General features: G+C 58.9%; 218 protein-coding genes and 4 tRNA genes (1 of these 222 running past the window's edge). 89 read left to right on the forward strand and 133 right to left on the reverse strand.

The genetic code is table 11. From position 1 onward, the window contains the following. Window positions 1-2,018, reverse strand: the 5' portion of a protein-coding gene (locus AC1RL4_RS16405; protein WP_019581285.1) for a carbon starvation CstA family protein. It extends 49 nt beyond the left edge of the window; only the first 2,018 of its 2,067 coding nucleotides appear in the window; its start codon is at window positions 2,016-2,018; its stop codon lies beyond the left edge, outside the window. Between the two features lie 160 nt (window positions 2,019-2,178). Here AC1RL4_RS16405 and AC1RL4_RS16410 point away from each other — a divergent pair, with 160 nt between their 5' ends. Beyond that, the gene (locus AC1RL4_RS16410; protein WP_230173134.1) at window positions 2,179-2,547 is read left to right on the forward strand and encodes a PilZ domain-containing protein; all 369 of its coding nucleotides are present in this window, start codon (window positions 2,179-2,181) and stop codon (window positions 2,545-2,547) included. Window positions 2,548-2,611: 64 nt separating this feature from the next. On the opposite strand, the gene radA is transcribed toward AC1RL4_RS16410, so the two are convergent. From radA to katB, 3 genes are read right to left on the reverse strand one after another with little or no spacing between them, the layout of a single operon-like run. Further along, the gene (radA, locus tag AC1RL4_RS16415) at window positions 2,612-3,979 is read right to left on the reverse strand and encodes a DNA repair protein RadA (RefSeq protein WP_019581287.1); all 1,368 of its coding nucleotides are present in this window, start codon (window positions 3,977-3,979) and stop codon (window positions 2,612-2,614) included. Window positions 3,980-4,024: 45 nt separating this feature from the next. Next, on the reverse strand, window positions 4,025-4,579 hold the full coding sequence (locus AC1RL4_RS16420) for an ankyrin repeat domain-containing protein (protein WP_230173132.1): 555 nt from the start codon (window positions 4,577-4,579) through the stop codon (window positions 4,025-4,027). 57 nt (window positions 4,580-4,636) lie between these two features. Beyond that, on the reverse strand, window positions 4,637-6,178 hold the full coding sequence (katB, locus tag AC1RL4_RS16425) for a catalase KatB (protein WP_019581289.1): 1,542 nt from the start codon (window positions 6,176-6,178) through the stop codon (window positions 4,637-4,639). Between the two features lie 285 nt (window positions 6,179-6,463). Between katB and mscL the strand changes: the two genes are divergently transcribed. Next, window positions 6,464-6,877, forward strand: coding sequence for a large-conductance mechanosensitive channel protein MscL (gene mscL / locus AC1RL4_RS16430; protein ID WP_019581290.1), 414 nt, complete (start codon window positions 6,464-6,466; stop codon window positions 6,875-6,877). A gap of 44 nt (window positions 6,878-6,921) precedes the next feature. Here the strand turns inward: mscL and AC1RL4_RS16435 are convergent, their stop codons facing one another. Beyond that, complete coding sequence (locus AC1RL4_RS16435; RefSeq protein ID WP_028938870.1) at window positions 6,922-7,698, reverse strand: ferredoxin--NADP reductase; 777 nt, start codon at window positions 7,696-7,698, stop codon at window positions 6,922-6,924. A gap of 293 nt (window positions 7,699-7,991) precedes the next feature. On the opposite strand from AC1RL4_RS16435, the gene AC1RL4_RS16440 reads away from it, so the two are divergent. Both AC1RL4_RS16440 and AC1RL4_RS16445 read left to right on the forward strand, forming a co-directional pair. Then, on the forward strand, window positions 7,992-8,702 hold the full coding sequence (locus AC1RL4_RS16440) for an autoinducer binding domain-containing protein (protein ID WP_019581292.1): 711 nt from the start codon (window positions 7,992-7,994) through the stop codon (window positions 8,700-8,702). Window positions 8,703-8,873: 171 nt separating this feature from the next. Then, complete coding sequence (locus AC1RL4_RS16445; RefSeq protein ID WP_028938869.1) at window positions 8,874-9,998, forward strand: methyltransferase; 1,125 nt, start codon at window positions 8,874-8,876, stop codon at window positions 9,996-9,998. 71 nt (window positions 9,999-10,069) lie between these two features. On the opposite strand, the gene AC1RL4_RS16450 is transcribed toward AC1RL4_RS16445, so the two are convergent. From AC1RL4_RS16450 to AC1RL4_RS16460, 3 genes are read right to left on the reverse strand one after another with little or no spacing between them, the layout of a single operon-like run. Then, window positions 10,070-10,237 carry a DUF2474 domain-containing protein gene (locus AC1RL4_RS16450; protein ID WP_081625770.1) on the reverse strand — a complete coding sequence of 56 codons (168 nt, stop codon included), beginning with the start codon at window positions 10,235-10,237 and terminating at the stop codon, window positions 10,070-10,072. Between the two features lie 57 nt (window positions 10,238-10,294). After that, entirely contained in the window at window positions 10,295-11,302 is a 1,008-nt protein-coding gene (cydB, locus tag AC1RL4_RS16455) for a cytochrome d ubiquinol oxidase subunit II (protein ID WP_230173130.1), read from the reverse strand. Between the two features lie 3 nt (window positions 11,303-11,305). Further along, window positions 11,306-12,748 (reverse strand): cytochrome ubiquinol oxidase subunit I, encoded by a 1,443-nt coding sequence (locus AC1RL4_RS16460; protein ID WP_019581296.1) that lies wholly within the window; start codon window positions 12,746-12,748, stop codon window positions 11,306-11,308. Window positions 12,749-13,173: 425 nt separating this feature from the next. Here AC1RL4_RS16460 and AC1RL4_RS16465 point away from each other — a divergent pair, with 425 nt between their 5' ends. From AC1RL4_RS16465 to AC1RL4_RS16475, 3 genes are all read left to right on the forward strand, one after another. Next, on the forward strand, window positions 13,174-14,418 hold the full coding sequence (locus AC1RL4_RS16465) for an MFS transporter (protein WP_019581297.1): 1,245 nt from the start codon (window positions 13,174-13,176) through the stop codon (window positions 14,416-14,418). A gap of 137 nt (window positions 14,419-14,555) precedes the next feature. After that, window positions 14,556-14,834: a type II toxin-antitoxin system RelE/ParE family toxin gene (locus tag AC1RL4_RS16470; RefSeq protein ID WP_019581298.1), complete on the forward strand. Its 279-nt coding sequence runs from the start codon at window positions 14,556-14,558 to the stop codon at window positions 14,832-14,834. A gap of 14 nt (window positions 14,835-14,848) precedes the next feature. After that, window positions 14,849-15,136, forward strand: a complete 288-nt coding sequence (locus AC1RL4_RS16475) for a HigA family addiction module antitoxin (protein ID WP_019581299.1) — start codon at window positions 14,849-14,851, stop codon at window positions 15,134-15,136. Between the two features lie 5 nt (window positions 15,137-15,141). On the opposite strand, the gene AC1RL4_RS16480 is transcribed toward AC1RL4_RS16475, so the two are convergent. Together AC1RL4_RS16480 and AC1RL4_RS16485 are read right to left on the reverse strand one after the other, a co-directional pair. Further along, window positions 15,142-15,693, reverse strand: a complete 552-nt coding sequence (locus AC1RL4_RS16480) for a DJ-1 family glyoxalase III (protein WP_019581300.1) — start codon at window positions 15,691-15,693, stop codon at window positions 15,142-15,144. Window positions 15,694-15,760: 67 nt separating this feature from the next. Further along, on the reverse strand, window positions 15,761-16,216 hold the full coding sequence (locus tag AC1RL4_RS16485; protein ID WP_028938867.1) for a DUF4879 domain-containing protein: 456 nt from the start codon (window positions 16,214-16,216) through the stop codon (window positions 15,761-15,763). Window positions 16,217-16,442: 226 nt separating this feature from the next. Here AC1RL4_RS16485 and AC1RL4_RS16490 point away from each other — a divergent pair, with 226 nt between their 5' ends. The 5 genes from AC1RL4_RS16490 to AC1RL4_RS16510 all read left to right on the forward strand — a co-directional run bounded on the left by AC1RL4_RS16490 (window position 16,443) and on the right by AC1RL4_RS16510 (window position 21,289). Continuing rightward, window positions 16,443-17,738, forward strand: coding sequence for an NCS2 family permease (locus AC1RL4_RS16490; RefSeq protein ID WP_018925809.1), 1,296 nt, complete (start codon window positions 16,443-16,445; stop codon window positions 17,736-17,738). Next, window positions 17,735-18,814, forward strand: coding sequence for a tRNA (uridine(54)-C5)-methyltransferase TrmA (trmA, locus tag AC1RL4_RS16495; protein ID WP_019581302.1), 1,080 nt, complete (start codon window positions 17,735-17,737; stop codon window positions 18,812-18,814). Before AC1RL4_RS16490 ends, trmA begins: the two co-directional genes overlap by 4 nt. A 132-nt stretch (window positions 18,815-18,946) precedes the next feature. Further along, window positions 18,947-19,858, forward strand: coding sequence for a LysR family transcriptional regulator (locus tag AC1RL4_RS16500; RefSeq protein ID WP_028938866.1), 912 nt, complete (start codon window positions 18,947-18,949; stop codon window positions 19,856-19,858). A gap of 130 nt (window positions 19,859-19,988) precedes the next feature. Beyond that, complete coding sequence (aroQ, locus tag AC1RL4_RS16505) at window positions 19,989-20,429, forward strand: type II 3-dehydroquinate dehydratase (protein ID WP_007937291.1); 441 nt, start codon at window positions 19,989-19,991, stop codon at window positions 20,427-20,429. 5 nt (window positions 20,430-20,434) lie between these two features. Further along, window positions 20,435-21,289 carry a shikimate dehydrogenase gene (locus AC1RL4_RS16510; RefSeq protein ID WP_230173126.1) on the forward strand — a complete coding sequence of 285 codons (855 nt, stop codon included), beginning with the start codon at window positions 20,435-20,437 and terminating at the stop codon, window positions 21,287-21,289. A gap of 109 nt (window positions 21,290-21,398) precedes the next feature. Here the strand turns inward: AC1RL4_RS16510 and AC1RL4_RS16515 are convergent, their stop codons facing one another. Then, window positions 21,399-22,076, reverse strand: coding sequence for a TetR/AcrR family transcriptional regulator (locus AC1RL4_RS16515; RefSeq protein WP_019581305.1), 678 nt, complete (start codon window positions 22,074-22,076; stop codon window positions 21,399-21,401). Between the two features lie 103 nt (window positions 22,077-22,179). Continuing rightward, a complete protein-coding gene (gene quiC, locus AC1RL4_RS16520) occupies window positions 22,180-24,081 on the reverse strand; it encodes a 3-dehydroshikimate dehydratase QuiC (RefSeq protein ID WP_489078906.1) in 1,902 nt (633 codons plus the stop codon). Window positions 24,082-24,571: 490 nt separating this feature from the next. Here quiC and AC1RL4_RS16525 point away from each other — a divergent pair, with 490 nt between their 5' ends. Further along, the gene (locus AC1RL4_RS16525; protein ID WP_018925801.1) at window positions 24,572-25,909 is read left to right on the forward strand and encodes an MFS transporter; all 1,338 of its coding nucleotides are present in this window, start codon (window positions 24,572-24,574) and stop codon (window positions 25,907-25,909) included. Between the two features lie 97 nt (window positions 25,910-26,006). Further along, window positions 26,007-27,629 (forward strand): methyl-accepting chemotaxis protein, encoded by a 1,623-nt coding sequence (locus tag AC1RL4_RS16530; protein ID WP_028938862.1) that lies wholly within the window; start codon window positions 26,007-26,009, stop codon window positions 27,627-27,629. A 6-nt stretch (window positions 27,630-27,635) separates the two neighbouring features. On the opposite strand, the gene AC1RL4_RS16535 is transcribed toward AC1RL4_RS16530, so the two are convergent. The 4 genes from AC1RL4_RS16535 to AC1RL4_RS16550 form a co-directional block, all read right to left on the reverse strand. Then, window positions 27,636-28,514: a DMT family transporter gene (locus tag AC1RL4_RS16535; RefSeq protein ID WP_064620533.1), complete on the reverse strand. Its 879-nt coding sequence runs from the start codon at window positions 28,512-28,514 to the stop codon at window positions 27,636-27,638. 117 nt (window positions 28,515-28,631) lie between these two features. Then, window positions 28,632-29,447: a sugar phosphate isomerase/epimerase family protein gene (locus AC1RL4_RS16540; RefSeq protein WP_230173122.1), complete on the reverse strand. Its 816-nt coding sequence runs from the start codon at window positions 29,445-29,447 to the stop codon at window positions 28,632-28,634. Window positions 29,448-29,449: 2 nt separating this feature from the next. Continuing rightward, a complete protein-coding gene (locus AC1RL4_RS16545; protein ID WP_230173120.1) occupies window positions 29,450-30,505 on the reverse strand; it encodes a Gfo/Idh/MocA family protein in 1,056 nt (351 codons plus the stop codon). 144 nt (window positions 30,506-30,649) lie between these two features. After that, window positions 30,650-31,426 carry an IclR family transcriptional regulator gene (locus AC1RL4_RS16550; protein ID WP_019581312.1) on the reverse strand — a complete coding sequence of 259 codons (777 nt, stop codon included), beginning with the start codon at window positions 31,424-31,426 and terminating at the stop codon, window positions 30,650-30,652. Window positions 31,427-31,600: 174 nt separating this feature from the next. On the opposite strand from AC1RL4_RS16550, the gene AC1RL4_RS16555 reads away from it, so the two are divergent. The 3 genes from AC1RL4_RS16555 to AC1RL4_RS16565 all read left to right on the forward strand — a co-directional run bounded on the left by AC1RL4_RS16555 (window position 31,601) and on the right by AC1RL4_RS16565 (window position 35,333). Next, entirely contained in the window at window positions 31,601-33,319 is a 1,719-nt protein-coding gene (locus AC1RL4_RS16555; RefSeq protein WP_028938859.1) for an FAD-dependent oxidoreductase, read from the forward strand. A gap of 158 nt (window positions 33,320-33,477) precedes the next feature. Beyond that, complete coding sequence (ypfJ, locus tag AC1RL4_RS16560) at window positions 33,478-34,371, forward strand: KPN_02809 family neutral zinc metallopeptidase (RefSeq protein WP_230173119.1); 894 nt, start codon at window positions 33,478-33,480, stop codon at window positions 34,369-34,371. After that, entirely contained in the window at window positions 34,371-35,333 is a 963-nt protein-coding gene (locus AC1RL4_RS16565; RefSeq protein WP_096479510.1) for an alpha/beta fold hydrolase, read from the forward strand. Before ypfJ ends, AC1RL4_RS16565 begins: the two co-directional genes overlap by 1 nt. Window positions 35,334-35,365: 32 nt before the next feature. Here AC1RL4_RS16565 and AC1RL4_RS16570 read toward each other — a convergent pair whose 3' ends face one another. The 3 genes from AC1RL4_RS16570 to AC1RL4_RS16580 form a co-directional block, all read right to left on the reverse strand. Next, a complete protein-coding gene (locus AC1RL4_RS16570; protein WP_230173117.1) occupies window positions 35,366-35,959 on the reverse strand; it encodes an HAD family hydrolase in 594 nt (197 codons plus the stop codon). Continuing rightward, window positions 35,956-36,825: an acyl-CoA thioesterase II gene (tesB, locus tag AC1RL4_RS16575; RefSeq protein WP_028938855.1), complete on the reverse strand. Its 870-nt coding sequence runs from the start codon at window positions 36,823-36,825 to the stop codon at window positions 35,956-35,958. Before tesB ends, AC1RL4_RS16570 begins: the two co-directional genes overlap by 4 nt. Before the next feature lie 106 nt (window positions 36,826-36,931). Then, complete coding sequence (locus AC1RL4_RS16580; protein WP_028938854.1) at window positions 36,932-37,501, reverse strand: GNAT family N-acetyltransferase; 570 nt, start codon at window positions 37,499-37,501, stop codon at window positions 36,932-36,934. Window positions 37,502-37,591: 90 nt separating this feature from the next. Here AC1RL4_RS16580 and AC1RL4_RS16585 point away from each other — a divergent pair, with 90 nt between their 5' ends. Continuing rightward, window positions 37,592-38,512, forward strand: coding sequence for a histone deacetylase family protein (locus tag AC1RL4_RS16585; protein WP_096479508.1), 921 nt, complete (start codon window positions 37,592-37,594; stop codon window positions 38,510-38,512). Between the two features lie 185 nt (window positions 38,513-38,697). Further along, window positions 38,698-39,939: a TIGR03862 family flavoprotein gene (locus tag AC1RL4_RS16590; protein ID WP_230173172.1), complete on the forward strand. Its 1,242-nt coding sequence runs from the start codon at window positions 38,698-38,700 to the stop codon at window positions 39,937-39,939. Window positions 39,940-39,975: 36 nt separating this feature from the next. On the opposite strand, the gene rhlE1 is transcribed toward AC1RL4_RS16590, so the two are convergent. Continuing rightward, window positions 39,976-41,310, reverse strand: coding sequence for an RNA helicase RhlE1 (rhlE1, locus tag AC1RL4_RS16595; protein WP_086945927.1), 1,335 nt, complete (start codon window positions 41,308-41,310; stop codon window positions 39,976-39,978). Window positions 41,311-41,375: 65 nt separating this feature from the next. After that, window positions 41,376-42,308, reverse strand: a complete 933-nt coding sequence (gene yedA / locus AC1RL4_RS16600; RefSeq protein WP_096479506.1) for a drug/metabolite exporter YedA — start codon at window positions 42,306-42,308, stop codon at window positions 41,376-41,378. Window positions 42,309-42,472: 164 nt separating this feature from the next. On the opposite strand from yedA, the gene AC1RL4_RS16605 reads away from it, so the two are divergent. Beyond that, window positions 42,473-42,925, forward strand: coding sequence for an Lrp/AsnC family transcriptional regulator (locus AC1RL4_RS16605; protein WP_204124849.1), 453 nt, complete (start codon window positions 42,473-42,475; stop codon window positions 42,923-42,925). Between the two features lie 33 nt (window positions 42,926-42,958). Here the strand turns inward: AC1RL4_RS16605 and AC1RL4_RS16610 are convergent, their stop codons facing one another. The 3 genes from AC1RL4_RS16610 to AC1RL4_RS16620 form a co-directional block, all read right to left on the reverse strand. Further along, on the reverse strand, window positions 42,959-43,570 hold the full coding sequence (locus tag AC1RL4_RS16610) for a 3'-5' exonuclease (protein WP_028938849.1): 612 nt from the start codon (window positions 43,568-43,570) through the stop codon (window positions 42,959-42,961). Between the two features lie 22 nt (window positions 43,571-43,592). Next, window positions 43,593-44,072, reverse strand: a complete 480-nt coding sequence (locus tag AC1RL4_RS16615) for a LabA-like NYN domain-containing protein (protein ID WP_018925783.1) — start codon at window positions 44,070-44,072, stop codon at window positions 43,593-43,595. Between the two features lie 159 nt (window positions 44,073-44,231). Further along, window positions 44,232-45,008, reverse strand: coding sequence for a DUF2076 domain-containing protein (locus tag AC1RL4_RS16620; protein WP_230173115.1), 777 nt, complete (start codon window positions 45,006-45,008; stop codon window positions 44,232-44,234). 177 nt (window positions 45,009-45,185) lie between these two features. Here AC1RL4_RS16620 and AC1RL4_RS16625 point away from each other — a divergent pair, with 177 nt between their 5' ends. Then, window positions 45,186-45,860, forward strand: coding sequence for a YciC family protein (locus AC1RL4_RS16625; RefSeq protein WP_230173113.1), 675 nt, complete (start codon window positions 45,186-45,188; stop codon window positions 45,858-45,860). A 74-nt stretch (window positions 45,861-45,934) separates the two neighbouring features. Beyond that, a complete protein-coding gene (locus tag AC1RL4_RS16630) occupies window positions 45,935-47,014 on the forward strand; it encodes an endonuclease/exonuclease/phosphatase family protein (RefSeq protein ID WP_019650904.1) in 1,080 nt (359 codons plus the stop codon). A gap of 83 nt (window positions 47,015-47,097) precedes the next feature. On the opposite strand, the gene hrpB is transcribed toward AC1RL4_RS16630, so the two are convergent. Continuing rightward, a complete protein-coding gene (gene hrpB / locus AC1RL4_RS16635; protein ID WP_019650903.1) occupies window positions 47,098-49,614 on the reverse strand; it encodes an ATP-dependent helicase HrpB in 2,517 nt (838 codons plus the stop codon). Window positions 49,615-49,711: 97 nt separating this feature from the next. Between hrpB and AC1RL4_RS16640 the strand changes: the two genes are divergently transcribed. Together AC1RL4_RS16640 and AC1RL4_RS16645 are read left to right on the forward strand one after the other, a co-directional pair. Further along, window positions 49,712-50,131, forward strand: coding sequence for a hypothetical protein (locus AC1RL4_RS16640; RefSeq protein ID WP_019581328.1), 420 nt, complete (start codon window positions 49,712-49,714; stop codon window positions 50,129-50,131). Window positions 50,132-50,160: 29 nt separating this feature from the next. Then, entirely contained in the window at window positions 50,161-51,057 is an 897-nt protein-coding gene (locus AC1RL4_RS16645; protein ID WP_230173111.1) for a cation diffusion facilitator family transporter, read from the forward strand. On the opposite strand, the gene AC1RL4_RS16650 is transcribed toward AC1RL4_RS16645, so the two are convergent. Next, window positions 51,051-52,193 carry a DUF6515 family protein gene (locus AC1RL4_RS16650; protein WP_019650902.1) on the reverse strand — a complete coding sequence of 381 codons (1,143 nt, stop codon included), beginning with the start codon at window positions 52,191-52,193 and terminating at the stop codon, window positions 51,051-51,053. The genes AC1RL4_RS16645 and AC1RL4_RS16650 overlap by 7 nt on opposite strands. 448 nt (window positions 52,194-52,641) lie before the next feature. On the opposite strand from AC1RL4_RS16650, the gene AC1RL4_RS16655 reads away from it, so the two are divergent. Then, the gene (locus tag AC1RL4_RS16655) at window positions 52,642-53,121 is read left to right on the forward strand and encodes an Lrp/AsnC family transcriptional regulator (RefSeq protein WP_007937367.1); all 480 of its coding nucleotides are present in this window, start codon (window positions 52,642-52,644) and stop codon (window positions 53,119-53,121) included. 233 nt (window positions 53,122-53,354) lie between these two features. Next, window positions 53,355-53,564: a DUF2788 domain-containing protein gene (locus AC1RL4_RS16660; RefSeq protein ID WP_007937369.1), complete on the forward strand. Its 210-nt coding sequence runs from the start codon at window positions 53,355-53,357 to the stop codon at window positions 53,562-53,564. Here AC1RL4_RS16660 and AC1RL4_RS16665 read toward each other — a convergent pair. From AC1RL4_RS16665 to AC1RL4_RS16680, 4 genes are all read right to left on the reverse strand, one after another. Next, window positions 53,559-54,200 (reverse strand): pseudouridine synthase, encoded by a 642-nt coding sequence (locus tag AC1RL4_RS16665; RefSeq protein ID WP_230173109.1) that lies wholly within the window; start codon window positions 54,198-54,200, stop codon window positions 53,559-53,561. The two genes, AC1RL4_RS16660 and AC1RL4_RS16665, sit on opposite strands and share 6 nt — an antisense overlap. A gap of 71 nt (window positions 54,201-54,271) precedes the next feature. Then, the gene (gene amn, locus AC1RL4_RS16670) at window positions 54,272-55,771 is read right to left on the reverse strand and encodes an AMP nucleosidase (RefSeq protein ID WP_019650901.1); all 1,500 of its coding nucleotides are present in this window, start codon (window positions 55,769-55,771) and stop codon (window positions 54,272-54,274) included. A gap of 95 nt (window positions 55,772-55,866) precedes the next feature. Further along, window positions 55,867-57,516 carry an acyl-CoA dehydrogenase family protein gene (locus AC1RL4_RS16675; protein ID WP_028938844.1) on the reverse strand — a complete coding sequence of 550 codons (1,650 nt, stop codon included), beginning with the start codon at window positions 57,514-57,516 and terminating at the stop codon, window positions 55,867-55,869. A 75-nt stretch (window positions 57,517-57,591) separates the two neighbouring features. Next, window positions 57,592-59,973: a hybrid sensor histidine kinase/response regulator gene (locus tag AC1RL4_RS16680; RefSeq protein WP_028938843.1), complete on the reverse strand. Its 2,382-nt coding sequence runs from the start codon at window positions 59,971-59,973 to the stop codon at window positions 57,592-57,594. A 427-nt stretch (window positions 59,974-60,400) separates the two neighbouring features. On the opposite strand from AC1RL4_RS16680, the gene AC1RL4_RS16685 reads away from it, so the two are divergent. The 4 genes from AC1RL4_RS16685 to AC1RL4_RS16700 all read left to right on the forward strand — a co-directional run bounded on the left by AC1RL4_RS16685 (window position 60,401) and on the right by AC1RL4_RS16700 (window position 63,933). After that, window positions 60,401-61,198 carry a hydroxymethylpyrimidine/phosphomethylpyrimidine kinase gene (locus tag AC1RL4_RS16685; protein WP_019581334.1) on the forward strand — a complete coding sequence of 266 codons (798 nt, stop codon included), beginning with the start codon at window positions 60,401-60,403 and terminating at the stop codon, window positions 61,196-61,198. A 32-nt stretch (window positions 61,199-61,230) separates the two neighbouring features. Then, window positions 61,231-61,854, forward strand: coding sequence for a thiamine phosphate synthase (thiE, locus tag AC1RL4_RS16690; protein WP_019581335.1), 624 nt, complete (start codon window positions 61,231-61,233; stop codon window positions 61,852-61,854). Window positions 61,855-61,870: 16 nt separating this feature from the next. Continuing rightward, window positions 61,871-63,154 carry a glutamate-1-semialdehyde 2,1-aminomutase gene (gene hemL / locus AC1RL4_RS16695; RefSeq protein WP_230173108.1) on the forward strand — a complete coding sequence of 428 codons (1,284 nt, stop codon included), beginning with the start codon at window positions 61,871-61,873 and terminating at the stop codon, window positions 63,152-63,154. 224 nt (window positions 63,155-63,378) lie between these two features. Then, window positions 63,379-63,933 carry a tetratricopeptide repeat protein gene (locus AC1RL4_RS16700; protein ID WP_230173106.1) on the forward strand — a complete coding sequence of 185 codons (555 nt, stop codon included), beginning with the start codon at window positions 63,379-63,381 and terminating at the stop codon, window positions 63,931-63,933. Between the two features lie 194 nt (window positions 63,934-64,127). On the opposite strand, the gene AC1RL4_RS16705 is transcribed toward AC1RL4_RS16700, so the two are convergent. Then, complete coding sequence (locus AC1RL4_RS16705) at window positions 64,128-64,457, reverse strand: DUF1820 family protein (protein ID WP_003185742.1); 330 nt, start codon at window positions 64,455-64,457, stop codon at window positions 64,128-64,130. Between the two features lie 134 nt (window positions 64,458-64,591). Between AC1RL4_RS16705 and miaB the strand changes: the two genes are divergently transcribed. The 5 genes from miaB (at window position 64,592) to lnt (ending at window position 70,024) form a co-directional block, all read left to right on the forward strand. After that, window positions 64,592-65,920, forward strand: coding sequence for a tRNA (N6-isopentenyl adenosine(37)-C2)-methylthiotransferase MiaB (gene miaB, locus AC1RL4_RS16710; RefSeq protein WP_019581336.1), 1,329 nt, complete (start codon window positions 64,592-64,594; stop codon window positions 65,918-65,920). A gap of 229 nt (window positions 65,921-66,149) precedes the next feature. Further along, the gene (locus AC1RL4_RS16715) at window positions 66,150-67,154 is read left to right on the forward strand and encodes a PhoH family protein (RefSeq protein ID WP_019020889.1); all 1,005 of its coding nucleotides are present in this window, start codon (window positions 66,150-66,152) and stop codon (window positions 67,152-67,154) included. After that, window positions 67,147-67,641, forward strand: a complete 495-nt coding sequence (gene ybeY, locus AC1RL4_RS16720) for an rRNA maturation RNase YbeY (protein ID WP_018925765.1) — start codon at window positions 67,147-67,149, stop codon at window positions 67,639-67,641. The genes AC1RL4_RS16715 and ybeY overlap by 8 nt, the downstream gene beginning before the upstream one ends. A gap of 5 nt (window positions 67,642-67,646) precedes the next feature. Next, on the forward strand, window positions 67,647-68,486 hold the full coding sequence (locus tag AC1RL4_RS16725) for a CorC family transporter (protein WP_007909641.1): 840 nt from the start codon (window positions 67,647-67,649) through the stop codon (window positions 68,484-68,486). Between the two features lie 14 nt (window positions 68,487-68,500). After that, window positions 68,501-70,024, forward strand: coding sequence for an apolipoprotein N-acyltransferase (lnt, locus tag AC1RL4_RS16730; RefSeq protein WP_204124842.1), 1,524 nt, complete (start codon window positions 68,501-68,503; stop codon window positions 70,022-70,024). Window positions 70,025-70,062: 38 nt separating this feature from the next. Here the strand turns inward: lnt and AC1RL4_RS16735 are convergent, their stop codons facing one another. After that, entirely contained in the window at window positions 70,063-70,842 is a 780-nt protein-coding gene (locus AC1RL4_RS16735; RefSeq protein WP_204124841.1) for a YdcF family protein, read from the reverse strand. Window positions 70,843-70,948: 106 nt separating this feature from the next. Continuing rightward, window positions 70,949-71,269: a hypothetical protein gene (locus AC1RL4_RS16740; protein WP_019581339.1), complete on the reverse strand. Its 321-nt coding sequence runs from the start codon at window positions 71,267-71,269 to the stop codon at window positions 70,949-70,951. A 280-nt stretch (window positions 71,270-71,549) separates the two neighbouring features. Here AC1RL4_RS16740 and leuS point away from each other — a divergent pair, with 280 nt between their 5' ends. From leuS to AC1RL4_RS16765, 5 genes are all read left to right on the forward strand, one after another. Next, window positions 71,550-74,156, forward strand: a complete 2,607-nt coding sequence (gene leuS, locus AC1RL4_RS16745; protein WP_230173104.1) for a leucine--tRNA ligase — start codon at window positions 71,550-71,552, stop codon at window positions 74,154-74,156. A 90-nt stretch (window positions 74,157-74,246) separates the two neighbouring features. Further along, a complete protein-coding gene (locus AC1RL4_RS16750) occupies window positions 74,247-74,852 on the forward strand; it encodes an LPS-assembly lipoprotein LptE (protein ID WP_019581341.1) in 606 nt (201 codons plus the stop codon). Between the two features lie 39 nt (window positions 74,853-74,891). Further along, window positions 74,892-75,929 carry a DNA polymerase III subunit delta gene (gene holA / locus AC1RL4_RS16755; RefSeq protein WP_230173102.1) on the forward strand — a complete coding sequence of 346 codons (1,038 nt, stop codon included), beginning with the start codon at window positions 74,892-74,894 and terminating at the stop codon, window positions 75,927-75,929. Window positions 75,930-76,173: 244 nt separating this feature from the next. Continuing rightward, window positions 76,174-76,338 (forward strand): alternative ribosome rescue factor ArfA, encoded by a 165-nt coding sequence (arfA, locus tag AC1RL4_RS16760; protein ID WP_003176285.1) that lies wholly within the window; start codon window positions 76,174-76,176, stop codon window positions 76,336-76,338. Window positions 76,339-76,400: 62 nt separating this feature from the next. Beyond that, window positions 76,401-77,723, forward strand: coding sequence for a lytic murein transglycosylase (locus AC1RL4_RS16765; RefSeq protein WP_019581342.1), 1,323 nt, complete (start codon window positions 76,401-76,403; stop codon window positions 77,721-77,723). A 94-nt stretch (window positions 77,724-77,817) separates the two neighbouring features. On the opposite strand, the gene AC1RL4_RS16770 is transcribed toward AC1RL4_RS16765, so the two are convergent. The 13 genes from AC1RL4_RS16770 to AC1RL4_RS16830 form a co-directional block, all read right to left on the reverse strand. Further along, window positions 77,818-78,765 (reverse strand): S66 peptidase family protein, encoded by a 948-nt coding sequence (locus AC1RL4_RS16770; RefSeq protein ID WP_019581343.1) that lies wholly within the window; start codon window positions 78,763-78,765, stop codon window positions 77,818-77,820. A 174-nt stretch (window positions 78,766-78,939) separates the two neighbouring features. Further along, window positions 78,940-79,962, reverse strand: a complete 1,023-nt coding sequence (gene lipA / locus AC1RL4_RS16775) for a lipoyl synthase (protein ID WP_007937422.1) — start codon at window positions 79,960-79,962, stop codon at window positions 78,940-78,942. Between the two features lies 1 nt (window position 79,963). Continuing rightward, window positions 79,964-80,611 carry a lipoyl(octanoyl) transferase LipB gene (gene lipB, locus AC1RL4_RS16780; RefSeq protein ID WP_019581344.1) on the reverse strand — a complete coding sequence of 216 codons (648 nt, stop codon included), beginning with the start codon at window positions 80,609-80,611 and terminating at the stop codon, window positions 79,964-79,966. After that, a complete protein-coding gene (locus AC1RL4_RS16785; RefSeq protein ID WP_003215438.1) occupies window positions 80,611-80,886 on the reverse strand; it encodes a DUF493 domain-containing protein in 276 nt (91 codons plus the stop codon). The genes lipB and AC1RL4_RS16785 overlap by 1 nt, the downstream gene beginning before the upstream one ends. Before the next feature lie 83 nt (window positions 80,887-80,969). Beyond that, window positions 80,970-82,127 carry a D-alanyl-D-alanine carboxypeptidase family protein gene (locus AC1RL4_RS16790; RefSeq protein WP_018925757.1) on the reverse strand — a complete coding sequence of 386 codons (1,158 nt, stop codon included), beginning with the start codon at window positions 82,125-82,127 and terminating at the stop codon, window positions 80,970-80,972. A gap of 182 nt (window positions 82,128-82,309) precedes the next feature. Further along, window positions 82,310-83,320: a septal ring lytic transglycosylase RlpA family protein gene (locus AC1RL4_RS16795; protein ID WP_026286382.1), complete on the reverse strand. Its 1,011-nt coding sequence runs from the start codon at window positions 83,318-83,320 to the stop codon at window positions 82,310-82,312. Beyond that, on the reverse strand, window positions 83,320-84,330 hold the full coding sequence (gene mltB / locus AC1RL4_RS16800) for a lytic murein transglycosylase B (RefSeq protein ID WP_028938839.1): 1,011 nt from the start codon (window positions 84,328-84,330) through the stop codon (window positions 83,320-83,322). The genes AC1RL4_RS16795 and mltB overlap by 1 nt, the downstream gene beginning before the upstream one ends. Window positions 84,331-84,347: 17 nt before the next feature. After that, window positions 84,348-85,451: a rod shape-determining protein RodA gene (gene rodA, locus AC1RL4_RS16805; RefSeq protein ID WP_050438283.1), complete on the reverse strand. Its 1,104-nt coding sequence runs from the start codon at window positions 85,449-85,451 to the stop codon at window positions 84,348-84,350. Window positions 85,452-85,482: 31 nt separating this feature from the next. Next, window positions 85,483-87,378: a penicillin-binding protein 2 gene (gene mrdA / locus AC1RL4_RS16810; RefSeq protein ID WP_018925753.1), complete on the reverse strand. Its 1,896-nt coding sequence runs from the start codon at window positions 87,376-87,378 to the stop codon at window positions 85,483-85,485. A 10-nt stretch (window positions 87,379-87,388) separates the two neighbouring features. Further along, on the reverse strand, window positions 87,389-87,856 hold the full coding sequence (gene rlmH, locus AC1RL4_RS16815) for a 23S rRNA (pseudouridine(1915)-N(3))-methyltransferase RlmH (RefSeq protein ID WP_007937439.1): 468 nt from the start codon (window positions 87,854-87,856) through the stop codon (window positions 87,389-87,391). 9 nt (window positions 87,857-87,865) lie between these two features. Continuing rightward, window positions 87,866-88,360 carry a ribosome silencing factor gene (gene rsfS / locus AC1RL4_RS16820; RefSeq protein WP_019581345.1) on the reverse strand — a complete coding sequence of 165 codons (495 nt, stop codon included), beginning with the start codon at window positions 88,358-88,360 and terminating at the stop codon, window positions 87,866-87,868. 72 nt (window positions 88,361-88,432) lie between these two features. Beyond that, on the reverse strand, window positions 88,433-89,122 hold the full coding sequence (gene nadD / locus AC1RL4_RS16825) for a nicotinate-nucleotide adenylyltransferase (RefSeq protein WP_018925751.1): 690 nt from the start codon (window positions 89,120-89,122) through the stop codon (window positions 88,433-88,435). A 1-nt stretch (window position 89,123) separates the two neighbouring features. Beyond that, complete coding sequence (locus tag AC1RL4_RS16830; RefSeq protein ID WP_096479496.1) at window positions 89,124-90,395, reverse strand: glutamate-5-semialdehyde dehydrogenase; 1,272 nt, start codon at window positions 90,393-90,395, stop codon at window positions 89,124-89,126. 177 nt (window positions 90,396-90,572) lie between these two features. On the opposite strand from AC1RL4_RS16830, the gene AC1RL4_RS16835 reads away from it, so the two are divergent. The 5 genes from AC1RL4_RS16835 to AC1RL4_RS16855 all read left to right on the forward strand — a co-directional run bounded on the left by AC1RL4_RS16835 (window position 90,573) and on the right by AC1RL4_RS16855 (window position 100,140). Continuing rightward, complete coding sequence (locus AC1RL4_RS16835) at window positions 90,573-91,268, forward strand: DNA-3-methyladenine glycosylase (RefSeq protein ID WP_230173099.1); 696 nt, start codon at window positions 90,573-90,575, stop codon at window positions 91,266-91,268. Between the two features lie 46 nt (window positions 91,269-91,314). Then, window positions 91,315-92,631 carry a bifunctional DedA family/phosphatase PAP2 family protein gene (locus AC1RL4_RS16840; RefSeq protein WP_230173097.1) on the forward strand — a complete coding sequence of 439 codons (1,317 nt, stop codon included), beginning with the start codon at window positions 91,315-91,317 and terminating at the stop codon, window positions 92,629-92,631. Between the two features lie 271 nt (window positions 92,632-92,902). Further along, a complete protein-coding gene (locus tag AC1RL4_RS16845) occupies window positions 92,903-96,373 on the forward strand; it encodes a calcium-binding protein (RefSeq protein WP_230173095.1) in 3,471 nt (1,156 codons plus the stop codon). A 70-nt stretch (window positions 96,374-96,443) separates the two neighbouring features. Next, window positions 96,444-98,270, forward strand: coding sequence for a hypothetical protein (locus AC1RL4_RS16850; RefSeq protein WP_230173093.1), 1,827 nt, complete (start codon window positions 96,444-96,446; stop codon window positions 98,268-98,270). A gap of 268 nt (window positions 98,271-98,538) precedes the next feature. Beyond that, window positions 98,539-100,140, forward strand: coding sequence for a hypothetical protein (locus AC1RL4_RS16855; protein ID WP_230173091.1), 1,602 nt, complete (start codon window positions 98,539-98,541; stop codon window positions 100,138-100,140). Between the two features lie 39 nt (window positions 100,141-100,179). Here the strand turns inward: AC1RL4_RS16855 and AC1RL4_RS16860 are convergent, their stop codons facing one another. Genes AC1RL4_RS16860 through AC1RL4_RS16870 form a run of 3 tightly spaced genes read right to left on the reverse strand, consistent with a single transcriptional unit; the run spans window position 100,180 to window position 101,856 of the window. Then, a complete protein-coding gene (locus tag AC1RL4_RS16860) occupies window positions 100,180-100,770 on the reverse strand; it encodes an LON peptidase substrate-binding domain-containing protein (protein WP_018925747.1) in 591 nt (196 codons plus the stop codon). A 10-nt stretch (window positions 100,771-100,780) separates the two neighbouring features. Next, window positions 100,781-101,497, reverse strand: a complete 717-nt coding sequence (locus AC1RL4_RS16865) for an LrgB family protein (RefSeq protein WP_007937459.1) — start codon at window positions 101,495-101,497, stop codon at window positions 100,781-100,783. Continuing rightward, window positions 101,494-101,856, reverse strand: coding sequence for a CidA/LrgA family protein (locus tag AC1RL4_RS16870; protein WP_019581353.1), 363 nt, complete (start codon window positions 101,854-101,856; stop codon window positions 101,494-101,496). Before AC1RL4_RS16870 ends, AC1RL4_RS16865 begins: the two co-directional genes overlap by 4 nt. Window positions 101,857-102,044: 188 nt before the next feature. Between AC1RL4_RS16870 and AC1RL4_RS16875 the strand changes: the two genes are divergently transcribed. The 3 genes from AC1RL4_RS16875 (at window position 102,045) to AC1RL4_RS16885 (ending at window position 105,000) form a co-directional block, all read left to right on the forward strand. After that, window positions 102,045-102,500, forward strand: coding sequence for a MaoC family dehydratase (locus AC1RL4_RS16875; protein ID WP_018925744.1), 456 nt, complete (start codon window positions 102,045-102,047; stop codon window positions 102,498-102,500). A 115-nt stretch (window positions 102,501-102,615) separates the two neighbouring features. Further along, window positions 102,616-104,331 carry a C13 family peptidase gene (locus tag AC1RL4_RS16880; protein ID WP_018925743.1) on the forward strand — a complete coding sequence of 572 codons (1,716 nt, stop codon included), beginning with the start codon at window positions 102,616-102,618 and terminating at the stop codon, window positions 104,329-104,331. A 27-nt stretch (window positions 104,332-104,358) separates the two neighbouring features. Then, on the forward strand, window positions 104,359-105,000 hold the full coding sequence (locus AC1RL4_RS16885; protein ID WP_018925742.1) for an oxidoreductase: 642 nt from the start codon (window positions 104,359-104,361) through the stop codon (window positions 104,998-105,000). 127 nt (window positions 105,001-105,127) lie between these two features. Here the strand turns inward: AC1RL4_RS16885 and AC1RL4_RS16890 are convergent, their stop codons facing one another. From AC1RL4_RS16890 to AC1RL4_RS16905, 4 genes are all read right to left on the reverse strand, one after another. After that, on the reverse strand, window positions 105,128-105,412 hold the full coding sequence (locus AC1RL4_RS16890; RefSeq protein ID WP_007937468.1) for a YceK/YidQ family lipoprotein: 285 nt from the start codon (window positions 105,410-105,412) through the stop codon (window positions 105,128-105,130). Continuing rightward, window positions 105,405-106,037 carry a flavin prenyltransferase UbiX gene (gene ubiX, locus AC1RL4_RS16895; protein ID WP_007937469.1) on the reverse strand — a complete coding sequence of 211 codons (633 nt, stop codon included), beginning with the start codon at window positions 106,035-106,037 and terminating at the stop codon, window positions 105,405-105,407. Before ubiX ends, AC1RL4_RS16890 begins: the two co-directional genes overlap by 8 nt. Beyond that, entirely contained in the window at window positions 106,034-107,383 is a 1,350-nt protein-coding gene (mpl, locus tag AC1RL4_RS16900) for a UDP-N-acetylmuramate:L-alanyl-gamma-D-glutamyl-meso-diaminopimelate ligase (protein ID WP_019581356.1), read from the reverse strand. The genes ubiX and mpl overlap by 4 nt, the downstream gene beginning before the upstream one ends. A gap of 244 nt (window positions 107,384-107,627) precedes the next feature. Then, on the reverse strand, window positions 107,628-109,541 hold the full coding sequence (locus tag AC1RL4_RS16905) for a sigma-54-dependent Fis family transcriptional regulator (protein ID WP_230173088.1): 1,914 nt from the start codon (window positions 109,539-109,541) through the stop codon (window positions 107,628-107,630). Window positions 109,542-110,020: 479 nt separating this feature from the next. Between AC1RL4_RS16905 and exaC the strand changes: the two genes are divergently transcribed. The 9 genes from exaC (at window position 110,021) to AC1RL4_RS16950 (ending at window position 119,415) form a co-directional block, all read left to right on the forward strand. After that, window positions 110,021-111,541 carry an acetaldehyde dehydrogenase ExaC gene (gene exaC, locus AC1RL4_RS16910; RefSeq protein WP_018925737.1) on the forward strand — a complete coding sequence of 507 codons (1,521 nt, stop codon included), beginning with the start codon at window positions 110,021-110,023 and terminating at the stop codon, window positions 111,539-111,541. A gap of 219 nt (window positions 111,542-111,760) precedes the next feature. Further along, window positions 111,761-113,131, forward strand: coding sequence for an ethanolamine permease (gene eat, locus AC1RL4_RS16915; RefSeq protein WP_019581359.1), 1,371 nt, complete (start codon window positions 111,761-111,763; stop codon window positions 113,129-113,131). A 120-nt stretch (window positions 113,132-113,251) separates the two neighbouring features. Continuing rightward, a complete protein-coding gene (locus tag AC1RL4_RS16920; protein WP_018925735.1) occupies window positions 113,252-114,646 on the forward strand; it encodes an ethanolamine ammonia-lyase subunit EutB in 1,395 nt (464 codons plus the stop codon). 8 nt (window positions 114,647-114,654) lie between these two features. Further along, a complete protein-coding gene (eutC, locus tag AC1RL4_RS16925; RefSeq protein WP_230173086.1) occupies window positions 114,655-115,479 on the forward strand; it encodes an ethanolamine ammonia-lyase subunit EutC in 825 nt (274 codons plus the stop codon). Between the two features lie 113 nt (window positions 115,480-115,592). Next, entirely contained in the window at window positions 115,593-116,054 is a 462-nt protein-coding gene (locus tag AC1RL4_RS16930) for a GNAT family N-acetyltransferase (protein WP_018925733.1), read from the forward strand. A 268-nt stretch (window positions 116,055-116,322) separates the two neighbouring features. Further along, a complete protein-coding gene (locus tag AC1RL4_RS16935; protein ID WP_096479485.1) occupies window positions 116,323-116,979 on the forward strand; it encodes a DedA family protein in 657 nt (218 codons plus the stop codon). Window positions 116,980-116,985: 6 nt separating this feature from the next. Continuing rightward, window positions 116,986-117,798, forward strand: coding sequence for a M90 family metallopeptidase (locus AC1RL4_RS16940; protein ID WP_028938829.1), 813 nt, complete (start codon window positions 116,986-116,988; stop codon window positions 117,796-117,798). 114 nt (window positions 117,799-117,912) lie between these two features. Continuing rightward, a complete protein-coding gene (gene ppa, locus AC1RL4_RS16945; RefSeq protein WP_007933577.1) occupies window positions 117,913-118,440 on the forward strand; it encodes an inorganic diphosphatase in 528 nt (175 codons plus the stop codon). 228 nt (window positions 118,441-118,668) lie between these two features. Continuing rightward, window positions 118,669-119,415, forward strand: a complete 747-nt coding sequence (locus AC1RL4_RS16950; protein WP_086945945.1) for a S24 family peptidase — start codon at window positions 118,669-118,671, stop codon at window positions 119,413-119,415. Between the two features lie 475 nt (window positions 119,416-119,890). Here AC1RL4_RS16950 and AC1RL4_RS16955 read toward each other — a convergent pair whose 3' ends face one another. The 5 genes from AC1RL4_RS16955 to AC1RL4_RS16975 all read right to left on the reverse strand — a co-directional run bounded on the left by AC1RL4_RS16955 (window position 119,891) and on the right by AC1RL4_RS16975 (window position 128,416). Next, on the reverse strand, window positions 119,891-121,375 hold the full coding sequence (locus AC1RL4_RS16955; protein ID WP_230173084.1) for an endonuclease NucS domain-containing protein: 1,485 nt from the start codon (window positions 121,373-121,375) through the stop codon (window positions 119,891-119,893). A gap of 54 nt (window positions 121,376-121,429) precedes the next feature. Further along, window positions 121,430-124,840, reverse strand: a complete 3,411-nt coding sequence (locus AC1RL4_RS16960) for a DEAD/DEAH box helicase family protein (protein WP_230173082.1) — start codon at window positions 124,838-124,840, stop codon at window positions 121,430-121,432. 1 nt (window position 124,841) lies between these two features. Next, window positions 124,842-125,558 (reverse strand): hypothetical protein, encoded by a 717-nt coding sequence (locus AC1RL4_RS16965; protein WP_230173080.1) that lies wholly within the window; start codon window positions 125,556-125,558, stop codon window positions 124,842-124,844. 117 nt (window positions 125,559-125,675) lie between these two features. Then, window positions 125,676-126,881, reverse strand: a complete 1,206-nt coding sequence (locus AC1RL4_RS16970; protein ID WP_230173078.1) for a restriction endonuclease subunit S — start codon at window positions 126,879-126,881, stop codon at window positions 125,676-125,678. Continuing rightward, window positions 126,878-128,416 carry a type I restriction-modification system subunit M gene (locus AC1RL4_RS16975; protein ID WP_429570978.1) on the reverse strand — a complete coding sequence of 513 codons (1,539 nt, stop codon included), beginning with the start codon at window positions 128,414-128,416 and terminating at the stop codon, window positions 126,878-126,880. Before AC1RL4_RS16975 ends, AC1RL4_RS16970 begins: the two co-directional genes overlap by 4 nt. A gap of 288 nt (window positions 128,417-128,704) precedes the next feature. Here AC1RL4_RS16975 and AC1RL4_RS16980 point away from each other — a divergent pair, with 288 nt between their 5' ends. The 4 genes from AC1RL4_RS16980 to darG all read left to right on the forward strand — a co-directional run bounded on the left by AC1RL4_RS16980 (window position 128,705) and on the right by darG (window position 132,112). After that, complete coding sequence (locus AC1RL4_RS16980) at window positions 128,705-129,625, forward strand: restriction endonuclease (protein ID WP_230173074.1); 921 nt, start codon at window positions 128,705-128,707, stop codon at window positions 129,623-129,625. A 188-nt stretch (window positions 129,626-129,813) separates the two neighbouring features. Then, window positions 129,814-130,386 (forward strand): DarT ssDNA thymidine ADP-ribosyltransferase family protein, encoded by a 573-nt coding sequence (locus AC1RL4_RS16985; protein WP_230173072.1) that lies wholly within the window; start codon window positions 129,814-129,816, stop codon window positions 130,384-130,386. After that, complete coding sequence (gene darT, locus AC1RL4_RS16990) at window positions 130,383-131,027, forward strand: type II toxin-antitoxin system toxin DNA ADP-ribosyl transferase DarT (protein ID WP_230173070.1); 645 nt, start codon at window positions 130,383-130,385, stop codon at window positions 131,025-131,027. Before AC1RL4_RS16985 ends, darT begins: the two co-directional genes overlap by 4 nt. Beyond that, complete coding sequence (gene darG, locus AC1RL4_RS16995; protein ID WP_230173068.1) at window positions 131,024-132,112, forward strand: type II toxin-antitoxin system antitoxin DNA ADP-ribosyl glycohydrolase DarG; 1,089 nt, start codon at window positions 131,024-131,026, stop codon at window positions 132,110-132,112. Before darT ends, darG begins: the two co-directional genes overlap by 4 nt. Before the next feature lie 278 nt (window positions 132,113-132,390). On the opposite strand, the gene AC1RL4_RS17000 is transcribed toward darG, so the two are convergent. From AC1RL4_RS17000 to AC1RL4_RS17025, 6 genes are read right to left on the reverse strand one after another with little or no spacing between them, the layout of a single operon-like run. Then, on the reverse strand, window positions 132,391-133,197 hold the full coding sequence (locus tag AC1RL4_RS17000; RefSeq protein WP_230173066.1) for a YfaP family protein: 807 nt from the start codon (window positions 133,195-133,197) through the stop codon (window positions 132,391-132,393). A gap of 3 nt (window positions 133,198-133,200) precedes the next feature. Next, a complete protein-coding gene (locus AC1RL4_RS17005) occupies window positions 133,201-134,820 on the reverse strand; it encodes a DUF2300 domain-containing protein (protein ID WP_230173064.1) in 1,620 nt (539 codons plus the stop codon). A gap of 1 nt (window position 134,821) precedes the next feature. Continuing rightward, a complete protein-coding gene (locus AC1RL4_RS17010; RefSeq protein ID WP_374707268.1) occupies window positions 134,822-139,381 on the reverse strand; it encodes an alpha-2-macroglobulin family protein in 4,560 nt (1,519 codons plus the stop codon). Between the two features lie 11 nt (window positions 139,382-139,392). Continuing rightward, the gene (locus AC1RL4_RS17015) at window positions 139,393-140,058 is read right to left on the reverse strand and encodes a DUF1175 domain-containing protein (RefSeq protein ID WP_033051600.1); all 666 of its coding nucleotides are present in this window, start codon (window positions 140,056-140,058) and stop codon (window positions 139,393-139,395) included. Next, complete coding sequence (locus tag AC1RL4_RS17020) at window positions 140,028-141,740, reverse strand: DUF2138 domain-containing protein (RefSeq protein WP_028938824.1); 1,713 nt, start codon at window positions 141,738-141,740, stop codon at window positions 140,028-140,030. Before AC1RL4_RS17020 ends, AC1RL4_RS17015 begins: the two co-directional genes overlap by 31 nt. A 37-nt stretch (window positions 141,741-141,777) precedes the next feature. Continuing rightward, window positions 141,778-142,569: a YfaP family protein gene (locus AC1RL4_RS17025; protein ID WP_018925700.1), complete on the reverse strand. Its 792-nt coding sequence runs from the start codon at window positions 142,567-142,569 to the stop codon at window positions 141,778-141,780. 509 nt (window positions 142,570-143,078) lie between these two features. Here AC1RL4_RS17025 and AC1RL4_RS17030 point away from each other — a divergent pair. The 3 genes from AC1RL4_RS17030 (at window position 143,079) to dxs (ending at window position 146,195) form a co-directional block, all read left to right on the forward strand. Further along, entirely contained in the window at window positions 143,079-143,321 is a 243-nt protein-coding gene (locus tag AC1RL4_RS17030; protein ID WP_007894317.1) for an exodeoxyribonuclease VII small subunit, read from the forward strand. Beyond that, window positions 143,318-144,205 (forward strand): (2E,6E)-farnesyl diphosphate synthase, encoded by an 888-nt coding sequence (gene ispA / locus AC1RL4_RS17035; RefSeq protein WP_019581373.1) that lies wholly within the window; start codon window positions 143,318-143,320, stop codon window positions 144,203-144,205. Before AC1RL4_RS17030 ends, ispA begins: the two co-directional genes overlap by 4 nt. Window positions 144,206-144,296: 91 nt before the next feature. Continuing rightward, complete coding sequence (gene dxs, locus AC1RL4_RS17040) at window positions 144,297-146,195, forward strand: 1-deoxy-D-xylulose-5-phosphate synthase (RefSeq protein WP_028938822.1); 1,899 nt, start codon at window positions 144,297-144,299, stop codon at window positions 146,193-146,195. A 55-nt stretch (window positions 146,196-146,250) separates the two neighbouring features. Here the strand turns inward: dxs and AC1RL4_RS17045 are convergent, their stop codons facing one another. From AC1RL4_RS17045 to nrdR, 12 genes are all read right to left on the reverse strand, one after another. Next, window positions 146,251-147,051 (reverse strand): cobalamin-binding protein, encoded by an 801-nt coding sequence (locus AC1RL4_RS17045; protein ID WP_028938821.1) that lies wholly within the window; start codon window positions 147,049-147,051, stop codon window positions 146,251-146,253. Beyond that, complete coding sequence (locus AC1RL4_RS17050; RefSeq protein ID WP_019581376.1) at window positions 147,051-147,470, reverse strand: hypothetical protein; 420 nt, start codon at window positions 147,468-147,470, stop codon at window positions 147,051-147,053. Before AC1RL4_RS17050 ends, AC1RL4_RS17045 begins: the two co-directional genes overlap by 1 nt. Continuing rightward, window positions 147,467-148,084 carry a GTP cyclohydrolase II gene (gene ribA / locus AC1RL4_RS17055; RefSeq protein WP_007933624.1) on the reverse strand — a complete coding sequence of 206 codons (618 nt, stop codon included), beginning with the start codon at window positions 148,082-148,084 and terminating at the stop codon, window positions 147,467-147,469. The genes AC1RL4_RS17050 and ribA overlap by 4 nt, the downstream gene beginning before the upstream one ends. A 140-nt stretch (window positions 148,085-148,224) precedes the next feature. After that, window positions 148,225-148,959, reverse strand: a complete 735-nt coding sequence (locus AC1RL4_RS17060) for a type 2 periplasmic-binding domain-containing protein (protein ID WP_019581377.1) — start codon at window positions 148,957-148,959, stop codon at window positions 148,225-148,227. A gap of 22 nt (window positions 148,960-148,981) precedes the next feature. Next, window positions 148,982-149,485, reverse strand: coding sequence for a phosphatidylglycerophosphatase A family protein (locus AC1RL4_RS17065; RefSeq protein ID WP_019581378.1), 504 nt, complete (start codon window positions 149,483-149,485; stop codon window positions 148,982-148,984). Further along, window positions 149,482-150,447 (reverse strand): thiamine-phosphate kinase, encoded by a 966-nt coding sequence (gene thiL, locus AC1RL4_RS17070; RefSeq protein WP_019581379.1) that lies wholly within the window; start codon window positions 150,445-150,447, stop codon window positions 149,482-149,484. Before thiL ends, AC1RL4_RS17065 begins: the two co-directional genes overlap by 4 nt. Before the next feature lie 23 nt (window positions 150,448-150,470). Next, complete coding sequence (gene nusB / locus AC1RL4_RS17075) at window positions 150,471-150,971, reverse strand: transcription antitermination factor NusB (RefSeq protein WP_007933632.1); 501 nt, start codon at window positions 150,969-150,971, stop codon at window positions 150,471-150,473. After that, on the reverse strand, window positions 150,968-151,444 hold the full coding sequence (gene ribH / locus AC1RL4_RS17080; RefSeq protein WP_003228649.1) for a 6,7-dimethyl-8-ribityllumazine synthase: 477 nt from the start codon (window positions 151,442-151,444) through the stop codon (window positions 150,968-150,970). Before ribH ends, nusB begins: the two co-directional genes overlap by 4 nt. 91 nt (window positions 151,445-151,535) lie before the next feature. Then, window positions 151,536-152,627 carry a bifunctional 3,4-dihydroxy-2-butanone-4-phosphate synthase/GTP cyclohydrolase II gene (ribBA, locus tag AC1RL4_RS17085; RefSeq protein ID WP_018925690.1) on the reverse strand — a complete coding sequence of 364 codons (1,092 nt, stop codon included), beginning with the start codon at window positions 152,625-152,627 and terminating at the stop codon, window positions 151,536-151,538. Window positions 152,628-152,643: 16 nt separating this feature from the next. Then, window positions 152,644-153,309, reverse strand: a complete 666-nt coding sequence (locus AC1RL4_RS17090; RefSeq protein WP_019650860.1) for a riboflavin synthase — start codon at window positions 153,307-153,309, stop codon at window positions 152,644-152,646. A 44-nt stretch (window positions 153,310-153,353) separates the two neighbouring features. Then, window positions 153,354-154,487 carry a bifunctional diaminohydroxyphosphoribosylaminopyrimidine deaminase/5-amino-6-(5-phosphoribosylamino)uracil reductase RibD gene (ribD, locus tag AC1RL4_RS17095; RefSeq protein ID WP_018925688.1) on the reverse strand — a complete coding sequence of 378 codons (1,134 nt, stop codon included), beginning with the start codon at window positions 154,485-154,487 and terminating at the stop codon, window positions 153,354-153,356. After that, window positions 154,484-154,948: a transcriptional regulator NrdR gene (gene nrdR / locus AC1RL4_RS17100; protein WP_007906838.1), complete on the reverse strand. Its 465-nt coding sequence runs from the start codon at window positions 154,946-154,948 to the stop codon at window positions 154,484-154,486. Before nrdR ends, ribD begins: the two co-directional genes overlap by 4 nt. A 116-nt stretch (window positions 154,949-155,064) precedes the next feature. Between nrdR and AC1RL4_RS17105 the strand changes: the two genes are divergently transcribed. The 3 genes from AC1RL4_RS17105 to trxA all read left to right on the forward strand — a co-directional run bounded on the left by AC1RL4_RS17105 (window position 155,065) and on the right by trxA (window position 157,248). Continuing rightward, window positions 155,065-155,529 carry a YbaY family lipoprotein gene (locus tag AC1RL4_RS17105; protein WP_018925687.1) on the forward strand — a complete coding sequence of 155 codons (465 nt, stop codon included), beginning with the start codon at window positions 155,065-155,067 and terminating at the stop codon, window positions 155,527-155,529. Next, the gene (locus AC1RL4_RS17110) at window positions 155,526-156,182 is read left to right on the forward strand and encodes a class I SAM-dependent methyltransferase (RefSeq protein ID WP_028938819.1); all 657 of its coding nucleotides are present in this window, start codon (window positions 155,526-155,528) and stop codon (window positions 156,180-156,182) included. Before AC1RL4_RS17105 ends, AC1RL4_RS17110 begins: the two co-directional genes overlap by 4 nt. Window positions 156,183-156,375: 193 nt before the next feature. Next, window positions 156,376-157,248 (forward strand): thioredoxin, encoded by an 873-nt coding sequence (trxA, locus tag AC1RL4_RS17115; protein ID WP_230173056.1) that lies wholly within the window; start codon window positions 156,376-156,378, stop codon window positions 157,246-157,248. 14 nt (window positions 157,249-157,262) lie between these two features. On the opposite strand, the gene AC1RL4_RS17120 is transcribed toward trxA, so the two are convergent. Then, window positions 157,263-157,604 (reverse strand): hypothetical protein, encoded by a 342-nt coding sequence (locus AC1RL4_RS17120; RefSeq protein ID WP_019581386.1) that lies wholly within the window; start codon window positions 157,602-157,604, stop codon window positions 157,263-157,265. Window positions 157,605-157,739: 135 nt separating this feature from the next. On the opposite strand from AC1RL4_RS17120, the gene AC1RL4_RS17125 reads away from it, so the two are divergent. The 5 genes from AC1RL4_RS17125 to AC1RL4_RS17145 all read left to right on the forward strand — a co-directional run bounded on the left by AC1RL4_RS17125 (window position 157,740) and on the right by AC1RL4_RS17145 (window position 161,745). Further along, entirely contained in the window at window positions 157,740-158,327 is a 588-nt protein-coding gene (locus AC1RL4_RS17125; RefSeq protein WP_230173049.1) for a DUF2796 domain-containing protein, read from the forward strand. A 47-nt stretch (window positions 158,328-158,374) separates the two neighbouring features. Continuing rightward, window positions 158,375-159,085 carry an ABC transporter ATP-binding protein gene (locus AC1RL4_RS17130; protein ID WP_019650853.1) on the forward strand — a complete coding sequence of 237 codons (711 nt, stop codon included), beginning with the start codon at window positions 158,375-158,377 and terminating at the stop codon, window positions 159,083-159,085. Between the two features lies 1 nt (window position 159,086). Beyond that, window positions 159,087-160,352, forward strand: a complete 1,266-nt coding sequence (locus AC1RL4_RS17135; protein ID WP_028938817.1) for an ABC transporter permease — start codon at window positions 159,087-159,089, stop codon at window positions 160,350-160,352. A gap of 11 nt (window positions 160,353-160,363) precedes the next feature. Next, window positions 160,364-160,882, forward strand: a complete 519-nt coding sequence (locus AC1RL4_RS17140; RefSeq protein WP_028938816.1) for a DUF3299 domain-containing protein — start codon at window positions 160,364-160,366, stop codon at window positions 160,880-160,882. 164 nt (window positions 160,883-161,046) lie between these two features. Continuing rightward, window positions 161,047-161,745, forward strand: coding sequence for an OmpW/AlkL family protein (locus tag AC1RL4_RS17145; protein WP_096479477.1), 699 nt, complete (start codon window positions 161,047-161,049; stop codon window positions 161,743-161,745). A gap of 200 nt (window positions 161,746-161,945) precedes the next feature. Here AC1RL4_RS17145 and AC1RL4_RS17150 read toward each other — a convergent pair whose 3' ends face one another. Then, window positions 161,946-162,875, reverse strand: a complete 930-nt coding sequence (locus AC1RL4_RS17150) for an NAD-dependent epimerase/dehydratase family protein (protein WP_096479476.1) — start codon at window positions 162,873-162,875, stop codon at window positions 161,946-161,948. Beyond that, window positions 162,868-163,752, reverse strand: coding sequence for a sugar nucleotide-binding protein (locus tag AC1RL4_RS17155; protein ID WP_032830885.1), 885 nt, complete (start codon window positions 163,750-163,752; stop codon window positions 162,868-162,870). Before AC1RL4_RS17155 ends, AC1RL4_RS17150 begins: the two co-directional genes overlap by 8 nt. Before the next feature lie 225 nt (window positions 163,753-163,977). On the opposite strand from AC1RL4_RS17155, the gene AC1RL4_RS17160 reads away from it, so the two are divergent. From AC1RL4_RS17160 to AC1RL4_RS17185, 6 genes are all read left to right on the forward strand, one after another. Continuing rightward, a complete protein-coding gene (locus tag AC1RL4_RS17160; RefSeq protein ID WP_096479475.1) occupies window positions 163,978-168,318 on the forward strand; it encodes a DEAD/DEAH box helicase in 4,341 nt (1,446 codons plus the stop codon). Window positions 168,319-168,485: 167 nt separating this feature from the next. Beyond that, window positions 168,486-169,697, forward strand: coding sequence for an MFS transporter (locus tag AC1RL4_RS17165; protein ID WP_019581394.1), 1,212 nt, complete (start codon window positions 168,486-168,488; stop codon window positions 169,695-169,697). A gap of 156 nt (window positions 169,698-169,853) precedes the next feature. Then, the gene (locus AC1RL4_RS17170) at window positions 169,854-170,780 is read left to right on the forward strand and encodes a DUF72 domain-containing protein (RefSeq protein ID WP_096479474.1); all 927 of its coding nucleotides are present in this window, start codon (window positions 169,854-169,856) and stop codon (window positions 170,778-170,780) included. Then, the gene (locus tag AC1RL4_RS17175) at window positions 170,777-171,574 is read left to right on the forward strand and encodes an endonuclease/exonuclease/phosphatase family protein (protein WP_096479473.1); all 798 of its coding nucleotides are present in this window, start codon (window positions 170,777-170,779) and stop codon (window positions 171,572-171,574) included. The genes AC1RL4_RS17170 and AC1RL4_RS17175 overlap by 4 nt, the downstream gene beginning before the upstream one ends. Continuing rightward, on the forward strand, window positions 171,571-172,857 hold the full coding sequence (gene clsB, locus AC1RL4_RS17180) for a cardiolipin synthase ClsB (protein ID WP_230173047.1): 1,287 nt from the start codon (window positions 171,571-171,573) through the stop codon (window positions 172,855-172,857). The genes AC1RL4_RS17175 and clsB overlap by 4 nt, the downstream gene beginning before the upstream one ends. Further along, window positions 172,854-173,840, forward strand: a complete 987-nt coding sequence (locus AC1RL4_RS17185; protein WP_230173045.1) for a lysylphosphatidylglycerol synthase domain-containing protein — start codon at window positions 172,854-172,856, stop codon at window positions 173,838-173,840. The genes clsB and AC1RL4_RS17185 overlap by 4 nt, the downstream gene beginning before the upstream one ends. Before the next feature lie 40 nt (window positions 173,841-173,880). Here AC1RL4_RS17185 and AC1RL4_RS17190 read toward each other — a convergent pair whose 3' ends face one another. From AC1RL4_RS17190 to AC1RL4_RS17200, 3 genes are all read right to left on the reverse strand, one after another. After that, a complete protein-coding gene (locus AC1RL4_RS17190) occupies window positions 173,881-174,639 on the reverse strand; it encodes an alpha/beta hydrolase family protein (protein WP_019581399.1) in 759 nt (252 codons plus the stop codon). Beyond that, window positions 174,629-175,738 carry a DUF3182 family protein gene (locus AC1RL4_RS17195; RefSeq protein WP_230173043.1) on the reverse strand — a complete coding sequence of 370 codons (1,110 nt, stop codon included), beginning with the start codon at window positions 175,736-175,738 and terminating at the stop codon, window positions 174,629-174,631. The genes AC1RL4_RS17190 and AC1RL4_RS17195 overlap by 11 nt, the downstream gene beginning before the upstream one ends. 209 nt (window positions 175,739-175,947) lie before the next feature. Further along, entirely contained in the window at window positions 175,948-176,943 is a 996-nt protein-coding gene (locus tag AC1RL4_RS17200; protein ID WP_230173041.1) for a GlxA family transcriptional regulator, read from the reverse strand. Window positions 176,944-177,044: 101 nt separating this feature from the next. On the opposite strand from AC1RL4_RS17200, the gene AC1RL4_RS17205 reads away from it, so the two are divergent. From AC1RL4_RS17205 to AC1RL4_RS17250, 10 genes are all read left to right on the forward strand, one after another. Then, window positions 177,045-177,593, forward strand: coding sequence for a cysteine hydrolase family protein (locus tag AC1RL4_RS17205; RefSeq protein ID WP_230173039.1), 549 nt, complete (start codon window positions 177,045-177,047; stop codon window positions 177,591-177,593). 280 nt (window positions 177,594-177,873) lie between these two features. Beyond that, entirely contained in the window at window positions 177,874-178,455 is a 582-nt protein-coding gene (locus AC1RL4_RS17210) for a YjfI family protein (RefSeq protein ID WP_018925667.1), read from the forward strand. A 24-nt stretch (window positions 178,456-178,479) separates the two neighbouring features. Next, window positions 178,480-179,178 carry a PspA/IM30 family protein gene (locus tag AC1RL4_RS17215; RefSeq protein WP_007933675.1) on the forward strand — a complete coding sequence of 233 codons (699 nt, stop codon included), beginning with the start codon at window positions 178,480-178,482 and terminating at the stop codon, window positions 179,176-179,178. A 173-nt stretch (window positions 179,179-179,351) separates the two neighbouring features. Then, complete coding sequence (locus tag AC1RL4_RS17220; RefSeq protein WP_028938804.1) at window positions 179,352-179,915, forward strand: rhomboid family intramembrane serine protease; 564 nt, start codon at window positions 179,352-179,354, stop codon at window positions 179,913-179,915. A gap of 71 nt (window positions 179,916-179,986) precedes the next feature. Next, complete coding sequence (locus AC1RL4_RS17225; RefSeq protein ID WP_096479468.1) at window positions 179,987-181,021, forward strand: ion channel; 1,035 nt, start codon at window positions 179,987-179,989, stop codon at window positions 181,019-181,021. Continuing rightward, the gene (locus AC1RL4_RS17230; RefSeq protein WP_019581405.1) at window positions 181,008-181,682 is read left to right on the forward strand and encodes a DUF2491 family protein; all 675 of its coding nucleotides are present in this window, start codon (window positions 181,008-181,010) and stop codon (window positions 181,680-181,682) included. The genes AC1RL4_RS17225 and AC1RL4_RS17230 overlap by 14 nt, the downstream gene beginning before the upstream one ends. A 14-nt stretch (window positions 181,683-181,696) precedes the next feature. Further along, complete coding sequence (locus AC1RL4_RS17235; RefSeq protein WP_018925663.1) at window positions 181,697-182,125, forward strand: DUF350 domain-containing protein; 429 nt, start codon at window positions 181,697-181,699, stop codon at window positions 182,123-182,125. A 19-nt stretch (window positions 182,126-182,144) separates the two neighbouring features. Then, entirely contained in the window at window positions 182,145-182,873 is a 729-nt protein-coding gene (locus AC1RL4_RS17240; RefSeq protein ID WP_019581406.1) for a DUF1190 domain-containing protein, read from the forward strand. A 12-nt stretch (window positions 182,874-182,885) separates the two neighbouring features. After that, the gene (locus tag AC1RL4_RS17245; RefSeq protein ID WP_493119784.1) at window positions 182,886-184,043 is read left to right on the forward strand and encodes a glutathionylspermidine synthase family protein; all 1,158 of its coding nucleotides are present in this window, start codon (window positions 182,886-182,888) and stop codon (window positions 184,041-184,043) included. A 120-nt stretch (window positions 184,044-184,163) separates the two neighbouring features. Continuing rightward, a complete protein-coding gene (locus AC1RL4_RS17250) occupies window positions 184,164-186,362 on the forward strand; it encodes an OsmC domain/YcaO domain-containing protein (protein WP_230173037.1) in 2,199 nt (732 codons plus the stop codon). 173 nt (window positions 186,363-186,535) lie between these two features. On the opposite strand, the gene AC1RL4_RS17255 is transcribed toward AC1RL4_RS17250, so the two are convergent. Both AC1RL4_RS17255 and AC1RL4_RS17260 read right to left on the reverse strand, forming a co-directional pair. After that, window positions 186,536-187,057: a single-stranded DNA-binding protein gene (locus AC1RL4_RS17255; protein WP_007933689.1), complete on the reverse strand. Its 522-nt coding sequence runs from the start codon at window positions 187,055-187,057 to the stop codon at window positions 186,536-186,538. Between the two features lie 9 nt (window positions 187,058-187,066). Further along, window positions 187,067-188,464: an MFS transporter gene (locus AC1RL4_RS17260; RefSeq protein ID WP_019650831.1), complete on the reverse strand. Its 1,398-nt coding sequence runs from the start codon at window positions 188,462-188,464 to the stop codon at window positions 187,067-187,069. 191 nt (window positions 188,465-188,655) lie between these two features. Here AC1RL4_RS17260 and uvrA point away from each other — a divergent pair, with 191 nt between their 5' ends. Then, window positions 188,656-191,490, forward strand: a complete 2,835-nt coding sequence (gene uvrA / locus AC1RL4_RS17265; protein ID WP_007933691.1) for an excinuclease ABC subunit UvrA — start codon at window positions 188,656-188,658, stop codon at window positions 191,488-191,490. 73 nt (window positions 191,491-191,563) lie between these two features. Here the strand turns inward: uvrA and bfr are convergent, their stop codons facing one another. The 49 genes from bfr to birA all read right to left on the reverse strand — a co-directional run bounded on the left by bfr (window position 191,564) and on the right by birA (window position 226,996). Beyond that, the gene (gene bfr / locus AC1RL4_RS17270) at window positions 191,564-192,028 is read right to left on the reverse strand and encodes a bacterioferritin (RefSeq protein ID WP_230173034.1); all 465 of its coding nucleotides are present in this window, start codon (window positions 192,026-192,028) and stop codon (window positions 191,564-191,566) included. Between the two features lie 150 nt (window positions 192,029-192,178). After that, window positions 192,179-193,633, reverse strand: a complete 1,455-nt coding sequence (locus AC1RL4_RS17275) for a catalase (protein ID WP_018925656.1) — start codon at window positions 193,631-193,633, stop codon at window positions 192,179-192,181. Between the two features lie 238 nt (window positions 193,634-193,871). Next, window positions 193,872-194,258 (reverse strand): 50S ribosomal protein L17, encoded by a 387-nt coding sequence (gene rplQ, locus AC1RL4_RS17280; RefSeq protein ID WP_007924175.1) that lies wholly within the window; start codon window positions 194,256-194,258, stop codon window positions 193,872-193,874. Between the two features lie 42 nt (window positions 194,259-194,300). Further along, on the reverse strand, window positions 194,301-195,302 hold the full coding sequence (locus tag AC1RL4_RS17285) for a DNA-directed RNA polymerase subunit alpha (RefSeq protein WP_003186012.1): 1,002 nt from the start codon (window positions 195,300-195,302) through the stop codon (window positions 194,301-194,303). A 22-nt stretch (window positions 195,303-195,324) separates the two neighbouring features. Further along, complete coding sequence (rpsD, locus tag AC1RL4_RS17290; protein ID WP_003176404.1) at window positions 195,325-195,945, reverse strand: 30S ribosomal protein S4; 621 nt, start codon at window positions 195,943-195,945, stop codon at window positions 195,325-195,327. An 18-nt stretch (window positions 195,946-195,963) separates the two neighbouring features. Continuing rightward, window positions 195,964-196,353: a 30S ribosomal protein S11 gene (rpsK, locus tag AC1RL4_RS17295; RefSeq protein ID WP_002555466.1), complete on the reverse strand. Its 390-nt coding sequence runs from the start codon at window positions 196,351-196,353 to the stop codon at window positions 195,964-195,966. Window positions 196,354-196,383: 30 nt separating this feature from the next. Next, entirely contained in the window at window positions 196,384-196,740 is a 357-nt protein-coding gene (gene rpsM, locus AC1RL4_RS17300) for a 30S ribosomal protein S13 (RefSeq protein WP_003186020.1), read from the reverse strand. A gap of 130 nt (window positions 196,741-196,870) precedes the next feature. Further along, window positions 196,871-196,987 (reverse strand): 50S ribosomal protein L36, encoded by a 117-nt coding sequence (gene rpmJ, locus AC1RL4_RS17305; RefSeq protein ID WP_002555468.1) that lies wholly within the window; start codon window positions 196,985-196,987, stop codon window positions 196,871-196,873. A 27-nt stretch (window positions 196,988-197,014) separates the two neighbouring features. After that, window positions 197,015-198,343: a preprotein translocase subunit SecY gene (secY, locus tag AC1RL4_RS17310; RefSeq protein ID WP_003228718.1), complete on the reverse strand. Its 1,329-nt coding sequence runs from the start codon at window positions 198,341-198,343 to the stop codon at window positions 197,015-197,017. Beyond that, the gene (rplO, locus tag AC1RL4_RS17315) at window positions 198,344-198,781 is read right to left on the reverse strand and encodes a 50S ribosomal protein L15 (protein ID WP_003228720.1); all 438 of its coding nucleotides are present in this window, start codon (window positions 198,779-198,781) and stop codon (window positions 198,344-198,346) included. Window positions 198,782-198,784: 3 nt separating this feature from the next. Beyond that, window positions 198,785-198,961, reverse strand: coding sequence for a 50S ribosomal protein L30 (gene rpmD, locus AC1RL4_RS17320; RefSeq protein ID WP_003176408.1), 177 nt, complete (start codon window positions 198,959-198,961; stop codon window positions 198,785-198,787). A gap of 2 nt (window positions 198,962-198,963) precedes the next feature. After that, window positions 198,964-199,464: a 30S ribosomal protein S5 gene (gene rpsE, locus AC1RL4_RS17325; protein ID WP_003186035.1), complete on the reverse strand. Its 501-nt coding sequence runs from the start codon at window positions 199,462-199,464 to the stop codon at window positions 198,964-198,966. A gap of 3 nt (window positions 199,465-199,467) precedes the next feature. After that, the gene (gene rplR, locus AC1RL4_RS17330; protein WP_003186037.1) at window positions 199,468-199,818 is read right to left on the reverse strand and encodes a 50S ribosomal protein L18; all 351 of its coding nucleotides are present in this window, start codon (window positions 199,816-199,818) and stop codon (window positions 199,468-199,470) included. A gap of 10 nt (window positions 199,819-199,828) precedes the next feature. Continuing rightward, complete coding sequence (gene rplF / locus AC1RL4_RS17335; RefSeq protein ID WP_003176412.1) at window positions 199,829-200,362, reverse strand: 50S ribosomal protein L6; 534 nt, start codon at window positions 200,360-200,362, stop codon at window positions 199,829-199,831. Between the two features lie 12 nt (window positions 200,363-200,374). Then, the gene (gene rpsH / locus AC1RL4_RS17340) at window positions 200,375-200,767 is read right to left on the reverse strand and encodes a 30S ribosomal protein S8 (protein WP_003186040.1); all 393 of its coding nucleotides are present in this window, start codon (window positions 200,765-200,767) and stop codon (window positions 200,375-200,377) included. 208 nt (window positions 200,768-200,975) lie between these two features. Beyond that, a complete protein-coding gene (rpsN, locus tag AC1RL4_RS17345; RefSeq protein ID WP_003176414.1) occupies window positions 200,976-201,281 on the reverse strand; it encodes a 30S ribosomal protein S14 in 306 nt (101 codons plus the stop codon). A gap of 13 nt (window positions 201,282-201,294) precedes the next feature. Further along, on the reverse strand, window positions 201,295-201,834 hold the full coding sequence (gene rplE / locus AC1RL4_RS17350; protein ID WP_003210069.1) for a 50S ribosomal protein L5: 540 nt from the start codon (window positions 201,832-201,834) through the stop codon (window positions 201,295-201,297). A gap of 20 nt (window positions 201,835-201,854) precedes the next feature. Beyond that, window positions 201,855-202,169, reverse strand: a complete 315-nt coding sequence (gene rplX, locus AC1RL4_RS17355) for a 50S ribosomal protein L24 (protein WP_007896770.1) — start codon at window positions 202,167-202,169, stop codon at window positions 201,855-201,857. Window positions 202,170-202,180: 11 nt separating this feature from the next. Continuing rightward, window positions 202,181-202,549 (reverse strand): 50S ribosomal protein L14, encoded by a 369-nt coding sequence (gene rplN, locus AC1RL4_RS17360; RefSeq protein ID WP_002555479.1) that lies wholly within the window; start codon window positions 202,547-202,549, stop codon window positions 202,181-202,183. 23 nt (window positions 202,550-202,572) lie between these two features. Next, window positions 202,573-202,839, reverse strand: coding sequence for a 30S ribosomal protein S17 (rpsQ, locus tag AC1RL4_RS17365; RefSeq protein ID WP_003176419.1), 267 nt, complete (start codon window positions 202,837-202,839; stop codon window positions 202,573-202,575). Window positions 202,840-202,841: 2 nt separating this feature from the next. Beyond that, complete coding sequence (gene rpmC / locus AC1RL4_RS17370) at window positions 202,842-203,033, reverse strand: 50S ribosomal protein L29 (RefSeq protein ID WP_002555481.1); 192 nt, start codon at window positions 203,031-203,033, stop codon at window positions 202,842-202,844. Then, window positions 203,033-203,446 (reverse strand): 50S ribosomal protein L16, encoded by a 414-nt coding sequence (rplP, locus tag AC1RL4_RS17375; protein ID WP_003228729.1) that lies wholly within the window; start codon window positions 203,444-203,446, stop codon window positions 203,033-203,035. The genes rpmC and rplP overlap by 1 nt, the downstream gene beginning before the upstream one ends. A gap of 12 nt (window positions 203,447-203,458) precedes the next feature. Next, on the reverse strand, window positions 203,459-204,145 hold the full coding sequence (rpsC, locus tag AC1RL4_RS17380; RefSeq protein ID WP_003176422.1) for a 30S ribosomal protein S3: 687 nt from the start codon (window positions 204,143-204,145) through the stop codon (window positions 203,459-203,461). Window positions 204,146-204,158: 13 nt separating this feature from the next. Continuing rightward, window positions 204,159-204,491: a 50S ribosomal protein L22 gene (gene rplV, locus AC1RL4_RS17385; protein ID WP_003103908.1), complete on the reverse strand. Its 333-nt coding sequence runs from the start codon at window positions 204,489-204,491 to the stop codon at window positions 204,159-204,161. Between the two features lie 11 nt (window positions 204,492-204,502). Further along, on the reverse strand, window positions 204,503-204,778 hold the full coding sequence (gene rpsS, locus AC1RL4_RS17390) for a 30S ribosomal protein S19 (protein ID WP_002555486.1): 276 nt from the start codon (window positions 204,776-204,778) through the stop codon (window positions 204,503-204,505). A gap of 16 nt (window positions 204,779-204,794) precedes the next feature. Beyond that, window positions 204,795-205,619: a 50S ribosomal protein L2 gene (rplB, locus tag AC1RL4_RS17395; protein ID WP_003186055.1), complete on the reverse strand. Its 825-nt coding sequence runs from the start codon at window positions 205,617-205,619 to the stop codon at window positions 204,795-204,797. Between the two features lie 14 nt (window positions 205,620-205,633). Continuing rightward, window positions 205,634-205,933 carry a 50S ribosomal protein L23 gene (rplW, locus tag AC1RL4_RS17400; protein ID WP_002555488.1) on the reverse strand — a complete coding sequence of 100 codons (300 nt, stop codon included), beginning with the start codon at window positions 205,931-205,933 and terminating at the stop codon, window positions 205,634-205,636. Continuing rightward, a complete protein-coding gene (gene rplD, locus AC1RL4_RS17405) occupies window positions 205,930-206,532 on the reverse strand; it encodes a 50S ribosomal protein L4 (RefSeq protein ID WP_003228735.1) in 603 nt (200 codons plus the stop codon). The genes rplW and rplD overlap by 4 nt, the downstream gene beginning before the upstream one ends. 12 nt (window positions 206,533-206,544) lie before the next feature. Continuing rightward, window positions 206,545-207,180 (reverse strand): 50S ribosomal protein L3, encoded by a 636-nt coding sequence (rplC, locus tag AC1RL4_RS17410; RefSeq protein ID WP_003186059.1) that lies wholly within the window; start codon window positions 207,178-207,180, stop codon window positions 206,545-206,547. 80 nt (window positions 207,181-207,260) lie between these two features. Next, entirely contained in the window at window positions 207,261-207,572 is a 312-nt protein-coding gene (gene rpsJ / locus AC1RL4_RS17415) for a 30S ribosomal protein S10 (RefSeq protein ID WP_003186070.1), read from the reverse strand. A 158-nt stretch (window positions 207,573-207,730) separates the two neighbouring features. Then, window positions 207,731-208,924 (reverse strand): elongation factor Tu, encoded by a 1,194-nt coding sequence (tuf, locus tag AC1RL4_RS17420; protein WP_007933700.1) that lies wholly within the window; start codon window positions 208,922-208,924, stop codon window positions 207,731-207,733. Between the two features lie 30 nt (window positions 208,925-208,954). Continuing rightward, window positions 208,955-211,060, reverse strand: a complete 2,106-nt coding sequence (gene fusA, locus AC1RL4_RS17425; RefSeq protein ID WP_007933703.1) for an elongation factor G — start codon at window positions 211,058-211,060, stop codon at window positions 208,955-208,957. Window positions 211,061-211,090: 30 nt separating this feature from the next. Further along, on the reverse strand, window positions 211,091-211,561 hold the full coding sequence (gene rpsG / locus AC1RL4_RS17430) for a 30S ribosomal protein S7 (RefSeq protein ID WP_002555493.1): 471 nt from the start codon (window positions 211,559-211,561) through the stop codon (window positions 211,091-211,093). 118 nt (window positions 211,562-211,679) lie between these two features. Further along, window positions 211,680-212,051 (reverse strand): 30S ribosomal protein S12, encoded by a 372-nt coding sequence (rpsL, locus tag AC1RL4_RS17435; protein ID WP_003186084.1) that lies wholly within the window; start codon window positions 212,049-212,051, stop codon window positions 211,680-211,682. 218 nt (window positions 212,052-212,269) lie between these two features. Next, a complete protein-coding gene (gene rpoC / locus AC1RL4_RS17440; protein WP_007933713.1) occupies window positions 212,270-216,469 on the reverse strand; it encodes a DNA-directed RNA polymerase subunit beta' in 4,200 nt (1,399 codons plus the stop codon). A 64-nt stretch (window positions 216,470-216,533) separates the two neighbouring features. After that, window positions 216,534-220,607, reverse strand: a complete 4,074-nt coding sequence (gene rpoB, locus AC1RL4_RS17445; RefSeq protein ID WP_230173025.1) for a DNA-directed RNA polymerase subunit beta — start codon at window positions 220,605-220,607, stop codon at window positions 216,534-216,536. A 220-nt stretch (window positions 220,608-220,827) separates the two neighbouring features. Further along, window positions 220,828-221,193: a 50S ribosomal protein L7/L12 gene (gene rplL / locus AC1RL4_RS17450; RefSeq protein ID WP_018925654.1), complete on the reverse strand. Its 366-nt coding sequence runs from the start codon at window positions 221,191-221,193 to the stop codon at window positions 220,828-220,830. 78 nt (window positions 221,194-221,271) lie between these two features. Then, window positions 221,272-221,772 (reverse strand): 50S ribosomal protein L10, encoded by a 501-nt coding sequence (gene rplJ, locus AC1RL4_RS17455; protein WP_018925653.1) that lies wholly within the window; start codon window positions 221,770-221,772, stop codon window positions 221,272-221,274. A 198-nt stretch (window positions 221,773-221,970) separates the two neighbouring features. Further along, window positions 221,971-222,666 carry a 50S ribosomal protein L1 gene (gene rplA / locus AC1RL4_RS17460; protein ID WP_007933725.1) on the reverse strand — a complete coding sequence of 232 codons (696 nt, stop codon included), beginning with the start codon at window positions 222,664-222,666 and terminating at the stop codon, window positions 221,971-221,973. Continuing rightward, a complete protein-coding gene (gene rplK, locus AC1RL4_RS17465) occupies window positions 222,666-223,097 on the reverse strand; it encodes a 50S ribosomal protein L11 (RefSeq protein ID WP_007933726.1) in 432 nt (143 codons plus the stop codon). Before rplK ends, rplA begins: the two co-directional genes overlap by 1 nt. A 117-nt stretch (window positions 223,098-223,214) precedes the next feature. Beyond that, window positions 223,215-223,748 carry a transcription termination/antitermination protein NusG gene (nusG, locus tag AC1RL4_RS17470; RefSeq protein WP_007933727.1) on the reverse strand — a complete coding sequence of 178 codons (534 nt, stop codon included), beginning with the start codon at window positions 223,746-223,748 and terminating at the stop codon, window positions 223,215-223,217. Window positions 223,749-223,757: 9 nt separating this feature from the next. Next, on the reverse strand, window positions 223,758-224,126 hold the full coding sequence (gene secE, locus AC1RL4_RS17475) for a preprotein translocase subunit SecE (protein ID WP_007933728.1): 369 nt from the start codon (window positions 224,124-224,126) through the stop codon (window positions 223,758-223,760). 45 nt (window positions 224,127-224,171) lie between these two features. Next, window positions 224,172-224,247 (reverse strand) — tRNA-Trp (locus AC1RL4_RS17480). A gap of 174 nt (window positions 224,248-224,421) precedes the next feature. Next, window positions 224,422-224,497, reverse strand: a tRNA-Thr gene (locus AC1RL4_RS17485). Between the two features lie 26 nt (window positions 224,498-224,523). Continuing rightward, window positions 224,524-224,597: transfer RNA gene (locus tag AC1RL4_RS17490), tRNA-Gly, on the reverse strand. Window positions 224,598-224,621: 24 nt separating this feature from the next. Next, a tRNA-Tyr gene (locus AC1RL4_RS17495) sits at window positions 224,622-224,706 on the reverse strand. A 143-nt stretch (window positions 224,707-224,849) separates the two neighbouring features. Then, entirely contained in the window at window positions 224,850-225,290 is a 441-nt protein-coding gene (locus AC1RL4_RS17500) for a hypothetical protein (protein ID WP_230173010.1), read from the reverse strand. 7 nt (window positions 225,291-225,297) lie between these two features. Beyond that, complete coding sequence (locus AC1RL4_RS17505; protein ID WP_019581414.1) at window positions 225,298-226,047, reverse strand: pantothenate kinase; 750 nt, start codon at window positions 226,045-226,047, stop codon at window positions 225,298-225,300. Then, entirely contained in the window at window positions 226,037-226,996 is a 960-nt protein-coding gene (gene birA / locus AC1RL4_RS17510; protein ID WP_019581415.1) for a bifunctional biotin--[acetyl-CoA-carboxylase] ligase/biotin operon repressor BirA, read from the reverse strand. The genes AC1RL4_RS17505 and birA overlap by 11 nt, the downstream gene beginning before the upstream one ends. Window positions 226,997-227,148: the final 152 nt, after the last annotated feature.

Consider the following 227,148-nt stretch of genomic DNA (forward strand, 5'->3'; position numbering starts at 1 on the left):
TTGGTGCCCCAGGCGGCAATGCCGACCTTGAGCGCATAGAACAGGATGCTGAACACCACGAACAGGAACAGTGCGGTCAGCGTTGCGTTGGTATAAGCGTTGTAGATCACGTGCTGCATCTGCTCGATGCTCTTGGCAGGCGCAAGGATCTGCCCTCCGGCCAGGGCATCGCTGTACTTCTTCGCCAGCGACAGGAAACCGATCGCCGGGTTGGCGTCGAACAGCTTGATGAAGCCTGCGGTAGTGGTGCAGATCAGCAGCCACACGGCTGGCAGCATGGTGACCCAGATGTAGCGTTGGCGTTTCATTTTGATCAGCACGACAGTTGCCAGCATCAACGCGATACCAGCCAGCATCTGGTTGGAGATACCGAACAGCGGCCACAAGGTGTTGATGCCACCCAACGGGTCGATCACGCCTTGGTACAGCAGGTAGCCCCACATCGCCACACAACCGGCGGTGGCGATCAGGTTGGCGGTCCAGGATTCGGTGCGTCTCAGCGCCGGTACGAAGGAGCCGAGTAAGTCCTGCAGCATGAAACGTCCGGCACGGGTACCGGCGTCGACGGCAGTCAGGATGAACAATGCTTCGAACAGGATCGCAAAGTGGTACCAGAACGCCATGGTGTTTTCACCCGGCAGCACGCTGTGCAGAATCTGTGCGATACCGACCGCCAGGGTCGGCGCACCGCCGGCACGGGCCAGGACGGTGGTTTCACCGATGTCCTTGGCTACCGCTTGCAACGCTTCCGGCGTGATGGCAAAGCCCCAGTTGCTGACCGCTGTCGCTACCGCCACCACATCACCGCCGACGACCGCGGCCGGGCTGTTCATGGCGAAGTACACGCCCGGTTCGATCACCGAAGCGGCAACCATCGCCATGATCGCCACGAAGGATTCCATCAGCATGCCGCCGTAACCGATGTAGCGAGCGTTGACTTCGTTATCCAGCAGCTTCGGCGTGGTGCCGGAGGAGATCAGCGCATGGAAACCCGACACTGCGCCACAGGCGATGGTGATGAACAGGAACGGGAACAGCCCACCCTTCCACACCGGCCCGGTGCCGTCGATGAACTGGGTCAATGCCGGCATTTTCAGCTCGGGCATGGTGATCAGAATACCGATCGCCAGTGCGACGATGGTGCCGATTTTGAGGAAAGTCGACAGGTAGTCACGTGGCGCCAGAATCAGCCACACCGGCAACACGGCTGCCACGAAACCGTAGCCGATCAGCATCCAGGTGATCTGGACCCCGGTAAAGCTGAACGCCTTGGCCCAGACCGGGTCAGCGGCGATCTGCCCGCCGAGCCAGATCGAACCCAGCAGCAACGCCACGCCGATCACCGAGATTTCACCGATGCGGCCCGGGCGGATGTAGCGCATGTAGATGCCCATGAACATCGCGATCGGAATGGTCGCCATCACCGTGAAAATGCCCCAAGGGCTTTCGGCCAGGGCCTTGACCACGATCAGCGCCAGCACCGCGAGGATGATGATCATGATCAGGAAGCAGCCGAACAGCGCGATGGTTCCGGGGATGCGGCCCATTTCTTCACGGACCATGTCGCCCAGGGAACGGCCGTTGCGGCGGGTGGACATGAACAGGACCATGAAGTCCTGAACCGCACCGGCCAGCACCACACCGGCAATCAGCCACAGCGTACCGGGCAGGTACCCCATCTGCGCCGCCAACACCGGACCGACCAGCGGCCCCGCGCCGGCGATGGCCGCGAAGTGGTGGCCGAAAAGAATGTGTTTGTTGGTCGGCACGTAGTCCAGACCGTCATTGTTGATCACGGCAGGTGTAGCCCGACGCGAATCGAGTTGCATCACATTGTTAGCGATGAACAAGCTGTAGTAGCGATATGCGACAAGATAGATAGCGACGGCTGCGACAACGATCCACAAGGCGTTGATCGCCTCGCCTCGGCGCAATGCCACTACGCCCAGGGCGCACGCTCCTACGACTGCCAGCAGCAGCCAGGGTAAGTGGCGTAGCGGGCTATTATTATTTTTCATTTTATGATTCCAGCCAGAGTGGACAAGAAAGACAGCCATCTCGAGTTTAGCGCTACTGGCGGCAAAGACCATAGTTCGACATCAGTCTAGAGCCATCACTGTGCTGGCAGCCTTCGGCAATGCAGGTCTATAGTCAGCGAACCTTTACGAGGATTGCGCCATGAGCGAACAACCTGCCGATCGCCGCCGCTTCAGACGTATTGCGTTCGATGCCCGAACCGAACTGAGCCAAGGGGAATTCACCTGGCCGGTGCGGCTGATTGACCTGTCGCTCAAGGGACTGCTGGTCGAGAAGCCCGAGCCATGGCTGGGTAATCGGGAATGGCATTTCCTGGTCGACATTCATCTCAACGATGACGTCGCCATCAAGATGGATGTGCAACTGACCCACGATGACCATGGCCAGCTCGGGTTCGTCTGCAAACACATCGGCCTGGAATCCATCGAGCGCCTGCGGCGGTTGATTGAGTTCAACCTGGGCGATCCCCGGGAACTAGAGCGCGAATTGGCTGCCCTGATCGAAGTCTGAAAGCCTCCCGCCTTCCATTGTGGGAGCCTGCTCGCTCCCACAGGGTTTGGGTCCCATTTACGGTTTATTCGAACAGTGCGTCGAGGGCCTGTTCCAGGCGCGTCACGGCGATAATCTGCAACCCCGGTGGCGGCTCTTTCGGCGCGTTGCCCTTGGGTACGATGGCGCGTTTGAAGCCGTGCTTGGCCGCCTCTTTCAAACGCTCCTGGCCACTCGGCACCGGGCGCACTTCACCCGACAACCCGACTTCGCCAAACACCAGCAAATCATGGGGCAGCGGCCGGTTGCGCAAACTGGACATGACTGCCGCCATCAAGGCCAGGTCGGAAGCGGTTTCCAGGACCTTCACACCGCCGACCACGTTGAGGAACACGTCCTGATCGTGAGTCGGGATGCCGCCGTGGCGGTGCAAAACCGCCAACAACATGGCCAGGCGATTCTGATCCAGACCGAGCGTCACCCGGCGCGGGTTGGCCAGGTGGCTGTCGTCCACCAGCGCCTGAACTTCCACCAGCATCGGCCGGGTGCCTTCCCACGTGGCCATGACCACACTGCCCGGGACTTCCTCCTGAGCGCGTGTCAGGAAAATCGCCGAAGGGTTGGAGACTTCTTTCAGGCCTTTGTCGGTCATGCCGAACACGCCCAGTTCATTCACCGCGCCGAACCGGTTTTTCACCGCCCGCAGCAAACGCAGGCGCCCATCGGATTCGCCTTCGAAATACAGAACGGTGTCGACCATGTGCTCCAGCACTCGGGGGCCGGCCAGCGCACCTTCTTTAGTGACATGGCCCACGAGGAAAATCGCCGTGCCGCTTTGCTTGGCGTAACGCACCAGCAATGCCGCACTTTCGCGCACCTGGGAGACACCGCCCGGTGCCGACTGCAGTTGCTCGGTGAAGATCGTCTGAATCGAGTCGATCACCATCACCTTGGGCTTTTCCTGCCGGGCGGTGGCAATGATGGTTTCAATGCAGGTTTCAGTCATCACCCGCAGTTGATCCTGAGGCAAGCCCAGCCGTCGGGCACGCATGGCCACTTGTTGCTGGGACTCTTCGCCGGTGACATACAGCGCCGGCATGCTCTTGGCGAGGTTGCACAAGGTTTGCAACAGAATGGTCGACTTGCCGATACCGGGGTCACCACCGATCAACACCACCGAGCCATCCACCAGACCACCGCCCAAAACACGATCGAGCTCACTGGACGCCGTGGAGAACCGCGGAATTTCTTCGACGCTGACTTCGGCCAGGGTCTTGATCTGAGCCTGCTGGCCGGTCCAACCGGTGCGACCGCTGGGGGCTGCGGCGCCGCCACTCTCCACCATGGTTTCGGTCAGCGTGTTCCAGGCCCCGCATTCGCCGCACTGGCCGGCCCACTTGGGGAAGGTTGAGCCACACTCGGTGCAGCCGTACATGCGCTTGGCCTTGGCCATCTGAACTCCCGGCAAAAACCGCGATGATAGCTCAGCTGACGCGGATCAGCGCGGCGCCGCCGTGCGGATTTCACCGCTGGCCAGACGCGCGGCACTGTTGCCCAGCGGATCCTCGGCGTTCAGGTCCGCCCCTTTGGCCTTGAGTGCGTCGAGCAACTCGACGCGCTTGAACAATCCGGCATACATCGCGGCAGTCTGCCCGGCGCCGTTGCGTTGGTCGGGGCTGCAATTGGCGGCCAGCAGGGTTCGAGCGATCTGCACTTCGCCTTTGAAAATCGCGCCCATCAGCGCGGTATTGCCGCGTTGATCCTGAGCGCAGGCGTCCGCCCCGGCCGCCAACAAACGCTCCACGGCGGCACCCTGACCGTGATAGGCAGCCAGGATCAACGCGGTGTAACCCTTGCTGTCGCGGGTGTCGAGGGAATAGCCGGCCTCGATGAAGGTCTCGAGCACCGGCACATCCCCCCTTCGGGCGGCATCGAAATAGTAATCCTGTAATTGCGCTTTCAGCGCCTCGGGGTCCTTCGAGACTTGCGCGTCAGGACCGGCGAATACACCGAACGACACGCACGCCAGAAACACAGACAGATAAACACGCATGGCGGGACTCCTTGGTCAGACGGGACCTCGTACGAGGCCCCGCTTCAGGCAGATAGATCAGTCGACCAGTTTGGCCGCCAACGCCTTGACCCGGGCCAGATCACCCTTGGCCACTTTGGTTACGCCTGTCCCGTATTCCGGGTCGGCCTTGTACAGGAAGGACAGAATGATGTGCTTGCTCTCCTCATCGGTGGTGGCCAGTGAGCCGCCGAAGCTGTCGATCAGGTCCTGACGTTCCTTCTGGTTGAACGAGCGATACAGATCGCCGGCCTGCTTGAAATTCTGCTCACGTTGAATCTTCGCCTGCTGCGTGCTACCCGACAGGGTCGACTGGCTGTAACGCGCGGTTTGCGGCTCCTCACGGGGCAGCAGACGGCTCGGTTGGTAATTCACCCCCGTGCTGCTGGCGCCGATGTTCATCGCACCATCCTGATTACCGTTGTTCACGGCGACTTTCGGTGCGTTGATCGGCAACTGCAGAGCATTGGCCCCCAGGCGATACAGTTGGGTATCGGCATACGAAAACACTCGCCCCTGCAATAAACGATCTTCCGAAGGCTCGATACCCGGAACCAAGTTGGCCGGTGCCATCGCCACTTGTTCGGTTTCCTGGAATACATTCGCCGGATTACGGTTCAATACCATCTGTCCAACTTTTCGCTCAGGAACACCAGGCCAAATCTTGGTGGCGTCCAATGGATCGAAATCAAACTTGGACAAATCTTGAGGTTTTAGAACCTGGACGTACAAGTCCCACTTCGGAAAGTCCCCCTTGTTGATATGGACAACCAAGTCGTTGGTCATATGACTGTAATCTTGACCTTGAACATTGGCGACTTCTTTAGGAGTGAGATTTTTTATTCCCTGCAAACTTTTCCAGTGAAACTTTACATAGTTAACTTCGCCCTTAGCGTTAACCAACTTGTAGGCATGTACACCGTTGCCGTCCATCTCCCGATAGCTGGCCGGGGTGCCGGAGTTGGAGTACAACTCGGTCAAGGTGCGAGTGGCTTCCGGAACATGAGAGAAGAAATCGAAACGACGGGAGTCATCGTCAAGATTGGTGCGCGGGTCCGGCTTGAAGGCATGGACCATGTCCGGAAACTTGATGGCGTCCCTGATGAAGAAGGTCGGGAAATTGTTGCCAACCAGGTCCCAGTTACCGTCTGCGGTGTAGAACTTGGTGGCGAACCCCCGTGGGTCACGCAGCGTTTCCGGTGAGTGGTTGCCATGGACCACTGCGGAGAAACGCACAAATACCGGCGTGCTCTGGCCACCGGCGAATACCTTGGCCTTGGTCAAGTCACTGAGGTCGTCAGTCACGGTGAACGTGCCATGGGCGCCGGTGCCACGGGCATGCACCACACGCTCAGGAATGCGTTCACGGTCGAAACGCTGCAGCTTCTGAATCAACTGTACATCTTGCAACAGCACCGGCCCGGTCGCGCCGGCGGTTTGCGAGTTCTGGTTGTCGCCGACAGCGGCACCATTATCACGGGTCAACGTCGCAGCGTTGATGGAGAAGGACAGCAGGCTGACGGTCAGAACGCCGAAGGTACGACGGAGGGGAAAAGCCCCGAGGCCAAGGGGAGTTGTCATGGAAGTTTCCTCTGGTTTTATTAAGCGCATCCTGGTGCGCACCACAGAGGCTAGTGACCCAAAGGCCAAAACATAAATAGAAATCCCGTACCGGGCCGATAGCAAGAAGGTTCTGGAAAGCCCGGTCTAGAGCGGGTAAACGCGCGCGAATAGTGGCGTTTTGTAAACTAATTACCAGAAGATGTGTCGATAGAAACGGGCATTGTAAGAAGGCGTTTCAAGCAAGGGACGCTTTGCTGATTTACACTGCGCTCACCAACCTCATCTGTAACAAGGAAATAACCTATGGGCGTGATAAGTGAGTTCAAGGCCTTCGCGGTCAAAGGTAATGTGGTCGACATGGCCGTCGGTATCATCATCGGCGCTGCTTTCGGCAAAATCGTTTCTTCGTTTGTCGGCGATGTGGTGATGCCGCCAATCGGCTTGCTGATCGGTGGGGTGGACTTCAGTGATCTGGCCATTACGCTCAAGGCCGCTAACGGTAATGTCCCGGCAGTGGTGCTGGCGTATGGCAAGTTCATCCAGAGCATGATCGACTTCATCATCGTTGCCTTCGCGATCTTCATGGGCGTCAAGGCTATCAACCGTCTGAAACGCGAAGAGGCCGTTGCGCCAACCCTGCCGCCGGTTCCGACCAAGGAAGAAGAACTGCTGAGCGAGATCCGCGATCTGCTCAAGGCTCAGAACAATCGGCCCTGATCGCTGATTGCCCAGAGAAACGGCGCCTTCGGGGCGCCGTTTGTTTACCAGTAGGTTTCCACCGCCACTTGGCCAGGTCGGCGACTGAGGCTCAAGTGCATATTCCGTTGTTTGAGCAGCTTGCGCGTGTCATCGATCATCTGCGGGTTACCGCAGAGCATCACCCGTGAATGCTCCGCGGTCAGTGCTACACCAGCCGTCTGTTCCAGTTCACCATTCTCAATGAGACTGGTGATCCGCCCGTTCAAGGCACCCGAATGCTGTTCGCGGGTGACGGTGGCGATGAATTGCAGTTTGTGCGCGTACTCGGCCAGGTAGTCACGTTGCGCCAGCTCCGTAATCAATGCCTGGTACGCCAGCTCCCGCGCTTCGCGCACGCTGTAGACCAGGATGATTCGTTCGAATTTCTCCCAAACTTCGAAGTCCTGAAGGATCGACAGAAACGGCGCTACGCCCGTGCCGGTGGATAACAACCAGAGGTCACGGCCATCGACGAAGCGATCCAGGGTCAGATAACCAAAGGCCTGACGGTCGACCAGCAGCGTATCGCCAACTTCCAGCCGACTCAGCTCACTGGTGAACTCCCCTCCCGGCACAACAATGGAGAAAAATTCAAGGAACTCGTCATAGGGTGACGAAACCATGGAATAGGCCCGCCATACTATGTTGCCGTCTGCCTTGGTCACTCCCAGCCGGGCGAATTGCCCTGCGCGAAAACGAAAGCCCGGATCCCTGGTGGTCCGCAGAGTAAACAGATTGGGAGTCAATGGCTGGACGTTAAACAGCGTCTGGCGAGTGAATTTTTCTGCACTGGCAGTCATGGGTCGCTCCATTCAACAGATGACCCCAGTGTCCCGCAAAGCGGGCTGTGTAAACACCGATGATTTGTAATGTCTTTCATCCGGGTAACAAAACAGTACAACAATAAAAACAAATACATGAGCGTCGGATTTTGTCTTTCCATAAAGAATAGCTAAGAACCAGTTATGCCGCTCCACGCTTTTTTAAAGAGCAAAATAGTTCAGCATGTTTGTAAGAATCCTCCTACACTCTGGGACGTGCCGGATCTTGGATCCAATTGGCACCCCCAAGAAAGTCCGCATGGAGTTACCAAATGAAAGTGTGGAAGGAGTCACAGTTAACACAGCTTTCTGGCGCTCAAGAAATAAAGTCTGCATATGAGATGTCGCTTAATCTCGTCAAAAATATGGGCTTTAATTTCTGTGCATTTTCAATAACATCCCCAACAACAGGGACACACCACCATAAGATAAATTTGAATAATTACCCTAGAGAATGGAACACGAAATATGAAAACGAGCATTACGATGCGGTTGATCCAATACTAGCCCACTGCCATGATTCCGAAGTGCCGATTCTCTGGCAAGAAGAGTGCTATTCAAAAACACCAAGGCTGTGGCAAGCGAAAAAAAACCAGGGGTTGAACTACGGCTGGTCCCAATCCGTTCATGATAGGAACGGGCTTTGCAGCATGCTGAGCGTGGCCAGAACCCATTGCCCGATTACCGCATATGAACTGTACAAAAATCTGGGCTACGCGATATTTATTAGCCGTCACCTGCACGGGCTTGTCGCGAAAGACCTGCATGTCTCCTCGCTGAAGCCGGCCACGGTGCATTTATCATGCAGAGAAATTGAAGTACTGAAATATTCAGCCGACGGCAAGACGGCCTGCGAGATCGCAATCATCCTCAGACTGAGTGAAAGCACAGTAAATTTCCATATAAAGGGCGCTATCCGCAAATTTGGCGTCAACAACAAGATTGCAGCGGTGATCAGCGCAGCAAGGTCGGGGGTTATCTGAAACTGTTCGAATCTGGTAATCCCTGCGAGTAATCCGGACGAAAAAAACGTACCATTGCGATCCGTTCTGAGTGATGCCGTGGAAAGTTCCACGACGCCGTCCGCTCGGATGGTTCCGCCCGCTACAACGCCCCGAAGCGGCGGCCCCCGTTGATTATCAGAGCCCCGCCTCATGCCCTTGCTCGAAACCCCCTTCGCTCAACTCAATCTGATCCGCCAGCCAGAACAGCAGAACGAACCGCTGCAAGCGTTCGATGCCGCAGACGAATACCTGCTCAATCATCTGGCCGGGCAACAACCGACAGCAGATACTCGCGTACTGGTACTCAACGACAGCTTCGGCGCATTGGCCGTTAGCCTGGCGGGCAAGGTCCGGGTCACCAGCAGCGGCGATTCATTTCTGGCCTTTCAGGGGCTCGAAAAAAACCTCATGCGCAACGGCCAGGCGTTTGATTCGGTGCCGAGCGTACCTGCCAGCGAAGCCTTCGTCGGGCCGTTTGACCGGGTATTGATCCGGGTACCGAAAACCCTGGCCTTGCTGGAAGAGCAACTGATCCGGCTACAGGGTCAATTGGCTCCCGGCGCTCAAGTGATTGCCGCCGCGATGGTCAAGCATCTGCCACGTGCCGCGGGCGATCTGCTGGAGCGCTATATCGGCCCGGTGCAAGCCTCGCTGGCCATGAAGAAGGCTCGGTTGCTGATCGCCACGCCCGAAGCCAAAGCCCCCGCTGTCTCTCCATACCCGACGCGCTATCGACTCGACACGCCTGCAATCGAACTGCTCAATCACGCCAATGTGTTCTGTCGCGAAGGGCTGGATATCGGCACGCGGGCCTTTCTGCCGCACTTGCCGAACAACCTCGGCACAGCGCGGGTCGCCGATCTGGGGTGTGGCAACGGCGTGCTGGCGATCGCCAGCGCCCTGCAAAACCCCGAGGCCCATTACACATTGGTGGACGAGTCATTCATGGCCGTGCAATCGGCCGCTGAAAACTGGCGCGCGGCGCTGGGTGATCGTGACGTGATCGTACGTGCCGGCGATGGGTTGGCGGGGCAGGAACCCCAATCCCTCGACGTGGTGCTGTGCAATCCGCCATTCCACCAACAGCAAGTGGTCGGCGATTTCCTGGCCTGGCGGATGTTCCAGCAGGCGCGCGAAGCGCTGGTGGTGGGCGGCGCGCTGCACATCGTCGGCAACCGTCATCTGGGCTATCACAGCAAGCTTGCGCGGTTGTTCCGCGGCGTGGAGCAAGTAGCGGCCACACCCAAGTTCGTAATTCTCAAGGCACGCAAATAACAGCAGGCAAAAAAAACCCTCCGTCGCAGGAGGGTTATAAATCCGTGCCGCAAGGCAACGGGATGGGAATTTCAGTGGGTACTCAGGCCCGCGGCATTCATGAACATGCGCATCAGCGTGGCCACGATGAACAGTGCCCCAACGCTGCCTGCCCAGATCAACGCCAGCCAGCCGAGTCGTTGCCAAAGCGGCTTTTTCTCTGCGGCTTCGATTTCCTGCAAATCAGGTTTGCCAGCCATCATCGCGTTCTCCTCTGCAACGGCGCAGGTATCAACCTTGCGCCGTATTCGTATGGGCTAGTGGTAACCGTCTTCGTGGGTGACCTTGCCGCGGAACACGTAGTAGCTCCAGAAGGTGTAACCCAGGATGAACGGGATGATGAACAGCGTGCCCACCAGCATGAAGCCCTGGCTCTGCGGCGGTGCGGCAGCGTCCCAGATCGAAATCGACGGTGGCACGATGTTCGGCCACAGGCTGATACCCAGACCGCTGTAGCCGAGAAAAATCAGCACCAGGGTCAGCAGGAATGGCGTGTAGTGCGCATTGCGGGCCACCGCGCGAATCAGACCGTACAGGGTCACCAGCACCAGAATCGGCACTGGCAGGAACCAGAACAGATTCGGCAGGGTGAACCAGCGTGCGGCGATCTCGGCGTGGGCCAACGGCGTCCAGATGCTGACGACGCCAATCACCGCCAGCAACACGAAGGCCAATGGTCGCGCCAGATCATGCATCTGCTCCTGCAGCTTGCCTTCGGTCTTCATGATCAACCAGGTGCAACCGAGCAGCGCATAAGCCACTACCAGCGCCGCGCCACAGAACATCGTGAACGGTGTCAGCCAGTCGAGTGAACCACCGGCAAACTGACGATTGACCACCGGCAGCCCATCGATGAACGCACCCAATGCCACGCCCTGGAAGAAGGTCGCGGTGATCGAACCACCGATGAATGCCTTGTCCCATAGATGGCGCTTGGCGTCCTTGGCCTTGAAGCGAAACTCGAAGGCCACGCCACGGAAAATCAACCCGATCAGCATGAAAATCAGCGGCAAGTACAACGCCGAGAGCACCACCGAATAGGCCAACGGGAAGGCGCCGAACAATGCCGCACCACCCAATACCAACCAGGTTTCGTTGCCGTCCCAGACCGGGGCGACGGTGTTCATCATCACGTCACGGTCGGTCTTGCCCTTGATGAACGGAAAAAGAATCCCGATCCCCAGGTCGAAGCCGTCCATGACCACGTACATCATGATGCCGAAGATGATGATCACGGCCCAGATCAGCGGAAGATCAATACCCATGATTCAAATCTCCTTGGTCAGGCTGTGGTTGTGATCGCCGTCACCGTTGTCGTCGTCGGCGGCGGACAGCGGACGGGCCGGCGTGCGTTTCTGGCCAGGACCACCCTCGTTGGTTTCCTTGCCTTCGTCGATCTTCGGCCCTTTGCGCACCAGGCGCATCATGTAGCCAAGACCGGCACCGAACAGCGCGAAATACACCACAACGAACATGACCAGGGTGATGCTCATCTGCACGAAGCTGTGCCCGGAGGACGCATCCGCCGTGCGCATCAAGCCGTAGACCACCCACGGCTGACGGCCGATTTCAGTGGTGAACCAGCCAGCGAGAATCGCGATCAGGCCGGATGGGCCCATCCACAGCGCCAGGTACAGGAACGGACGCGAGGTATACAGCGTGTCGCGCTTGCGCAGCCACAGGCTCCACAAACCGGTGAAGATCATCAGGAAACCCAGGCCGACCATAACCCGGAACGACCAGAACACGATGGTCGAATTCGGCCGGTCTTCAGGCGGGAACTCCTTGAGCGCCGGCACTTGTTTGTCCAGGGTGTGGGTCAGGATCAAGCTGCCCAGGTACGGAATCTCGACCGCGAATTTGGTCTTTTCGGCTTTCATGTCCGGCCAGCCGAACAGGATCAATGGGGTCGGTTCATCGCCGACATTTTCCCAGTGACCTTCAATCGCAGCGATTTTCGCCGGCTGGTGCTCGAGGGTATTGAGGCCGTGGAAGTCACCGATGACGGCTTGGATCGGCGCCACGATCAGCGCCATCCACATGGCCATCGAGAGCATGGTGCGGATGGCCGGGTTGTCCTTGCCGCGCAACAAATGCCAGGCCGCCGACGAACCGACGAAGAAGGCGGTAGCGACGAACGCCGCCGTAGCCATGTGCATCAGCCGGTAGGGGAACGACGGGTTGAAGATAATCGCCAACCAGTCCACCGGAATGACCTGGCCGTTGACGATTTCGTAGCCCTGCGGGGTCTGCATCCAGCTGTTGGAGGCGAGAATCCAGAAGGTCGAGATCAGGGTACCGATGGCGACCATGACCGTGGCGAAGAAGTGCAGCTTGCGCCCGACCCTGTTCCAGCCGAACAGCATGACGCCGAGGAAACCGGCTTCGAGGAAGAACGCGGTGAGTACCTCGTAGGTCAGCAACGGCCCGGTCACGGAACCGGCGAAATCCGAGAAGCGGCTCCAGTTGGTGCCGAACTGATAGGCCATGACCAGGCCGGACACCACACCCATGCCGAAGTTGACGGCAAAGATCTTCGACCAGAAATGGTACAGATCGCGGTAAGTGTCGTTGTGCGTCTTCAGCCACAGGCCTTCGAGTACCGCCAGGTAACTCGCCAGACCAATGGTGATGGCCGGGAACAGGATGTGGAACGAAATGGTGAACGCGAACTGAATCCGGGCGAGATCAAGTGCCTCCAAACCGAACATAAGTCTTCCTCTGTCAGGTAATACTGGCTGAAGGCTTGCGGCCTGCACCCACTGCCCCCACGGTTATGGAGTGTGGCGAATTTGAACTCGTTCTTTTTCTACCATCATCACAACGTAGGGAATCTGGCCATCTGGCCACCGGATCATTTCCACGAAGGGTCTTGATCTGGATCAAGCAACGTTGAAAGAGTAGTCGCATTTTTGCCGATGGACGGTGTGGTCTATTGCCGCGTGACAGGTTGCCTCACGGGTTTGGTCATGCGTTGCAATGCATTCCCTGTGGCGAGGGAGCTTGCTCCCTCGCCACAGGGAATTTGTATGTTCTGTGGGATCGGTGTCTAGCTAACTAAATTTTCCGCGCTCGCAACCTCTGGTTACAGGTTGATGATAATCTCGCCCTTCCCCTCACCCAGACTTGCCTTCAGATGCCCAGCCAAGCGCCCCTGCTGTTACGTCATCACCGCCCTTTTATCGCGTTCTGGCTGGCTCGGGTATTTACCGCCAGCGGTTTTCAAATGCTGACCGTGGCCATCGGCTGGAATCTGTATCAACTGACAGGCAACGTGCTCGATCTGGGTCTGGTGGGTCTGGTGGAATTTGCCCCGCGGGTGTTGTTCATGCTGCACACCGGGCATGTGGCGGATCGCTATGACCGGCGCAAGGTCGCGGCGATCTGTCAGTCCGTGCAAGCGCTGATCGCCCTGTCGCTGGCCATCGGCAGCGCGACGGACCATGTCACCCGGGAGATGATCTTCATCCTCGCATTCCTGCTCGGCGCCGCCCGCTCCTTCGAGATGCCAACCACCCAGGCCTTGCTGCCGAGCATCGTGCCCAGTGCTTTATTCCCGCGCGCGGTTGCTGCCGCGCAATCTGCGCAGCAATCGGCCACCATCGTTGCCCCGGCGCTGGGCGGTTTGCTTTACGCCTTCGGCAGCGTCTGGGTGTATGGCCCGACGGTGATCCTCTACCTCATCGCCTGTGCGCTGATGCTTAACCTACCGGCTCGGCAGACACCGTTGAACAAGGGCAAGGCGACCCTGGATTCGCTGCTCGCAGGCATCCGCTTCATTCGCAGCCGTCCGGATATTCTCGGGGCGATTTCCCTGGATCTGTTTGCCGTCTTGCTGGGTGGCGCGACTGCGCTGCTGCCGGTGTTCGCCAAAGATATTCTGCTGACCGGCCCTTGGGGTCTGGGCCTGCTGCGTTCGGCCCCGGCGGTGGGCGCACTGCTGATGTCGCTGTTTCTGGCGCGATTTGCCGTGGAACGCAACGTCGGACGGGTGATGTTTACCGCCGTGGGTGTATTCGGCGTGGCAACCATCGCTTTCGGCCTGTCGACTTCGTTCTGGTTCTCTCTCGCTGTGTTGGTGGTTTTAGGCGCGGCAGACATGATCAGCATGGTGATCCGCGCCTCGTTCGTGCAGCTGGAAACCCCGGACGAGATGCGCGGCCGGGTCAGTGCCGTGAATGGCTTGTTCATCGGTGCTTCGAATCAGCTCGGCGAATTCGAGTCTGGCTTGACGGCCCACTGGTTCGGCACCGTACCGGCCGTGGTGATGGGCGGCATCGGCACACTGATGGTGACCGGGGCCTGGGTCAAACTGTTCCCGACCCTGGCCAACCGCGACCGTATGCATGTACCGGGACCGGTGGAAGAAGTCAGGGCCTGAAGCTGATCAGGGGGGACAGGAATGTCCCACACCTGCATCCAAAAAAGGCCGGCAATCAGCACCAAGCATAAATTCTCCGACCAAGTGCAATACATAGATAGTGCATCAAGTGTAATGTATCGCCTTACACTCTGAGCATGATCAAATCCTTTCAGCACAAAGGCCTTCGTGGCTTCTACGAAACCGGTTCGACTCGTGGGATTCGAGCAGATCATGCGAAGCGTCTGGCTCGCATGCTGCAGTTTATGGATCGCGCAGCGACTCCCGACGACCTCGACCTTCCGGGGTGGCGATTACATCCGCTCAAGGGCGATCTGGTCGAATATTGGTCACTCAGTGTTTCGGGGAACTGGCGGGTTATTTTTCGTTTTATTGGTTCGGATATCGAACTGGTCGACTATCTGGACTATCACTGACAGGAGGCAGGACCATGCCCATGCACAACCCGCCACACCCTGGCGAAACACTTTTGATGGATGTATTGCCCGAGCTTGGCATCAGCGTCACCGAACTGGCCCGACACCTTGGATTCGCCCGCCCGCATCTTTCGCGAGTGCTGCACGGCCATGCGCCCATCAGTCCGGATCTGGCGGTACGCCTGGAGCGGGCTGGAATCGGTAAGGCTCGTATGTGGTTAGGCGTTCAGACCGACTACGATCTCTGGCAGGCGGAGCAGCGTGAGCAACCGCTCATCGAGCCGATTGCTGTCCACGCCTGATATTTCTAAACAAGCAATTCCCCCGCCACCGCCGACCGCGTGGTTTTGCCGCAGAGTTGCTCCACCAGCGTCAGCGCAAACTCCAGCGCGGCGCCCGAACCCTGGGCGGTGATGCAGTTGCCATCGACCACCACCGGTTGATCGACGAAGTTGCAGCCCGACAATTGATGGCTGACGGAAGGCAGGCACGTCATGCGCCGCTGACGCAGCACGCCAAAAGTCTGCAGCGCCAGCGCCGGCGCTTCGGCAATGCCGGCGAACAAGCGTCCGGCGGCGACCTGGTCCTTGATCAATTGTTGCAGAGGTTGATGGGCCGCCAAATGCTGCGTCCCCACGGCGCCGCCGGGCAAAACGATCAAGTCGAAGGGTTGGGCCAGCAAATCGACCAGCATCGCATCGGCGGTCAGGCGGGTGCCGCGCGCGCAGGTCAGCATGCGCCGCGACTCGATACTGGCCACCACCACTTCAACCTTGGCGCGGCGCAGTACATCGATCAGGGTCACGGTTTGCAGATCGTCGATGCCCTCGGCGAGGGTAATCAGGGCTCTAAAGGTCATGGGCGCGGTCCAGAGAATGATCTTTAAAGCGTAGTCAGCTTTCCTGACCCTTGTTCGAGCCTGGCCGTTACTTGATGTAAAGCTGCGTCGACATCGTGTTGCCCGGCGCGTTGATCGAGGTGTTGCTGAACGTGAAGATGCCGTCCTGCTTGCCTGCCAGGTTGAAGATGTACAGATAGCCGACAGTTTTTTTCCCGACTGAGCACTCGGTCAGGTTGCCGGTATCAAAAGCACAGACTGGGGTCCGGGTGCCATCCACCTCGAAACCGTCCAGGGCAACATGGGCTTCGCGACCGTAGCCGACTTCCAGCACATACACCTTGATGTTCGGCCCCTGGTGATCGCAACGAGTCTGCTCCTGCTTGTCCGCAATATCTTCAAAGCCACAGTTGGGCGACTCGACCTTGAGCACCTTGACCTGACTCAGAGGTGGAGCCGTCGCTGCCGAGGCGGTTTGGGCACCCAGGAACAACGCGATCAACATTGCGAATGCGACAACCACGCGCGTGCTCATGTACTTCATATTCCGCCCTTCCCTGCCCTAAAAAAACAGCGCGCAGTATGGCGCAGTTCCCTTTTTGGCAAAACATCGACGACGATCGCAGCCATAAGCAGCCATAGCCCCACGCTGCTGGTATGATGCGCGGCTTTTTCCGACCCACAGAAAATTCCCAGGCGCCTACGGCGGTCTGTGCTTTGCTGTTGAGGTCGATACATTCACGGCGCCGGGCGCGCCACGGGGAGCAGACATGCTGGAAAGGCTGTTTCAACTCAAGGCACACAACACCAACGTGCGGACCGAGATTCTGGCGGGCGTCACGACCTTTTTGGCCATGGCCTACATTCTGTTCGTCAACCCGAGCATCCTCGGCGAGACCGGCATGGACAAGGGCGCGGTGTTTGTCGCCACCTGTCTGGCAGCCGCCATCGGCTCGACGACCATGGGCCTGATCGCCAATTACCCGATCGCCCTGGCACCGGGCATGGGCCTGAACGCCTTCTTCACCTACACCGTGGTCCTGCACATGGGCCACACCTGGCAAGTGGCGCTGGGTGCGGTGTTCCTCTCGGCGGTGATGTTTTTCCTGCTGTCGATCTTCCGCATCCGTGAATGGATCATCAACAGCATCCCGTTGGCGCTACGTTCGGCGATTGCCGCCGGCATCGGCCTGTTCCTGGCACTGATCGCCCTGCACAACGCTGGCATCGTCGTCAGCAACCCGGCGACCATGGTCGGCCTTGGCGACCTGAAGCAACCGGCGCCGATCCTCGCAACCCTGGGCTTTGCCCTGATCGTTGCCCTGGAGGCCCTGAAAGTGCGCGGTGCGGTGCTGATCGGCATTCTGTCGGTGACCATCGTTTCCATCCTGCTGGGCTTCAGCCCGTTCGGCGGCGTGATGTCGATGCCACCGTCGCTGGCGCCAACCTTCCTGCAACTGGACATCAAAGGCGCACTGGACATTGGTCTGGTCAGCGTGATCTTCGCGTTCCTGTTCGTCGATCTGTTCGATAACTCCGGCACCCTGATCGGCGTCGCCAAGCGCGCCGGCCTGATGGGCAAGGACGGCCACATGCCGAAAATGGGTCGTGCCCTGATCGCCGACAGCACCGCGGCCATGGCCGGTTCGTTGCTGGGCACCTCGACCACCACCAGCTATATCGAATCCGCAGCCGGCGTGAGTGCCGGTGGCCGCACCGGCCTGACCGCCGTCGTGGTGGCGATTCTGTTCCTGCTGGCGCTGTTCTTCGCACCACTGGCCGCCAGCGTACCGGCCTTCGCCACCGCACCTGCCTTACTGTTCGTCGCCGTATTGATGACCTCGGGGCTGGCGGAAATAGACTGGGACGACATCACCGTTGCAGCGCCAGTGGTAGTCACCGCTCTGGCTATGCCATTCACTTACTCCATCGCCAACGGTATCGCGTTCGGATTCATTTCCTGGACCGCCATCAAGTTGCTGTCCGGCCGTGGCCGTGAGCTGAACTCGGCGTTGGTGGTTCTGTCGATTCTGTTCGTGATCAAGTTAGGTTGGTTCAACGCATGACTTTTGATTCCCAGGCCTACGCCGTTCAGCTCGAAGAAAAGGTCACGCGCCTGCGTGATCTGCTGGCCCCGTTCGGTGCGCCCGAGCCTGCGGTGTTCGATTCGCCGCTGAAAAACTTCCGCCTGCGTGCCGAATTCCGCCTGTGGCGTGAAGCCGGCGAGCGCCACTACGCAATGTTTTCCCAGGAAGACAAACGCACGCCGATCCTGATCGAAGAGTTCCCGATCGCAAGCCTGCGCATCAACCAGTTGATGCCGCAGCTCAAGGCGGCGTGGCAAGCGAGTGCAGCCCTGAGCCACAAGCTGTTCCAAGTGGAGTTCCTGACCACGCTGGCCGGCGATGCGATGATCACCCTGTGCTACCACCGCCCGCTGGACGAGCACTGGCACGCGGCGGCGTCGAAGCTGGCAGCCGACCTGAACGTCAGCATCATCGGTCGCTCGAAGGGCAAACGCGAAGTGATCGGTCACGATTACGTGGTCGAGCAACTTGAAGTCGGCGGCCGTACCTTCAGCTATCGCCAGCCGGAAGGCGCGTTCACCCAACCCAACGGCACGGTGAACCAGAAGATGCTCAATTGGGCGTATGGCGCTCTCGGTGATCGCCCGGATGATCTGCTGGAGCTGTATTGCGGCAACGGCAACTTCACCCTGCCACTCGCTACCCGTGTGCGCAAAGTGCTGGCCACCGAAATCAGCAAGACCTCGGTCAACGCGGCACTCAGCAACCTGAGCGAAAACGCGGTGGATAACGTCACGCTGGTGCGTCTGTCTGCCGAAGAATTGACCGAAGCCCTGAACGAAGTTCGCCCGTTCCGTCGCCTGCACGGCATCGACCTCAAGAGCTACGAGTTCGGTAGCGTGTTCGTCGATCCGCCCCGCGCCGGCATGGACCCGGATACTTGCGAACTGACCCGGCGCTTCGACAACATCCTCTACATTTCCTGCAACCCGGAAACCCTCGCGGCCAACATCGCCCAACTGAACGACACTCACCGCATTACTCAATGCGCGATGTTCGACCAGTTCCCGTGGACCCATCACATGGAATCCGGAGTGTTGTTGACCCGTCGTTGATTGCAGCCGTTATACAAATCAGCCGTCCTTGGGACGGCTTTTTTGTGGGCGATTGAAACGCCCTGTATTTGTGCGCCCATCTTTGATAAACACAACCTCAGGCATCCCATTTGATTCTTGGTGTAATCAATCATGCAGCGACATTTCGACGATCTTCAGCTCGGCAGCATCGAACTGTTTTGCCTGGCCGCCGAAGCCGGCAGCTTTACCGCCGCAGCCCTGGTGGCTGGCGTGACGCCGGCTGCGGTCAGCCGCTCGGTGTCGCGGATGGAAGAACGCCTGGGTGTACGGCTGTTCGCGCGGACCACCCGCAGCGTCAAGCTGACCGACAGTGGCCGGCGCTATTTCGAGGAGTGTCGCCTGGCCCTTGCGCAATTGGTCGAGGCTCAGCGCGAAGTCATGGGCCAACAGCAGGAACCCTCCGGCACCTTGCGTATCAGCATTCCCACCACCTATGCCCACCACCGCATCCTGCCGCTGCTGCCGACGTTCCGGGCGCGCTTTCCCGCCGTGAAAGTCGAGGTGCACATCAGCAATCGCAACATCGATTTTGTCGGCGAAGGCTATGACATGGCCATCCGTGTGCGGGCGATTCCCGACTCCGGGCTGATTGCCCGGCCACTGGAGGACGCTGCGCTGGTGATGATTGCCAGCCCTGACTATCTGAAGCGTGCCGGCATGCCACAAACCCTGGACGACCTGGCGCACCACGAATGCATTCAGTTCGAGCTACCCAGCAGCGGGCGGCGGATTGCCTGGCTGTTCAACGATAACGGCGTGCCGCTGGAGATTTTGGCCGAAGGTAATTACTGCTGTTCCGATGATGTATTGGGTGGCGTGACGCTGGCGAAACACGGCGCCGGGCTGTTTCAAACCTATCGCTTCATCGTCGAAAACGAACTGGCGGATGGCTCGCTGGTGGAAGTGCTCAAGCCCTACGGCGGGCGCTCCCGCCCCTTCACTTTGCTGTATCCGCAAAGCCGCCATGTGCCGTTGCGGCTCAGGGCGTTTATCGATTTTCTGGTTGAGCGTCTTCCACGCTGAATGTTCGATCACCGCACAGATAATCCAGGGCCGGCGCCTCTTCAATTGACCTTATTAACCAGTTAGTACAATTTATCTCCACAGGCTGAGACCCTCGGCCAATGCCAAAAATAATAAGTGGAGAGACCCGATGTCCCCTATCGTTCTGGTGCTCAACGGCCCGAACCTGAACCTGCTCGGCACCCGTGAACCGGCGACTTATGGCCACGAAACCCTGGCGGATATTTCAGCGCTGTGCGGTCGCGCCGCCGAAGAGTTCGGCCTGAAGGTGGAGTTTCGCCAGACCAACCATGAAGGCGAACTGCTCGACTGGATTCATGCCGCCCGTGGCCGCTGCGCCGGGATCGTCATCAACCCGGCCGCCTGGACTCACACCTCGGTCGCCATTCGCGATGCCTTGGTCGCCAGCGAACTGCCAGTGATCGAAGTGCATCTGTCCAACGTCCATGCCCGCGAACCCTTCCGGCATCACTCCTTTGTCTCGTCCATCGCCACGGCCGTGATGTGCGGTTTCGGCAGCCACGGCTATCGTTTGGCGCTGGAGCATTTCAGCCAACGTTTGAAAGGTTAAGCGTGATGACACAGAACACCGTGGTATTGGCCGGGCTGATCGGCGCCGGCATTCAGGCTTCCCGCACTCCGGCGCTGCACGAGCACGAAGGCGATGCGCAGGGTCTGCGCTACCTGTATCGACTGATCGATCTGGATCAGCTGAAACTCGACAGCGGCGCCCTGCCCGACCTGCTGATGGCCGCCGAGCGGATGAATTTCACCGGGCTGAACATCACCTTCCCGTGCAAGCAGACAATCATCCCGTTGCTCGACGAATTGTCGCCGGAAGCCCGCGGCATTGGCGCGGTGAACACGGTGGTGTTGAAGGACGGGAAACGCATCGGCCACAACACCGATTGCCTGGGCTTCGCCGAAGGGTTTCGTCGCGGCCTGCCGGACGTTGCCCGTGAGCGTGTGGTGCAAATGGGCGCCGGTGGCGCAGGCGCAGCGGTGGCCCACGCATTATTGAGCGAAGGCGTACAACTGCTGAGCATTTTCGATGTGGATCACAGCCGGGCTCAGTCTTTGGCGGACAACCTCAATCAGCATTTCGGTTTTGGCCGCGCCGTGGCCGGTCATGACTTGCCGGGCACGCTGGGTCAGGCTGATGGACTGGTGAATACCACGCCCATGGGCATGAAAAAGCTGCCTGGCATGCCGGTGCCGGTAGAGCTGCTTCGGCCGCAGTTGTGGGTGGCGGAGATCGTTTACTTCCCGCTGGAAACCGAACTGCTGCGCAACGCTCGCGCGCTGGGTTGCCGAACCCTGGACGGCGGCAACATGGCGGTGTTTCAGGCGGTGAAGGCGTTTGAATTATTCAGCGGCGTGGTGCCGGATGCCCAGCGGATGCTGGCGCATTTTCAAAGCATGAATGGTTGAAATGCAAAAGATCGCAGCCTCGTTTCACTCGACAGCTCCTACAGGGGTATGGGTACTTGTAGGAGCTGTCGAGTGAAACGAGGCTGCGATCTTTTAAGGACCCTGCAAATCAGGCCTGCAGATACCGCAACACCGACTCGCAGATCATTTCCCGATGACGCTGCTTGATACTTTCGTCCGGCAAGTCGATCTGAAAGATCTCACCAAAGGTATGACGGTTCGACACGCGATAGAAGCAAAACGAACTGATCAGCAGGTGCACATCCAGCGGATCGAGGCCGGCGCGGAATACACCCTCTGCGGCCCCGCGACGCAAAATCTCGCCCAGTGAATCGAGGATGGTGTTGTTCATCGCCTTGATCGCATCGGAGCGCTTCACATACTCGGCGTTGTGAATGTTCTCGATGCAGACGATACGCACGAAATCAACGTTGCGGTCATGGTGGTCGAAGGTGAATTCCACCAACCGCCGAATCGCCTCCACCGGCGCCAGCTCGGCCAGGTGCAAGCGACTTTCGGTGCTGCGGATATCCCCGTAGAGTTTTTCCAGCACCTCGACGTAGAGCTGCTCCTTACTGCCGAAGTAGTAATAGATCATGCGTTTGGAGGTGTGGATGCGCTCGGCGATCGCATCGACGCGCGCACCGGAAAGCCCCTGCTGGACGAACTCGACGATAGCCTCTTGAAGGATGTTCTCGCGGGTTTTTTCCGGGTTGTTCTTGCGACTCTTGCGAGGCTCGGCAATTGGCTTTTCGGGCGCTACGGGGAGTTCTGAAATTATTGTCATTGCGGGCTCACGGCCATCACTGCACAAGTAGGCGATTATGGGCCGCTGCGCACAGTGAAGGAAGCCACGCGGCAGCGGTTTTGTACCCGTGTTTACGATTTTCCTACAACTTTGTCTGACGTACGCCACCACTTCGGGATTTGGCCATGGCCGCCAGTCGCACGGCTACGTTGACCGCGCCGTAACCCGCATAGCCGTTTTTGCGCTGGATGATTTCAAAGAAAAACCGCCCTTCGAACGGCTCGGTGTACACGTGAAACAGCTCGCCACCCTGGGCATCACGGTCGTAGAGCACGTTGAAATACGCCAACTCGCTGAGGAACTCATCGTCGAAATCGAAGCGCGCGGCGAGGTCATCGTAGTAGTTGAGCGGGATATCCAGCAGCGGCACGCCCGCCTCCTTGGCGCGGCTGACTTCGGTAAAGATGTCATCACAATCGAAAGCAATGTGATGTACACCGGAACCGCGATAACTCGACAACGCGTGTGAGATTGCGGTGTTGCGGTTCTCGGAAATGTTCAGCGGCAGGCGGATCGAACTGCAACGGCTGCGCAAGGCACGGCTCTTCACCAGACCATACGGGTCGGGCAGCACCACTTCATCGTCGGCTTCGAAATCCAGCAGGCTTTTATAGAACAACACCCAGCTGTCGAGGCTGTCGGCGGGCAGCGCCATGGCCATGTGGTCGATGCGCTTGAGGCCACCGCTGGCCACGGCCGCCGGTTGCAGATTGAAGTCGGTGCCATAGACGTCGGCGTCCTGGTCTACCAGGTAAATCAGACTGCCGTCCGGCGCACGCACGGCGGCGAGTTCCAGCTCATTGGGGCCTACCAGCCCGCGATACGGCTGGCCATTGTAAGCCACGGCTCGGGCCAACGCACTGGCGCTGTCCTTGACCCGCACGGCGGTGGCGCACAGCGATGGCCCATGGGCCTCGAAAAAACTGTGGGCGAAGGAATAAGGTTCGGAGTTGAGGATCAGGTTGATATCGCCCTGACGCAACAGGCTGACACTCTTGGAACGGTGCTGTCCGGCCTTGACGAAACCCAGTCGCTCCAACCAATGGGACAGCTTGGCACCGAGGCTTTCGTCCACGGCGAATTCAAGAAACTCGATGCCGTTGTATTCGCTGGCGCCTGGGGTATCGAACAGAATGTCGCGATTGGCCACAGGCGTGGCTTCCTGCTCCAGACGCTGGCGGGTTTTCTCTTCCAGGTACAGCAACGAACGCAAGCCGTCGGCGGCGTTGGCCCGGGGTGGCGCGGCGCGGAAACCGTCGTTGAAGATCTCCAGCGACAGCGGGCCGGTGTAGCCACTCTTGATGATCGGCGCGAGGAACCCCGGCAGATCGAATTCGCCCTGGCCGGGGAAACAACGGAAATGCCGGCTCCACTCCAGCACGTCCATGGCCAGGATCGGTGCATCGGCCATTTGCACGAAGAAGATCTTGTCACCGGGAATCTCGGCGATCGCCGTCGGGTCACCCTTGAGCGACAGCGTATGGAAACTGTCCAGCAACACGCCAAGGTTCGGATGATCGGCCTGGCGAACGATGTTCCACACCTGTTGGTACGTGTTCACGTGGCGGCCCCAGGCCAGCGCTTCGTAACCGATCCGCAAACCACGAGCGCCGGCCCGTTCGGCGAGCAGACGCAAGTCGTCGACCAGGATCTGCTCATCGCCGATGGAGTCGGCCGAGGCGTTGCTGCACACCAGCACCAGGTCGGTGCCCAGCTCTTGCATCAAATCGAACTTGCGCTCGGCCCGCTCCAGATTGCGCGGCAGGCGATCGCGGCGGCAACCTTCGAAATCCCGAAAGGGTTGGAACAGTGTGATCGCGATCCCGAGATCAGCGCACATCTGCCTGATTTCCCGTGGGCTGCCGTCGTAGTAGAGAAGGTCGTTCTCGAAAATTTCCACCCCGTCAAATCCGGCGGCGGCGATGGCTTCTAGTTTTTCCGGCAGGTTACCGCTCAAGGAAACGGTGGCAATGGAACGCTGCATGTGTCGACTCCCGGTGGTGGGGACATTCTTGTTGGGCAAATTATTGGCTTGACGAATCCGCACAGCAATTCAAAGTGTACTACCCGGTTAGTTTTGCGGGCGATTATCGAACACAATGGCGGTTGGCGAATTGACGATTTTTCGTCCACTGCGCACCATCGACACCACATTGAGTCCGGTCACGACCCCATGGACTCGGTTACCAAAGACCCTGAACACCACATAAAAATTTCAAAAAACGGGTACACGCTCATGCGCTCATTCAACGCCTTGTTTGCTTGCTCCACCGATCTCACGCCAGACCTGGTGTCCATCCGAACCTTGCGCCCACTCGGCCGAACTGCGCCGCTCGCTGAATAAAACGTTGTCGTCGCCTGACGAAAACACCTCAGCCGATCAATCTCACCCGCGCCCGTCGCCATCGATTGATCACGCGCCCTTGAAGTCCCGACAAGCCTCGCTTGTCAGTCATTGAACGGATGGCACACACATGTTTCCTTCTCAAAGCTCTCGCGTGGCTTCGGCCCAAAGCGTCGCCACTGGCGGCATCGGCGACAAAATCCGCGGCGCCATGGCCGTCGGCAAAACCCGCTGGGGAATGCTGGCGCTGGTATTTTTCGCCACCACCCTGAACTACATCGACCGCGCAGCCTTAGGCGTCATGCAGCCGATCCTCGCCAAGGAACTGAGCTGGACGGCGATGGACTACGCCAACATCAACTTCTGGTTCCAGGTCGGCTACGCCGTCGGTTTCGTGCTGCAAGGCCGGTTGATCGACCGGGTCGGCGTGAAGCGCGTGTTCTTCTTCGCGGTACTGCTCTGGAGCCTGGCCACCGGCGCTCATGGCCTGGCCACTTCGGCGGCGGGCTTCATGGTCTGCCGGTTCATTCTCGGCCTGACCGAAGCCGCCAACTACCCGGCCTGCGTGAAAACCACCCGGTTGTGGTTCCCGGCTGGCGAGCGCGCCGTGGCCACCGGTATTTTCAACGCCGGGACCAACGTCGGTGCGATGTTCACACCGATGCTGCTGCCACTGATTCTTCACGCTTGGGGCTGGCAAGCCGCGTTCCTGTGCATGGCGGCGCTGGGCGGCATCTGGTTGCTGTTCTGGGGCCTGAAATACTTCAACCCGGAAGATCACCCGAGCGTTAAACAATCGGAACTGGACTACATCCAGAAGGAAGTCGAACCGGAACAATCCCGCGTACCGTTCTCGCGAATCCTGCGCATGCGTGGCACCTGGGCCTTCGCCCTCGCCTACTCGATCACCGCGCCGGTGTTCTGGTTCTACCTGTACTGGCTGCCGCCGTTCCTCAATCAGCAATACAACCTGGGGATCAACGTGACCCAGATGGGTATTCCGCTGATCATCATCTACCTCACGGCTGACTTCGGCAGCGTCGGCGGCGGGATCCTGTCTTCGTTCCTGATCGGTCGCGGGATCAACCCGATCAAGGCCCGACTGATGTCCATGTTCCTGTTCGCCTGCTGCATCATCGGCGTGGTCATGGCCGCCGGTTCGAGCAGCCTGTGGCTCGCGGTGTTCGCCATCTCCCTGGCCATCGGCGCGCACCAGGCCTGGACCGCGAACATCTGGAGCCTGGTGATGGACTACACGCCTAAACACATGATGAGTACGGTGTTCGGCTTCGGCGGCATGTGCGCGGCGATCGGCGGGATGTTCATGACCCAGTTGGTCGGCCACATTCTGACCATCACCAACAACAACTACACCGTGTTGTTCACCATCATTCCGGCGATGTACTTCATCGCGCTGACCTGGATGTACTTCATGGCACCGCGCAAGATTCCGACCGTAAAAGATTGATACACCACAAACGCAGGCCTGATCCCGGGCCTGCGTTTTTTTATGGCCGCGATTTATCCATTTCACCCTTTTTTTCTCACAGCCACAGAGGCACACCATGTCGCCAGGTAACTTGAGCATCGCCAAGCGTGCCGTGATCAGCTTCGGCGTCATCGCCCTGCTGGTCCTGTTGCAGGGGCTGTTCGCCCTTAAACAGGTCGCGCAAGTCCGCGCCACCGGCCAGCACACTGAAAACGTCTCCCTGCCCAGCATTCGCCACCTGGGTGAAATCCGCGACTACATCCTGAGCATTCGCGTGCTCAGCCTGCGCATGGCGCTCAACCGCGATCCAAAGGTGCTCGATGCCACCGTCACACGTCTGCACCAAGTGCAGGGTTGGCTTGCAGAGACGCTGGAAAAATTCACTCCGCTGGTCGGTGATTACAACCGGGGGCCGTACGAAAAGTTCGTCACCACCGTCACCAGTTACCGCCAGGCGCTGGCGCAATACGAAGCGCTGTCGCGGGAAAACCGCAGCGAAGAAATGACCGCGTTGCTCAATGGAAAAATCCAGGACTACTCGACCCAGACCGGTGACCAGTTCGCCGAGTTGATGGCGCTTTCCGCCAACGAAGTCAGCCTCTCGGCCAACCAGGCTGACTCGCTCTACAATCAGGTAAAAATCACCGTGATCGGTGCGCTGATAGCCGTCGCGCTCCTGACCCTGTGCCTTGCCTGGCTGTTGATACGCAGCATCGTCATGCCGATCCGTCAGGCGGTCGACGTGGCCGAGCAAGTGGCCGCCGGTGACCTGAGTCAACCGATCCGCAGCCACGGCGCCGATGAAACCGCACGCTTGCTCAAGGCCCTGTCGGCCATGCAGACCAGCCTGCGGGAAACCCTGCAACTGATCAGCGGCACGTCGACTCAACTGGCGGCCGCCGCCCTGCAGATGAATCAAAGCACTCAACAGGATTCCAGTCGGCTGCAACAGCAACACAATGAAATCGAGCAAGCCGCCACGGCCGTCAACGAAATGACCGTCGCGGTGGAAGAAGTGGCACGCAACGCGGTGTCGACTTCCGACAGCACCAGACAGTCCACACATCAAGCCAATCAGGGCCAGGCGCGAGTGATTGAAACCCTGGATTCGATTCAGGCGATGAGCAGCAATGCGGGTGTCGCGCTGCAACAGGTTCAGACCCTGGCCGAGCAGTCCCGGGAAATCGGCAAGGTGCTGGACGTGATCCGCGCCATCGCCGAACAGACCAACCTGCTCGCGCTCAATGCCGCCATCGAGGCTGCGCGGGCCGGGGAAGCCGGACGTGGTTTCGCGGTGGTGGCCGATGAAGTTCGGGCGCTGGCGCATCGCACTCAGCAATCAACCCGGGAGATCGAACAGATCATTGGCCGGGTTCAGGGCGATACCAACGGTGTGGTGATGTCGATGCACGACAACAGTCAGCGTGTTGCTGAAACCTTGTCGATTGCTGAACAGGCCGGGCTGGCGCTGGCAGAAATCACCCGGGCGATGGAGCAGATCCATGAACGTAACCTGGTGATCGCCAGTGCCTCGGAAGAACAGGCGCAGGTGGCCCGTGAGGTGGATCGTAATCTGCTGAACATCCGCGACCTGTCGCTGGAAAGCGCCGACGCCGCGACCCGGACCAGCGCCACCAGCCAGGAGTTGTCGCGACTGGCGGCGGGCCTGCAAAACCTGGTGGTGCGTTTCAAATTTTGACCGGGTTCAGCGGCGGCTTTGTTGCCACGCCGCCGCCAACCCGCTGCAGCAAATCACCGCGATCCCGACCACCGTGGTCAGGGTCGGCGTGTGAGAAAACAGCAACCAACCCAGCAAACCGGCAAAGACAATCTGGCAATAGCCGAACGGTGCCAGCAGCGCTGGGGCGGCATGGCGGAACGCCTGGGTCAGAAACAGGTGCGCCGTCATCCCGCAGGCGCCCAGTGCAACCATCATCAATCCATGCCCAAGGCTTGGCACTTTCCAGAAGAACGGCACCAACGCACTCATCACCAGGGTGTTGCACAGGCCGGCGAAGAAGTTACTGGTGGTCGGGCTGTCGATTTCACTGAGCTTGCGGGTGAGCAATTGATAGAAGCAGAAAAACAGCGCCGAGCAGAGTGGCAGCAAGACTGCTGGCGTGAACAGATCACCGCCGGGATGGACGATGATCAATACGCCGACAAATCCGCAAATCACCGCGATCCATTGGCCACGGGTGACCCGCTCACGCAGCAGTGGTACCGACAACGCGGTGACCAGAACCGGAGCGAGAAAGTTGACCGCCGTGGCTTCGGCCAATGGGATGTACTGCAAACCGGTGGTGAAGAACAAACTGGTGCCCAACAGGCACAACGCCCTGAACAACTGCAGCAACGGACGTTTGGTGCGCAGGACTCGCAACCCCGATTGCGGCAGGAAAATCCCGGCCATCAGCAAGGTGTGAACCACATAACGGGCCCAGACCACCATGACGATCGGATAGAACCCCGATAGATATTTCGACAAGGCGTCGTGACTGGAAAACAGAAAGGTCGCGACGACAATCAGCAGAATCCCCTTGAAGGGTTGGTTTACGCCGGAGAGCGGGGTGCTGATGGTCATTAGCGATCCTTTTTTTTGCATCAAAAATCAAAAGCTTCGCGGGCAAGCCTCGTTCCTGCATGAACACCGGATAACCTGTGGGAGCGTGGCTTGCCCGCGATAGGTGCGCAGCACCGCTTACCGCCGCGCCAACAATTCCCGAGTCTTATCCAACGCCATCTGCGCCCGCTGCAACCCGCTCACGCCCTGCTCCAGCAACTTCACGGTGGGAATCTCCAGGCTTAACGGGATATCGGCCGGCAAACACTGCAACAACCCCGCCAGATCACAATCACCATCGCCCGGAAAACGCCGCTCGTTACGCGCCTGACGCAAAATCTCCGCCATGTCCGTTGGCCGTGCCCCCGCGACATCGCATAACTGTGTGTACCGTAACCGTGACGGGGCAACTTTGGCCAGATCTTCCAGCCGCGAACCCGATCGGTCGAAATGGAACGCGTCCACCAACACCGCGCCGTTTTCACGATCAGCGTTTTCGACGACGCGCACCGCTTGTTCGAGATTGCGCGCATCGGTCCACGGCATGAACTCCAGGTGCGGATGCAGCCCGTAAGGTGCCGCCAGATCGCACAACCGGGCGAAGTTCTCGGTGAGTCGTTGTTCGTCAGAATCGTTACCGGCCACCAGCAATTCGCTGGCACCAAATTCCGCTCCGACCGCCAGAATCCTCTCGAAGTCGGCGACGACGGTTTGCGGTTTAAGACGCAGGATTTCAACATCCAGCACACGAATGCCGGTGTCGTGCAGCCGCGCCAGCGTCTCACGCCGTAAACCGACATCGGCTACCAGCGCAAAGTGATGTTCTTCGGGTGTCGCAGGTTCAAGGCGTAGTCCGACATGGCTGTATCCGGCCCGTGCTGCGACTTCGACCATCTCCGGCGGAGACAACTCCAGCACCGTCAGGCTGGCCAGGGAAAAGATCCGCTCACTCATGTTCATTCCTCGATCAACATCGGGGTGCAGGCACGACCGGTTTCGGCGGCCTCGCGAATCGCTTCAACCAGCGCCAGGGTGCGCGCAGCATCGGCAGCGCTCACCAACGGTTCGACTTCCCGGCGCGCCACGCGCACGAAATGCTGCAACTGCAAACGCAATGCTTCATCGGCGCTGAAACTTTCCTGCTCCGCCAGCAACGGCTCATGCCATCCGCCATCGACGTCGGCGTAGTGCCAGCGCTTGAGCTGCGGAATGCTCAATGCACCACCCGTCCCGGCCAGCAAGTAACAGGGCTGATCGGCCTGGCGCGGATAGACCGGGTTCTCCCCGGAATCCAGCTCCCAACTCCAGGGTGCCGCCACCGCGTCGGAACCGGTCAGGCTGCCCAGTGCGCCATTGTCGAATTGCAGCAACACCGCCGCGCAATCTTCGTTGGCAAACCCGCGCACCGCATTGCTGGTGATCGCCTGCACCTGCCGCACTTCGCCGCACAGATGGCGCAGCAGGTCGAGGTCGTGAATCAGGTTGGTCAGCAACATCCCCGCACCGGGCTCGCGGCGCCACGGCGTTTCAAAATAGCTGTCGGGTTTGCGCAGCTGCCAGAGCGCCGTCACCGTCGTCAGCTGCCCCAAAGCGCCACCCTGCACCAGTTCATGGGCGCGGACGATCAACGGATTGTGCCGGCGATGATGGCCGACCAGCACGGGAACACCGGTGGCTTTCGACGCAGCCACCAGTTCGCGCGCTTCATCCAGGTGCACACCCACCGGTTTTTCCAGTAGCACCGGCACACCGGCGGCGAGGCAATCGAGCGCAGTACTGACGTGGAGCATGTTCGGGTTGGCAACGATCACCGCGTCTGGCTTCGCCTGCTCCAGCATCTGACGGTGATCAGCGAAATACCCCACGCCCCATTCGCCCGCGAGGCCTGCCGCTTGTGGCCCGGGATCGGCTACCGCACACAACGTCGCTTGCGTCAGGGTTTGCAGATGCCGGTAATGCTGCTGGCCCATGTTGCCGGCACCGATCAGGGCGATGCGAAGGGGCGAAGTCATGGTGCGGTTCTCTTGTGATTATTGTCGGAAGGATGAATTCCGATAATTTAGAACCAAGTTCCATATTCTTACAGGAGTAACGGCAATTTGTGTTCGAACAACGCACAGATTCGCATAGCCCACATTGGGTCTGTGCGGGCAGAACTAAACGAACAACTCCGAAGCCAGGCTTGCGGCAGACAGCTCTTCAGTGAACTTCAACAACAGCGGCGCCAGTTCATGCAACCGCGCTCCCGGCATCCGCGCGCTAGGCCCGGCAATGCTCAGCACACCGATCACTCGACCATCGCCTGGGTGGCGCACCACCGCCGCAATCGCCGAGGTGCCCACGGCCGAACTCTCTTCGACCCAGGCGTAGCCCTGCTCACGCGCCAGACGCAGGCGTTCCAGTAACTCAATGTTGGAACGCGGCGCGTTCGGCCCCAGGTCTTTCGGCCGTTCGCTCCCCTGACGCTCCACCAGCGACAACGCTTCGGCATCGCTCATGCACGCCAGCCATGCATGGCCCGACGCGGTGTAGAACAACGGCGCATCACGGCCCATGTCCGGGTCGTAGCGCAGGCCCGAGCGGGCGCCCTGAGACTTGGCTATCCAGACCTGGCGTTCACCTTCAATAACGCCAAGGCGCACCAGCTCACCGGTTTCCTCGGCCAGGCGATCGAGCACCGGTTGCACGATATCGGCGCCGCTGCTCGACAAGTAACGGAAACCCATCGCCACCAGTTTGGTCGACAGGTGATAGCGCAGGTTCTCCGGATTCTGTCGCACGTAACCCAGCCGAATCAGCTCGGCGAGCAGGCGGTGGGTCGCGCTTTTGGGGATGTCCAGTTGCTCCGCCAACGTCTGCATCGGCAGGCCGCGAGGGTCACTGGTGAGGCTTTCCAGCACGCTGAAAACACGTTCGATCTGACTGCCGGCCATGGGGGGTTCCACTCGAAATTTTGCCGATTCTAGAAGACAAACCACGTAATGCGAAATCTGGAACCCGCTGTCCGATAACCGCCCTCTTTACACAGTGAATGATTGCCGAGGCCAATCTCATTCTTATATTTTCTGGAATCAAATTCTAAAAATATGCGATGGAGCTTTTAAACGATGCCTGCCGACTCTCCCCTCCTTGCGGACATCGAATGCGATGTGCTGATCGTCGGCTCCGGTGCGGCCGGATTGTCCGCAGCCGTTACCGCGGCCTGGCATGGCTTGAAAGTGATCGTGGTCGAGAAAGACCCGGTGTTCGGCGGCGCCACGGCGTGGTCCGGCGGATGGGCCTGGGTGCCGTGCAATCCTCTGGCGCGTCGTGCCGGCATCGTTGAAGACGTCGAGCAACCGCGCACTTACCTGAAGCACGAATTGGGTGAGCGTTACGATCCAGCGATGATCGACGCGTTCCTTGAGGCTGGCCCGCGAATGGTCGCGTTCTTCGAGCAACACACTGCCCTGCAATTCGCCGATGGCAACGCCATCGCCGACATTCATGGCGACACGCCGGGCGCCGGTACCGGCGGACGGTCGGTGATCGCTGCGCCTTATGACGGACGAAAAGTCGGCAAGCTACTGAAGCGCCTTCGCAAAACCATGCGGGAAACTTCGTTCATGGGCATGCCGATCATGGCGGGAACGGACCTGAGCGCATTTCTCAACCTGACGCGCTCTTTGCCCGCAGCGTGGCACGTGACCCGGCGCTTCACCCGGCACTTGTTCGACCTCGCTGTTCATGGTCGGGCGATGCAACTGGTCAACGGCGTGGCGCTGGTTGCGCGGTTGGCAAAGTCCGCCGAAGACCTGGGCGTCTTGCTCTGGGAATCGGCACCGGTGACCGAGTTGCTTCGCGAAGGCGATCAGGTGCAAGGCGCGATCGTCAGTACCGCCAAAGGCAATATCCGCATCCATGCACGCAAGGCCGTGGTGCTCGCGACCGGAGGTTTCGCCAATGATATCGAGCGGCGCAAGGCGCTGTTCCCCCGCACACCGACCGGCAACGAACACCTGGCGCTGCCGCCTCTGGGCGTCGCCGGTGATGGTTTGCGATTGGGCGAAAGCGCCGGTGCGCGGGTCAACACCGACATGGCATCGCCCGTGGCCTGGGCGCCGGTTTCGCATGTGCCGCACAGTGACGGCAGCATCGGTCACTTCCCGCACATCATCGAACGCGGCAAACCGGGGATCATCGGTGTGCTGAGCAACGGCCAGCGCTTCGTCAACGAAGCCGACGGCTACTACGATTACGTAACGGCCATGGTCGCCGCCGCACCGCAGGGCGAAGAAGTCGCCTCCTGGCTGATCTGCACTCATGGTTTTCAACGGCGTTATGGCCTGGGAATTTCTCGGCCGTTTCCGGTGCCACTGTCATCCTTTATCCGCAGCGGTTATCTGAAAACCGGCAACACTGTCGAGGAATTGGCCCTGGCCTGCGGCATCGACCCAAACGGATTGCGCAGCACGGTGGATGATTACAACCGGCATGCGCGCAACGGCGAAGATCCGTTGTTCGGTCGTGGCTCGACGCCCTACAACCGCAAACAGGGCGATGCGTTGCAGCAACCCAACCCGTGCGTCGCGCCGATTGAACAAGGCCCGTTCTACGCCGTGAAGGTTCAGCCTGGCTGCTTTGGCACCTTCGCCGGGCTCAAGGTCAATGAACATGCCCAGGTTCTTGGCGAGTCGGGGCAGGCCATCGCCGGGTTGTATGCGGCGGGCGGCGACATGGCCAGCATCATGGGCGGTCACTATCCCGCTGGTGGCATCAATCTCGGCCCGGCGCTGACCTTCGGCTACATCGCTGCCCGGCATATCGCCGGCGTGGGACGGACTTGATCTGATAAAAAACCATCGTCTGAGGGAATTCGACGGGCGATCCATGTTCAATACAAGTCTGAAATATTTCGAGCCGAGTAAAAGACAGACGACCGGACTGGCGCCGCTCTCACTGACCAGCAACACTCATCACCATATTCAAACGAGGATTCCCCCCCATGCTATGGAAAAAAGGCCGACGCAGCGACAACGTGGTCGATGCCCGTGGCGATGATGTCGGCGGTGGGGGCAGCGGGATGCGCTTCGGCGGGGGCAAGGGCCTGAGCCTGACGGCGATCCTGTTGATCGTCGGGATCGGCTGGATCACCGGCCAGGACCCGATGCAGATCCTCGGTCAATTGACCGGACAAATGAGCGAGCAATCGGCTCCGGCCACCACCCACACCCGCAAGGCACCGCCGGCCAATGATGAAAACGCCGAATTCGTGCGCTCGATCCTCGGCGACACCGAAGACACCTGGGGCCAGATTTTCCAGCAGGCCGGTCGGCAATATAAAGACCCGACCCTGGTGCTGTTCAGCAATCAGGTGAACTCGGCGTGCGGATTGGCGACGTCGGCGACCGGTCCGTTCTATTGCCCGGCAGACCAGAAGGTCTATCTGGACATGAGTTTCTTCCAGGAAATGTCCCAGCGTTTTTCCGCCGCAGGCGATTTCGCCCAGGCCTACGTGATCGCTCACGAAGTCGGACACCACGTGCAGACCTTGCTCGGCGTTTCGGCGAAGATTCAGACCGCTCGGCAGCAGGGCCGGCAAATGGAGGGCGACGGTGGTTTGCTGGTGCGTCAGGAACTGCAGGCCGATTGCCTGGCCGGGGTCTGGGCCAACATTGCGCAGAAGCGCCTGAACTGGCTGGAACCCGGTGACATCGAAGAAGCCTTGAACGCCGCCAACGCCATCGGCGATGACCGCTTGCAGCAGCAAGGTCAGGGCCGCGTGGTACCGGACTCGTTCACTCATGGTACGTCAGCGCAAAGGGTGCGCTGGTTCAAAGCCGGATTTGCACAAGGCCAGGTTGGCCAGTGCGATACCTTTGCCGCGAAGAATCTGTAATGCACAAGTGGTTGTTAGCTCTGTTGATCACCTGCACAAGCGCCCAGGCTGCCGAGCAGGGGGTCAAGGAGATCAGTTCCGGGCGCCTGCTGTTGAGCGCCGGCGAAATCGCGGTGGGCATCGGCCCGACACCGGCGAAGAACATCGAACGGGTGCTGATCATCATTCATGGTCGTTTGCGCAACGCTGAAACCTACCGCCAGAGCGCCGAGCACGCGGCCCAGCAAGCCGGGCAAAGCGATAACACCTTGGTGCTCGCCCCGCAGTTTCTCAATGAAACCGACATCGCGAGCCACCCGGTGCCTGACAGCGTTTTACGCTGGCACGGCAATGACTGGATGGCCGGCGGCTTATCCACCGCGCCATTTACGCTGAGCTCCTACGCGGCGCTCGACGAAATCATCGCTCGCCTGGGTGATCGGCGACAGTTTCCGGACGTGAAGCAAATCGTCATTGCCGGTCACTCGGGCGGCGCTCAGGTGGTTCAGCGTTACGCCATGTTGAGCCACCCTCAGCCAGCCCTCGACACAGCAGGGGTGAAGGTGCGCTATGTGATCGCCAATCCTTCGTCGTATGCCTATTTCAATGAGCAACGGCCGGTGGCGTTCAGTCATGCGGGGTGTCCGAACTTCAATCGCTGGAAGTATGGACTGGCGGACTTGCCCGCCTATGCCGATGGACAAACGCCTGCGCAGCTGGAAGAAAACTACATCAAACGCGACATCGTTTATTTGCTCGGGCAGCAGGACATCGACCCGAATCACCCGGCGCTGGATAAAAGTTGCGAAGCCAAAGCCCAGGGCGCTTCTCGTTTGATTCGCGGGCGCAATTATTTCAATTATCTGAAACGGCGCCACCCTCAAGGGTTGAGTCAGCAGCTGATTGAAGTGCCCGGGGTTGGACACAATGGCGACGGGATGTTTACCTCGCCCGAGGGGCAAAAGGCGTTGTTCGGGCAGTGAGTTTTGGGGCGTCTGATCGGACGCCCAATCTCTCAAGCCGAAAGCAGCTGCCGCAACTCCACGCAATCGCGCGCATGCCAATCGGTCAATTCCGGCCACGGATTATCCGGCAGGTTCACCAGCACCGTCCGCGTCCCCGCCGCCCGGCCGCAATCCAGGTCGAAGCGGTAATCACCGACCATCACCATTTCACTCGCCGGCACCTTCCAGGCCTCGGCCAGTTTCAGTAAACCACCGGGATGCGGTTTGGGCGGCGCTTCATCCCGGCCCAATACATCCTCCACCGCAAAGCAATCGGCCAGGCCAATCGCCTCCAGCGTGACATGCGCCAGCTCACGGGCATTGCGCGTGAGAATACCCAGGCGATAACCGCGCCCGGCCAACTCCCGCACCAGTTCCACCGCGCCCGGAGCCGGTTTCGAACCCAGCGCCAGATCCCGCTCGTGTTCCAGCAGCCACGCATGTTTGGCCGCCGCTTCTTCGGCCGGCAGCCCAGCGAGGTGAGTGAGGATGTCGTGTTCTGCAGGAATCGCCAACGCCACGCGGATCGCCGCGAAGTCATGCACGGCCACGGTCAGGGTGCCGTCCATGTCGAACACCCAGTGCCGCACCTCGGTCAGGCTCATATCCAGTCCTTGCGATGACGAATCAGGCCTTCCTGAGTGACCGAGGCCACCAGTTGCCCGGCACGGTTGAACACGCTGCCACGGGAGAATCCACGCGAGTTGCCGGCCCACGGGCTGTCCATGGCGTACAACAACCAGTCATCGGCGCGCAGGTCGGCGTGGAACCACAACGCGTGATCAAGGCTGGCGACCTGCATGTCTTTCTGCCAGACCGATTTGCCATGGGGCAGCATCGAGGTGGTCAGCAGGCCGAAGTCCGACGCATAGGCCAGCAGGTATTTGTGCAGCGCTGGAGTGTCAGCCAACGCACCATCGGCGCGGAACCAGACGTATTTGACCGGATCGGCAGGCTGCGGGTTGTAGGGATCTTTCTCGGTCACCGGGCGGAATTCGATCGGTTTCGGGCACAGCAGTTTTTCGCGCATGTGCTCCGGGATCAGGTGTGCGCGCTGCTGAGTGAGCTCCAGCTCCGACGGCAGATTTTCCGGGCCGACCACTTGCGGCATTTCGCTCTGGTGCTGGAAGCCTTCTTCGTCGTACTGGAACGAGGCGCTGCAGGTAAAAATCGGGTTGCCCTTCTGGATCGCCGTCACCCGGCGCGTGCTGAAACTACCGCCATCGCGCACCCGATCGACCTGATACACCACCGGCAACTTCGCATCGCCCGGACGCAGGAAGTAACCGTGCATCGAGTGCACATGGCGCGTCTCTTCGACTGTCTGACTGGCCGCCGACAGGGACTGGCCGAGCACCTGGCCGCCGAACAACTGACGGAAACCCAGGTCCTGGCTGCGGCCACGGAACAGGTTTTCTTCAATCGGTTCCAGGGTCAGCAGGTCTACCAGATCTTCCAACACTTGGCTCATTCAGACTCTCCTCACACAAAGCAATGCCGCGCAGTCTGGGCTGCGGCGGTCGATTCAGTTTATGGCCCGGTTCAACATGAGGGCCATTGTAAACGTCCGTGCCTGCTTATCCATGCAAGGTTTGCAGCCATTGCTCACGGGTGATGCGGTACAACACGTGCGGGCGCAGCGGATGATCCTCTGCAAGCCGCGGGTGCTCGAAGTCATCGGCGGGGGCATGGTGCATGCCGATCGCCTGCATGACTTTTTGCGAAGGCAGGTTGGTTTCGGTGGTGAACGCCACGACCTCTTGCAGTGCCAAGCGATCAAACCCACAGCGCAGAGCGGTCCATGCCGCCTCGCTGGCATAACCCAGGCCCCAGTGCTCGCGCGCCAGGCGCCAGCCGATTTCGATGGCTGGCGTGAACGGTGCGTCAAAGCCGACCACACTCAGCCCGGTAAACCCGATGAACGCTCCGGTGTCCTTGCGCTCCAGTGCCCAGAGGCCGAAGCCATACTCGGCAAAATGCCCGCGAACCCGCCCGATCAGCGCGGCACTTTCCAGCCGACTCAAGGGCGCCGGAAAATAACGCATCACCTGTGGATCGGCGCACATCGCCGCAAACGCCGGCAAATCCTCATCGCGCCACTGCCGCAATGACAGTCGCGCGCTTTCGAGTTCCAGTATCGGCTCCATCGTGCCCCGCCTCTCTGTTTCCATGCCGCAAGTCTACATCGCTGGTAGGATCGTTCACTCATTCCTACATGCTTCCCCGATAAATCAGCCATGCCCCTGCCCCTGATCTACCACGAAGACTACAGTCCCGAGTTCCCGGCGGATCACCGCTTCCCCATGGACAAGTTTCGCCTGCTGCGCGATCACCTGGTGGACAGTGGCCTGACCCGTGACATCGACCTGCTGCGCCCGGAGCTGTGCCCGGCGGATATTCTCGCCCTCGCCCATGACCCTGCGTATATCGAACGCTACATGGATGGCGAGTTGTCCCGCGAAGACCAGCGGCGCCTTGGCCTGCCCTGGAGCGAAGCACTGGCCCGGCGCACAGTGCGGGCGGTCGGCGGTTCGCTGCTGGCGGCCGAACAGGCGCTGGAACATGGCTTGGCTTGTCACCTGGCCGGCGGCACACACCACGCGCATTACGATCACCCTGCCGGGTTCTGCATCTTCAATGACCTGGCGGTGATCAGCCATTACCTGCTGGAAAGTGGCCGGGTGAATCGGGTGTTGATCTTCGATTGCGATGTGCATCAGGGCGACGGGACTGCACGAATCCTGCACAACACCCCGGAAGCGGTGACCGTTTCCCTGCACTGCGAAAAGAATTTTCCTGCACGCAAAGCCGAAAGCGACTGGGACATCCCGTTGCCGATGGGCATGGGCGATGCCGATTACCTGAAGGTGGTGGACGATGCGCTCAACTATTTGCTGCCGCTCTATCAACCGGATCTGGTGCTGTACGACGCCGGTGTCGATGTGCACAAGGATGACGCCCTGGGTTATCTGAAGCTGACCGACGAAGGCGTCGCCGCTCGTGATGAAAGCGTGATGCGCCATTGCCTGGGCCGGGATATTCCGGTGGTCGGCGTGATCGGCGGCGGCTACAGCAAGGACCGCAAGGCCCTGGCGCGCCGTCATGGCATCCTCCATCACAGCGCCCAACGGGTGTGGCAGTCATCAGGTTGTCATTGATGTGTGAGTCTTTACCCACAATGCCTGTGGAACCGCCTGTGGATAACCTGAGTGAAAGGGCCTGCAGCCCATGCGGGGTATAGGCTACAGAGCGGTGGTTGTTTTTTAAACAGCCCTCGAATCCTCCCACAGGGAGCAGGGCTGGTAGAATGCGCGGCTTATTCCGCCACGCCGCAGCTCTCGCCATGACCCAGCCCTCCACTTCCCTCCCCCCTCACGTCGCCATCATCGGCGGCGGCCCCGCCGGCTTGATGGCGGCTGAAGTGTTGAGCCAGGCCGGGATCAAGGTCGATCTGTACGACGGCATGCCTTCAGTGGGGCGAAAATTCCTGCTCGCCGGGGTCGGCGGCATGAACATCACCCACTCCGAGGCCTACCCGGCATTTCTCTCACGCTATGCCGAACGGGCGCCGCAGATTGCCCCGCTGTTACGCTCGTTCGGCGCCGAAGCCTTGTGCCAATGGATTCATGACCTGGGCATCGAAACCTTTGTCGGCAGCTCCGGCCGGGTGTTTCCCACCGACATGAAAGCCGCGCCCCTGTTGCGTGCCTGGCTCAAACGCCTGCGCGATGCCGGCGTAGTTATCCACACCCGCCATCGCTGGCTCGGTTGGGATAACAACGGTGATTTGCTAATCGACAGCCCCGAAGGCGAAAAAACCGTTCACGCGGATGCGAGCCTGCTGGCACTCGGCGGCGGAAGCTGGTCGCGCCTGGGCTCGGACGGTGCCTGGATGCTGCCGCTGGAACAGCGTGGTGTAGGGCTGGCGCCATTGCAACCGAGCAATTGCGGCTTCGAAGTGCAGGCCTGGAGCGAATTGATGGTCAGCAAATTCGCCGGCAGCCCGCTGAAAAACATCGCCATCGGCCTCAATGACGACGTGCCGCGACTCGGCGAGTGCGTGATCACTGCCACGGGAATTGAGGGCAGTTTGATCTACGCCCTGTCGGCAGCGATCCGCGAAGCGATCAATCAACACGGCTCGGCAACCCTTCACCTCGATCTGTTACCAGGCAAGCCTGTGGATAAAATCCAGGCGGCGCTGAGCAAACCGCGCGGCTCACGCTCCATGGCCAAACACCTGCACAATCAGCTTGGGCTTGATGGCGTGAAAGCAGCATTGTTGCGGGAATTGACACCGGCTGACTGTTTTGCCGATCCGGCCCTGCTGGCCAAAGCAATCAAGGCATTGCCGCTGACGCTGGTGAAAACCCGGCCATTGGACGAAGCCATCAGCAGTGCCGGTGGCGTGATGTTCGAGGCGATGGATGAACGTTTGATGCTCAAGCAACTACCCGGCGTGTTCTGCGCAGGGGAAATGCTCGATTGGGAAGCGCCGACCGGCGGCTATCTGCTGACCGCGTGTTTCGCCAGTGGGCGAGCGGCGGGGTTGGGGATGGTGGAGTGGTTGAAGAACCGACGCTGATCGTTCCCACACTGCGTGGGAACGATCTTCAGAGGATCAAGGCTTACGCTTACGCGGCCCGGTATTGAACACTGGCACTTTACGCACCGGCTTGATCGAAGGCTCCGGCGCCGACGCCTCACCGCTCTCGACCCATTTACCCAGGTTGCGCTTGCCGCCACCGGAGGTTTTGGGCTTCTTCGGTTTTTTCGGCTTCTTGATCACCTGACCGCTGGCATCGGTATCCGGCACACGGTGTTCAGGTTCGAAGTCCGGCTCCATCTGGCGAGTCAACGTCTGACGGGTCAGCATCTCGATGGCCGACAGTTGATTCACTTCATCAGCGCAGACCAGCGAAATCGCCTGCCCGGTTGCGCCCGCACGGCCGGTACGACCGATGCGGTGGATGTAGTCCTCGGCCACGATCGGCAGGTCGAAGTTGACCACTAACGGCAAATCTTCGATATCCAGACCACGGGCAGCCACGTCGGTGGCCACAAGGATCTGCACTTCGCTGGCCTTGAAACGATCCAGCGCCCGCTGACGGGTCGCCTGGGGTTTGTCGCCGTGGATGCCGTCGGCATTGACGCCCAGGCCCTGGAGTTTTTCCACCAACGCGTCTACGCCGTTACGGGTCTTGGCGAACACCAGCACCTGCTTCCACTTGCCCTTGCGCATCAAGTGAATGAACAACTCCGGCTTGCGCTTTTTGTCCACCGTCACCACCCATTGCTTGACGGTGTTGGCGGCCACGTTGCGCGGGCTGACTTCGATGCTCAGCGGGTCGTTGAGCATTTGCCCGGCCAGCATGCGGATCGCATCGGAGAAGGTCGCGGAGAACAGCAGCGTCTGACGTCTCGAAGGCAGGGCTTTATAGATATTCCCCAGCTCTTCAGAGAAGCCAAGATCGAGCATGCGATCGGCTTCGTCCAGCACCAGGGTTTGCAGCTGGTTGAACTTGAGCGCGTTCTGACGGAACAGGTCAAGCAAACGGCCCGGGGTCGCCACCAACAGGTCGACGCCTTTGCGCAGCTTCATCATTTGCGGGTTGATGCTGACACCGCCGTACACCGCGTAGGTGCTCAACGGCAGGTTCTCGGCATACTGGCGCACGGCTTCGTGAACCTGCTCGGCCAGTTCGCGGGTCGGCACCAGAATCAGCGCGCGCACGGAGTTGGCGCTGACTTTCGGCCCTTCCATGGCCAGCAATTGCAGCAGCGGCAAGGCGAAACCGGCGGTTTTTCCGGTGCCGGTCTGGGCCGCGGCCATCAGGTCGCGACCGGCCAGCACCGCCGGAATCGCTTGCGCCTGAACCGGCGTCGGGGTCTGGTAGCCGAGCGTCTCAAGGGCGCGCAGCAAGGGTTCGATCAGGCCAAGGGTGGCGAAAGTCATGGGAGTACCGTAGGAAAAATCAGCGCGTTTGTGCGACACAAGTGTGCAATGGCGCGCAGTTTACCCTAATTCGCTCGGGATTCTGTCGGCACCACTACAGCAGGGGCCGACCGATCCGTACCACGGCGCCACTGCGGCATCCCGATCAACACCACGGCACTGATGATTACCGCCATGGCCAGCGCTTCCTCGACACCGATGGTCTCGCCAACGAATACGATCCCTAGCAACACCGCCACCGCCGGGTTGACGTAGGCATAACTGGTGGCTGCGGCCGGCCGCACGTGTTTCAACAGGTACATGTAGGCGTTGAAGGCGATGATCGAGCCGAAAAGGATCAGGTACGCCAGCGCCGCCCAGCCTTCGATCGGCGGCAGACTTTCCAGACGCTCGCCACTCACCGCACTGCCGATCAGCAACACCACGCCACCCACCAGCATCTCCACAGCACTGGCCATCGCGCCCTGAGGCAACGGCAAATGTTTGCTCCACACCGAGCCGAAGGCCCAGGACGCCGCCGCGAACACCAGCAACGCTGCGCCCAACGGGCTCGATTGCAGGTTGGAGCCGAGGTTGAGCATGGCAATACCGATCAGCCCGAGCACAATCCCGGCCCATTCGAGACGGGTATTACGCGCGCCCCAGAAATATCCGCACAACAAGGTAAACAGCGGCACCGTCGCCACCGCCAACGCGGCCACGCCAGAGGCCACGCCCGTGTGTTCGGCGACGCTCACCGCACCGTTACCGCATGTCAGCAGCAAAATCCCGATGATCCCCGCCGCTTTCCACTGCGCCCAGGTCGGCGCCGGCGCCCCGCGCCAGCGTAGGTACGCGTACATCAATGTCCCGGCGAGCACGAAGCGGATACCGGCGAGCAGCAACGGCGGCCAGTACTGCACGCCGATGCGAATCACCAGGTAGGTCGATCCCCAAATCACGTACAACGCGAAAAAAGCAGCGATCAGCGGTAAGGAAAAACGGCGTAGACCAGACATGGGCAGCTCGATGAACAAGACAAGGAGAGCCGCTATTCTAGAAAGGCCAACGCTGGAAAATAAGCTACAAAACCTGTTTATAGCGCCGGTACACTTTTCAAAACACGGAGTTCGACGCTATAAACCGTGCTTTCGAAAGTCAGTCATTTTTCAGGTAGGCCACGATGGACAAATACGACCGCATGCTCCTCAGCGCCCTGTTGGAAAACGGTCGTGCGTCCTACGCCGATCTGGCGCGCAAGGTGAACCTGTCCGCTCCGGCGGTGGCCGAACGCGTTGCCAAACTTGAAGCCTGCGGGGTGATCACCGGTTACCAGGCAAAAATCGACATGTCCAAAATCGGCCTGCCGATCCAGTGCGTCATCGAGCTGCGCCTGAACCAGCACGGTAAACAGAAAACCTACGACGAACTGATCAAAATCCCACAGCTCACCGAATGCCATCGCGTCACCGGCGACCCGTGCGTGATCATGCAAGCGGCGGTAGGCTCGATGCCGGAGCTGGAAGAGTTGATCAACCGGATCGCCACGTTCGGGTTCAGCAAGACCTCGATTGTGCTATCCAGCGCCATTGAGAAGCGGGTGCCGTTGGGGCAGCTGGAGGGGAATGGCAAATAGTTCCCCTGTAGGAGCTGTCCAGCAGTGCTTCCGTCAGAACCCGCGATACCGCTTCAAATGCTCATTGATCTTCGCCGCCGGCACTTTCTGCAGGCTGCACAACAGATCATGGGACAACTCGCGCAATCCATGCTTTTGCCGCAGCTCTTGCGCCAGATGCGCCGTCAGGTTGGCGGCCATTTCCGCATCGGCCATGGCCCGGTGAGCCTTGCCGGTATTGGGCAGGCGGGCGAAGGTGGTGAGGGTGCCGAGTTTGTGGTTCGGCGCGGCAGGCATCAGGCGGCGGGCGAGTAACAGCGAGCAGGCAAAGTTCTGCAGGCGTGTACGTTTGATTCGCCCGAGCTCGTAGTCCCAGAACTTCTGGTCGAACGCAGCGTTGTGCGCCAATAACGGCGTGATGCCGACGAATTCGTTGACCTCGTTCATCACCTGCTCGGCCGAGGGCGCAGTGCGCAGCATGGCGTTGCTGATGCCGGTCAGTTGTTCGATGAACGCCGGCACCCGCACGCCGGCATTCATCAGACTTTGGTAACGCTCGACGATGCGCCCCTGTTCAAGAATCACCACGGCAATTTCCGTGGCCCGGCAGCTGCTGCTCGGGGAGATCCCGGTGGTTTCAAAGTCGATGACTGCTATGCGTTCCAAACCTGTTTCAACTCCGTAAAAATCAATTCTTGAGCAGCAACGCGCCTTCGATCGGCACGTAACGACTGGCGGCGCGGATCAGCGAATTGGCCGTCAGGCCCGGCACGCCGTAGGCCACCGCCTGCACGCCGTGCTTGGCGATGATGCGCTCCAGCAGCATGTCGAAATCACCGTCGCCGGAGGCCAGCACCACTTCGTCGACATGGTCGGCGGCGTCCATGATGTCGAGGGTGATGCCCACGTCCCAGTCGCCTTTGGCCGAACCGTCGCTGCGCTGGATGTAGGGCTTGAGCTTCACGACGAAGCCGAGGTTGCGCAGGATCTGCTGAAACTGCTGCTGTTTGCTGTCGCCACGATCGATCGCATAGGCGTAGGCCTCGACGATCTGCCCCTGCTTGCTGACGTCAGCCCACAAAGCGGCGTAGTTGAAGTGGCAACCATAGGCCTGACGCACGGTGTAGTAGAGGTTCTGGACATCGGCGAACACTGCGATTTTTTTCACCGTACATCCTCTCAGCGCGTTGGCGCGCGGGGTCGTGGCGCACAGACGCGCGGGCTGGATCAGGCTCCAGGCCCGAAAAGTCGCCCAGTATGCCAGCCTGAAGGATTGTTCCGCGAACAATCGGCCCGGAGCGCCATGGCGCTCCGGACGAATGGCAGGTCAGATGAAGGAGTCGTCGTCATCGCCACCGAAGAACGATGAACCGTCATCGTCGTAATTCGCGTCGGTGAAACCGCCCTGATCGCTGGAGTTGTCAGCCACGCGCTGATCGTCGCCCCAACCGCTGCTATCGCTCTGATCGTTGACCTTGGCCGGTTCTTCCTTGATGACTTCAACCACTTCCGGCTGCTGATTGTGATGGAACAGGCTGCTGATGCCTTGCGCCAGCATCACGCCACCAGCCACGCCCGCTGCCGTTTTTAACGCACCGCCGAGGAAACCGCTGCCGACAGGCTGTTGCGGTGCGTAATTCTGTTGAGGTGGCGCTCCGAAGTTCTGCTGAGCAGGCGGTGCACCGAAGTTTTGCTGCGGCTGCGAGTTGAACGACGGCCGTCCTGGTTCACGCCAGCCGCCATTCGAGGGGGTTGCGCTTTGAGTCGGCGCAGGCTGCGGATCACGGGAAGCGCCGCCGAAGATGCTCGACAAAAAGCCGCCGCTGCTCGGTGCCGGTGCCGCTGTCTGGGCCTTGGCCTGTTGCAGTTCGGCCTGCAATTGCTGCACTTGCTGGGTGAGTTGCTTGTTCTGTTCGTCGAGGCTCTTGATGGCTGCCTCTTGCACCAGAATCGCCTGGGTCATGAAATAGCCCGCCGCTGGTTGGCGAGTCAGGTGTTCCTTGATCCGCGCCTCGGCCTGGGCGTCGCGCGGGGCTGAGTCCGTTTCGGCCTGTTGCAGCCGGGAAAACAGTCCATCGATCAGGGTTTGTTCTTCGCTGTTCATGGCGACCTCGTAGATTGCCGGGAATATCATTGCCCTCACCCACAGTGGATAAGGTGCTCACCAGTAATGGGGCTGATACAGGATGTTTCAATGACCTTTACCGAACGTTTACGTTTGCGCCCCGAAGGGGTTGATCGGTTAAAGTGAGGCACTGCTTTCAACCTGCGATACCGACTGATGAATTCGTTCGATGTACTGCGTGACTCTCTGTATTTCTTCAAGCGCAACCTGGGCCAGATTGTGCAGCTATGCCTGCCGCTGGTGATTGTCGAGGCGCTGCTGCAACAAGTGGTCGACCGCTCCACCGGGCCGGACAGTTTCGCCGGCATCAGTGTGATTGTCGGCTTGCTGGTGTATCCGCTGTACACCGCAGCGCTGATCCTGTTCCTCGATGCCCGCAGCCGAGGCGAATCACCGCGTACCCGCGACCTGTTGGCAGCCGCTGCGTCCCTGTGGCCGCGCTTCGCCGTGCTGACCGCCCTCAATACGTTGCTGATCCTGATCGGCCTGTCGCTCTATTTCCTGCCGGGCATCTGGCTGATGGTGACGCTGGCGTTCGGCGAGTACCTGTTGGTGCTGCGCGGCCTGGCACCGCTGGCGGCGATGAAGGAAAGCCTGCGCCTGACCCGCGGGCATTTCATACGCATCCTGGTGTGCATTCTGTGCGTGATGGGCCCGCTGTGGGTGCTCAAGGGAGCGACGCTGGCGGTTTACCCTGACCCGCAGAACCCGGTGATCTCGCTGCTGATCGACAGCGCCCACAGCTTCCTGCAGCTGTTCACCAGCGTGGTGCTGTTCCGTTTGTTCATGCTGATCGCCGATGCGCCCGAGAAATCTGATGAGCGGCTCTGACCGCTCTACCCTTGGGCTTTGGCGCTGCTCTCGGTTATGCTCGGGGTCAATCTTGTAACGCGATAAGCCGAGCGATGCCCCGTCTACTGCGCTACACCCTGCTGTGCCTGCTGATCGCCATCAGCCTGATTGCATTGCTGATCTACAGCCTGACCTGGCGTCCCGACGCCAAGGAAGCGCTGCCGGTCAGTTGCAACGCCCAGGCGCCGACGCTGGTGCCCGGCCAGGCGTTGAAGGTGATGACCTGGAACGTCCAGTATCTGGCCGGCAAGCGCTACGTGTTCTGGAACGACCTGGCCGCAGGAGACGACGAAACCCCTACACCTGAAGACATGGCCTTCAGCCTCGACGAAGTGGCGCGGGTGATTCGCGACGAGCAACCGGACATCGTGCTGTTGCAGGAACTCGATGACGGCGCCAAGGCCAGCGACTACCAGAACCAGTTCAAATTACTTCAGGATCGGGTCACCGACCTGTATCCGTGCACCACTCAGGCCTTCGACTGGAAAGCCGACTTCGTACCTGAACTGCACATCTTCGGCAGCGTTGGCCGGCAATTGGCAACCCTGAGCCGCTACCGGATCGAACACGCCGAACGCCTGCAATTGCCGGTCGCGCCGGCCAATGTCATCAGCCGTCAGTTCAAGCCGAAAGACGCCTTGCTGGTCACGTACCTGGCATTGAACGACGGTGGCCAGATGGCCGTGCTCAACACCCATCTGGACCGCGCCAGCCAGCTCGACGATACCTTGCAAACCCAGGTGACGGCTGTGGCCAAGGTGCTCGACAAGTTCGAAAGCCGCGGCACGCCGTGGTTGATCGGTGGTGATTTCAATCTATTGCCACTGGGCCAGTATCAACGCCTGCCCGCCGAGCAACGCACACCCTACTCTGCCGACAGCGCGCTGCATGTGCTGTGGGACAAATACCCGATGATCCCCACCAACAACGAAGCCAGCGGTATCGACCGGGCACAATGGTTGACCCATTACCCGAATGATCCCGGCTTGAACGGGCCGGACCGGACCGTCGACTACCTGTTTTACAGCCCGCGCATCAAACGGGTCGAAGCGCGGGTGCGGCAGGACGATACGTTGCGCATTTCCGATCATTTGCCGGTGATTGCGCGGTTTTTGTTGCCGGCCGCGCCTTAAATTCATCCGGCACATTGCCAGCCTTTGTGGCGAGGGGGCTTGCCCCCTCGCCACAAGTCCCTCGCAATGCGGGGCCGTCGATATTATTTACGGGGTTTGATCCGCGCCGTCGCCTCGGCCACCAGCGGATCATCCGGCCAGTAGTGCTTCGGATACCGACCCTTCAAATCCTTCTTCACCTCGGCATAGGTGCTGCGCCAAAAGTTCGCCAAATCCTGAGTCACCTGCACTGGCCGCCGCGCCGGGGACAACAGATGCAGTTTCACCACTTGCCGACCACCCGCAATGCGCGGGGTCTCGGCCAGGCCGAACAACTCCTGCAACCGCACCGCCAGAATCGGTGGCTGTTCACTGTAATCCAGACGAATCGATGAACCCGACGGCACGCTCAAATGATGCGGCGCCAGCTCTTCGAGCCGTTGCGGCAACGGCCACGGCAGCAAGTTGTGAACGATGCTCGACAGGTCCAGATTGGCGAAGTGACTGAGCCGCGAGACTTTGCCCAGGTACGGCATCAGCCAGTGTTCGAGGCTTTTGAGCAAGGTTGCGTCGCTGACATCCGGCCATTCGCTCTCGCCTTTACCCGCGAGATCCAACTGCCGCAACAACGCCACCCGCGCCTGCCACTGACGCAGCTCTGGCGTCCAGGGCAACAGCTCCAGACCTTTGCGTCGCACCAGATTCACCAATGCCTGACTGCGAGCGCTTTCATCGAGCCCGGTCAGCGGTTCGCGGCTGAGGATCAACTCGCCGACCTTGCGCTGACGCTCGGCCCGCAGCACACCTTCGCGCTCATCCCAATCCAGTTGATCGACACACCGCACCTGTTCGGCCAGCACGGAGTCGAACAGCGCCGGATCAAAATCCGTCGCCAGATAAATCCGTTCTTCACGCTGGCCCTGACGACTGCCCAGATCGGCGATCACCAGCCACGGTTGTTTCATCAAACTGTCGGCTTCGGCGAACAGTGCTGCGCGGCCGTTGGCCAGGCGATATTCAGCGCCACCGGCCCGCCGCTGTTGAGCGACCCGATCAGGATAAGCCAATGCCAGCAACGCACCGAGCCAACGCGGATGCTCGGGATCGCTGACCGGCTCCGACGCTTTGCCGCGCAAATAACCGCGATACTGCCGCGCCAGTTGCCGGGCCCGTTGAACACCGCCCTGCGCACCGCGAGCGGCCCGCTCTTCGCCGGACAGCAGCACCAGTCGGCTGTGCAGGTCCGCGCCAGCACCACGCAAGATATCGCGCTCACCAAGCAGTGCCGCGACATCGCAGGCCATGTCGGCCAGACCGAGCGCCTGGCCACGTAGCAGCAAATGGGCGATCCGAGGGTGGGCCGGTAGTTCGGCCATGGCCTGACCATGACGGGTCAGCGCTTCACCCTCCAGCGCCCCCAAACGCTCAAGCAGATCCTGGGCCTGTGCATAAGCTGCTGCCGGAGGCACATCGAGCCAAACCAACTGCCCCGGCGTCACGCCCCAACGACCGAGTTGCAAGGCCAGCCCGGCAAGGTCCGCCGAGAGGATTTCCGCACTGGCGTAAGCCGCCAGTTGCTCGTGCTGATCCTGCGACCATAAGCGATAACACACGCCGGGCTCCAAACGCCCGGCCCGGCCCGCGCGCTGCGTGGCACTGGCTTTGGAAATGCGTTGGGTGTCCAGGCGAGTCATGCCGCTGCCGGGGTCGAAACGCGGCACCCGCGCCAACCCGGCATCGATCACCACGCGCACGCCATTGATGGTCAGGCTGGTTTCGGCGATGTTGGTGGCCAGCACCACTTTGCGCTTGCCCGCAGGCGCCGGATCAATCGCCGCCCGCTGCGCCGCCAGGTCCAGTTCGCCGTGCAGCGGGCACAGCAACACCGGCGTGCCCTCGCCCAAGGCATCGGCCAATTGTTGATGCACCCGCCGAATTTCCGCCTGCCCCGGCAGGAACACCAGCAGGCTGCCGGTTTCATCGTTCAGCGCGTCGAGGATGGTCTGCACCACCTTTGGCTCGATGAACTCACCGGGCTGAAACGGCCGGCCCCAGCGCATCGCTACCGGGTACATGCGCCCTTCGCTGCGCAGGATTGGCGCGTCATCCAGCAACCCGGCCAGGCGTTCTCCTTCCAGGGTTGCCGACATCAAGAGGATTTTCAGCGGTTGATCGTCGCGGAACAGCTCCCGGCCATTCAGGCTCAGGGCCAGCGCCAGGTCGGCATCGAGGCTGCGCTCGTGGAATTCATCGAAAATCAGCAAGCCCACGCCTTCCAGCGCCGGGTCATCCTGCAAGCGCCGGGTGAGGATGCCTTCGGTGACCACTTCGATGCGGGTATTGGGGCCGACCTTGCTGTCGAGACGAATGCGATAGCCCACGGTTTCGCCGACCTTCTCGCCCAATTCACTGGCCAAGCGCTCCGCCGCAGCCCGCGCTGCCAACCGGCGCGGTTCGAGCATTAGAATGGTCTGCCCGGCCAGCCACGGCTCATCAAGCAAGGCCAACGGTACCCGGGTGGTTTTACCGGCACCGGGCGGTGCTTCGAGCACGGCTTCGTGGCGTGTAGCGAGGGCTTCACGCAGGGCGGGTAAAACTTCATCAATCGGCAAAGAAATCATACTGGCTCCCAAACAGAGCGGCGAGTATAACGGCGTTCAGCGCGGTCCTAATTCATATCGACGATGCTTCGTTCCTAGATAACCCAGGAGATTTCAAATGCGTGCTCCCTTTCGCTTGATCGGCGGTGTATTGATCGCGTCCTTGCTGACCCAAATGACCGCCTGCGGCTCGATTTTCTACCCCGATCGCCGCGGCCAGATTGACGGCAAGATCGACCCGGCCATTGCCGCGCTGGATGCCGTGGGTCTGCTGTTCTATATCATCCCCGGCCTGATCGCCTTTGCAGTCGACTTCGCCACCGGTGCCATTTACTTCGAGCCCGGCCGGACCGCTCAGGTGGCCCCGGAAAAACTCAAGGAAGCGATCGGTGCCGACGGCAAGGTCGATAACCACAAGTTGCAGACTATTCTCGAAAGTGAACTGGGCCGCAGCTTCCCGCTGGACGATCCGCGCCTGATCCAGCACAAGGGCAGCGCCCAGCAACTGGCTATGTTCGGCCTGCAACCGGCTGCATAATTCGTGCATTTGAAGGAACCACAGCACTGATGACTACCCCTACCGACCACGCCCGCCTGCTGCGGTTGGCGACGCGCGCCTCGGTGGCGGTCGCGTGCATATTGATCATCGCCAAAGCCATCGCCTGGTGGCTGAGCGGCTCGGTGAGCATGCTCGCCGGGTTGACCGACTCGGCGCTCGACGGCGTCAGCTCGCTGCTCAATCTGATGGCCGTGCATTACGCCTTGCGCCCGGCCGATGACGATCATCGTTATGGGCACGGCAAGGCTGAATCACTGGCGGGCATGGCTCAGGCGCTGTTCATTGGCGGCAGTGCGGTGCTGATTGCCCTGCAGGCGATCGAACGGTTGAAACATCCGGAACCGATAGGCGCAGCGTGGCTCAGCATCGGGGTGATTGTGTTCTCCCTCGTCCTGACCGTGGCCCTGCTGATGTTGCAGCACCGGGTAATCAAGGCTACCGGCTCAAACGCAGTGAATGCCGACTCCTTGCATTACCGCTCGGACCTGCTGCTCAACGGCGGCATTCTCGTAGCGCTGGTGCTGGCAGGGTTTGGCTGGCAGCAAGTCGACCCGTGGTTCGGCCTGGGGATCGCTGCTTACATCCTCTGGAGCGCGATTCAAATCGCCCGGGAAAGTTTTGCAGTGCTGATGGATGAAGAGTTGCCGACCGATGTCAGCCAGCACATGCTCGAACTGGCCTGCAGCGTACCCGGCGTTCTGGGTGCCCACGACTTGCGCACACGGATTTCCGGCAACCAGTGGTTCGTGCAATTGCATCTGGAATTGCCGGGAGACTTGACCCTGTCAGTCGCCCACGGCATCAGCGATCAAGCCGCCGATGCGATTCATGCCATCTACCCGCGAGCCGAAGTGCTGGTGCACGCCGACCCGCAGGAAGTGGTGAAGGCCGCCAGGGCTCAGTAACTCACCTGATAACCGCGACTGCTCAGGCAGTTGCCCTGAGCCTGTCGGTAAGCTTGCACCACCGACGGATCCGGTTGGTAGGTGGCGGTACGTGGATCGAAACCGCTCTGTTGCACGGCCCAGCGATAACATTCATAAGCGTCCCGGCTGACTTCCTCCGGCGACTGGCCGTTGGCCGGGTACGCCACCACGTCATAACCATTGCTCACCGGTTGCGGCTGCACGGGCGGTTCGACCACGACGTAATCTTGAGTGCTCTCCTGGTAGGCGTAATACGCGCCGGCCGCCAGGAACAGCAGCGTGCCGCCGATCCACACTTCACGGGCGTAATCGGGCAAGTAGCTGACACGAATCCCGCGAGGCGGCTGAACCACCACATAACGCGGGCCTTGCGGGCGATACCAGTAACCACCGGAATAGAAATAATCCTGGCCACGATACGGCACACGGAAGTGACGCTCCTCCGGGAAGCGGTCGATCACGTACCCAGGACGATACTGCGGACCGGGGCCCCAGCCTGTGCCGTGCCCCTCCGGGCGACCGGGCCAGCGACGGTCATCGTGACGTGGCTCCCGCCCCCCGGTCTGCCATGGCTGGTTGCGATTGTTACGCCACGGTTCGTCCTGATAGTAGCCACGCCGCGGTTCCTGGGTCTGGCGCACGGTATCGGGCCGACTCTGGATTGGCAGATTATTACTCGGTTGTTGCGGCGCTCGCTCCTGAACGTTGGAGTCGTGCAGTGTACGGTTCTGCCACTGGCCACCCTGAACGTTTGAATCGTGTAGCGGACGGTTCTGCCACTGGCCGCCCTGAACGCTGGAGTCGTGCGGCGTACGGTTCTGCCACTGACCGCCCTGATTGTTGGACTCGTGCGGCGCCCGGTTCTGCCACTGGCCGCCCTGATTCTGGTCGTGGAGTTCAAACTTGCGGCTGTTGTCGCCACGAATGATTTCGTTGTTCTGCGGGCGTGGCTGATTGCTGCCGCCACGGCCCTGGCCCTGGTCATTGCCACGATGATCAGGCCCATGTTGCCCGCCATCGGGGCCGCGGTTCTGCGGTTCATCGGCAAGCGATTGTGCAGTGACACTCACACACAGCAAACCAACACCGGCCAAACGCCAGATGCGCGATTTCATTCTTTTCCTCACGGCGGGTTAGGGCCTGTACGTAAGACTGGGAAAGCGCAGGCCGGTTCTGCAACAGGTTATCAGTCACGTAACTTTTTTATTGAGCGGCTCTTTATTAAGGGCATGCCAAATTGCGGGCAAGAAAAAAGGGAGACCCGTCGGCCTCCCTTTGAGAACTTCGTCCGTGCTCGACGCTTATGACGTCGGCTCACCTCACGCCGTCTTCTGGACAGTGTGTAGCTCGGGGGCCGACGCATCCCCGGTAGGGGTGGCGACCGCAGCTGGCCTGATTGGGCGAGCCGCACTGGACTGTTTGTCCGAGCAGTGATTCTGGTGATAAGAATAGGCCCGGAGCACCGACAGAGGATTGCGAAGATTGCTCAAATAAACATCACTTGCGCAATTTTTAACTCAGGATAGATAATCTGCCGCAATAGTTATGACAAAGGCCTGATTGATGAGCAAACTCGACCGATACGACCTGAGTATTTTGGCGGAATTACAGCGCGACGCGCGCATCTCCAATCAGGAGCTGGCCGAACGCATCGGCCTGTCGCCTTCGCCTTGCTCGCGGCGGGTCAAGCAACTGGAAGACGACGGCTACATATCCCGCCAGGTCGCCTTGCTCGACCGCAAGATGCTCGGCCTGAGCCTGACCGCCTACGTGCTGATCGGCATGGACCGCCATACTCCCGAGCGTTTCGAGAACTTCGAAGCCGCCATTCGCACGTTACCGCAAGTGCTGGAATGCAGCCTGGTGACCGGGATGGATGCAGATTATCAGCTCAAGGTGGTGGTGCCGGACATGGATCACTATCAGAAGCTGCTGCTGGGTCATCTGACCAGGATTGAAGGGGTGACGAGTGTACGGTCGAGTTTTGTGTTGAACCAGGTGCTTAACAGCACTGAACTGCCTCTAACCCACCTGCGCAGCTGATTGTGGCGAGGGGCTTGTCGGAACGCCGCACCGCCCCGTTCGGCCGCGCAGCGGTCGTAAAATCAAAGAACGCGGTGTGTCAGGTAAAACTCATGGGCTGGCTTTGGGGCTGCTTCGCAACCCAACGGGGGCAAGCCCCCTCGCCACAATCCGACGCAGGTCAATACCTCGCCAATCCCCCTTGGCGTATACTCCTCCGGCCTTTTTAGCCCCACCCGCGCTGGAGATGTTCAATGGATCCTGCAGTTTTCGAAGAGTGGATGATGACTGGCCTGGTCAGCATCCTGATCATTTTCATGGGTTTCATCGTCTGGGATCTGGCAAAAAAATCCAAGGCCGGGCGCTTCGGCTCGTTCATCCTGTTCTTTGTATTGGGACTCGGCGTGGCCGCATTCGTGATCAAAAGCGTGGTCATCGGCCTGATCGAATCCGGCACGCTATAAACGCGCCGGCACTTCCTTCCACTGGCCCTGATCGAGCCCTTCGATCGACCAGTCACCGATTCTGACCCGCACCAGGCGCAACGTCGGCAAGCCGACCGCCGCGGTCATGCGCCGCACCTGACGGTTGCGCCCCTCGCGAATCACCAACTCCAGCCAACTGGTGGGCACGCTTTTGCGAAAACGCACTGGCGGGTTGCGTGGCCACAGCTCAGGTTCTTCAAGCTGCCGCGCCTCGGCGGGCAAGGTCATACCGTCGTTCAGCTCGACGCCCTCGCGCAAACGCTGCAACTGCTCGGCGGTTGGCTCGCCTTCCACTTGCACCCAGTAAGTCTTGGCCAGTTTGTGTTTCGGGTCGGCAATCCGCGCCTGAAGCTGGCCGTCGTTGGTCAGCAGCAACAAGCCTTCGCTGTCACGGTCCAGCCGTCCTGCCGGGTAAATCCCCGGGATCTCGATAAAGTCCTTGAGCGTCGCCCGCCCTTCGCCGTCGCTGAATTGCGTCAGCACATCGAAAGGTTTGTTGAACAGAATCAGCCTCGGCTCGGCCGGTGGCGCTTTGGCGACACGGCGCGGGGCTGAAGAGGATGACACAGGCTTCACGCCAGGGCGGCGGGAAACGGGACGTTGAGGACGGGACATGGCGAGAAGAACATCTAACGGTCAGGGCTGCTAATGCTAGTGCCCCAACCGTCAAATGACCATGAGAACAATCAGCGGAACGGCGGCTCGTCGAAGCTGCGCAGCTTGCGCGAGTGCAACGAGTTGAGCTCGGTGCGCAGCAAATCCACCGCCTCGATACCGATCTTCAGGTGCTGACTGACCGCGCGCTCATAGAACGCGTTGGCCGACCCCGGCAGTTTGATTTCGCTGTGCAGCGGTTTATCCGACACACAGAGCAACGTGCCATAGGGCACCCGCAAGCGATAACCCTGGGCCGCAATCGTACCGCTTTCCATGTCCACCGCCACGGCGCGGGACAGGTTGATCAGCGGACGTTCCTGCGCCCAGCGCAGTTCCCAGTTACGGTCGTCGTAGGTCAACACGGTGCCGGTACGCAGGCGTTTCTTCAGTTCGTCGCCCTTCTCACCGGTGATGTTGGCCGCTGCTTGCTGCAACGCCAACTGCACTTCGGCCAGGGCCGGAATCGGAATGTTCGGCGGCACCACCCGGTCGAGAATCCCATCGCGGCGCATGTAAGCGTGGGCCAGCACGTAATCGCCAATGGTCTGCGACTGACGCAAGCCGCCGCAGTGGCCGATCATCAGCCAGCAGTGCGGCCGCAACACGGCCAAATGATCGGTGATGTTCTTGGCGTTGGACGGGCCGACGCCGATGTTCACCAGGGTTACGCCATGGCCGTCGCTGGCGATCAGGTGATAGGCCGGCATCTGGTAACGATGCCAGACCACGCCCGCCGCAATCGCCGAGGCTTCGCCATGGTCCATGGACTTTTCAATGATCACGTTGCCCGGCAACACCATGCGCACAAAACGCGGGTCTTTGCGCAGTTGCTCCAGGCCATGAACGATGAACTGGTCGACGTAACGGTGGTAGTTGGTCAGCAGAATCCACGGCTGCACATGCCGCCAGTCGCTGCCGGTGTAGTGCACCAGGCGCCGCAGGGAGAAGTCCACCCGCGCGGCATCGAACAGGGCCAGTGGCAGCGGGTCGGTGTTTTCCCAATCGTACAAGCCATCGGCGATGCCATCGGTGGCGGCCGACAGATCCGTACTCGGGAACACCCGCGCCAGTACCGCCGCCGTAACGCCAGAGCCGGCCAGTTCATCGCCCTGCTCGACCACGTAGGGATAAGGAATGTTTTGCTGGCTGACGCCGACTTCCACAGTCACGGTGAAGTCGTGCATCAACGGAACGAGTTGTTCCAGCAGGTATTTGCGAAAGGCTGCCGGATGAGTGACGGTGACGCTGTAGGTCCCCGGCAATTGAACCTTGGCATAGGCGCGAGTGGTCTGTGGGACTTCGCCCTGGCAGAGGTAGGTCAGACGCAACTCGGGATAACGAAACAGGGCACGCTGTTCAGCGTCCGGCTCGACGCGATCCTTGAGATAACGCTTGAGCGCCTGATTCAGCGCTGTGGTTGCACGCTCGTGCAAGACAGCAAGCCGGTCCACGGCTTGCTCGGCGGTTTGAACGACAATAAACGCTTCGGTCACGATCAGCTTCCTGTGTTCTGACTTGCAGACCTTCATCTTGCCTGCATCATCGCTTCACGGGAACAGTGGCGTGTTGGCTGTACATCAATTCTGAGACACAGATAATCCCGGTAGTGTTCATCAAATCATGGTCAAAACCCTTGCGGCGTCGACCGCGCCACAATCGCTTCCACATCCAGCCCACGTGGCAACGTTCCATACACCCGACCGGCCGAACCGAGGCGGCTGGCGATAAACGCATCACTGACCGCCGCATTGCCCGCCTCCAGCAACAGCCTGGCCTGAAGCCCCAAGGCGATATCTTCGGTGAGCTGGCGGGCGCGATATTGAATGTCGTCAGTGTCCTTGAACGCCCTCTGCAACTGGCCGATGTGTGTGGCCAGGCGTTTGTCGCCATGGCCATCGCCCAACTCGTTGAACAGCACATCGAGCACGCCCGGTTCTTTCGACAACGCGCGCAACACGTCGAGGCATTGCACGTTGCCGGAACCTTCCCACGTCGAGTTGACCGGTGCCTCACGGTACAGTCGCGGCAAGATGCTTTCTTCGACGTAACCGGCGCCGCCCATGCATTCGGCCGCTTCGTTGATCATCGCGGGCGCGCGTTTGCAGATCCAGTACTTGCCCACTGCCGTCACCAATCGAGCGAATTTCGCTTCGTGCTCGTCATCCAGATGATCCAGCGCCCGGCCCATGCGCAGGCTCAACGCCAGGGCGGCTTCGCTTTCCAGGGCCAGGTCGGCCAGCACGTTTTGCATCAAGGGTTGTTTGCTGAGCAACTTGCCACCGACCTGGCGGTGGGCGCAGTGATGGCTGGCCTGGGTCAGGGCCTGGCGCATCAGCGCGCTGGAGCCGACCATGCAATCGAAGCGGGTCATGGCGACCATTTCGATAATGGTCGGAACGCCCCGGCCCTCTTCGCCGACCATCCAGGCCAGGGCGCCACGGAACTCCACCTCGCTGGAGGCGTTGGACCAGTTGCCGAGTTTGTTTTTCAGCCGCTGTATGTAGAACTGATTGCGCGTGTCATCCGGGCGATGACGCGGCAGCAGGAAACAGGTCAGCCCTTTGTCGGTCTGGGCCAGGGTCAGGAAGGCGTCGCACATCGGCGCCGAGCAGAACCACTTGTGGCCCACCAGTTCATACGCCTGGCCCGGCCCACCGGCGCCGACCGGATAGGCCTTGGTGGTGTTGGCCCGCACGTCGGTGCCGCCCTGCTTCTCGGTCATCGCCATGCCGATGGTGACCCCGGCCTTGTGGGCCATGCCGACATTGCGCGGGTCGTATTCGGTGGCGAGGATTTTCGGCAACCATTGCCGGGCCAGATCCGGTTGCAGGCGCATCGCCGGGACGCTGGCGAAGGTCATGGTCAACGGGCAACCGCTGCCGGCTTCAGCCTGACTGTGCAAATACGTCATGGACGCGCGGGCAACGTGGGCGCCCGGTTGCGGATCGGTCCAGGGCAACCCTGTCAGGCCATGCTCCACCGCCGTGCGCATCAACTGGTGATAAGCCGGATGAAATTCCACCAGGTCGATGCGATGGCCGTAACGGTCATGGCTGACAAACACCGGTTTGTTTTGATTGGCCGCAAACCCGGCCTCCATCAGCGGCCCGCCGGCCAATGCGCCGTAAGCGTCGATCCGCGACTCGGCCCAACCGGCATCGAACTGCCGCGACCATTCCTGCAAAGGCAGGTCGATGCGATAGAGGTTGGTGCCGTCCAACGACGGTGGCTGGTTGGTGACTTCGTGGGTTTCGGCGAACTGATGCAGGTTCATGACGGGGCTCCTTTGGTCAGCCAAGGGACTTTCAGTTAAGCACCGCCCCGAGGCTGAACAAAGTGGCATATCTGCCTAACTGTCGGCGCTTTCGCCTTGTCCAGAACAGAGCACCCGTCGATAGAGCGCAGCCTGCAGGTCCTCGAATTTCACCGGTTTGTTCAGGTAGTCGACCACGGTGTCGCTCGGGCAGTGCACTCGGTCCACACTCAGGGCAATCATGAACACAGGTAATTCGGCGCAACCCGGCAACGCACGGATCCGGCGGCAGATGGAGGCGCTGTCCGCTGGCGGCAACTGGCAATCGAGCACTACCGCGTCAACCGCTTCACACTGCAATTGATCGAGCGCAGCAAGGCCATTGTCAGCGGTGCGTACCCGGAACCCAAGCTTGAGCAACATGCCGCGCATCACCAATTGATTGATGCTGTTGTCATCGACCAGCAATACCGTGCACTCCTGGGGCAAGCGCAGGCCGGTGGTTTGCCGGGTGATCGAGGAGGCGGGCTCTACCACCGCCAGCTCGAACTCGACGTCGAGCTGGAAGCGGCTTCCACGGCCCAGTTCCGAACGGTGGCTCAGGCGGCCGCCGAGCAATTCGACCAACTGCCGACAGATCGCCAGGCCAACACCCAGACCGCCGTACTCACGGGTCATCGAACCGTCGAGCTGGAAGAAGCGCTGGTACAGCGTCGCCTCTCCCAAATCGGTAAAACCGATGCCGGTGTCGATCACCGCAAAAGACAGCGCCAGCCGACCCGGCTCTGCCGCCGGTTTACCCGTCACCCGCAGCGCCAGACCACCGACTCGGGTAAATTTGATTGCGTTGTCCAACAGGCATTCCAGGCATTGCACCAGCTTGCCGCTGTCGCCGAACAAACGATCCGGCAACCCGGGCGTTACCTCGACCTTGAAGTCCAGCGACTTGCCCGACGCATTGCCATCGAATTGCCCGCGCAAAGACTCGACTGTACTGCGCAAGCTGAACGTGTCCGGATAGACCTTGAGCTTGCCGGCCTGCAACTCGGTCAAGGTGAGGATGCTATTGACCATGCGCATCATGTCCCGCGCCGAACCTGCCGCCGTTTGCTGATATTGCTCCAGCTCTGGGTTCATCTCGACGGTCTGCATCAGCTCCAGCGAACCGATCACACCGTTCATGGGCGTGCGCAGTTCATGGGTCAGGGTGGCGAGGAATTCGTCTTTGAGCCTGTTGCTGTGAGCCAGTTGCTGGTTCAGTACTTCGAGTTTCTGACCGGCATCGAACAACGTCTGCGCCTGTTGTTCGCGCATCGCGTTGATACGATCGGCCAAGGCCAGGGACAGCAGCGCCACTTCGATCGCCGAGCCGATCTGGCTGGCGTACATGGTGAGGAACACGTTGGGCAAATAACCCAGCACCATCATCGTGTTGACGACACCACCGAGCAAAAATGCTGACCAGGCAATGATGAAGTAACGCGCCACCCTCAAGCCACGCCACCAGGCGAAAACCCCGGCAGCGAAAATCACCACGGTAAAGACCAGCGCCAACGCCGTCGCCAGACGCAGGGCCAGGGCGTAACTGGTCATCAAAGACAACCCGACCACCAGCGCACTGAACGCGATCAGCGCCAATAGCACACGGTCCAGCCAGCGGCTGTGGGTGGCCGTCCGCAGGAAGCTGCGGGCAAACTGGCTGCCGAACAACCCCGAACAGCCGATGAAGAACGGCGTGGCGGCGTTGGCCCACCACGGATTGTTCGGCCAGAAATACTCCACGGCCGCGCCGTTCACCGACAGCTGATACAAGCCGAACGAGGCGATGTAAAAGATGTAATAGAGGTAACTGGTATCGCGCACGCTGAGAAAGATGAACAGGTTGTAGACCAGCATCCCCAGCAACACGCCGTAGATCAGCCCCAGCACGTAGAGCCGCACCGGCTGTTCTTCAAGGTAAGCAGTGCTCGACCACAAGGTGACGGGCGCCTGAATCGAGCCTTCGCTTTGCAGACGCAGGTACACGGTTTGCGCCTGCCCGGGCGCAAAGTTCAGATCGAACAGATAGTTGTTCTGACGAATCTCTCGAGTGGCGAACGGCAGTGCATCGCCCGTCTGTCGGGCCAATTGATAGTCACCGCCAGCATCGGGCAAGTACAGATCAAGATGATCGAGGGGCGGATAGGCCAGTTCCAACAGCCAGGTTCGTTGCGCCGACGGATTGGTCGGACGGTATTGCAGGTCGATTTTCAGCCAGAACGCCGAACGCGAATAGCCGGCGTTGAGGGTGGCTTTATCGTGGGGTTTGAAGTGCCCGGCCGCGGCTTGCGCACGGACATCGGCAATGGTCGCTTGACCGCCCGCGTCTTCATAAACCTGCATCGTTCGGCCCAGGGGAAGGCTCTGGGTGAACTCGTCGAACTCGACGGCGCTCGCCAGGAGGGGCAAGCACAACAGCAACATCAACAAATAGCGCATTTAAGCCCCAGCGTGGCCTGTCCGGTTCTGTCAGGAAGCCCCCCATTCCTTTTGAGTAGACGTAAAACCGGTATTACCTGTTATTGGTTTGGATCCACTCTAGCATAGCCGTTGCTGGCCATTGAACACCATTGAAATTTTTCCTACAAAGGCTCTAGAACGGGCGTTCCAGCGCAATGTATTGAGCTAGAGCTGTTGGCTTGATCAGGATGTGACAATGCCCCGATGGGTGATGAACACCTGTGGCGAGGGGGCTTGCCCCCGTTCGGCTGCGAAGCAGTCGTAAATCTGCCGACGCGGTGTACCAGACAGAAGGCAAAGGGGGCGCTTCGCACCCCAACGGGGGCAAGCCCCCTCGCCACAATGTATTGGCCGCGATGGCTGCCACAACACCCGAAAAACATGTTTGGTGGTAAGCTCGCGCACCATGAATATCTACAGCTCTCGCCCCGTTGTCCTCTGTCTCTCCGGCCACGACCCTAGTGGTGGCGCCGGCTTGCAGGCAGATATCGAAGCCCTGCTTGCCCAGGGTTGCCATGCGGCTCCGGCCGTCACCGCCCTGACCGTGCAAGACACGGTCAACGTCACTGACTTCCGCGTACTCGATCGTGAGTGGGTGCTGGCCCAGGCCAATGCCGTGCTCAACGACTCCGAAGTCGCCGCCGTCAAACTGGGCATGCTCGGTTCCCTGGAAATGGTCGACACCGTGGTCGAACTGCTTTCAGCGCACCCGCATTTGCCAGTGGTCTGTGACCCGGTGCTGCGCGCCGGCGGTGGCGGACGACTGGGCAAGGACGAAGTCGGCTACGCCATGCGCGAACGCTTGCTGCCATTGTCGATTATCGCCACCCCTAACCTTCCCGAAGCCCGCATCCTCGCCGAACTGCCCGAAGGCACCGCCGACGAGTGCGCGGAAAAACTCCTGCCATTCGTCAAACACCTGCTGATCACCGGCGGCCATGGCGACGAACACGAAATCCACAACCGCCTGTACAGCCGCGACGGTCGCCGCGAAACCTTTACCTGCCAGCGCCTGCCTGGCAGTTATCACGGTTCCGGTTGCACGCTGGCCAGCGCCCTCGCCGGCCGCCTGGCCCAGGGTGAACACCTCGCCAGTGCCGTACAGAGCGCGCTTGACTACACTTGGCGCACCCTGCGAGATGCGGAACAGCTGGGCAAAGGCCAGTTCGTGCCCCGCCGCCTGCCGCTGGATTTCTGTTCGTAACTTTCGATGCGTAAAGCGCAGAGGCTTGTCCGATGAAACTACGTGGCCTGTACGCCATTACCGACAGCCAGCTACTGGCCGGTAAATTTCTTTCGTACGTGGAGGCGGCGCTCGAAGGCGGCGTCACCCTGCTGCAATACCGCGACAAAAGCAGCGACGAGGCCCGCCGCCTGCGCGAGGCCGAAGCCCTGCGTGATCTGTGCGATCGCTACAAGACCCAGCTGATCATCAATGACGACGCCGAACTGGCCGCGCGACTGAATGTCGGCGTGCACCTGGGCCAGACTGATGGCCCACTGATGCCGGTGCGAGCACTGCTCGGGCGTCAGGCGATCATCGGCTCGACCTGCCACGCACAACTCGAACTCGCCGAACAAGCCGCCAAGGAAGGCGCCAGTTACGTCGCCTTCGGCCGCTTCTTCAATTCCAACACCAAGCCCGGCGCACCGGCATGCAGCCTCGACTTGCTTGACCAGGCCCGCAGCAAACTGCACCTGCCGATCTGTGCGATCGGCGGCATCACCCTGGACAACGCCGCCCCGCTGGTGGCCCATGGGGTCGATCTGCTGGCGGTGGTGCATGGCCTGTTCGGCGCCGAGAGCACGGCTGAAGTGACGCGTCGCGCCCGCGCCTTTAACGAATTGTTCAAATCCTGATTTTGAGAGCCAAATAATGTCTCGTTCCGAAACCCTGTTTGCCAATGCCCAGAAACACATCCCCGGAGGCGTGAACTCGCCTGTTCGTGCGTTCAAGAGCGTTGGCGGCACGCCGTTGTTCTTCAAACACGCCGAAGGCGCCTACGTCACTGACGAAGACGACAAGCGCTATGTGGATTACGTCGGTTCCTGGGGCCCGATGATTCTCGGCCATAGCCACCCGGACGTGCTGGACGCGGTGCGCAAACAGCTTGAGCACGGATTGTCCTATGGCGCCCCGACCGCGATGGAAACCGAGATGGCCGATCTGGTCTGCTCGATCGTGCCATCGATGGAAATGGTGCGCATGGTCAGCTCCGGCACCGAAGCGACCATGAGTGCGATCCGTCTGGCCCGTGGTTTCACCGGTCGCGACAGCATTATCAAATTCGAAGGCTGCTACCACGGCCACTCCGACAGCCTGCTGGTCAAGGCCGGTTCCGGCGCCCTGACCCAAGGCGTACCGAGCTCGGCCGGTGTACCGGCGGCGTTCGCCAAACACACCCTGACCCTGCCGTTCAACGACATCGACGCAGTAGAAGCCATGCTTGCCGAAGTCGGCCAGGACGTGGCGTGCATCATCGTCGAACCGGTGGCCGGCAACATGAACTGCGTACCGCCGGCACCGGGTTTCCTCGAAGGCCTGCGGACCCTGTGCGACAAGCACGGCGTGGTGCTGATTTTCGACGAAGTGATGACCGGTTTCCGTGTCGCCCTCGGCGGTGCCCAAGCCTATTACGGCGTAACACCGGACCTGAGCACATTCGGCAAGATCATCGGTGGCGGCATGCCGGTGGGCTGCTTCGGCGGCAAACGCAAAATCATGGAACACATCGCACCACTGGGCCCGGTCTACCAGGCCGGTACGTTGTCGGGTAACCCGCTGGCGATGGCGGCTGGCCTGACCACGCTGCGCCTGATCAGTCGTCCGGGTTTCCACGCCGAACTGAGCGACTACACCAGCCGCCTGCTCGATGGCCTGCAACAGCGCGCCGACGCCGCCGGCATTCCGTTCGTGACCACTCAGGCCGGCGGCATGTTTGGTCTGTACTTCAGCGGCGCCGACGACATCGTCACCTTCGATGACGTGATGGCCAGCGATGCGAACCTGTTCGGGCGCTTCTTCCACCTAATGCTCGAGGGCGGCGTGTACTTGGCGCCGAGCGCCTTCGAAGCCGGTTTCACCTCGATCGCCCACGGCGCAACCGAGTTGAAACTGACGCTGGACGCCGCCGAACGTGCCTTCGCCGCACTGAAGTAATTCTGCGACGCTGACGTTGGCGATTGCCAGCGTCAGCTTTTACCTACATCCGCACCCTTTTTCCTGCTCAGCTGCCAATAATCCCCCGCAAAGTGGGTGATATAGTCCCCGCGCAGCAGAAAAACGAGTAAAGACTTTGTAAGGTTGGCCCTGCTTATTTCATAATGCGCGCTTATTGGATCCCTCGACGGGTCCGCGCGCCCCTCAGAGGTAAGTCGATTCCCATGAACCGCACCGGCCGCACCCTTGCATTGGGCTGCCTGTTGCTCCTTCAGCCCCTGCTCGCGCTCGCACAAGCAGGCGGCAACTCGTTGTTGATCCCGGCGATGGGTCGCTGCACCCTCAATACTCAGCCGCAAGACCTGACGCAAGCGCTCACCGCCTGCCAGAAAGCGTCGGATGAAGGGGATGCGCAAGCGCAATACGAGTTGGGTGAGTTCTACTACGAAGGCAAAAACGTGCCGCGCGACCTCAATAAAGCCCTGAGCTACTTCGAAAAGGCCTCGCTGCAAGGTCATGCCCAGGCGCAATTCAAACTCGGCACCATGTTCTTCCATGGCGAAGGCGTACCGGCCAATAACATTCAGGCGTATATCGTGCTGAAAATGGCCGCGGTCAACGGCGCCGAAGACGCGCTGGACACCGCCGACGAAGTCGCCGAAAAAATGCCCCGCGAAGACCTGGAAGTTGCTACCCAGGTGCTGGGGCAAATTTTCCGTAAATACCTGATGGAATTGCAGAGCGCCGACGGGCGTACGCCGTTTTCGCCACTTCCCTGAATTGAACACGGGCTCCTGTGGCGAGGGGGCTTGTCGGAACGCCGCATCGCCCCGTTCGGCTGCGCAGCAGTCGTAAAGTCAGCACACGCGGCTTGCCTGGAAGATAGAGGTGGCTGATTTCAGGGCCGCTTCGCAGCCCAACGGGGGCAAGCCCCCTCGCCACAACAAGCTCCTTCAGCCAATCAACCTGCTGCTTACTTCTCAGGCATCGGCATCGGAAACGGCATGACATTACCGACCGCGCCGCGGGCTTCGCTGATTTTCGGCGTGCCAAGGCGTTCGACCTCGTCGATGCGCACGATCGAATGCATCGGCACAAAACTGCGCACAACGCCTTCGAACTGAGCCTTGAGCTTTTCCTCGCTCGGATCGACGACCACTTGTGTGCGCTCGCCAAAGACGAACTCTTCCACTTCCAGAAAGCCCCACAGATCACTTTGATAGATCTGCTTGGCGTACATTTCGAACACCTGGCCCTGATTGAGGAAAATCACCTTGTAGATTGGAGCTTCACGTTTGGTCATGGTGGGCGGGTAACACATCGGGGATAAAAATGAGGGCGCGAACTATAGCATAGCCACCGGACGCGCAGCGGTAGGAACCTTGGGACATGTTCCCTATAATGCGCGGTTCTTTGAATCACGTGATGAATCTTTCCATGGCCAAGAAGCTTTACATCGAAACCCACGGTTGCCAGATGAACGAGTACGACAGCTCGCGCATGGTCGATCTGTTGGGTGAACATCAGGCCCTGGAAGTCACCGCCCGCGCTGAAGACGCCGACGTGATCCTGCTCAATACCTGCTCGATCCGTGAACGCGCCCAGGACCGGGTGTATTCCCAGCTCGGCCGCTGGCGCGAACTGAAACTGGCCAATCCGGAAATGGTCATCGCTGTCGGTGGTTGCGTGGCCAGCCAGGAAGGCGCGGCCATCCGTGATCGCGCTCCGTATGTCGACGTGGTGTTCGGCCCGCAGACCCTGCACCGCCTGCCGGAAATGATCGACGCCGCGCGCGCTACCAAACTGCCGCAAGTCGACGTCTCGTTCCCGGAAATCGAAAAATTCGACCACTTGCCCGAACCGCGCATCGATGGACCGAGCGCTTACGTGTCGGTCATGGAAGGCTGCAGCAAGTACTGCACCTTCTGCGTGGTGCCTTATACCCGCGGTGAAGAAGTCAGCCGGCCGTTCGACGACGTGATCGCCGAGATCATCCACCTGGCCGAAAACGGCGTGCGCGAAGTGACCCTGCTGGGGCAAAACGTCAACGGCTATCGCGGGACCACTCACGATGGTCGCCTGGCCGACCTGGCGGAATTGATCCGGGTGGTCGCCGCCGTCGATGGCATCGACCGGATTCGCTACACCACTTCGCACCCGCTGGAGTTCTCCGACAGCCTGATCCAGGCCCACGCCGACGTGCCGGAACTGGTAAAACACCTGCACTTGCCGGTGCAATCGGGCTCTGACCGAATCCTCGCGGCGATGAAGCGCAATCACACCGCGCTGGAGTACAAGTCCAAACTGCGCAAACTGCGGGCCGCCGTGCCGGGGATCTGCATCAGTTCGGACTTCATCGTCGGCTTCCCGGGCGAGACCGAAAAAGACTTCGAACAGACCATGAAGCTGATCGAAGACGTTGGTTTCGACTTCTCCTACTCGTTCGTCTACAGCCAACGCCCGGGCACCCCGGCCGCCGACCTGGCCGACGAAACGCCGGAGGAACTGAAAAAAGAACGCCTGAATGCCCTGCAACATCGCCTGAACCAGCAAGGGTTCGAGATCAGCCGACAAATGGTGGGCTCCGTTCAGCGGATTCTGGTCACCGATTATTCGAAAAAAGACCCTGGCGAACTGCAGGGGCGCACCGAGAATAACCGTATCGTCAACTTCCGCTGCGACAATCCGACCCTGATCGGCCAGTTCGCCGACGTGCACATCGACGCCGCGCAACCGCACTCGCTACGGGGTTCGTTGATCCAATAACACCTCGCCTCCTGCGGGAGCCGGGCTTTTGTGGCGAGGGGGCTTGCCCCCGTTGGATCGCGAAGCGGTCCCCAATACTTTGCGACTGCTTCGCAGCCGGACGGGGGCAAGCCCCCTCGCCACAGTTCAAGTGTCAGATTCCGGCATCTTATTTAAGAGCTTTCGCACCCAGGCGACTGGCGTTATCCTTTATTTCATCAATATTGCCCCAGGGCGGCTAAATACGACCTTGAACGCACCCATAGAACCACATCGCTTCATCCTCGAGCCTTTTGAAGCTCGCCGCTTCGCCAATCTGTGCGGGCAATTCGACGAGCATCTGCGCTTGATCGAACAGCGCCTGACCATCGAGATCCGCAACCGCGGAAACCAGTTCGAACTGATCGGCGAGCCCAAGCACACCACCTCCGCGGAAAACCTCCTGCGTCGCTTGTACCGGGAAACCAAGGGTACCGAGCTGTCGCCGGACATGGTTCACCTGTTCCTGCAGGAATCGGCCGTCGAGGAACTGGACAACCACTCCCCCGCCGAACCGTCCGTCGCCTTGCGCACCAAAAAAGGCATGATTCGTCCTCGCGGCTTGAATCAACTGCGCTACGTGAAGGAAATCCTCGGTAACGACATCAACTTCGGCATCGGCCCGGCCGGTACCGGCAAGACCTATCTGGCTGTTGCCTGCGCGGTAGACGCACTGGAACGCGAGCAGATTCGTCGCATTCTGTTGGTGCGTCCGGCGGTTGAAGCGGGTGAAAAACTCGGCTTCCTGCCCGGCGATCTGTCGCAAAAAATCGACCCGTACCTGCGCCCGCTCTACGACGCGCTCTATGAAATGCTCGGCTTCGAATATGTCGCCAAGCTAATCGAGCGTCAGGTCATTGAAGTCGCGCCACTGGCCTACATGCGCGGCCGCACGCTGAACAACAGCTTCATCATCCTCGACGAAAGCCAGAACACCACCGTCGAACAGATGAAGATGTTCCTGACCCGGATCGGCTTTGGCTCCACGGCAGTCATCACCGGTGACATCACCCAGGTCGACCTGCCACGCGGCACCAAGTCCGGGCTGCATCATGTGATCGAAGTGCTCAAGGACGTTCCGGGCATCAGCTTCACCCACTTCCAGCCCAAGGACGTGGTGCGCCATCCGCTGGTGCAACGCATCGTCGAGGCGTACGAGCGCTTCGAAAATCGCGCTGCCGATGCCGCGCCAAAGGACACCCCACACGATGCTTGAGCTTGATCTGCAACTGGCCAGCGACGCACCTGCCCCGAGTGAAGCCGAGTTCCGGAAATGGTGCGAACTGGCCCTGCGCCAGCGCACCGCCGACTCCGAGCTGACCATTCGTCTGGTCGACGAAGAAGAAGGCCGCGAACTGAATCACACCTGGCGGCAGAAGGATTACGCCACCAACGTGCTGTCATTTCCTGCCGACGTGCCGGACGAGTTGCTGGATATCCCGTTACTGGGCGATCTGGTGATTTGCGTGGCCGTGGTCGAGCGCGAAGCCGCCGAACAAGGCAAGGCACTCAACGCCCATTGGGCGCATCTGGTCATTCACGGCTGCTTGCATCTGCTTGGTTACGACCATATAGATGACGACGAAGCCGAAGAAATGGAAGCACTGGAACGAACGTTGCTTGCAGAACTGGGTCATCCGGACCCTTATGCGGACGACGAAACAGACACATCCCCTATCGTTACAACAAAGGATTCAGAGTAATCGCTATGAGCGAAGATCGATCGAGCAACGGGCAGAAGTCTTGGCTGGGTAAGCTCACCCAGGCTTTTGCCCACGAGCCGAAGAACCGCCAGGAGCTGCTGGAGCTGCTGCGCGATGCACACCAAAACAAGTTGCTGGACAGCGAAGCGCTGGCCATCGTCGAAGGCGCCATCCAGGTTGCAGACCTGCAAGTACGGGACATCATGGTCCCGCGCTCGCAGATGATCAGCATCAAGGCGACCCAGACACCTCGCGAGTTCCTGCCTGCCGTGGTCGACTCGGCCCACTCCCGCTACCCGGTGATCGGCGAAAGCCATGATGACGTGATGGGCGTGTTGCTGGCCAAGGACTTGCTGCCGTTGATCCTCAAGGAGAACGGCGACAGCTTCAACATCAAGGACCTGTTGCGCCCGGCCACCTTCGTGCCCGAGTCCAAGCGCCTGAATGTGCTGCTGCGCGAGTTCCGCGCCAACCATAACCACATGGCCATCGTCATTGACGAATACGGCGGCGTGGCCGGTCTGGTGACCATCGAAGACGTGCTCGAACAGATCGTCGGCGACATCGAAGACGAGCACGACGTCGAAGAAGACAGCTACATCAAGCCGCTGCCCAGCGGTGACTTCCTGATCAAGGCCCTGACGCCGATCGAAAACTTCAATGAGTTCTTCGACAGCGAATTCTCCGACGACGAATTCGACACCGTCGGCGGTCTGGTAATGAGCGCGTTCGGGCACTTGCCAAAACGCAACGAAATCACCGAAATCGGCGCCTATCGTTTCCGCATCCTGAACGCCGACAGCCGTCGGATTCATTTGCTGCGTCTGACACCTATAGCTCGGTAACTCTAAGGATTGAAATGCGCTGGATGACCCGCCCCGGCTGGCCCGGTAACCTGCTGGCCGTGGCGGCCGGTGCACTCACCACCCTGGCCTTGGCGCCATTCGATATCTGGCCGCTGGCATTGCTGGCGGTCGGTTTCTTTTACGCCGGTTTGCGCGAACTGAGCCCCCGTCAGGCCTTGGGCCGTGGCTGGTGTTTCGGTTTCGGCCTGTTTGCCGGCGGAACCAGCTGGATCTACTACAGCATTCACAACTTCGGCGGCGCATCTGTACTGCTGGCCGGGTTCTTGATGCTGCTCTTCACCGCAGCGATTGCCTGGTTCTTCGCCCTGCCCGCCTGGATTTGGGCGCGCTGGCTGCGCCGTAACGAAGCGCCGCTGGCCGATGCCCTGGCGTTTGCCGCGTTGTGGGTGGGCCAGGAAGCCTTTCGCGGCTGGTTCCTCACCGGTTTCCCGTGGCTGTATTCCGGTTACAGTCAGCTCGACGGCCCATTGGCCGGGCTCGCGCCGGTCGGCGGGATGTGGCTGATTTCCTTCGCGCTGGCCCTGACCGCCGCGCTGATCTACAACGCACCGCGCCTGATTCGCAGCGCTCGCAAGGGCTTTATTGCCGCTGGCGTGTTGCTGCTGGCCGGCCCGTGGGTGATCGGCATCGCGCTCAAGGAACACGCCTGGACCAGCCCTTCGGGTGCGCCGCTGAGCGTCGCGGCGATTCAGGGCAACATCGAACAAAGCATGAAATGGGACCCGTCGCAGATCAACGCGCAGTTGGCGCTGTACCGCGACATGAGTTTCAGCTCCAAACCCGTCGACCTGCTGATCTGGCCGGAAACGGCGGTCCCGGTGCTCAAGGAGTCCGCCGAGGGCTATCTGGACATGATGGGCAGCTTCGCTGCAGATCGTAAATCCGCGCTGATTACCGGCGTGCCGATTCGCCAGGAAGTCCATCACGAGAAGCGCTACTTCAACGGCATCACCGTTGTCGGTGAAGGTGATGGCACTTACCTGAAGCAGAAACTGGTGCCATTCGGTGAATACGTTCCGTTGCAGGAAGTCTTGCGCGGCCTGATCGCGTTCTTCGACCTGCCGATGTCCGACTTTGCCCGTGGACCGGCCGATCAACCGCTGCTACAGGCCAAGGGCTATCAGATTGCGCCGTACATCTGCTACGAAGTGGTCTACCCGGAATTCGCCGCCGGCCTCGCCGCCCGCAGCGATTTGCTGCTTACCATCAGCAACGACACCTGGTTCGGCACCTCGATCGGCCCATTGCAACACTTGCAGATGGCGCAGATGCGCGCCCTCGAGGCCGGCCGCTGGATGATCCGCGCCACCAACAACGGCGTGACCGGCCTGATCAATCCGTTCGGCCAGATCACTGCCCGGATCCCGCAGTTCGAACGCGGTATTCTGTACGGCGAAGTGGTGCCAATGCATAACCTGACGCCGTATCTGCAATGGCGTTCGTGGCCGTTGATCATCATTTGCGTGCTGTTGTTTGGCTGGGCGTTGATGGCCAACCGGATGGCGAAGACCGTTTAACCCGGCAGGATCATTCCCATGCACTGGCGTGGGAATGATCACTCCTCAACAGGCTCGCCTCGATAGAACATCCAATACCCGACCTGCCCCACGAGTTCATTCATCAACTGCCCCGATTGCCAGATCGATTTGAATTCCGGCATCCAGCCACCCAGTGGCCGCGCATTGTCCACGCCTAAAAACCCCACCGGCGCCGGCACCACCTCAAATCCGGCCTGCTCAAAGCTCCAGACCGCCCGCGGCATATGCCACGCCTGAGTCACGACCACCACCCGTTTGATCCCCTGCGGCAACAATACCTGGGCGCTGAACTGCGCGTTTTCCCAGGTTGTGCGGCTGCGCCCTTCCTGCCAGCGTACCGTCACGCCAAAATCATCGAGCAACGAATCCGCCATCAGCTGCGCTTCAGTCGGCGGTGTCCCGTAATGCAGGCCGCCGCTGGCCAGAATCGGCAAGCCGGAAGCCTTGGCCAGACGCGCGGCATAACGCTCGCGCCCAAGTCCTACGCCGGTGGGCTGGTCGACGCCCCAAGCCAGGTCGCCACGCTCACGCCCGGAACCCAGCACCACGATCGCGTCGGCGCGCTGGCCCAGGGTGGCCCATTCCTCGCGTACGAGCGGCGGCTCGCGCTCCAGCCCCCTGGCAGTCCACTCCACCATGACTGGCAGGCTCATCAACCAGAAGCCGCCCACCCCCATAACGAAGCACGCTCCCGCCAGCCTCGGCCTTGAGCGGCGCCACCACCAGGCGAGTACCAGTAACAGCAAAAGAACGCCGGGCGGCAATAGAAGTTGTTTAATAAAATAACGAAAAGGCATCGGGCATCTCCAAAGATGCCCGAAGCCTAAGTGGGTTAACGCAATGCGACAACAAATGCGGAAGGACTTTATTTCAAAAAACCATATGCGATGGTTTCAAGTGTCCTTACTTGAACTGCAGAGACCGGACCTTTACCGCGCCTCCGCCGGGTGTCTTATCCTTGAGCCAGACAATCTTGGCCGTACGTGGTGCCTCGAGTTGCTTCACTGCTGCTGACAAGCATCCGTGCGTTTCACGTTCACTGCGGTCCAGATAGGCCTTGACCAGTTCAAACTCTGCGGGCGTCAAACCACGCAGTTCCAGCTCCAGGGGACGCTCGTCGCGAAGCCGTCCAGCGGTTTTGGCCGCGTCCAGGGCCATTGCGAGACGGTCGATCAGTCTTTCGTACAACTCCGGTTTTGTAGCTTTTTGCTGTGAATCAACCATCCATCACCTCATTGAAGATAAGACTCACTCCCCTTTTAGAGCTTAGCTTCGCTGAAAAAACCGGCTGAGCGCCGCGACCAACGGCCCTTGGGGCGGGAATTGGCCGCGCCCTTGCGTGTAATCAGGGTTTCCCTCGGTAGAGTGCCGTCATGTATGCTACGGCGCTTCCTGTAACTCCACTTCCAGCTCGGCTGGGCAGCGAAACGCCGATTTGGCGTCATCACCGTCCAGCGTTGCATTGAAGAGGATTAGGCCACCCCTATTCAGTTCAAAAGTAGCCATGCACGAACAATATCAGCCCCGTGAAATCGAAGCCGCCGCCCAGTCGTTCTGGGACGAGCAAAAGTCCTTTGAAGTCAGTGAACAGCCAGGCAAGGAGACTTTCTACTGCCTGTCGATGTTCCCTTACCCCAGCGGCAAGCTACACATGGGGCACGTGCGCAACTACACCATCGGCGACGTGATCTCCCGCTACCAGCGCATGCAAGGCAAGAACGTCCTGCAACCCATGGGTTGGGACGCCTTCGGCATGCCGGCGGAAAACGCCGCGATGAAGAACAACGTAGCGCCCGCCAAGTGGACCTACGAAAACATCGCCTACATGAAAAGCCAGCTGCGTAGCCTGGGCCTGGCGGTGGACTGGTCGCGCGAAGTGACCACCTGCAAGCCCGATTACTACCGCTGGGAACAATGGCTGTTCACTCGCCTGTTCGAAAAAGGCGTGATCTACAAAAAAAGCGGCACCGTGAACTGGGACCCGGTCGACCAGACCGTTCTGGCCAACGAGCAAGTGATCGACGGTCGCGGCTGGCGTTCCGGCGCGCTGATTGAAAAGCGCGAAATCCCGATGTACTACTTCAAGATCACCGCTTACGCGGATGAACTGCTGGAGAGCCTCGACGAACTGACTGGCTGGCCTGAACAGGTCAAGACCATGCAGCGCAACTGGATCGGCAAATCCCGCGGCATGGAAGTGCAGTTCCCATACGACGTCGCTTCCATCGGTGAAGCCGGCGCGTTGAAAGTCTTCACCACCCGTCCGGATACCCTGATGGGCGCAACCTACGTTGCCGTGGCCGCCGAACACCCTCTGGCTGCCCTGGCGGCGCAGAACAACCCTGAACTGCAAGCGTTCATCGCTGAATGCAAGGGCGGCAGCGTTGCTGAAGCCGACGTCGCCACTCAAGAGAAAAAAGGCCTGCCGACCTCGCTGTTCGTCGAGCACCCGCTGACCGGTGAGAAACTCCCGGTATGGGTCGCCAACTACGTGCTGATGCACTACGGCGATGGCGCGGTCATGGCAGTTCCGGCGCACGACGAGCGTGATTTCGAGTTCGCTCACAAGTACAACCTGCCGATCAAATCGGTGGTGCGCACAAGTGCAGGTGACACCAATCCTGCCCCGTGGCAGGACGCTTACGGCGAGTACGGCACGCTGATCAACTCCGGCGAGTTCGACGGCCTCGACTTCGCAGGCGCTTTCGACGCCATCGAAGTCGCACTGATCAAGAAAAACCTCGGCGCCTCGCGCACCCAGTTCCGTCTGCGCGACTGGGGCATCAGCCGTCAACGCTACTGGGGCTGCCCGATCCCGATCATCCACTGCGATACTTGCGGTGATGTGCCGGTCCCGGAAGATCAACTGCCTGTCGTGCTGCCGGAAGACGTGGTACCGGATGGCGCTGGTTCGCCATTGGCGTGCATGCCCGAGTTCTACGAGTGCGCTTGCCCGAAATGCGGCGCACCGGCCAAGCGTGAAACCGACACCATGGACACCTTCGTCGAGTCCTCGTGGTACTACGCCCGTTACGCCTCGCCGCACTTTGAAGGTGGCCTGGTAGAAAAATCGGCGGCCGACCATTGGTTGCCGGTGGATCAGTACATCGGCGGTATCGAACACGCGATTCTTCACCTGCTCTACGCGCGCTTCTTCCACAAGCTGATGCGCGATGAAGGCCTGGTGAGCTCCAACGAGCCATTCAAGAACCTGCTGACCCAGGGCATGGTGATCGCCGAGACTTACTACCGTCGCGAAGCCAACGGTGCCTACACCTGGTTCAACCCGGCGGACGTCGAACTCGAACGCGACAGCAAGGCCAAGGTCATTAGCGCCAAGCTGATCGCAGATGGCCTGCCGGTGGAAATCGGCGGCACCGAGAAGATGGCCAAGTCGAAGAACAACGGCGTCGACCCACAGTCGATGATTGACCAGTTCGGCGCAGACACCTGCCGCCTGTTCATGATGTTCGCCTCGCCACCTGACATGAGCGCGGAATGGTCCGACTCCGGAGTTGAAGGTTCGCACCGCTTCCTCAAGCGTGTCTGGCGCCTGGCTCAAGCACACGTCACTCAGGGCCTGCCGGGCAAACTGGATGTCGCCAGCCTGAACGACGAGCAGAAAGCCATTCGCCGTTTGATCCACCAGGCCATCAAGCAGGCCAGCCACGACGTCGGCCAGAACCACAAATTCAACACCGCCATCGCCCAGGTGATGACGCTGATGAACGTGCTGGAAAAAGCCCCGCAAGGCACCGAACAGGATCGCGCGCTGATTCACGAAGGTCTGGAAACCGTGACTCTGCTGCTCGCCCCGATCACCCCGCACATCAGCCACGAGCTGTGGCATCGCCTGGGCCACGCCGACCCGGTGATCGACGCCGGCTGGCCGGTGCTGGACGAAAGCGCCCTGGTACAAGACAGCCTGCAACTGGTCATTCAAGTGAATGGCAAGCTGCGCGGCCACATCGAAATGCCAGCCAGCGCCAGCCGCGAAGAAGTTGAAGCCGCCGCACGGGCCAACGAAAACGTCCTGCGCTTCGTCGATGGCCTGACTATTCGTAAAGTGATCGTAGTGCCCGGGAAACTGGTCAATATCGTCGCCAGCTAAAAATTGGATCGGGCGCCAGGTGAGCCTGGCGCCGAGTAAAACCTTTCGGGCCGTTTGACCGGCCCACATGGTTTCAAGGGGAGCAACAAGATGATCAAACGCAATTTGCTGGTGATGGGCCTTGCAGTCCTGCTGAGCGCCTGCGGTTTCCACCTGCGTGGCACCGGCACCACCGAACTGGCGATCAAGGAACTCGACCTGAGCGCCCGCAATGCCTACGGCGAAACCGTGACACAATTGCGTCAGATACTGGAAAGCAGCGGCGTCCGGGTCTACACCGGCGCACCTTACAAACTGGTGCTGACCGATGAGCAGGAAAGCCAGCGCATCCTTAGCTATGCCGGTGCCGGCCGTACTGGCGAGTACCAGGTGAACACCGTGCTCAATTACGACATCCGTGGTCAGGGTGACCTGCCACTGCTGAGCGACAAACTTGAAGTGCAGAAGGTGTTCATCCATGACGGCAACAACCTGGTGGGTTCCGACCAGGAAGCCAACGATGCCCGCAAGGACATTCGTCGTGAACTGGTTCAACGCATGATGCTGCGTCTGCAACAGCTCACCCCGACTCAGTTGGAACAGCTGCAACAGACCGCCGACGCCCGGGCCAAGGCTGAAGCCGCCGCGCTGGAAGCGGCGCAGAAGGCTGAAGCGGAGACTCCGCGTCAGTCGCCTGTCGAACTGCCGCAGCAGTAAGACTTACGGGGCGCTCAGGCGCCCCGTTCGCCTCCTCTTATGAAACTCGCCCCCGCCCAACTCGGCAAACACCTGCAAGGCGCTCTTGCGCCGGTCTACGTAATCAGTGGCGATGACCCACTGCTGTGCCAGGAAGCCGCCGACGCCATTCGCGCCGCTGCTCGCCAACAAGGTTTCGATGAGCGCCAGGTCTTCGCCGCCGACGCCAGTTTCGACTGGGGTACGCTGCTGCAGGCTGGTGCAAGCATGTCGCTGTTCGCCGAAAAACGTCTTCTGGAACTGCGCCTGCCCTCCGGCAAACCTGGTGACAAAGGCGCCGCCGCGCTCATCGAGTACTGCTCGCGCCCGGCAGAAGACACGTTGCTGCTGATCAGCCTGCCCAAGCTTGATGGCAGTGCGCAGAAAACCAAGTGGGGCAAGGCGCTGGTCGAAGGTCCGCAGACCCAGTTCGTGCAAATCTGGCCCGTGGACACCAACCAGTTGCCGAGCTGGATTCGTCAACGACTGTCCCAGGCCGGGCTTTCCGCCAGCCAGGACGCCGTCGAACTGATCGCCGCTCGGGTCGAAGGCAACTTGCTGGCTGCCGCCCAGGAAATCGAAAAGCTCAAGCTGATGGCCGAAGGTGGTCAGATCACCGTCGAAACCGTGCAAGCGGCGGTGGCCGACAGCGCGCGCTTCGACGTCTTCGGCTTGACCGACGCGATCCTCAACGGCGAAGCCGCTCATGCCCTGCGCATGCTCGAAGGGCTGCGCGGCGAAGGCGTCGAACCGCCGGTGATTCTCTGGGCGCTGGCCCGTGAACTGCGCCTGCTGGCCAACCTGTCGCTGCAATACAGCCAGGGCGTGCCGCTGGACAAAGCCTTCAGTCAGGCCCGACCGCCGGTCTGGGACAAGCGCAAACCGCTGATGAGCAAGGCACTGCAACGCTACTCGGCGCAACGCTGGGCGCAATTGCTGCTTGAAGCACAGCGCATCGACGCGCAGATCAAAGGCCAGGCGGCGGGTTCACCCTGGATGAGTTTGAGCCGGTTGACGTTGTTGATGGCTGGGCAGAGATTGTCGTTGCCTGCCGAGTAAGCACGCTCTCTGTAGCAGCTGGCGAAGCCTGCGTTCGGCTGCGAAGCAGTCGCCAAGTCAGACGACGCAGTGTGTCAGGATGATTCCGGACTCAGGGTTTACGACTGCTGCGCAGCCGAACGCAGGCTTCGCCAGCTGCTACAGGGCGATCGGCGAAAGGTCCTACGCAATGCGGGACTAGACAGACCCCCAACTTCGGCCGATGATTTGCCCCGCAAAATCCACTCACTTGCGAGAGATCATCATGAGCAAAAAGCCATCCAAGCATGGCCCCAATAAGGCCAAATCCATCATCGCCCAGCCACTGTTCCGCAGCCGTCAGGAACGAGCCGGCAAGGGCAAAGGCAGCTACCGCCGCGAAGCCTTCCAGTCTAATAGCTGGGAGGCTTCTTACTTTCTGGCAGCCTGAAAGGCAAGCCATCGCTCAACATGTTAAGGTCTGCACCTGATTCGTATCCTCTGGACCTGTGCATGCCCCTTTGTCTTTCCCGTCGTTGGCACCTTCGCCAATTGATAGCTGCCTCCAGCCTCGTTCTGCTTGTCGCCTGCGCGGAAAAACCCACCGCCGCCGACGCCCAGCCGCTTCAGACCCAAGCCGTTGCCACGGCCCCTGCGGTCATTCCACCGGTGGTTCCGACCGGTGAGAATCTCGACATCCAGCCCACCCAGACCTTTGCTGAATGGCAGGCGGGTTTTCGCAAAGACGCCCTCGCCGCCGGCATTCGCGCCGACCTGTTCGACCGTGCCTTTGCCAATGTCAGTTTGGACGCCAGCGTGATCCGTGCCGACCGCAGCCAGCCGGAATTTACTCGTCCGGTGTGGGAATACCTCGATGGCGCGCTGTCGCCGCTGCGGGTACGCAAAGGTCAGGCACTGGTCAGCCAGTACGCCGATATCCTGCAAAGCATCGAACAGCGCTATGGCGTCGACCGTCAGGCATTGGTGGCGGTGTGGGGCATGGAGAGTAACTTCGGTCAGTTCCAGGGCAACAAGTCTGTGATCAACTCCCTGGCAACCCTGGCCTATGAAGGTCGACGCCCAGGCTTTGCTCATGCGCAGCTGATCGCTGCCCTGCAAATCCTGCAACAGGGCGATATTGAACCCGAGAAAATGCTCGGCTCCTGGGCGGGCGCCATGGGCCAGACCCAGTTCATCCCGACCACCTACAACACCCACGCCGTAGACTTCGACGGCGATGGCCGCCGTGACATCTGGAACAGCGCCGCTGATGCACTGGCCTCGACCGCGCACTACCTGCAAAGCTCTGGCTGGCAGAAAGGCCAGCCGTGGGGCTTCGAAGTACAACTGCCAAGCAGCTTCAATTACGTCCTGGCCGATGGCGCGATCCGTAAAAGCGTCGCCGAGTGGCAGCAACTGGGGGTTACCCTGCCCAATGGTGTCCAGGTTCCGGCCGGTTCCGAACACCTGTCGGCCGCCCTGCTCCTGCCGGCAGGCTATCGCGGCCCGGCATTCCTGATCTTCGATAACTTCCGCGCAATCCTCAAGTACAACAACTCTTCGTCCTACGCCTTGGGCGTGAGCCTGTTGTCTGAGCGTTTCAATGGCGGTGGCCTGATCAACGGTCTATGGCCAAAAGATGACTTGCCGCTGAGCCGTACCGAGCGAATCGAGCTGCAAACCCTGCTGAGCGCCCGGAACTATGACGCCGGCACCCCCGACGGCATCATCGGCGCCAATACCCGTAAAGCAATCCGCAGCGCGCAGCAGTCGTTTGGCTGGCCGGCGGATGGGTACCCTACGCACAAGTTGCTCGAAGGTTTGCGTAACCGCTAAAAGCAAAAGATCGCAGCCTTCGACAGCTCCTACAGGGTTTTGTGTACACCTGTAGGAACTGCCGAAGGCTGCGATCTTTTTTTGCGATGTGTTGTTACTTGATCACCACATCCTGCTCCAACACCAACGTCTTGCTCCCCGCATCCAGCCTGACCAGTGCCCCCATCGGCAACGTCAGGTTCGGGTCGCAATGCCCGCTGCGCCACCCCGCCAGCACGGGTATGCGCAACGACGCGAAGGTCTGCTTGAGCAAGCCCTCCAGCGCGATTGTGTCCACGCCCGCCACATCCCCCACCAGAACCCCGCGCAACTTGTGCAGCGTGCCGGCCAGACGCAAGTGGGTCAGCAGCCGATCAATGCGATAAAGCGGCTCGTTGATGTCTTCGATGAACAGGATGGCGCCCTCGGCGTCGATCTCGTAAGGCGTGCCCATGGTCGCGGCGATCATCGACAGATTGCCCCCCAGCAAACGCCCGTAAGCAATGCCTGGCGAGACGGTCGTCAACGGGTAGGCCGCCGGGTGCACCAGCACGCTGTCCGCCGTCACCTGCCCGCGCAACATGTTGAAAAACGAGGACTCGGTGGGTTTCTGCTTGTCACCCAGCAGGTCAGCATTGAGCATCGGGCCGTGAAACGTCACGAAACCTGCATAACGGCTGATTGCCAGATGCAGTGCAGTGATATCGCTATAGCCGATGAACGGTTTGGCATTGTTGCGCAGTAACTCGAAATCGATACGATCGAGCAAACGCGGCGTACCGTAACCGCCACGCAAACAGATGATGGCGTCGACCTCGCGGTCGGTAAATGCCGCGTGCAAGTCATTGAGCCGCACATCGTCGCTGCCGGCCAGGTAGCCGTCTTTCTCGTAAACGCCGGGGAACACTCGCAGCGAATAGCCGCGAGCGCGCATCCAGGCAATCGCTTTATCGGTGTCCAGGGCAGCGGGGCCGGCAGGCGCAATGACGCCGATCAGCCCTGCAGGCGGCAAGGCCGGAACAGGGACGTGAGGACAAAGGGTGTGGGTCGGTCGAGCAGTCATCCATGATTCTCCCTGTGTGAATGCTTCAGCACACAGTAGTCAGGAACGGGAATAAACAAAAGAGGGTCAGTCGCACCACGGCTTGCAGGAAAAGCCTGAAGAGGATGTGGGCACCGCCAATGAAAACGCCCGCAAGGACTAACCTTGCGGGCGTGTTCTTTTTTCAGCGCGGAATCAGGACGACATCAATTCGGCCTTGACCAGCTTCGCCTGCTCGTCGGCGTGGTACGAGGAGCGTACCAGCGGGCCGGAAGCGACGTTCTTGAAGCCCATCTTGTAACCTTCCTCGGCAAACCAGGCGAAGGTGTCCGGGTGCACGAAGCGCTGGACCGGCAAGTGGCTGCGGGACGGTTGCAGGTACTGGCCCAGGGTCAACATGTCGATGTCGTGTTCGCGCATGCGTTTCATGACTTCGATGACTTCTTCGTCGGTTTCGCCCAGACCCAGCATCAGGCCGGACTTGGTCGGAATGTGCGGCATCATCTGCTTGAAGCGTTGCAGCAGGGTCAGCGACCACTGGTAATCCGACCCCGGACGCGCAGCCTTGTACAGGCGCGGCACGGTTTCCAGGTTGTGGTTGAACACATCCGGCGGCTCGGCAGCGGTGATTTCCAGCGCGATGTCCATACGGCCACGGTAGTCCGGGACCAGGGTTTCGAGCTGTACGTTCGGCGACAGTTTGCGGATTTCGCGGATGCAGTCGGCAAAGTGCTGGGCACCACCGTCACGCAGGTCGTCACGGTCTACCGAGGTGATGACCACGTACTTCAGTTTCAGGTCGGCGATGGCAATGGCCAGGCTTTCCGGCTCGTTCACGTCCAGTGGCTTCGGACGACCATGGCCAACGTCGCAGAACGGGCAACGACGGGTGCAGATGTCGCCCATGATCATGAAGGTCGCGGTGCCGCCGGAGAAGCACTCGCCCAGGTTCGGGCAGGATGCTTCTTCGCAAACGCTGTGCAGCTTGTGTTTGCGCAGCAGGGCCTTGATGCGGTCGACTTCCGGGGAAACCGGGATGCGCACGCGAATCCAGTCAGGTTTCTTCGGCAGTTCGGTGGTCGGGATGATCTTCACCGGGATGCGTGCAACCTTCTCGGCGCCGCGCAGCTTGACGCCGGCTTCAACCTTGGCACGCGGGGCCGGACGCTCGGTGACATCGAGCGTCGGGATCATGGTTTGCACTGCATCAGTAGTCATATCAATCGATTCCGCCCGTTAGGGTCGTCTGCTCAGCATAGTCGAGGTGTTTGACGAGCTGCGCGCGCAGCCGGGCACTTACCTCGGCAAATTCAATCGGTCCTGCGTGATCGCGCAGCTGGGTCATCGCCAGCCCGGCATAGCCGCAGGGATTAATCCGTCGAAACGGTTCCAGGTTCATATCCACGTTCAGGGCCAGGCCATGAAAGGAACAACCGTGGCGGATCCGCAGACCCAAGGACGCGATTTTCGCGCCATCGACATAGACACCCGGTGCATCCGGCTTGGCGGATGCGGTCACGCCGTAACTGGCCAGCAACTCGATCAGGCACTGCTCCATGCGGCTGACCAGGTCACGCACGCCGAACCCCAGCTTGCGCACATCCAGCAACAGGTAGGCCACCAATTGGCCCGGACCGTGGTAGGTCACCTGACCACCGCGATCGACCTGCACCACCGGAATATCGCCTGGCAGCAACAGGTGCTCAGCCTTGCCGGCCTGGCCCTGGGTGAACACCGGAGAGTGCTCGACCAGCCAGATCTCGTCGGCGGCATCGCTGCCGCGTTCGTTGGTGAAGCGTTGCATGGCATGCCAGACCGGCTCGTAAGCCATCTGGCCGAGTTCGCGAAAGCCCAGCGTGCCAGGCATCACAGCACCATGTGCACGAAGCCGGTAGCCCGCAGCTCGCTGTTGATGTTGTACAGCTGGTCCTGGTCGGTGGCGACGATGTGCAACTGAATCGTGGTGTACTTGCCGTTGGTGCTTTGGCGCTCATCAACGCGGTCATGGTTGATCGTCGCGTGTTTCTTGACGATCTCGATGATCTTGTCTTTGTTGCCCACACCCGTATCGCTGATCACCTTAACCGGGTAATCAACGTTGGGGAATTCGATCTTAGGCGCCTTTACTTCGGTATCGGTCATGGCGTAACGGCCTCGTAAGCGTAAGCCGTGGCGACAGCAAGGCCCCACGCCGGATCAGCGTGGGGCCTTGCAGGTGCACACTATCAGTTGAACAAGCCGTAGAAGAATAGACGGATGCTATCCCACATGCGGCGGAAGATACCACCCTCGTCGACTGCGTCCAGAGCGATCAGATCGGCGCTGTGCACCACTTTGTCGTCCAGTTTCACTTCGACTTTACCGATCACGTCGCCCTTGGCGATGGGTGCAACCAGTTGCGGGTTCATGGTCATGCTGGCAGCAAGCTTCTTCAGCTGGCCTTTTGGCAAGGTCATGGTCAGGTCTTCAGCCAGGCCGGCCTTGACTTGATTGGTGGTGCCTTTCCAGACAGGTGCCTGAGCCAGCTCGGCGCCTTTCTGATAGAAGGTCTGGGTTTCGAAGAAGCGGAAACCGTAAGTCAGCAGCTTCTGGGTTTCGGCAGCACGAGCCACTTCGCTGTTGGTGCCGAACACCACGGCGATCAGGCGCATGCCATCACGTACGGCCGAAGACACCATGCAGTAGCCGGCTTCGTCGGTGTGACCGGTTTTCAGACCGTCGACAGTCTTGTCGCGCCACAGCAGCAGGTTGCGGTTAGGCTGCTTGATGCCGTTCCAGAAGAACTCTTTCTGCGAGTAGATCGCGTAGTGAGCCGGGTCTTCGTGGATGATCGCGCGAGCCAGTACGGCCATGTCGTGAGCCGACGAGTAGTGCTCCGGGTTCGGCAGACCGGTCGGGTTCATGAAGTGGGTATTGGTCATGCCCAGATCAGCAACGGTTTTGTTCATCAGGTCGGCGAATGCGTCTTCGCTGCCGGCGATGTGCTCGGAGAGCGCAACACTGGCATCGTTGCCCGACTGAATGATGATGCCGTGCAGCAGGTCGCTGACGGTAACTTGCGAGCCGACCTTGATGAACATCCGCGAACCACCGGTACGCCAGGCGTTCTCGCTGACGGTCACCGGATCGTTTTCGCCGATCTGGCCACGACGGATTTCCAGGGTCGCGATGTACGCGGTCATCAGCTTGGTCAGGCTGGCCGGCGGCAGACGCTGGTCACCGTTGTTCTCTACCAGCACGTTGCCGCTGCTGGCGTCCATGAGTACGTAGGCTTTGGCGGCCAATTGCGGTGGCGACGGCATCATCTCGACCGCGAAAGCCGCGGGTGAGAGAAGCAGCGGGACTAGCAGGCACAGGCGTTTGGCAAAGGTGGTGATGTTCATCCGTCTCTCGAAATCGCTAATGGAAACTGCCCTAGGGCAAAACTAATCAGACAACTTTTCAAAAAGCTGTCACGTGTTCAGTTGCTCACTCTGTAACCCTTGCCGGGCTTTTGTTCTTCAACGAGCCAACAACCCGGTTCGCCCCCCAAACCGCAAGCGAACCGTCAATCAAGTACTACGTGTTACTCGGCGCTGACCAGGCTCGGTGAACCGAGATTGGCCAGCCGCACGCTGTTCTGCACCTGCTGGATTTCACCCGCAGAGCCGATCGGCCCCATGCGCACCCGATGCAGTGTCTGCTGGTTACGCACGATCGAGCTGATGAACACCGGAGCGCTCACCATCCCGCTGAGCTTCGATCTCAGGAGCTCTGCAGCGTCCGGGTTGGCGAACGCGCCCACCTGCAGATACTGGCCAGAGGCTGGTACAGAAGCGTTTTTTTTTGCATCGATCTGCACAGGCACAACGGCTGCGGCGTGTTGCTGCGGCGGTGGCGTCCATTGCTCGACGGTGCCAGTGGAAGCAGTCACGGTCGGCGCGGCATTTTGCGCCACTTGCGGCTCGTTGAGCATCAACGGCGCCGGACGACCTTTCTGCGCCCACCATTCCTGCGGGTCGATGCCTTCGACCTTGACCCGCGCCGTGCCGATTTCAGCGTAGCCAAGCTTCTTGGCAGCCGCGTAGGACAAGTCGATGATCCGGTCCGAATAGAACGGCCCACGGTCATTGACCCGCAGAATCACCGTCTTGTTGTTGTCCAGGTTGGTCACCCGAACGTAACTTGGCAGTGGCAAGGTCTTGTGGGCGGCGCTCATGCCATACAGGTCATACACCTCGCCGTTGGCGGTGTTCTGGCCGTGGAACTTGGTGCCATACCAGGACGCCGTGCCCGACGCGACGTAGGTCTTGGATTCCTGCAGCGGGAAATAGGTCTTGCCCAGCACGGTGTACGGGTTGGCTTTATAAGGACCGCTGTGCAGGGTCGGCGTGGCATCCGGGATGCGCGATACGTCGACGTCCCACCAGGGTGCGCCATCCTTGTGCGCCCGGTTGATATCCAGGCCGGGGGCCGAACGAACGGCGGTGGAAGACTTCTGAGTCGGTGAGCGGCTGGTCGAACAACTGGCGACCAGCACCGCCAACGCGGCGAATGCCATGAGCTTCAGGGGTTTATTCATAGGCAATGCCCGCATTACTTGACGCCCCGTGCTTGGACCAGCTGTTCAGACAGTTGATGTACGGCCATGGCGTACATCACGCTGCGGTTATAACGCGTGATCGCGTAAAAATTCGTCAGGCCCATCCAGTATTCAGGGCCATTGTCACCTTCCAGGCGGAAAGCCGTGACCGGCATATCATCGCGCAGCGCATCATGACTCGACCAGCCCAGCGCCCGCAACTCCCCGACGGTTTTCGTAGGTTCGATGCCGTCGGTCAACCCGTCGTCCACCTGATCGCCGCGCACATCGGCACGGCTGACCACAGGTTCGCCGGCGACCCAGCCGTGTTGCTTGAAATAACTGGCGACGCTGCCGATGGCATCATCGGGGTTGGTCCAGATATTAATGTGGCCGTCACCGTCGAAATCCACCGCATAGGCGCGAAAACTGCTCGGCATGAATTGCGGCAAGCCCATGGCCCCGGCGTAGGAGCCTTTGAGGGTCAACGGGTCGACCTGCTCTTCACGGGCCAGCAGCAGGAATTCACGCAACTCCTTGCGGAAGAAATCAGCACGGGGAGGATAGTCGAAACCCAGGGTCGACAAGGCGTCGATCACCCGATAATTACCGGTATTGCGACCAAAAAAGGTCTCGACGCCGATAATCGAGACGATCACCTGCGCCGGCACACCGTATTCCTGCTCCGCACGGGCCAGCACCGCCTCGTGCTGACGCCAGAAGTCCACGCCACGGGCGATGCGCGCGTCGGTGATGAACATCGGGCGATATTCTTTCCACTGCTTGACGCGTTCGGCGGGTTTGGAGATCGCGTCCAGAATCGACTGTTTGCGCTCGGCTTCGCGGAACACGCCCATCAGCTGTTCACCGGCAAAGCCGTAGTCACGGGTCATTTCACCAACGAACTCGGCCACCTGGGCTGAGCCTTCGTAATCGCCGGCCAATGCTTCCTGCACGGAACCAAGGATGCTCACCAGGCCGACCCACGGTGCGTATCGAGTCGCCCAGCCACGCATTACTTGCATTGAAATCTTCACCTTATTCAAACCTGCGCGATCCACTTGCGATGGGTATGGATCGACATCAAAACCCCAAACGCTGACAGTAGCGTCACCAGCGAAGTTCCTCCGTAGCTAATGAACGGCAACGGCACCCCTACCACCGGCAACAGGCCACTGACCATACCGATGTTGACGAAAACGTAAACAAAAAACGTCATGGTCAGGCTGCCCGCAAGCAACTTGCCGAACAATGTCTGGGCCTGGGCGGTAATCACCAGCCCGCGACCGATCAACAACAGGTAAATCAGCAACAATGCGCAGATCCCCACCAGACCGAACTCTTCACCCAGCACCGCAATAATGAAGTCGGTGTGGCTTTCTGGCAGGAAGTCCAGGTGCGACTGGGTACCGAGTAACCAGCCCTTGCCGAACACGCCACCGGAGCCGATGGCCGCTTTCGACTGAATGATGTTCCAGCCCGTGCCCAGCGGATCGCTTTCGGGGTCGAGGAAGGTCAGGATTCGCTGCTTTTGATAGTCGTGCATGATGAAGAACCACATCGCCACGGCCACCGGCACGGCGGCGGCAATCACGCTGAGGATCCAGCGCCAGCGCAGGCCACCCATGAACAGCACGAACGCGCCCCCGGCGAGAATCAGCAACGAAGTGCCAAGGTCGGGCTGACGCACGATCAGAATGAACGGGACACCGATCAGCACCAGACTGATCCCCACGTGCTTGAGCTGGGGTGGCAAGGAACGCTTGGCCAGGTACCAGGCGATGGTCGCCGGCATCAGGATCTTCATGAATTCCGAGGGCTGGAAGCGGATCACCCCGGGGATATTGATCCAGCGGGTGGCCCCCATGGCGTTATGGCCCATGACGTCCACCACCACCAGCAAGATCACGCCGACCACATAGCCGAGCGGCACCCAGCGGGCCATGAAGCGCGGTTCGAACTGGGCGATGACGATCATCGATACCAGGCCGATGCCGAAGGAAGTGGCTTGCTTGGCCAGCAGATCCCAGCTCTTGCCGCTGGCCGAATACAGCACGAACAGGCTGCCGGCGGCGAGGGTCAGCAGCAGGATCAGCAGCGGGCCGTCGATGTGCAGGCGTTGCAACAGCGTCGCACGGCGACGCATCACATCCTCGCTGGAGAGCATGCGATCGAAATTATTCTTCACGGGCCGTAGCCTCCGCACTGATAGGGCTGGCGTATTCGGCTTTCAGTCGGCCGTCCTGGTCGAGGAGCCAGGCGTCCATCACTTGACGCACCACCGGAGCGGCGACGCCGGAGCCGGACTCGCCGTTCTCGACCATCACCGACACCACGATTTTCGGGTTGTCGGCCGGCGCGAAGCCGACGAACAAGGCGTGGTCGCGGTGGCGCTCCTGCACCTTGGAGCGGTCGTACTTCTCGCCCTGTTTGATCGCGACCACCTGGGCCGTACCACTTTTGCCGGCGATCCGGTATTGCGCGCCGATCGATGCCTTGCGCGCCGTACCCCGGGCACCGTGCATCACCTGTTGCATGCCGTGATTGACCTTGGTCCAGTCCGAAGGGTCGCGCAGGATAATGTCCGGCATCGGATTTTCATCCTTCGGCTTCTCGCCCTCGATGGTCTTGGCCAGGTGCGGACGATTCCAGACACCCTTGTTGGCCACCAGTGCCGTGGCCTGCGCCAGTTGCAACGGAGTGGACTGCATATAGCCCTGCCCGATCCCCAGAATCAGCGTCTCGCCCGGGAACCAGGCCTGACGACGGGTCACGCGCTTCCATTCCCGTGTCGGCATCAGCCCCGGCGACTCTTCGAACATGTCCAGGGAGACCTTCTGGCCAATGCCGAATTTGCTCAGGTAGGACGACAACCGATCAATCCCCAGCTTGTGCGCCAGGTCATAGAAGTAGGTGTCGTTGGAACGCATGATCGCCGTGTCTAGATCGACAAAGCCGTCACCGGTACGGTTCCAGTTGCGGTACTTGTGATCGTAGTTGGGCAGCATGTAGTAGCCCGGGTCGAACACCCGGGTCGACGCCGTGACCACGCCCGCATCCAGGCCGGCAATCGCCACCGCCGGCTTGATGGTCGAGCCCGGCGGGTACAGACCGCGCAGCACGCGGTTGAACAGTGGCCGGTCGATGGAGTCACGCAGCTCGGAGTAAGCTTTGAAACTGATGCCGGTGACGAACAGGTTCGGGTCGAAACTCGGCTGGCTGACCATCGCCAGCACTTCGCCGGTCGCCGGATCCAGCGCCACGACCGCGCCACGGCGACCGCCAAGTGCGGCTTCGGCGGCTTCCTGCAATTTGATGTCCAGGCTCAGGACGATGTCCTTGCCGGAAATCGGTTCGGTACGCTTGAGTACCCGCAGCACGCGGCCACGGGCGTTAGTCTCGACTTCTTCGTAACCAACCTGACCGTGCAATTCGGGCTCGTAGAAGCGCTCGATGCCGGTTTTGCCAATTTGATGGGTGCCGCTGTAACTCACCGGGTCCAGAGACTTGAGCTCTTTCTCGTTGATCCGCCCCATATATCCCACTGAGTGCGCAAAGTGCGCGCCCTGCGGATAGTGACGAACCAGCTGTGCGACCACTTCCACACCCGGCAGACGGAACTGGTTCACCGCGATGCGGGCGATCTGCTCTTCGGTCAGCTCGAACAGGATCGGCACCGGCTCGAACGGCCGACGCCCCTGACGCATACGCTTCTCGAAGATCACCCGGTCCTCGGGCGTCAGCTCAAGCACTTCGACGATCACATCGAGCACTTGCTGCCAGTCGCCGGAGCGTTCGCGAGTCATGCTCAGGCTGAAGCTGGGCCGGTTATCGGCCACCACCACGCCATTGCGGTCGTAGATCAGTCCGCGAGTCGGCGGAATCGGCTGCACATGGACGCGGTTGTTTTCCGACAGGGTCGAGTGGTACTCGTACTGGATCACCTGCAGGAAATACAGCCGCGCGATCAGCACGCCTATCAGCGTCACTACCGCAATAGCCCCGAACACGACGCGGCCACGCACCAGACGGGCGTCTTTTTCGTGGTCCTTGATGCGGATCGGCTGGGACATGAGGGCAGAACTACTTGTGGTAAGGGTGGCCGGACAGCACTGTCCAGGCACGATACAGCTGTTCGCCGATCAGAATCCGCACCAGCGGGTGCGGCAACGTCAACGGCGACAACGACCAACGTTGATCCGCCCGGGCACAGACTTCCGGCGCCAGCCCCTCGGGGCCGCCGACCATGAAATTCACCGTGCGCGAGTCCAGCCGCCAGCGATCGAGTTCGACCGCCAGTTGCTCGGTGCTCCAGGGCTTGCCGTGGACTTCGAGGGTGACAACGCGCTCGTTCGGCCCGACCTTGGCCAGCATGGCTTCGCCTTCCTGACGGATAAAGCGCGCCACGTCAGCGTTCTTGCCGCGGGTGTTGAGCGGAATTTCCACCAGTTCCAGCGCCAGCTCGGAAGGAAGACGCTTGGCATATTCATGCCAGCCTTCTTCCACCCACTTGGGCATGCGTGAACCGACGGCGATCAGTCGCAGTCGCACAGCGTTCCCTTATTGCTGGTCTTTGTTGAGCTTGGTGAAATGCTCATGGGTGTTCTCAGGGCTGTGGTGTGCAGCGCTGGCAGAACGGCTTTGCTCGGCGCCGGCCCACAGGCGTTCCAGGTCATAGAACTGGCGCGCCGAGGCGGTCATCATGTGCACGATGACGTCGTCCATATCCAGCAGCACCCAGTCGCTGTCGCCCTTGCCTTCTTCACCCAGCGGCTTGACGCCTTGGGCTTTGACGGCTTCGCGGACCTTGTCCAGCATCGCGCCGATCTGGCGGTTGGACGTACCGGTGGCGATGATCATGTAGTCAGTGATGCTCTGCTTTTCACGAACGTCGATCACCTGGATGTCCTGGGCCTTGACGTCTTCCAGGGCTGCTACGGCAACCTTGACCAGCTCTTCGCCGGCCAGTGGCGCGCCAGTTGGTGCTTCTACTGGCAGCGGTGCGCTCTTGAATGTGCCCTTGCGCTTTACTTTGTTTACGTCTTTGTCAGTCATATAAAACTCGTTTTGCTCGTATGTTCGGGCGCTTCGATACACGCATTCACGTGCCTTGAAGCGCGCCCTTTTTCAGTTCGACGCACGGTAAAGTCCGTGCGCATCGATGTAGGCCAGGACCGCGTCGGGCACCAGGAAACGTACCGACTTACCGCTGGCCAGCAGTTGACGGATCTGGGTGGCGGATACCGCGAGCGGTGTCTGCCAGACGAATGCAATCTGTCCGCTCGGCCCTTTGAGGGCCAGCGGGTCGCTCACCGAACGTGCTGCCAGCAGGTTGCGCAAGGCATCCGGCGGTTCGCTGTCGGCATCCGGGCGTTGCAGCACCAGGATGTGGCAATGCTGGAGCAACTCTTCCCAGCGGTGCCAAGTGGGCAGGCCGCAAAATGCGTCCCAGCCCAAAAGCAGAAAAACCTGGTCTGAAGCGGCAAGTTCGGCGCGCATCAGTTCCAGGGTGTCGATGGTGTAGGACGGCTTGTCCCGCTGCAATTCGCGGGCATCCACCACCAACGGTGCCACACCGGCCACCGCGCACTTGACCATCGCCAGACGGTCCTTCGCCGATACCTGCGGCTTGTCCCGATGGGGCGGCCTGGCACTGGGTGTCAGACGCAACTCATCGAGAGCCAGCGATTCGGCGACTTCCAGCGCACCGCGCAAATGGCCGATGTGCACCGGGTCGAAGGTCCCGCCCAGTACGCCAATGCGTCGAGGCCGGGGCTCGCTGGCGGTCACTGGGGCTGACGGGTCGAGGTCGCCCAAGTCAGAGCGACTCCTGGCCGCGCAGCTGACCGTCACCGACCACGATGTACTTCTCGCAGGTCAGACCTTCGAGGCCCACCGGGCCGCGGGCGTGCAGCTTATCAGTAGAAATGCCAATCTCGGCACCCAATCCGTATTCGAAGCCATCGGCGAAGCAGGTCGGGGTGTTGATCATCACCGAGGACGAATCGACTTCAGCCACGAAACGCCGGGTGTCGGCCAGGTTTTCGCTGACGATCGAGTCGGTGTGATGGGAGCCGTACTGGTTGATGTGCTCGATGGCCTGATCCAGCCCGTCGACCACGCGAATCGAGAGGATTGGCGCCAGGTATTCGGTGGTCCAGTCTTCCTCGGTGGCCGCGACGGCCTCGATGATCGCCCGAGTGCGCTCACAACCGCGCAGTTCGACGCCTTTTTCGCGGAACTGGGCAGCCATCGCCGGCAGAAACTCTTTGGCGACGGCTTGATCGACCAACAGGGTTTCCATCGCGCCGCAGATGCCGTAACGGTAAGTCTTGGCGTTGAATGCGATGCGCTGGGCTTTCGGCAGATCGGCGTGGGCACTGACGTAGACGTGACAGATGCCGTCCAGGTGCTTGATGACGGGCACGCGGGCATCGCGGCTGACCCGTTCGATCAGGCCACGGCCGCCACGGGGTACGATGACGTCGACGTATTCGGGCATGGTGATCAGCGCGCCGACGGCGGCACGGTCGGTGGTTTCGACGACTTGCACCACCGCGGCCGGCAGATCGGCCTCGGCCAGGCCGCGCTGGATGCAGGCGGCAATGGCGCGGTTGGAGTGAATCGCTTCGGAGCCGCCACGCAGGATGGTCGCGTTGCCGGACTTCAGGCACAGGCTGGCAGCATCGATGGTCACGTTAGGCCGGGACTCGTAGATGATCCCGATCACGCCCAACGGCACGCGCATCTTGCCGACCTGAATGCCCGACGGCCGGTAACTCATGTCGCGGATCGCGCCGACCGGGTCCGGCAAGGCCGCGACCTGACGCAAACCGACGATCATGCCGTCGATGCGCGCCGGAGTCAGCGCCAGGCGTTCCAGCAGGGCCGGCTCAAGACCATTGGTGCGGCCAGCGGCCAAATCCAGTTCATTGGCTGCGGACAGCTCGGCGCGGGAGGCGTCCAGCGCATTGGCGGCCGCCTGCAAGGCGCGGTTTTTCTGCGCGGTGCTGGCACGGCCGATCACGCGGGAAGCTTCGCGGGCGGCGCGACCCAAACGGGTCATGTAGTCAAGAACGGACTCAGTCATGGTCTGCTGTGGTCTTGGTAAAGAGGAAAGCGGCAGATTATAGCTGTCGCGTCTCTGGACTAACAGCGGTGACGGGCGGATGGTCGAAATGGAGAGCAATTTGCCGACGTTCAGCCGTGATTAAGCCGCATATTGTTATCATCACGACTCAATCAGCCCTGATAAACGCTGTTCATCATGACTAATCTGACCGTTCGCACCGCCGACACACGCCCGCCCAAGGCGCTGCCGGATGCATTTTTCGACCGCGACGCCCAAACGCTGGCCCGGGACCTGCTGGGTAAAATCATCCGCCACCGGGTCGACGACCTGTGGCTCAGCGCCCGGATTATCGAGACCGAAGCCTATTACTGCGAAGAAAAGGGTAGCCACGCCTCCCTGGGCTACACAGAAAAGCGTAAGGCTTTGTTTCTGGATGGCGGCCACATTTACATGTATTACGCCCGCGGCGGCGATTCCCTGAACTTCAGTGCCCAAGGTCCGGGCAATGCGGTGCTGATCAAATCCGCCTATCCATGGGTCGATGAACTGAGCGGGCCAGCCAGCCTGGCGCAGATGCTGCTGAACAATCCCGACGCCCAGGGCCGCCCTCGCCCCTCGCAAAAGCTGTGCGCCGGACAGACGTTGCTGTGCAAGGCGCTGGGGCTGAAGGTGCCGGTCTGGGACGCCAAGCGCTTTGACCATGAAGTGCTGCTGGTGGAAGACATCGGGCCTGCGCCCGGCCACATCATCCAGACCACACGCCTGGGCATCCCCCAGGGGCGCGACGAACATTTGATGTACCGCTTCGTCGATGCGGCTTACGCCGCCTATTGCACTCGGAACCCGCTGCGACGTGGGCAAGTCGAAGGTCGCGATTATTTTTTGCTGTGAACACAGTCCCCTACACAGGTTCAATCAATACGATGGAGTTGTTTTTATGGGCCCATGGCTCGATAGCGTGACCGGTTGGCTGACGGTCAATCCGCAGTGGCTGGCCATGGCAGTGTTCGTAGTGGCGTGTGTGGAATGCCTGGCGATTGCCGGGCTGATCGTACCCGGTACGGTGTTGTTGTTTGCCGTGGCAGTACTGGCCGGCAGTGGCGCACTGTCGCTGGGTGAAACATTGCTGCTGGGTTTCCTCGGCGGCGTGCTGGGCGACATCGTTTCGTATTTCCTGGGGCGACATTTCCACCAGAACATCCGGCGCCTGCCGGGGTTGCGCCATCATCCGGAATGGATCGCCGGGGCCGAAGCGTATTTTCAGCGTTATGGCATTGCCAGCCTGTTAGTCGGACGCTTTATCGGCCCGTTGCGACCAATGCTGCCGATGGTCGCAGGAATGTTCGACATGCCCTTCCCCCGCTTCGCCGCCGTCAGCCTGTTGGCCGCCGCGGGCTGGAGCGTTGCCTATCTGATACCCGGCTGGGCCACAGGCGCGGCGATTCGCTTGCCGTTGCCGGAAGGGTTCTGGCCCGAGGCCGGGATCGTTGCCGGCAGCATCGCCGTCATGGTGGGCTTGAGTATTACCAGCAGCATGGGCCGCCATCGCAAAGCGACGGCGCTGATTACCGGCATGAGCTTTCTGATTCTGGTGGGGCTGTTTATCGGCTACCCGCATTTGACCGCCCTCGATCAAGGTGTGATGACCCTGGTGCAGGAGCACCGTAGCCAGATGCTCGATGAAGTGGCCGTCACATTTACGTTGATTGGCGAGTTCCGCAACATGCTGGTGTTCAGCGCCCTGCTGACCGGCTTGCTGCTGCTTACCCGACAATGGCGTCAGGCCATCTTCGCCGGTGGCACCCTGCTCTTTACCGCCCTCGGCAACACGTTTACCAAGCAGTTTTTTGCCCGTGTGCGCCCAGAAGTGCTTAGCGACCCACTCACCAGCTACAGCATGCCCAGCGGTCACGCCTCGGGGTCATTCGCCTTGTTCCTGACACTGGCCGTACTGGCCGGTCGCGACCAACCGCCGCGGATGCGTCTGACGTGCTTGCTGCTCGGCTGCTTGCCGGCGCTGGCGATTGCTCTGTCTCGGGTGTATCTGGGCGCGCATTGGCCAACGGATGTGCTGGCCGGCGCGATGCTGGCGGCGTGCGTGTGCGCGGCGAGCCTGTGGCTGAGCCAGCGTCAGACGCCGCTCAACGCGATGCCACCCAAGGTCTGGTGGCTGATATTGCCGGCGCTGATAGTGCTGTTTGGGTTCTTTGCGTTGCGGCATTTGCCACATGCAATGCTGCGATATGCCTACTGACTACGGCTACGAAAAAACCGGGCGCAATGCTCGGGTTTCATTGGACATGACCAGACCTGCCCCCTCCCGATACCTTGTCGCACGCACTGCTAATAACTAGATCATCGATCTAGTTATTAGTTTTTTCTTAAACAGAGCCCCCCCACAACTATCAAAAACAACAAACATCCAGAAAAACAAATATCATCGAAACAGACAAAACGCCATGCAATATTCACCACCACTCACGGAGCACTCATCAGTTAAAAACAACCCATAAAAGATAAAATTCATGCCCCTATCCGTCACGCTAACAAATAGAAATGACGCTATAAATATCACAGATATTTTATCCCCCTCCTCCGCCACACCACTGGTTGAATCCCGTCATATTACGCAAACTTCAGAAACCAACTCGCTTGAACTAAAACCCAGACAACCCGACCTTCAAGATCTTGACGCACTATTTGGTTTTCTGCACATCGGAGAGTTTTCGGTCAGTCGCATAGAACTTCATGCGATGGGCGCCATGATTAACGGTGAACTCGTTACCAGCACCAACACTTACTTTGCAATACCTGATCAGGTATTCATCGATTCACTGGAGTTTGATCCTGCCAAAGTCGAACAACGTATCAAAGCAGTGGAAGTACACCAGAGCCACATCCCCGCCACTCTGCTTTTTGAAATCGCCACACAACGCTCAACCACCGCTCCTCCCTTGTTAAAAGAGTCAGACGCCTCGACAGTGCCCGTTCAGAAAATCGGTAGCTTGTTGAAATCAACTCAACGCCTGGACATCAACAAAAACCCCTTGCCCGATCATTTGCCTGCCTGGATTGACAGGACCAAGAGTTATGGCATGAGCTCCATGGGCGTCGGTCTTCAGGCATACGGCCTCTATAGCGCGATTATCGGCACAGCTGAAGCGATCAAAAAAGGCCATTGGGACGAAGCTGCGATCAATGTCGGGGGAGGCGCAGCAGAAATCGGCTCGCTGATTATCGAACGCGGCCTGGCGAAGACCGGCGAGGCCATGATTCGCAGCGGAGCAAAAACATTTGAACATTTCGGCAGAACAACCATTGGACAAGTACTGAGTAGAGGGGCCGGCCTGATGGCCAGCGTCCTGACGCTTCCCTTCGATCTCTACACTGCGATCAAATCGTTCAACGATGCCGCCGATGCCAAGGGAAAAGAAGCGCAGGACCATTACTTCAATGCCGCGCTCAGCCTGACCAGCGCAGGTCTTTCCACCATACTGGGGTGCGCCGCGCTACTCGGATTCAAAGCCGCCGGCCCCGTGGGAATCGCCGCCGCCGCGATATTGATTGTCGGCGCCAGAATTTATGGTGCTGCACGGACGGTTGACGACATCGACGATTACATCGAGTTGAGCATGCATGAACGCTGGCGGGCAGGTTGGTTTGCCTTTACCGGTCAGAATCAGGACAAAGAGGTCCTGGACCGTTTTGCCGTCGCCAAAACCTACAGCGATTATGCCAAGGCGCTCGATAGCACCAGCACCGACTGGCTCAAAAATGAACTGAAGGACAGTGTCGAAGCGGTGGTGAACGGGCGATATGAAGTGCAATTACAACCCACCCGGCACCATAAGTTCGAATGGGATGAAGCCAGCGGTGAACCCTCCTTTGTAACGGTCAACGTACCCGTGATCAAAGAGACCGATGACGTCTACGACGCCACAGAAGGCCTTCCGACAGGCATCCCCAATGCCCTTGTCGGTGAAACGGGTCCTTCGAAAGGCGTCCTCTGGCAGCTAGGCGGCGGTAACGACAGCATCATTGGAGTTCGAAGCAAACCGAACTACTTCAGCTATTCCTCCGGCATTAAAACGCTGAAGGGAGGCGAAAAGCACGATTCATTCCTTTTCCAGTCCGCCGCTCAAAGCCTCAAGAAAGCGCCGCCAACCGGACAGGTCAATACATTACGAGGCGGAGCCGGCACAGACACGTTATCGCTTCAGGGCAAGCATGTTCCGGTACGCCATGGGCCGGATGACACTTTTTATGTCGGGTACGACGTTGATCTGAAGAGCGGAAAGCTCGGGTTACGATCACCGGATACCGCTACCGCTCCAGTCCTGCACTCAAACATCCACTCCATCGAAAAAGTCGAAACCCTGGCCGGTGCATATAACCTGGTTACAGGTTCCGACGAGGCTGATTACATCATTGCAAACGGCCACGACCGCATCAATGCCGGCGCGGGCGATGATCAGATCGTTATTCGAGGCAACGACTGCAGAGTCAATGGTGGTCGCGGTGCGGACACCTACTACCTCAACGGCATGACGCATTCAGTGTCCATTGCAGAAGATGGCCAAGATCTCAGCGTCATTCACCTTGGCGTCACGCTAGAGCGTGTTCAGGACTGGCACATCCGCGAAAACGCTTTGGTCATTTCATCCCTGCAAAACACGGAGTCTTTCCAACCGGAACGGCAACTGGTCATTAATGACGTGTATGAAACGCTGACGGACAAACGCTCGTTACGCAACCACAGGCTTTTATTTATCACCGAGGATGGTTACCAACTAAAGGCCGATCTGCCTGCCGTAATAAACGGTCTGACGGAACAGAGGGTCAAGGTCATTGTGGTAGTCATGGGAACGCCAAAAACACCGCCCATCATTGTCAACAGCCGCGTTCAACGAGTCCCCAGCACCAAGCACTCATCCTACTTTGTGGCCCGTGAGACTTACAGAACCGTCTTCTTCGTCGACACGCCTGACAGCCATACATCCAGCATTTTATACGTAGACTTTGACAGTGACGAAATCACAGAGATCAACGCTATTTACACAGTGACCTCTACTCCTCGACACAGCTTTAGCTACCTGAATTATTCAAACACGCATTTCCAGATTTCGTTCAAGAACGCAAGCTCTCTTCTGATTCACGGCAGTGTTGAAGAGGATCCAGGAAAAAAAACCGATAGGGGCGCCGGCATCATGTCCTCGGGCTGGAAGAGCGTTCACTCGTTCACCCTGGTAATGCGTAACGGTAAATCCTACTGGCTGGACTTCCCTGAAAACGCCTACCTCGATGACAACAAACATCCCGGGTACAGAGTCATCGACAGCACCGGCTCATTGCGTGAAAAACCAGGAAAATATGTATTCGCCAAACCCACCTGCGACAGACGTCTTTTGAAAGCGGTTCCGCAGCGCGTCGATATCGATTCAGTGTCACACAGCTCCGTTTATTCGCTGGAAGGACAAGCGTCATCCTATGACCTCTACCCGACCGACAATACATCCCTGCGGCTGTCGACTCCCGGTGCCGCGGCCAAAACCTCCAGCGGCTCGACCTGGAACATTTACACGCTTCGTCTTGCAGAAAACATCACCCGGGATGGGATAAACATTAAAAACAACTTCCTGAAAATTGGAAGTGTCCATATTCAACTGCCAAATACCGAAGTGTCTGACATACCACTGGAAACGATCAACGTTATTGTTTCATCCGGGAGCCACTATCGCATCGACCCTTTGTTCGAAGTTGCCGTCCTGCATACCCTCAACGCGAATCGCTACCCAAGCATTGCCGCTATTGTATCGGACATCATTAAACACAAACGAAACGACGGCCTTGTCGCCGAACTGATCAGCATCGAAAACCTTCGAACAAATGACGCCACACCAGGAAACATTTATTACGACACAGAAATTGACAACTGGACTATCGACACGGACTGGTCGCGCAGTTTGAGAGTCGAAAACCTGGAAATCGTAGACTAACCTGATCCGCCTTAAACCTTTATTCCACGTTTATTCAGCCCCCAATTATTAAACGTCAAGGAGCGCCAACATGCGTCCAAAACCGCCACATCGATTAAAACCGGACGGAGTCAACTTATCACCTGACGCTCTGCAACCACCCAGATTGCCTACCGGAAACGAAACGCCAACGAGACAACACTCAGCCATAGTCAACCCACACGATTCTCATCTTCAAGGCCGGCAGCCATTCCCGCCAGATGAAATAAATATCGGCGTATCAAATAGTGTCGAAGACGTATCGGCGCCCGAATCGGGGGTAGACATATCAGATACTCCAGGGGTGCAACCCAGCGCACTGGCAACCAAGGACAGCCTGGCGACGTACTTGCTGCGACACGCCCTGCTAAGCGGTATGCAACCACCCGATGGCCAAGGGTTCCGATGGATGAAAGGGCGCAAGTTTGTAGATATCGAAAATGAGGGAACCGCGTATGTGGAGTTCGACATCGTCACCGGAACCTACCGCGCAACTGATCTCTACAAGAAGCTCCCTCCCGGCCCCGCGCTGTACAAAAATGAGGGAGCTCTGACCTGGCGTCAAAAAGAAGCGATCAGCGAAGGCAATCCTGATCAATCTGCCATACATCAACCTCCAATTATCGAGGCGCAACCCGGGCACAGCAGGAAGCGCTCGGACTCTCTGGAGAAAGAGTCACTCGCCTCCCAACCCAGTACCAAGAGAACAGAGTATGGCTTGACCGCTCAGTCGAGCACACCCGATACCGTCGACTCTATCGATGCGGGAGGGCTGTTAATCGATGGGCCTTTGAAATGGCTATACCCGAACAAGACAAGAAGCGAACGCTTTGAGTTACTCGAATCGTACAACTTAAGCAGCGGCCAACTTACACGTTTACTTCGAGACATGAACGAAACTCGCACTTTCCCTGCGTGGGCGGAAACTCATAAGCATTTATCTTCACAAGTGGACAATCCTCAAAGGTTCGACCTCATTGCCGCACAGGTTGCGCTTGTTATCCCCCAACTGAGACGTCGACCGCAACGCGATTATTCCCCACCTGATTTATATTGTTCCAGTGAGTTTCTCGACCATTTTTCCGCGTCGATCGGTTATCAGCGCAACAAACATGGTCTTTTATACCGCACCGATATTCCCGCCTTGTTCAGGGGGGATGATCGAACGCCGTTCGAACTGGCAAGGGATCGGCGAATGATCGCGCGCGAAGGGCTTCCCCAAACGGTCACACAACGAGCGCAAAGCGCTACTTTTCTCCTGTCGGATGCGAAGGAATATGCAAGCAACCTGGGTGGGCACGCGAAAAACGACAAGTTGCGATATAACGCCCAGGCCAATCTGTTTCCTGGATTGCGAAAGCATCCAAAAGGCAGGAATGATGATGATTCTGATGAGGACTACCGTAATGAGTCATCGAATTCGGATTCCGACAGCTCATTTACCCTTGATAAGTCGCGAGACTATGAACCCATCAGATACAGGCAACATGTTGGTTTTATCTACATGATCGACACCCGAGGTATTGAGGTAGTGCCGGGACGAGAAAACCTCTATCTCAATAGTGATGGCTCGGCAAGCTTCCAGCCCGACGCGCTGGAAGGCGTTATCTCAATATCGAAAAGGGGCTTGAGTTCCGACCGGGTATGGCTGGTCAATTCCGATCTGACACGTGCCGCTCCCGTCAATGATGTTTACGAGCAGGCAGGTAACAACGCTGACGCTTTAGAACATGAAACCTGGACCGGAGCCTATAACCGGGATCGTTATGATCAGTTGGTTGCTCAAGTCGTCGACAAAGGCTGGGGGATCAAACTCCCGGAAAACCAGGCGATCTCTTCCGACGATATTATTTGGCCCACCGTGGCGCCCATGTCGTAAGTCATTTGTTACATAAGCCCTATAACATTTCTTTGCTTAAACGGATTTGAGCACCTCTACCATGCCTGTAAAACCTCCTACAAAGCTTCCCGCAGTTGACATCTCTACAATCAACGTCAATCCGCCGCGCTTACGGCCAGACACCCTACTTCCGCCATCTGCAATGCCTGGCAGCTCCGTTTTTCATCATGGGCAAACGCCACACCCGGCGAGGCCTGAACACGGGAGCGGCGCTACTGTCGCAATATCACTCGACAGAGGGGTTCCCGTGCCTACGAAACTGGACATTACGGAAATCCTCGTCAGACAACCTTTACAACCCTTGGCAAACTCGGGTCTGGCCCCCTATTTATTGCGCCCCGCCATGCTGCGGACCATGCCACTGCCTGACGAACACGGGTTTCGGACAATCGTCTCACGCAAATTTGTAGACGTTAAAAACGAAGGAACCGTCTATGTGGAATTCGATGACGCTGCCGGGGCTTATCGAGCGACAGACCTTTACAAAAAGCAGCCGCAAGGACCTGCGCTTTACAAAAACGATGGGGAAGCCACCTGGAGTCAGCGGCTTCAGGCGAGAGAAACAGTCAGTCTGAAACGTTCCCTGGCCAATGAGTCAGTGCTTGAAACCACCCTCCCCGATAAGCATCCAAGAGTCCAGTCTCCAAGTGAGCAACGGAGCGTTACAGACACTCCTGCAAGCCCCCGCCCGAGCATTACGCAACAAGGTCAGAATCCACGGACTCAATTGATCGATGGTCCACTGAAGTCGCTCTATCCAGACAAAACGGCCAACGAGCTCGAAACACTTCTAAGGTCTTACAATCTATCCCCGGGACAGCAAACGCGTCTGCACAAGGACATGTTGGAAAATCTCAAGATTCCCGAATGGGCTGAACAGCATAAGCAGATAAGCAGCGAGACTGGCAATCCTCATCGACACGACCTGCTGTACAGCGAGATAGAGCCAAACTTACGTCACCTGAGGAACGGAACAGCAACTACCGGCCTGTATGAGCTTCATCTCAGTTTGACCAACGAGTTTCTCGATAGCTTTCTGGTAAAAGCTGGCTACTCGCGAAACAGAAACAACTGCCTGTACCGGACCGATATCCCCGCTGTATTCAGGGGGGATGAGCGCACACCGTTTGAACTGGCGAATGATGGCTGGATGCTGCCCCGCTACAACCACAAACCCTATGCAACCACCCAAAAAGCCATGAGCGTCACAGTGAGTTTGAAGGCCGCAAAAATGTATGGTGCGGACGAGCCGGACCCAGAGTATCTGCTTTACAACAGTCAAACCAATAAATACCCGGGCAAGCAACCCGATGACGACTCCGATGTTTCCGATGTTTCCGCCACCTCGCAAATCGCCAGCAGCGGCTCAGAATCGGACAGTTCGCTGCAACTCGACCTGGAGCGCAACTACGAAACGACCAGGCACAAACAACAAATTCAGTTCGTTTATGCAATCGACAGCCGAAACATGGAAATCGTACTGGGCGAAGAAAACCATGCGTTCAACCGCGCAGCAAACGGCCCGAACTGGTTCCCCGAGGATGATCTGGAAGCACTACTTTCAGTCTCGAGACGAGGCATCAGCGCCGATCGGATCTGGGTATTTGATTCCGGCTACCAAAAAGCGGTACGAGTCAAAGATCTGCAGGATCACGCCGATGCCGCCGATGACAGCTACGCCAGAAGAGTGGAAGAACGAACACACTCTGGCGCCAACAACACAGATGAATATGACCGTCTGATCACTGAAGTTGCAGCGGCTGGCAAACCGGTTCTTTTGCTCAGTGGCAACAAGGAGTGGTTTGCCAACGATATCGTCTGGCCTTCACTGTCGGAAAATCAGAGTTAACGCGGCGTTCGACTTACCCACGCAATCAATCACCTGAAATCAGGCAAATAACTCACCCTGCAACTCATCGAGCAACGCCTGAATCGCATCCAGCCGTTGCTGCGGATCATCGAGTTGCAGCAAGTCGATCTTGTCCACCTCGGAAAAAGGCAACAGGTACGCCAACTGATTGGCCAGCGACTGTTGCCCCGTCGCTTCGGTGCCCATGCTCAGTGCTTCGACCATCGGGTGTTCCGCCAAGGCCTTGAGCAGCGCCACCAGATCGGCGTCTTCATCCTGTAACGGTTGTTCAGGCTCATCTTTGAGCCACTCGACTTCGGCGACGATCAACTGGTCGCGCTGCACCTCGGTGCGCACCACGTGGAAACGCCGCCCGCCCTTTACCCGAATGCCCAACAGGCCGTTGTCCTGCTGATGGAAATCGGTGATCAGCGCCTCGCACCCCACCCGCGCGTAGCCTTCAGGAGCGATGCCGACTTCTTCGCCCTCAAGAATGCACACCACGCCGAAGCCGCTGCCCTGTTTCATGCAACGGCCGATCATGTCCAGGTAGCGCGCTTCGAAAATCTGCAAGTCGAGGATGCAGTCCGGAAACAGCACCGTGTTCAGCGGAAAAAGCGGCAGACTCATAGACATTTCCTTACACCACCATCGACACTGCCAACGGCAGGAATACCGCCGTGGCCACGCCCATCAGACTCATCGCCAGCGCCGCGAAGGCGCCGCACTCTTCACTTTCCTGCAAGGCCACGGAGGTGCCGACCGCATGGGCGGTCATGCCCAGTGCCATACCGCGGGCCTCCGGGCTGTGGACACCGAGACGGGTCAAAAGACTCGGCCCGAAGATCGCTCCGATCACCCCGGTAATCAACACGAACACCGCCGCCAGCGCCGCGACGCCACCAATCTGCTCCGCCACCAACATGGCAATCGGCGAGGTAACCGACTTGGGGGCCATGGTCATCAGGATCATGTGTTCGGCGCCGAACCACCAACCCAGCAGCACACCCATGCCCGTGGCGACTACGCCACCTATCACCAGCGTAGTAAATATCGGCCAGAACAACTGTCGAATCCGCCGCAGGTTGAGGTACAGCGGCACCGCCAGCGCAACGGTGGCTGGCCCGAGCAAGATACTGAGGATCTCGGTGCTCTTGCGGTACTCAACGTAACTCAGGCCGCAACTGACCAGCACGCCGATGACCAGCAGCATGGAGACCAGCACCGGTTGCAGAAAAATCCAGCGGGTTTTCTCGAACGCCGCCAGCACCAATTGATACGCGCCCAGCGTAATGCCGATGCCGAATAGCGGATGATGAATCACCGACGCCCAGGCGCCGTGCCAATCGAACATCATTGGCTGTCCTCGGAATGGGTGTGACGCTTGACCAGGCGCTGCATCAGCACCCCGGCGAAGGCCATCGACAGCACCAGCGACAACACTAGCGCACCGGTGATCGCCCAGAAATCCGCGGCAATGTCAGTGGCGTAGACCATCACGCCCACGGCCGGCGGCACCAGCAGCAACGGCAAATAACGCAGCAGGCTGCTGGCCGCAAGGTTCAGCGGTTCGCCGACTTGACCGCGGCTGATCAGATACACCAGCAGCAACAGCAGGCCAATGATCGGCCCCGGCAGCACCGGCAAAAACAGATGATTGAGGGCTGTGCCGAGCAATTGAAACAGCACCAGCCAAGTCAGGCCACGTAACAACATCCATCCTCTCCCGCGCTCTCCCCCACCAAGAAGGGGCCCGACATTATAAGCACGCTATGAGTCGGCATTCGCCAAAAGCATGGTCAGTTGACCGGAGCAATTTGTCATGTTGATCTAAAGTGGTTCGCAGGGAGGTCAAGCCCCCCACTCGAAAAACTATAAATCCGATGAACCCAAGGAGAGTCTCAATGCCCTATGTTCCAGTTGCAGAGCTCAAAGATTATGTCGGCAAGGAACTCGGATGTTCCCAATGGCTCACCATCGACCAGGAACGCATCAACCTGTTCGCAGAAGCCACAGGCGATTATCAGTTCATCCATGTCGACCCGGTCAAAGCCGCGCAAACGCCTTTTGGCAGCACCATCGCCCATGGTTTCCTGTCGTTGTCGCTGATCCCCAAACTGATGGAAGACATCCTCATCCTGCCCGAAGGCGCGAAGATGGTGGTCAACTATGGCCTGGACAGCGTGCGTTTCATCCAGCCTGTGAAGGTTAATTCCAGGGTTCGACTCAAGGTCGACATGAACGACGTCACCGAGAAGAAACCCGGCCAATGGCTGCTCAAGGCCACCGCTACGCTTGAAATCGAAGGATCGGACAAACCGGCCTATATCGCCGAGCCACTGTCCCTCTGCTTCGTCTGACACATGCCTGATTGCGAAGCAGCTCATGCTGTTTCGCGCTGTGTCTGTGCCGTGTCTCTATAAATGCGACACATAGCTGCGGCATACTCCGTCGCCTAATTGCCCGGATCCCGCTATGCGCTCACTTGCACTCCTTGCCCTGACTCTGATGCTCACCGCTTGCGGCGATGGCGAATCGCTGTTGCCCCCCGACGCCCGCCTGCCGGACGGCGGACGCTATCGTGGTGATCTGGTCAACGGCTTGCTGCAAGGCGAGGGTCGCATCGATTACCCGAACGGCAGCTGGTACGCCGGTCACTTCGACAAAGGCCAATGGCATGGCCAAGGCGAATGGCACGGCAGCAACGGCGAGGTCTATCGCGGGCAGTTCCAGCAGGGGCTGTTCGACGGCCAGGGCACGCTGACCACCACCGGCAGCAGCTACACCGGCGGTTTCAAGGCCGGTCGACGGGACGGTGAAGGCACCCTCAAAGAAAACGCCATGACCTATCGTGGCGAATTCAAGGCCGACCAATATTCAGGGCTCGGTCGTCTGGAACTCGAAGACGGCAGCCAGTATCAGGGTCAGTTCGCCCACGGCAAACCCAACGGCGAAGGCCAGCGCAGCGATGCCAGCGGCAATCAGTTCACCGGGCACTTCGTCGATGGCCAACTGGAAGGCAATGGTACTTTCAACAGCGCCGATGGCGATATCTACGTCGGTGGGTTCAAGAACAATCAATTGCATGGCAAGGGCCGCTACGAAAACGCCGATGGCGATGTCTGGATCGGTCAGTTCAAGGAAGGCGTGCTGAACGGCAAGGGCGAGTTGATCGGCGCCGATGGCAGTCATTACATCGGTCAGTTCAGCGACTGGCGTTTTACCGGTCAGGGCCGCTTGAACCTGGCCGATGGCAGTTTCTATATCGGCCAGTTCGACGGCGACAATTATCAGGGCAAAGGCACGTTGGTACTGACCGATGGCACAGTGCTGAGCGGCACCTGGATCAACAGCCAGCGCGTGCGCGACGCCGACGGCAAGCTGCTGCCCGACACCCTGGAACTCGGCTTGCTGGCCCAGGGCCGCTTGCTCGACGAAGCACTGGCCAACGTGCCGGCCTCAACTCCGGCGGTTGAACTGTACACCTTGACCCTGGGCGGTGACGGCAAGCAGAGCGTGTTCCTGCGCGAATCCGACTACGTCGCCAACATGCTCGCCAGCCGTTTCGGCGCTTTCGGCCAGATTCGCCTGGTCAACCATCGCGACCACCTCGGCGACCGGCCGATGGCCACCCGGGAAAACCTGCGCCGCGCCGCCCAGACCCTGGCCGAGCGCAGTGGCCCGGAGGACTTGCTGTTCATTTACCTGACCAGCCATGGCTCCAGTGAACACGAGCTGGTACTCGACCAGCCACGCATGGAACTGGCCGACCTGCCGGCCGACGAACTCGCCGCCGTCCTCGCGCCCCTGAAGAAGCGCGACAAGATTATCGTGATTTCGTCCTGTTATTCCGGCGGCTTCATCCCTGCCCTCAAGGATGAACACACCCTGATCATGACCGCCTCGCGCGCCGACCGGGTGTCCTTCGGGTGTTCGGAAGAAGCCAACTTCACCTATTTCGGCGACGCACTGTTCGCCCAGGCGCTGAACCAGACCGACGATCTGGAGCAAGCCTTCAAACGGGCCAGCGCCACCGTGGCCGAGCGTGAGTTGGCCGACAGCTTCGAAGCCTCCGAACCACAGATCTGGGCACCGAAAGCCGTGCTCGCCCACTGGCAATTGTTACGCAAGCAACAGGCACGAAAGGCACTGCAAAGTGTCTCTATCAGCAAGGATGAAAAGAGCAACTAAGCTGAACAGTATCAAGGGGGAATTTTTATGTACTTGACGCCTCAGCATGTATTGCTTGCCGGAGCTACCGGGTTAACCGGTGAACATTTGCTTGACCGTCTGCTCAACGAGCCAACGATTGCACGCGTATTAGCCCCCTCACGCCGGCCACTGGCCGAACACCCTCACTTGGAAAACCCGGTTGGTGACCCGACGGAGTTTCTGCCGCAATTGAACGGTCGCGTCGACGTCGCCTACTGCTGCCTCGGCACCACGATCAAGCAAGCCGGCTCCGAGGAAGCGTTTCGCGCGGTGGACCTGGACATGGTCGTGGCCTTCGCCAAACGCGCCCGGGAAATGGGCGCACGACACCTGATCGTGATCAGTGCCTTGGGGGCCGACCGCAGATCGCCGATTTTCTACAACCGGGTTAAAGGCGAGATGGAACACGCATTGCGTGCGCAGAATTGGCCGCAGCTGACCATCTGCCGGCCTTCGCTGTTGCTGGGCGATCGCGCCGAGCCGCGACTGGCCGAACGGGTTGCCGGTCCGTTGTCGAAATTGATTCCGGGCAAATACCACGGCATCGAAGCCTGCCAACTGGCCCGCGCCATGTGGCGCCTGGCGCTGGAAGAGCAGGATGGCGTACGGATTGTCGAGTCGGATGAGTTGCGCAAGTTAGGCAAGTAATCCAGCGGCGCCCAAGAGGACGTCTTCGCGGGCAAGCCTCGCTCCTACAGGTTAGAGGTATGCCGTGAAAACGACGCACGCCCTGTAGGAGCGAGGCTTGCCCGCGAATAGAGCGCGAAGCGCTCCCCTACAATCCGCCAGTTGCCTGAAACCCAACACCTAAAACCGTCAACAACGACAACGGCAACAGCAGTGTGTCGAGCAAAGCACTGGCCGGCAGATCAACACCGGGATAACTCGGCGCCTCTGCGCCAAATCTGTCCATGGCGCAGCACCCACCGTTCATTGCATACAAGTCCAGACGCGTCCCCGAATACACCACCGGCGCCCCAGGTTTGGCGGCATCGAGGGTGCGCGCCGTGGCGCAGCCCGCCAGTTGCACCGCCAGCAGAATGATCAGCAGCTTATTCATCACTGCTCAAATGGTGTTCACCCCAGCGCGGCAGCATGTCTTGCGGAATGTTCAGCAGATTGAGAATTCGCGCCACGACGAAGTCGATCAAGTCATCAATGGTTTGCGGCTGATGATAGAAGCCTGGCGATGCTGGCAGAATCGTCACGCCCATGTTCGACAGCTTGAGCATGTGCTCCAGATGAATGCTCGAATACGGCGCCTCGCGCGGTACCAGAATCAGCTGGCGGCGCTCCTTCAACGTCACGTCGGCCGCCCGCTCGATCAAGTTGTTGCAGGCACCGGTCGCGATAGCCGACAAGGTTCCGGTGGAACACGGCACCACCACCATCGCCGCCGGCGAGCCGGAGCCCGATGCCACCGGCGACATCCAGTCTTCCTTGCCGTACACCCGAATCTGCCCAGCGGCGGCGCCGGTGTATTCAGTGAGGAAGGCTTGCATCATCTGCGGCTTTGACGGCAGCGAGACATCGGTCTCGGTGGCCATCACCAGTTGCGCGGCCTTGGAAATCAGGAAGTGCACCTCGCGGTCTTCACGCACCAGGCAGTCGAGCAGGCGCAAGCCGTACTGAGCGCCCGAAGCGCCGGTCATCGCCAGCGTGATGCGTTCCGGACCATTGTTCATTGCAGCGCCTCGGCCAGTTTGCCGTGCAGGCCGCCGAAGCCGCCGTTGCTCATGATTACCACGTGAGTGCCGGGCTGGGCCTGGCTCTTCACGCGCTCGATGATTCCTTCCAGCGAATCGCTGACAATCGACGGCACGGTGCACAACGCCGCCGTGGCACCCAGGTCCCAACCGAGGTTGGCCGGCGAATACCAGATCACCTGATCGGCATCGACCACGCTTTCCGGCAAGCCATCGCGGTGAGCACCAAGCTTCATGGAGTTGGAGCGCGGCTCGATGATCGCGATCAGCGGCGCATCGCCGATGCGCTTGCGCAAACCGTCGAGGGTGGTGGCGATGGCGGTCGGGTGGTGGGCGAAGTCGTCGTAAATGGTGATGCCACGGACTTCCGCAACTTTTTCCATCCGGCGCTTCACGCTTTTGAACGCGCTCAGTGCCGCGATGCCCATCGACGGCACGACGCCGACGTGACGCGCGGCGGCCAAGGTGGCCAAGGCGTTGGCGACGTTGTGCTGACCGGTCATGTCCCACTCGACCACGCCTTGAGCCACGCCTTCGAACATCACTTCGAACTTCGAGCCATCTTCACTGAGCAGTTTGACCTGCCATTGACCGCCGGCGCCGGTGGTTTGCACCGGAGTCCAGCAGCCCATCTCGATCACGCGCTGCAAGGCCGGCTCGGTGGTCGGATGGATCACCAGGCCTTCGCTCGGAATGGTCCGCACCAAATGGTGGAACTGTCGCTCGATGGCCGCCAGATCAGGGAAGATGTCCGCGTGATCGAACTCCAGATTGTTCAGGATCGCCGTGCGCGGGCGGTAGTGAACGAACTTGGAGCGCTTGTCGAAGAATGCGCTGTCGTATTCGTCGGCTTCAATCACGAAGAACGGCGTATCGCCCAGACGCGCCGACACCGAGAAATTCTGCGGCACTCCGCCGATCAGGAAACCCGGGCTCATGCCGGCGTGTTCCAGGACCCAGGCGAGCATGCTGCTGGTAGTGGTTTTGCCATGCGTGCCGGCAACCGCCAGCACCCAGCGGCCTTGCAATACGTGATCCGCCAGCCATTGCGGGCCGGAGACGTACGGCAGGCCTTTGTTCAGCACGTACTCGACCGCCGGGTTTCCGCGGGACATGGCATTGCCGATCACCACCAGGTCCGGGGCCGGATCGAGCTGCGCCGGGTCGTAACCTTGGGTCAACTCAATGCCCTGGGCTTGCAGCTGAGTGCTCATCGGCGGGTAGACGTTGGCATCGGAGCCGGTCACGCGATGGCCCAGCTCTTTGGCCAGAACCGCCATCGAACCCATGAAAGTGCCGCAAATACCAAGAATATGAATGTGCATAGTCGACCTCGTAAAACATGGCCGCAGGTTAGCGTAGGGAGGGGAAAATCGCACTCTTTAGCTGAACGTGGCACAACCGCTTGGCTGATCGAGCGCGTTTTTTTTGTGGCGAGGGAGCTTGCTCCCGCTCGGCTGCACAGCAGTCGTAACGTTGGCAGCCGTGATCCGGCTAATACACCACGTTGGCTGGTTTTGGGGCTGCTTCGCAACCCAGCGGGAGCAAGCTCCCTCGCCACAAAAACGCTTATCGGGCGATACCGTGTTTGCGCAGCTTCCGGTAGAGGGTATTGCGGCTCACGCCCAACTGTTCAGCCGTGTGGGTCATGTGCCAGCGTTGCTGTTCCAGTGCGTTGAGCAATGCCAGCCGCTCGGCATCGTCCAGCGGATATTCGGACGGCTCTTCAATCGTCGCCACCATCACCGGCCGGGCCTGACGAATCATCGCCGGCAAATCTTCCAGCCCGATCCGACCGCCGTCACACAACGCCGCCAGGGTCCGCAGCACATTACGCAACTGCCGCACGTTCCCCGGCCAGGCAAAATCCAGCAAGGCCTGCCGCGCCGCTGCATCAATCAATACTGTCTCCCCGCCCGCCTCTTCGGCCAGCAGAAAGTCGAGCAACTGTGATTTATCCGTGCGCTCGCGCAACGCCGGCAATGCGACTTCCAGCCCATTGAGCCGGTAATACAAATCCTCGCGGAAACTGCCGTCCTGCACCCTTTCGAGCAGGTTACGGTGAGTGGCGCTGATGATCCGCACATTGACCGATTCCGGCTCGCCGCCAATCGGCACCACCTGACGGTCTTCCAGCACCCTTAATAGCCGGGTTTGCATGCTCAACGGCATGTCGCCGATTTCATCCAGGAATAAAGTCCCGCCATCGGCCTGCTGCAACTTGCCGCGCATGCCTTCCTTGCGGGCACCGGTGAAGCTGCCGCCGCGATAGCCGAACAGCTCGCTTTCGATCAGGCTTTCGGGAATCGCCGCGCAATTGAGGGCAACAAACGATTTTTCCGCCCGTTGACTAGCCTGATGCACAGCCTTGGCGAAAGCCTCCTTGCCTGAGCCGGTTTCGCCGTTGATCAGCAACGGCACGTCCCGTTCGAACACCCGCAAGGCCTTGCGGAAGTCTTCCTGCAACGCGGCATCGCCCAGGCAAATACCCGACAGCCGTGGACGCTCGGCCACTGCCGGGCGTTGCACCACGGGTGCAGGAATGCTGCGCGGCTGCCCGCGCAACACGGCAAACAGACGGCGCCCGTCGCGGGTGCGCAACGGCCAACTGGCGCTGGCATTGGCGCTCGCGCGGCCGAGCAACTCGTCCAGCGAGCAATCGAAGAACGCCTCCACCGGCTGGCCCAACAGCCCGCCGCGAATATGCCCCAGCAAATTCAGCGCACTCTGATTGACCGCACAAATCCGCCCTTCCCCGTCGAACGCCAGCAGCCCTTCGCTGAACAGTCCGACGGATTCGGCCTGCAAGTGAAAACGCAGCAGCCATTGATTGTCGAAGTAACGCAGGAAATAACAGCTCTCGATCATCTTCGCCGACAGATTGACCAGGGCCATGGTGTGAAACTGGCTCTGCCGCGAAACCTCGTGACGCGCCGAAGACACGTCAAGCACCGCCAACAGTTCACCATGAGGGTCGAACACCGGGCTTGCCGAGCAGGTCAGGCCGGTGTGGCGGCCGCGAAAGTGTTCGTCCTGGTGGATGGTCAGGGACTGGCGCTCCACCAGGCAGGTGCCGATGCCGTTGGTACCTTCACAGGCTTCGCTCCAGTCGGCGCCCAGCCAAAGGCCGGCGCGCTCGAAAATCTTTCGTTCGGCGGGCGCGGTGACGCAGTTGAGGATCACCCCGCGAGCGTCGGTCAGCAACACTGCGTGGCCGGCGCCGGAGAGTTGCTGGTGGAGGCTGGTCATTTCGTTGCCGGCGATCTGCAGCACTTGCTGCAAGCGTTCGCGGCTTTCCAGCACGCGGCCATGTTCCAGCACCGTCGGCGCCATGGTCAGGGCCGGGTCGAGGTGATAGTCCTCAAGGCAACGCAGCCAGGAGCGGGCAATGGACGGATCGCTGCCGGGGCCGTGCAGGTGGGATTTGCCCTGGGTCACGGTCAACACTTGCTGGGCATGGCGACTCAAATGGTTGTCGTGCATTTCTTATTATTCTCCCCGATAGGTGAGTGCCTACCTATAACCACTTCCTGTGGCGAGGGGGCTTGCCCCCGTTCGGCTGCGCAGCCGTCGTAAATCCTGAGCATGCGGTGTATCTGGTAAATCGAGGTGAATGGTTTGGGGGCTGCTTCGCTGCCCAACGGGGGCAAGCCCCCTCACCACGCAAGCTCCCTCGCCACAGAGGATTACCTGTGGGCCATTTGAGGCCCAGCATCCTCCAGCCATCGACGCATTGCAATGCTGACAAGACCCATCGGTCACAGGCTGTGCCACAAGCGGTACAAAGTGTCACATGGGTTGTACCGCAAGCGTCACAAGCACCGCCCAGCCGTCCGACAAAAAATACACAAGCCCTTGATTTAACTGACTTGCGAGGCGGTGGCCCAACCTTTGCTCTACGCTTGTTACCGCGCTCTGGCGCGTCCTCCCTTATAAGCACAAAAGCCAAGGAGAAACCCATCATGCGTTACGCTCACCCCGGTACTGAAGGCGCTATCGTTTCGTTCAAGAGCAAATACGGTAACTACATCGGCGGCGAGTTCGTCGCGCCTGTCAAAGGTCAGTACTTCACCAATACTTCGCCGGTCAACGGCCAACCGATTGCCGAATTCCCGCGCTCCACTGCCGAAGACATCGAAAAAGCCCTGGACGCCGCCCATGCCGCCGCCGATGCCTGGGGCGCCACGTCCGCCCAGGCACGCTCGCTGGTGCTGCTGAAAATCGCCGATCGCATCGAACAGAACCTGGAACTGCTGGCGATCACCGAATCTTGGGACAACGGCAAGGCCGTGCGTGAAACCCTCAACGCCGACATCCCGCTGGCCGCCGACCATTTCCGCTATTTCGCCGGTTGCATCCGCGCCCAGGAAGGCAGCGCCGCCGAGATTGACGGCAATACTGTGGCCTATCACATCCATGAGCCGCTGGGCGTGGTCGGGCAGATCATCCCGTGGAACTTCCCGATTCTGATGGCCGCCTGGAAACTCGCTCCGGCCCTGGCCGCCGGCAACTGCATTGTCCTCAAACCTGCCGAGCAAACCCCGCTGGGCATTACTGTGCTGATGGAGCTGATCGGCGACCTGCTGCCACCTGGCGTGCTCAACGTGGTGCAAGGCTTCGGCAAAGAAGCCGGTGAGGCCCTGGCCACCAGCAAACGCATCGCCAAAATCGCCTTCACCGGTTCGACTCCAGTCGGCTCGCACATCATGAAATGCGCCGCCGAAAACATCATTCCATCCACCGTGGAGCTGGGAGGCAAGTCGCCGAATATCTTCTTCGAAGACGTCATGCAGGCCGAACCGTCCTTCATCGAGAAAGCCGCTGAAGGTCTGGTGCTGGCATTCTTCAACCAGGGCGAAGTTTGCACCTGCCCGTCCCGCGCCCTGGTACAGGAGTCGATCTACGACGAGTTCATGGAAGTTGTCATGAAAAAAGTCCTGCAGATCAAGCGTGGCGACCCGCTGGACACCGACACCATGGTCGGCGCCCAGGCGTCCGAGCAGCAATTCGACAAAATCCTTTCGTACCTGGACATCGCCAAGGGCGAAGGCGCCGAGCTGCTGACCGGTGGCAAGGTGGAAAAACTCGAGGGCAGCCTGGCGACCGGGTATTACATCCAGCCGACCCTGCTCAAGGGCACCAACAAAATGCGCGTGTTCCAGGAAGAAATCTTTGGCCCGGTGGTGAGCATCACCACCTTCAAGGACGAAGCCGAGGCCCTGGCCATCGCCAACGACACCGAGTTCGGCCTGGGTGCCGGCCTCTGGACCCGCGACATCAACCGCGCCTACCGCGTGGGCCGCGCCATCAAGGCCGGTCGCGTGTGGACCAACTGCTACCACCTGTACCCGGCACACGCCGCGTTCGGTGGTTACAAAAAGTCCGGCGTCGGCCGTGAAACCCACAAAATGATGCTCGATCACTATCAGCAGACCAAAAACCTGCTGGTGAGCTACGACATCAACCCGTTGGGCTTCTTCTAAAAACCGGGGGCGATACAGGTATTTCTGTGTCGCCCTTCAGAAGGCCATCGCGGGCAAGCCCGCGATGGTGCCCTTAAACGCCTCCTTCATCGCTCTGCCGGTCTGGCATTGGCTTTGCATTCCCGCTCTACACACTGAATGCCATACCCGAAAGTCCAACAAATCAAACAATAAAAAAGACAGAGAGGACTTATGACTTCTACTACGCAGAGAGGACCTATGACTTCTACTACACAGCTCAAACCCACACTCGGCACCCTGCATCTATGGGGCATTGCCGTCGGCCTGGTGATTTCCGGCGAGTATTTCGGCTGGAGTTATGGCTGGGGCACCGCAGGTACCCTGGGTTTTCTCGTCACCGCATTGATGGTGGCGACGATGTACACCTGCTTCATTTTCAGTTTCACCGAATTGACCACCGCCATTCCCCACGCTGGCGGGCCGTTTGCCTACAGCCGCCGAGCCTTCGGCGAGCGAGGCGGACTGATCGCCGGCATCGCCACCCTGATCGAATTCGTCTTTGCGCCACCAGCAATTGCCATGGCCATCGGCGCCTACCTCAATGTGCAATACCCGGAACTGGACCCGAAGATCGCCGCTGTTGGCGCCTATTTCGTGTTCATGACCCTGAATATCCTCGGCGTGAGCATCGCGGCCACCTTCGAACTGGTGGTCACCGTGCTTGCCGTCGCCGAATTGCTGGTGTTCATGGGTGTGGTCGCACCGGGCTTCAGCTTCAGTAACTTCGTGCTCAACGGCTGGTCGGGCGCCAACGAATTCAGCATGGCCTCGATTCCCGGCATCTTTGCGGCCATCCCGTTCGCGATCTGGTTTTTCCTCGCCATTGAAGGCGCAGCCATGGCCGCCGAAGAAGCCAAGGACCCGAAACGCACGATTCCCAAGGCTTACGTCAGCGGCATTCTGACCCTGGTGTTCCTCGCCATCGGCGTGATGGTCATGGCCGGCGGTGTCGGCGACTGGCGCCAACTGTCGAACATCAACGACCCGCTGCCTCAGGCGATGAAAGCCGTGGTCGGCAACAACTCGAGCTGGATGCACATGTTGGTGTGGATCGGTCTGTTCGGCCTGGTGGCGAGCTTCCACGGGATCATTCTGGGTTATTCGCGGCAGTTCTTCGCCCTGGCTCGCGCCGGTTACCTGCCGGCTTCCCTGGCCAAACTGTCGCGCTTCCAGACCCCGCACCGGGCGATCCTGGCGGGCGGCGTGATCGGCATCGCGGCGATCTACAGCGACGGCCTGGTCAACCTGCAAGGCATGACGCTGACGGCTGCAATGATCACCATGTCGGTATTCGGCGCCATCGTGATGTACATCATCAGTATGCTGAGCCTGTTCAAACTGCGTAAAACCGAACCCAACCTGGAACGCACCTTCCGCGCGCCGGGCTACCCGATCGTACCGGGGATCGCGCTGTTTCTGGCGGTGGTGTGCCTGGTGGCGATGGCCTGGTTCAACGCGCTGATCGGCTGTGTGTTCCTCGGTTTCATGGTGGCCGGTTACCTGTATTTCCAACTGACCGCCAAGCAACGCGCTGATGCGCCGGCAGATGCGATGCTCGAAGGCGTCTGAAATGCACCGGCGCCGGGCTGACTCCCGGCGCCCGCCCTATTGAAGTGCACCAGAACCCGCTCCCACAGGGGTTTTAGTGGTGCATTTGAGATATTTATTGAATCAGGAGGACACCGTCCCATGGCCGTATTTGCCCATACCGTCGGCGCCCAGACCTACCGCTTCGACAGCCTCAAGGAGGTCATGGCCAAAGCCAGCCCGGCGCGCTCCGGGGACTTTCTGGCCGGCGTTGCAGCCCTCAACGATGGCGAGCGGGTGGCCGCGCAGATGGCCCTGGCCGACACCCCGCTGGCCCACTTCCTGGAAGAAGTGCTGATTCCCTACGAGGCCGATGAGGTCACCCGACTGATCATCGACACTCACGACAAACAGGCTTTTAAAGCGGTCAGCCACCTCACCGTCGGCGGTTTCCGCGACTGGCTGCTCAGCGAAGCCGCTGACGAACAGAGCCTGCGCGCCCTCGCCCCCGGCCTGACCCCGGAAATGGTCGCCGCCGTGTCGAAGATCATGCGCGTGCAAGACCTGGTGCTGGTGGCGCAGAAAATCCGCGTGGTTACCAAGTTCCGCGGCACCCTGGGCTTGCGCGGCCGACTCTCGACGCGCCTGCAACCCAATCACCCCACCGACGAACCGGCCGGCATCGCCGCCAGCATTCTCGACGGCCTGCTGTACGGCAACGGCGACGCGATGATCGGCATCAACCCGGCCACCGACAGCATCGCTTCGATCTGCGCCATTCTGGAAATGCTCGACGCGATCATCCAACGCTACGACATTCCGACACAGGCCTGCGTGCTGACCCACGTCACCACCTCCATCGAGGCGGTCAATCGCGGTGTTCCGCTGGACCTGGTGTTCCAGTCAATTGCCGGCACCGAAGCGGCCAACGCCAGTTTCGGCATCAACCTCAACGTTTTACAGGAAGGCTACGACGCCGGCTTGAGCCTGAATCGCGGCACATTGGGCCAAAACCTGATGTATTTCGAGACCGGCCAAGGCAGTGCCTTGTCGGCCAACGCCCACCACGGCATCGATCAACAGACCTGTGAAACCCGCGCCTACGCCGTGGCACGGCATTTCAAACCGTTTCTGGTGAACACCGTCGTAGGCTTCATCGGCCCGGAATACCTCTATAACGGTAAACAGATCATCCGCGCCGGGCTCGAAGACCACTTCTGCGGCAAGCTGCTGGGCGTACCCATGGGCTGCGATATCTGTTACACCAACCATGCCGAAGCCGACCAGGACGACATGGACACTCTGCTGACCTTGCTGGGCGTAGCCGGGATCAACTTCATCATGGGCATCCCCGGCTCCGACGACATCATGCTCAATTACCAGACCACCTCGTTCCACGACGCCCTCTACGCCCGGCAAACCCTGGGCCTGAAACCGGCGCCGGAGTTTGAGCAGTGGCTGGCGAACATGGGCATCTTCACCCAGGCGGACGGCAAAATTCACTTCGGCAACAGCCTGCCACCGGCGTTCCGCCAGGCATTGGCGCAACTGGGATGAGTGTTTATATGTATAAACCACCTGTCGATCCGCAGAACCCATTGCTGGAACTGCGCCGCCTGACCCCGGCACGCATTGCCCTCGGCCGTACCGGCACCAGCATGCCGACCCGCGCGCAGCTGGATTTCCAGTACGCCCATGCCCAAGCCCGGGATGCGGTGCACCTGCCATTCGATCACTCGGCGCTCAGTTCGCAACTGACCGAGCGTGGGCGTGAGAGTTTGCTGCTGCACAGTGCCGCCACGGATCGGAACAGCTATTTGCAGCGCCCCGATTTGGGGCGCAAGTTGAGTGATGAGTCAGCGCAGACTCTGCGTGATTACTCGCGAGCCCATCCAGGCGGGGTGGATCTGGCTGTTGTGGTGGCCGATGGTCTCTCGGCACTGGCCGTTCATCGCCACACCTTGCCGTTTCTGGCACGCATGGAAGAACAGACAGCTATCGAAGGCTGGTCCCTGTCGCCGGTGATTCTGGTGGAACAAGGCCGGGTTGCGGTGGCTGACGAGATTGGCGAGCTGCTGGGCGCAAAAATGGTGGTCATTCTGATCGGGGAACGCCCTGGATTAAGCTCTCCAGACAGCCTGGGGCTGTATTTCACCTATAATCCCAAGGTCGGACTGACAGATGCCTACCGCAACTGCATCTCGAATGTCCGGCTCGAAGGCTTGAGTTACGGCATGGCGGCACACCGTTTGCTGTATTTGATGCGCGAAGCCTGTCGGCGGCAGTTATCGGGGGTCAGTCTGAAGGACGAAGCCCAGGTTCAGACGCTGGAGTCGGACACAGGAGCAGGTTTGAAAGGTAATTTCCTACTCAGCCCGTCGGATGCCTGAACCGTTTCCGCATTGCGTTTCTATTCCGGTTTAAGGCAGGATCGATGCACGGCCGCCAAGGGTTTCCTATCGCCGTCACCATGTAAGACAGCCACTTGAAGACGAGACCTACCATGCGGATTATTCAAGCGACCCTCGAACACCTGGACCTGCTGACCCCGTTGTTCGTCAAATATCGCGAGTTTTACGGTTCCCTGCCGTATCCGGACTCGTCCCGAGCGTTCCTCGAAAAGCGCCTGCGGCGCAAAGAGTCGGTGATCTACCTGGCCCTGGCCGATGACGACAACAACAAACTGCTGGGTTTCTGTCAGTTGTACCCGAGCTTCTCGTCTCTTTCGCTCAAACGCGTATGGATCCTCAACGACATCTACGTCGCCGAAGACGCCCGCCGCCAGTTAGTAGCCGACAACCTGATCCGCACCGCGAAGAAAATGGCCAAGGAAACCAATGCCGTGCGCATGCGCGTTTCCACCAGCAGCAACAACGAAGTCGCGCAGAAAACCTACGAATCCATCGGGTTCAGGGAAGACACCGAGTTCAAGAACTACGTGTTGCCGATCAGTGACGAACTTTAAAGTCACCAAGAAGATCGCAGCCTTCGGCAGCGCCTGCATTGACCGAGGCAACCTCGAACCTGTAGGTGCTACCGAAGGCTGCGACCTTTTCCGACAAACCCCGTAACACATCGACATTCCTCGCTACAAACTCGACGCGTTTTTCACTTTTCACCCCGTATAATGCCCACACCTCACGACTCGTAAGAAAAATCACACCCCGCTGTAGTCTTACGCGAAGCTATCCGCACAGGCCTGCTGAGTCGGGCCATCACCACAGGTGCTTTCCATGGATTTCAACCCGATCGACGTTATTCTGCATCTCGATGTTTACCTCGAGATGCTGGTGAACAACTACGGAGCATGGATCTACGCCATCCTGTTCATGGTGATCTTCTGCGAAACCGGGCTGGTGGTGATGCCGTTCCTGCCGGGCGATTCCCTGCTGTTCATCGCGGGCGCCGTGGCGGCCGGTGGCGGCATGGATCCGGTACTGCTGGGCGGCCTGCTGATGCTGGCGGCGATCCTCGGCGACAGCACCAACTACGTGATCGGCCGCACCGTCGGCGAACGGCTATTCAGTAACCCGAACTCGAAAATCTTCCGCCGCGATTACTTGCAACAAACCCACGATTTCTACGACAAACATGGCGGCAAAACCGTGACCCTGGCGCGTTTCATGCCAATCATCCGTACCTTTGCCCCGTTCGTCGCCGGCGTTGGCAAAATGCCTTACCCGCGTTTCTTCGCCTTCAGCATTTTCGGCACCATCCTCTGGGTGGGTGGCCTGGTAACCCTCGGCTACTTCTTCGGCAACGTACCGTTCATCAAGAAAAACCTGTCGCTGCTGGTGGTGGGTATCATCCTGGTGTCGCTGCTACCGATGATCATTGGCGTGATCCGCAGCCGTCTTGCTAATGGCGCGTCCAAAGCCGAACCCCGCTGACTGACGATGTGGTCCCTCAGCGCCTGGCGACGCCGGCGCACCCTGGCCAAGCATCCGATTGCCGACGACATGTGGCAACGGGTGCGCCATCACCTGAGCTTCCTCGATGGCATCAGCGCGGCCGAAGACCAGTGGCTGCGCGAAGCCAGCGTGCTGTTCCTGCAAGACAAACACCTGAGCGCCCTGCCCGGCGTCGAACTCCACCAGGAGCAGCGCCTGCTACTCGCCGCCCAGGCCCAATTACCGCTCATGCATTTGGGCGATCTGAACTGGTATCAGGGCTTTCACGAAGTCATCCTCTACCCCGACGATTTCCTCAGCCCCCAGCGCCATCGCGATGCCAGCGGCGTCGAACACGAATGGGATGGTGAACACAGCGGCGAAGCCTGGCAGCAAGGCCCGATCATCCTGGCCTGGCCCGGCGTGATGGCCAGCGGTGGCTGGGAAGGCTACAACCTGGTGATCCACGAACTCGCGCACAAGCTCGACATGCTCAACGGCTCCGCCAATGGCCTGCCACCGCTGCACGCCGACATGCGCGTCAGCGACTGGGCCAAGGTCATGCAGGAAGCCTATGACGACCTCGACCGGCAACTGGAGCGCAACCCGGACGCTGAAACCGCCATCGACCCGTATGCCGCGGAAAACCCCGCCGAGTTCTTCGCGGTCACCAGCGAATACTTCTTCAGCGCCCCGGATCTGCTGCACGAGGCTTATCCACAGGTCTACGAGCAGTTGAAGTTGTTTTATCGTCAGGATCCGCTGGCCCGTCTACGGCAACTTCTGGCCGAAGACCCGGTCTATCAGGCACGCGACTAAGGTCTCTACGACCCTTAGGTGCGTGGCATCAACGGCGGAATATGCCTATAATCGCCGCCACTTTTTGGTCAATCCGGCCAAGTATTTTTGGTCAACTAACGGGGGCACCGCCCAATGAGCTACAGCAAGATTCCGGCTGGCAAAGACCTGCCGAACGACATCTACGTCGCGATCGAGATCCCGGCCAACCACGCGCCGATCAAATACGAAATCGACAAAGACAGCGACTGCCTGTTCGTTGACCGTTTCATGGCCACCCCAATGTTCTACCCGGCCAACTACGGTTACATCCCGAACACCCTGGCTGACGACGGTGATCCCCTCGACGTGCTGGTCGTGACTCCTTACCCGGTTGCTCCAGGTTCGGTGATCCGCGCGCGTCCAGTCGGCATCCTGAACATGACCGACGACGGCGGCGGCGATGCCAAAGTCATCGCAGTCCCACACGACAAGCTGTCCCAGCTGTACGTGGACGTAAAGGAATACACCGACCTGCCAGCCCTGCTGATCCAGCAGATCGAGCACTTCTTCGCGAACTACAAAGACCTCGAAAAAGGCAAATGGGTGAAAATCGAAGGCTGGGACGGCGCAGACGCCGCCCGCGCCGCGATCACCAAGTCGGTCGCTGCCTACAAAGGCTGAGAAGCAACGGTTAGTTTCTAGCCTCACGCTTCAAGAAAAACCCCGGTTGATCCGGGGTTTTTTGTGCCTGTCTGGAACGCTTTTAACAATGAGTTTTGAGCATTTCGGCCTGGGTGTTTGCCTGTTTATTTTTTACGAAAAGCGTCTTACATCCGGTCTTAAATTTCCCTCGAAATTTGAACGGGTCGTTTATTCAAACCCCCATCCTGCGCCCGTAGACTCGTGTTTATGAAAAAGAACACTAGCGGCCCACGGTTCAGAGCGCTCCTCGAAGCAGCCAACATCACAACGACAGGATTTGCCGCTTTCTTCGACACGGAAGCGCAAAATATCCATAACTGGTACACCCGTGGTGTGCCCGCTTATCGCATGGAGGAAGTCTCCCGACTTCTGTCTGTAAACAGTGACTGGCTGAAAACCGGCGAAGGCCCGAAAGAGTCCTCGCGCCTGCGTGTGCTCGACGAGTCCGGCAACACCTTCGACGCCCAGGCCATCCGGGGCATCTACACGGTGATCGAACCCATCGACGTCGAACTGCCCTTCTTCAAAGAGACCGCCACCGCCCCAGGCTCCAACAAAACCCACGTCGTCGAAGACCCCGGCCAATCCATCCGCCTGCCCCACAGCCACCTCGACTCCCTGGAAATCAAACATGCCAATGCCATCTGCACCCATATGATCGGCAACAGCATGGCCGAAAAGATTGAAGACGGTTCTACCCTCGCCATTGATCGCGGGCTTACGCAGATTATCGATGGCGAGATCTATGCGATCGAGCATGACGGAATGTTGCGAATCAAATACCTGCACCGGATGCCGGGAAATGCGCTGCGGTTGCGCAGCCACAATCGTGCCGAGTATCCGGATGAGATCTTCAACGCCGAGCAGATCGACAAGCAGAACATCAGGGTCTTGGGGTGGGTATTCTGGTGGTCCACGCTCAACAAACGCAGACCGTCCGTACCGTTCCTGTAAATACGAAGCCCAGCGATCCAATGTGGCGAGGGGGCTTGTCGGAACGCCGCACCGCCCCGTTCGACTGCACAGCAGTCGCAAACCTGTAAATGCGGTGCTTCTGGATAACCCACTTCAGGGACGCTCCGCGCCCCAACGGGGGCAAGCCCCCTCGCCACAGGGTCCGCGCGGCCACACAAAATCATCCCCGCAAAGCTCTACCCCGCACGCCAAGCTGGGAATTATTCAAAAAAATCAGTATGCTGCGCCCCACATTTGCGCATCGACCCTTTCCAAGGCTCAGATCGCACCGACAAGGCAGATCACTTTCTCGCCAAGTCCCACAGCCGGACGCAAGATCCGGGTGTACGTTTTGAAGGCTGGCGCGGTTTACCAAAAATAAACCAAGCCAGTCCCCGAGAAGCCGGCCACAAGCCGGCTTTTTAATGCCCGGAAGAAAGTGACACTCTGAATTATATAGTTAGCGCGCAGAATTTTAGTTGTAGTTAAACAGTGCTACGTCAGCGGTAATTTCTTCAATCCACTCAACATGAGCCTTATAAAAACCATCAAAATCTTCACATGCTCCCTTTTCGGTATATAAGACCGACTCAGGAAAAACCTGAAAAGTCGCATAGGAGAGACCAAGCGCATCACAAATATCTGTGTCGACACTTCCAGCATATCCAAAAGCGAGGTGCGTAATATACGTGACACCCAACGACGAAAATAGCTCCTCGGGAGAACTTTTAATCACTGCACCATTCCAAACATAACTTCCCATCACTGAGATCAAGTCACTACCGTCCAAGTCCCTCACAGTCAGAGAATATCGAGGAAGATATGACTCATCTTGAGTCTCATGGAAACCTACCAAGCTTGCCACAACATTCCTCGGATCAAAGATCTGCAAATCAACCTCTATCCCATCCCGATCGCTTTCGAGTGCGCTTATGCTTCCCAAAATAAAGTCATGCCATGATGGTCGATGACGTATAAAACTCTCGATATTTTCTATATTTTTCTTATATGAAGGCGCGTGCCGTGTGCTAAAAACAACGTCCAACCAATCCTTCCCACCTGTTTTTTTTAGTGAGGCGCTCTCAATAAAATCAGTCGGTGAGTGGATAGGAAAATGTCGAAGCAGCTCATTTGAAAAACAAACCTCGTCAACACCCCAGATAGAGTTGTACGTAGCGAGTTTATTTGGAGTACCTCTATCTAACTCCAGAAAATCTCGACCAAGTACACAGGTTAAAGCACGCAAGTAGTCTTCATAGACATTACGTGGGCCATCCATTGCTTTTCTGCCAGCATTGATACCAGTCCGCTCAATTAGCTTTTCAGCTTCAAAAACGGTAGCGTCATCCCAATCTCGAATCGCGGCGAGGTAGAGCCGAGCTTTTACCTCTTCGAATTCATTTGGATTTACAAAAATTGCAACAGCCACAGGAACGGCAAATTGATCGACATGCTTTTTCAATTTTACAAAAGCATTACGAGCTTTATCCAACTGATCATAAACGACTTGCAGGTGCTCCTTGTGGTACTCTAAACGATAGACTTTCACTATTCTAGGATCGAATTTTGTGGAACTTAGAGGAACACCGTCTTCATCAACAACAAGCAAATACCCCTCTATCGGATACTCCATTTCTTTTTGAAACAATGGCAGTGAGGACGACAGCTCACCCCAAGAAGTCGAAACGATAAAAACTCGACACTCGTGAGCAGCTAAATTACTCAACTGAAGGTATTTCGTCACCTCATGCAAAGCTTCACGAGCTGATGATTCCGCTCGCTTCAACTCAATAAACACATAGTGACCATATTTATCCTTGGCAAGAATATCAATATAGCCACCCGAACCTTCACGCCCCCTCATATAAAATTCATCTTGAACAAGACTGAGCCCAGACTCCAGCACCGACAAATTTTCTTTCAGAAAATTCCGAATTACATTCTCACTAATTCCTTTCATATGCCCTCGCCTGCGCCAGCCATTCAAAATAATCCCAAACCAAAACATGTAAAACTACGCAACTAAAGCCGTCGCATCTATCCTTCTTAATGCCAAAATCAGCTCATCAACTTGCTTAGGATCGAACAAACCATCCGGACCGCTGGGAGTGATATCGGTAAATGGCGACTCATAAAGCAAAGATGCGCTCATAACACCGTGCTCAGTCAGATGTTGAATCACCAAATTACTGAACTCGATCTGGCTAGCGTTGAGTGCTTTTCCAGTCAAAAAACCGGACAGCGCATCAGAAGCCGCATCGCGATCCAGGCCAACCAAGGAGCGAATAAACAGTCCCAAACCCTTGGCCTGCTCTTTCGCCCGATTTATCTCACCCGCACCGGCACCACTTTCAACCAGCATCTGCTCTAAAGCCTCAAGGTCCAAGGCCGTCAGTGGTTGATTACGCCTTAGCTTCTGCAACGACAAATGGTCCTGATGTGCACGCAGGAAAACGCGGGCTTTTTCGCGGAAACGTTCAAAACTCGCCGGGTTGACCATTGAAGGCATTACGACCTCCTCAATCTGCCCCAGCTCATCCTCAAAATCGGTAAAAACGCTAACGCCGCGCCCTTTCTCCAGCAGCTTGATCAAACCGCGCAACTTGCGGCGAGCCTGTTCCAGCATCGAAACGGTGACGTCTTCCCACCACTCCTGCCCCGCTACGGCTTCGATCATTAGTGTTTGTTCGGCAATTGCCGGAATGTTGGTTTGGCCCAGCAGCGCTTGAGCCAAGCCCTGAACCTGTTCACTCAAACGGGCAAAACCTGGCTCCGCGTTGAGAATGCATAGCTGTAATCGCAACAATAGAAGGTCGAAGCGCTTAGCCTCTTCATCTTCTTCCGCCAAGGTGGTTGGCAAGCCTGAAACATGGTCAGCCAATTCGCGCAGTTGAGTTTCTCCGATGTCTTTCCAAATGCCCACTGCGGAATAGATTTCCACCCACCGCCGTTTTGGACGAACAACGAAGTTGTCCAGTGTCATTGAGCACACCCGTTCATGTAGCGACAAGGCGATGTCGTCACGCAGTTGATCATCGCTGAAGACCACCGAATAAACGCCGTGGGGCTCCTTGATCTCGACGCTGTTACGCCGCCGATTCAGCGCCGCCAACATTTCCAGACGAGCCTTGAACAAGCGCTGCCCCAATGGCTCGCTCAGCGTTCCCTCGGTGGGTTCAGGGTTCTGATTGAAATACTCCAGGTTCTGGCAGAAGTCGAAGATGAAGAAGTCTTCTTTATCGTGCCCTGGGCCAAAGAGGTTTTTGCACAATCGCGTACCTCGCCCGACCATTTGCCAGAATTTGGCTTTGGAGCGGACGATTTTGAAGAATACGAGATTGACTACTTCTGGCACGTCGATACCGGTGTCGAGCATGTCGACCGAAATCGCGATGTGCGGTGCCTTCTCCTTGATTGAGAAATCGTCAATCAAGGACTGGGCGTACTCGGTCTTATAGGTCACGACTCGAGCAAAGGCCCCCTTCTTATCGGGATAGCTCTCATCGAAGCGGTCAGCAATAAACTGAGCATGGGCGTTGTTCTTGGCGAAGATAATGGTCTTGCCCAACCGGTCGCCGCCCGCCACTTTGTGGCCGCGCTCCATAAGGGTTTGCAACACTTTGTCTACCGTGTCGGTGTTGAACAGCCAGCGGTTAACCGCGTCGGCGCTCACCTCGTCAGGTATTTCTTCCTCCTCGCCCCACTCCAGTTCGTCCCACTGATCTTTCTCATCTTCGGGAAGTTGGTCGTAGCTAATACCCTCACGCTGGAATTTCAGCGGCACCGAAACCCCACGAGGCTTCACCAGATAACCCTCGGCAATCGCATCGTCCAAGGTATAGGCATCGGTCGGGACGCCACTCTCGAGGTTGAATAGACTGTAAGTGTTACGGTCGATCTCATCTTTAGGGGTTGCAGTCAGGCCCACCAACAGCGCATCGAAGTAGGAAAAAATCGCTCGGTATTTCTGATACACCGAACGGTGTGCCTCATCAATGATGATCAAATCAAAATGGCCGACACCAAAGCGCCGCTGGCCGTCCTGTTTCTCATCGATCAAGCCCATCATCGTCGGGTAGGTCGATACATAGACGCGCCCTTCAGTGTTCTTCTCTGTGACCAAATTCACCGGAGCGGCACTGGGCAAAAAACTTTTGAAGGCATTAGCTGCCTGATTGACCAACGCCACGCGATCAGCCAGAAACAGAATGCGTTTGGCCCAATTGCAACGCATCAATAAATCGCTCAAGGCAATCACCGTCCGAGTCTTGCCGGCACCGGTGGCCATCACCACCAACGCTTTGCGCTGACGATCCTGCTCAAAGGTTTCGCCAATACGCCGGATAGCCCTGAGCTGGTAATGCCGCTCAACGATCAACGGATCAATCGTCGCCTGCCCCAAAGGCTTGCGGCTGATACGGCGTTGAATCAGCAGTTCCAGTTCAGCTTTTTTATGAAAACCCTGAATCAAGCGCGGCGGGTACAAGGTGTCGTCCCACAGCCAATGCTCGTAACCATTGGTGAAATAAATCAATGGCCGCTGGCCGTACATAGACTCCAGGCAATCGGCATACAGCTTGGCCTGTTGCTGCCCAGCACGGGCATCGCGCTGAGTACGCTTGGCTTCGATCAGCGCCATCGGTTTGCCGTCGTCGCCCCAGAGCACGTAATCGACAAACCCCTGACTCTGTGTGTTCGGCATGCCCGTCACTTCAAACTCACGATCACGAGCTGCATCCAGTGGCCAACCCGCTTCGTGCAACAGCTGATCGATGAACAGGTCGCGAGTTTGGGCTTCGTTGTAATCGTGAGTATCGGGTTGAACGGCGTTGGCCGCTTTCGCAGCAGCGACATCGGCGCGCAGCGAGGCGAGCTCTTGATCCAGAGCAGCATTTTTCTTTTGTGCTTGAGCCAGTGCGGCGTCCCGTTGGGCGAGTTCGCCTTCCAGCTTCTGTAGCTGGGCCTGACTTTGAGTCGCAGTGGTGGCTGGCGGTTTTGGCAGCAGCGTCGGGTTAAAGCGCAACGCGCCATCCGGCTTGCCAGCGGCACTGCGTGCGTAGTGCCGCCCTAACCAATAGGCCACGTGAAACAGCTCGCTGAGCACGGCCTGGGCGTCTTGCTCACGCACCTGACGAGCGCTGTGCACGGCATCGTTACCGCGCTTGCGGATGACTTCCATTTTGGCGTGGAGCATCGGCCCGGTCAGGGTTTTGAAGCTTGGCTCAAACAAGAATGCCGACAAGTCGCTTTTGTACGGCAGCTTCAAGCTGCGATCAGCCTGGAACAGCCACGCCACTAACAACTCCAGCGTGCGCCGGGCATAGAAGCAGGAAGAACGCGGATCCGCCAGGACGTTCGCCTCCGCCTTGACCGCTTCGGTATAGAGACCGGGCCATTCAGTGCGCAGGAAGGCAAAGTTACTCATATCAACGTCCTTGGAATATGGCGGCAACGTCTAACCGGTCGGTCAGGTACGGGGTGAATCCGGTGAACAGGATACAAAGTGCCAGCATATCGCGCATCTCTATATTGCCTTCCACGCTGCCGGGTTTGCCGCCGTGGCGAATGCCGGGGTAGTCACAGGTGAAACCATAGAGGCTTTTCAGCGCATTGCGCACCTTGGCGTGGGGCCAATGGGGGAGCTGATCGCAGATGCTCGACAGTGCGTACTCATTGACCCGAGGGTTATCGCGGCCGAGGGCTTCCAACAGATTGATCTGTTTTTGCAGGCAGGTTTTGATCCGCCCCTCGCCGCCCTTGTCGTGCAGATCACGAAAGGCTTCGTCGAAGTCTCGTTGCAGGGTGTGGAGGTGCGGGTGTTCGGTGTTGCTGTCGCGCAGTCCCTGAACCAGGTTGGCGAACAGGCCGGGGATGGTCGGGTACAGCTGACACGGGCGGCGTAATTCGTAACGTAGGTTGTAGGTGTCAACGAAGTTGGCCAGGCGATTGAAGTACGCATTGGCCAGTGCATCGCCGGCTAACTCGTCGAGTATGTCGTAGGCGTTTCGTAGAAAACCCAGCAGTGCCGATTCGTCGATCAGGTCATCGGCGGTGATTCGGCGAAAGGCTCGAACACTTTGGGGAGGGTCGTCGATGATTTCGGCCAGGACTGCCAGGGACGGTGGTGTTTTTAAGGTGGGCATCAACGCCCGGTACAATTCGCAGAACAGATCGGCAGGCGCCGATCCGTGTCGCGTCAAGGGGCTCCAGAGCTCGCGCCAGGTACGAGACCAGACGGGGAGCATGGAGCCGCGCATGGGTTAGAGTTCGCCTCGGAAGGCGCGGTGTTGGAGGGATGCGAATAGGGCATCAAGCTCAGACAATCGCAGCTGTTGAGTAGATTTAATTTTCTCAATAGCAGCTACTTGGAAGGCGAATTTCTTTTGCAACTCAATTGGCGGAACCAACACACGAAAATTCTCGGCAGTAGGAAAATAAATAGTTTTATGTGTAGAACCATTACTTAGCAATCGAAGCCTTGAACGAGATAGAAACAAAGCGTACATCAGGTATACCGGTTCTAATCTATCACCACAAACCCAATTAAAAAAATCTTGAGAGGTCGCCATCTCTCGCCCCATCAAGGTTACGAACCCAATAGAAGCAGTACGAGAAAAACAAACCGTCCCTTGAGGAAGCTTAACGGAGGAGGAATTATCTATTCCGGCTTGAGTTACACATTCCCCAGATTGCTGAGCAATAGATAAATCAAGCCCACGAATATCTGTCAATGACAGCCACGGAATATCACCATTCCAATATTCGGAATTTTGTCTATCTGGAGTATGACCTGTTGCCAACCGCGCGACATTGGTTAACAGCTCCCACCGCCATCCCTTCACATGCTCCTCAAGAGAATCGCCTATAGTTACAGGGGTTTGTCTCTGCCAGCCAAATAAATCAACAAAAGTTGATTGAACTAGAGCTCCAAGCCCATCAACAACTTCATGGCACTTGACTCGCAACAATTCAGCTTGATCAAGAATAGAAGCAATTCTTTTCTGTTCGGAAAGTTCCACAACAGGAATCTTCGAGCTTAAAACTATTCGATCGCTCACTGCTGGGTAACTAGCCCCACTAGCCTGCCTAACCATCTTATCGACAAATATTTTTGTCTTTACCCAATGAAACAGGTAGCGAGAGTCAAGCAACCTAGCAATTGGGCGTAAAACGCAAAAACCAGTAGAAACCGTAGCACCAGACAATGCTGGCGAAACACTTGCGACTGAATTCAAATTCGGCCGCACCGTTGCAACGATAACATCACCTGAACTCACCAGTTGCCTTGCCCGGCTTGGAGCTTCTTTACAAAAAATCTCTTTTGCACCAACGATCTTCTTCCGCTTTTGATCGACCGCACTCAAATCAACATAAGTAAATTTTTCTGTGCTTTGCGCAACTAGCGGATTCCATGTTTTTACAGGATCAACAAGGTTCTTTAGTTCAACTTCCGCCCAACGAGTCATCTAAGAACCTCCCGTAAATCGAGCATTCCCTGACGAATTTGATCCTCCAGCAAGCCTAGCTCAGCCAATATCTCTTGGGGGCTGCGGTGCACCACCTCCTCATGTTCCGCTTCCTTGTATCGGCTGAGGCTGAGATCATATTTTTGAGCAACTATTTCGGCCTTAGGCACGCAGAAGCTCTGCGCCGTACGCGAATTGTTAAGCTCTGTTCCCTTCCGTTCATTCCAACGGACAAGCACATCTGGCAAGTTGTTTCTTGTATGTTCCTCATCGCTAAGTTTAGTACTCGGCACAACACCTAGTTTGTCATCACTTAGCAGTGGAAGGCGCTTGTCGTCCAAGCTGATACCATCGGCTTGCAGATCGTAGAACCAAACGTTATCGGTACCGCCGGAATTGGTTTTGGTGAACAGCAGAATCGAGGTAGCAACACCCGCATAAGGTTTGAACACACCACTCGGGAGTTTGACGACGCCATCCAGTTTGTGATCTTCAATGATCATGCGACGCAACTCTTTATGCGCCTTGCTGGAGCCGAACATCACACCATCTGGCACGATTACCGCTGCACGGCCACCCGGTTTGAGCAAGCGCAGGAACAACGCAAAAAACAGCAGCTCCGTCTTTTTGGTTTTAACAATGCGCTGCAAATCTTTCGCCGTACTTTCGTAATCCAGACTGCCGGCAAACGGCGGGTTGGCCAGAATCAGACTGTACTGTTCCGCCTCCCCTGCGGTGCTTTCCGCCAAGGAATCACGATAACGAATGTCCGGATTTTCCACGCCATGCAGCAGCATGTTCATACTGCCGATGCGCAACATGGTGTTGTCGAAGTCAAACCCGTGAAACATGCCGTGGTGGAAGTGCTGACGCTGAGTGGCGTCGAGCAGCAGACTTGGGTAGGTGTCGCGCAGGTATTCACCGGCCGCCACCAAAAATCCGCAGGTGCCGCTGGCCGGGTCGCAGATCACGTCGTTGGGCTTGGGCGCGGTCAGTTCAACCATTAACTGAATGATGTGCCGTGGCGTTCGGAACTGGCCGTTCTGCCCAGCGCTGGCGATTTTGCCGAGCATGTATTCGTAGACGTCGCCCTTGGTATCGCGATCGTCCATCGGGATACCGTCTAACAGGTCCACCACTTTGGACAGCAACGCAGGCGTCGGAATGGTGAAGCGTGCATCGCGCATGTGGTGGCTGTAGGTGGAGTCGTCGCTGCCGATGGTTTTCAAGAACGGGAACACGTGGTCGGCAATCACTTCAAACATGGCCGCCGGCGCCAAATGCTTGAAGCGCGACCAGCGGTAGTCGTTGTAATTGCAGCCACGCGGGTCCAGACCTTCAGGGAAAATTTGACGCTCCATCGGCTGTTTCAGGCGATTGGCTTTGTTTTCTTCCAGGGTGTGCAACTCATCCAGACGACGCAGGAACAGCAGGTATGTCAGCTGTTCCATGACCTCCATCGGGTTGGAAATACCACCCGACCAGAAGGCATTCCAGATAGCGTCGATTTTGCTCTTGAGTTCGCCGGTGATCACCGTGTGTTGCTCCATAGCTTATGCGCCCGCTGCGCAGGCGCTAAAAAGTGGGGGATGATAGCGCCTGGGCAAAGCTGGCGTATGCCAGACGGCGGAATTTATTGCGCAGGGATGTTCTGTAGGACAAAACCCTGTGTCGACAAGTCATTCAGCACATGACTGATCCGAGACACAGAGGCTTACGCTTTCTCGGCGTCAGCACCTACTCTTGGAGGCATCCTAAGTGACCGTTAATTTATACTCGCCCGCCGATCAGCACAAAAACACAATCAGCACAGGGATGCGCCCATGTCCGTTCCAACTTACGATCAGTTCATCGAACCCATCCTGCGTTTTCTTGCCACCAAACCCGAAGGTGCACCCGCTCGGGATGCCCATGAAGCTGCAGCAAAATTGTTGCAATTGACCGTAGAGCAACGTGAAGAACTGATCGCCAGTGGGCAAGCCACCTACAAGAACAGAGCGGGCTGGGCACACGATCGGCTCAAGCGCGCAGGTCTTTCCAGCAGTGCCAAACGCGGGTATTGGAAATTGACTGACGCAGGTGTGGCCTACGCCAAGGAACATCCAGCCCCCATGCCGTCCGATGAAGTGGAGCATTTAGCCATTGGCTATATGAATGTGAAGCTGAAGGTTGCCCCCGACGCCGCCCCACTTGATGACGAAACGCCTGTTGAACCTGACGTAACCTCCGCCACCGCTAGCCCCGATGACCGGCTAGTGCAAGCGCTCCAGGAGTTGCGCGACGCCACAGCGGTCGACCTTTTGGATAACTTGTTACAGGTCAGCCCCAACCGCTTTGAAGTGATCGTGCTAGATGTGCTTCATCGCCTGGGATATGGCGCCAGTCGCAATGACCTGCAACGTGTCGGAGGCTCTGGGGATGCCGGCATTGATGGCATCATCTCGCTCGACAAACTGGGATTAGAGAAGGTTTACGTTCAAGCCAAGCGCTGGCAGAACACGGTTGGCCGCCCTGAACTGCAGGCGTTCTATGGGGCTCTCGCCGGTCAAAAGGCTAAAAGAGGAGTGTTCATCACGACCTCCGGTTTCACTGCTCATGCGATCGACTTCGCCAAATCGGTGGACGGTATCGTGTTGGTGGATGGCACGCGGCTCGTGCACCTGATGATGGATCATGAGGTGGGCGTAACATCACGATTGTTGCGGTTGCCGGCGCTGGATCGTGATTACTTTGATGAGGAGTGAGCGTGAATCTGGCGAACATCACATCCCCCGATGACGCTTGTGGGCTTAAGTGATATCACAATAGAATCACGCAAAGCGTCCTGCCAAACCGTACTAATGTACGAGCTCTTCTCCAAGGTCGTTATTGGCACGGAAAAATAAGCAGGGATGAAGCCAGTTCAGCTCATGCATAGGTCAAGGAGACCGACATGCCGGACATCAAGGAACAAAAACTTCTCTACCACCTCACCTCGCTTGATAACCTGAGCAGCATTTTTCAGAACGGCCTGAAGCCACGAGCGCAACTCGATGCGTTCGCAGACGTGGCTGATGCAGAAATCCTGCGAAAACGACAGGCTCTTGGATTAGAGCGATACGTACCCTTCCACTGGTTTGCCGCGAACCCGTTCGATGGGAGCGTCCAGCGCAATAGACCCGACTCCCAATTCGTCGTGATCTCGGTCCATCGAAACTTCGCCATTAGAAACCATTGGAAGGTCATTCCTCACCATCCATTGGCTAACGATGCCATTCAACTACTCGACTACGCCGAAGGTTTCGAAGCGATCAATTGGGACGTCATGAACGAAAGGGACTACCACGATCCACACTGCAAAAGCATTTGCATGGCAGAGTGCCTGTCTCCCGATATTGTTTCCCCTGACGATTTCTTCAAAGTTTTTGTTTCTAATGCCGAGGTTGAAGCCCTCTGCGAGACTAAAATGCGCGAGGCCGGTGTTACTGTACAAATCGGAGTGAATCGGGGCATGTTTCTTAGATGATTTACAACAGTCTGAATCCAGAAAAGGCTCTGATTTGGCGTGTCGTCCATCGTGATAACCTGCCCTGGATTCTGGACAACGGTCTGCATTGCGCCAGCTCCGATGTGCAGGCACCGCAGTACGTGAATATCGGCAACGTCGACTTGATCGACAAACGCCGATCTCGCCACGTGCCCATTGCTCCAAGGGGGGTGTTGGCCGACTACGTGCCCTTCTACTTCACGCCCTTCTCTGTGATGATGAAAAACATTCACTCCGGGTGGAGCGTTCAGCAACGTAGCAACGACGAGATCGTGATTCTGGTCTCCAGTCTGTACCGCGTCGAACAACTTGGCCTACCGTTTGTCTTCACAAACGCACATGCCTACCCGGATTGGACAGACTATTACAGCGATCTGGCGAATCTCAGCGAGATTGATTGGTCTATCCTTCAACGACGCGACTTCAAACGTGATCCTGATGACCCTCGAAAGATGGAGCGTTATCAGGCCGAAGCACTGATTCACCATCACCTACCGATTACAGGACTCCTTGGCATCATGTGCTACACCGATGCAATGAAAGAACGCATAGAGCAAGACGTCGCCGCTAGAGGCCTGACGTTATCTGTCCATGCGCGTCCGGGATGGTATTTCCAATGATCCGATTTACCCAAGGCAACCTTCTGGAAGCCAAAACCGAAGCCCTCGTCAACACGGTGAATACCGTAGGTGTGATGGGCAAAGGTATCGCGCTGATGTTCAAAGAGCGCTTCACGGAGAACTACCGCCTGTATTCAGCGGCCTGCAAGGCTGGCGAGGTAGAGACAGGCAAGGTTCACGTAACGGCAGTCAACGAACTGGAAGGTCCTCGCTGGATCGTAAATTTCCCGACCAAACGTCACTGGCGATCGCCTTCGCAGATGGCATGGATAACGGAAGGCTTACACGATCTGCGTCGCTTTTTGATTGAAAACCATGTGAAGTCCGTTGCGGTTCCACCGTTAGGTGCCGGTAACGGTGGTTTGAAATGGCCTGAGGTCCGCGAACAGATTGTTGCAGTCTTGAGTGATCTGGATGTAGATGTGCTGGTGTTCGAACCTTCCAATCAGTATCTGAATGTCGCCAAACGTAGCGGAGTGGAGAAGCTCACGCCTGCTCGCGCACTCATTGCAGAATTGGTTCGACGCTACTGGGTTCTGGGCATGGAATGCAGCCTGCTTGAGATTCAGAAACTGGCCTGGTTCCTTGAGCGCGCCATAGAAAAGTTACCGGACACCGAAAACCCTTTGAATCTTCAGTTTGTTGCTCATAAATACGGTCCGTATGCCAATCGGTTGGAGCATCTGCTCAATAATCTTGATGGCAGCTATCTGCATTGCGACAAGCGGATTAGTGATGCGGGTATCAGTGATGTGATTTGGTTCGATGAAGAACGCAAAGCCTTTTTGCAAACCTACCTCAAGACTGAGGCCAAGCACTTCTTGCCAGCCTTGGAGCGGACCACCGAGCTAATTGACGGATTTGAATCGCCCTTCGGTATGGAATTGCTGGCTACGGTCGATTGGTTGCTGAGTCAGGAAGGAGTTTCCCCAACTGTGCCTGCTGTACGTGAAGCGCTGAGTCGTTGGGATGGCGGAGCCGGTGCAGCAGCTCGCAAAAGCAAACTGTTCGATGATCAGGCGCTTGATATCGCACTGAAACGTCTTACCTCCAGTAGTTTCAGGCCTGAAATGGCGGTCTGTTAACTTCTCCAGTGATCCTGCACACGTGCCTATTTGTCGCAGCAGTGCTGCGACTTTTGTCTGCTCCTGGCAACAGGTCGAGCGTTAACCTATCGGAACCGGAAATTGTGTCAGCAGTGCTGTCACAAAAAGAGGCTTCCAGCTCTTTCATGGAGGCTCGAACCATCTGCTGATACTGAGTCAGCAGCCTGCTGACTAACTCTGCTCGCCTCACCCAGGCAATTGGGCAGCAAACTGCTGCCCAATTGTAATCATCTCAGCACTGCCGAGACGATCCCCCCTCACGGATAACTAAACCCCTTAACCAACGTCAACTCCCCCACCGCCCGCATCGGAACCAGGAACGTTTCCATTTTTTCATCTGGCGTCCCCTCCTCCGTAATCACCGTCACTTGCGCGGTGGTCAGCGGCTGGACCGCATCCTCCTGCCCTTCGTCATCACTGCGATACCCGCCGCCGTAGTAGTTCACGTACACCAGGTATTGCCCCTTGATTGGCGCCGGCATGGCGAAGATTTCCGGGCCGTAGCCGGTGGTCACGTCCACATCCAGCGCCGCACCATTGGGCGCGACACGGTCGCCGTACCAGATGTGTGCGCCATCGGGGGTGATGAGGTGCAAGTCCAGGTCCGTGCCGTCGCTGTCCCAAGCCAGCAGCACGCGCAATTTGGCCGGGGTGGCGCCGCCGTTAGCATTGAGGAACTGCGTGCGGTGGCGTTGTTGGCCATCGGGGCTGCGGACTTCAACGCTATTGCTGCCTTTGGGGAATGAGAACGGGCGGTCGAAGCGACCGGCGGGATCGATCTTCAGTGGCATGCTGACGCCGTTGACGATCAGCTTGCCGGGCTCATTGCTCTTGGGGGTGGATTGGATCTGGCCGGTAATGCGCGCGGTGTTGGCCTGGCCCACCGGGGTGTTGACCGACGAGGCCGGGTAATTGACCGTCTGACGAAAGCTTTCGCCTTCGCCTTCAGGGGCGCCGGTACGCCAGCCGCCAATGGGCGTATCAAGTTTGACGGCGGCAAATGTCGCTGGCAGTACGCAAAAAGCGCAAAGCAACAGCAAGACCTGTGGATAACGGAGTTTCATGGCCTATTCCAGCAAGAGGTGACGGGCGAGCCCTTCGATGTAGGTTTCATCCTGGCCGTTAGGGTGTGCTTCGAAGGCCAGGTGCAGGTATTCGTGGGTCAGGTCGAGGCGGTCTTGCAACGACAGCACGCCGCGCACGTAGATGCGCTGGCGTTCACGGTCGACAAACGGACGACCAAAGGCCAGGCGGCAGACCGCAAAGGTGCTGACTTCGTTGTAGCCGACTTCGCTTTCGAGTCGTTGGCGCCAGCCGCGGCGCTGGTTTTGCAGCCAGTCTTGCGCGGCGGGCAGCGCTTCGCAGGAGGCGACCGGGTTGTCCCAGCGACTGAGGCTGGCGCGCGGGTAGGCGTGCAGCAGAATGGCGTCGTAGCGTTGGCCGGCATTGGCTTGTTCGACGGCTTGCTGCCAGGAGAGTTTGTCCGGCCCCGGTTGGTCGGAGTGATAGGTGACGTTGCTGCCTGCGAGAACCAGATCGCTGGTCCACGAGGCGATATTGCGCGACTCGGTGGCGGCCGGACGTGGCGCGACGCGCTGTCGACTGCTGCTGTCATCGATGCTCAGGCAGTCGCCATTGCGGGTGGCGTTTTGCAGCAGGTAGGTGCGGATCGCGACCGCCAGGGCTTTGGCTGCTTCGACGGGTTCAGGCCTGGCTTCACGCTGCAGGACGCGGGCGACGTATTCTTCACGATCGAGGCGGGCGATGAGTTTGTCTTTGAGCAAGAACAACTCGCCGTCGCTGTGGATATCGAGTTGATTGCCGTTGGCGAACTCGACGCGGTAGTCGCCTTGCAAAGGGCCGGGCGCTACAACGCGATCCCCCGACAGCACGCGTTTCAGTGGATAACGCGCGAACAGACCGACCTCAACGCACTTCCCTGCCTCGGCTGGCCATGACGAGGGCAGCACCGTCGCCAGCGCCTGACCATAATGGCGCAACACCATTTGGCTGGTGCCGCGCCCACTGGCCCAGATCGGCGTGCCGTCTACCGTCCAGCCCGCGAATCCGCCTTGGCGCGACGAAGGATCCTGATCCCCCAGCCAGCTCCAGGTTTTCACCCGCAACCGACCACCGAGTTCACCCACGACATTGCCATCCGCGGCATTGAGCACCACATCGAGCAACACCCTTCGCGCCTGATCCTGCGCCGGCATCACGGCCAACACCTTCAACAACTCCGCCACCGGAACCCGGGTCTGCGGTTGCAACAACGGCAAATCCAGCAACCATTTCGGCGCTTGCTTCGCCTGCCAATACTCGCGCCACTGCGTGCCGGTAATGCCCAGGCGTGCAGGCTCAAAGTACAACCCGCAGGACTTCACCAACGCCTGATCGCGCCCGATCGTGCCGCCCGCCGAGCAGCAATAAACTTCTTCCTTCGATTGCCCGCGACACTCATAAGCCGGCTCGCGCGCGCCGGTGTCCACCAGCCAACCGTAGACAAACAGCTTCCACAGGCTGCCCAGCGGCGTCTGCAAGTCATCAGGCAATGGCTCACGCGAGATCACCTGAGTCTGGCTCAACGTAAGCAGCTCACCCTTGAAACCCAGGCGCAGCGGCTCGTCCTGCGCTGTCGCCAGCGCAGGAATCAAACACAGCAACCACCAGACCAGACACCGGGTCATGTCAGTTGACCGTGACCTGACCGAGCGCCGGTTTCTGTTCCTGAGCCTGATGCTGTGGCGCGTAGACCTGCGTGAAACGCACCGGCGGCAGGTTGAACTGGCCTTTTTGCGAGAAGCGCACCAAGTGGCGCAGACGCAACTCACCGCTCAGCGCATCCACTGGCACCGCATAGGCCATTTGCCCCGGCTCGAAACGGGCCTTCTCCAGCGCGGTCGGCTCGGTGCCGGCCTTGCCCATCAGCTTGATGCCCCACGTGGTGCGCTCGACATCCGCACCCGGTGGCAGCGGCACTTCGAGCATGCCGTAGCGCAGCGGTTTCGCGGCTTTGCTGGTGATGATCACTTCGTCCAGGTACAGGCTATCGCTGGACAACGGCTTGGTGCCGACCGCTTCGAGTTTGAATTCGAACGCTTCATCACCCGGCACCAGACGCGACAGGCGACGGGTGATGGTCACGGCCATCGGATCGATTGCCGGTTGTTTGGTCTGGAAGCTCAACACGGCGCGTAGCGGGCGCTCTTGCGTTCCGGTCAGCGACAATGCCGCCGGCACTGGCGAAGAGCCCTGCCACGTCCAATACATCTCACCGGTATCACTGTAACGTTTCTTCCAGCCCTCACCCGGTGCCAATGCGATGGTCGGAGAGGCCTGCTCGATGCTGCGTTGCAACCAGGTCAGCGCCAACGCGCGTTCCAGGGTCGATTGCTGTGGCAACAGGCGTTGCAACAACGCTTGCGCATGAGCCTGATCGAAAGTCTGCAGCGACAGGTTCAGGGCTTCGACAAACGGTTGAGCGCTGGCGGCCACTTGCTGTTGCGCAGCATCCACTTGACGACTGAACGCCGGCGGCAGATTGACCTTGGCCTGACGCGCCAAAGACGCGGTCAACACCCGAGCACTGGCCAGCCCCAAGGCCGAATCCGGATCGTTCATGACCAGGCTCTCTGCGCCATCGTCCATCACGCTCGCGGCATTGCCTTCGCCGGCTTTCACCAGGTCGTCGATCAAACCGCTGAGCAGCGTGTTCACCGGCAATTGCATCTGTTTGGCAAACGACAGAATCAACGCCCGCTGCAACAGCGGCGTGTTCTGCGCCTGTTTCGCGTAGACCTCCAACACCCGCTGCCAGTGCTCCGGCGGCAGGCTCAGTTCCAGCACTTTGCTGGCGTGCCAGTCGGCGTAATAGGCGTAAGCGGTGAGGAACGCATCCGGCTCGCCGTCAAAGCCCCACCAAGTGAAGCACGCCGACGGCCCGGCCATTTGCACCAGACGCAGGCGGCTGTTCTGCATGATCAAACGCAAGCGATCACGGATCTGCGGGTTCGACGACAGCGTTGGATAGGCGATGCTCAGCGGCAGCAGACGGCTGGCGGTTTGTTCGACGCCGCCATACGGATAGCTCAGCAGATCATCGAGGGCTGAACGGAACACTGCTTGCGGGCTGTCATCCAGACGCAGGCGAATATCCGTGGCGTCCGCCGGCAAAGCCAACGGCGTGTCGCCGCTGAGCGCGTCCAGGCTTTGGCTCTGGGTCACCTGCCAGCCTTCGCCAGTCGCGGTCAGGCGTACGGCCAAGGCGTCAGCGGTTTTGCCATCCTGCACCAGCTCGGCGGTCCAATCGCCATTGGCCAATGTGAACGCCGGCAATGGGACGTAGTTGACGCCGTTGTTCAGTGTGACCGGCACACGTTGCTCGGCACCCGCGTAATGAATCACCAGCTCAGCCTTGACCGGTTTCTCGGCCTGACTGAAAGCGAATACGCCAAGATCCGGTTTGTCGCCGTTACGGAATTTGGTCGGGCCGCTCCACTTCAGGTACAGCGGTTTTTCCGAGCGCACGAATTGCTTCTTCTGCCCGACCTGACCGTCATCGGCGATGGCGCGGGCGGTGATGCGCCAGCGGGTCAAGGAGTCCGGCATCTTGAAGGTGAAGCGGGTCTTGCCGTTGGCGTCGGTGATCAATTCCGGCTGCCACGCGGCGGTGTCGACGTCTTCACGACGCGGCCGCTCCAACACTTTCACCCCACGCTCGCTGCGGTTGGCTTTGCCCGGCGCGCCCGGGCTGCCCGGCAGTGCCACGTCGTAGCTGATGAACGACAAACTGGCGCTGGTGCGCACGTTGTTGCGGCGCGGGTGGTAGAAGAACTGGTCGATGGTCGGCGCCACTTCCGGCTGCAGCGCGTAGATCATTTCGTCGACCACGCTGACCGTCAGGTGAGCCGGAATCGGCTTGCCGGCGAACTGGGTGGTGAGGTCCACGGACACGGTATCGCCGGGCTGATACGCCTCTTTGTCGGTAGTGATCGCCACATCGATCTGTGGCGCGACCACCTTGATACCGGCGTTCTGGAAGCTGTACTGACCGCCCTTGGTATAGAGCACGGAGAACGTCAGGTTCGGCGCGAAGTTGTCCTTCACCGCGATGCGCGCGCGGTATTGGGTGTCGCTGAGTTTTTCCATCTTCAGCCAGTCGGCGCCCTTGGACAGCAACGCCGTGGCCTCGACCTTGTCGCGCTCCAGCGACAACAACGCATCGCTGACCGGCTCGGGGAAAGTGATCAACGCGAGGGCTTCGTCACCGGCCTTGTACTCGGGTTTGTCGAGGACGATTTCCACGGTGCCGGGCACGGCTTTGACGCCATCACCCGTGACCGAATGACCGGTCGCGCCAAGCACGCGGCCATGATCATCTTTCAGCGTCAGGTTGTAAGTACCCGGACGGTCGAAGGCCAGGGTGAAGCCTTTATCTTTGGCGGCGAGTTTTCCTTCGCCAGTGGTCTGATCTTCGAGTCGCACCCAGCTGTAGCTGCTCGGGTTGACCGCTTTGCTCTGCTCGCTGCCACCTTCGTTGGCATAGCTGAAGGCAACCTTGCCGCCCACCGCGCTGAACCGTTGCGGCGCGCTCAGGCGGAAACTGGCGGCACCACGGTCGATGAGGATTTCCTTGGTGGTCTTGACCCGATACGCCGCGCCATCACTGGCGAACACGGTGAGCATGTAGCGGCTCGGTTTTTCGGCGGCGGGCAGGTCTAGCGTCGCGTTGCCCTTGGCGTCGGTGGTCAGTTCGGCGCTGGTCAGCTCCACCGGGAATTGCCCCAGGTATTGCAGTTCGTTATCGACCATCGACAGTTGTTGGGCGCGCAGGCTCAGGCTCACCTTGGCGTCGGCCACTGGTTTACCGTCCGGGTACAACAACACCAGACTACCCTTGACCGGTTCGCCGGTGCGGTAATCCTGCTTGGCCAGGTTCAGGGAGATCTCGAAGTGCGGCTTGATGTATTCGGCAACGCGGAAGGCGCTGCTGTAGGCCTGATCCTTGTAGCTGAAACGCAGTTCATAACCGCCTGCTACCGCATTGTCCGGCAACTGGAAACGGCCCTGGGTGCCGGCCTTGGAATCGAGCTTCAGCGCCAACGATTGCAGCGCTGTGCCGGTGGCGTCGAGTACGGTGACGTTGACGTCGGCAGCGGTCGGTGCCACGGAATCCCGGGCATTCTTGAATTCGCGGCCGACGATTTTCAACGACACCCAATCACCCGGCCGGTACAGCGGCCGATCGGTAAACGCATAGAGTTTGGTGTCGTAGATTTCGCTGTCGTAATAGAAGTTCTCGGAGACGAACACCCCGCCCTCTTCGTCCTCGCCGATCACGAACGAACGCTCCGGGCTGACGTGTTTCAGGCGCAGCAAACCATCGGCATCGGTCGCGCCACTGCTCATCACGCCCAGGCCATCGGTCCACAGCACATTAACCTTCGGCACCGAACTGCCTTCATGTTTGCGCGCGGCCCATACCAGCAATTCATCACCGGCAATCTTGCTCACGGCCACGGTATTGGAGACGAACACCATGGTGGTCGCGCGGTACTTGCCGATCAGCGCTTCCACCAGGTACAGGCCCGGTTTCAGGTTGCCCAGCGGGATATAAACGTTACCCGGCGAGACGCTGACGAACTCACTGGAAGAACCAACCAGTTTCACACCTTCAGGCGGCTGGATCGGTTTGGCTTGCCATAGCGGATAACGGAATTGGCTGACCACCGGCAGACCCGGAATCAACGCGAATTGCGGCTGTGCGTCGTAGGGCGTTGGCGCGGCGATGGCGGTGCCCATCTTCAGTTCCGGCACTTCCTCGGTGACTTGTTTACGCGACTCGTAGGAAAACGCCCGTTGCATCACCCGACGGGATTTGCGGTACCAGTTGTCCCACAGGTACGCGAGGGTGTTCGACAGGCCTTCGCCCTTGAACTGGCCGTCGCTGACCACACGGTGCAGGTTCTTCTGGCGCTTGAGGAAATCCAGCGGCTTGTCGATGCGATACACCCGAATGTCCGCACCGCCGTAAGGCTCCATGCGGAACCGGCGATAGTCACGACCCGGCGCTTCGAGGCGTACCACCGCCTGTTCATCGCTGGCGAAACTACTGTCGGCCAACAGGAAAAAGCTTTCACCGGCCACCGGCGTATAGCCGCTCGGCTCGACGGTGTCTTCGGCGTTGACTGCCGACAGAGGCAGAACCAACGCAAGCAAAAGAGGCAGTTTTGAGCAAATGCGCAGCATGCGGGCACCGATCATTGGGAGAGAAAGTTCAGTCGATAGACGCCGATGAAGTTGGGGTTGGCTGCGTCGGGTATCCATCGGGTGTCCTTCCATGTCATGAGTTGCTGCAGGCTTGCGGAGCGCATGCCGTTGTCGGTGGGGGTAGTGGTGCCGGTGTGATAGGCAATGAAGCGGCCCATCCAGATCATCAGGTGCTGGTCGTCGCCCTGATCGAAAAACATCAAATCGCCGGGCCGGGCCTGGGCCAGATCGCGGCCGACCAGATGACTGTTGAACTGAATCAATTTGATCGCGTTGACGTAAGGCCCGACCTTGCCGCCGCCCTGCTGCCATTGCTGGGCGAGGCCGCGTTGGGCTTCACTCAGTTGCAGCTCCGGCGGCAGGTAGCGGTTGGACAGGCCATTGCTGCGCAGCCATTTGTCGTCGTGGACTTTCAGCGCTTCATTGGCGGCAAACCGCACCAACCCGGCGCAGTCCTGCTGGTACCAGCGCGGGCTCGGGCCTTGGGTCAATTGTTCCTGGGCGATGCGCACGAACCAGGCGCGGAATACCTGGGATTGCTGCGGATCGAGCGCGGCGGTTTCGCTGGCGAATGCGCGAGTCCCCAGCAGCAACGCCAGCAAGCCGAGGCCTCGGATGAGTGCGGTCACAGAGCTTTCCACTCCAGCGGCAGCCATTGCCAGTGGCCGTCGGGCTCGCTGCCTTTGGGCAAGGTCAGGGCGTATTTGCCGTAGCCGCCGAGGGTGCGCAGTTTCGGGATCAGGTAGGTTTGCGCGGCGTTGTAGAACACCGGCTCCATGTCCTGCGGCAGGCTGTCGAGGGTTTCCTGTTGCATCAGTTGCGCCATGGAATCGGGGCCGAAATAGATCGGCATCAGCAGGTCTTTCGGCAGCACGTCAGCCAGCGGCGGGAAGCGTTTGTCGAGGGTGCCGAGGGCCTTGTCCACAAGCTTGTCGTCGAGGGAGAACAGCAGCGTCGAACCGTGGCGCGCCAGGCTTACGCGCATGAAGGCTTTGCCGGTGATCGCGTCTGGCTGCTCGGCATCCTTGGCCTTATAGGGGCCGAAGTTGGAGCTGACCTGGCGCTGCCACTGATGGGTTTTACCGTCCTGTTTCTCGACCACCGGGAATGCGTGCTCGGCAACATTGCCTTCGTAGGCACCGACCATCGAGCCGAACAGGTTGCCCAAGTCACCATCAAGTTTGGCGCTGTCATCGTCATTCAGGCTGGCCACCAGCAGCGGCGTGTACAGCCGCGAATCGCCATACCAGCACAGGCCCGCGGCACCGGCCATGTGTTCAGTCAGGGCCTGGGCTACGGACTCTTCGGCGCCGAGTTTCACCAGTAGCGGTTTCTGTTGTTCGGCGGCCAGTGGCAAGGCCACGCAAGCGCTGGCGCCCATCGGCATGGCTTGCCAGATCGGTTTGAAGTCGAAGTCCGGCTGGTTGTCCAGTTCGTCCATGGCGAGGAAGCTGTGCCAGCCCTTGTCGTCCATGTCGAAACGCAGGCCGGCAAAGTTCGGGATGAAGCGCTGATAACCCATGGCCAACACGCTGGAGTTGACCGAGAGGCGTTGTTTTACCTCGGGCGCACGCGGCGGCAGGCCGAAGGCTTCGGGGAACAGTTTGTCGCCGTTGAGCAAGGCGGCGATCGCCTTGGTCGAAACGCCGCCAGTTTCCTCCAAAGCCCCGTTATCCGGGTCGTAGAGTTTGGCCGGATTGGACAGCACCACCAATTTGTCGCCATGGGAAGCGAACACCAACGCCTTGCTGGCGTTGTAGTTGAGCTGATAGAGGGTGACGGCGTCGGCGCCGACTTTCACTTCACTGAGCTTGCTCAGTTGCGAATCATCCAGCGCCACTTTCGCCAACGGCTCTAGCACCTTGGCCAGACCGCCGCGATCCATCACCAACAGGAAATCCTTGAGACGCCCATCCGCCCCGCGCCACAGCGCCACATCCGCCGGTTGGTCGAAGAGCTGCTCGATCAGGCTGTCCTGCAACTTCAGGTCATGCTCGTAAATGATCCGCCGCAGGCTGCCAATCAAACCGAGACGGTCGGCGTGAGCTTCGTAATAGAAGACGAAATCTTCGGTCAGGGTTTCCTTGAGGAACGGCACGGCCAGCAGATCCTTGGGCAACTGGCTCAGGGAATGGGTTTCGAGCAGACCGTCCGGGCGGCTCATGCCCAGTTTGTCGCTGGCCAACTGCGCAGGCGGAGCCTTGGGTTTGTGCAGGAACCAGCCTAACCCGCCCGCTACGCCTGCCGCCAGGCACAGCCCGATCACTAGCGCTGGCCAACGACGTGGAGTTTTGGCTGCTGGTACGTCGGCGGCCGGAGTCACAGTGTTATCGCTCATGTTCACAAAACCCGATTTCATCCGTGGTGCGGGATGTTTAATAGTTGAAAGTCTTGACCAGCAGCAGGTCGCCGATTGCCCGCAAGGGCACGATGAACGTCTCGCGTTTTTCGTCGACGGTGTTTTCATTGAGCACCAGATTGATTTGCGAGGTGATCACCTCGTTCTGGTTGCTGTTCTCATCGAAGTTATAGCCGCCGCTGCCGTAGTTGCCCCAATAGTTCACGTAAACCAGATAGGTGCCGTGCATCGGCGCAGTCATGGTGAACATTTCCGGACCGGGGCCATCGACCCCGTCCGGGTCCAGCCCACCGCCGTTGCTCATCGCCGGACTGGCCCAGAACGCGTGCTGGCCGTCGGGGGTAATGATGTGCAGGTCGAGTTCGGCCTTGGGATCGTCCCAGCCCAGCACCACGCGAATCCGCGCCGGGGTGCGCAGGTTATTGGCTTCATAGAATTGAACGCGCTTGAGCGACTTGCCCTCGGAACTGCGCACTTCGACGCTGTTGGAACCGGCGCCGAACGCATACGGGCGGGCAAAACGCCCTTGATCGTCGGTGTACAGATTCAGGGGATTGCCGTTGACCGCCAGGCTGTGGGGCGGACGGAGCGTGCCGAGGGCCTTGAGCTGGCCTTCGATCATTGTGCGATTGCGCTGCACGCCACGGTCGATGGGCGGTGTGGGATAGGCGACGCGAGGGTTTTCACTGCGGTCCAGCAAGCCGTGATAGCGCCAACCACCCACCGGTTCCGATAGCTCGGCCGTGGGCTCGGCCCGCGCAACTTGAGCGCAAACCAGCGTAATCAGCAGTGAAAGAACCCAACGCATGTGACGCCTCCTGCCATGCATAACGAAACCCTGCGCCTGATCCTCGGCGCGTTACAGATCAAAAAAACTGTGTTTCGTCAGAATGACCCTGAATATAGGGTCGTTGAAGGCGCGAAGATTAGCCATTCGGCAGTTTTTTAACAATCAGATACATCTATATTTGCGGTGAGAATCACGGTGTTTGTTGGGCGTGAGCCGAATAGCGATCTTATTCGGCTCATAAAGTGAGCCGAATAATCCACACAACCTATATAGACGACATACATCTGTGGCGAGGGAGCTTGCTCCCGCTGGGTAGCGAAGCGGCCCCAAAACCATACATCGCGTTTATTCAGGCCTACCGCGTCCAGAGGTTCGCGACTGCTGCGCAGCCGAACGGGAGCAAGCCCCCTCGCCACAAGGTGCGTTGCCACCCCGGAACTGCTGCTCCAAATGGCCCAGCTCATTTGCCCATACCCCCCATGTCTGCTAGTGTCGCGCCGGTTTAACGTCAACCGGAAATAGCCGCCATGGCCCGCAAAAAAGCTGCACTGGATTTCGAACAATCCCTCGCTGACCTGCAAACGCTGGTAGAGCGTCTGGAGAACGGTGAATTGTCGCTGGAAGACTCGCTGACCGCTTTCGAGCAGGGCATCGGGCTGACCCGTGACTGCCAGGCGGCGCTGGCCCAGGCCGAGCAGAAGGTTCAAGTGCTGCTCGAGCGTGATGGCGAGTTGGCCGAGGAACCCTTCGACGCGGATCAGCCAGAATGATTGCAGCGTATTCGGCAGCCAGCCAGGCCCGCGTCAATGCAGCACTGGAAACCCTGTTCAACCCGCCGAGCCCTGAGCTCGCCCGCCTCTATGAAGCCATGCGCTACAGCGTGATGAATGGCGGCAAGCGTGTACGTCCGCTGCTGGCCTACGCCGCGTGTGAAGCGCTGGGCGGCAAGGCCGAGCAAGCCAACGGCGCCGCCTGCGCGGTTGAGCTGATCCATGCCTATTCGCTGGTGCACGACGATTTGCCGGCCATGGACGATGACGACCTGCGTCGCGGCCAGCCGACCACCCACAAGAAGTTCGACGAAGCCTGCGCGATTCTCGCCGGCGACGGCTTGCAGAGCCTGGCCTTCAGCGCCCTGCTCGACCCGCGCCTGAGTGCGTCAGACGCCGAAACCCGTCTGCAGATGGTCAGCGCCCTGGCGCTGGCGGCAGGTCCGGCGGGCATGGTCGGCGGGCAAGCCATCGATCTTGGCTCGGTGGGTCTGAAGCTTGATCAAAAAGCCCTTGAGTACATGCATCGGCACAAGACCGGCGCGTTGATCGAAGTCAGCGTCAAACTCGGCGCCCTGGCCAGCGGTCATGCCGAGAAGGACGAACTGAAGTCGCTGCAAAGTTATGCACAGGCGATCGGCCTGGCATTTCAGGTCCAGGACGACATTCTCGACGTTGAAAGTGACACCGCCACCCTCGGTAAACGCCAGGGCGCCGACATCGCCCGGGACAAGCCGACCTACCCGGCGCTGCTCGGTCTCGACGCGGCCAAGGCCTATGCTCTGGAACTGCGCGACCAGGCCCTGCACGCGCTGCGACCGTTTGACGCGGCAGCAGAGCCCTTGCGCGATCTGGCCCGGTACATCGTTGACCGCCGCAACTGACGGCGTATCCGCCAAAAAAGACCAACGCGTGGGCAGGGGGCGATGCATCAGGTAAACTGCCGCATCTTTTATACCTATAACGATTCGCCTGATGCCCACGACGTTTCATGAGATTCCCCGTAAGCGCCCGACCACGCCCCTGCTCGACCGTGCCAACACGCCGGACGGCCTGCGCCGGTTAGGCGAAGCCGAGCTGGAAACCCTGGCTGATGAGTTGCGCCTGGAATTGCTCTACACGGTCGGCCAGACCGGTGGGCATTTCGGTGCCGGCCTGGGCGTGATCGAGCTGACCATCGCGTTGCATTACGTCTTCGACACCCCGGACGACCGGCTGGTGTGGGACGTGGGTCATCAGGCCTATCCGCACAAAATCCTCACCGGTCGTCGCGCGCGCATGAGCACCCTGCGCCAGAAGGATGGCATCGCCGCCTTCCCGCGTCGTTCCGAGAGCGAGTACGACACCTTTGGCGTCGGCCACTCCAGCACCTCGATCAGCGCAGCGCTGGGCATGGCGATTGCCGCCCGTCTGCAACACAGTGATCGCAAGGCGATCGCGGTGATCGGCGACGGTGCACTGACCGCTGGCATGGCCTTCGAGGCGCTGAACCACGCGCCGGAAGTGGACGCCAACATGCTGGTGATCCTCAACGACAACGACATGTCGATCTCGCGCAACGTCGGTGGGTTGTCGAACTATCTGGCGAAAATCCTTTCCAGCCGCACTTACGCGAGCATGCGCGAAGGCAGCAAAAAGGTCCTGTCGCGCCTGCCCGGCGCCTGGGAAATCGCCCGTCGCACCGAAGAATACGCCAAAGGCATGCTGGTCCCCGGCACGCTGTTCGAAGAGCTGGGCTGGAACTACATCGGCCCGATCGATGGCCACGACCTGCCGACCCTGATCGCCACCCTGCGCAACATGCGCGATCTGAAAGGCCCGCAATTCCTGCACGTGGTCACCAAGAAAGGCAAAGGTTTCGCCCCGGCGGAAGTCGACCCGATCGGTTACCACGCCATCACCAAACTCGAACCGCTGGACGCTCCGGCCGCCGCGCCGAAAAAAGCCAGCGGGCCGAAATATTCCGGTGTGTTCGGTGAGTGGTTGTGCGACATGGCGGCGGCTGATCCGCGTCTGGTCGGGATCACCCCGGCGATGAAGGAAGGCTCCGATCTGGTGGCCTTCAGTGAACGCTTCCCGACGCGCTATTTCGACGTGGCGATTGCCGAGCAACACGCCGTGACCCTGGCAGCCGGCATGGCCTGTGAAGGCGCCAAACCGGTGGTGGCGATCTATTCGACCTTCCTGCAACGCGGTTACGACCAGCTGATTCATGACGTCGCGGTGCAAAACCTCGACGTACTGTTCGCCATCGACCGCGCCGGTCTGGTGGGCGAAGACGGCCCGACGCACGCAGGCAGCTTCGACCTGTCGTTCCTGCGTTGCATCCCCGGCATGCTGGTGATGACCCCGAGCGACGAAAACGAACTGCGCAAAATGCTCAGCACCGGCCACCTGTACAACGGCCCGGCGGCGGTGCGTTACCCGCGTGGCACCGGCCCGAATGCGCCGATCGAGAAAAACCTCGAACCGATTGAGATCGGCAAGGGTGTGGTTCGCCGTCAGGGCAACAAAGTCGCCCTGCTGGTGTTCGGCGTACAACTGGCCGAGGCACTGAAAGTCGCTGAGAAGCTGGATGCAACGGTGGTCGACATGCGCTTCGTCAAACCGCTCGACGAAGCACTGGTTCGCGAAATCGCCGGCAGCCACGAGTTGCTGGTGACCGTCGAAGAGAACGCGATCATGGGCGGCGCCGGTGGCGCGGTCAGCGAATTCCTCGCCCGCGAGAACATCCTCAAGTCGGTGCTGCACCTGGGCTTGCCAGACATCTACGTCGAACACGCCAAGCCTGCGCAAATGCTCGCCGAATGCGGGCTGGATGAAGCCGGGATCGAAGAGGCGGTGCGTCAGCGCCTGCAATTGCTGAATATCTGATCCTCTGGCTACATGCAAAACCCTGCGGCGAGGGAGCTTGCTCTATCGCCACAGGTTAAAGATCGGGTGCGATCAACTGACAGAGCTTGGCCGTCGCTTCGATCATCTGCCCACTCGGCCGCTCCAGGCCTTTATCCGTCACCAACAGCAATTGCCCCTGCGCCACCGCCGCCACCTGGGGCCAAGCCTTCCACGCCTCGAGCTGCGCCTGATCGCTGGCCAGAATCACCTGGGGATTGCGCTGCAACACCGCCTCCACACCGACCTGCGGTGCAGGCTGCGGCAGGTCGGCAAATACGTTGCGTGCTCCGCAAACCTGTAGCGCATCGCTGATGATCTGCCCACCGCCCACGGTGTACAGCGGCCGATCCCAGACTTGATAAAACACCCGCAGTGGCTCGTCCCTTCGATAGCGCTGGCGCAGGGAATCGAGTCGCTGACGCAGCTTTTCGGCCAATGCAACGCCCCGCTCCGCTCGCCCGAGTTGCGTGGCTATCGCTTCGATCTGCACAGTGAGTTGTTCGAGGTTATGAGGTTCGGCGACGTAGGTGGGGATGTTCAGCCGTTTGAGCTGTTCACGCTGAGCCGACCCCACACTGCCCGGCCAGAGCAGCAGTAAATCGGGTTTGAGGCTGAGCAACCGTTCGATGTCCAACTGACCGTAGCGGCCCACCGAAGGAATATCTTTGAGCTCGGCCGGACGCTCACCGGCATCCAGCACTCCGACCAGCAGGTCAGCCGAATTCAGTTCAATCACGATTTCGGAAAGCGACGGTGCCAGGCTGACAACCCGCTCGGCCGCAGCGGCCGGACCACCGATGGCCAGCAACAGGACTGCCAGCCAGACACAGCGCATCAGCCGAGTTGACGCGGGATACGGTAGAGGTAGAACAGCACCGCCGTCGACAATGCCAGCAGCATCAGCGGCACGGCTTCCAGACCAACGAAGACTGCCAGTGCGCCGATCCAGGCGGGCAGGCCAGCGACCAGAAACGCAGCACGGCGTTTCGCGGCCAGGGCGATCCAGGCGGCGGGTTCTTCAGGGGTGTCGAGGGCTTTTTGGGTCGCGATCAGCGCATGTTTGTAACCGCCAAAGAACTTCAGGCTGACAAACATCGACGCCACACCGGCAATGAAAAACGGCATGGCCAGCACCGGCAGAATCGCCTCGCTTTGGCCGAATAAGCCATTGACCACGAACAGCGGCAGCAAGGCCAACGCCAGATATTGCCACCAGTTGACGGCCAGTCGTCGCCGTACCTGACCGCGGGTCACGCCCGGTCAACCTCGCCCTGATGCTCGTTGCCCATCATATGGTCGAGCTTGCTGGCCTTGGTGGCCAGGTAGAGTTTGTTGTGCGGGTTGTGCCCGGTGTGCAACGGCACGCGCTCGGCAACCACGATGCCCATGTCGGTCAAGGCTTTGACCTTGCGTGGGTTGTTGGTCATCAGACGCAGGGACTTCACGCCCAGGTGCTCCAGCATCGGCAGGCACATGGCGTAGTCGCGCTGGTCGGCGGCGAAGCCCAGACGTTCGTTGGCTTCAACGGTGTCAGCACCGCCGTCCTGCAATTCATAGGCGCGGATCTTGTTCAGCAGGCCAATGCCGCGACCTTCCTGACGCAAGTAGAGCAATACGCCACGGCCTTCACGGGCGATCGCCTGCAACGCCGCCTCGAGTTGCGAACCGCAGTCGCAACGCTGGCTGAACAAGGCATCGCCGGTCAGGCATTCGGAGTGCAACCGGCCGAGTACCGGAGCACCGTCGGCGATCTCACCCAGGCTCAGCACCACGTGCTCGCGACCGTTTTCTTCATCGAGAAAACCGTGCATGGTGAATTGCGCAAAAGGCGTTGGCAGCTTGGAAGCGGCGACAAAAACGACAGGCACCGGTGTGCTCCTGATCTATAAGTACTGAAGATTCGCAGAGGCGGCATTGTAACAGCACGCTCCTACAGACGCTTAGGCTGAATTATCGGCCATAACGATCAAAAAGTTTGATATCTGCCCCGCACCCGCATTGACCGCTTTCATTTCGAGCCGAACGGATAGGGCTGTTTCCAGCGTTCGAAGACCGGTTTCAGCTGACCGCTTTTTACCAGCAACTCCATACGCTGGTCGAACAGCACCATCAACTGCCGTGCCCGAGGGGTATCGGCAAAGCACAGGTACAGCGGTAAATCCGCGATGTGCGTGCGGCGAAACTGCGACGGATCCTTGGCTCGGCTGACGATAGAGTTAACCTCGTCCAGCGCGTCAATGTAGTAGTCGACGTGGTTGTGGATCAGCATCGACAGAATCCCGGTACGCCGCGCGACTTCGTTATAGCGCTGCACGTTGGGCAGGTAAGCCTGGTACTTGTAGCCACGCAGCCAGGCCAATCGATAATTACCCAGGGTTTGCGCGGTCGGCGCCGGATTGGTGGCCAGGCCCAGCGCATAGATCGGATCGGTATCGAAACTCCAGCGCGGATAGAGCACGTCACTGACTTCATCCCGATAGGCACCGACACACGCGTCCACTTCGCCACGCTGTGCCAGGCCCGCGGCACGCGTATACGGCTCGATTCGAATATCCAGCTTAACGCCTGCCGGCTCGAACACTTCGCGCAACACGTCCCAGCCCAAACCATGGCCATCGGCGGCGGTAAAGTCTTCCCACGCTTCGCTGGCCAGATGAATCACGGACGGCGTCGTCGGCGCATCCCCCGCCTGGGCGAACGAGCAAAACGTCGCGAAAACCATCACCATCAACCAGCGAACCATCTTTTATCCTCGGCTGCATTCTTCAGGCGAAGAACCACACCAGCCCCTGCATCGCCAACCACGCAAACACCCCGGCCAGCACGTCGTCGAGCATGATGCCGACGCCACCGTGCACATGCCGGTCGATCCAGCGAATCGGCCACGGCTTGAGGATGTCGAAGAAGCGGAACATCAGGAACCCCGCCAGCAACCAATACCAACCTTCCGGCACCAGCCACAGGGTGATCCACATCCCGACCATTTCGTCCCAGACGATGCCTTCGTGGTCATGCACGCGCAAATCGTCGGCAACCTTGCCGCACAGCCAGAAGCCGAACAACATGGTGATGCCGAGCATCAGCCAGTAGCCCCAGTCGGGCAGCATCTGCCACAACGGAATAAAGGGTAATGCCACCAACGAACCCCAGGTGCCCGGCGCTTTTGGCAGGGTGCCCGAGCCGAAGCCGAACGCCAGGAAATGCCATGGATTGCGCCAGACCGACGGCGGTACGAACTCCGACGGAACCTGTTTGGGATGATCTGTCACGGTGTCTCCCGAAAATGTTGGTAACCCCGGATTGGCGGGGTGATGTCGTGTCCGTCGGCGTCCAGCAGAATCACGCCCTGCCCTGCAACCACCTGCCCGAGCACATGGATCGGCCAGCCGTCCGCCAGTAACGATGGCAACTCGGCAGGCGGCAAGGTGAAGGCCAGCACGTAATCATCACCGCCGCTCAAGGCGGCTTGCTCAGCGCCGGATTGACCGAGGAAAGCCAGCAGCGCCTTCGACAACGGCAGCCTGCTGCGCTCTACCCGAATCCCGACTTTCGACGCCAGGGCAATATGCCCGCAGTCGGCGAGCAGGCCGTCGGAGATGTCCAGCGCAGCGGTAGCCTTGCCACGCAAGGCCTGGCCCAACGCCAGTTGCGGTTGCGGCGACCAGTAGTGGGCCAGCAATGGATCGGCGATGGCCGCGTCCGCAGTCCGCTGGCCGAGCACCAGCGGCAATGCGCCCGCGCCGTTACCGAGATCACCGCCCACACAGAGCAAATCACCCGGCTGTGCGCCGCTGCGGGTCAGCGCCAGACCGGTCGGCACCCGGCCGAACACGGTCATGGTCAGGCTCAACGGCCCGCGAGTGGTATCGCCGCCCACCAGTGCCACACGGCAATTCTGCGCCATGAGGTTCAAACCACGGGCGAACGCTTCCAGCCAATCGGAAGTCCCGGTCGGCAAGGTCAAGGCAAGGGTAAAGGCAACGGGGGTGGCGCCCATGGCGGCCAGGTCGCTGACGGCCACGGCCAGCGAGCGTTGGCCGAGCAGAAACGGATCGCAGGGGTCGGCGAAATGCACACCGGCCACCAGCGTATCGGTAGAAATCGCCAACTGCTCCCCGGGAGGAATAGCCAGCAAGGCGCAGTCGTCGCCGATCCCGAGGGCAACGCCTTCACCGCCCTGCGCGCAAGGCGCGGCGGCGAAGAAGTTGCGGATCAGCTCAAACTCACCCATGGCAATGGCAATTCAAGCGCCGATCAGCGCTTGAATGCCTTCACTTCGGCTTCACGCAGACGCGGGGCCAGCTTGTCGAGCACACCGTTGACGAACTTGTGGCCGTCGGTGGAACCGAAGACCTTGGCCAGTTCGATACCTTCGTTGATCACCACGCGGTATGGCACGTCGACACGCTTGAGCAGTTCCCATGTGGACAGGCGCAGAACCGCCAGTTCAACCGGGTCCAGCTCTTCGATGGTCAAGTCCAGGCAAGGCTTGAGCGCGGTGTCGATCTCGGTCTTGAACTGCGGAACCCCGTGCAGGATTTCGCGGAAGTACGCGCCATCGACATCGGTAAAATCGTTATCGACCCGGAACTGCGCTTCGATCTCGTTCAGCGACTGCTTGGCCATATGCCATTGGTACAGTGCCTGGGTCGCGAGCTGACGGGCTTCGCGACGCTTGGCGCTTTTCGATGGCTTGCCGGCATCCGCAGGCTTTGGATCGCGCGGGTTGAAACGATCGCTATCGTCGCTAATCACTTGGCCTCCAACTGCGCCAGCAGGCTGACCATTTCCAGAGCGGACAGGGCAGCTTCAGCACCTTTGTTACCGGCCTTGGTGCCGGAACGTTCGATGGCTTGTTCGATGGAATCAACGGTCAGTACGCCGAAAGCGACCGGTACGCCGAACTCCATGGACACCTGGGCCAGGCCCTTGGTGCACTCGCCAGCCACGTATTCGAAGTGCGGAGTGCCGCCACGAATGACCGCGCCCAGGGCGATGATTGCCGCGAACTCGCCCTTCTGAGCGACTTTCTGCGCAACCAGCGGGATTTCGAAGGCGCCAGGCGCACGGATGATGGTGATGTCGCTTTCGCTCACGCCATGGCGAACCAGGGCATCAACTGCACCGCTGACCAGGCTTTCAACCACGAAGCTGTTGAAACGGCCCACTACCAGAGCGTAGCGGCCTTTAGGGGCGATGAAGGTACCTTCGATGGTCTTCAGGGTCATTCGTTAGATCTCTTAAAGAGCCGGGACGCGTTTTCTACGCATCCCTCAGTGATGTGTTAGCCGCGAATCAAGGACTGGAAACAACCGGTCATTATTCGGAGGGCACGTATTCTACAACTTCCAGATCGAAACCGGATATCGCATTAAATTTCATCGGCGCACTCATCAGGCGCATTTTGCGCACACCCAGGTCCCGAAGGATCTGCGAACCGGCACCGACGATGCTGTAGGTGGTCGGTTTTTTCACTGCGCTGTGGTCGGCGGTTTCGCGGATGTGCGCCAGCAACACGTCGCCATCGAGCGGGTGACCGAGCAACAGCACCACACCGCTGCCAGCCTCGGCAACCGCGGCCATGGCGGCGCGCAGGCTCCAGCGGCCCGGTTGCTTGACCATCAGCAGGTCACGCAGCGGGTCCATGTTGTGCACCCGAACCAGGGTCGGTTCTTCGGCGCACACGTTGCCCAGGGTCAGGGCCATGTGCACGTCGCCTTCCACCGAATCACGATAGGTCACCAGGTTGAACTGGCCCAGTTCGCTGTCCAGCGGCTGCTCGGCAATCCGCTGAACGGTACGTTCGTGGATCATCCGGTAGTGGATCAGGTCGGCAATGGTGCCGATCTTGATGTTGTGCTCGGCGGCAAACGCTTCGAGTTCGGCGCGACGGGACATGGTGCCGTCATCGTTCATCACTTCGCAGATCACACCGCTCGGCTCGAAACCGGCCATGCGCGCCAGGTCGCAGGCCGCCTCGGTATGGCCGGCGCGGGCCAGGGTGCCGCCGGCCTGGGCCATCAGCGGGAAGATGTGGCCGGGGCTGACGATGTCTTCAGCCTTGGCGTCTTTGGCGGCAGCGGCTTGTACGGTACGCGCACGGTCAGCCGCGGAGATACCGGTGGTCACGCCTTCGGCGGCTTCGATGGACACGGTGAATTTGGTGCCGAAGCCGGAACCGTTGCGTGGCGCCATCAATGGCAGCTTGAGCAGTTCGCAGCGCTCGCGGCTCATCGGCATGCAGATCAGGCCACGGGCGTGCTTGGCCATGAAGTTGATGTGCTCAGCCTTGCAGCACTCGGCGGCCATGATCAGGTCGCCTTCGTTCTCGCGGTCTTCGTCATCCATGAGGATGACCATCTTGCCTTGGCGGATGTCTTCAACCAGTTCTTCGATGCTATTGAGCGCCACAAGGCACCCCCTTGAGTCAGGATTTGAGGTAGCCGTTTTGGGCCAGAAAGCTTTCAGTAATGGTGCTGCCGGCAGTTGGCTCAGCAGCCTTGTCGCCCAGCAACAGGCGCTCCAGATAACGTGCCAGCAGATCGACTTCCAGATTCACCCGGCGACCTGGCTTGTAAGCAGCCATGATGGTTTCGCTCAGGGTGTGCGGAATGATCGTCAGCAAGAACTCGGCGCCATCGACCGCGTTCACCGTCAGGCTGGTGCCGTCGACGGTGATCGAGCCTTTATGGGCGATGTACTTGGCCAGTTCTTTCGGCGCGCGGATGCGAAATTCCACGGCGCGGGCATTGTCGCTGCGCGAAACCACTTCGCCGACACCGTCGACGTGACCGCTGACCAAGTGCCCACCCAGGCGAGTGGTCGGGGTCAGGGCTTTTTCCAGGTTGACCGGGCTGCCGCTTTTGAGGTCATTCATGGCGGTGCAGTCGAGGGTTTCGCGACTGACGTCCGCCGCAAAGCCATTGCCCGGCAGTTCAACCGCCGTCAGGCACACGCCGTTGACGGCAATGCTGTCGCCCAGTTTGACGTCGCTCAGGTCGAGCTTGCCGGTTTCTACGTAAACCCGCACATCTCCGCCTTTTGGGGTCAATGCACGAATACTGCCGATGGATTCGATGATGCCGGTAAACATGGAGTCCTCCTCGAGAACAGGGCCTTCTGGGCTGCAGCCGGGAATTATACGCTGACCGTTGGGACAGGTATGGCAATGACTCGCCAGTCATCGCCAACCGCGCGGATTTCGGTAATTTTGAGCTCGGGCGCATCTTTCATCTGCGCCAGCGGCCAGTCCAGCAACGGGCGCGCCGTGGAGCCGAGAAACTTGCCGGCAATGAAAATCTGGAACTCGTCCACCAACCCTTGCTGAGCAAACGCCCCGGCCAGACGCGGCCCGGCTTCGACCAGTACCTCGTTGACGTCACGCGCAGCCAATTCAACCAGCAACTTGCGCAGGTCGACCTGGCCATCGTCGCCCGCCACAATCAGGCACTCCGGACCGTTGGCGTATTGCTCTTCGATCGCCATGCACGTCGCAACCAACGCCGGACCAGCCTTGAAAAACGGCGCGTCCAGAGGCACCCGCAGGCGACCGTCGATCAGCACGCGCAGTGGCGGACGGCTCATGGCCAAGGCGGTTTGTTCGGGATCGAGGCCCAATTCATCGGCACGCACGGTCAAGCGGGCATTGTCCGCCAGCACCGTGTCGGCGCCGGTCAGCACCACGCTGGCCTGCGCGCGCAGCCGTTGTACCGCCGAGCGCGCCGCCGGGCCGGTAATCCATTGGCTCTCGCCGCTTTCCATCGCTGTGCGACCGTCGAGGCTCATGGCCAACTTGACCCGCACGAACGGCAAGCCGTGTTCCATGCGTTTGAGGAAGCCTTCATTGAGCTTGCGCGCCTCACCTTCCAGCACACCGCTTTCGGTGGCAATACCCGCCTGGGCCAGACGTTGCAGACCGCGACCGGCAACTTCCGGGTTCGGGTCCTGCATCGCCGCAACGACGCGCGCCACACCGGCATTCACCAGCGCATCGGCGCAGGGCGGTGTACGTCCGTGGTGGCTGCACGGTTCCAGGGTCACGTAAGCCGTGGCGCCTCGCGCCTTGTCACCGGCGGCACGCAAGGCGTGGACTTCGGCATGGGGCTCGCCGGCGCGCACATGCCAGCCTTCGCCGACAATCTGCCCGTCGCGCACCACCACACAGCCGACCCGCGGGTTGGGGTGCGTCGTGTAATGACCTTTGCGCGCCAGTTCCAGGGCACGGGCCATGTAATGCGCATCGAGGATGGCTTGTTCCGGGGAGGTGGTCATTCTTTCACCGGTTCACGGGCGAGGCGATCGATCTCTTCGCGGAACTCGTTGAGGTCCTGGAAGCGTCGATACACCGAAGCGAAGCGGATATAGGCGACCTCATCAAGCTTTTTCAGCTCGGCCATCACCAGTTCGCCGACCACGAGGGATTTGACCTCGCGTTCGCCGGTGGCGCGCAGCTTGTGTTTGATGTGCACCAGCGACGATTCCAGGCGCTCGACACTCACCGGGCGCTTCTCCAGCGCTCGCTGCATGCCGGCACGAAGCTTTTCTTCGTCGAACGGCTGGCGACTGCCGTCGGTTTTGATCAGGCGCGGCAACACCAGTTCAGCGGTTTCGAACGTCGTGAAGCGTTCGCCGCAGGCCAGGCATTCACGCCGGCGGCGCACCTGTTCGCCCTCGGCGACCAGACGCGAGTCGATGACCTTGGTGTCGTTGGCACCGCAGAAGGGACAGTGCATGGTGGCAGGCAACAAAAAATGGGAGGGCCATGGTAGCGCATCCCCGTGGCAAGACAAGCCATAGGGTTTGCGGTATACAGACGGGCTATAATGTTTTCACCTTGCTGGAGCCGCCAATGTCGTTACGACCGCTCGTTTTGCTCAGTCTTTTCAGCCTGCTGGTGGCCTGTGGCAGCGATGCACCCAAGCCCCAGCCACCAACACCAGGCCCAGCGCCGCAACAGGCGCAGAAGAAAGCCAAGGCGTCTGCCGAGCTCGGCCCGCTGCCGGCTTACCAACGTGAAATCAGTGGCACCCTGATGGGCGTGCCGGCCGACGCTGAAGTCGAACTGGCGCTGCTGGTGATCGACGAAAAGGATCGCCCGCAACAATTGCTCGCCAGTGCCAACCTGATCGGCACCAATCAGGTGTTGCCGTTTCGCCTGCGTTTCAACCCTGAATCCTTCCCGGTTGGCGCTCGCGTTGAACTGCGCGGCCGCGCCAGCCAGTCCGGGCAGTTGATTCTGCATCTGCCGGCGCAACTCATCACCCAGCCGACAACCCAGGCCCTGGGTCAGTTGCAATTCGTCAAAGCGCCATGATTGCACCGCTCGACCTGCAACAGGCGTTGGGTGAACTGCTCGGTGACGCACAGCTTGTAGCCTGTGAGTTACCGGGCACCGAGCTGAAACTCTGGCTGATCGACGGCGACAACATGGACCGCGCCTTCAGCCCCGAAGAAACCCGACGAATTCTCCACGAGCCGCCGTACTGGAGTTTCTGCTGGGCCAGTGGGTTGGCCGTGGCCCGCTATCTCGCCAAACACCCGCACTGGGTCGAAGGCAAACGGGTGCTGGATTTCGGTGCCGGTTCCGGCGTGGCTGCGATTGCGGCTGTGAAGGCCGGGGCGCTGGAAGTGGTGGCCTGTGACCTGGACCCGCTGGCGATTGCCGCGTGTCGGGCGAATGCCGAACTCAATGATGTGCAGCTGCGCTACTCGACGGATTTTTTCGCCGAAGCGGATCGATTTGATCTGATTCTGGTGGCCGACGTGTTGTACGACCGGGAAAATCTGCCACTACTCGATGAGTTTCTCAGCCGTGGCCGGGAAGCGTTGGTGGCGGATTCACGGGTGCGGGATTTTCGCCATCCGCTGTATCGGCGCATCGAGATGCTGCAGGCGATGACCTTGCCGGACCTGGCCGAACCCGAAGAGTTTCGGCATGTGAGCCTTTACCACGCGCGGCGCGGTTAGCAAAAAGCTTCGCGGGCAAGCCTCGCTCCTACAGGGTTGGGTGGCGATTTCGAAATCAGCGCGGACCTGTAGGAGCGAGGCTTGCCCGCGAAGACGTCCTGCCTGGCAGCACATCACTCAATGATCACCCCGCTTTCAGCCGCCCCCCACCAAGCCTTATAGTGGCCTCATCCACGCTTTTACGAGATCCCCCATGAGTCAGGAAACGCCGTACATCTTCGACGCCACGACTGCCGATTTCGACCAGTCGGTGATCGAGAACTCTTTCCACAAACCGGTACTGGTGGATTTCTGGGCCGAATGGTGTGCGCCGTGCAAGGCCTTGATGCCGATGCTGCAAACCATCGCCGAGAGCTATCAGGGTGAGTTGCTGCTGGCCAAGGTCAACTGCGACATCGAGCAGGACATTGTCGCGCGTTTCGGCATTCGCAGCCTGCCGACCGTGGTGCTGTTCAAGGACGGTCAGCCGGTGGACGGTTTTGCCGGTGCGCAACCGGAATCCGCTGTGCGCACGATGCTCGAACCCCATGTGCAAATGCCGCCTCCAGCCGCCGCCGACCCGTTTGAACAGGCTCAGGCGCTGTTCGATGACGGCCGTTTCGCCGACGCCGAAGCCACGCTCAAAGTCTTGCTGACTGAAGACAACACCAATGCCAAAGCACTGATCCTCTACGCCCGCTGCCTCACCGAGCGCGGCGAACTGAGTGAAGCGCAAACCGTACTCGACGCGGTCAAGACCGATGAGCACAAGGCCGCGCTGGCCGGCGCCAAGGCGCAGATCCAGTTTCTCGGTCAGGCCAGGGACTTGCCGGATGCGGCAGACCTGAAAGCACGTCTGGCGAAAAATCCGCAGGACGATGAGGCGGTCTATCAGTTGGCGATCCAGCAACTGGCCCGTCAGCAATACGACGCGGCGCTGGATGCGTTGCTGAAACTGTTCATCCGCAATCGCAGCTACAGCGAAGGCTTGCCACACAAGACCTTGCTGCAAGTGTTCGAACTGCTGGGCAACGATCACCCGTTGGTGACCACGTACCGTCGCAAGCTGTTTGCCGCGCTCTATTAAGCTCTTTTTGCGGCTTACTCGATCCAGCTGTAGAGCGGCGTATCCCCGCCGCTCACTACTTTGACCTCTGCGCAGTGGCGCAAACGCACCAATAAGCGCTTGCCTGCCGCTGCACTGCCGGTCAGCCCTTCCAGTTGTTCCAGCAAATCCGGCCCGCTCAATTGCCCGGCCTTGCGCAGCAGTTCTTTAGCGATCTGCCACAGCGCCTCGTCCTGATTCACCGGTTTGGCCGGTGTCACACTCGCCTCGGGTTTGGCAGCCTGCAACTGCGCACCGAGCTGCGCCCAGTCGCCCTCATCCAGTTCCAGGGTCAAATCCACCGGCCAGTCGCCGATGCTTCCGCGTATTCGCAACATAAGTCTGCTCCAGCACATACCTGACTCGCATGCTCCCATGGGTCTTGCGCAACGCCAAGCAGACGGTCAAACTCTCGGCACTTTCGTTATAAGATTACATAACAAATTTTTCATTTTACTTTTCGGAGACCCGCCATGCGCCGTCTGCTGCTCGCTTTGCCGTTTGCCTTGTTACCGCTGGCTGTCGCCCACGCGGCTGTCGAGCAAGATCACGACCATGAGCACGGCAGCCTCGGCGCCCACGAACATGGCGTCGGTCGTTTGAATGCTGCGCTGGACGGCCAGACCCTGGAGCTGGAACTGGAAAGCCCGGCAATGAACCTGGTGGGTTTCGAGCACGCCGCCACCACCGACGCCGACAAGGCCAAAGTCGCCGCCGTCCGTGCCCAACTGGAAAAACCACTGACACTGTTCAACCTGCCGAAAGCCGCCGGTTGCGTGGTCGCGACCCAGGAACTGGAAAGCCCGTTGTTCGGTGACAAACCGGATGCCGACGATGAGCATGAAGAAGCCAAGGACGGTCACGAGCATCAACATGACCACAGCGAAATCCACGCCCGTTACCAATTCAGCTGCTCGGCCCCGGGCGCGCTGAAGACCCTGGACCTGGCGACTGTCTTCAACACGTTCCCGGCTACCCAGAAGATTCAGGTACAACTGATCAGCCCGAGCGGACAGCAAGGGGTTGAGGTGACGGCCAAGGCGGCTGCCCTGAAATTCTGATCCGACACCGCTCCCACAGGGTTCACCACCAACCTGACCGGTTTCACATGACCCAAGCACTCATCGAATTGTCCGACCTGGGCTTCAGCTGGCCCGGTCACCCGCCGCTGCTGGACATCCCGGCGTTTCGCCTGGAGCCTGGTGAAACCCTGTTCCTCAAAGGCCCCAGCGGCAGCGGCAAGACCACCCTGCTCGGCTTGCTCGGCGGTGTGCAAAAGCCTGATCGCGGCAGCATCCGGCTGCTCGGCCAGGAATTGACCGAACTGTCTGCCGGGGCTCGCGACCACTTCCGGGTCGATCACACCGGCTACATCTTCCAGCAATTCAACTTGCTGCCGTTTCTGTCGGTGCGGGAGAACGTCGAACTGCCCTGTCACTTCTCGAAACTGCGCGCCGAGCGGGCGAAACAGCGCCACGGCAGTGTCGATCAGGCCGCCGCCACCCTGCTCGCCCATCTGGGCCTGAAGGACGAAAACATTCTGGGCCGCCGCGCCGATTCGCTGTCCATCGGCCAGCAGCAACGGGTCGCTGCCGCGCGTGCGTTGATCGGTCAGCCGGAACTGGTGATCGCCGACGAACCGACCTCGGCACTGGACTACGACGCTCGCGAAAACTTCATTCGCCTGTTGTTCGCCGAATGCCGCGAAGCCGGCTCGAGCCTGTTGTTCGTCAGTCACGATCAGAGCCTCGCGCCGCTGTTCGATCGCCACCTGTCGCTGGCCGATCTCAATCGCGCCGCCACCCCGTCCGAGGTTTGAGATGTATTTGTTTCGTCTAGCCATGGCCAGCCTCGCTAACCGTCGCTTCACCGCGATCCTCACCGCGTTCGCCATCGCCCTGTCGGTCTGCCTGTTGCTGGCGGTAGAACGAGTGCGCACCGAAGCCAAGGCCAGTTTCGCCAGCACCATCAGCGGCACCGACCTGATCGTCGGCGCGCGTTCCGGCTCGGTGAACCTGCTGCTGTATTCGGTATTCCGTATCGGCAACGCCACCAACAACATCCGCTGGGACAGCTTCGAGCAGTTCGCCAACAACCCGAAAGTGAAGTGGGCGATCCCGATGTCCCTCGGCGATTCCCATCGTGGTTATCGGGTGATGGGCACCACCGAGGCGTACTTCGAGCATTACCAGTACGGCCATCAACAGCATCTGGAACTGGCCGACGGCCGTGCCTTCGCCAGCGATCCGTTCGAAGTGGTGCTCGGTGCCGAAGTGGCCGATGCGCTGCACTACAAACTCGGCGACAAACTGGTGCTGGCCCATGGCGTGGCGGCGATCAGCCTGGTCAAGCACGACGACAAGCCGTTCACCGTGGTCGGCATCCTCAAACGCACCGGCACCCCGGTGGACCGCACGCTGCACATCAGCCTCGGCGGCATGGAAGCGATCCACATCGACTGGCACAACGGTGTACCGGCGCGGGGTAACGGTCGGGTCAGTGCAGATCAGGCGCGCAACATGGACCTGACGCCGCAAGCGATCACCGCGTTCATGCTCGGCCTTAACAACAAGATTTCGACCTTCGCGCTGCAACGTGAAATCAACGAATTCCGTGGCGAACCGATGCTGGCGATCCTGCCGGGTGTGGCGTTGCAGGAGCTGTGGAGTTTGATGAGCACGGCGGAAAAAGCCTTGTTCGTCGTCTCGCTGTTCGTGGTGCTGACGGGGTTGATCGGCATGCTCACGGCGATTCTCACCAGCCTCAACGAGCGACGCCGGGAGATGGCGATTCTGCGTTCGGTGGGCGCGCGACCATGGCATATCGCGACTTTACTGGTGCTGGAAGCGTTTGCCCTGGCGCTGTCGGGGGTGATTGTCGGCGTGGCGTTGCTGTATGTGGGCATCGCCGTGGCGCAGGGTTACGTGCAGTCGAATTACGGTTTGTACCTGCCGCTGGCCTGGCCAAGCGAATATGAATGGACGCTGCTCGGTGGCATCCTGATCGCCGCGCTGCTGATGGGCAGCGTGCCGGCCTGGCGCGCTTATCGCCAATCCTTGGCCGATGGCCTGTCGATCCGCCTGTGAGGACGTTGAACATGCCCCGCGCTCTGCTTGCGCTGTTGATGCTGGTTGCTCTGCCGCTGTGGGCGGCCGAGCCGAAAGACCTGACCTGGTCGGAAATGATCCCGCCGGATGCCCCGCCGGAAGTGCCGAACATGACGCCGCTGCACGACCTGTCGAAGATGAGCGATGCGTTGTCCGCGGAGTCGGCCCCGGCCGCCAAACAGGACATGCCGAACGCGCCGGTGGTGACAAGTCTCGATGGCCAGAACATTCGCTTGCCGGGGTACATCGTACCGCTGGAGGTCAGTGAAGAAGGCCGCACCACGGAGTTTCTGCTGGTGCCGTATTTCGGCGCCTGCATCCATGTACCGCCTCCGCCGTCGAACCAGATCGTGCACGTCAAAAGCGAAGTCGGCGTGAAGCTCGATGAGCTGTACCAGCCGTACTGGGTCGAAGGTGCGTTGCAGGTCAAGGCGTCCACCAGCGAATTGGCGGATGCCGGGTATCAGATGGAGGCGCAGAAGATTTATGTGTATGAACTGCCGGAGTGAATCCGGTGGTTATTTGTCGCCTACAAGACTGCCATCGCGGGTTTGCCCGCGATGAGGCCCTCAAAATCAGCCCATCACTGTTTCATTGAGCTGAGTCAAAAGACCGTATCAGTTGGATCCCTACCATTGGACATCAAGCATTTTTAACGTCCTTTGGAGCCCCCATGCACAAGTCCCTGCTCAGCGCTTCACTGCTTGCCCTCGCGCTCGCAGCCCCGCTCGCCCATGCCCACACCGCCGGCGACATCATCGTTCGGGCCGGTGCGATCACCGTGAATCCGACGGCCGACAGCTCCAGCGTCAAGGTCGATCAAGGCCCGCTGAAGGGCGCCGATCTGGGTGGCAAGGCCACCATGAGCAGCGACACGCAACTGGGCCTGAACTTTGCGTACATGATCAGCAACAACCTGGCGATCGAGCTGCTCGCGGCTTCGCCGTTCGAGCATGAGGTGAAGCTCAAAGGCACCGCGCTCGGCGCCGCCAACGGCAAACTCGGCACCCTGAAACACCTGCCGCCGACCCTGAGCCTGGTCTACTACCCGCTGGACGCCAAGTCCGCATTCCAGCCGTATGTTGGCGGCGGTATCAACTACACCTGGATCTACGACGAGCACGTCGGCAGCGAAGCCAGCGCCAACGGCTTCAGCAACTTCAACGCGAAAAACTCCTGGGGCCTGGCCTGGGAAGTCGGGGCCGACTACATGCTCACCGATAAGGTGATGATCAACGCCCAAGTGCGCTACATCGACATCGACACCCGTGCCACCGTGGAAAACAACGCCGTGGCTCCGGGCACCCGCGCACGGGTGAACGTGGACGTCGATCCGTTCATCTACATGGTCGGTCTGGGTTACAAGTTCTAAGGAACTGTGGCGAGGGGGCTTGCCCCCGTTCGCCTGCGCAGCAGGCGCCATCCAACCGATGAGGACGTCAGGCGAAATGCAGTGGGGCTGCTTCGCAACCCAACGGGGGCAAGCCCCCTCACCACAAAGAACTGCACCGGTCATATTCGACACACAAAAAAGGCGCCTTCAAGGCGCCTTTTTCACAACTGTGTAAAACCTCAGCGCCCCAGCAAACGCGCCAGGCCAACGCTCATCGGCGTCTGCTCCGGGTAGGTGAACCGCTCCAGCAAACGCCGGTTATTCGCTCGTGAATGGCGGATGTCACCGGAACGCGCCGGGCCATAGCTCACGGGCGGCAGCTTGCCGACCACGGCTTCAAGGGCTTCAAGCATCTGCTTGAGAGTCGTCGCCTGATTCCAGCCGACATTCACCGCGCCGACCTCAACCTGCGGTTTCTCGATGGCTTGTACCAGCACGTCCACCAGGTCTTCGACGTAGACAAAATCCCGAGTCTGCTCGCCATCACCGAACACGGTGATCGGCAGGCCTTTCTGCGCGCGCTCGCTGAAAATGCTGATCACCCCGGAGTACGGCGAGGACGGATCCTGGCGCGGGCCGAAGATGTTGAAGAAGCGGAAAATCACCGGTTCCAGACCATGCTGGCGGCGATAGAAATCGAAGTAATGCTCGCTCGCCAACTTGTCCGACGCATACGGCGTCAACGGTGCCTTGGGCGTGTCTTCGTCGATCGACTCGCCTTCACCGTTGTTGCCATAGACCGCTGCGCTGGACGCGTACAACACGCGTTTGACACCGGCCTGACGCATGGCTTCGCAGACGTTCAGCGAGCCGATGAAGTTGCTCTGGTGAGTTTTCACCGGGTCATCCACCGAGGCCTGCACCGAAGCCACTGCGGCCAGATGCGCCACCGCGCTGCAACCGAGCATCGCCTGCGCCACCAGGGCGGCATCAGCGACATCGCCTTCGATCAGTTCGACGAGGGGATTGTCCATCGGCAGGTTGCTGCGTTTGCCGGTGGACAAGTCATCGAGAATTCGCACCGAATGCCCTTTGGCGAGCAAGGCATCGGTCAGGTGCGAACCGATGAAACCGGCGCCGCCGGTGATTAAAACAGGGCCATCAGCCATGGCGATAAAACCTATCCAGTAAGCCCGGGAGTGCCGCGCGCCAGGCGCGGGGTTTGATCCCGAAAGTGTGCAGAATTTTCTTGCAGGCCAGCACCGCGTGTTGCGGTTCTTCGGCAGCGTCGGGCCGCGCGGCGTGAGCCTGGGCGGTCGGCGCTTCGATGGCCAGCGGGTGCAGGGCGCGCGCTTCAGTGAGAATCGCCTGGCCCAGTGCCAGCGGCGTGGTCGCCTCATGCCCGGCGTAGTGGTAAGTGCCCCACAGCGGCGCCGCGCAATCGAGTTGCTTGAGCACCGAAATGATCACTCGGGCGGCGTCGTCCACCGGCGTCGGATTACCGCGACGATCATCGGCCAACAGCAATTCTTCCGCTTTCTCCGCCCGGGCGAGGAATCGTCCGAGGGTGCCGTCGGGGCTGTCATCGAGCAGCCAGCCGAAACGCAGCAACACGTGCTGCGGACAGGTGGCGCGCACACTTTGTTCGATTCGCCACAAGGCCTGACCGCGCAGGCCCAACGGTACCGGTTCGTCTTTTTCGCTGTAGGCGGTCGCCCGGGAGCCATCGAACACGCGATAACTCGACGGTTGCACCAGCACGATGTTGTGATGCTGGCACAATTCGGCCAGACGCTCGATGGCGCGCTCCTGCCCGGCCAGACGCTGTTCGCTGACGGTCTCCGCCTGGAACCAGTCGAAATAGTAGGCGAGATTGATCAACGCATCCGGACGGGTATCGTCGAGCAGTTGCGTCAGGCTCGCGGCGTCCCAGCCGTCTTGTGGTGGGCGGGGGGCGAGGAAACCGATGTCTTCCTCCGCACCGAGGCGAATCAGCGCCTGCCCAAGGGCATTTCCGCCGCCCAGTAACATAAGGCGCATTCGCATAGAGTCAGCAGGCCCAGTCTGATTGGAACGATGGCTTTATCGACAGCGCCCGCAGGCGATGTCCTCAATAATTGCCGGAATCGTTGCATTTTGCGGGTTTAGTGCGCAACCGTCACCCGTAAAGTGTAGTTCCCGGGGATTTGTGGTGCAGCTACTGGCCTCAGGATCAACACAGAGCCTGAGCGGTACTTGCAACTTCCCGTCCCCACCCGCATAAATTGGCTCATGAACCTGCCCATCCCCGCAGACAGCGCTCTGAACGGTTTCCACCCCGCCGTCAGCGCCTGGTTCAGCAACACCTTCGCGACGGCTACCGCCGCCCAGGCCCGGGCGTGGCCGTTGATCCGCCAGCGCCGTTCAACGCTGATTGCCGCGCCCACCGGCTCCGGCAAAACCCTCACCGCGTTTCTGGCCGTGCTCGACGATCTGGTCCATCGTGGCCTGGAAAACCCGGATGGCCTGCCAGACGAAACCCTGGTGGTCTACGTTTCGCCGCTCAAGGCCCTGTCCAACGACATCCGGATCAACCTGCAAAACCCGCTGGCCGGCATCACCGAGCAGTTACGCCTGATGGGCCTGCCCGACGTGCCGATCAGCACCGCCGTGCGCACCGGCGATACGCCGCAAAAAGACCGCTCGGCCATGCGCAAAACCGCGCCGCACATTCTTGTAACCACCCCGGAATCCCTTTATGTGCTGCTCGGCTCTGACTCCGGGCGGAAAATGCTCGGCACCACGCAAACGGTGATCGTCGACGAAATCCACGCCATCGCCGCCAGCAAACGCGGCAGTCACCTGGCCCTGAGCCTGGAGCGCCTGCAAGCGCTTTGCCCGCAACCGCTGGTGCGGATCGGCCTGTCCGCCACGCAAAAACCCATCGAAGCGGTGTCGCGTTTTTTGGTTGGTCGTGATCGCGACTGCGAAATCATCGACATCGGCCATGCCCGCCCACGGGATCTCGATATCGAAGTGCCGCCCGTGCCGTTGTCAGCGGTGATGGCCAACGACGTGTGGGAACTGGTCTATGACCGCCTCGCCGCCCTCGCCCGCGAACACCGGACCACGCTGATTTTCGTCAACACCCGGCGCCTGGCCGAACGCCTGAGCCGATACTTGAGCGAACGCCTCGGCAAAGACGCAGTGGCCGCCCACCATGGCAGCCTGGCCAAGGAGTTTCGCCTGGACGCCGAGCAACGGCTCAAGCGCGGCGAGCTGCAAGTGCTGATCGCCACCGCCTCGCTGGAACTGGGGATTGATATCGGCGACGTCGACCTGGTGTGCCAGATCGCTTCGCCACGCTCGATTGCCGGTTTTCTGCAACGGGTCGGCCGCTCCGGGCACCAGGTCGGCGGCACGCCCAAGGGCCGATTGTTCGCCACCACCCGCGACGACCTGATCGAATGCGCCGCTTTGCTCGATTGCGTGCGCCGTGGCGAACTCGACACCTTGCTGATCCCCGAAGCGCCGCTGGACGTGCTGGCCCAGCAGATCATCGCCGAGGTCAGTTGCCAGGAATGGCACGAGCAGGCGTTGCTGGAGATGCTGCGTAAAGCCTCGCCTTACGCCAAGCTCGACGAAAAACATTATCAGGCGCTGCTGCACATGCTCGCCGAGGGCTACAACGGTCGCCAGGGCATACGTAGCGCGTACCTGCACCGGGACGCCGTAAGCCGAACCTTGCGCGGTCGTCGGGGCGCCAAGCTGACCGCCGTGACCAGCGGCGGGACGATTCCCGACAACGCCGACTACAGCGTGTTGCTGGAGCCTCAGGGGCTGAACATCGGCAGCGTCAACGAAGACTTCGCGGTGGAAAGCATCGCCGGGGATATCTTTCAGCTGGGCAATACCTCGTACCGAATCCTGCGGGTCGAAACCGGCAAGGTCCGGGTCGAAGATGCTCAGGGCCAGCCGCCGACCATTCCGTTCTGGCTCGGTGAAGCACCCGGTCGCAGCAATGAACTGTCGTTCGCCGTGGCCCGCCTTCAAGCGCAACTCGATGAACTGCTCGCCGCCACACCCGGCGATCTGCAACCAGCCCTCGACTGGCTGACCGACACTCTCGGCTTGAACCTCGCCAGCGCCGAGCAACTGGTCGACTATCTGGCCCGAGCCCGCCTGACCCTCGGCGCCTTGCCGTCGCAAGACACACTGGTGATGGAGCGTTTTTTCGACGAGTCAGGCGGTACGCAACTGATCATCCACTCACCGTTCGGCAGCCGCATCAACCGCGCCTGGGGCCTGGCCCTGCGCAAGCGTTTCTGCCGCGCCTTCAACTTCGAATTGCAGGCCGCCGCCAGCGAGGACGCCATCGTGTTGTCGCTGTCCACCAGCCACAGCTTCGAGCTGGACGACGTCTGGCGCTACCTGCACAGCAACAGCGCCGAACATATCCTGACTCAAGCGGTGCTCGAAGCCCCGCTGTTCGGCGTGCGTTGGCGCTGGAATGCCGGGGTCGCCCTCGCGCTGCCACGCTACAGCGGCGGCCGCAAAGTACCGCCGCAGATCCAGCGGATGAAAAGCGAAGACCTGATCGCCAGCGTGTTTCCCGATCAGATCGCCTGCGTGGAAAACCTCGCCGGCGAGCGCGAGATTCCCGACCATCCGCTGGTGGAACAAACCCTCGACGATTGCCTGCACGAGGCCATGGACAGCGAAGGCTGGCTGGCGTTGTTGCGGCGCATGGAACAGGGCGATATCCGCCTGATCAGCCGCGACCTGCCGGCGCCTTCGCCACTGGCGGCGGAAATCCTCAGTGCCCGCCCCTACACCTTCCTCGACGACGCGCCGCTGGAAGAACGCCGCACTCAGGCGGTGCTCAACCGCCGCTGGAGCGATCCGCAGTCCACCAACGACCTCGGTGCGCTGGACGCCGAGGCGATTGCCGCGGTGCGCGACGAAGCCTGGCCAATGCCAACCGGCCTCGATGAAATGCATGAGGCCTTGATGAGCCTGGCGTGCATCACCGACGCCGAGGCCCGGGCCAACCCCAATTGGCTCGAATGGCTGAATACCCTGGCCGACAGTGGCCGCGCCAGCCGTTTGCAGATCAACGCCAAGCAATCGCTGTGGCTGCCACTGGAGCGACTGACCTGCCTGCGGGCGATTTATCCACAGGCCATGTTGTTTCCGTCGTTGGAGGCGTTGCCTGGTTTCGATGAAACCTGGGAGCCGGACGAAGCGGTGCTGGAAGTGATCCGCGCGCGGCTCAGCGCGTTTGGTCCGTTGTCGCTGAAGGCGATTGCCGAACCGCTTGGTTTACCGGCACTTCAAGTCACTCAGGCCCTGGCCCAACTGGAACGTGAAGGTTACGTGCTGCGCGGGCAGTTCAGCCCGGACGCCCGCGAAGAGGAATGGTGCGAACGGCATCTACTGGCGCGGATTCATCGCTACACGGTCAAACGGCTGCGCCGAGAAATCGAGCCGGTGGCGTTGCAGGATTTCATGCGCTTTCTGTTCGACTGGCAGCATCTTTCCAGCATGAGCCGAGGCCTGGGCAGCGCAGTGTTGCCGGCGATCATCAGCCAGTTCGAAGGCTACCCCGCCGCCGCTTCGGCATGGGACAGCGACATTCTGCCGGCGCGGCTCAAAGACTATTCGGCGAGCTGGCTGGATGAGTTATGCCGCAGCGGCAAACTGGTCTGGACCCGCCTGACCGCGCGCAACAAGAGCGCCGGCACGGCATTGCGCAGCACGCCGATTCTGTTGCTGCCGCGTAGTCAGGTCGGGTTGTGGAGCAGCTTGACCGAGCAGACACCGGTCAACGAACTGTCGCCCAAAACACAAAAGGTCCATGCAGCACTCAGCCAGCACGGCGCTCTGTTTTTCGATGAGCTGATTCACGAGGCCCATCTGCTGCGCTCGGAACTGGAAATCGCCTTGCAGGAACTGGTCGGCGCCGGACTGGTAAACGCCGACAGTTTCGCCGGGTTGCGGGCGCTGATCACCCCGGCCAGCAAACGCCAGAATCGCAGCAGTCGACGCGGGCGTGGAGCGTTTGTCGGCGGGATGGACGACGCCGGGCGTTGGGCGTTGCTGCGCCGCAGTGCGGTCGCGCCGGTTGTGGATAAGCCGGTTGTGGATAAACAACGCCCGACGTCCACACCCACAGAAACCCTGGAACACATCGCCATGACCTTGCTGCGCCGGTACGGCGTGGTGTTCTGGCGCTTACTGGAGCGCGAGGCGGACTGGTTGCCGAGTTGGCGGGAATTGCTGCGCACGTTCCATCGGCTGGAGGCCCGGGGCGAGATTCGTGGCGGGCGGTTTGTCAGTGGTTTGGCCGGCGAACAGTTTGCCCTGCCCGAGGCGATCCCGTTGCTGCGCGAAGTCAGGCGGCGCCCCCATGACGGTAGTTTGATCGCGGTGTGCGGGGTGGATCCGCTGAACCTCGCCGGCACCCTGCTGCCGGGCGCAAAAGTGCCGGCGCTGGCGAGCAATCGGCTGGTGTATCGCGATGGCTTGCCGGCTGCCGCCGAGATCGCCGGCAAGCAGCAGTTCTGGCTGGAGCTGGATCAGCAATCGACTACAGAAGTACACAACACACTGATCCGCCACTCCCCCCTGTAGGATTCAACCTCCTGTGGCGAGGGAGCTTGCTCCCTCGCCACAAGGTTTAATGCCAGCCGTGAGATATTTGCTTTGCACGCAAATATCAAATGCCCATCCCTGTATTTTTCCGCACGCCCCAAACCCCGACACTGCGCTCCATCAATCAATCCACCGGAGTTGCAGTCATGCCCATTGCCTTGCTGGCGCTGACCCTCAGCGCTTTCGCCATCGGGACGACGGAGTTCGTCATCGTTGGCCTGTTACCCACCATCGGCGCCGACCTCGGCGTCAGCCTGCCGTCCGCCGGTTTGCTGGTCAGTTTGTATGCACTCGGGGTGGCCGTCGGCGCGCCGGTGCTGACCGCCCTCACCGGCAAAGTCCCGCGTAAACTGCTGCTGTTGTCGCTGATGGTGCTGTTCACCCTCGGCAACTTGTTGGCCTGGAAAGCGCCCAGCTACGAGTCGCTGATCATTGCGCGGATCGTCACCGGCCTGGCCCACGGGGTGTTTTTCTCAATTGGCTCGATCATCGCCACCAGCCTGGTGCCGAAGGAAAAAGCCGCCAGCGCGATTGCCATCATGTTCACCGGCCTGACTGTGGCGCTGGTCACTGGCGTGCCGCTGGGGACGTTTATCGGTCAGCATTTCGGCTGGCGTGAAACCTTCCTCGCGGTGTCTGCACTGGGTGTGATCGCCTTCATCGGTAGCCTGCTCTACGTACCGAAGAACATCGCCCACAGCAAACCGGCTTCGCTGTTGCAGCAGTTGCAAGTGCTCAAGCAACCCCGCCTGTTGTTGGTGTATGCCATGACAGCGGTCGGCTACGGCGGCTCGTTCATCGCCTTCACCTTTCTGGCACCGATTCTTCAGGACATTGCGGGCTTCAGCGCCAGCACCGTCAGCCTGGTGCTGCTGGTGTACGGCATCTCGGTGGCCGTCGGCAACATCTGGGGCGGCAAGCTGGCGGACAAGCGCGGCCCGATCGGCGCCCTGAAAATCATCTTCGCCCTGCTCGCCGCCGTACTGTTCGCACTGACCTTCACCGCCGCTAATCCATGGCTGGCCCTGGCCACCGTGCTGGTCTGGGGGGCGGTGGCGTTCGGCAACGTGCCGGGGCTGCAGGTGTATGTGGTGCGTCAGGCCGAACATCACACCCCGCATGCGGTGGACGTGGCGTCGGGCCTGAACATTGCGGCGTTCAACCTCGGCATTGCCGGTGGTGCGTGGGGCGGTGGTTTGATCGTGGCGCATATGGGCCTGATCCATACCGCGTGGATCGGTGGCCTGGTGGTGTTGGTGGCATTGGCGCTGACCGCCTGGAGTGGTCGTCTCGATCGGTTGGGCCCGGTGTATGCCGAGCCGGCTGAAGGTTCGGCCCGGATCGTCGCCGGACACTGATAGATCAAAAGATCGCAGCCTTCGGCAACTCCTGCGCGCCTGTGGGAGCTGCCGAAGGCTGCGATCTTTTCGCTTTACCGTCCGTAGCCCCGTCGAAACTTTCTCGCACGCCTGGCAGTCATCAAAAAACAGGGCTGTCCGAGGATGGGAGGCGACATGGCGGCGATTCATATCGGTATTTCAGGCTGGCGCTACACGCCCTGGCGGGGAGGCTTCTACCCGAAGGGGCTGACCCACAAACGCGAATTGCAATTCGCGTCGCGGGCGGTCAACAGCATCGAAATCAATGGATCGTTCTACGCCCTGCAACGCCCCGAACGTTACGCCCAGTGGTACGCCGAAACCCCGCCAGGTTTCGTGTTCAGCGTCAAGGCGCCGCGCTTCATCACCCACATCAAGCGCTTGCGGGAGATCCATAAACCCCTGGCGAATTTCTTCGCCTCCGGGGTGCTGGAGCTCAAGGAAAAACTCGGCCCGATCCTTTGGCAGTTCCCGCCCAGCTTCAAATTCGATCCGGAGCTGTTCGAACACTTTCTTGAACAACTGCCCCACGACACCGAACAGGCCGCCGCCCTCGCCCGCCAGCACGAACCACGGCTGAACGGTCACGCCAGCATGAAGGCCTACGGTAAAAAACCGGTGCGCCATGCCGTGGAAATTCGCCACGAAAGTTTCGTCGATCCGGCCTTCGTCCGGCTGCTCAAACGCTACAACACCGCGTTGGTGATTGCCGACACCGCCGGCAAATGGCCGTACCGCGAAGACCTCACCAGCGATTTCGTCTACCTGCGCCTGCACGGCGCCGAAGAACTCTACGCCAGCGGTTACACCCCTCAAGCGCTGCAACGCTGGAGCGAGCGGATCGAGGCCTGGCATCACGGCCAGCAACCGGCAGATCCGCAATTGATCGCGCCCCGGCAAAAACCCAAGACTCGCAGATCCCGGGAAGTGTTCTGCTATTTCGATAACGACATCAAAGTCCGCGCGCCCTTCGATGCCCGCCACCTGCTTGAGCGTTTGCATCTCGACAAAGACCTTGTCACGGCCCCCGGCGAGCCGGTTGCCGAAGGAGCGCTGCCATGAGCATTCCCGAGCCGGTCGGTGGGACGGATGAACAGCAACCCATCATCAATGCCGTGAGCCGCTTCACCGTGCTGACGGTCAACACCCACAAGGGGTTCACCGCACTCAATCGGCGCTTCATCCTGCCCGAGTTGCGCGAAGCGGTGCGCAGTGTGTCCGCCGATGTGGTGTTTTTGCAGGAGGTCCACGGCACCCACGAACAGCATCCCCAGCGCTACAACAATTGGCCGGCGATGCCCCAGTACGAATTCCTTGCCGATAGCCTGTGGCCGCAATTCGCCTACGGGCGCAACGCGGTCTACCCGGCGGGCGATCACGGCAATGCACTGTTGTCGAAATTCCAGATCATTCGCCACGACAATCTCGACGTGTCCATCAGCGGCCATGAAAACCGTGGAATCCTGCATTGCGTGTTGCGCATGCCCGGCGATGGCCGGGAAGTGCATGCCATTTGCGTCCATCTGGGGCTGCGCGAAAGCCACCGGACGGCCCAGCTCAAGCTGCTGATCCGACGCCTGGAAGAGCTACCGCAAGATGCCCCGGTGGTGGTCGCCGGCGATTTCAACGACTGGCGCCAGCGCGCCGATGCGTTGCTCAAGCCTTGCGGGTTGCGTGAGGTGTTCGCCGAGTTTCACGGCAAACCGGCGCGCAGTTTCCCCGCGCGTTTGCCGGCGTTACGCCTGGACCGCATCTACGTGCGCCATCTCAAGGCCAGCCATCCGCAAGTGCTGGCGGCACGCCCCTGGTCACACCTTTCCGACCATGCGCCCCTGTCGGTGGAGATCGAGTTATGAGCAGCCCATCGATGGAAAAAACCACGGTCGAACGCATCTCCACGCCTCCACCCGTGCGCGAGCCTGCGGTGACTGAGGTTGAGTACGGCTGGCACGGTAACAACCGGGTCCAATTGCTGGAAAACGGTGAGGCGTACTTTCCACGGGTGTTTGAAGTGCTGCGCCAGGCCCAGAGGGAAATTCTCCTGGAAACCTTCATTGTGTTCGAGGACAAGGTCGGCAATGAGCTTCAACAGATCCTGATTGAAGCGGCGCAACGTGGCGTGCGTATCACGGTCAGTCTCGACGGCTTTGGTTGTGGCGAACTGAGTACGGCGTTCCTCGCCGCCCTGAGCAATGCAGGTGTGCGCCTGCAAATATTCGACCCCGCCCCGCGCCATCTGGGCATCCGCACCAACTGGTTCCGCCGTCTGCACCGCAAGATTGTGGTGGTCGACGGCACGATTGCGTTCCTCGGCGGAATCAATTTTTCCGCCGACCATCTGGCCGACTTCGGCCCCGAGGCCAAGCAGGATTATTCGGTTGAAGTGCAAGGCCCGGCGGTGGCCGATATTCATCATTTCGCCTTGCTGCAAGGCGGTCGACCGGCCCGGGCCAAATACTGGTGGCAACGCCGCCGGCAGCGGCATGCTGAACTGGCGGTCGACGATCATGACGGTCAGGTACGACTGGTGTATCGCGACAACGCAGAACACCCAAAAGATATCGAAGAGGTGTATTTACAGGTGCTGCGCAGTGCCCGGCGTCGCGTGGTGATCGCCAATGCCTACTTCTTTCCAGGCTATCGGCTGCTGCACGAGATCCGCAATGCGGCACGCCGGGGGGTCGAGGTGCGCCTGATTCTTCAGGGACAACCGGACCTGCGGGTGGCCAGACTCGCCGCGCGCATGACCTACGACTACCTGCTGCGGGCCGGGGTGGTGATCTACGAATATTGCGACCGCCCCCTGCATGGCAAAGTCGCCCTGGTCGACGAGGACTGGAGCACTGTCGGCTCAAGCAACCTCGATCCGCTGAGCCTGTCCCTGAACCTGGAAGCCAACGTGCTGATCCGCGACCGTGCCTTCAACCGCGATCTGTACGAGCGTCTCGACGAGTTGAGCAGCAACCATTGCAAGGTCATGTCGGTGGACACGGCGCCTCGCGGGCGGATCTGGCACATGACCATCGGCTTTCTGGTGTTTCACTTCCTGCGGCATTTCCCCGCTTGGGCCGGTTGGTTGCCGGCGCATAAACCGCGCCTGAAGCCCTTCATCCACCCACCCGGGAGCGCCAAGGCATGAGCCATTCCCAAGCGCAGCCTGCGCCGCACTCCGACACGCCGGGCAAACACCACTGGCACCGCTGGAAAAGGCCGCTGACGATGCTGTTCTTCCTGGCGCTGATCGTGTTGTTCACGATGCTCGCCCAGCGTATCGAATGGAACGAAGTGTTCGATACCCTGGCTGACTTCAAAGTGCGTACGCTGATCATCGCGTCAGGTGTGACCCTGGCAAGTTTTCTGGTCTATGCCTGTTTCGATCTGATCGGGCGCACCTACATCCGGCAGAACCTGACCTGGCGGCAGATCTTGCCGGTGGGGATCATCAGCTATGCCTTCAACCTCAACCTGAGCGCCTGGGTCGGCGGCGTCGCCATGCGTTATCGGCTGTATTCGCGGCTCGGCGTGAGCAAAGGCAACATCGCAAAAATCCTCGGGCTGAGCCTGGCGACCAACTGGTTCGGCTACATGGTGATTGCCGGCGCGGTGTTCAGCAGCGGCCTGATGCGAATGCCGCCGGGCTGGAAAGTGAGCAGCAATGCACTGCAAGACGTGGGGATTTTGTTGCTGCTGTTGAGCATGGGATATCTGGCGGCCTGCCGGTATTCCAGGCGCCGGAAATGGTCGGTTCGCGGCGTGGAAATCATTCTGCCGTCGCTACGCATGGCAATCCTGCAACTGGCCCTCGGCGCACTGAACTGGGCGCTGATGGCGGCGGTGATCTTCACGTTGCTGCCGAGCAAACTGGACTATCCGCTGGTGCTTGGTGTGTTGCTGATCAGCGCCATTGCCGGGGTCATCACCCATATCCCGGCCGGGCTCGGTGTGTTGGAGGCGGTGTTCGTGGCGCTGCTGCAGCACGAAGTATCGCGGGGCAGCCTGGTGGCAGGGTTGATCGCTTATCGGGCGATCTATTTCATTCTGCCGCTGTTGATAACCGTGGTGATGTACTTGGTGGTGGAAGCCAAGGCCAAGTCGTTGCGGATCTCGAAGAAACCTCGGTGAGCGGTCGCATCCACGAATGATCGCAAGACCACCGCATCTCTCAACTCGATTGAATGATGCTCAACCGCTCACCCACCACCATCTCGGTGATCCAGCCCACCAGGATCGAGGTGTACGCCTGCTGCGAAACCGGGTCGCTCAAGGCGTGATCCGCACCATCGATGATCCGGTGAGTCAGCGAGTGAGTCTGCTGACACGCGGCGCGGTAACTCATGATCGTCGCGTGGGGTACATAGGCGTCGGTCTCGGACTCCACCAGCAACACATCCCCGGTGAATTGCGAGCAGGCGTGCAACGCGCGATTGCTGTCGGCGCGCACCAGCGTGCCGCGATAGTCGCGCAAGTCGGCTTTGTCCAACTCACGCTTGGGCGTGTGCCACAAGTCGTCGCGGTACAACGCCGGCACCCGCAGCGCCAACCAGCGCACCGGACGCAACGTCGTCAGGATCGCTGCCAGATAACCGCCATAACTGGTGCCGACCACCGCAATCGCGGAGGTGTCGAGCGCCGGGTGGGCGAGCAAGCGGTCGTAGGCTGCCAGCAGGTCGCGCAGGTTGTCTTCGCGGGTGACCCTGGACAACGGAATGCCGGTCCCGCCGGTATGACCTCGCAAGTCGAACGTCAGGCACACACAACCCAACCCGGCGATGCCTTTGGCGCGCTCCAGGTCGCGCTCCTGGCTACCGCCCCAACCGTGGACGAAAAGCACCCCCGGGACTTTCGATTTGGGGCTGAGGAAGGTCCCGCTCATCTGTTCATCGTCGATGTCGATCTGAATGGTTTCGCTTCTAGCCGTCATAGGATTTGACCGTCACGTACTTGAGAAGAAAATCACTGTGTTCCGCCGGCCCGCGGTAAATCTCGATGGCGTTCTCCGGCAGCGATTGATCGCTATAGGTTTCGACCGATGACACGCGAATCGCACGCAGGCCGGGGTCGTTGACAAAGCTCTGCAACGCCGCGACTTCGGCACTGCTGGCACCGCCCAAACGCCAGGATTGTTCGAGCACGCCGCTGCGTTGTCGGTCGTTGCAATCCAGCCCCTGGGCGATGTCGTAGTTGCGCCGCGAAGCATAGAAACCGGGGTAGGCTTCATCCGCCGCACTGTCGAATACCTGTGCCTGCTGGATCGCCAGCCTCACCTCATCCAGCAGTTCCAGCGCCAGCAGGTCCTCGTAATAACCCTGCACCACCAACAGGTTGGACCCTCCATAAACCTGCTCGCCCTGAGCGTCTTCGGTCAAGTATTGATCACCGCAATAACTCAGCACTTTGTCGCCGATGAAGCTTTGGCCGACGCTGTGGGTGATCACCTCGGTCAAATCCTGCTCCAGCACAACGCCTTCGGTGAACAGTGCCTTGGCCTCGGGGCGAGCGAGGATGGCGTCGAACTGGTCGAGGCTCTTGATCACTTCCTGACCGCGCCCGGCGCAGGCGTGAATAGGCTTGATGCGGATCGGGCCGCTGTAGAGCAGGTGCTCCGCCGCCGGGCGCGCATCGTCCAGGGAGAACACGCTGAGGCCGTCGAGCACGACGCTGCGCACCCGTTCGCAAAACAACGGTGCCCAGCCTTCGGGCGCGAACGCATCGCGGTTCAACAGCCCATGACTGATGGCTTTGGTGCAGATGAAATCGTGGTCGACGTAACCGCCCCACAAATCCTCCGGCCCTTTGACGCCCAGCTGCCGGGCGGCAGCGGCGCCCACCAGCGTCTGGGTCGGCAACAGATAGCGGTCACGACCGCTGTGCAGTTGCGGGTCGTAACTGCCGCCGTATTCGAGCCCGACGATCTGCGCCAGCCAGCGGGCCAGCGCGCGATTGGTTTCAACTTCGTGCAGCGGGGCATCGGGCCGCACCGAATGGGCGAGTACCAGTTTCTTGCGATTTGTTGGGGTCATGCGTCCCCCCTTCAATCTGCGTTGGATAAATGTAGCTGGAGGGGTGCAGGGATCAGGCCAATGGCGGCTGATGAAGAACGACTGTTAAATCAGCCGGTTGCCCAGACAGTAATGGCATTACGCCTGTTTGATTCTGCACGACGCCCTTCAGGACTCCGGCATTTTGCACGACTCAAACCTTCCACATTTTTTGATCTGGCGTGCTCTGGCTACCGGGCCACAACGGCTGGCGGCGTCACGCCAAACCGCGTCCGGTAATCACTCGGCGCCAGCCCGGTAATCTTTTTGAACGTCGCGCGAAACGCACTCGGGTCCTGATAACCCACGGTCCAGGCAATGTGATCAATGGTGCCGTTGGTGAATTCGAGCATTTCCCGCGCCTTGCCGACGCGCAGGTGCTGGCAGTACTCGGTGGGTTTCAACCCGGTTGCCGCGCGGAATCGCCGCAGGAAGGTGCGCTCTTCCAGCCCCGCCCGTTCGGCCATCGCCGCCAGCGAGACATCGACCGCCCCGGTGCTTTGCAGCCAATGCTGGACCTTGAGAATCGAGGCATCGCCATGGCTGAGAATCGGTGAAAAATTACTGCCGCACTCGCTCGCGCTGTCGCTGTGCTCCACCACCAGAAAGCGTGCCGTGCTGGTGGCAATGCTCGGCCCCAGCAAGCGGTTCACCAGCCGTAACCCCAGCTCTGACCAGGCCATCAGCCCAGCCGTAGTAATCAGATCGCCGTCATCGACGATGGGCGTGTCAGCCTTGAGCTTGATCGCCGGGTAACGCTCGGCGAAGGCTTTGGCCGAGGTCCAATGAGTGGTGGCGCTACGGCCGTCGAGCAGGCCGCTTTCAGCCAACAGGATCGACCCCACGCAAACCCCGCCCAACGTCGCGCCACTGGCGTGTTGCTGACGAATCCAGCGGATCAGCCCCTGCGGTGCCTGGCCCGCGGAAAAACCTCCAATCGACGGTGGGATCAACACCGCGACCAACGCGCCGGCCGGGCCGGGTTGACTGTCGTAGACCCGCTCTGGCGCCTGATCGCCCTCGACCCGCCAATGGCTGATCCGCAACAACGGCAACTGCGCCGTCTGATGCTCGGCGGCAATTCGGTTGGCCACCCCGAACAGATCCGTCAGCCCATGCACCGCCGCCATCTGCGCGCCGGGATAGATCAGCACGCCCAATTCGACGACTGCCCTTTCTACGCCCATTGTCAGTTTTCCCCCTTCTATTGTCGGTGCGGCCAATCCTCGGACGGCCTGCAGAACCTGATACTTGAATCACACCCAACAAGCACTTCGAGGAAACACTCATGGCCAAGCAAGCACTCATCGTAGTCGATATCCAGAACGACTACTTCCCCCAGGGCAAGTGGCCTTTGGCGGGCGCCGATGCCGCCGCAGACAACGCTGCACGGCTGATCCAGGCCTTTCGCGAGGCCGGTGACGCGGTGGTACACATCCGCCACGAATTCACCTCCGACGCCGCACCGTTCTTCACCCCGGGCTCCGACGGCGCGAAGCTGCACCCCAAAGTCCTGAACCGCGCCGATGAACCGGTGGTGCTCAAGCACTTCGTCAACGCGTTCCGCGAAACCGAACTCAAGGACATCCTCGACCAGCAAGACATCGAGCATCTGGTGGTCGTCGGCAGCATGAGCCACATGTGCATCGACGGCGTCACCCGTGCCGCAGCAGACTTCGGCTATACGGTCACGGTGATCCACGACGCCTGTGCCACCCTCGACCTGGAGTTCAACGGCGTCACCGTCCCGGCCGCCCATGTGCATGCCGCGTTCATGTCGGCCCTGGGGTTTGCTTATGCGAGCGTGGTGTCCACCGATGACTTTCTGGCTGGTTAGATGAGAGGCCCGTTCCACAGGATTACGCTTAACTGACCGGAATCATGCTGCTTCCCTTCTTTTTCATACACCTGCGCAACCGTCGAAAAAATCTCACGCGTGAGCTATTGAGGGCTGCAAAAATAGCCTGTAGTGTTATCACGCGTGAGTTTTTCACAACGGGATCAGCACCATGAAAAGCAGCTCTCCATCAGATCCGCCTACCGGGTCTGTTACCGATTCAGCGAGCCGCAAGGGAGAGCGCTCGAAACCCTCCGCGAAAAAACCATCGAGCTTCTACATGAAGCAGATGCGCGCGGGCCTGGGTGCCGCCGGCTATGTGAAACACGAGACTTGGGTGCTTCCCGAAAATCGAAGCCTGCTCAAGCAGATGGAGAAACAGCTACGCCAACCGATTCTGGCTGGCTCATTCATGTCGGAGAATTACATGAGCGCAGGTAATAACTGGAACATCGATCGCCTCTACAGCGCCCTCCAGGCCCTCGACGAAGTGGTTGCGAACGAAATCACCCTCTCCCTCGTTCAAGGCTCCGAATCCAGCATCAAGCTGGAAATGAACGATTTCGGTGGCTTGCCGATTTACATCGCGGTGGTTGGCGATCAGATCATCGTCGATACCGTTCTGGTCGATGTCGAGTCGATCAACGACGTCCCGGCCTTCAACGATGCCGTTCTGCGCAGCCGGGAAATGTTCCCCCTGTCCTCGATCGGTATCGAGTCCATGCCCAACGGGCAGGTCGTTTACAACATGTTCGGCGCACTGAGCTCCGACTCCAGCCTGACCAACGTCGTGACTGAGATCAAAACCCTCGTCGACAACGTCCAGCGCGCCAGCGAAGCCTTTGAACGCTTCTTCAATTAATTATTCGGGAACAGGAAACATCCAATGACTCAGTCCATCTGGAGCAAATTGTTCACCGCGCTGCGTGGCGGTGCCAACGAAGTCGGCGAATCGATCGTCGACCAACAGGCCCTGCGCATCCTCGACCAGGAAATTCGCGATGCTGACAGCGCGCTGGCCAACGCCAAGCGTGAGCTGGTCACCATCATGGCCAAGCACAAACTGTCGGCTGACCGCGTCAGCGAGTACAACGCCAAGATCAAGGACCTGGAATCCAAGGCCCTGGCCGCCATCCAGGCCAACCGCGAAGACCTGGCACTGGAAGTGGCCGAAGCCATTTCGACCCTGACCAATGAACTGGATGTCGAGCAAAAGCAGGCCACCGAATTCGGCGGTTATGCGGACAACATGCGCAAAGACATCACCAAGGCTGAAAACCGCATCAAAAGCCTGCGCCAGCAAGTGGACATGGCCAAGGCTCGCGAAAGCGTACAGAAAGCCCAGGTCAGCGCTTCGATCGCCAGTGGCGGCGCCAACGGCAAGCTGGAAACCGCCGTCGGTACGCTGAACCGCCTGCAGGCCAAGCAGCAGCAACGCGCCGCTGAACTGCAAGCCCAGGACGAACTGGCCGACGCGTCGACCGGCACCGACCTGGAGCGCAAGCTTCGCGAAGCCGGCATCACGCCGGATGAAGGCAGCGCCAATGCGATCCTGGAACGCCTGAAGAAAAAATCGGCCGAGTAAGCAATACCCCAGCAGAAAGGGCATTCATTGCCCTGATGCCAGTCAGTCAAGTGCGCTGACCCTGTGGCGAGGGAGCAAGCTCCCTCGCCACAACTTTACTCAGTGCTTGTTCTATCTCTTAACTGGCAGGCATTAATTGATCGCCCTTCTTTACTGCCGAGTCGAGGTCAAGGATGGATGCCCTGAAGGGTTTCAAGACAATCGCTGGCCTGGCCATCTTCATGGTTGCGCTGCAACTGCTCAATGTGGCGACCGGCTACAGCCTTAACGCCTTCGGCCTGGTTCCGAGAACCCTGCACGGACTGGTCGGCATCATCACCTCGCCTTTCTTGCACACATCCTTTGCGCACCTGAGTGCCAACCTGATTGCCTTTTTGATCCTCGGTACCCTGGTCATCGTCGAAGGGCTCAACCGGTTCATGGCCGTCAGCGCTATCATCATTTTGCTGGGCGGTTCGCTGATCTGGCTGTTCGGTTTTGCCGGCGTGCATATCGGTGCCAGCGGCTGGGTGTTCGGGCTGTGGGCGTATCTTCTTTCGCGCGCCTGGTTCCAGAGGAGCTGGAGCAACCTGATAACGGCCAGTGTCGTGGCCCTGCTCTATGGTGGGCTGATTGTTGGCTTCCTTCCGCGCCGGGGCATTTCCTTCGAAGGGCATATTTTTGGTGCAATCGGCGGTTTTATTGCAGCCAAGGTACTGTTATCTACGCCGCGCAGCAGGTTTAATGCCGCCCGGTAACCGCACTCGAGCACTCAGATGCCCGAGCGATTACGTCGCCAGGAATGAGCCCCCAAGGAGTCAGGGATGTAATGTCGATTTTCCTTTTATTGCGCGCGTACGCTGCGTCCTTCTTCCATCGCTTCGGCTGGGCCGGCCTGGCCATTGCGTTGGGCGTACACCTGAGCACGGCCTGGCTCGGCCTGGCGTTTCTGGGCGAACAACACCTCATCGCTCCCGCCACGTTCACCTACTTCTATCTCACCACTACGCTCACCGTCGGCTACGGCGATCTTGCGCCACAGACAGCCGCGGGACGGATTTTCGTGGCCACCTGGGTCATGCTCGGGGGCATTGCGCTGCTGACGGCAGCCATCGGCAAAACCACCAGCAGTGTCATCGATGTATGGAGAAAAGGCATGAAGGGCAAAGGCGATTTCACCGGCAAGGTCGGCCATACCGTTCTCATCGGCTGGGAAGGCGCGTCCAGCGAGCGGGTTATTGAGTTGCTGCTGCAGGACGAAACGTCCAATGACAACCTGATCGTCATTTGCGATTGCGACCTCGAAGAAAACCCCATGCCGGGCAAGGCGGCCTTTATCAAAGGTGAAAGCCTGTCATCTGCCGCGCTTTTGCTGCGTGCCGGCGTGCCTGGCGCCGAACGCGTACTGGTGCGTACCCATTCAGATGATCTGACCCTGGCCACCGTTCTGGCGGTCAATCAACTGAGCCCGGCCGGGCATGTGGTCGCCCACTTCAATGAAAGTGAAATCGCCGCGCTCGCCAGCGCCTACGCGCCCAGCCTGGAATGCACCTCAAGCATGGCCATCGAGATGTTGGTGCGCGCCTCTCAGGATCCGGGCTCGTCAGTGGTCATCAATGAATTGCTGTGCGTGGGCCAAGGCGCCACCCAATACCTGATGAGACTGCCCGAAACCTTTGAAGCAACGTTCGGCGATCTGTATGCACAGATGAAAGAACGCCATAACGCGACCCTTATCGGCTACCGCGCCAAAGGCGCCCGACAGCCTTCGATCAACCCGCCCGGCGCCACTCGCGTCAAGGGCGGCGAACTCTTCTACATCGCCTCTACTCGCCTCAAGGAAATCTCCAATGGGATGGTTTAAACAGTTGCTGGGGCTTGAGGCCCCGAACGCGAATACCGAATCGAAATGGACAGCCAGCGGAACCTCGCCTGTCGCCGGGCCTCTGGGCCTGGCATTTGGCAAAGGGGTTATGTTCGACACCACCCTGAAGCTGTTGCTCGACGGCAACACCAACGTGATCATCCCTGGCTCCCAACAGATCTGGAGCGCCGGCACCGTTGATCTCGGGCAGTCGAACTGGCTGTCGCGCTATTACATGAACGACGAGGATTACTGGCTGCAAGTGCACACCACCGGCGACATTGCCGGACAGGTCGAGTCGGTGATCCTGTTCAACTACCTCAGTTACGTCACCATCAACAGTGAAGCGGAGCTGCGGCGGCTGGCCGGTCCTCAAAGCCTGATCGGCCTGCCGACCTACACCCTAAACGGGGTCGAATACACCCGCGAATGGGGCACCGAGAACGGCCAGACCGAACTGGTGCCGTTGAGCGAACACCTGAAGAATCCGGATGAGACCTACAGCATCGGGCACCGTTCGATGTTGTACGCCCGCGAAACCGGCCTGACCGATCGCCGGGAATTCCTGCTGTTTTCCGTCGAAGAAGACGCCGAAGGCACCATCAGCTTGAGCACTTCGCTGGGTATTTCGCTGTACACCACCGACCTGAACACTTTTTAAAAAGGAAGAAGTCCATGCTTGAAGCGCTCTCTATCTCCCTGAACAAAGCCGCCGTACTCGGGTTTGTTTTGTACATCCTCGGCGCTGCCGTGCTGTTCGCGCTGTTCCAGTTCATCTACACCCGAATCACACCGCACCGGGAATTCGAATTGATCCGTGCGGGCAACGTTGCAGCCGCCATCGCCCTGGGCGGTGCCATCATCGGATTCGCCATTCCGGCCAGCAATGTGATCGCCTACTCGATCAGCATTCTGGACTTCGTCGTCTGGGCGGTGATCGCCGCTTTCGTACAACTGCTGGCGTTCCTGGTAACCAGCCTGGTGCTCAAAGGCGCCTCTGAACGCATCAAGAACGGCGAAATCGCTGCGGGTATCTATGTCGCGGCAGTGGCCATCAGCGTCGGCATGTTGAACGCCGCGTGCATGACCCCTTCCCAGAACTGATTACGCCACGGAGATTGCGATGAAACGAAGCAAGTACGTTCAGCTCTCGCTGGCGGCATCGGTCGCCATGGCCATATCAGGCTGCGGGCCGACGGAAAAAACCTACGAGATACACAAAAAGTACAATTTCCAGTCCGTTCAGCAGTGCGCCGATGAAAAGCTCCCGGTCGACATCTGTTCTGACGCCTATATGAAGGCCATGGCCCAGCATCGAAGCATTGCGCCGGTGTACGACAACCAGGCTGATTGCGACGCCGACTTTGTCGCCGACTGGTGCCAGCAGGATTCCGCCGGCAAATTCATCCCCAAGCTCGGCGGCTTCGAACTGAGTGCCGATGGCGAGGTGACGCAGTCCGAAGTGGACGCGGCCAAGGCTAAATTGCCCGCATCGGAAGCCAATGCCGCAGGGTCGGGCTTCTCCGGCAGTAGCCTGCTGACGGGACTGTTGATCGGCAACATGCTCAGCAACAACCGCAACAGTTACTACTCCGAGCCGGTCTACCGCTATCGCGATGATCGCGGTGACTACTCGTCCTCGACACTCAGTCAGCGGGTATCGTCAGGTTCAACCTTCAACAGGTCCAATCAGGCGCGGTACGGCAGCAGTGGCAGTTACACCGACACCATCACCCGCAGCAAGCCAGTGTCCGTTGCATCATCCACTTCCCGCGGCGGCTTCGGCAGCCAGGCCAGCGCACGCAGTGGCTGGGGTGGATCAGGCAAGAGCTTTGGCGGTTCAAGCAGCTAAGGGAACAAGGCCATGAAGAAAATCCTCTGCGCAGAGCGTCATGACTGGAAACAGACCGCCGAAAGTCTCGGCTTTCTGTTCCATACCATCGACGACGAACCCTATTGGGACGAGAGCGCGTACTACCAGTTCACGCTCAAGCAGATCGAGAACGACCTCGAAGACCCGACCACCGAAGTTCATGAGATGTGCATGGACCTGGTGGCGCGAGTGGTGCAAAGCGAAGAGTTGCTGGAGCGCCTGAGCATCCCCGCGCCGTTCTTCGACATGGTTCGCACTTCATGGCTCGAAGGCCACCCGCACCTGTATGGGCGCATGGACTTCTCCTACAACGGCAGCGGGCCCGCCAAGTTGCTGGAACTCAACTACGACACGCCGACCAGCCTGTATGAGGCCGCGGCGTTTCAGTGGGGCTGGCTGGAGCAATGCATCGAACGCGGCTTGCTGCCCAGGCACGCCGACCAGCTCAACAGCATCGACACCAAGCTGCATCAGGCTTTTGCCCAACTGCAGCTCAAACAGCCCTTCTATTTCGCCTCGATGAAAGACTCGGTCGAAGACAAGGGCACCACCGACTACCTGCGCCTGGTCGCGGAAAAGGTCGGCATCGAATCGCGGCACATCGATATCGAGGACATTGGCCTCACCAGTGACGGACGTTTCGTTGACCTCGAAGATCGCTGGATCCCTCACCTGTTCAAACTGCATGCCTGGGAGTTCATCTTCCACGAACCCTTCGGCACAGCGATTGCGCAGAGCGATACGCAGTTTTTCGAACCACCCTGGAAATCCATCATCTCCAACAAGGGCATCCTGCCGCTGCTGTGGGAGTTCAACCAAGGTCACCCGAACCTGCTCGCGGCGCATCTGGACTCCGATCCGAGTAAAGCGGTGCCCAAAGGTTGGGTCCGCAAGCCGTTCTTCTCACGGGAAGGCGCAAACATTGAGCTGCAAACCGCTGAGGGTCTGATCGTAAAAGAGGACGGCCCCTACACTGATGCGCCGTTTATCCTTCAGGAGTTTGCCCCGCTGCCGAAATTTGGCGACAGCTACACGCTGATCGGCTCCTGGGTAATCGGGGATCAGGCAGCCGGTATCGGCGTGCGTGAGGACAACAGCTTGATTACCAAGGATTCGAGCCGGTTCTTGCCGCATCTGATACTCGACTGAGCCCTCCATCGCCCACTAAAAAGGACTGGTGTCGACATATCGTCAGACACCTACAAGACTTACTGCGCAAATGCCGGATAATGGCGGCCATTCGTTTAGCCGTTATTCTGGTAATCCCCCATGGAAATCAAGGTCAACTTTCTCGACAACCTGCGACTTGAAGCCAAGTTCGATGACTTCACGGTGGTGGCCGATCAACCTATCCGCTACAAGGGCGATGGCTCGGCACCGGGTCCGTTCGACTACTTCCTGGCTTCGTCGGCGCTGTGTGCGGCGTATTTTGTAAAGTTGTACTGCAACACACGCAATATCCCCACGGACAACATCCGCCTGTCGCAGAACAATATTGTTGACCCTGAAAACCGCTACAACCAGATTTTCAAGATCCAGGTCGAGTTGCCGGCGGACATCTCCGACAAGGACCGCCAGGGCATCCTGCGTTCCATCGACCGTTGCACCGTGAAAAAAGTGGTGCAAGCCGGGCCTGAGTTTGTGATCGAAGAGGTGGACAACCTCGACGCCGATGCCCAGGCGTTGTTGATGCCTGCTTCCAACTCAGGGGCGAGCACCTATATTGCCGGCAAGGATCTGCCGCTGGAGCAAACCATCGGCAATATGTCGGCCATTCTGGCGGACCTGGGCATGAAGATTGAAATCGCCTCGTGGCGCAATATCGTGCCCAATGTGTGGTCGCTGCATATCCGCGATGCGCACTCCCCGATGTGCTTTACCAACGGCAAGGGTGCGACCAAGGAAGGCGCGTTGGCGTCGGCGTTGGGCGAGTTTATCGAGCGACTCAACTGCAACTTCTTCTACAACGACCAATTCTGGGGCGAAGACATCGCCGACGCAGCGTTTGTGCACTACCCGGACGAACGCTGGTTCAAGCCTGGCCGTAAAGATGCACTGCCGACCGAAATCCTCGACGAGTACTGCCTGAAGATTTACAACCGCGACGGCGAGCTGCGTGGTTCCCATCTGATCGATACCAACTCGGGCAATGAAGAGCGCGGCATCTGCTCGCTGCCGTACGTGCGCCAGTCCGACGGCGAGGTGGTGTATTTCCCATCCAACCTGATTGAAAACCTGTTCCTGAGCAACGGCATGAGTGCCGGTAACACGCTGGCCGAAGCCCAGGTGCAGTGCCTGTCGGAGATCTTCGAGCGCGCGGTAAAACGCGAAATCATCGAAGGTGAATTTGCCCTGCCGGATGTGCCGGCTCACGTGCTGGCGAAGTACCCTGGAATACTGGCCGGGATTCAGGCACTGGAAGAGCAAGGGTTCCCGGTGCTGGTGAAGGATGCGTCCCTGGGAGGTGAATTCCCGGTGATGTGCGTCACGTTGATGAACCCGCGTACCGGCGGGGTGTTCGCCTCGTTCGGCGCGCACCCGAGCCTGGAAGTGGCGCTGGAACGCAGCCTGACCGAATTGCTCCAGGGCCGCAGCTTCGAAGGCCTCAACGACCTGCCCCAGCCGACGTTTGAAGGTCATGCGGTGACCGAGCCGAATAACTTCGTCGAGCACTTTATCGACTCCAGCGGCGTGGTGTCGTGGCGCTTCTTCAGCTCAAAATCGGATTACGAATTCGTGGAGTGGGACTTCTCCGGCCAGGGTGAAAACTCGAATGCCGAGGAAGCCGCGACCTTGTTCGGCATTCTCGAAGGCATGGGCAAAGAAGTGTACATGGCGGTCTACGAGCATATCGGTGCAACGGCCTGCCGCATCCTGGTGCCAGACTATTCGGAAATTTATCCAGTAGACGATCTGATCTGGGATAACACCAACAAAGCGCTGTTCTTCCGCGCCGACATCCTGAACCTGCATCGCCTGGACGAAGAGGAACTGCAAGCACTGGTTGAGCGCCTGGTGGAAAGTGAGCTGGACGACTACACCGACATCACCACCTTGATCGGCATCGAATTTGACGACAATACCGCTTGGGGTCAGCTGACGATCCTGGAGTTGAAGCTGCTGATTTATCTCGCCCTACAGCAATTTGAAGAGGCGAAAGAGGCGGTGGAAATGTTCCTGCAGTACAACGACAACACGGTTGAGCGCGGCTTGTTCTATCAGGCCGTGAATGTGGTGCTGGAGATGAAACTGGACGAAGACCTGGAACTGGAAGACTACGAGGCCAACTTCCGCCGGATGTTTGGCAACGAGCGGATGGATGCAGCGATCGGATCGGTGGACGGCAGCGTGCGCTTCCATGGCTTGACGCCGACCAGCATGAAGCTGGAGGGGCTCGATAGACACTTGCGCCTGATCGACAGCTACAAAAAACTGCACATGGCGCGGGCCAACATGACCGCTCTGTAGGAGCCGGCTTGCTGGCGATCCAGGCGCCGCGGTTAACCAGACAAACCGAGTTATCGTTCATCGCCAGCAAGCCGGCTCCTACAATCTGGTGCGCAAAAGAAAACCCCCGACCAGTCGAGAGGACTGATCGGGGGTTCCAGACCTAAACTTTACAAAATAGTCTTAGGTAGGAATTAGAACGGAATATCGTCATCAAAGCTGTCGAAATCCGGAGCCGGTTGCGGTGCGGCCTGCGGAGGAGCCGGGCGCGACTGTTGCGGTGCCGACTGCTGCGGACGCGGAGCCTGCTGGCGTGGGGCTGGAGCGGATTGCTGGTAGTTATTGCCCCCGCCTTGTTGGTCACCCTGTTGTGGACGGCCGCCCAGCAGTTGCATGGTGCCTTGCATGTCGACCACGATTTCAGTGGTGTAACGCTTGATACCGTCTTTTTCCCACTCGCGGGTCTGCAGCTTGCCTTCGATGTAGACCTGCGAACCTTTACGCAGGTATTCGCCGGCGATTTCGGCCACTTTGCCGAACATCGAAACACGGTGCCATTCGGTCTTCTCGACCTTCTGACCGGTTTGCTTGTCGGTCCACTGTTCGCTGGTCGCCAGACTCAGGTTGGTCACGGCGTTACCGTTAGGCAAGTAGCGAACTTCGGGATCCTGGCCGCAAGTGCCGACCAATATGACTTTGTTAACCCCACGGGCCATAACGTTCTCCTAGGCTACGCACGCTGCCTCGGCCGGGTTGTTCACCAGGCGCTCAAGGGTCGTGCGATCCAATAGTTCTGTGTCCAATTTGATGTAAATCGCCGCTTCATCAGCAACGATCACCGCATCTGTTACCCCTACGACGGCCTTCAGGCGCTCAACCAGACCCGCTTCGCGGATCGCCTCGGGCGACAACGGCAAGCGCAGGCTCGTGACGTAAGGTGGTTCGCGCATGGTAACAGCAAAGGCCAGCCAAAGTGCAGCCAGCCCGGCACATCCCAGGAACACAACCGACAAACCGCCGTGCTGAAACAGCCAGCCGCCGAGGATCCCGCCCAGTGCCGAACCGAGGAACTGACTGGTGGAATAAACCCCCATCGCCGTGCCTTTGCCGCCTGCCGGTGAAACCTTGCTGATCAGCGACGGCAAGGACGCTTCCAGCAGATTGAACGCGGTGAAAAACACCACCGTGCCGATTACCAGAGCCCGCAAGCTGTCGCCGAACTGCCAGAAGAATAGCTCAGTGAGCATCAGCGTCAGCACCGCGCCCAATAAAACTCGTTTCATTTTGCGTTTCTTCTCGCCGTAGATAATGAACGGGATCATGGCGAAGAAAGAAATCAGCAGCGCAGCGAGGTACACCCACCAGTGCTGCTCCTTGGGCAAACCGGCTTTTTCGACCAGCGCCAGGGGCAATGCAACGAAGCTCGACATCAACATCGCGTGCAACACAAAAATGCCCAGGTCCAGGCGCAGCAGGTCCGGGTGCTTGAGCGTCGGTATCAGCGCTTGACGCGCGACACCGGACTCGCGGTGCTGCAATGGCCCGGTGGCGCGCGGCACCATGAACATCACGATGACGATACCAAGCAGCGCCATGCCGCCGGTGGCGAAGAACAGCCCCGAGAGGCCGAAGGCACGGGTCAGCAATGGCCCTACCACCATGGCGATCGCGAACGACAGACCGATCGTCATGCCGATCATGGCCATGGCTTTGGTCCGATGCTGTTCCCGGGTCAGGTCCGACAGCAACGCCATGACCGCCGCGGAAATCGCCCCGGCGCCCTGCAGGATGCGTCCGGCGATAACGCCCCAGATCGAATCGGCATTGGCCGCCAGCACACTCCCCAGGGCGAAAACGATCAGCCCCAGGTAAATCACTGGACGTCGACCGATGCGGTCGGAAATGAAGCCAAAGGGAATCTGAAAAATCGCCTGGGTCAGGCCGTAAGCGCCAATCGCCAACCCGATGAGGGCCGGGGTCGCGCCCGCCAGGTCCATCCCATAGGTCGCCAGCACCGGCAACACCATGAACATGCCAAGCATACGGAAGGCGAACACCAGGGCCAGACCGCTTGCTGCGCGGGTCTCACTGCCACTCATGCGTTCGCTGTGGGGATCGTGCATGGAAAAACCTCATGTGAACCGGCGGCGATTCTACCAGTCCCATCGATTGACGGGGTATATCGCGACGCTATGACGCGTACAGATGACGCAATCTTCACGCAAGGCTGCGCGCCCCTCATTTGATAGTGTGCATCCATCCAGTATTTGGCCGTATACTCCTACGTTTTCGACGCCCGCCGAGCGAGGCCACTTTGGACAAGATCCTGATTCGTGGGGCCCGAACCCACAACCTGAAGAACATCGACCTGACCCTGCCACGGGACAAACTGATCGTCATCACCGGCCTGTCCGGATCCGGCAAGTCGTCCCTGGCCTTCGACACGCTGTACGCCGAAGGCCAGCGCCGCTATGTCGAATCGCTGTCGGCCTACGCCCGGCAATTCCTGTCGATGATGGAAAAACCTGACGTCGACACCATCGAAGGTCTGTCGCCAGCGATCTCCATCGAACAGAAGTCGACCTCGCACAACCCGCGCTCGACGGTTGGCACCATTACCGAAATCTACGATTACCTGCGCCTGCTCTACGCTCGCGTCGGTATTCCGCGCTGCCCGGACCACGACATTCCGCTGGAAGCCCAGACCGTCAGCCAGATGGTCGACCTGGTGCTGGCGCAACCGGAGGGCAGCAAACTGATGCTGCTGGCCCCTGTGATCCGCGAGCGCAAGGGCGAACACCTTTCGGTATTCGAAGAGCTGCGGGCCCAGGGTTTTGTGCGGGCCCGGGTCAACGGCAAACTCTGTGAGCTGGACGAGTTGCCGAAGCTGGATAAACAGAAGAAGCACTCGATCGATGTCGTGGTCGACCGCTTCAAGGTCCGCGCCGATCTGCAACAACGCCTGGCCGAATCGTTCGAGACCGCGCTGAAACTGGCGGACGGCATCGCTCTCGTGGCGCCAATGGACGACGAGCCCGGCGAAGAAATCATCTTCTCCGCACGCTTTGCCTGTCCGATCTGCGGCCACGCCATCAGCGAGCTGGAACCCAAGCTGTTTTCCTTCAACAACCCAGCCGGCGCCTGCCCGACCTGTGATGGCCTGGGGGTTAAACAGTTCTTCGACACCAAACGATTGGTGAACAGTGAACTGACCCTGGCCGAAGGCGCGATCCGCGGCTGGGACCGGCGAAACGTCTATTACTTCCAGATGCTTGGCTCGCTGGCCGCCCACTACAAGTTCAGCCTCGAAGTGCCGTTCAACGAACTGCCGGCCGATCAGCAGAAATTCATCCTGCATGGTAGCGGCTCGCAGAATGTCGACTTCAAGTACCTGAACGACCGCGGCGATATCGTCAAACGTTCGCACCCGTTCGAAGGCATCGTGCCGAACCTGGAACGTCGCTACCGCGAAACCGAATCGGCTTCGGTCCGTGAAGAACTGGCCAAGTTCCTCAGCACCCAGCCTTGCCCGGATTGCCGTGGCACCCGTCTGCGTCGCGAGGCGCGACACGTTTGGGTTGGCGAGAAGACCTTGCCGGCGGTGACCAACTTGCCGATCGGCGATGCCTGCGAATACTTCGGCGTGCTGAAGCTGACCGGCCGCCGTGGCGAAATTGCCGACAAGATCCTCAAAGAAATCCGAGAACGCCTGCAGTTTCTGGTCAACGTAGGCCTGGACTATCTGTCACTGGATCGCAGTGCCGACACGCTGTCCGGCGGTGAGGCCCAGCGCATTCGCCTGGCCAGTCAGATTGGCGCCGGCCTGGTGGGGGTTCTGTACATCCTCGATGAACCGTCAATTGGCCTGCACCAGCGGGACAACGACCGATTGCTCGGCACCCTCAAGCACCTGCGGGACATCGGCAACACGGTAATCGTGGTCGAGCACGACGAAGACGCGATTCGTCTGGCCGACTATGTAGTGGATATCGGCCCGGGCGCGGGTGTGCACGGTGGACATATCGTTGCCGAAGGTACGCCAGACGAAGTCATGGCTCACCCTGACTCTCTGACTGGCAAGTATTTGTCGGGCCGAGTGAAGATCGCCGTTCCAGCCAAACGCACACCCCGTAACAAGAAGCTGTCGCTGTCCCTCAAGGGTGCTCGCGGCAACAATCTGCGCAATGTCGACCTGGAGATTCCAATCGGTCTGCTGACTTGCGTGACCGGCGTGTCCGGCTCGGGCAAATCGACGCTGATCAACAACACGTTGTTTCCCTTGAGCGCTACCGCACTCAACGGGGCAACGACCCTGGAAGCGGCGGCTCACGACAGCATCAAGGGCCTTGAGCACCTGGATAAAGTCGTCGACATCGATCAGAGCCCGATCGGTCGCACGCCGCGCTCCAACCCGGCGACCTACACCGGGTTGTTCACACCAATTCGCGAGTTGTTCGCCGGCGTACCGGAATCCCGCTCCCGCGGTTACGGGCCAGGGCGTTTCTCCTTCAACGTGAAGGGCGGACGCTGTGAAGCCTGCCAGGGCGATGGCCTGATCAAAGTGGAAATGCACTTCCTGCCGGACATCTATGTCCCGTGCGACGTCTGCAAGAGCAAGCGCTACAACCGCGAAACCCTTGAGATCAAGTACAAGGGCAAGAGCATCCACGAAACCCTCGAGATGACCATCGAGGAAGCCCGGGTGTTCTTCGACGCGGTTCCAGCCTTGGCGCGCAAGCTTCAGACGCTGATGGACGTAGGCCTTTCGTACATCAAGCTGGGACAATCGGCGACGACGCTGTCGGGCGGTGAGGCCCAGCGGGTGAAACTATCCCGCGAGCTGTCCAAGCGCGATACCGGCAAGACCCTGTATATCCTCGATGAGCCGACTACCGGTCTGCACTTTGCAGATATCCAGCAACTGCTCGATGTTTTGCATCGCTTGCGCGACCATGGCAATACCGTGGTGGTGATCGAACACAACCTGGATGTGATCAAGACTGCCGACTGGTTGGTGGACCTGGGGCCGGAAGGCGGCTCCAAGGGCGGCCAGATCATTGCCGTCGGCACACCGGAAGACGTGTCCGAGATGAAGCAGTCTCACACTGGCTACTACCTCAAACCACTGCTGGCTCGCGACAAGGCCTGAATCAGGCCCATGAAAAAGCCCCTGTCACATTATCGGTGACAGGGGCTTTTTTGTGCGTCGTCGGCCTAAAAAATCAGAACTGCGATTGCAGGTAATTCTCCAGTCCGATCAACTTGATCAAACCCAGCTGTTTCTCCAGCCAATAGGTGTGATCTTCCTCGGTGTCGTTCAGCTGAATGCGCAGGATCTCGCGGGTGACATAGTCCTTGTGCTGCTCGCAAAGCTCGATGCCTTTGCACAGAGCTGCACGAACTTTATATTCCAGACGCAGGTCAGCGGCGAGCATATCCGGCACCGTGGTGCCGACATCGAGATCGTCCGGACGCATGCGCGGCGTACCTTCGAGCATCAGGATCCGACGCATCAGCGCATCAGCGTGCTGAGCCTCTTCTTCCATCTCGTGGTTGATACGTTCGTAGAGCTCGGTGAACCCCCAGTCCTCGTACATCCGCGAATGGATGAAATATTGATCACGCGCTGCCAGTTCGCCTGTCAGCAACGTGTTGAGGTAATCGATTACGTCTGGGTGACCTTGCATCGCCCTACATCTCCCTGCTTGAAAGGCTGTAGTTTGAACCAACCTGACCTGAAGGTCACTCGCCCGTCGCAATAAAAGCGAAGATATTCTGAGAAAATGGGTTCAAATAACGCAAAAAACCGCCCTAATGAGGGCGGTTCTGCTTCTCGTTTAGACTTCGTTAAGCTGTACGCCCAACGCCTTCGCGATGCCTTCTCCATAAGCCGGATCGGCCTTGAAGAAATGCTGCAGCTGACGATCAACCACGTCGCCGGAAACCCCAGCCATCGCACCGGCAATGTTGTTGATCAGCAGCGCTTTCTGCTCATCGTTCATCAGACGGAACAGCGCACCCGCGTGGCTGTAGTAGTCGGTATCCTCACGATGATCGTAGCGGTCAGCCGCACCGCTCAAGGCCAAGGCAGGTTCCGCGTAGTGCGGTGCCTGTTTCGGTGATTCAACGTAGCTGTTCGGCTCGTAGTTCGGCGCCGCACCACCATTACTGCCAAACGCCATCGAACCATCGCGCTGGTAAGTGTTGACCGGACTGCGAGGTGCATTCACTGGCAGCTGCTGGTGATTGGTGCCCACACGATAGCGGTGAGCATCCGCGTAAGCGAACACACGCCCCTGCAGCATGCGATCAGGTGACAGGCCGACGCCTGGGACCATGTTGCTCGGACCGAACGCGGCCTGCTCGACTTCAGCGAAGTAGTTCAGCGGATTGCGGTTGAGCTCAAGCTCGCCCACTTCGATCAACGGAAACTCTTTCTGCGACCAGGTCTTGGTCACGTCAAACGGGTTCTCGTAGTGAGCCGAGGCCTGAGCCTCGGTCATGATCTGAATGTTGACACTCCATTTCGGGAAGTCACCGCGCTCAATGGCGCCGAACAGGTCACGTTGTGCGTAATCCGGATCGGTGCCGGCCAGGCGCGCCGCTTCTGCCGGAGCGAGGTTCTTGATCCCTTGCTTGGTTTTATAATGCCACTTCACCCAATGACGCTCGCCATTGGCGTTGATCAAGCTGTAGGTGTGGCTGCCGAAACCGTGCATGTGACGGTAACCGTCAGGGATGCCGCGGTCCGAAAACAGGATAGTGACCTGGTGCAGCGCCTCAGGCGAATGCGACCAGAAATCCCACATCATCTGCGCGCTTTTCAGGTTGCTTTGCGGCAGACGCTTCTGGGTGTGGATAAAGTCAGGGAATTTCAGCGGATCACGGATGAAGAACACCGGCGTGTTGTTACCGACGATGTCCCAGTTGCCTTCCTCGGTGTAGAACTTCAGGGCAAAACCGCGTGGATCACGCTCGGTGTCAGCCGAGCCGCGCTCGCCACCCACTGTGGAGAACCGCAGGAAGGTCGGGGTTTGTTTGCCAACAGACTCAAACAGCTTGGCGCTGGAGTATTGAGTGATATCGCGAGTCACAGTGAACGTGCCGTAAGCACCCGAGCCTTTGGCGTGTACGCGACGCTCCGGGATGTTTTCACGATTGAAGTGGGCAAGCTTCTCGATCAGGTGGAAATCGTCGAGCAGCAGAGGGCCACGAGGGCCGGCGGAGCGGGAATTCTGGTTGTCGGCGACAGGAGCGCCGCTGGCGGTCGTAAGTGTTTTGTTTTGGCTCATGCGATCTCTTCCTCTGTCAGTCTTGAACTGCCGGCTAAATCGGCTTGGTGGGAAGTATTGATCATCAACATGACAGTCACAAATTCATTAATTTGCAGACATCAATAGAAAATTACTAATGATCAACCCAAGCATATAGTGCCTATAGGGAAGGGTTTGAAGCTTGTACGCAGAGCGCATTTCTTGCAGGCACAAAAAACCGGGCACTAGGCCCGGTTCTTTGTTTCAGACTGACGTCTTACTCAGCGGATACAGCTTCACCGCCGACAGCACGATCAACCAACTCGACGTACGCCATAGGCGCGTTGTCGCCAGCGCGGAAACCGCACTTGAGGATGCGCAGGTAGCCACCCTCACGGGTAGCGTAACGCTTGCCCAGGTCGTTGAAGAGCTTACCAACGATAGCTTTCGAACGAGTACGGTCGAAAGCCAGACGGCGGTTAGCCAGGCTGTCTGTCTTGGCCAAAGTGATCAGCGGCTCAGCAACGCGGCGCAGTTCTTTGGCTTTTGGCAGTGTAGTTTTGATCAGCTCGTGCTCGAACAGCGACACCGCCATGTTTTGAAACATGGCCTTGCGGTGCGAGCTGGTGCGGCTCAGGTGACGACCACTTTTACGATGACGCATGGTTCATTCCTTACCAAACACAACGTTCGGTGATTACGACGATCAGGCAGTCGCCTTGTCGTCCTTCTTAAGACTTGCAGGCGGCCAGTTGTCGAGGCGCATGCCGAGGGACAGACCGCGGGAGGCCAGAACGTCCTTGATTTCAGTCAAGGATTTCTTGCCAAGGTTCGGAGTCTTCAACAGCTCTACTTCGGTACGCTGAATCAGGTCGCCGATGTAGTAGATGTTTTCCGCCTTAAGGCAGTTAGCCGAACGTACAGTCAGTTCCAGATCGTCAACCGGGCGAAGCAGGATCGGATCGATCTCATCTTCCTGCTCGACAACCACTGGCTCACTGTCACCTTTGAGATCGACGAACGCAGCCAACTGCTGTTGCAGAATGGTTGCAGCACGGCGGATAGCCTCTTCAGGATCCAGGGTACCGTTGGTTTCCAGATCAATAACCAGCTTGTCCAGGTTAGTACGCTGTTCGACACGGGCGTTTTCCACCACGTATGCGATACGGCGAACCGGGCTGAACGAAGAGTCGAGCTGCAAGCGACCGATGCTGCGGCTTTCGTCTTCATCGCTCTGACGCGAGTCTGCCGGTTCATAACCACGACCACGAGCTACGGTGAGCTTCATGTTCAGGGCGCCGTTAGACGCCAGGTTAGCGATTACGTGATCGGGGTTAACGATCTCGACATCATGATCCAGCTGAATATCGGCAGCGGTAACCACCCCCGAACCCTTCTTCGACAAGGTCAGCGTAACTTCGTCTCGACCGTGCAGCTTGATAGCCAGACCTTTAAGGTTCAACAGGATTTCAATTACGTCTTCCTGTACACCTTCGATGGCGCTGTACTCGTGGAGCACACCGTCAATCTCGGCCTCGACTACTGCACAGCCGGGCATTGAGGACAACAGGATGCGGCGCAGCGCGTTGCCCAGGGTGTGGCCGAAACCACGCTCGAGAGGCTCGAGTGTGATCTTGGCGCGGGTTGGACTGACAACCTGCACATCAATATGGCGGGGTGTCAGGAACTCATTTACCGAAATCTGCATGGATGCACCTATTTTCTAGCCCTTACTTGGAGTAGAGCTCGACAATCAGGCTTTCGTTGATGTCGGCGGACAGATCACTGCGAGCAGGAACGTTCTTGAAAACGCCCGACTTCTTCTCAGTGTCTACTTCTACCCATTCTACGCGGCCACGTTGGGCACACAGATCGAGAGCTTGGACAATGCGAAGTTGGTTCTTTGCTTTCTCGCGAACTGCGACCACGTCACCAGCACGAACCTGGTAGGACGGAACGTTTACGGTCTGACCGTTAACGCTGATCGACTTATGCGATACCAGCTGACGGGATTCGGCACGAGTAGAGCCAAAACCCATACGGTATACAACGTTGTCCAGACGGCATTCGAGCAGTTGCAACAGGTTTTCGCCAGTTGCGCCTTTCTTGCCAGCAGCTTCTTTGTAGTAGCCGCTGAATTGACGCTCGAGAACGCCGTAGATACGACGGACCTTCTGCTTTTCACGCAGTTGGGTGCCGTAATCGGACTGGCGACCGCGGCGTTGGCCGTGGATACCAGGTGCTGCTTCGATGTTGCACTTCGATTCGATCGCGCGCACGCCGCTCTTCAGAAAGAGATCGGTGCCTTCGCGACGAGCGAGTTTGCATTTTGGACCAATGTAACGAGCCATTCTTTACAATCTCCTGGATTACACGCGGCGCTTCTTCGGCGGACGGCACCCGTTGTGCGGGATTGGCGTCACGTCGGTGATGCTGGCGATCTTGTAGCCACAGCCGTTCAAAGCGCGGACTGCGGATTCACGACCTGGACCTGGACCTTTGACGTTAACGTCGAGGTTTTTCAGGCCGTATTCCAGCGCAGCTTGACCAGCACGTTCAGCAGCTACTTGAGCAGCGAACGGGGTGGACTTGCGGGAACCGCGGAAACCCGAACCACCGGAGGTAGCCCAGGAAAGAGCGTTACCTTGACGGTCGGTGATGGTCACGATGGTGTTGTTAAAAGAAGCATGGATGTGGGCGATGCCATCAACCACTGTCTTTTTAACTTTTTTACGAGGACGAGCAGCAGGTTTTGCCATGATTAATTTCCTGTCGATTCGCTGGGGCGATTACTTGCGGATCGGCTTACGCGGACCTTTACGGGTACGCGCGTTGGTCTTGGTACGCTGACCGCGTACTGGCAGACCACGACGATGACGCAGACCGCGATAGCAACCGAGGTCCATCAAACGCTTGATTTTCATGTTGATTTCGCGACGCAGGTCACCTTCAGTGGTGAACTTCGCCACTTCGCCACGCAGCTGTTCAATCTGCTCGTCGCTCAGATCTTTGATCTTTGCCGCTGGGTTTACCCCAGTCACTGCACAAATTTTCTGTGCAGTAGTGCGACCAACACCATAGATGTAGGTCAGCGAGATAACAGTATGCTTGTTATCTGGAATGTTAACGCCTGCAATACGGGCCATTCAGTGGGACTCCAATTGACAGCTACCTACGCCCCGGAAGCCAAGAAATAGGGCGCGAGATAATATCGCTGTAATAACAAATAATCAACCCGGCAGCGCACTAGCTGCCGGGCTTGAAGCACAATCACACTCAGCCTTGGCGCTGTTTGTGACGCGGTTCCGCGCTGCAAATTACTCGAACAACACCTTCGCGGCGAATAATCTTGCAGTTACGGCACAGCTTTTTCACCGATGCACGAACTTTCATCACCAACTCCTCGAACCTTATGGGTACTCAGCGCAACATGCCGCTGCCGTAACCCTTCAGGTTGGCTTTCTTCATCAGGGATTCGTACTGGTGCGAAACGAGGTGCGATTGTACTTGGGACATGAAGTCCATCACAACCACGACCACGATCAGCAACGAGGTCCCGCCAAGGTAGAACGGTACGTTTGCTGCAACCACCAGGAACTGGGGCAACAGGCAGACGGCCGTCATGTAAAGAGCACCGAACATGGTCAAGCGAGTCAGAACGCCATCAATGTAGCGCGCAGACTGCTCACCTGGACGGATGCCCGGAATAAAGGCACCGGACTTCTTCAGGTTTTCCGCTACGTCTTTCGGATTGAACATCAACGCCGTATAGAAGAAGCAGAAGAAAATAATCCCTGCACTAAACAGCAGAATATTCAACGGCTGACCAGGAGCGATCGACTGCGAGATGTCCTGCAACCAGCCCATACCTTCAGACTGACCGAACCAGGCACCCAACGAAGCCGGGAACAGCAAAATGCTGCTCGCGAAAATAGCCGGAATAACACCGGCCATGTTCACCTTCAGCGGCAAGTGGCTGGTCTGCGCAGCGAAGACCTTACGGCCCTGCTGACGCTTGGCGTAGTGAACAGCAATACGACGCTGGCCACGCTCAATGAACACCACGAAACCGATAATCGCTACTGCCAGCAAACCGATGGCAACCAGGGCGAAGATGTTGATATCACCCTGACGTGCAGACTCGAAAGACTGCCCGATCGCTCTCGGAAGACCGGCGACGATACCCGAAAAAATCAACATCGAGATACCGTTGCCAACACCACGCTCAGTAATCTGCTCACCCAGCCACATCATGAACATCGCACCAGCCACAAAAGTGGATACCGCGACGAAATGGAAGCCAAAGTCACCAGTGAACGCAACGCCCTGCCCCGCCAGACCAATGGACATGCCAATAGCCTGGACGAGAGCGAGGACGACAGTGCCGTAGCGGGTGTACTGGCTGATCTTGCGACGGCCAGCTTCACCTTCCTTCTTCAACTGTTCCAGCTGCGGGCTGACGGCGGTCATCAGTTGCATGATGATCGATGCCGAAATGTACGGCATGATCCCCAGTGCAAAGATGCTCATCCGTTCCAGCGCGCCGCCGGAAAACATGTTGAACAAGCTAAGAATGGTCCCCTCATTCTGTCGAAACAGGTCCGCGAGTCGGTCCGGGTTGATACCTGGAACCGGGATGTGTGCGCCTATTCGGTAGACGATAATCGCCAGGAACAGAAAACGCAGACGAGCCCAGAGTTCAGACATACCGCCTTTGCCGAGCGCAGAGAGAGCACCTTGCTTAGCCATTTATTCCTCGAACTTGCCGCCAGCTGCTTCGATAGCCGCACGCGCACCTTTGGTGGCGCCGATTCCCTTTCCGATGGTGACAGCGCGAGTAACTTCGCCGGACAGCATGATTTTCACACGCTGAACGTTGACGTTGATCACGTTGGCATCTTTCAGGGACTGCACGGTGACGATGTCGCCTTCCACTTTAGCCAACTCGGACAGACGCACTTCTGCGCGGTCCATGGCTTTCAGGGAAACGAAACCAAACTTCGGCAGGCGACGATGCAGCGGCTGTTGACCGCCTTCAAAGCCTGGAGCAATGGTGCCACCGGAGCGGGAGGTTTGACCTTTGTGGCCACGGCCACCAGTCTTACCCAAACCGCTACCGATACCACGGCCCGGACGATGCTTTTCGCGACGGGAACCCGGCGCTGGACTCAGATCATTGAGTTTCATCGATTAACCCTCGACACGCAGCATGTAGTAAGCCTTGTTGATCATCCCGCGATTCTCGGGAGTATCCTGGACTTCTACAGTGTGACCGATGCGACGCAGACCCAGACCCTTAACGCACAGTTTGTGGTTAGGGATGCGGCCGGTCATGCTTTTGATCAGCGTAACTTTAACGGTAGCCATGATCAGAAGATCTCCTTGACGCTTTTGCCACGCTTGGCGGCAATGGATTCAGGAGACTGCATTGCTTTCAAACCTTTGAAAGTGGCGTGAACCACGTTTACCGGGTTAGTCGAGCCGTAGCACTTGGCCAGAACGTTCTGAACGCCAGCAACTTCGAGGACAGCACGCATAGCGCCGCCAGCGATGATACCGGTACCTTCAGAAGCAGGCTGCATGTACACCTTCGAAGCGCCGTGAGCGGACTTCATTGCGTACTGCAGAGTGGTGCCGTTCAGATCAACTTGGATCATGTTGCGGCGAGCAGCTTCCATTGCCTTCTGGATCGCAGCAGGCACTTCACGCGACTTGCCACGGCCGAAGCCAACGCGCCCTTTACCATCACCAACCACGGTCAACGCGGTGAAAGTGAAGATACGGCCGCCTTTAACGGTTTTGGCTACGCGGTTAACTTGAACCAGCTTCTCGATGTAGCCTTCGTCGCGCTTTTGGTCGTTATTTGACATAACTTAGAACTCCAGCCCAGCTTCACGAGCAGCATCAGCCAGCGCCTTGACGCGGCCGTGGTACTTGAAGCCAGAGCGGTCGAAAGCCACCTGCGAGACGCCAGCGGCTTTAGCACGCGTAGCGACCAGCTGGCCAACCTTAGTGGCCGCGTCGATGTTGCCGGTGGCACCATCACGCAGTTCTTTATCCAAAGTCGAGGCACTTGCCAGGACTTTGTTGCCGTCGGCCGAAATGACCTGGGCGTAGATGTGCTGCGACGAGCGGAACACGCAGAGACGCACGACTTCGAGTTCGTGCATTTTCAGGCGTGCTTTGCGAGCGCGACGCAGTCGAGTAACTTTTTTGTCGGTCATTTGCTATGCCCTACTTCTTCTTGGCTTCTTTACGACGGACGACTTCGTCCGCGTAGCGCACACCTTTACCTTTGTACGGCTCTGGTGGACGGAAGTCGCGGATCTCGGCGGCCACTTGACCTACCAGCTGCTTGTCGATGCCCTTGATCAGGATATCGGTCTGGCTAGGAGTCTCAGCGGTGATGCCTTCCGGCAGTTCATAATCCACTGGGTGCGAGAAGCCAAGAGCCAGGTTCAGCACTGTGCCTTTTGCTTGCGCTTTGTAACCAACACCGACCAGCTGGAGCTTACGCTCGAAGCCTTGGCTTACGCCTTGGACCATGTTGTTAACCAACGCACGAGTGGTACCAGCCATTGCGCGAGTTTGTTGATCGCCATTGCGAGCAGCGAAACGCAGCTCACCAGCTTCTTCAACGATCTCAACGGACGAATGGATGTTCAGTTCGAGAGTACCCTTGGCACCCTTCACCGAAAGCTGTTGGCCTGCGAATTTGACTTCGACACCGGCTGGCAGCTTAACGGGGTTCTTAGCGACGCGTGACATGCTTATCCCCCCTTAGAACACAGTGCAAAGAACTTCGCCGCCGACACCGGCAGCGCGCGCAGCACGATCCGTCATCACACCTTTGTTGGTGGAGACGATAGACACACCGAGACCGCCACGAACTTTTGGCAGATCATCGACGGACTTGTACTGACGCAGGCCTGGACGGCTAACGCGCTTCACTTCCTCGATGACCGGACGGCCTTCGAAGTACTTCAGCTCGATGGACAGCAGTGGCTTGATTTCGCTGCTGATCTGATAACCCGCAATGTAACCTTCGTCCTTCAGGACTTTGGCAACAGCTACCTTCAAAGTAGAAGATGGCATGCTTACGACGGACTTTTCAGCCATCTGGGCATTACGGATTCGAGTTAGCATGTCCGCTAACGGGTCCTGCATACTCATGGGCTAGACGCTCCTAATACACAAAAAATTAGCCTTGCGGCTACTACGTGTCGCCGAGTACATCCGCGTAAAAAACACGGGCTCAGGCGAGCCGGGTATTCTAGACACACCCCACAAATGAATCAAGCCCCAAAAGGGGCTTGATTCAAGTTCAAGGTCACCGATGGTCAGGATCTTGCGACCCCGAACACCGAGACTTTGACAGTGCTTACCAGCTGGCTTTAACCAGACCAGGTACGTCACCACGCATTGCAGCTTCACGCAGTTTGTTACGGCCAAGGCCGAACTTGCGGTAAACGCCGTGTGGACGACCGGTCAGGCGGCAGCGGTTACGCATGCGCGAAGCGCTTGCGTCACGTGGCTGCTTCTGCAGAGCTACTGTAGCTTCCCAACGTGCTTCTGGACTTGCGTTCAGATCAACGATGATAGCTTTCAGTGCTGCACGCTTTTTGGCGTACTTGGCAACCGTGAGCTGACGCTTCAGCTCGCGGTTTTTCATGCTCATCTTGGCCATTTTCCTACTCCAATCAGTTGCGGAACGGGAATTTGAAAGCACGCAACAGGGCGCGACCTTCATCATCGTTCTTGGCAGTGGTGGTCAGGGTAATGTCCAGACCGCGGAGAGCATCGATCTTGTCGTAGTCGATTTCCGGGAAGATGATCTGCTCTTTAACGCCCATGCTGTAGTTACCACGACCATCGAAGGACTTGGCATTCAGGCCGCGGAAGTCGCGAACCCGAGGCAGGGAGATCGACAGCAGACGATCCAGGAACTCGTACATACGCTCACGGCGCAGGGTCACTTTGACGCCGATCGGCCAACCTTCACGGACTTTAAAGCCAGCGATGGATTTCCGAGCGTAGGTCACAACGACTTTCTGGCCGGTGATCTTTTCCAGGTCAGCAACAGCGTGTTCGATGACTTTTTTGTCGCCGATCGCTTCGCCCAGACCCATGTTCAGGGTGATTTTGGTAACGCGCGGAACTTCCATCACGTTCGAAAGCTTAAGTTCTTCCTTAAGTTTCGGTGCGATTTCCTTCCGGTAAATCTCTTTTAGTCGTGCCATGGTCTTCTACCTAGCAGTGTTCAAGCATCAACCGCTTTTTGGGTCGACTTGAAGACACGAATTTTCTTACCGTCTTCTACTTTGAAACCAACGCGGTCAGCCTTGTTGGTTTCGCCGTTGAAGATGGCGACGTTGGAAGCGTGCAGTGGCGCTTCTTTCTCGACGATACCGCCCTGTACGCCCGACATCGGGTTAGGCTTGGTATGACGCTTGACCAGGTTCAGACCACCAACGACCAGACGGTCATCAGCAAGAACCTTCAGCACCTTACCGCGCTTACCTTTGTCTTTGCCGGCGATCACGATGATCTCGTCGTCACGACGAATCTTTTGCATGTCGGATCTCCTTACAGCACTTCTGGGGCGAGCGAGACGATCTTCATGAACTTCTCAGTACGAAGTTCACGGGTCACTGGCCCAAAGATACGGGTGCCGATCGGCTCTTGCTTGTTGTTCAGAAGAACAGCAGCGTTGCCATCAAAGCGGATAATGGAGCCATCTGCACGGCGAACGCCGTGACGAGTGCGGACTACAACAGCAGTCATCACTTGGCCTTTTTTCACCTTACCGCGAGGAATTGCTTCCTTCACGGTAACTTTGATGATGTCACCGATACCAGCGTAACGACGATGGGAGCCACCCAGCACCTTGATGCACATAACGCGGCGAGCGCCGCTGTTATCGGCCACATCGAGCATGGATTGAGTCTGAATCATATAATTTCTCCGACCCCTAGTCCTTAGACTTCCACAGCGCGTTCGAGAACATCAACCAGCGCCCAAGACTTGGTCTTGGCCAAAGGACGAGTTTCACGAATAGTGACTTTGTCGCCGATGTGGCACTGATTGGTTTCGTCGTGCGCGTGCAGCTTAGTCGAACGCTTAACGTATTTACCGTAGATCGGGTGCTTAACGCGACGCTCGATCAGAACGGTGATGGTTTTGTCCATCTTGTCGCTGACAACACGGCCAGTCAGCGTACGGACAGTTTTTTCGGCTTCAGCCATGATTACTTACCTGCCTGCTGGTTGAGCACAGTCTTCACGCGAGCGATGTCACGCTTAACTTGCGAGAGCAGATGAGACTGCCCCAACTGGCCAGTTGCTTTCTGCATACGCAGATTGAACTGGTCGCGCAGCAGGCCGAGCAGTTGCTCGTTCAGCTGCTGTGCGGATTTTTCACGAAGTTCATTCGCTTTCATCACATCACCGTCCGTTTAACAAAGGAGGTGGCGAGCGGCAGCTTTGCAGCAGCCAGGGCGAAAGCCTCACGCGCCAGCTCTTCAGAAACACCCTCGATTTCATACAGGACTTTGCCTGGCTGAATCTGGGCAACCCAGTACTCCACGTTACCCTTACCTTTACCCATCCGAACTTCGAGTGGTTTTTTGGAAATAGGCTTGTCCGGGAATACACGGATCCAGATCTTGCCGCCACGTTTAACGTGACGGGTCAGTGCACGACGCGCTGACTCGATCTGACGAGCGGTGAGACGACCACGAGCAACAGACTTCAGCGCGAACTCGCCGAAGCTGACTTTGCTACCGCGCAATGCCAGGCCACGGTTGTGACCAGTCATTTGCTTGCGGAACTTCGTACGCTTTGGTTGCAACATTTGGCGTACCCCTTACTTAGCAGCTTTTTTACGAGGCGCTGGTGCTTGTGGTTTCAGTTCTTCTTGGCGACCACCAATTACTTCGCCTTTGAAGATCCAAACCTTTACACCGATCACACCATAAGTGGTGTGAGCTTCGTAGTTGGCATAGTCGATGTCGGCACGCAGGGTGTGCAGAGGCACACGACCTTCGCGATACCATTCAGTACGTGCGATTTCAGCACCGCCGAGACGACCGCTCACTTGGATTTTGATGCCTTTGGCACCAATGCGCATGGCGTTCTGAACAGCGCGCTTCATAGCGCGACGGAACATTACGCGACGCTCCAGCTGCTGAGCTACGCTCTGCGCAACCAGCATACCGTCGAGCTCCGGCTTGCGGATCTCTTCGATATTGATGTGCACAGGCACACCCATTTGCTTGGTCAGGTCCTGACGCAGTTTCTCAACATCTTCACCTTTCTTCCCGATAACGATACCTGGACGAGCGGTGTGGATGGTGATACGTGCAGTTTGGGCCGGACGATGGATATCGATACGGCTTACGGACGCGCTTTTTAGTTTGTCTTGGAGATACTCACGCACCTTCAGATCAGCGAACAAGTAGTCCGCATAAGTCCGACCGTCTGCGTACCAGACGGAGGTGTGCTCCTTGACGATTCCCAGGCGAATGCCAATGGGATGTACTTTCTGACCCATCTCTTCGACTCCGTTACTTGTCAGCAACCTTGACAGTGATATGGCAAGACCGCTTGACGATGCGATCAGCACGGCCTTTGGCACGTGGCATGATGCGCTTCAGCGAACGCCCTTCGTTGACGAAAACGGTGCTGACCTTAAGGTCATCAACGTCTGCGCCTTCGTTATGCTCGGCGTTGGCTACGGCCGACTCCAGCACTTTCTTCATGATCTCGGCGGCTTTCTTACTGCTGAAAGCCAACAGGTTGAGCGCTTCGCCCACCTTCTTCCCGCGGATCTGGTCGGCGACCAAGCGGGCTTTCTGGGCGGAGATTCGAGCGCCCGACAACTTAGCGGCTACTTCCATTTCCTAACCCCTTAACGCTTGGCTTTCTTGTCTGCCACGTGCCCACGATATGTGCGGGTACCGGCGAACTCGCCCAGTTTGTGGCCGACCATGTCTTCGTTAACGAGAACTGGGACGTGTTGACGACCGTTGTGTACTGCGATGGTCAGACCGACCATTTGTGGCAGGATCATCGAGCGACGCGACCAGGTTTTAACTGGTTTGCGATCGTTCTTTTCCGCCGCCACTTCGATCTTCTTCAGTAGGTGAAGATCGATAAAAGGACCTTTTTTCAGAGAACGTGGCACTGTCGTATCCCTCTATTTACTTGCGACGACGGACGATCATTTTGTCGGTACGCTTATTACCACGAGTCTTCGCGCCCTTAGTCGGGAAGCCCCATGGCGATACCGGATGACGACCACCAGAGGTACGACCTTCACCACCACCATGTGGGTGGTCAACCGGGTTCATGGCAACACCACGAACGGTTGGGCGAACGCCACGCCAGCGTTTGGCACCAGCTTTACCCAGCGAACGCAGGCTGTGCTCGGAGTTCGAGACTTCGCCCAGGGTCGCGCGGCATTCAGCCAGCACTTTACGCATCTCACCAGAACGCAGACGCAGGGTCACGTAGACACCTTCACGAGCGATCAGCTGAGCCGAAGCACCAGCGGAACGAGCGATTTGCGCGCCTTTACCTGGCTTCAATTCGATGCCGTGTACGGTGCTACCAACTGGAATGTTACGCAGTTGCAGAGCGTTGCCCGGCTTGATCGGTGCCAGAGCACCTGCGATCAGCTGGTCGCCAGCACTCACGCCTTTAGGCGCGATGATGTAGCGACGCTCGCCATCTGCGTACAGCAGCAGAGCGATGTGAGCAGTACGGTTTGGATCGTATTCGATACGCTCAACAGTGGCAGCGATGCCATCTTTGTCGTTGCGACGGAAATCGACCAGACGATAATGCTGCTTATGGCCACCACCGATGTGACGAGTGGTAATACGACCATTGTTGTTACGACCACCAGACTTCGATTTTTTCTCGAGCAGCGGTGCGTGAGGAGCGCCTTTATGCAGCTCCTGGTTGACCACCTTGACCACAAAACGGCGGCCAGGGGAAGTCGGTTTGCATTTAACGATTGCCATGATGCACCCCTTCCTTACTCAGCACTGCTGCTGAAATCGAGATCTTGGCCTGGCTGAAGGGAGATAACTGCCTTCTTCCAGTCATTACGCTTGCCCAGACCGCGAGCAGTGCGCTTGCTCTTACCCAGAACATTCAGGGTAGTAACACGCTCTACTTTCACGCTGAACAGGCTTTCGACGGCCTTCTTGATTTCCAGCTTGGTTGCGTCAGTGGCAACCTTGAAAACGAACTGGCCTTTCTTGTCTGCCAGAACCGTAGCCTTCTCGGAAACGTGCGGGCCAAGCAGAACTTTAAATACGCGTTCCTGGTTCATCCCAGCAGCTCCTCGAATTTCTTCACGGCCGACACGGTGATCAACACCTTGTCGTATGCGATCAGACTAACTGGATCGGAACCTTGCACATCACGTACATCAACGTGCGGCAGGTTACGAGCAGCCAGGTACAGGTTCTGATCAACAGCGTCCGACACGATCAGAACGTCGGTCAGGCTCATGTTGTTCAGCTTGCCCAGCAGGTCTTTGGTTTTCGGCGTTTCAACAGCGAAATCCTGAACCACGACCAGACGATCAGTACGCACCAGCTCAGCAAGGATGGAACGCATTGCTGCGCGATACATCTTCTTGTTCAGCTTCTGGGAGTGATCCTGAGGACGAGCTGCGAAAGTGGTACCGCCGCCACGCCAGATTGGGCTACGGATAGTACCGGCACGAGCACGGCCAGTACCTTTCTGACGCCATGGGCGCTTACCGCCACCACGAACGTCGGAACGGGTCTTTTGCTGCTTGCTACCTTGACGGCCGCCGGCCATATAGGCCACGACTGCTTGGTGAACCAGCGTCTCGTTGAATTCGCCGCCAAATGTCAGTTCGGAAACTTCGATCGCTTGAGCGTCATTTACATTTAATTGCATGTCAGCTTCCCCTTAACCGCGAGCCTTGGCTGCTGGACGTACAACCAAGTTGCCGCCAGTAGCGCCAGGAACAGCGCCCTTGACCAACAACAGATTGCGTTCAGCGTCCACGCGCACTACTTCGAGGGACTGCACGGTCACGCGCTCAGCGCCCATATGACCGGACATTTTTTTGCCCTTGAATACACGACCAGGAGTCTGGCACTGGCCGATAGAGCCTGGAACGCGGTGGGATACGGAGTTACCGTGGGTGTTATCTTGCCCGCGGAAATTCCAACGCTTGATCGTACCCTGGAAGCCTTTACCTTTGGACTGACCGGTTACATCAACCAGTTGACCAGCAGCGAAGATTTCAGCGTTGATCAGATCGCCGGCCTGGTACTCGCCTTCTTCAAGGCGGAATTCCATTACGGTACGACCAGCGGCAACGTTCGCCTTAGCGAAGTGGCCAGCTTGCGCAGCTGTAACACGCGAAGCACGACGCTCGCCTACAGTGACTTGCACTGCACGATAGCCATCGGTCTCTTCAGTTTTGAACTGGGTGACGCGATTCGGTTCGATCTCAATGACCGTGACCGGAATGGAGACACCTTCTTCGGTGAAAATACGGGTCATACCGCATTTACGACCGACTACACCAATAGTCATGTTGTAAACCTCATGAGTGTACGGGGCTTTCACCCGCTATGGCCGCCCATTTCAGAGCGTTACACGACTAAGACCGAGTCTTAGCCGAGGCTGATCTGCACTTCCACACCGGCCGCAAGATCAAGCTTCATAAGAGCATCAACGGTTTTATCCGTTGGCTGGACGATGTCCAGAACGCGCTTATGAGTACGGATCTCGTACTGGTCACGCGCGTCTTTGTTGACGTGCGGGGAGACCAGAACGGTGAACCGCTCTTTACGGGTAGGCAGTGGAATTGGACCACGCACTTGAGCACCAGTACGTTTCGCGGTTTCCACGATTTCCTGGGTGGATTGGTCGATCAGGCGATGGTCAAAAGCCTTCAACCTGATACGGATTTGCTGATTTTGCATTGGATTTCAGACTCCGGCTGCTATTCCCACCGGGCGCAATACGCCCGTTAAAAGGAGGCGCAATTCTATAGACGCCCCCGATAGGTGTCAACCCAATAAAAAAGCCCCCGCTAAGCGGGGGCTTTTTCAAAGCATCGAAGCTATCTCAAAAGAGAAGCTTACTCGATGATTTTAGCTACAACGCCAGCACCAACGGTACGGCCGCCTTCGCGAATAGCGAAACGCAGACCGTCTTCCATTGCGATGGTTTTGATCAGGGTAACAGTCATTTGAATGTTATCGCCTGGCATTACCATTTCAACGCCTTCTGGCAGTTCGCAGTTACCAGTCACGTCAGTAGTACGGAAGTAGAACTGTGGACGGTAGCCTTTGAAGAACGGAGTGTGACGACCGCCTTCTTCCTTGCTCAGAACGTAAACTTCTGCGGTGAACTTGGTGTGCGGCTTAACGGTACCCGGCTTAACCAGAACCTGACCACGCTCCACGTCATCACGCTTGGTGCCGCGCAGCAGCACGCCGCAGTTCTCGCCAGCACGACCTTCGTCGAGCAGCTTGCGGAACATTTCAACACCGGTGCAGGTGGTGACGGTAGTGTCACGCAGACCAACGATTTCCAGTGGATCCTGAACGCGAACGATACCGCGCTCGATACGACCAGTCACAACAGTACCGCGACCCGAGATCGAGAATACGTCTTCGATTGGCATCAGGAACGGCTTGTCAGTCAGACGAACTGGTTCTGGGATGTAGCTGTCCAGAGTTTCAACCAGTTTCTTGACGGCAGTGGTGCCCATCTCGTTATCGTCCAGACCATCCAGCGCCATACGAGCGGAGCCGATGATGATTGGAGTGTCGTCGCCTGGGAAGTCGTAAGTGCTCAGCAGATCGCGCACTTCCATCTCAACCAGTTCCAGCAGCTCAGCGTCGTCTACCAGGTCAGCCTTGTTCAGGAAAACCACGATGTACGGAACGCCTACCTGACGGGACAGCAGGATGTGCTCACGGGTTTGTGGCATCGGACCATCAGCGGCCGAGCAAACCAGGATAGCGCCGTCCATTTGAGCAGCACCGGTGATCATGTTCTTCACATAGTCAGCGTGACCTGGGCAGTCAACGTGAGCGTAGTGACGGATCTTCGAGTTGTACTCAACGTGAGCGGTGTTGATGGTGATACCGCGAGCTTTCTCTTCTGGTGCGCTGTCGATCTTGTCGAAGTCAACACGAGCCGAACCGAAAACTTCGGAGCAGACGCGAGTCAGAGCAGCGGTCAGAGTGGTTTTACCGTGGTCAACGTGACCGATAGTGCCAACGTTGACGTGCGGTAGGGAACGATCAAATTTTTCTTTAGCCACGACAATTAACTCCTTGCCTAAAGGACTGAATCAGCCTTGTTTTTTGGTAACGGTTTCGACGATGTGCGACGGAGCCGTATTGTATTTTTTGAATTCCATAGAGTAGCTTGCGCGACCCTGAGACATGGAACGAACGTCGGTCGCATAACCGAACATCTCGCCCAACGGAACCTCGGCACGAATTACTTTACCGGAAACCGTATCTTCCATACCCAGAATCATGCCGCGACGACGGTTAAGGTCGCCCATCACGTCACCCATATAGTCTTCAGGCGTAACAACCTCTACCGCCATGATCGGCTCAAGCAACTCACCACCACCCTTCTGGGCCAGTTGCTTGGTCGCCATGGAAGCAGCCACCTTAAACGCCATCTCGTTCGAGTCGACGTCGTGGTAAGAACCATCAAACACGGTAGCCTTCAGGCCGATCAGCGGATAGCCGGCAACAACACCGTTCTTCATCTGCTCTTCGATACCCTTCTGGATAGCCGGGATGTATTCCTTAGGAACCACACCACCCACTACTTCGTTCAGGAATTGCAGACCTTCCTGACCTTCGTCAGCAGGTGCAAAACGGATCCAGCAATGACCAAACTGGCCACGACCGCCGGACTGACGAACGAACTTGCCTTCGATTTCGCAGCTCTTCGTGATGCGCTCACGGTACGAAACTTGAGGCTTACCGATGTTGGCTTCGACGTTGAACTCACGGCGCATCCGGTCAACCAGGATGTCCAGGTGCAGCTCGCCCATGCCGGAGATGATCGTTTGACCAGTCTCTTCATCAGTTTTGACGCGGAAAGACGGGTCTTCCTGAGCAAGCTTGCCCAGAGCGATACCCATTTTTTCCTGGTCATCCTTGGTCTTAGGCTCTACGGCAACCGAAATAACCGGCTCCGGGAAGTCCATGCGAACCAGGATGATTGGCTTGTCAGCGTTGCACAAAGTTTCACCAGTGGTGACGTCCTTCATGCCGATCAAGGCCGCGATGTCACCAGCGCGTACTTCCTTGATTTCTTCACGGGCGTTTGCGTGCATTTGCACCATACGACCCACGCGCTCTTTCTTGCCTTTTACCGAGTTGATCACGCCGTCGCCGGAGGCCAACACGCCCGAGTAAACCCGAACAAAGGTCAAGGTACCCACGAATGGGTCGGTAGCGATCTTGAACGCCAGAGCCGCGAAAGGCTCGTCGTCGCTTGCATGACGCTCCATTTCCTCTTCCTCGTTATCCGGGTTGGAACCCTTGATAGCAGGAATGTCGGTTGGAGCAGGCAGGAAGTCGATAACGGCGTCGAGAACCAGGGGAACACCCTTGTTCTTGAAGGAAGAACCGCAAACAGCCAGAACGATCTCACCAGCGATAGTACGCTGACGCAGAGCGGCCTTGATTTCCTCGATGGAGAGCTCTTCCCCTTCGAGATACTTGTTCATCAGCTCTTCGTTGGCTTCGGCCGCAGCCTCGACCATGTTGCTGCGCCACTCTTCAGCCAGCTCCTGCAGCTCAGCAGGAATGTCCTTGCGAACAGGGACCATACCCTTGTCAGAGTCATTCCAGTAGACAGCTTGCATGTTGATCAGATCGATCTGACCCTGGAAGTTGTCTTCGGAACCGATAGCCAACTGGATTGGCACCGGAGTGTGACCCAGACGCTGCTTGATCTGACCGATCACGCGCAGGAAGTTAGCGCCAGCACGGTCCATCTTGTTTACGTAAACAAGACGTGGAACGCCGTACTTGTTGGCCTGACGCCATACGGTTTCCGACTGAGGCTCAACACCCGAAGTACCGCAGAACACAACGACAGCGCCGTCGAGTACGCGCAGGGAGCGTTCAACTTCAATAGTGAAGTCTACGTGGCCCGGGGTATCGATAACGTTGAAACGGTGTTCGTGCGAGTACTGCTTCTCAGAACCTTTCCAGAAGGCGGTGATTGCAGCAGAAGTAATGGTAATACCACGCTCCTGCTCCTGCACCATCCAGTCTGTGGTCGCGGCGCCGTCATGCACCTCGCCCATTTTGTGACTTTTGCCAGTGTAAAAAAGGACGCGCTCGGTGGTGGTGGTTTTACCAGCATCCACGTGAGCAACGATACCGATGTTACGGTAGCGGCTAATCGGAGTAGTACGAGCCATAAAGCCCTCGCAAAATTAGTGAAGCTAAAATTAGAAGCGGTAGTGCGAGAAAGCCTTGTTGGCTTCAGCCATACGGTGCACGTCTTCACGCTTCTTAACAGCAGCACCTTTACCTTCAGCAGCGTCCAACAGTTCGCCAGCCAAACGCAGAGCCATAGACTTCTCGCCGCGCTTACGGGCGAAGTCTACCAACCAGCGCATTGCCAGCGCGTTACGACGGGACGGACGAACTTCGACCGGAACCTGGTAAGTAGCACCGCCTACACGGCGCGACTTTACTTCGACCAGCGGAGCGATGGCGTCGAGAGCTTTCTCGAAGATTTCCAGGGGGTCGCTGTTCTTGCGTTCTTTAACCTTTTCCAGCGCGCCATAAACGATACGCTCGGCAACGGCTTTTTTGCCGCTTTCCATCACGTGGTTCATGAACTTGGCCAGGATTTGGCTTCCGTATTTTGGATCGTCAAGCACTTCGCGCTTGGCTGCTACGCGTCTTCTTGGCATGGATAAGCCCTCAAACGGTCTTCAGGTTCGCTCGGAATCGGTGCCCTTTCGGGACGCCTCCGACCTTACTCTTATCGACTCAGAAAAATAGAAATCGGTTTTTTGCTGCAAGCGACTATTACTTCGGACGCTTGGTACCGTACTTCGAACGACCTTGGTTACGACCTTTAACGCCGGAAGTATCCAAAGAGCCGCGAACGGTGTGGTAACGAACACCTGGCAAGTCTTTTACACGACCGCCGCGGATCAGTACCACGCTGTGCTCTTGCAGGTTGTGGCCTTCACCGCCGATGTACGAGGAAACCTCGAAACCGTTGGTCAGACGCACACGGCATACTTTACGCAGTGCCGAGTTAGGTTTTTTCGGCGTAGTGGTATACACACGGGTGCATACGCCACGACGTTGCGGGCAGTTCTGCAGCGCAGGCACGTCGGATTTCTCGACGATACGCTTACGCGGCTGACGTACCAGCTGGTTGATAGTTGCCATCTACTAGCTCCACTGTTGTCTTGCGACGCTATTGTCTTGCAAGAAAAGCAAAATGGCAGGAACGAATCCCCGCCAAATTTAGGGGTACAAGAGTCTAAAGAGGATCTTGCCCCCAGTCAAGGCAAGGCCCCGACCTCTCCCCCCATCCAACCTCGACAAATTGTCTCGACTGGATGAACGGAGCGATCAGGGCCTGCACTCATTTACTACCGCAGAACTCAGTTACCGCTCGAGTTCAGCGCTTCGGTCAGTGCAGCTTCCACTTCACTGGCGCTCACGCGCAACGGTTTGTCAGCATCACGGCGGCGCTTGCGCTCGCTGTGATAAGCCAGACCGGTACCGGCCGGGATCAGACGACCCACGACCACGTTTTCTTTCAGGCCGCGCAGGTAATCGCGCTTGCCGGTTACCGCCGCCTCGGTCAGTACGCGAGTGGTTTCCTGGAAGGAAGCCGCCGAGATGAACGATTCGGTGGACAACGACGCCTTGGTGATACCCAGCAGAACGCGAGTGAACTTGGAGACAAATTTGTCTTCATTGCTCAGACGCTCGTTCTCTACCAGCACGTGAGTCAATTCCATCTGGTCGCCCTTGATGAAACTGGAATCGCCGGATTCAGCGATCTCAACTTTACGCAGCATCTGACGCAGGATGGTCTCGATGTGCTTGTCGTTGATCTTCACGCCTTGCAGACGGTAAACGTCCTGGATCTCGTTCACGATGTACTTGGCCAGCGCACTCACACCCAGCAGACGCAGGATGTCGTGTGGATCGCTCGGACCGTCGGAGATAACTTCGCCGCGGTTTACCTGTTCGCCTTCGAAGACGTTCAGGTGACGCCACTTCGGAATCAGCTCTTCGTACGGATCGCTACCGTCGTTCGGGGTGATAACCAGACGGCGCTTGCCTTTGGTCTCTTTACCGAACGCGATGGTGCCGCTGACTTCAGCCAGAATCGAGGCTTCTTTCGGACGACGGGCTTCGAACAAGTCGGCAACACGCGGCAGACCACCGGTGATGTCACGGGTCTTCGAAGTCTCTTGCGGAATACGAGCGATAACATCACCGATCGCGATTTTCGCACCGTCCGCTACACCGACCAGGGCGTTAGCAGGCAGGAAGTACTGAGCAATTACGTCGGTACCCGGCAGCAAGAGATCCTTGCCGTTGTCATCAACCATCTTCACAGCAGGACGGATATCTTTACCGGCAGCTGGACGGTCTTTGGCGTCGAGTACTTCAATGTTGGTCATACCGGTCAATTCGTCAGTCTGACGCTTGATCGTGATGCCTTCTTCCATGCCCACGTAGGTCACGGTACCTTTCATTTCGGTAACGATTGGGTGAGTGTGCGGATCCCACTTGGCCACGATTGCGCCAGCGTCGACCTTGTCACCTTCTTTAACCGAAATCACAGCACCGTACGGCAGCTTGTAGCGCTCACGCTCACGACCGAAGTCATCAGCGATTGCCAGCTCACCGGAACGGGACACAGCAACCAGGCAACCGTCCACTCGCTCAACGTGCTTCAGGTTATGCAGACGGACGGTACCGCCATTCTTCACCTGAACGCTGTCGGCTGCGGAGGTCCGGCTTGCCGCACCACCGATGTGGAACGTACGCATGGTCAGCTGGGTACCCGGCTCACCGATGGACTGGGCAGCGATAACGCCGACCGCTTCACCGATGTTCACCTGGTGACCACGAGCCAAGTCACGGCCGTAGCACTTGGCGCAAATGCCGTAGCGGGTTTCGCAGCTGATCGGCGAACGCACGATCACTTCGTCGATGCTGTTCAGCTCGATGAACTCGACCCACTTCTCGTCTACCAGAGTGCCGGCAGGAACGATAACTTCCTCGGTACCTGGCTTGAATACGTCACGAGCAATGACACGACCCAATACGCGCTCACCCAACGGCTCAACAACGTCACCGCCTTCAATGTGCGGAGTCATTACCAAGCCATGTTCGGTGCCGCAATCGATCTCGGTCACAACCAGATCCTGCGCCACGTCTACCAGACGACGAGTCAGGTAACCGGAGTTCGCAGTTTTCAACGCGGTATCCGCCAGACCTTTACGAGCACCGTGAGTAGAGATGAAGTACTGAAGTACGCTCAAACCTTCACGGAAGTTCGCAGTAATCGGCGTTTCGATGATGGAACCGTCCGGCTTGGCCATCAGACCACGCATACCGGCGAGCTGACGGATCTGAGCGGCAGAACCCCGTGCACCCGAGTCGGCCATCATGTACATCGAGTTGAAGGATTCCTGGTCGACTTCGACGCCATGACGGTCGATGACTTTCTCTTTCGAGAGGTTGGCCATCATCGCCTTGGAAACTTCGTCGTTCGCCTTGGACCAAAGGTCGATCACTTTGTTGTACTTCTCGCCCTGGGTTACCAGGCCGGAGGCGTACTGACTTTCGATCTCTTTCACTTCGTCGGTGGCTGCACCGATGATGCGGGCTTTTTCATCCGGGATAACGAAGTCGTTAACACCGATGGAAACGCCGGAGATGGTCGAATAGGCAAAACCGGTGTACATCAACTGGTCAGCGAAGATCACGGTCTCTTTCAAACCAACCACGCGGTAGCACTGGTTGATCAGCTTGGAGATCGCCTTCTTCTTCATCGGCAGGTTGACGACGTCGAAGGACAGACCTTTTGGCACAACCTGGAACAACAGCGCACGGCCGACGGTAGTGTCGACGATACGGGTGTTGGTCACGCTGCCGCCATCACGATCGTTCACGGTTTCGTTGATCCGCACCTTGACCTTGGCGTGCAGTGCGGCTTCGCCGGCACGGAACACACGGTCAACTTCCTGCAGATCCGCGAACACACGACCTTCGCCTTTGGCGTTGATCGCTTCACGAGTCATGTAGTACAGACCCAATACAACGTCCTGCGACGGAACGATGATTGGCTCACCGTTGGCTGGCGACAGAATGTTGTTGGTCGACATCATCAACGCGCGCGCTTCCAGCTGGGCTTCCAGCGTCAGCGGTACGTGCACGGCCATTTGGTCGCCGTCGAAGTCGGCGTTGTACGCAGCACAGACCAGAGGGTGCAGCTGGATAGCCTTACCTTCGATCAGTACCGGTTCAAACGCCTGGATACCCAGACGGTGAAGGGTCGGTGCACGGTTGAGGAGAACCGGGTGTTCGCGAATCACTTCAGCGAGAACGTCCCAAACCTCTGGCAGCTCGCGCTCGACCATCTTCTTGGCCGCTTTGATGGTGGTTGCAAGACCACGCATTTCCAGCTTGCCGAAAATGAACGGCTTGAACAGCTCGAGAGCCATCTTCTTCGGCAGACCGCACTGGTGCAGACGCAGGGTCGGACCTACGGTAATTACCGAACGACCGGAGTAGTCAACGCGCTTACCGAGCAAGTTCTGACGGAAACGACCTTGCTTACCCTTGATCATGTCAGCCAGGGATTTCAGAGGACGCTTGTTGGAACCGGTGATAGCGCGGCCACGACGACCGTTGTCGAGCAGTGCATCGACGGCTTCCTGCAACATACGCTTTTCGTTGCGCACGATGATGTCCGGAGCGGACAGATCAAGCAGGCGCTTCAAACGGTTGTTACGGTTGATCACTCGACGATACAGATCGTTGAGGTCGGAAGTCGCGAAACGACCGCCATCCAATGGGACCAGTGGACGCAGATCTGGCGGCAGCACCGGCAGAACGGTCAGCACCATCCACTCTGGCAGGTTGCCGGAACCCTGGAAGGCTTCCATCAACTTCAGACGCTTGGACAGCTTTTTGATTTTGGTTTCGGAGTTGGTTTGCGGAATTTCTTCACGCAGACGGCCAATCTCGTGCTCCAGGTCGATAGCGTGCAGCAGTTCGCGGACAGCTTCGGCACCCATGCGGGCATCGAAATCGTCGCCGAACTCTTCCAGCGCTTCGAAGTACTGCTCGTCATTGAGCAGCTGCCCCTTTTCAAGGGTGGTCATGCCTGGATCGATAACGACATAGCTCTCGAAGTAGAGAACCCGCTCGATATCACGCAGGGTCATGTCCATCAGCAAGCCGATACGGGACGGCAGCGATTTCAGGAACCAGATGTGGGCTACTGGCGAGGCCAGTTCGATGTGCGCCATGCGCTCACGACGAACTTTTGCCAGCGCGACTTCAACGCCACACTTCTCGCAGATCACACCACGGTGTTTCAAGCGCTTGTACTTACCGCACAGGCACTCGTAATCCTTTACCGGGCCAAAGATCTTGGCGCAGAACAGGCCGTCACGCTCAGGTTTGAACGTACGGTAGTTGATGGTTTCCGGCTTTTTAACTTCACCGAACGACCACGAACGGATCATCTCAGGCGATGCCAATCCAATACGGATGGCGTCGAACTCTTCGACTTGACCCTGGTTTTTCAGCAAATTCAGTAGGTCTTTCAAGGCCTTTCCTCCTGGCGGAGCAGAGAGCGGGCAATCCTGCCCCGCTCTCGATTCGCGTCACGTGTTATTCGGTTTCCAGATCGATATCGATGCCGAGGGAACGAATTTCCTTGATCAACACGTTGAAGGACTCGGGCATGCCCGGCTCCATACGGTGATCGCCGTCCACGATGTTTTTGTACATCTTGGTCCGGCCGTTCACATCGTCCGACTTCACTGTGAGCATTTCTTGCAGAGTGTAAGCAGCACCGTATGCTTCCAGTGCCCAGACCTCCATCTCCCCGAAACGCTGACCACCGAACTGCGCCTTACCACCCAGCGGCTGCTGGGTAACCAGGCTGTACGAACCGGTAGAACGAGCGTGCATCTTGTCGTCTACCAAGTGGTTCAGCTTCAGCATGTACATGTAGCCAACAGTAACCGGGCGCTCGAACTTGTTGCCGGTACGGCCGTCGGTCAGCTGCATCTGGCCGCTTTCTGGCAGGTCTGCCAGTTTCAGCATGGCCTTGATTTCACTTTCCTTGGCGCCGTCGAACACTGGAGTGGCCATTGGAACGCCGCCACGCAGGTTCTTCGCCAGATCCAGGATTTCCTGGTCGGAGAAGCTATCCAGATCTTCGTTACGACCGCCGATCTGGTTGTAGATCTCGTCCAGGAAGTTGCGAAGTTCAGCAACCTTACGTTGCTCTTCGACCATCCGGTTGATCTTCTCGCCCAGACCTTTGGCCGCGAGGCCCAGGTGGGTTTCAAGGATCTGACCAACGTTCATACGCGAAGGTACGCCCAACGGGTTGAGGACGACGTCGACCGGGGTGCCATTGGCATCGTGCGGCATGTCTTCAACCGGCATGATCACGGAGACCACACCCTTGTTACCGTGACGACCGGCCATCTTGTCACCCGGCTGGATGCGACGACGGATTGCCAGGTAAACCTTGACGATTTTCAGCACGCCTGGAGCCAGGTCATCGCCCTGCTGCAGTTTGCGCTTCTTGTCTTCGAACTTGTCGTCCAGCAGACGGCGGCGATCAACGATGTAGGCCTGAGCCTTCTCGAGCTGCTCGTTCAGAGCATCTTCAGCCATACGCAGTTTGAACCACTGGCCGTGCTCAAGACCGTCGAGAACTTCGTCGGTGATTTCCTGACCTTTCTTCAGACCGGCGCCGCCTTCGGCTTTGTGGCCGACCAGAGCGGAACGCAGACGTTCGAAAGTAGCGCCTTCAACGATACGGAACTCTTCGTTCAGGTCCTTGCGGATCTCGTCGAGTTGAGTCTTCTCGATCGACAGTGCACGAGCATCACGCTCAACGCCGTCACGGGTGAAGACCTGTACGTCGATGACAGTACCCTTGGTGCCGGTAGGCACACGCAGGGAGGTGTCTTTAACGTCGCTGGCTTTTTCACCGAAGATCGCACGCAGCAGTTTTTCTTCCGGAGTCAGCTGGGTCTCGCCTTTCGGAGTGACCTTACCTACCAGGATGTCGCCTGCGCCTACTTCAGCACCTACGTAAACGATACCGGCTTCGTCCAGCTTGTTCAGTGCAGCTTCACCCACGTTCGGGATGTCTGCAGTGATTTCCTCTGGCCCAAGCTTGGTGTCACGCGCCACACAGGTCAGTTCCTGGATGTGGATCGTGGTGAAACGGTCTTCCTGAACAACACGCTCGGACAGGCAGATGGAGTCTTCGAAGTTGAAGCCGTTCCATGCCATGAACGCGATGCGCATGTTCTGACCCAGAGCCAGTTCACCCATATCGGTGGACGGACCGTCGGCCATGATGTCGCTGCGCTGAACCCGATCACCTTTGCTCACCAACGGACGCTGGTTGATGCAGGTGTTCTGGTTGGAGCGGGTGTACTTGGTCAGGTTGTAGATGTCGACACCAGCTTCGCCGGTTTCAACTTCATCATCAGCAACACGAACCACGATACGGCTGGCGTCGACGGAATCGATCACGCCGCCACGACGAGCCACGACGCAAACGCCGGAGTCGCGAGCCACGTTACGCTCCATGCCGGTACCTACCAGCGGCTTGTCAGCACGCAGGGTTGGTACAGCTTGACGCTGCATGTTCGAACCCATCAACGCACGGTTGGCGTCGTCGTGCTCGAGGAACGGGATCAGCGACGCAGCAACCGAAACTACCTGCTTCGGCGACACGTCCATCAAGGTGACGTCTTCCGGCGCCTTGACGGTGAACTCGTTCAAGTGACGAACAGCTACCAGCTCGTCGATCAGGACTTTCTTGTCGTTCATCGTGGCCGAAGCCTGAGCGATCACGTGATCAGCTTCTTCGATGGCGGACAGGAACACGATCTCGTCGGTGACCAGAGCGTCTTTCACCACGCGGTACGGGCTCTCTAGGAAGCCGTACTGGTTGGTGCGCGCATAGGCGGCCAGGGAGTTGATCAGACCGATGTTCGGACCTTCCGGCGTTTCAATCGGGCATACACGACCGTAGTGAGTCGGGTGTACGTCACGAACTTCGAAGCCTGCACGTTCGCGAGTCAAACCGCCTGGGCCGAGTGCAGAGACACGACGCTTGTGGGTGATCTCGGACAGCGGGTTGTTCTGGTCCATGAACTGGGACAGCTGACTGGAACCGAAGAACTCTTTCACCGCCGCAGCCACTGGCTTGGCGTTGATCAGGTCTTGCGGCATCAGGCCTTCGCTTTCCGCCATCGACAGACGCTCTTTGACCGCACGTTCAACACGTACCAGGCCAACGCGGAACTGGTTCTCGGCCATTTCGCCTACGCAGCGAACACGACGGTTACCCAGGTGGTCGATGTCATCGACGATGCCTTTACCGTTACGGATGTCGACCAGAGTCTTCAGAACCGCGACGATGTCTTCTTTGCACAACACGCCCGAACCTTCGATCTCGGTACGACCGATACGACGGTTGAACTTCATCCGGCCGACCGCAGACAGGTCATAGCGCTCAGGACTGAAGAACAGGTTGTTGAACAGTGTCTCGGCAGCGTCCTTGGTTGGCGGCTCGCCTGGACGCATCATGCGATAGATCTCGACCAGCGCTTCCAATTGGTTGCTGGTGGAGTCGATCTTCAGGGTGTCGGAGACGAACGGACCGCAGTCGATATCGTTGGTGTACAGAGTTTCGATGCGAACAACGCCCGCCTTGGCAATTTTTGCCAGGATTTCGGTGTTCAGCTCGGTGTTGCACTCTGCCAGGATTTCGCCGGTAGCCGGATGCACGATGACCTTGGCAGTAGTGCGACCCAGGACGTAGTCCAGAGGCACTTGCAGCTCTTTGATCCCGGCTTTTTCCAGCTGGTTGATGTGGCGAGCGGTGATACGACGACCTTGCTCGACAATAACCTTGCCTTTGTCATCCTGAATATCGAGGACAGCAATTTCACCACGCAGGCGTTGAGGCACCAGTTCCAGGCTGAGGTTTTCACCCTGCACGTGGAAGACGTTGGTGGTGTAGAACGCGTCCAGCACTTCTTCAGTGGTATAGCCCAGCGCACGCAGCAGTACCGATGCAGGCAGCTTGCGACGACGGTCGATACGCACAAATACGCAATCTTTCGGGTCGAACTCGAAGTCCAGCCACGAACCGCGGTAAGGAATGATGCGCGCGGAGTACAGCAGCTTGCCGGAGCTGTGCGTCTTGCCACGGTCGTGGTCGAAGAACACGCCCGGGGAACGGTGCAGCTGGGAAACGATTACACGCTCGGTACCGTTGATTACGAAGGTACCGTTCTCAGTCATCAGGGGGATTTCACCCATGTAGACTTCTTGCTCTTTGATGTCCTTGATCGCTTTGTTCGACGATTCTTTGTCGAAAATGATCAGGCGCACTTTTACCCGCAAAGGTACGGCGTAAGTTACACCGCGCAATACGCATTCTTTGACATCAAATGCCGGTTCGCCCAGGCGATAACCGACGTACTCCAGCGCAGCATTGCCGGAGTAGCTGATGATCGGGAAAACGGATTTGAAGGCCGCATGCAGGCCCACGTCGCGGAACTGATCTTTAGTCGCTCCCGCTTGCAAGAATTCACGATACGAATCCAGCTGGATGGCCAGGAGGTACGGCACATCCATGACGTCCGGCAACTTGCTAAAGTCCTTGCGGATACGTTTTTTCTCAGTATATGAGTAAGCCATCAGCGTTCCCCAGCTTGGTCACCTGCTTGTTTGGCCCCTCCCGACGGGAGCAGCCAGAAAATCGTGCAAACCCCATGGTTTGCGCCACCACATCGGGTGGATACAGCTCGTTACCAGCACCGACCCAGTCGGCTGCCAATAACGGAAAAAGGCCGGTGGCAAGAGCCACCAGCCATCAGCCTTTCGCTTAACGCTCGGGCTGGAGGAGCAAAGTCGATGCTTATTTCAGCTCGACTTTAGCGCCTGCTTCTTCCAGAGCTGCTTTGGCTTTGTCAGCTGCGTCTTTGGCAACAGCTTCCAGAACCATGGCAGGAGCGCCGTCAACTACAGCCTTGGCTTCTTTCAGGCCCAGACCGGTCAGTTCACGTACAGCCTTGATCACGTTAACTTTCTTCTCGCCAGCTTCGGTCAGCATGACGTTGAATTCAGTTTGCTCTTCAACAACAGCGGCAGCAGCAGCTGGACCAGCAGCAGCAACAGCAGCGGTAACGCCGAAGGTTTCTTCCATTGCTTTGATCAGCTCAACAACTTCCAGAACGGTTTTCTGGCCGATTGCTTCGATGATTTGTTCGTTAGTCAGAGACATGACTTGAATCCTGTATTGGGGTGACAGCTTACGCAGCCATCAAATTAAACATATGATTTTGAAAGGTCTCGCTGTGCCTTAGGCAGCAGCTGCTTCTTTCTGGTCGCGAACGGCTGCCAGGGTACGAGCCAGCTTGCTGGTAGCGCCTTGGATCACGCTCATCAGTTTCGCAATAGCTTCGTCGCGGGTCGGCAGGGTAGCCAACACGTCGATCTGGTTAGCGGCAAGGAACTTGCCATCAAACGCAGCTGCCTTGATCTCGAACTTGTCCTGACCCTTGGCGAACTCTTTGAAAATCCGGGCAGCAGCGCCTGGATGTTCTTTGGAGAATGCAATCAGGGTAGGGCCGGTGAACACGTCGTTGAGGACACTGAATTCAGTGTCAGCAACAGCGCGCTTGAGCAGGGTGTTACGTACGACACGTACATAAACGCCAGCTTCACGAGCCTCTTTACGGAGTCCGGTCATCGCGCCTACTGTTACGCCACGGGCATCAGCCACGACAGCGGACAGAGCGACTTTGGCAGCCTCGTTGACTTCAGCGACGATGGCCTTCTTGTCTTCGAGTTTAATTGCCACGGGTTTAACTCCTGCTTGTTACCGTTTCATCCAGTCGAAACCGGATGTCGTTTTGGTGTCTGATTCGGTAAGGAACCGGGAGCACCATCTGCGTAGGCTTGAGGTTTAAGACTTGCGTCGCCTACGGTCTTGGATAGCCCCCGCCAGGCAGGGACCCCAATCTTTCAATTGGCGCAATTACTTGCGCCAACCTGCGTCTTACGCGTCGAGCGAACCCTGGTCGATGACCAGACCTGGGCCCATAGTAGTGCTCAGGGTAACGCGCTTGACGTAAATACCTTTCGAGGAAGCTGGCTTGATACGCTTCAGATCAGCGATCAGGGCTTCAACGTTTTCCTTCAGCTTGACGGCATCGAAGCCGACTTTGCCAACGGAAGTGTGGATGATGCCGTTTTTGTCGGTGCGATAACGAACCTGACCAGCCTTGGCGTTTTTAACCGCGGTAGCTACGTCTGGAGTTACAGTGCCGACTTTAGGGTTAGGCATCAGACCACGTGGACCGAGGATCTGACCCAACTGACCTACAACGCGCATTGCATCCGGGGATGCGATCACTACGTCATAGTTCAGGTCGCCGCCTTTCATTTCGGCAGCCAGGTCGTCCATACCTACACGGTCAGCGCCGGCAGCCAGAGCGGCCTCGGCAGCTGGACCCTGAGTGAACACAGCAACGCGAACGGTCTTGCCGGTACCGTGCGGCAGCACGGTAGCGCTACGAACGACCTGGTCGGATTTACGCGGGTCAACACCCAGATTCACAGCTACGTCGAACGACTCGCTGAACTTGACAGTCGACAGCTCGGACAGCAGAGCAGCAGCGTCTACAAAGTTGTAGGCCTTGCCTGCTTCGATTTTGCCGGCGATAGCCTTTTGACGCTTGGTCAGCTTAGCCATTACACACCCTCCACGTTAAGGCCCATGCTACGAGCAGAACCGGCGATAGTACGCACGGCTGCCTCCATATCAGCTGCAGTCAGATCCGCGTTTTTGGTTTTCGCGATTTCTTCCAGCTGAGCACGAGTCACAGTGCCAACCTTAACGGTGTTCGGACGAGCGGAACCGCTAGTCAGACCAGCAGCCTTCTTCAGCAAAACCGAAGCAGGAGTGGATTTAGTTTCGAACGTGAAGCTACGGTCGCTGTAGACAGTGATGATCACTGGAGTCGGCAGACCTGGCTCAAGACCCTGAGTACGGGCGTTGAAAGCCTTGCAGAATTCCATGATGTTCACGCCGTGCTGACCCAGAGCAGGACCAACAGGTGGGCTTGGGTTAGCCTGAGCGGCCTTCACTTGCAGCTTGATGTAAGCGGTAATCTTCTTGGCCATGAGGCACTCCAATTACGGGTTCAAACGCCTCGAAAGGCTCCCCGGTTACTTGCGCGTTTATCCCAGTGACGACAAAACCCCACAGCCTGGGGCTGCGGGGTTGGGATGCTTGCTCAGCTAGACCTTTTCGACCTGGCTGAACTCCAACTCTACCGGAGTAGAGCGACCGAAAATGAGCACCGCCACTTGGATCCGGCTCTTTTCGTAGTTAACCTCTTCAACCGTGCCGGTAAAATCGGCAAACGGTCCGTCGTTGACACGTACCGACTCACCCGGCTCGAACAACGTCTTCGGCTTCGGCTTGTCGCTACCATCAGCAACGCGACGCAGAATCGCTTCTGCTTCTTTATCTGTGATTGGTGCAGGCTTGTCGGCAGTACCACCGATGAAACCCATCACCCGAGGAGTATCCTTGACCAAGTGCCAAGTACCCTCGTTCATGTCCATCTGAACCAGCACATAACCTGGGAAGAATTTGCGCTCGCTTTTGCGCTTCTGGCCATTACGCATTTCAACCACTTCTTCAGTGGGAACCAGAATTTCGCCGAAGCCATCTTCCATGCCAGCCAGCTTTACGCGCTCGATCAACGAACGCATGACATGCTTCTCGTAACCGGAGTAAGCATGCACAACGTACCAACGCTTAGCCACGGGACACCCTTAGCCGACGATCAAGGAAACAAGCCAGCCGAGCAGGGAATCAAGCCCCCACAACAGCAACGCCATAACCAGAACAACAGCCACAACGATCAACGTGGTCTGCGTAGTTTCTTGGCGAGTTGGCCAAACGACTTTACGAATCTCGGTGCGCGCTTCCTTAACCAGTACAAAGAAAGACTTGCCCTTAACCGTCTGCAAGCCTACAAAGGCAGCTACAGCAGCAATGACCAGCAAAGCGAGCACGCGGTACAGGATCGGCGAAGCAGAGTAATACTGATTGCCAACAACGCCAACAATCACCAAAGCAACTACTACCAGCCACTTAAGTAGATCGAAGCGAGAGCCTTGAGCTTCAGCTTTAGGAGTCATCTATGAAGATCCTGTGAAAAGAAAGCCAGACACACCTGGTGAATCTGGCAGGTCAGGAGGGAATCGAACCCCCAACCTACGGTTTTGGAGACCGTCGCTCTGCCAATTGAGCTACTGACCTAAAACAAAATCAGGCCGACCATTATGCCGGCCCGAAAAAGACTTTACAACAATTTACTCATCGATCCTGGCCATGCACACCAGCACCTAAGACGCACAACACCCTCTCAGGCAACAACGCGCATCTACAAGCCATTAAAACAAAGGCAGATATTTTCATATCTGCCTTGTTATATGGAGCTCTTGAGCGGATTTGAACCGCTGACCTCACCCTTACCAAGGGTGTGCTCTACCAACTGAGCTACAAGAGCGTAACACTTTGCAGGACCTGCAAACCTGGAGCGGGTAGCGGGAATCGAACCCGCATCATCAGCTTGGAAGGCTGAGGTTCTACCACTAAACTATACCCGCGGAGCTTGCAGCTCTCGCTAAAAATGGTGGAGGGGGAAGGATTCGAACCTTCGAAGTCGTAGACGTCAGATTTACAGTCTGATCCCTTTGGCCGCTCGGGAACCCCTCCTAAGCGAGCCGGCATTCTATACTATGCCAGCCTTCTGTCAAGCATTTTCTCATTAAAAACCTGAGGTTAGCTGCGTTGACCTCGCTTCGCACCGTCAACCTTTAAAAGGTCTTCACTGCGAAGCGGGCGCCATTCTATGCAAACTATTCGACAGGTGCAACCCCCTCGCACGGCATTATTTTATGTTTTAACTCATTGAATTCTTTAGAAAGGCTTTGCAACTGCAAGTCATCCAGCAAACGCCGGCTTTCCGGCGCCACACGCAACCAGTAACCCGCATATTCAGGGAGATCCTTCGGCAAGGACTGAAACTTGATGTCCATGCCACTCAATCGATGTTCGATTGCCTGAGCGACTTCCTGCCGGGCAGAACCGCCCAGATAGAGACAACTGCTTTCCGTCTGCGTGGATTTTCCTTTGTCTCGGGTCGTATCAGTCGCCTCGCTCAACAAACGAATGTCCTGCTGAGAGCCCCGATACAAACTCAAGGGGGTCACATCCTTCGCGCGAAGCGGAGCCTCCTGTTGGTGCCAGACGTAATAGAACACATTGAGAACAAGCAGTAGCAGGAACAACCAACGCATAAAAACCTCAAGACAAGGGACACGCCATAGCCAACCCTACAAACACCAGATCTGGAACCACCCTGGCCTCAGGCACAATCTCGGAGACCAGATCAGCATCTCCTCCTGTGAGGAATACAGCGAAATCCTCCCCCCAATAGCTGCGCGCCAACTCTAGCTGAGCCTGAACAAAGCCCCTCAACATCAGCAAGCAACCTCGCTCGACCGCCTCGACGGTAGTACGCCCGGGAACAAGACTCTCCAAAGCGCGCTCGGCAGCAAGGTCGCCATAGCGGATTCTACGGGTATGAGTACGCAACTGGTTACGCATTAAGGGCATTCCCGGACAGATGAACCCTCCAAGATGCTCGCCATCCCTAGCGACAAAATCAGCAGTGACTGCGGTACCGAAGTCGAGCACCAGACAAGCACCTGAAGCCAGGTGAAATCCTCCGAGCATTGCTAGCCAGCGATCAAGCCCTAGCCGCTCGAACTCTTCATAGCCATTACGAACCCCGGACATTTCCCGAGCCGGTGTGGCGCACACCACGGAAACACCGAAAGCCTCTGACAACAAAGAGATCAAGGCTCCGGTTTCTTCAGCGGTTCTGACGCTCACTAACCGACAATGCTTGAGAGCGAGCCCCTTGAGCCCCCTCAAGCTCTCAAGCAGCGCGAGATCCGAATCAACGACACCCTCACCAACCACCCGCCCGACATCCGCGCCGAGCACACGCCACTTGATGAAACTGTTTCCACAATCGAGCTCAAGAATCATCACGCAACCTCAGGCTGAGCTCACCACCACTAAAGACTTTTTCCACGCCATCCACCTTCAAGCGCAAGGCACCCTGACCATCGATACCCAACACCTCTCCATCTATCTGACTAGCTCCAGCAATCAACGACACGGCGCGTCCCTGCCATAGATGATTTTGCTCCCACTCCGCCCGGATAGCCGGAAATCCGCCGACCTGGTGGCGACTCAAGTAGGCCCGGAGCATCACCCCCAACTTCGCAACCAGGTGATTGCGATCAACCGCCTTGCCCGACTCGAGCCGCATGGACGTCCACTGCTGGTCAACCTCATCAGTCATCTGCATGTTCACATTGATCCCGACACCGATCACTACGTGACACACATCTGCAGGATCACCCACCAATTCGAGCAATATTCCAGCAATTTTTTTCTGACCAACCAGAACATCATTGGGCCACTTCAACCCCGCGCCCGAAATACCAAGCTCTCGCAAGGCCTGCAGTACGGCGAGCCCAACAACTAGACTCAAGCCTTCCAGCTGCCGCATCCCACCCTCAATGCGCAGCACCAGGCTGTAATAGATGTTTTCTGCGAACGGACTCACCCACTTGCGTCCACGCCGTCCGCGACCGGCCGTTTGCCGCTCAGCAAGCACCAGAAATGGCGCGACCTGGCCACGCTCAATAGCGCGCAAGGCTTCAGCATTGGTAGAGTCAATTGAGTCGAGGACCAGGATGGGCCACTCACAGGAAGGCTCACGCGCGCATATCTCGACAGGATCAAGCAGCGTCAATGGCGCAGCCAGCTGATAGCCGCGACCGCGCACTTTATGAATGGACAAGCCGAGCTCAGCCTCCAAATGCTGAAGCTGCTTCCATACAGCACTACGACTGACGCCCAAGGCGACGCCCAGGGCCTGGCCCGAATGGAATCGACCATCCTTAAGAAGCTTTAACAACGTCAGCATGCAAGTCTCGCCTCACAATGAGGCCCGCATGATAGCCATGCACCGAGCAGTTGCATAGAAACCCTAAACGTCAGTTTTCCTGCGGGCAAAACAAAACCCCTACCTGCATACGCAGATAGGGGTTTCGGAATTTAATCTTGACGATGACCTAC

This window comes from Pseudomonas sp. GW822-FHT07A10, assembly GCF_058798795.1.

Coding starts and splice junctions, on each gene's coding strand:
- AC1RL4_RS16450 (WP_081625770.1), bottom strand. CDS start 10,237: ATGGCTGGCAAACCTGATTTGCAGGAAATCGAAGCCGCAGAGAAAAAG.
- secE (WP_007933728.1), bottom strand. CDS start 224,126: ATGACTCCTAAAGCTGAAGCTCAAGGCTCTCGCTTCGATCTACTTAAG.
- ubiX (WP_007937469.1), bottom strand. CDS start 106,037: ATGAACAATGGTCCGGAACGCATCACGCTGGCGATGACCGGCGCTTCG.
- AC1RL4_RS17105 (WP_018925687.1), top strand. CDS start 155,065: ATGTCGTTACGACCGCTCGTTTTGCTCAGTCTTTTCAGCCTGCTGGTG.
- AC1RL4_RS16965 (WP_230173080.1), bottom strand. CDS start 125,558: ATGCCCACCTTAAAAACACCACCGTCCCTGGCAGTCCTGGCCGAAATC.
- AC1RL4_RS16470 (WP_019581298.1), top strand. CDS start 14,556: ATGATCAAATCCTTTCAGCACAAAGGCCTTCGTGGCTTCTACGAAACC.
- rpsN (WP_003176414.1), bottom strand. CDS start 201,281: ATGGCCAAGATGAGCATGAAAAACCGCGAGCTGAAGCGTCAGCTCACG.
- ybeY (WP_018925765.1), top strand. CDS start 67,147: ATGCTTGAGCTTGATCTGCAACTGGCCAGCGACGCACCTGCCCCGAGT.
- AC1RL4_RS17150 (WP_096479476.1), bottom strand. CDS start 162,875: ATGGCTGATGGCCCTGTTTTAATCACCGGCGGCGCCGGTTTCATCGGT.
- AC1RL4_RS16645 (WP_230173111.1), top strand. CDS start 50,161: ATGACTACCCCTACCGACCACGCCCGCCTGCTGCGGTTGGCGACGCGC.
- AC1RL4_RS16540 (WP_230173122.1), bottom strand. CDS start 29,447: ATGAGTGAGCGGATCTTTTCCCTGGCCAGCCTGACGGTGCTGGAGTTG.
- rpsL (WP_003186084.1), bottom strand. CDS start 212,051: ATGGCAACTATCAACCAGCTGGTACGTCAGCCGCGTAAGCGTATCGTC.
- AC1RL4_RS16830 (WP_096479496.1), bottom strand. CDS start 90,395: ATGACTGAGTCCGTTCTTGACTACATGACCCGTTTGGGTCGCGCCGCC.
- eat (WP_019581359.1), top strand. CDS start 111,761: ATGACTTCTACTACACAGCTCAAACCCACACTCGGCACCCTGCATCTA.
- rplV (WP_003103908.1), bottom strand. CDS start 204,491: ATGGAAGTAGCCGCTAAGTTGTCGGGCGCTCGAATCTCCGCCCAGAAA.
- bfr (WP_230173034.1), bottom strand. CDS start 192,028: ATGCAAGGTCACCCAGACGTAATCGATTACCTCAACACGTTGCTGACA.
- AC1RL4_RS17215 (WP_007933675.1), top strand. CDS start 178,480: ATGACTCAGTCCATCTGGAGCAAATTGTTCACCGCGCTGCGTGGCGGT.
- AC1RL4_RS16640 (WP_019581328.1), top strand. CDS start 49,712: ATGCGTGCTCCCTTTCGCTTGATCGGCGGTGTATTGATCGCGTCCTTG.
- AC1RL4_RS16625 (WP_230173113.1), top strand. CDS start 45,186: ATGAATTCGTTCGATGTACTGCGTGACTCTCTGTATTTCTTCAAGCGC.
- AC1RL4_RS17235 (WP_018925663.1), top strand. CDS start 181,697: ATGCTTGAAGCGCTCTCTATCTCCCTGAACAAAGCCGCCGTACTCGGG.
- AC1RL4_RS16870 (WP_019581353.1), bottom strand. CDS start 101,856: ATGTTGTTACGTGGCCTGACTTGGCTGGTGCTGTTTCAATTGCTCGGC.
- AC1RL4_RS16840 (WP_230173097.1), top strand. CDS start 91,315: ATGGGCCCATGGCTCGATAGCGTGACCGGTTGGCTGACGGTCAATCCG.
- rplD (WP_003228735.1), bottom strand. CDS start 206,532: ATGCAATTAAATGTAAATGACGCTCAAGCGATCGAAGTTTCCGAACTG.
- lipA (WP_007937422.1), bottom strand. CDS start 79,962: ATGACTACTGATGCAGTGCAAACCATGATCCCGACGCTCGATGTCACC.
- AC1RL4_RS17030 (WP_007894317.1), top strand. CDS start 143,079: ATGGCCCGCAAAAAAGCTGCACTGGATTTCGAACAATCCCTCGCTGAC.
- AC1RL4_RS17135 (WP_028938817.1), top strand. CDS start 159,087: ATGTATTTGTTTCGTCTAGCCATGGCCAGCCTCGCTAACCGTCGCTTC.
- darG (WP_230173068.1), top strand. CDS start 131,024: ATGATCCGATTTACCCAAGGCAACCTTCTGGAAGCCAAAACCGAAGCC.
- exaC (WP_018925737.1), top strand. CDS start 110,021: ATGCGTTACGCTCACCCCGGTACTGAAGGCGCTATCGTTTCGTTCAAG.
- AC1RL4_RS17240 (WP_019581406.1), top strand. CDS start 182,145: ATGAAACGAAGCAAGTACGTTCAGCTCTCGCTGGCGGCATCGGTCGCC.
- AC1RL4_RS16665 (WP_230173109.1), bottom strand. CDS start 54,200: ATGTCCCGTCCTCAACGTCCCGTTTCCCGCCGCCCTGGCGTGAAGCCT.
- AC1RL4_RS17015 (WP_033051600.1), bottom strand. CDS start 140,058: ATGGCTGCCGCTGGAGTGGAAAGCTCTGTGACCGCACTCATCCGAGGC.
- miaB (WP_019581336.1), top strand. CDS start 64,592: ATGGCCAAGAAGCTTTACATCGAAACCCACGGTTGCCAGATGAACGAG.
- AC1RL4_RS17285 (WP_003186012.1), bottom strand. CDS start 195,302: ATGCAGATTTCGGTAAATGAGTTCCTGACACCCCGCCATATTGATGTG.
- rpsH (WP_003186040.1), bottom strand. CDS start 200,767: ATGAGTATGCAGGACCCGTTAGCGGACATGCTAACTCGAATCCGTAAT.
- amn (WP_019650901.1), bottom strand. CDS start 55,771: ATGAAGGTCTGCAAGTCAGAACACAGGAAGCTGATCGTGACCGAAGCG.
- AC1RL4_RS17045 (WP_028938821.1), bottom strand. CDS start 147,051: ATGCGCTGTGTCTGGCTGGCAGTCCTGTTGCTGGCCATCGGTGGTCCG.
- AC1RL4_RS17000 (WP_230173066.1), bottom strand. CDS start 133,197: ATGAAACTCCGTTATCCACAGGTCTTGCTGTTGCTTTGCGCTTTTTGC.
- AC1RL4_RS17195 (WP_230173043.1), bottom strand. CDS start 175,738: ATGACCCCAACAAATCGCAAGAAACTGGTACTCGCCCATTCGGTGCGG.
- AC1RL4_RS16705 (WP_003185742.1), bottom strand. CDS start 64,457: ATGACCAAACGTGAAGCTCCAATCTACAAGGTGATTTTCCTCAATCAG.
- birA (WP_019581415.1), bottom strand. CDS start 226,996: ATGCTGACGTTGTTAAAGCTTCTTAAGGATGGTCGATTCCATTCGGGC.
- rplB (WP_003186055.1), bottom strand. CDS start 205,619: ATGGCAATCGTTAAATGCAAACCGACTTCCCCTGGCCGCCGTTTTGTG.
- AC1RL4_RS17060 (WP_019581377.1), bottom strand. CDS start 148,959: ATGGTTCGCTGGTTGATGGTGATGGTTTTCGCGACGTTTTGCTCGTTC.
- AC1RL4_RS17170 (WP_096479474.1), top strand. CDS start 169,854: ATGGCGGCGATTCATATCGGTATTTCAGGCTGGCGCTACACGCCCTGG.
- AC1RL4_RS16555 (WP_028938859.1), top strand. CDS start 31,601: ATGCCTGCCGACTCTCCCCTCCTTGCGGACATCGAATGCGATGTGCTG.
- lnt (WP_204124842.1), top strand. CDS start 68,501: ATGCGCTGGATGACCCGCCCCGGCTGGCCCGGTAACCTGCTGGCCGTG.
- AC1RL4_RS16880 (WP_018925743.1), top strand. CDS start 102,616: ATGCGCTCACTTGCACTCCTTGCCCTGACTCTGATGCTCACCGCTTGC.
- AC1RL4_RS16700 (WP_230173106.1), top strand. CDS start 63,379: ATGAACCGCACCGGCCGCACCCTTGCATTGGGCTGCCTGTTGCTCCTT.
- fusA (WP_007933703.1), bottom strand. CDS start 211,060: ATGGCTCGTACTACTCCGATTAGCCGCTACCGTAACATCGGTATCGTT.
- AC1RL4_RS16735 (WP_204124841.1), bottom strand. CDS start 70,842: ATGCCTTTTCGTTATTTTATTAAACAACTTCTATTGCCGCCCGGCGTT.
- AC1RL4_RS16740 (WP_019581339.1), bottom strand. CDS start 71,269: ATGGTTGATTCACAGCAAAAAGCTACAAAACCGGAGTTGTACGAAAGA.
- rplN (WP_002555479.1), bottom strand. CDS start 202,549: ATGATTCAGACTCAATCCATGCTCGATGTGGCCGATAACAGCGGCGCT.
- holA (WP_230173102.1), top strand. CDS start 74,892: ATGAAACTCGCCCCCGCCCAACTCGGCAAACACCTGCAAGGCGCTCTT.
- AC1RL4_RS17220 (WP_028938804.1), top strand. CDS start 179,352: ATGGATGCCCTGAAGGGTTTCAAGACAATCGCTGGCCTGGCCATCTTC.
- AC1RL4_RS17010 (WP_374707268.1), bottom strand. CDS start 139,381: ATGCTGCGCATTTGCTCAAAACTGCCTCTTTTGCTTGCGTTGGTTCTG.
- tesB (WP_028938855.1), bottom strand. CDS start 36,825: ATGAGCCAAGTGTTGGAAGATCTGGTAGACCTGCTGACCCTGGAACCG.
- AC1RL4_RS16750 (WP_019581341.1), top strand. CDS start 74,247: ATGATCAAACGCAATTTGCTGGTGATGGGCCTTGCAGTCCTGCTGAGC.
- rhlE1 (WP_086945927.1), bottom strand. CDS start 41,310: ATGACTTTCGCCACCCTTGGCCTGATCGAACCCTTGCTGCGCGCCCTT.
- mscL (WP_019581290.1), top strand. CDS start 6,464: ATGGGCGTGATAAGTGAGTTCAAGGCCTTCGCGGTCAAAGGTAATGTG.
- radA (WP_019581287.1), bottom strand. CDS start 3,979: ATGGCCAAGGCCAAGCGCATGTACGGCTGCACCGAGTGTGGCTCAACC.
- AC1RL4_RS16420 (WP_230173132.1), bottom strand. CDS start 4,579: ATGCGTGTTTATCTGTCTGTGTTTCTGGCGTGCGTGTCGTTCGGTGTA.
- AC1RL4_RS16585 (WP_096479508.1), top strand. CDS start 37,592: ATGCCCCTGCCCCTGATCTACCACGAAGACTACAGTCCCGAGTTCCCG.
- rplR (WP_003186037.1), bottom strand. CDS start 199,818: ATGACCGACAAAAAAGTTACTCGACTGCGTCGCGCTCGCAAAGCACGC.
- AC1RL4_RS16465 (WP_019581297.1), top strand. CDS start 13,174: ATGCCCAGCCAAGCGCCCCTGCTGTTACGTCATCACCGCCCTTTTATC.
- AC1RL4_RS16660 (WP_007937369.1), top strand. CDS start 53,355: ATGGATCCTGCAGTTTTCGAAGAGTGGATGATGACTGGCCTGGTCAGC.
- eutC (WP_230173086.1), top strand. CDS start 114,655: ATGTATAAACCACCTGTCGATCCGCAGAACCCATTGCTGGAACTGCGC.
- AC1RL4_RS17125 (WP_230173049.1), top strand. CDS start 157,740: ATGCGCCGTCTGCTGCTCGCTTTGCCGTTTGCCTTGTTACCGCTGGCT.
- AC1RL4_RS17245 (WP_493119784.1), top strand. CDS start 182,886: ATGAAGAAAATCCTCTGCGCAGAGCGTCATGACTGGAAACAGACCGCC.
- AC1RL4_RS17275 (WP_018925656.1), bottom strand. CDS start 193,633: ATGAGCCAAAACAAAACACTTACGACCGCCAGCGGCGCTCCTGTCGCC.
- rplA (WP_007933725.1), bottom strand. CDS start 222,666: ATGGCTAAGCTGACCAAGCGTCAAAAGGCTATCGCCGGCAAAATCGAA.
- AC1RL4_RS16490 (WP_018925809.1), top strand. CDS start 16,443: ATGCTGGAAAGGCTGTTTCAACTCAAGGCACACAACACCAACGTGCGG.
- yedA (WP_096479506.1), bottom strand. CDS start 42,308: ATGTCTGGTCTACGCCGTTTTTCCTTACCGCTGATCGCTGCTTTTTTC.
- AC1RL4_RS17145 (WP_096479477.1), top strand. CDS start 161,047: ATGCACAAGTCCCTGCTCAGCGCTTCACTGCTTGCCCTCGCGCTCGCA.
- AC1RL4_RS16515 (WP_019581305.1), bottom strand. CDS start 22,076: ATGACAATAATTTCAGAACTCCCCGTAGCGCCCGAAAAGCCAATTGCC.
- rpsG (WP_002555493.1), bottom strand. CDS start 211,561: ATGCCAAGAAGACGCGTAGCAGCCAAGCGCGAAGTGCTTGACGATCCA.
- AC1RL4_RS16785 (WP_003215438.1), bottom strand. CDS start 80,886: ATGACCGATACCGAAGTAAAGGCGCCTAAGATCGAATTCCCCAACGTT.
- cydB (WP_230173130.1), bottom strand. CDS start 11,302: ATGGGTATTGATCTTCCGCTGATCTGGGCCGTGATCATCATCTTCGGC.
- AC1RL4_RS16570 (WP_230173117.1), bottom strand. CDS start 35,959: ATGAGCCTGACCGAGGTGCGGCACTGGGTGTTCGACATGGACGGCACC.
- AC1RL4_RS17120 (WP_019581386.1), bottom strand. CDS start 157,604: ATGTTGCGAATACGCGGAAGCATCGGCGACTGGCCGGTGGATTTGACC.
- AC1RL4_RS16970 (WP_230173078.1), bottom strand. CDS start 126,881: ATGACTCGTTGGGCGGAAGTTGAACTAAAGAACCTTGTTGATCCTGTA.
- rplL (WP_018925654.1), bottom strand. CDS start 221,193: ATGTCTCTGACTAACGAACAAATCATCGAAGCAATCGGCCAGAAAACC.
- rplE (WP_003210069.1), bottom strand. CDS start 201,834: ATGGCACGACTAAAAGAGATTTACCGGAAGGAAATCGCACCGAAACTT.
- thiE (WP_019581335.1), top strand. CDS start 61,231: ATGAAACTACGTGGCCTGTACGCCATTACCGACAGCCAGCTACTGGCC.
- AC1RL4_RS17175 (WP_096479473.1), top strand. CDS start 170,777: ATGAGCATTCCCGAGCCGGTCGGTGGGACGGATGAACAGCAACCCATC.
- AC1RL4_RS16865 (WP_007937459.1), bottom strand. CDS start 101,497: ATGATGTTCGATTGGCACGGCGCCTGGGCGTCGGTGATTCATCATCCG.
- rplP (WP_003228729.1), bottom strand. CDS start 203,446: ATGTTGCAACCAAAGCGTACGAAGTTCCGCAAGCAAATGACTGGTCAC.
- AC1RL4_RS16725 (WP_007909641.1), top strand. CDS start 67,647: ATGAGCGAAGATCGATCGAGCAACGGGCAGAAGTCTTGGCTGGGTAAG.
- AC1RL4_RS16485 (WP_028938867.1), bottom strand. CDS start 16,216: ATGAAGTACATGAGCACGCGCGTGGTTGTCGCATTCGCAATGTTGATC.
- AC1RL4_RS17160 (WP_096479475.1), top strand. CDS start 163,978: ATGAACCTGCCCATCCCCGCAGACAGCGCTCTGAACGGTTTCCACCCC.
- dxs (WP_028938822.1), top strand. CDS start 144,297: ATGCCCACGACGTTTCATGAGATTCCCCGTAAGCGCCCGACCACGCCC.
- AC1RL4_RS16620 (WP_230173115.1), bottom strand. CDS start 45,008: ATGAACAGCGAAGAACAAACCCTGATCGATGGACTGTTTTCCCGGCTG.
- AC1RL4_RS16550 (WP_019581312.1), bottom strand. CDS start 31,426: ATGGCCGGCAGTCAGATCGAACGTGTTTTCAGCGTGCTGGAAAGCCTC.
- AC1RL4_RS16650 (WP_019650902.1), bottom strand. CDS start 52,193: ATGAAATCGCGCATCTGGCGTTTGGCCGGTGTTGGTTTGCTGTGTGTG.
- clsB (WP_230173047.1), top strand. CDS start 171,571: ATGAGCAGCCCATCGATGGAAAAAACCACGGTCGAACGCATCTCCACG.
- AC1RL4_RS17505 (WP_019581414.1), bottom strand. CDS start 226,047: ATGATTCTTGAGCTCGATTGTGGAAACAGTTTCATCAAGTGGCGTGTG.
- AC1RL4_RS16765 (WP_019581342.1), top strand. CDS start 76,401: ATGCCCCTTTGTCTTTCCCGTCGTTGGCACCTTCGCCAATTGATAGCT.
- rplO (WP_003228720.1), bottom strand. CDS start 198,781: ATGAAACTCAATGATCTGAGTCCAGCGCCGGGTTCCCGTCGCGAAAAG.
- AC1RL4_RS16845 (WP_230173095.1), top strand. CDS start 92,903: ATGCCCCTATCCGTCACGCTAACAAATAGAAATGACGCTATAAATATC.
- AC1RL4_RS16960 (WP_230173082.1), bottom strand. CDS start 124,840: ATGAGTAACTTTGCCTTCCTGCGCACTGAATGGCCCGGTCTCTATACC.
- AC1RL4_RS16850 (WP_230173093.1), top strand. CDS start 96,444: ATGCGTCCAAAACCGCCACATCGATTAAAACCGGACGGAGTCAACTTA.
- AC1RL4_RS16875 (WP_018925744.1), top strand. CDS start 102,045: ATGCCCTATGTTCCAGTTGCAGAGCTCAAAGATTATGTCGGCAAGGAA.
- AC1RL4_RS17110 (WP_028938819.1), top strand. CDS start 155,526: ATGATTGCACCGCTCGACCTGCAACAGGCGTTGGGTGAACTGCTCGGT.
- ribH (WP_003228649.1), bottom strand. CDS start 151,444: ATGACCCTGAAGACCATCGAAGGTACCTTCATCGCCCCTAAAGGCCGC.
- rpsJ (WP_003186070.1), bottom strand. CDS start 207,572: ATGCAAAATCAGCAAATCCGTATCAGGTTGAAGGCTTTTGACCATCGC.
- rplC (WP_003186059.1), bottom strand. CDS start 207,180: ATGACTATTGGTGTAGTCGGTCGTAAATGCGGTATGACCCGTATTTTC.
- AC1RL4_RS17500 (WP_230173010.1), bottom strand. CDS start 225,290: ATGCGTTGGTTGTTCCTGCTACTGCTTGTTCTCAATGTGTTCTATTAC.
- AC1RL4_RS17020 (WP_028938824.1), bottom strand. CDS start 141,740: ATGAGCGATAACACTGTGACTCCGGCCGCCGACGTACCAGCAGCCAAA.
- AC1RL4_RS16680 (WP_028938843.1), bottom strand. CDS start 59,973: ATGCGCTATTTGTTGATGTTGCTGTTGTGCTTGCCCCTCCTGGCGAGC.
- hrpB (WP_019650903.1), bottom strand. CDS start 49,614: ATGATTTCTTTGCCGATTGATGAAGTTTTACCCGCCCTGCGTGAAGCC.
- AC1RL4_RS17225 (WP_096479468.1), top strand. CDS start 179,987: ATGTCGATTTTCCTTTTATTGCGCGCGTACGCTGCGTCCTTCTTCCAT.
- AC1RL4_RS16885 (WP_018925742.1), top strand. CDS start 104,359: ATGTACTTGACGCCTCAGCATGTATTGCTTGCCGGAGCTACCGGGTTA.
- AC1RL4_RS16475 (WP_019581299.1), top strand. CDS start 14,849: ATGCCCATGCACAACCCGCCACACCCTGGCGAAACACTTTTGATGGAT.
- rplK (WP_007933726.1), bottom strand. CDS start 223,097: ATGGCCAAGAAGATTACCGCTTACATCAAGCTGCAAGTGAAGGCCGCT.
- AC1RL4_RS16565 (WP_096479510.1), top strand. CDS start 34,371: ATGCACAAGTGGTTGTTAGCTCTGTTGATCACCTGCACAAGCGCCCAG.
- AC1RL4_RS16940 (WP_028938829.1), top strand. CDS start 116,986: ATGTGGTCCCTCAGCGCCTGGCGACGCCGGCGCACCCTGGCCAAGCAT.
- leuS (WP_230173104.1), top strand. CDS start 71,550: ATGCACGAACAATATCAGCCCCGTGAAATCGAAGCCGCCGCCCAGTCG.
- rpsM (WP_003186020.1), bottom strand. CDS start 196,740: ATGGCCCGTATTGCAGGCGTTAACATTCCAGATAACAAGCATACTGTT.
- AC1RL4_RS16440 (WP_019581292.1), top strand. CDS start 7,992: ATGAAAGTGTGGAAGGAGTCACAGTTAACACAGCTTTCTGGCGCTCAA.
- AC1RL4_RS16795 (WP_026286382.1), bottom strand. CDS start 83,320: ATGCGGGCATTGCCTATGAATAAACCCCTGAAGCTCATGGCATTCGCC.
- AC1RL4_RS17255 (WP_007933689.1), bottom strand. CDS start 187,057: ATGGCCCGTGGGGTTAACAAAGTCATATTGGTCGGCACTTGCGGCCAG.
- katB (WP_019581289.1), bottom strand. CDS start 6,178: ATGACAACTCCCCTTGGCCTCGGGGCTTTTCCCCTCCGTCGTACCTTC.
- AC1RL4_RS16685 (WP_019581334.1), top strand. CDS start 60,401: ATGAATATCTACAGCTCTCGCCCCGTTGTCCTCTGTCTCTCCGGCCAC.
- AC1RL4_RS16545 (WP_230173120.1), bottom strand. CDS start 30,505: ATGACTTCGCCCCTTCGCATCGCCCTGATCGGTGCCGGCAACATGGGC.
- rpsK (WP_002555466.1), bottom strand. CDS start 196,353: ATGGCAAAACCTGCTGCTCGTCCTCGTAAAAAAGTTAAAAAGACAGTG.
- rplW (WP_002555488.1), bottom strand. CDS start 205,933: ATGAACCAGGAACGCGTATTTAAAGTTCTGCTTGGCCCGCACGTTTCC.
- AC1RL4_RS17140 (WP_028938816.1), top strand. CDS start 160,364: ATGCCCCGCGCTCTGCTTGCGCTGTTGATGCTGGTTGCTCTGCCGCTG.
- AC1RL4_RS17205 (WP_230173039.1), top strand. CDS start 177,045: ATGGCCAAGCAAGCACTCATCGTAGTCGATATCCAGAACGACTACTTC.
- rpmD (WP_003176408.1), bottom strand. CDS start 198,961: ATGGCTACCGTTAAAGTTACGCTGATCAAAAGCATGACCGGCCGCATC.
- AC1RL4_RS16790 (WP_018925757.1), bottom strand. CDS start 82,127: ATGAACATCACCACCTTTGCCAAACGCCTGTGCCTGCTAGTCCCGCTG.
- AC1RL4_RS16630 (WP_019650904.1), top strand. CDS start 45,935: ATGCCCCGTCTACTGCGCTACACCCTGCTGTGCCTGCTGATCGCCATC.
- ribD (WP_018925688.1), bottom strand. CDS start 154,487: ATGACCACCTCCCCGGAACAAGCCATCCTCGATGCGCATTACATGGCC.
- AC1RL4_RS16905 (WP_230173088.1), bottom strand. CDS start 109,541: ATGCACGACAACCATTTGAGTCGCCATGCCCAGCAAGTGTTGACCGTG.
- lipB (WP_019581344.1), bottom strand. CDS start 80,611: ATGCCTGGCACGCTGGGCTTTCGCGAACTCGGCCAGATGGCTTACGAG.
- AC1RL4_RS16935 (WP_096479485.1), top strand. CDS start 116,323: ATGGATTTCAACCCGATCGACGTTATTCTGCATCTCGATGTTTACCTC.
- secY (WP_003228718.1), bottom strand. CDS start 198,343: ATGGCTAAGCAAGGTGCTCTCTCTGCGCTCGGCAAAGGCGGTATGTCT.
- AC1RL4_RS16770 (WP_019581343.1), bottom strand. CDS start 78,765: ATGACTGCTCGACCGACCCACACCCTTTGTCCTCACGTCCCTGTTCCG.
- AC1RL4_RS16535 (WP_064620533.1), bottom strand. CDS start 28,514: ATGACCATCAGCACCCCGCTCTCCGGCGTAAACCAACCCTTCAAGGGG.
- ypfJ (WP_230173119.1), top strand. CDS start 33,478: ATGCTATGGAAAAAAGGCCGACGCAGCGACAACGTGGTCGATGCCCGT.
- AC1RL4_RS16580 (WP_028938854.1), bottom strand. CDS start 37,501: ATGGAGCCGATACTGGAACTCGAAAGCGCGCGACTGTCATTGCGGCAG.
- AC1RL4_RS16860 (WP_018925747.1), bottom strand. CDS start 100,770: ATGAGTCTGCCGCTTTTTCCGCTGAACACGGTGCTGTTTCCGGACTGC.
- AC1RL4_RS16890 (WP_007937468.1), bottom strand. CDS start 105,412: ATGAATAAGCTGCTGATCATTCTGCTGGCGGTGCAACTGGCGGGCTGC.
- AC1RL4_RS16460 (WP_019581296.1), bottom strand. CDS start 12,748: ATGTTCGGTTTGGAGGCACTTGATCTCGCCCGGATTCAGTTCGCGTTC.
- mpl (WP_019581356.1), bottom strand. CDS start 107,383: ATGCACATTCATATTCTTGGTATTTGCGGCACTTTCATGGGTTCGATG.
- rpmC (WP_002555481.1), bottom strand. CDS start 203,033: ATGAAAGCGAATGAACTTCGTGAAAAATCCGCACAGCAGCTGAACGAG.
- darT (WP_230173070.1), top strand. CDS start 130,383: ATGATTTACAACAGTCTGAATCCAGAAAAGGCTCTGATTTGGCGTGTC.
- AC1RL4_RS16985 (WP_230173072.1), top strand. CDS start 129,814: ATGCCGGACATCAAGGAACAAAAACTTCTCTACCACCTCACCTCGCTT.
- AC1RL4_RS16510 (WP_230173126.1), top strand. CDS start 20,435: ATGACACAGAACACCGTGGTATTGGCCGGGCTGATCGGCGCCGGCATT.
- hemL (WP_230173108.1), top strand. CDS start 61,871: ATGTCTCGTTCCGAAACCCTGTTTGCCAATGCCCAGAAACACATCCCC.
- AC1RL4_RS16590 (WP_230173172.1), top strand. CDS start 38,698: ATGACCCAGCCCTCCACTTCCCTCCCCCCTCACGTCGCCATCATCGGC.
- AC1RL4_RS17210 (WP_018925667.1), top strand. CDS start 177,874: ATGAAGCAGATGCGCGCGGGCCTGGGTGCCGCCGGCTATGTGAAACAC.
- AC1RL4_RS16835 (WP_230173099.1), top strand. CDS start 90,573: ATGACTAATCTGACCGTTCGCACCGCCGACACACGCCCGCCCAAGGCG.
- AC1RL4_RS16675 (WP_028938844.1), bottom strand. CDS start 57,516: ATGAACCTGCATCAGTTCGCCGAAACCCACGAAGTCACCAACCAGCCA.
- AC1RL4_RS17025 (WP_018925700.1), bottom strand. CDS start 142,569: ATGCGTTGGGTTCTTTCACTGCTGATTACGCTGGTTTGCGCTCAAGTT.
- rpmJ (WP_002555468.1), bottom strand. CDS start 196,987: ATGAAAGTTCGTGCATCGGTGAAAAAGCTGTGCCGTAACTGCAAGATT.
- AC1RL4_RS16410 (WP_230173134.1), top strand. CDS start 2,179: ATGAGCGAACAACCTGCCGATCGCCGCCGCTTCAGACGTATTGCGTTC.
- rplF (WP_003176412.1), bottom strand. CDS start 200,362: ATGTCACGCGTCGCTAAGAACCCCGTTAAGCTGCCAGCCGGTGTCGAA.
- rplX (WP_007896770.1), bottom strand. CDS start 202,169: ATGCAAAAGATTCGTCGTGACGACGAGATCATCGTGATCGCCGGCAAA.
- trxA (WP_230173056.1), top strand. CDS start 156,376: ATGAGTCAGGAAACGCCGTACATCTTCGACGCCACGACTGCCGATTTC.
- AC1RL4_RS16955 (WP_230173084.1), bottom strand. CDS start 121,375: ATGAAAGGAATTAGTGAGAATGTAATTCGGAATTTTCTGAAAGAAAAT.
- rpoB (WP_230173025.1), bottom strand. CDS start 220,607: ATGGCTTACTCATATACTGAGAAAAAACGTATCCGCAAGGACTTTAGC.
- AC1RL4_RS17005 (WP_230173064.1), bottom strand. CDS start 134,820: ATGACCCGGTGTCTGGTCTGGTGGTTGCTGTGTTTGATTCCTGCGCTG.
- AC1RL4_RS17155 (WP_032830885.1), bottom strand. CDS start 163,752: ATGCGAATGCGCCTTATGTTACTGGGCGGCGGAAATGCCCTTGGGCAG.
- AC1RL4_RS16530 (WP_028938862.1), top strand. CDS start 26,007: ATGTCGCCAGGTAACTTGAGCATCGCCAAGCGTGCCGTGATCAGCTTC.
- AC1RL4_RS17250 (WP_230173037.1), top strand. CDS start 184,164: ATGGAAATCAAGGTCAACTTTCTCGACAACCTGCGACTTGAAGCCAAG.
- AC1RL4_RS17190 (WP_019581399.1), bottom strand. CDS start 174,639: ATGACGGCTAGAAGCGAAACCATTCAGATCGACATCGACGATGAACAG.
- AC1RL4_RS16930 (WP_018925733.1), top strand. CDS start 115,593: ATGCGGATTATTCAAGCGACCCTCGAACACCTGGACCTGCTGACCCCG.
- AC1RL4_RS16500 (WP_028938866.1), top strand. CDS start 18,947: ATGCAGCGACATTTCGACGATCTTCAGCTCGGCAGCATCGAACTGTTT.
- rpsD (WP_003176404.1), bottom strand. CDS start 195,945: ATGGCTCGTTACATTGGTCCAAAATGCAAACTCGCTCGTCGCGAAGGC.
- rpsQ (WP_003176419.1), bottom strand. CDS start 202,839: ATGGCTGAAGCCGAAAAAACTGTCCGTACGCTGACTGGCCGTGTTGTC.
- AC1RL4_RS17165 (WP_019581394.1), top strand. CDS start 168,486: ATGCCCATTGCCTTGCTGGCGCTGACCCTCAGCGCTTTCGCCATCGGG.
- rpsC (WP_003176422.1), bottom strand. CDS start 204,145: ATGGGTCAGAAAGTACATCCCATTGGCATTCGCCTGGGAATCGTCAAG.
- ppa (WP_007933577.1), top strand. CDS start 117,913: ATGAGCTACAGCAAGATTCCGGCTGGCAAAGACCTGCCGAACGACATC.
- nrdR (WP_007906838.1), bottom strand. CDS start 154,948: ATGCACTGTCCCTTCTGCGGTGCCAACGACACCAAGGTCATCGACTCG.
- thiL (WP_019581379.1), bottom strand. CDS start 150,447: ATGGGTGAGTTTGAGCTGATCCGCAACTTCTTCGCCGCCGCGCCTTGC.
- AC1RL4_RS16435 (WP_028938870.1), bottom strand. CDS start 7,698: ATGACTGCCAGTGCAGAAAAATTCACTCGCCAGACGCTGTTTAACGTC.
- AC1RL4_RS17200 (WP_230173041.1), bottom strand. CDS start 176,943: ATGGGCGTAGAAAGGGCAGTCGTCGAATTGGGCGTGCTGATCTATCCC.
- AC1RL4_RS16950 (WP_086945945.1), top strand. CDS start 118,669: ATGAAAAAGAACACTAGCGGCCCACGGTTCAGAGCGCTCCTCGAAGCA.
- rplQ (WP_007924175.1), bottom strand. CDS start 194,258: ATGCGTCATCGTAAAAGTGGTCGTCACCTGAGCCGCACCAGCTCGCAC.
- quiC (WP_489078906.1), bottom strand. CDS start 24,081: ATGCAGCGTTCCATTGCCACCGTTTCCTTGAGCGGTAACCTGCCGGAA.
- AC1RL4_RS16525 (WP_018925801.1), top strand. CDS start 24,572: ATGTTTCCTTCTCAAAGCTCTCGCGTGGCTTCGGCCCAAAGCGTCGCC.
- AC1RL4_RS17185 (WP_230173045.1), top strand. CDS start 172,854: ATGAGCCATTCCCAAGCGCAGCCTGCGCCGCACTCCGACACGCCGGGC.
- rodA (WP_050438283.1), bottom strand. CDS start 85,451: ATGCGTCGCCGTGCGACGCTGTTGCAACGCCTGCACATCGACGGCCCG.
- rsfS (WP_019581345.1), bottom strand. CDS start 88,360: ATGACTGACAAAGACGTAAACAAAGTAAAGCGCAAGGGCACATTCAAG.
- AC1RL4_RS16920 (WP_018925735.1), top strand. CDS start 113,252: ATGGCCGTATTTGCCCATACCGTCGGCGCCCAGACCTACCGCTTCGAC.
- rpsE (WP_003186035.1), bottom strand. CDS start 199,464: ATGTCAAATAACGACCAAAAGCGCGACGAAGGCTACATCGAGAAGCTG.
- aroQ (WP_007937291.1), top strand. CDS start 19,989: ATGTCCCCTATCGTTCTGGTGCTCAACGGCCCGAACCTGAACCTGCTC.
- mrdA (WP_018925753.1), bottom strand. CDS start 87,378: ATGTCCCAGCCGATCCGCATCAAGGACCACGAAAAAGACGCCCGTCTG.
- mltB (WP_028938839.1), bottom strand. CDS start 84,330: ATGCAAGTAATGCGTGGCTGGGCGACTCGATACGCACCGTGGGTCGGC.
- AC1RL4_RS16445 (WP_028938869.1), top strand. CDS start 8,874: ATGCCCTTGCTCGAAACCCCCTTCGCTCAACTCAATCTGATCCGCCAG.
- AC1RL4_RS17130 (WP_019650853.1), top strand. CDS start 158,375: ATGACCCAAGCACTCATCGAATTGTCCGACCTGGGCTTCAGCTGGCCC.
- AC1RL4_RS17090 (WP_019650860.1), bottom strand. CDS start 153,309: ATGTTTACCGGCATCATCGAATCCATCGGCAGTATTCGTGCATTGACC.
- AC1RL4_RS16605 (WP_204124849.1), top strand. CDS start 42,473: ATGGACAAATACGACCGCATGCTCCTCAGCGCCCTGTTGGAAAACGGT.
- AC1RL4_RS16980 (WP_230173074.1), top strand. CDS start 128,705: ATGTCCGTTCCAACTTACGATCAGTTCATCGAACCCATCCTGCGTTTT.
- ispA (WP_019581373.1), top strand. CDS start 143,318: ATGATTGCAGCGTATTCGGCAGCCAGCCAGGCCCGCGTCAATGCAGCA.
- AC1RL4_RS17230 (WP_019581405.1), top strand. CDS start 181,008: ATGGGATGGTTTAAACAGTTGCTGGGGCTTGAGGCCCCGAACGCGAAT.
- AC1RL4_RS17260 (WP_019650831.1), bottom strand. CDS start 188,464: ATGCACGATCCCCACAGCGAACGCATGAGTGGCAGTGAGACCCGCGCA.
- AC1RL4_RS16480 (WP_019581300.1), bottom strand. CDS start 15,693: ATGACCTTTAGAGCCCTGATTACCCTCGCCGAGGGCATCGACGATCTG.
- arfA (WP_003176285.1), top strand. CDS start 76,174: ATGAGCAAAAAGCCATCCAAGCATGGCCCCAATAAGGCCAAATCCATC.
- AC1RL4_RS16655 (WP_007937367.1), top strand. CDS start 52,642: ATGAGCAAACTCGACCGATACGACCTGAGTATTTTGGCGGAATTACAG.
- trmA (WP_019581302.1), top strand. CDS start 17,735: ATGACTTTTGATTCCCAGGCCTACGCCGTTCAGCTCGAAGAAAAGGTC.